Raw genomic sequence first — 204,841 nt, 5'->3', positions numbered from 1 at the left:
TCTCCAACTAGCTAATGCACCGCAGGTCCATCCATAAGTGACAGATTGCTCCGCCTTTCCCAAACGAATCATGCGATCCATTTGCGTATCCGGTATTAGCATTCGTTTCCGAATGTTATCCCAGTCTTATGGGCAGGTTACCTACGTGTTACTCACCCGTCCGCCGCTAAGTCTCAAGGAAGCAAGCTTCCTATCAACTCCGCTCGACTTGCATGTATTAGGCACGCCGCCAGCGTTCGTCCTGAGCCAGGATCAAACTCTCCATTAAAGTGTTTGATTGCTCATTTATTTCGCTTTTATCAATCACCCAACGGGGTTGAATGATTGATGGCAGTTCTTACTCGTTGTTCAGTTTTCAAGGAACAATGCCGTTCATATCACTTCGTGATGCGAACGTTTTGTTTCGTGTGTCTCTCGCAATCTCTCGCGGCGACAAGAAATAATATACCACGAATCGACTACACATTGCAAGTGTTTTTCAAAAGATTTTGTCGAAATATATAAAACCTCAATATCTAGTGCACGACTACATGCTCATGCTAGATATTGAGGCTATAGGTTTAGATCACTTCCGTTATATGCAAACTTCTTTCAATCGTCAAATTGACAATCGTTCCTCCAACAGAGACCCATGGTCTTGTTGGATGGTCACGCTCGAAAAATACAATCTCGCCTACTCGACCATCACTTAGCCTTACTCTAGTTCCTGTATTAAAGTTTGTTACTTTTTCAATAAACATTCTCACGTTTACAGGATCAAGCTTGCCAAAGGCATCACTTTGGATTTGTTCAAGTACAAGATAAGGTGAAATTGGCTTGCGATATACATGATTAAGCGTCATAGCGTGATAAATATCAGCTACTGCAACTATTTTGGAATAAGGGTGCAGCTGACTGCCTACAAATTTGTTCGGATAGCCAGAGCCATCAACTCGTTCGTGATGCTGCAAAGCTGCTAGCTTTACTCCGTCATTTAATCCTGTTATCGAACGCAAAATTTGATAACCATATATCGTATGCATTTGAATTTGTTGTTTTTCATGCTCGGTTAATTTACTAGGCTTATTCAGAATATCTGCATCAACTTTGACATTGCCAATATCCATTAGCAGACCAGCTAATGCAACCTGCATCCAATCTTTTTGCGGTAACCCGACCCATCGCGCCATTAAATACGACGTTAAAGAAGTAACGACGCTTTTATGGAGCAAATAATCCTCATTGTCTGTAAAAGTCGGTGTGTAGGTTATCGGATTATATTCACCAAGATGCTCAAAAATAGTGTTGAGCTGATTGCGAATATCCAAAAGCGGAATAGGCTGACTCGCAAGTACAAGCTGAGAAACCTTCCGCAGCAACTCTACAATCTTTTCATACTCGCGATTGAAATTGCTGACCGGCACTTTGTGTTTCGGAATCTCTTCCTTAAGCTGCTCATCTTCAGGCGCACTGGAGGCGATCTCTACCTTATCGACCATAAAGGCGGTTAAAATATTGAGATCGCGCTCTGTAATAACCTTCTCCTTTAATAACAAGGTGCTTCCTAGTGGAGTGAGGACATCTTCAAGTAATTTTTCACCTAGTTTAAGCTGATCAACTTTGACAGATACCATAGGTCCTCTTCTTCCTTTCCAGCTCAATTAGCATACAGTTTATTGATCTTGATTTTCAGATGAAGATGAAGGAGATGATGGTTCTATTACTGGCTCGTTGTCTTCTATTTCATTTTCAGGTAAATCTGCATCGTCCTCTTTTTCTACACGTGTAACCGTCGATACAATATCATCCTCGCGTGTATTGATGAGCTTAACCCCCATCGTGTCACGCTTCATGGATTTGATATCCTCCATGCTCATGCGAATCAACGTTCCGGAAGCCGTCATAATCATCAGATCTTCTTGATCATCAACCAGCTTCAAAGCTACAACTAAGCCGCGCTCCTCTGTTTGGTTGATCGTTTTAATCCCGATACCACCACGATTTTGCGGACGATACTCGCTCTCCGGTGTACGTTTGCCATAGCCGTTAGATGTAACGACCAGCACCTCGCGACCTTCTGCTACAACGTCCATATCAATCAATTGGTCATCATCCACTAGCTGAATGCCTTTTACGCCGGTTGCTGAACGTCCCATTGAACGAACATCTTTCTCCGAGAAGCGAATCGACATCCCGTGGCTGGTGCCAAGCATAATTTCTTTCGTACCATCTGTCAGCTTTACACCTACCAGATCATCTTCCTCACGCAGTGATATAGCGATTAAGCCAACCTTGCGAATATTTACATAATCGCTAAGCGGTGTCTTTTTAACAATCCCTTGCTTGGTTGCGAAGAACAGGAATTGTTCGTCATTGAATGACTCAACCGGAATAACCGCATTAATCGTTTCTCCCTGTTCAATCTGGATTAGGTTAATGATTGGTGTTCCACGAGCGGTACGGCTTAATTCTGGAATTTCGTAAGCTTTTAGCTTGTAAACCTTGCCTTTGTTGGTGAACACCAGCAAGAAATGATGGGAGTTCGTTACAAATAAATGCTCCACAAAGTCATTTTCCTTCGTATCCATCCCCACTACACCGCGTCCACCACGTTTTTGGCTGCGATACGTAGATACAGGCAGGCGCTTAATGTAGCCAGAATGTGTGATGGAGATTAATACTTCTTCACGAGGAATAAGATCCTCATCCAAAATCTCCTCATCGCTAGCTGTAATTTCAGTACGGCGCTCATCGCCGAAACGCTGCTTAATCTCTTCCAGCTCTTCATGGATGATTTCAAGCACAAGCTGCTCGTCTGCCAAAATCGCGCGGTACTCGCTAATTTTGCGCATTAGCTCCTCGTACTCCGCTTCGATCTTGTCTCGTTCCAGACCTGTTAAACGCTGCAATCGCATATCTAGAATCGCTTGCGCTTGCTCATGAGTTAAGGCAAAGCGCTGAATCAAGCCTTCACGCGCTTCATCTGCTGTTTGAGAGGAACGAATGAGCGTAATGACTTCATCCAGGTGGTCTAAAGCTATGCGCAACCCTTCCAAAATATGAGCACGTGCTTCAGCCTTTTTCAGCTCAAATTCTGTACGACGACGAATGACTTCGATTTGATGCTGCAGGTAATGATACAGCATATCGTGAAGGTTCAACGTTTTTGGTTCGCCATTTACAAGTGCCAACATATTAATCCCGAAATTAGTCTGAAGCTGAGTTTGCTTGTATAGATTGTTCAGAACAACATTCGGATTTACATCACGACGCAATTCAATCACGATACGCATTCCGTTGCGATCAGACTCATCGCGCAAATCTGTAATGCCCTCGAGTTTTTTCTCGCGAACAAGCTCAGCAATTTTTTCAATTAGACGAGCTTTAATAACTTGGTACGGCAGCTCCGTAACAATAATACGAGCCTTGCCGTTATGGTCCTCGATTTCACAGCGTGAACGCATCGTAACCGAGCCACGTCCTGTCAAATACGCTTGTCTGATACCAGCTCGTCCTAAAATAAAGCCTGATGTCGGAAAATCAGGGCCCGATATATAATCCATAAGTTCAAGAGATGTTAACTCAGGATTGCGTATTAGCGCTTGCGCGCCATTAATTACTTCATTCAAATTATGAGGTGGAATGCTCGTAGCCATACCTACTGCAATACCTGTAACCCCATTTACAAGCAAATTCGGGAATCGTGAAGGAAGAACGACTGGCTCTCGCTCTTCACCATCGTAGTTGTCAGTAAAATCAATCGTTTCTTTATTGATGTCACGCAACAATTCCATTGCCATCTTCGATAATCTTGCTTCTGTATAACGCATGGCCGCTGCCATATCACCATCAACAGATCCAAAGTTACCATGCCCATCAACAAGCGTATAGCGCATGGAGAAGTCCTGTGCCATACGAACCATAGATTCATATACAGCAGAATCACCATGCGGATGATACTTACCGATAACTTCTCCTACGATTCTGGCTGATTTCTTATACGGTTTATCCGGCGACATGCCTAAGTCTGACATCGCGTATAGAATACGACGATGCACGGGCTTTAGCCCATCTCTTACATCTGGCAGCGCGCGGCTTACGATTATGCTCATGGCATAATCCATAAACGAATCGCGCATTTCCGTACCTATATCACGATTCACAATTGACATTCTTTCCTCGGCCATGCTTTACCTCCCTAACGTCATAGATCCTATTCCTATTTTCTCCAACTATGCAGCTAAGCAAACAAGGGAGAAAGGATATAAGAATGACGCGTGCTTTCGACTAAGTTCCCATCCTTACGGTTCTCATAATATAAGAGTACCAAACTATATTATACCATTCATTAACTGCACTGTCTTGCTGTAAATACAACGATTGATACAAAAAAGATGCTGCAAAAGCGATCAATATCGCATTTACAGCATCCTTATCCAATCTAATTCATCTTAGAAATCCAGATTGGTTACGTATCTTGCATATTTTTGAATGAAATCTCTACGCGGCTCTACATTATCGCCCATTAACGTATCGAAGATCTTGTCAGCTTCCATTGCATCAGCGATGGATACCTGAAGCATGGTACGACTTTCTGGGTCCATCGTTGTTTCCCACAGCTGAGTCGCATCCATCTCGCCCAAGCCTTTATAGCGCTGAATATTGATTTTATTGCCCTCGCCCAGCTCTTCTACAATGGCGTCGCGCTCTTTTTCAGTAAGGGCGTAGCGCACCACTTTATTACGCTCAATTTTGAAAAGCGGCGGCTGAGCAATGTATACAAAGCCCGCTTCAATAATTTGACGCATATAGCGATAGAAGAACGTAAGCAGAAGTGTCCGAATATGCGCTCCATCGACATCGGCGTCGGTCATAATAATGACTTTATGGTACCTTGCCTTCTCAATATCAAAATCCTCGCCAATCCCTGTTCCAAGCGCCGTAATAATAGCACGAATCTCGGCATTGCCCAATATGCGATCAAGACGCGCCTTTTCAACGTTAAGAATTTTACCACGAAGCGGCAAAATCGCTTGGAAGTGACGATCCCGTCCTTGCTTAGCTGATCCACCCGCAGAGTCACCCTCTACGATGTACAACTCGCTAATCGAAGCATCCTTAGACGAGCAGTCAGCCAGCTTACCAGGCAGTGAGCCAACCTCCAGCACGTTTTTACGGCGAGTCAGCTCGCGTGCTTTCTTCGCAGCCTCACGAGCTCTAGCAGCCTGCAGCCCTTTTTCCACGATTTTTTTGGAAACGCTTGGATTCTCATTCAAAAACTCCTGGAATTTTTCAGAGAATAACGATTCTACGATTCCGCGAACCTCACTGTTTCCAAGCTTTGTTTTCGTTTGTCCTTCAAACTGCGGCTCAGGAATTTTAACTGAGATAATCGCCGTTAATCCTTCACGTACATCATCGCCTGTAAAGTTGGAATCATTGTCCTTCAGCATGCTCATTTTACGCGCATAATCGTTAATAATACGTGTTAAGGCAGCCTTAAAGCCTGATTCATGGGTACCGCCCTCATGTGTATGAATATTGTTGGCGAAGGAATAAATATATTCTGAATAGCTTGCGTTATATTGCAACGAAACTTCCACTTGAATGTTGTCACGATTGCCCTCTACATAGATTGGCTCCTCATGCAGCAATTCACGATGACGGTTTAAGTATTTAACAAATTCATTAATACCGCCCTCATAGTGGAATTCTTCATATTGATCTGTTCGCTCATCCTTTAGCGTGATCATAATCCCTTTATTCAGAAACGCAAGCTCACGAATACGAGTTTGCAACGTCTCATACTCGAATTCGGTTGTTTCTGTAAAGATTTCAGGATCTGGCTTAAAGGTTACCGTTGTACCCGTCTCATCTGTATTTTCAAGGACTTTAATATCGTACTGCGGCACACCGCGTACATATTCTTGTTGATGGAGATGACCGTCTCGCTTAACTTGAACTTGTACATGCTCAGATAGCGCATTTACAACAGAAATCCCGACACCATGCAGACCACCAGAAACCTTGTAGCCTTCACCGCCGAATTTTCCTCCTGCATGCAGCACGGTTAGTACGACTTCAAGCGTTGATTTTTGAAGCTTGGTGTTCATCCCTACAGGAATACCGCGTCCATTATCAATAACAGTAATGCGATTATCCTCATGAATAATCACATCGATTTTCGTACAGAAGCCAGCTAGCGCTTCATCGATACTGTTATCGACGACCTCCCATACAAGATGATGCAAACCCTTTCCGCTTGTTGAGCCAATATACATACCAGGACGCTTGCGGACCGCTTCCAGTCCCTCCAGTACTTGTATCTGACTCTCATCATACGTGTGTTGTTCCAAAGACATGCACGTTCACTGCTCCTCTCAACTGCTAATCCATCTAAAATCAATCAAATCAGTCATTCCGATTACAATGCTGCAAAATGATGTGCTCTCTTCTTCAATGTTGAAGATGAGATCGGTGAGTAAATTACTTTATTCGATGTGATGACAATGCTTTTCGCTTCTTCTTCGCCTATCGTTTCTATTTCCTTGCGCTTTGCGGCGCCGGTCATGAACTGCTTAGACAGCTTGGAAGAGCTTTCGATCGTAATATCGAAAATAGCAACAATCTCTGAAGTTCGAACTATTTTTTCTCCACCTACATGAATATACATCATTCCACCTCATTCCGGAGTTAAGCTCACTTCTCCATTCTTTACGTAATAGATGCCTGCATGATGAAGCCGATCCATATCAACACTCTCAAGACCTGTTGTTGTAATAAAGGTCTGTACCTTGCTCTGGAACGTCTCAATCAGCTGTGTCTGACGATTGCGGTCAAGCTCAGACAACACATCATCCAGTAATAGAATTGGATATTCGCCAATCTCCTCATGAATAAGCTCCAGCTCGGCCAACTTAATAGATAGAGCGGTCGTTCGCTGCTGTCCTTGTGAGCCAAAAACTTGGGCTTCTTTATCATTTATAAAAAATGCGATATCGTCTCGATGTGGCCCGACAAGACTAACGCCTCTTCGGAACTCTTGGTCTTTCACCTGTGTTAACTTTACCATAAATTGCTCGAATAACATAGCTTCATCTTGCAAATGCTCACTCTCAAGCGATGGCTTATAGGCGAGCCTAAGCTGCTCAGCGCCGTTCGTAATGCCCGCATGAATGTGCTGAGCATACGTTTGGAGCTTTTTTATAAAGTGTTGCCGTTTCATCATTATTTTAACACCATACTCGGCGAATTGCATGTTCCACACCTCAAGCATTGCAGCATCTCTGAGATGTTGACCATTTTTTAATACATTGTTTCGCTGCTGCAGCACCTTGTGATATTGCTGAAGCCAATGCAGATAGCCAGGCTGCACTTGACCAATTTCCATGTCCAGAAATCGTCTTCGTACACCTGGCGTGCCTTTTACTATTTCGAGATCCTCTGGTGCAAACATCACGACGTTGAGTCCACCAACATAATCACTTAGCTTTCGCTGCTCAAGCCCGTTCAGCTTCGCTTTTTTTCCCTTTTGGCTGTAGGAAAGCTCTAGAGAAAGTCTACCGTATTTCTTATCAACTACACCGCCAATATAAGCGTGATCGCCTTGCCAGCCGATTAGCTCCTTGTCTTTGGAGGTGCGGTGCGACTTGGTCAGGGCAAGCACAAGAATCGCTTCTAGCAAATTGGTTTTACCCTGCGCATTCGAACCTAAAAATACATTGACCATGCTTGGTGTTTCAAGCTCCAGTGACTCGTAGTTCCGATAATTGCTTAGCTTAATTGATTGAAGTCGCACCTTTTTGCCTCCCGGACGATCATCATTTTGAAGCGACGATTACAAATGTTCCGTGCCCTTCCACTTCAACGTTATCCCCAGGGTATAACTTGCGACCACGGCGCTGATCCGGCTCACCATTTATTAACACTTCTGCTTCCTGTAGAAAAAATTTAGCTTGTCCACCTGTGGATATGCAATCAGACAGCTTTAGAAATGCGCCAAGTGCGATATATTCTGTGGATATCTCAATTTCCTTCACACTGCTTCCTCCTAGCCTGTTGTACGATACGGCAAAATAACGTATACGCAATAATCGTGATCAAGCGGTCGAATAATAATAGGCCGCATTGCTCCCGTAAATCCAATAACAATTTTTTCACTATCTATAACCTTTAATACATCGAGCATATATTTCGAGTTGAATGCAATCCGCAGCGATTCACCTTTGTAGTCGATGGCCTCGATTTGCTCGGTAACTCGACCAAGCTCAGTTGAGCTGGAGGAAATCTCTATTGTATTGTTGTCAATTGTTGTTAAGCGTACGATATTCGTTTTTTCCTCACGTGACATCAAATAAGCACGATCCATTGCTTCCATCAAGTTTTTCGTATCTAGTACAATCTCTGTTTCAAAGTCAGATGGAATGATTTTTGAAGTATCCGGATACGTACCATCCAAAATTCTTGTGAAAAATAAGATTTGGTCAAGTTTAAACAGCACTTGATTGTCTGCTACGACAATATCGATTGGAGAATGCTGATCAGGAATCAGCTTGTACAGCTCATTTAATGTTTTGGCTGCAATAACGATGTTGCTGAAACGAAAATCATCCCCAGCTTCAACTTTTGTTTTACGACTTGCGAGACGATGACGGTCAGTTGCAGTAAATTTTAGCTCGCCTTGCTGTAAATTCCATAACACACCTGTCAAAATGGGTGTTTGCTCGCTTGTGGAAGCTGCTAAAACAGTTTGTCTGATCATGGACTTGATAAGCTCCCCAGGGACCTGCAATACATGATCCTGTTCAATGCTTGGAAGCACTGGGAAATCTTCTGGATCAAGACCTACCATTTGAATTTCAGTTGAACCGGAACGAATTAATGTCTGATAATGCTGGCTAACTTCAATAGATACTTGATCTGAAGGCAGTTTTTTTACGATTTCGACTACAAATTTAGCGGGTAGCACGACGCTGCCTGGTTTATCAATCTCAGCAATAATTTGTCCATTTTGTTCTACAGGAATGAAGTTTTGAATAGATATATCAGTATCACTAGCTGTTAAGGTTACAGCTTGATGGGTAACATCAATTTTTATTCCGCCTAGAATTGGAATAGTTGGACGTGCTGCAATAGCTTTTGCAACGTTTTGGATTGCTTGATTGAGCTCTTGTTTCGCTATTGTTAGTTTCAACGCGATCTCCTCGTTTCTAATAGATGATATTGGTTTAAAAATTAGTAGTAGTAGCAGTAGGGGCACTGAATATGTGGATAACCCCTAATATAGCGGATAAAACAAGCCTATCCACATGTGCATAGCGTGTGCATAGGCTTGTTTAGTTGTTCACATTTAATTTTTAATTTTTTCAGTGATATTTGTAATGATTTTATATAGCTCCTGATCGGTTTGAATGAGCTGCGAAATTTTTTCATGGGCATGGATAACAGTCGTATGATCTCGTCCGCCAAAAGCTTCACCGATTTTCGGCAAAGAGAAATCAGTTAGCTCACGCGATAAGTACATCGCAATTTGACGTGGAAATGCAACGGCTTTAGTCCGTTTTCTCGCTTTGAAATCTTCAAGCTTCAACCCGTAAAACTCACCGACCTTCGCTTGAATATCATTTATCGTAATCATGCGAGGACGAGAGGATGGAATAATATCCTTCAGCGCCTCTGCTGCCAAATGCGAGGTTATATCAGCGTTAATGAGCGAAGAATAGGCTACAACGCGAATTAGCGCACCTTCCAGCTCGCGAATGTTGGTGTCGATTTGATTGGCAATATAGTTCATCGCTTCGTTCGGAATATCAAGGTTTTCAGCCTTTGCTTTTTTGCGCAAAATGGCGATTCTCGTTTCGAGATCCGGCGGCTGAATGTCTGTAATCAAACCCCATTCGAATCGCGATCTTAGACGTTCCTCAAGCGTTGGAATCTCCTTCGGAGGCCGATCACTGGAAATAATAATTTGCTTGCGTTCCTCATGCAGCGCATTAAAGGTATGGAAAAATTCTTCCTGGGTTTGCTCTTTACCCGCAATAAATTGAATATCGTCAATTAACAGCACGTCGATATTTCGATATTTGGTGCGGAAGCTTTCCCCTTGACTGTCGCGAATCGCATTAATAAATTCATTCGTAAATTTTTCAGATGAAATATAAAGCACGCGTGTATTCGGGTTATGTTCCATAATATAATGTCCGATTGCATGCATAAGATGCGTTTTCCCCAATCCAACGCCACCATATAAAAATAAAGGGTTGTAGGCCTTGGCAGGTGCTTCTGCAACGGCAAGCGATGCAGCATGAGCGAAACGATTGTTTGTGCCAATGACAAAGGTATCGAACGTATATTTGGGATTGAGCATATTGGAAGGAGCTTCTTCTACGATACCAGGACTGGCAGGCTGTTTAGGCGGAAAAACCACGGCTTGTTCTGCTGTTTTTGGCTCACCGATTGAATACGTGATGTTAATATTGCGACCCAAATAGTCATAAAGTGTCGATTTAATAAGATTGGTATATTTATTTTCTAGCCATTCCGCAGCAAACGTTGTTGGCGCGATAATTTCAAGTAATGATTCATCAACAAATTTCGCTTTAGTGGCTTTAAACCAAGTATCATAGCTTGGTTTGCTAAGCTTCGTTTGTATGATGGACAATACTTGCTGCCATATATCATGAGTATGGCTATCCACAGACTGTCACTCCTTATCAATAAAAATGCAGGTTCAAGGCTGGCTTGTGTTGATGTCGAAATTTAGATTGTATCGGAAGAAGTTGTCCACATTAAGCAGATATGCTCAAAATAAGTTATTCATATATGCAAGATGTTGTACACAATATTATCCACAGGTTGTTAATAACCTTGTTGTAATTCTAAATAATCCACAACGAAAACATTACTATCATAGCAAAAGATGCCTTGTATTTCAATGGAATTCGCTATTTTATCCACAATGTCAATAGGTTGTGTACAAAAGTTATCTACAACACAAGATATTGTTTATATTGTGTGCAAATTTCGACAGCACTCGAAAGAAACTGTTTTAAACTATCCACATGCTATACAGATAGCGTCGAATGAAGGGGTATTTTAGTTATCCACAATATAAAAGGTTCCTATTCGCAAACTGCTAATGTGCAGCTTTTACCTATTGGCTTTGATTGACTTTTTGGTGCTGACATGGTTTAATGAAAAAAGCGTGTTTTTAAATGTCTATTAAGCGCGGGAGCCCAATTTTGGAGGAACGCGTTTGGATAAGAAGTGTATAGGAGGTGCAGCATAATGGGTCCTACATTTAAGCCAAATGTAAGCAAACGTGCTAAGGTGCATGGTTTCCGTAAACGTATGAGCAGCAAAAATGGACGTAAGGTTTTAGCAGCTCGTCGTCAAAAAGGAAGAAAAGTGCTAAGCGCATAAAACAGAAGACCACACTCGGTGGTCTTTTTTTTATGCTTGGGGTAAACTTGTTTCAGATTAATCGTCGAGCTACTTTATTATAGAAGGAATGGTGACCAGATCGGTGCGCAAGAAGCTACGTTTACGAAATCGTGAGGATTATAGTCGTGTATATCGAGGGGGAAGATCGTTTGCGAACGGTCAATTCGTCGTATATTGGTCCAAGCAGCCTATTGCAGAGCCATTCCGTGTAGGCATCTCTGCCAGCAAAAAAATTGGAAATGCAGTGGTACGTAATCGAATGCGTCGTTTAATAAAGGAAATCGTCCGGCATATGGAGGCACAGATCGTGCCGAATGTCGATTTCATTTTAATAGTAAGAAAGCCTGCCGTTTCGATGAGTCATTCAGAGCTGGAGCGTTCGATTAAGCATGTGCTTCGCAAGGCTGGATTGTTGAAGGACAGCAGACCTAAAAGCCCTAGAACAGCTACTGTGAAAGATAGAAGATAGTGCATTTTTCAGCATAGTCACAAACTTGACGAATCAACCATTTCGAAAGCGGTTAACGGCTGTTTATTTGTGGAATAATTTATGGTATAGTCTAAGTTGAGATTTATGTACTAGCTCTCAGAGAGGAGATTGCATGTTGCTTCGTAACAATCGAAAATGGATATTAGTGGTTGGTCTGCTGTTATCAATCAGCTTATTGGCAGGCTGTGTGCCTGAAGTAGATCACACCATGACGACTGAAAACCTGCTTGAGGGAAATTTTTGGGAGCGTAATGTCGTTTACTATTTCGCTTTAACATTGGATACGTTTGCTGATTGGTTTTCTGGCAGCTATGTGCTTGCCATTTTATTGCTGACTATTGTTGTTCGTACTTTAATATTGCCGCTAACGTTAAAGCAATATCGAAGTTCAAAAGCGATGCAAGCGTTGCAGCCACAAATTACTGAGCTGCGTACAAAGCACAAGGACAATCCGCAAAAAATGCAAGAAGAAATGATGAAGCTGTATCAAGTCCATAACGTTAATCCATTAGCTGGCTGTATGCCGCTATTGATTCAAATGCCGGTTTTCATTGCGCTGTATAACGCGATTTATTGGAATGAGAATCTACGGTCAAGCGTGTTGTTTGGCTGGACGTTAAATGAGACAAGCCCATGGTATTTCTTGCCTCTTATTGCAGCAATCACGACATATGTTCAAACCAAAATGATGCAGGCGACACAGCAGCAGCAAATGCCGGGTATGTCGATTCTGCTTGGGATTTTCCCAATTATGATTTTTGTAATGTCGCTGTCTTTCCCAATGGCACTTCCGCTATACTGGGTATTCAGTAACCTTTACACTATTATTCAAAATTACTTCCTATATGTACTACCGAACCGTAAAGGGAAAGAGAAGAAGGAGGTTCTTGCGAAATGACAAAAGTTCTAGCATCAGGAAAGACAATCGAGGATGCGGTTCGAAATGGATTGACACAGCTGCAAGTTACTGAAGATCGCGTAAAGGTTGTCGTAGTTGAGCAGCCTGCCAAGGGCTTTCTAGGATTGATTGGTTCAAAGGATGCTAAGGTTGAGCTTGAATTAATTCCTGATCCTAAGGAAGAAGCTGAGCGTTTTATTCGTGACGTTGCCCATGCAATGGGACTTGATGTTCAATTAACATGGTCACAGACAAAGGATAGTCTGCAGCTTTCGATCTCATGCAGTGGTGACCTAGGCATGATTATTGGCCGTCGTGGTCAAACATTAGATGCACTGCAGTATCTAGTAACCATTGTTGCTAATCGTTATTCGGACAATCATATTCGAATTGTTTTGGATGCTGAGAATTTTAGAGAACGTCGTCGCAAAACTCTGGAAGAGCTATCGGATCGCTTGGCTGGACGAGTCATTCGGACAAGGAAGGAAGTCGTTCTTGAGCCAATGGTGCCGCATGAGCGTAAGGTCATTCATTCTCAGCTGCAAAGTCATCCAAAGGTACGTACCTTTAGTCAGGGCGACGAACCGAATCGTCGCGTTGTCATTACTTTGAAGTAAGTAGAATGAAACATACATGTAGATAGAATAGGGGTGCAGCAATGACTGTTGAAGTCATTGCTGTTTTCCGTTTAATAGAGAAACCTTTGACCATAGATTTGAGAGGTGAATGCAAAATGGTTGAGCATGATACAATCGCTGCGATCGCTACGGCCGTTGGTGAGGGCGGAATTGCAATTATTCGCGTCAGCGGGCCTAAGGCAATTGAAGGCGTAGATCGCATTTTCAAAGCAAAGCAACCGCTGCGTGAAGCAGCTTCCCATACGATTCATTATGGATATATTGTAAATCCGGCAACAGGCGAGAAGGAAGAGGAAGTGCTTGTTTCACTTATGAGAGGTCCGCGTTCCTTTACGGCAGAGGACGTTGTAGAAATTAATGCACATGGTGGTGTAATTGCAGTTGCTCGCGTTATGGATGTGCTGCTGCAGCAGGATGATATTCGAATTGCAGAGCCAGGCGAGTTTACCAAACGTGCCTTTTTGAACGGACGTATTGATCTCATGCAGGCAGAGGCAGTTATTGATCTTATTCGTTCGAAGTCGGATCGCGCCTTTGCAGTAGCGCGCAAGCAGGCAGAAGGGGTGCTTTCAAACAAAATTAAGGCGCTTCGCCAAAATGTTATTGAGCTTCTGGCCCATATCGAGGTTAATATTGATTATCCTGAGCATGATGTAGAAGAGATGACAAGTGCATATATTCGCGAACAATGTGAGAAGACGATAGTTGAAATTGAGCAGCTGCTCAAAACGGCAAGCGAAGGTAAAATATTGCGTGAAGGCATATTAACGGCAATTGTTGGACGTCCCAATGTTGGGAAATCGTCTCTTATGAATACCCTTAGTCAAGAAAATCGTGCTATTGTAACTGATATACCAGGCACTACACGTGATGTGATCGAGCAGTATGTTACGTTAAATGGTATACCGCTTCGCTTGCTGGATACAGCAGGCATTCGCGAGACAAGCGATGTCGTAGAGAAGATCGGGGTTGAGCGTTCAAGAGATGCCATTACGGAAGCGGATTTGGTACTGTTTGTCTTAAACAATAATGAAGCACTGCAGGAAGAGGATCGCGAGCTGCTTGAATCGTTACAAGGTAGAAGCGTGATTGTAATCGTGAATAAGATGGATCTTGAAGCAAAATTAAATTTGGATGAGGTTATCCCTTTTCTTAATGGGGGTTCTATTGTTAAAATGTCTATGTTGCAGCAAGAAGGATTGGATCAGCTGGAGAAGGCGATTAGTGATATGTTCTTTGAAGGCAAGCTTGAAGCGAATGATCTGACTTATGTGAGCAATGTACGTCATATTTCGTTACTAAAGAAAGCGAAGCAATCGATGCAGGATGCGATAGAGGCGACTTATACAGGCATACCTATTGATGTTATACAAATTGATGCGAGACTGGCATGGGAAGCACTAGGCGAGATATTGGGAGATGAAGCGGGAGATTCCTTAATCGATCAGATTTTCTCGCAGTTCTGCTTAGGCAAGTAGGTAGTGCCTTTAGTTAAGCAGCTTGCATAGCAAGGCTAAGGTATAATGTTTCGTTTTTTCATGCATACGAGCTGCATAGAGGCAGCTAAAGTCTGTTAACGTGATGTTACAAGTAAAGGGAGGTTATCATGATGGGATATACTGCGAAGGAATATGATGTCATCGTTGTTGGTGCTGGGCACGCAGGCTGTGAGGCGGCACTTGCGTCAGCGCGGATGGGCTGTGATACGCTGCTTATGACGATAAACCTGGATATGGTAGCGTTTATGCCATGCAATCCTTCAATTGGCGGTCCTGCCAAAGGACATGTCGTGCGCGAAATTGATGCGCTAGGTGGTGAAATGGGACGCAATATTGATAAAACGTATATTCAAATGCGTATGCTAAATACTGGAAAAGGCCCAGCTGTTCATGCACTGCGCGCACAAGCAGATAAGTTTTTATATCAGCATGAAATGAAAAAAACAATAGAGTCAACACCAAATCTGACCTTGCGTCAAGGAATGGTCGATGAGCTGATTGTCGAGGATGGCCGCTGCGTTGGTGTCATATCGCAGACAGGAGCTCGTTATTATGCCAAGGCGGTTGTTATTACAACAGGCACATATTTGCGCGGTAAAATTATTATGGGTGAGCTGATGTACGAAAGCGGACCGAACAACCAGCAGCCGTCTGTTAAGCTTGCAGCATGCTTAAAGGAGCATGGACTGGAGCTAGTTCGTTTCAAAACAGGCACACCGCCGCGTGTTAATGGGGAGACGATCGATTTTACCAAAACTGAAATACAGCCAGGGGATGAGCATCCGAAGTTTTTCTCTTATGAGACAAAGGAATCCAATGTGGAGCAAATTCCATGCTGGTTAACGTATACGTCAGAGGCTACACACAAAATAATTAACGATAATTTGCATCGTGCCCCAATGTTTTCTGGTGCGATAGAAGGAACAGGACCGCGTTATTGTCCATCTATTGAAGATAAAATTGTGCGTTTTGCCGACAAGCCGAAGCATCAAATTTTCCTTGAGCCTGAAGGACGCAATACGCTTGAATATTATGTGCAGGGCTTTTCAACGAGTATGCCTGAGGATGTACAGCTTGATATGCTTAGATCCGTTCCAGGTCTTGAAAATGCACAGATGATGCGCAACGGTTACGCGATTGAATACGATGCCGTCGTTCCAACTCAGCTGTGGCCTTCGCTTGAAACGAAAAAAATCGAAGGGTTATTCACAGCGGGTCAGCTTAACGGTACATCCGGCTATGAGGAAGCTGCAGGACAAGGCATTATTGCAGGCATTAATGCTGCCCGTAAGGTACAGGGCAAGGATCCCGTTATTATTGGTCGTGCTGACGGGTATATCGGCGTAATGATTGACGATCTGGTTACGAAAGGGACAAATGATCCGTATCGTCTGCTAACGTCTCGCGCAGAATATCGTCTGCTGCTTCGCCATGATAACGCGGATCTTCGTTTAACACCGCTAGGCTATGAAATCGGTTTGATTACAGAAGAGCGCTACCAAGCCTTTTTGAATAAGAAGGAGCTTGTGGAGATGGAAATCCAGCGTCTGCATGAGACGAAAATTAAGCCTTCTGATGCAAAGGAACTGCTTGAAGAAGCGGGATCTGCAGAACTTTCTCAAGGTGGAAGCATCATTATGCTGCTTCGTCGTCCTGAAATTACGTATGCGATGCTTGAAACAATCTCGCCGTCTCCTTATGAGCTAACAGAAGAAATGAAGGAACAGGTTGAGATTCAAATTAAGTATGCAGGATATATTGAGAAGCAGATGCATCAGGTCGAGCGCTTGAATAAAATGGAACGCAAACGCATTCCAGAAGATATTGATTACAATGATATTAAAGGATTAGCCAATGAAGCAAGACAAAAGCTTGAGCTTATTCGCCCGCTGTCCATTGGTCAAGCGAGCCGTATCGGTGGCGTAACACCTGCTGATATTTCTGTCCTGCTTATTTACTTGGAGCATTATAACCGAGTAACGGCTGCGAAAGGATCATAATGGACCAAACAATTGCATGGTTTACAAAGCAGCTTGCTGCTCACGATATTGTGCTTGATGATCGACAGTTGACTCAGCTTGAGCGCTATTATGAGCTACTTGTGGAGTGGAATGAAAAGATGAATTTAACCGGCATTACCGAGCGTGATGCCGTATATGAAAAGCACTTCTATGACTCCATTTCATTAGCATTTTTTGTGGATATGAAGGAGAAGCGCAATCTTGCCGATATTGGATCAGGAGCAGGCTTTCCTAGTATTCCGCTGAAAATCGTATTTCCTCATCTGGAAGTGTTGATTGTCGACTCATTGAACAAACGAATCAATTTTCTGAAGCATCTTATTGAGGAACTCGGTCTTGAGCAGATCGAAGCGGTTCATGGTCGAGCAGAAGATATTGCCCGTTTGCCTCAGTATCGAGATGTTTTTGAATTGGTAACGGCTCGTGCAGTAGCACGGCTTGCTGTGCTTAATGAGTTTTGTTTGCCATTTACTGCGCCTAACGGTATTTTTGCAAGCATGAAGGGTGCGAGCTTGGGTGAGGAGCTACAGGAGGCTGCCTACAGCCTTTCAGAGCTGAAGGGCAAGGTTATACAGGAATATCAACTTAAGCTTCCTAATGAGCAATCTGAGCGTCATATTGTGTGCATTAAGAAGCTGGCAACTACTCCCAAAAAGTATCCACGCAAGGCTGGAACACCTCTGAAACAACCACTTGTCAAATAATTGTTCCACGTGAAACAATAATAAGGTATCCATAGAGATGACTTACAGGTTATAATAGCAACTAACGGTGTTAGTTGCTATTTTTATTTTGTCATAGTTTTGATGAAAGAGCAGGATTATTCGCATTTGCAGTCGAATTATTAATAGAAATGTTATCGAAATGAATCCTAGCATAGGTTCACGCGTTTCATATGAATAATGACGGTTCAATTGTTTTTTCATCACATGATTAGGTGGTTATAGTCAATATGAAGGATCAAATTTCTAAGTTGTTCGGATTCGCTGAGTCGAAATCAAATCAAGAGGAAGTTAAACAGATTCCACTTAGTGAGATTGTAACAAGTCCGTTTCAACCAAGAACGGTATTCGATGACGAACGCATAGATGAGCTTTGTCAAACCATTCGCACGCATGGAGTAATTCAGCCTATTGTAGTAAGAGTGCGCAATAATAAATATGAAATTATTGCAGGTGAGCGCAGATGGAGAGCCGTTACAAAGCTTGGTATGGAGACCATTCCAGCCATTATACGCGAATTCAACGATGCCCAGACCGCATCGATTGCTCTAATTGAAAATCTGCAGCGTGAAAACTTAACTGCAGTGGAAGAGGCTGTAGCTTATCAACGGTTGCTCGAGCTGCATCAGCTTACACAGGAGAGTTTGGCTCAGCGTTTGGGAAAAAGCCAATCAACGATTGCTAATAAATTAAGGCTGCTTGCTTTGCCAGAGATGGTCAAGCAGGCACTTATGGAACGTCACATTACGGAGCGTCATGCTCGTGCATTGCTTTCATTGGAATCAGAGCAACAGCAGTTGAAGGTTCTAGAAGATATAATTAAAAATGATTGGAATGTCAAGCAGACAGAAGCACGTATTGCATTTCTTAAGGAAGCGTCGAAGCCGAAGAAAGCGAAACGAATTTCGTTTACTAAGGATGTTCGGCTTGCCCTCAATACGATTCGTCAATCGATAGAAATGGTATCTGGATCTGGCTTAGCAATTAAAACGAAGGAAGAGGATCATGACGATCATTATGAAATCGTGATTCAAATTCCGAAAAACAAAAAATAACATAAAGAACGGCCACATTACTGCTTTATTGCTAGTAGTCATGCCATTTCTCCAATAGTTGTAAACATGAGGTGAGAAGGATGTCTAAGGTTATTGCGATTGCGAATCAAAAGGGCGGTGTCGGGAAGACGACAACATCAGTGAATCTGTCTGCTTGTTTGGCATCGTTAGGTAAAAAGGTGCTGCTAATCGATATAGATCCGCAAGGAAATACAACGAGCGGCCTTGGTATTAATAAAGGCGACGTTGCGAATTGCATATATGATGTGCTTGTCAATGAGGCACATCCGAGTGAAGCAATATTAGAAACAGCTATACCATTGCTTCATATTATTCCTGCAACGATTCAGCTTGCAGGAGCTGAGATTGAGCTAGTTCCAACGATATCACGTGAACAACGCTTAAAAAAGGCGGTAGCGTTGATCAGAGACCAATATGATTATGTGATGATTGATTGTCCGCCTTCACTAGGAATTCTAACAATCAATTCATTAACTGCTGCTGATTCCGTATTGATTCCCATTCAATGTGAGTATTATGCACTCGAAGGTTTAAGCCAGCTGTTGAATACGGTACGATTGGTGCAAAAGCACTTAAATACTTCGTTGCAGATTGAAGGGGTTCTGTTAACGATGCTTGATGCTCGAACGAATTTGGGGCTGCAAGTGATTGAGGAAGTGAAGAAGTACTTCCAGCAGAAGGTTTACCAAACCGTCATTCCTCGTAATGTTCGGCTCAGTGAAGCTCCTTCACATGGTCAAGCTATTATTTCTTATGATCCAAAATCCAAAGGGGCAGAAGTGTATCTTGAACTAGCTAAGGAAGTGATATCGTATGAAAAAGTCTCTAGGTAAAGGTCTAGATGCGCTGTTTCTACCGATGGAAACAGACGAAGAGGAAGTCGTTCGCATACCATTAAGCGATATTCGCCCCAATCCTTATCAGCCGCGTAAAACATTTGATGATGATGCGATTCGTGAGCTAGCAGAATCGATTAAGCAACAGGGTGTCATTCAGCCGATTATTGTACGCAAGGTGCTGCGTGGTTTTGAGATCGTTGCTGGAGAACGCCGTTTTCGGGCGTCTCAGCTATGTGGCAATGAACGAATACCGGCGGTCGTTCGTGAATTAAGTGATTCGCAAGTGATGGAGATGGCGTTAATCGAAAATTTACAGCGTGAGGATTTGAATGCAATCGAAACAGCGATTGCCTACGAAGCGCTGATGAATAAATTCAACTTGACACAGGAAGAACTTTCATTGAAGGTCGGAAAGTCACGCTCACATATTGCAAACTTCGTTCGTTTGCTAAGCTTACCGGAATCGATCAAGGATCATGTTTCACGTGGAACATTATCTATGGGGCATGCGCGAGCAATTGTTGGCGTGAAGGAAGAGAAGCTTCAGCTGGAGTTAGCCAAGCAGTGTGTCGAGGGTGAATGGAGTGTTCGTGAGTTAGAGGATGAAATTAATAAGCTCGCAAGCCGAAAACCGCTGAAAAAGAAAAAGGAACAAGTGAAGAAACGTGATCCTTTTATTGAAAGCGTAGAGTCAACACTTCGAGACAGGTTTCAAACGGGCGTTAAAATAAAGCAGTCTAAAAACAAAGGGAAAATCGAACTGGAATATTATAATAAGCAGGATCTGGAGCGTATTCTTGAGCTGCTGCAAACATAGAGCGAGATGAATAACAATTATGGCACATTCAAGTTGTAATCTTTTACCTAAAGGATTAAACTTAGATGTGCCATTATTAGCATGGAGGGATGGAAATTGACTGAACATGCAGCGTATATATATTTAGATCATGCGGCAACTTCTTGGCCAAAGCCAGACAGTGTAATCGATGCGGTAGCTGAGACGATGAGGCTTTATAGCGCCAATCCTGGTAGAGGCAGTCATGCAATGGCTGTACAGGCAAGTCGAATATTATTCAACGGCAGAAAGCAGCTGGCCAAGCTATTGAACATTGCTAATCCTAATGATATTGCTTTTACTCACAACACTACGATGGGCCTGAATATGGCGATTAAAGGATTTGTTAAACCAGGTGATCATGTGATCACCAGTTCTATTGAGCATAATTCGGTGAGAAGACCACTTTATAATTTGGAGCAGAAAGGTATCGAAGTGACCTATATTGATGCTGATGAACGAGGAAATTACAATCTCGATCAGCTGAAGGCGAGTATGAAATCGAATACGACACTTGTCGTTGTCAATCATAGCTCAAATTTGTTAGGAACGATTATGCCGATAAAAGAAATTAGTGAGATCGTACACCAGCATGATGCCAAGCTTCTCGTGGATGGAGCGCAAAGTGTTGGCATCATTCCGATTGATGTGCAGCAGCTCGGCATTGATATGTTAGCTTTCCCTGGGCACAAAGGCTTGCTAGGTCCACAGGGAACGGGAGCACTGTATATATCGCCTGAAATCGACCTGCAGCCGCTTATGCAAGGTGGGACAGGCAGTCAATCCGAAGCACCGCATCAACCGTTAGTGCGTCCTGATCGCTATGAGGCTGGAACACAGAACACGGCAGGCATAGCAGGGCTTACAGCTGGTGTAGCATATATTCAGAAGCAAGGTGTAGATCAAATATATCGCCATGAGTGGGAGCTGTCACAGCGGCTTCTAGAGGGCCTGATGGGCATCGATGGTGTTCAGTGCTTGGGACCAGCGTTAGGTGAACCGCGAACGGGTATAGTATCCTTTTATGTTCCTCATATCGATCCATCTGAGATGGCATTTATTCTCGATCAGCATTATCATATCGCAGTTCGCTCGGGCTTTCATTGCACGCCAACAGCGCATGCTGCTGCTGGAACAAATGAGCGCGGTGCTGTACGTGCCAGTGTAGGTGTACAAACAACGGTGAAAGATATAGATGCATTAGTTTTTGCAGTTAAGGAAATTATAGAACAATACTAACATTGCAAGCTGTTAAACGAGGTCTGAAGGGGAGAAAACGAGTTGGTAAGTGAATACATGGATATCATTGTTGCAGCAGTCGCTATTATTATTATTATCCAAACCATATTGTTGATCGGCTTGAGCTTTAAACTGAAAAAACTGACTCGTTCCTATCGTGCGATGATGGACAGTACAGGTGTTGAAAACCTAGAAGAGGTATTAATCGGAATTAAGCAGGAGCAAAATCGCTACAAGGAAGAGATTAATGCTTCCAAACAAAAAATTGAAGCGTTAGAGCAGCGCATGCCGCAGTTAAAAAGCAAAGTTGCGATACACCGCTATAACGCTTTTGCAGATTCGGGAAGCGACTTAAGTTTTTCACTTGCTATTACGAACGATGAGAAGGATGGAGTCGTGCTAACAAGCATATACAGCAGAGAAGGCATGTATGTATATGGCAAGCCTATTCAAAAGGGTCAATCAAACTATTCATTAACACCAGAAGAGCGCAAAGTAATTGATGAAGCCAACTAGTTATACTTATCGTGACTAAGCGCTTTAATGAACACCAGTCGAGTGTGGATGATCGCTGCTGTTTAGGTTGCGATAGTGCTTGGAGATTGCATAGTACAGGCACTGGGAAATGATTTCAGACATTGACATTACGAGATGAAGACGGGTATTTTGCAAAACAAAGTATTCCATAAAGCCACCAACATTAACTATACCAGTAACATGTATATCGCCAACCGCAGGCAAGTCTTTGTTGACGCCTGCACCAGGACGGACTGGACCTGAACCAGCCTGGATACAGCCCACACTTGTAGCTTGCCCCAAGCATGCGTCAATGCCGATAATAAACGGATCCGGATGTTGTTTATGAATGTTGGTTAATGTATCAGCGAGATTAAGCGCATGTACCGGATCTGCAATCGTACCATATACATGCATAAAGCTGGAGCGGTATTTGGTCAAAGAAGATCCAACTAGCGGGCCAAGCGAATCGCCTGTAGAGCGGTCCGTACCAATACAGATCACAACAATCTGCTGATGGGAAAGAGCTTGCTGTAACAGGTTAGTGAGCTCCTGCTGCAATAGGCTTCGGATCATCGGTGAGTTATATGGAATTTTAATAGGTTGATTTGTATCCATTGTTTCTTGTAAGTTTCCTTTCTTGAAACAAAATATAATACCAGTATGGTGCCGAAGTATTCAATTTATACTTCCATTAAAGAAAGGGGCTATTGTTCTATTGAATATGCTTATTGCATTTGATTCGACTCAGCAAGCATTGCGAGCAGAGATGTTACTAGAATATGCAGAAATCGAGATCGATATATGTCCAACGCCAAAGGAAATTACAGCAGGCTGTGCGTTGTCGATTCATTTTCCAGCGGACGCCCTTGAGCAAGTAAAATCGATTATTGAAACAGAGCATGTGGAAATACGAGGTGTATTTGAAAAAACAGCTGATGGGTACGGGCAGCTGTTTTAATGTATTAAGGTACTCTAAGAGAGGGAAGCATCGAAATGATGATGGACACGATAAAGCAATCAGTAGAACAGCTGTTTGATAACGATTGGTGGAGCAACACAGGCATATCGCTGCTGAAAATATTACTGATCATTGTGATTGGTCGATTATTGGTATGGATTGCGCATAAGTCAATCAATAAAGTTGTGCTTGAGCAGCTGAATGTAAGACATGCCCTGCAGCAACGAAGAATTACTACGATTGGCAAATTGTTGAACAACATCGTTTCTTACAGTACATATTTTATTGTCGCGCTGCTTGTACTATCAGAGCTGGGGATATCATTAGGGCCATTATTAGCTGGAGCGGGTATTGTCGGTATTGCAATAGGATTTGGAGCGCAGAGCTTGGTAAAGGATGTTATAACAGGGTTTTTCATTGTCCTTGAGGACCAATTCGCAGTTGGCGACACGATATCGACCGGTAAATTTAAGGGGAGAGTCGAAGTAATTGGGCTCCGAACAACGAGAATTGTGAATGAGCAGGGAGAAATGCATATTATACCGAATAACTTAATTACCGAGATTACGAACTTCTCACTGCTTCCTGCTCACATTACGATAGATATGCCGATTGCTTATCAAGGAAATCTTCGAGAGATTATGCATACCGTCAGGCAGTGTGCACAATCGATCAAGCATGAAAAGCTGCTAAGCAGTATAGAAGTGCTTGGCTTGCAGCAATTCGATAAGGATGAAATCGTAATGCGAGTAACGGCTCAGTCAGAGGCTGCCTATAAGGATGAGGTTACACGGTATATGAATGAACAGTTTAAGCTGACGTTGGAACAGCATGGACTACAAATGAACGAGGAGATTAAAGAAGCAAAGGGGTAGTTGTCATGGAGCGAAAGCAATTCGAGCTTGGGGATATCGTACAGATGAAAAAGGTACATCCTTGTGGATCGAATGAAATGATCGTTATCCGCATGGGGATGGATATTCGAATGAAATGTGCAGGCTGTGGACATAGCATATTATTGCCTCGAGCTAAATTCGAAAAAAATATGCGTAAAGTCGTTGGGAAATCAGAGCTTGCAGAAGAGTAAGTTCTGCATGTGCAGCAGCTAAATTCCAGTTGAATACTAAGCTGTGTTTATGTTATATTATTGTTTGTGCAAAAGGAGAAGTACCCAAGTGGTCATAAGGGGACTGACTCGAAATCAGTTAGGCGTGTCAAAGCGTGCGTGGGTTCGAATCCCACCTTCTCCGCCATTCGTCAAGCCGGTCGTTACGGCGTTTTCTGTTACTATTGGCTGCAAACATGGAATGAAAATGCCCGTAATGCCAGTTTTATTGAAGTGATCAAAGCCTTCTGCTTATGCAGAAGGCTTTTTTAGTCTATACAAGTTCAAACAAGAAAGTTTTCTATTGTAGGACGATCATATATTAGGGCAGTTACATTTATTACCTGTTTGATGGCAGTGCCATTGCTAGTCATATGATATATCTACCCCACTATAAAGATAGCAGGCGCTATGCTAGCTCCACATTTGTCTCTAGGCCTGTTAATTGCGATCATCAGGACTAATGCTCATCCTGGTACTTATAATTGGATTTGAGCCTTAGCTCCTACGTATGATAATTGTTTGAACTGAAGCAACCTCCGGCTCTACTTATGCCTTCAGTTGCTAGCTTCATATAGGCATATCACAGCTAAACCCCACTTCTCCCTCTTTTCTAAAAACGAATTACGCGGCTTTTCGGCTACATTCAGCATATTTCAACATAAATCGTTCGGCCGCAGACGCAAACTACTCCAGATTCTCCACATTTCATTACGCATATGACATATGCACTGCATACAAGCTACTCTTTGCACTCAACCAGCAAATCAACAAGGATGACAAAATACCTGACATCTAACCCAATCAATTGTAATCAAAAACCAACGTTTCCTACAAATATTTATACACGAAGCACAATGAATAGTGACTTTTTGTGTTATATAATATAACAAAGGAACACAACTCATCATAAAGAGGTGGTTTTTATGTATATTCATGCTAATCCTTACAACTATCCTTATAACGGAAATCTTCGAGCTGATAATACAGCTTTAATTATTATTGATATGCAAACTGATTTTTGCGGCCCTGGCGGTTATGTCGACCAAATGGGCTATGATTTATCACTAACGCGTCGAGCAATTGAACCGATTCAATCGCTACTTGAGGTTGTGCGAAGTATTCCTGGCTTTACCGTTATCCATACTCGTGAAGGACATAAGCCTGATCTGTCTGATCTACCGGATAATAAGCGCTGGCGCAGTGCTCAAATTGGTGCAGAGATCGGTTCTGAAGGTCCTGCGGGTAGAATATTAGTTCGTGGAGAAAAGGGCTGGGATATTATCGAGGAGCTATATCCGATCGAAGGAGAGCTTATTATTGATAAGCCAGGAAAAGGCAGCTTTTATGGTACAGATCTTGATCTTATTTTACGAAACAGACGGATCGAAAATATTATTTTGACAGGAATTACAACCGATGTTTGTGTGCACACCACGATGCGAGAAGCCAATGATCGAGGTTATGAATGCTTAATTTTAGAGGACTGTACAGGTGCGACCGATTATAACAATCACTTGGCAGCATTGAAGATGGTAACGATGCAGGGCGGCGTGTTCGGCAGTGTTTCGGATTCTAAAAAAGTGATTGACGCGTTGAAAACTATGATGAAGTAAGAGGGGGAGTGCAGTAATGCTAACAGACATTCAATCTATTAAACAACTAAAAGAACTGTACAGCAGCGGCTCAATTACGCCTCGGGAAATCATTGAGCACATTATTGAAGCAGCAGAAGCAGAGCATGAGCTGAACATCTGGATCACTCCGCCGCGAATGGAACGCATACGTCCATATCTTGATCGACTTGCTGTCTGCTCACCAGAAGACTACCCGCTATGGGGCATACCTTTTGCAATAAAGGATAATATCGATCTGGCGGATGTTCCAACGACAGCAGCTTGTCCTGATTACGAGTATATTCCAACACAGCATGCAACAGTAGTCGAGCGATTAATCGCGGCAGGAGCTATTCCGCTAGGCAAAACCAATATGGATCAGTTTGCGACAGGCTTAGTTGGTGTGAGAAGTCCTTATGGAGAAGTAAAAAACGCACTGCGACCAGAATTGATAAGTGGTGGTTCAAGCTCTGGGTCAGCAGTGGCTGTTGCTAGAGGTCTGGCGTTGTTTTCACTCGGTACAGATACAGCTGGTTCAGGACGTGTGCCAGCTGCTCTCAATGGACTTGTTGGCTACAAGCCAAGTGTGGGTGCATGGCCGGTAAGAGGAGTGGTACCTGCGTGTCAGAGTCTCGATTGTGTAACGGTATTTGCTCATACGATTGAAGACGCGATGCTTGTGGATTCATGCGTACGCGGTATTGATACGCTTGATCCATGGTCGTTAAACCGTCCCAAAGTTACACCGCAGCTGCCTGCGAAGGTACTTCTGCCATCTAGTGAACTGAGTTTTTTTGGAGATTATGCTGCGCAATACAAGCTTGCTTGGGAGCAGAGTGTTGCTCTTATACACAAGCTGCAGCTTCCAGTAGAGTACGTTGATTTGCAGCTGTTTCAAGAGGCGGCAAGTCTGCTTTACGATGGTCCATTTGTAGAGGAACGCTGGGCTGCACTTGGCGGTTTTGTTGATACGCATCAGGACAGTACGTTGCCGGTGACACGCGAGATTTTGCAATCAGGCAAGCATAACAACTATTCTGGTGCATCTGTCTTCCAGGCGCAGCATCAGATTCAGCGAATGAAGCTTGAAGCTCATCGCAAGCTCGCTAATGCGGTTATGATATTGCCGACTGTAGGAGGCACATTCACACGCAAGCAGATCGAAGAGCAGCCGATTGCTTATAATAGCCAGCTCGGACTGTATACGAATCATTGTAATCTGCTTGATCTTGCTGCTATAGCGATACCTGGCGTTGAGGCAGAGCAGGGTCTGCCGTTTGGTGTTACATTGTTTTCTTTGCCGCAGCTGGAAGGTGCCAGCATAGAGCTTGCTCATCGGCTTCGACTTGTAATTGAGCAGCATCAGCAGCCAGATGAGCAGGAGATGACAGTGCCGATGATTCCGGTAGCAGTGTGTGGCCTTCATATGAGAGGAATGCCGCTAGAGCCGCAGATGCATCAGTGCGGAGCTGTTTTTGTCAAGGAAGCAAAAACAGCAAAGGCGTATAGGCTGTACAAGCTAGATACAGCACCAAGCAAGCCCGGTCTTGTGAAGGTGACGCCAGCAGAGGGGCATCATATTTCATTAGAGGTTTGGAATATGCCGCTAAACAGCTTCGGCAGTTTTACATCACTTATTCCCGCACCGCTTGGCATAGGTAAAGTTGAATTATCAGATGGTACAGAGGTATGCGGTTTTATTTGTGAAGGGTACGCAATAAAGGGTGCAGAAGACATTTCTAATCTTGGAAGCTGGAGAGCACTCGCGTAGTCGTTGAATGTGTATTACCTTGCTTATATACGTTAAACGAGCAGCAGGAACAAGGATGATTCATTGATCCTATATCCTGCTGCTTCTTTATTGCCATTGAAATTGTGTGAAGCTCATAGAATGATTTACCAAAATAACGCTTACAGCGTAAGATGCATGTCACATTTGGGAGTAGAAACTAATTAATAGTACATATATTTATAAACATAGTATAAAGATTATCACGCAATCATGTTATATAATCTAACTATGAACAAAAAGAACACGAAATGTTACTTTAACTAACACAAGGAGGGGATGGACAGATGGAACAGCATAATGAGCGCTATCTCCTAAGAACACAAGGTCTTACTAAAATATTCGGATCATTGGTTGCCAACAGCGGCATTGATCTTGAAGTTAAACCTAATTCCATTCATGCCATCTTAGGAGAGAATGGGGCAGGTAAAAGCACATTGATGAAGATGCTCTACGGTGTGTACGCGCCAGACGGAGGAAGCATCATGATGGATGGACAGGAGGTAGAGCTTCATCCACCAACAAAAGCAAGAGCAAAGGGTATTGGCATGGTATTTCAAGACTTTCGAGTTGTTCCTGCCTTAACCATTCTGGACAATATTGCCCTATCGGTAGAGAAGGGGATTTTATTTAATCGCAATAAGCTGAAGAAACGCATTATTGATGTTTCAACGAAATATGGGCTTGCGGTAAATCCGGATGCTTATGTGTGGGAGCTTGATCTAGGCCAACGACAGCGGCTTGAAATTGTGAAGGTGCTGCTGGCTGAGCATACACGTGTCATTATATTTGACGAACCGACGAGTGTGCTTGTACCACAGGAAGTTGAGAGCTTTCTGAATATGCTCCGTATGCTGCGTGATGATGGATACGGGATATTGCTTATTACACACAAAATTAATGAAGTACTGGCATGTGCAGACCAAGTTAGTGTGCTTCGCAGCGGCGTTTTAACGTACACCGCCAATAAAGAGGATGGGTTAACAGCTGACCAGCTGATTTCAGCGATGATGGGTGACAAGGAGCTAAAGATAGTTGAAAAAGAAAGCTTTGAATCATCTGCTAATGAGCTCGCCATTGCGCTTAACGCCGGCACCATAAAAGGTGATTATGGCGAAACTGTCCTGCAGCAAGTAAATCTTCAAGTGAAAAAAGGGCAAATCGTTGGTGTTGCAGGAATATCTGGCAGCGGTCAGCGTGAGCTGGCAGAGGTTTTATTCGGACTTCGCAGCTTGGTGAAGGGCACGCTGGAGGTTGGCGGACAATCCATAAAGCCCGATGTACGAGCATTTCTTGAAGCGGGTGTAAGCTTCGTATCTGAAGATCCTATCAAGGAGAGTGTTATTCCTGGGTTTTCTATATTAGAGCATATGGTACTGGATGGCATGGAGCTCAAGAAGAAGGGGCTGGGCATTGATTGGAAAAAGCTCGCCGACGAGCTTCAAAACAGCAAAGAAGCACAAGCATTGGCGCTGGCTTCTGGTAATCGCAGAGCGGATACATTATCAGGTGGTAATGTGCAGCGAATGGTTTTAACCAGGGCGTTAATTCGCAAGCCAGATGTACTTATCATTAGCTACCCAAGTCGAGGGCTGGATATTGGAACGACCCGTACCATTCAACAGCATCTTATTCAGCTGGCTCAGCAAGGAACAGCAATTGTACTGTTCTCTGAAGATCTTGACGAGCTGTTCAAGCTATCAGATGAAATTGTAGTGCTTGCAGGGAAACGGCTAAGCAAGCCGTATCAGACCACTGCAACCGATGTCGGTCAAATTGGTCAATTAATGCTGAAAGGAGAATCAGCATGAGTCAAGCAGCGATAGCATTAAACGAAAAAACAACCTTTTGGCAGCGGAATGCGTCATGGCTTATTCAAACCGCGGCAATGATTGCACCATTTATTCTTTTCGGAATCTTTCTATTATTTTTTGAGGTTAACCCGATAGAGCTGTACCTTTCCATGATCCGTACGACATTTGGAGATTTGTACGGCTTTGGAGAGGTGCTGCTCAAAGCGACACCGTTTATATTAACCGGATTGGCAGCTGCTTTGCCAGCAAAGGCGGGACTCGTAAATGTTGGTGGTGAAGGACAGCTCGCAATCGGAGCATTGTTTGCAACATGGTTCGCGGTATTTTACTTAGATCAGATGCCAGCAATGATCGGGATCCCTATTATGCTTCTTGCAGGAGCGCTTGGCGGGGCGATCTGGGCTTCAGTAGTAGCAGTACTGAAAGTAAAAGGCAGACTGAATGAAACCATTACGAGCGTACTTCTAAACTATGTAGCGGTATTTATTGTAGGATTTTTTGTTCATGGCATGCTAAAGGACCCTAACTCCTTTAACTGGCCCTTCTCCCCCGAAATCGCATATAGCCTGCGATTGCCTGTTGTGGATGGCACTCGCCTCCATATCGGGTTTGTCATTGCAATTGTGCTTGCGATCGTTGTATGGTTCGTCCTTAGCAAAACGAGACTAGGGTATCGGATTCGCGTTCTTGGCAGCAATCGCTTGGCAGCTCAGCGAGCTGGAATAAACATTAACGGCATGATGTTTTGGGTACTGATTGCAGCTGGAGCACTAGCAGGCATTGCTGGAATGATTGAAATTGCAGGTATTGAAGGAAGATTGCGTACAACGGTAGGTACGAATTTTGGCTATCTGGGCTTTTTGGCAGCCATGATGGCATGGAATCATCCGTTAAAGCTAATGGCATCGGCCTTCCTGCTAGGCATGATTAGTGTAGCGGGAAATAAACTGGAGATCTTCTCGGGCTTGCCATCGTCCTCCGTTAACATACTGATGGCACTGGTTCTATTCTTTATTCTTGGCAGCGGAAAGTTGGTGAAGCGATGATTGCAGATATCTTAACAGGAGCGATACGATCTGGCACATCGGTTATGATTGCTAGCCAAGGAGAGTTGATCTCTGAACGCGCTGGGGTAATTAATCTAGGTACGGAGGGCTCCATGCTATGCGGAGCGCTTGGCGGTTTTGTGGTTACGGTATGGAGCGGCAATCCTTGGCTCGGGACATTGGCTGGCGGATTATGCGGCATGCTGATCTCGCTTATCCACGCTTTTCTTGTATTAACCTGTGGCGCCAATCAGCTTGCTACAGGCTTAACGATTATGTTTTTCGGTATGGGCGTCACGGCATTCTTCGGAAAAAACTTTGTCAGCCAGCAGATTGTCGGCTTTAATCCAGTACCGATTCCGGTTCTGTCCGACATTCCGTTTATTGGGAAAATATTGTTCAATCATGACCCACTGACATATTTATCGATACTGCTTGTACCCGTTCTCTGGTATGTCATCTTCCGCACACGGCTTGGTGTCATCCTTCGGGCAGCAGGAGAACGCGAGGATGTGCTGTTCGCAAGCGGCATTAATCCCAAGCTTGTACGCTATATGGCTGTACTGGCTGGCGGTCTTCTTGCTGGTATTGGTGGCGCGCAGCTGTCAATCGCGTATACACATAGCTGGGTAGAGAACATGGTTGCAGGCCGCGGGGTTGTTGCGGTAGCACTCGTTATTTTCGCATCATGGAGACCAGGCATGGCAATGCTGGGCGCCTACTTGTTCGGAGCAGCTCAAGCACTTCAGCTTACGGTACAACAGCAAGGGCTTGCCATCTCACCGTACTTTCTATTCATGGTTCCGTATGTGCTGACACTCGTAGCGCTGCTTATCGTTGAGCGAAGAAAGCAAAGTCAGACGCCAGAAGCTCTTGGCAAAGTGCTTGCTGGATCAGGCTGACAGAAAGCCAGCTAAAATGAATAACGCGTTAATTTGGCCTATATACAAACTTTTTCTAAATATACAGAACAATTATTGGAGGGAACCATCATGAAAAGAGCAATGCATTCAATTCTATTACTTGTCCTAACGACGATGCTGGTCATTACAGGCTGCAGTCAACCAACCAATCCAGCGAACAGCGGTTCAAGCAGCACACCAGCTGCAAATGAGGGAGCAAGCAATGTTGTTCCTGGCGTAGATGGCAGTGCGGTAGGCTTTATATTCGTCGGAACGAAGGATGACTATGGCTACAATCAAGCAGCTTATCTAGGCAGTGTTGCAGTCGAGGAAGCATATCCAGATCTTAAAGTGCTTCGTGCGGAAAATGTACCAGAAAGTGCAGAAGCAGAGCGAGTTATGGAGCAAATGATTCAAGAAGGCGCAAAAATCATTTTCCCAACCTCTTACGGTCACTTAGAGCCAGCGCTTAACGTGGCAAAGCGTCATCCAGATGTATTGTTCTACCATCAAGGCGGCTTGAAAACAGCTGAGAACCTGGGCACTTATTTCGGAACAATCTGGGAGCCAGTATATTTGGCTGGCGTAGCGGCAGGCAAGATGTCTGAGAGCGGCAAGCTGGGCTTCATCGTTTCGGTTCCAATCCCTCAAGTATTGCTTAATATTAATGCTTTTACGCTAGGTGCGCAGTCGGTCAATCCAGATGTAACAACGAATGTTGTGTTTACAGGAAGCTGGTGTGATCCGGGTCAGCAAGCGAATGCAGCAAACTCCTTGATTGATGCAGGAGTGGATCTTCTGACGCTTCATCAGGACTGCATGAAAACCGTAGTCGAAACAGCTGAACGCAGCGGTGTAATGACAGTTGGCTACCATGCAGATGCATCTGAGCTGGCGCCAAATGGCTGGGTAACGGGCTCCGAGTGGAACTGGAGTGACCTGTTTGTGGATATGGTGAAGGTTGGCATGGATGGTGCTTTCAAGGGCAGCCAGTATGACGGCAAATATCGTGGAACACTTGCACATGAAGTTGTGAAGCTGAGTCAGTTTGGCAACAATGTCCCAGCAGATGTTGTGAGCTTTATCGAGGAGCAAAAAACAGCGCTGCTTGCAGGTACACTGAAACCATTTGAAGGTCCGATCAAGGATCAATCCGGCAACGTTCGCATCGAGCCAGGCCAAGAGCTTTCAGTTGAAGAGCTTGAATCTACGAGTTACCTCGTAGAAGGCGTTATTGGCACAATTCCTCAATAAGTCGCTAAATAGTAATCTTGAAAGGCGGTAATGACCATGAGCAGGCAGCAGGCAACGGTTGTAAAAGAAAAGAAGGATCAGCATTGGGAGCTTATGCCTAATCATGTTGAGCTCTATCATCGGGAGATTTTGTCCGCTAAGGAAGCAGATGGTCTCGGAATTCGAGCAAGCTCAGTGCTTTGGGAGAAGATCGGCGTCGGAGGCGCCGTTCTTCCTCACTATCACAATGTAGCGGAAATCATTCATATTACAGTTGGCAAGGTTAAGCTTTTGTGCAATGGAGAGTGGAAAAGCTATCAGGCAGGCGATACGTTTCTAGTGCCCGCGCAGGTTGTTCATAGCGTTGCTAACGATGATGTGATCGAAACGGAGCAGATTAGTATATTTTTGCCGGTTGAAGCTCAGGTGCCAGGCAATCAATTTTTCGAAACGACGCTAGTAGATGTCACGCTAGAAGCGGTAGACAAAAAGGACTAAGGAAAGGAGGGTCTTCCTATGATTCAGATTGAAGCTGCACAGCCTTATGCATATGAATTTGATTTGTCCTCAACAGCGCTTGTCATTATAGATATGCAAAATGATTTTTGCGCACCTGGCGGCTTTGGTGAGCTATTAGGCAATGATATCGCGGCAACTGCAGCCATTATTCCGACAATTCAAGCGGTACTGCAGGCTGCACGACAGTTAGGAATGCTCGTTATTCATACAAGGGAAGGACATATGCCTGATTTGTCTGATTGCCCTCCTTCCAAATTAGCACGAAGCCGCAAGCAGGGAGCGGGCATCGGCGATGCCGGGCCAATGGGGCGAATTCTGGTGCGCGGTGAGCAAGGACATCATATCGTGCCGGAACTGGCCCCTATTTCCGGGGAAATAGTGATTGATAAGCCGGGCAAGGGGGCATTTTATCGCACGGCGCTCGATGAGGTGCTTAAGCAGCATCACATTACGCATCTTGTCGTGTGCGGCGTTACAACCCATGTCTGTGTGTCCAGCACCGTTCGCGAAGCTAATGATCGAGATTACCAATGTGTAGTGCTGTCGGATGGCACAGCTGCTTTTAATAGAAAGGATCATGAGGCCGCGCTTCATATGATTCATCAGCAGGGCGGTATATTTGGATGGGTATCTGACGCGGAGTCTTTTGTACAGTCTCTTGTAGGCAGTACGCAGGATAGATGATTGAGCAGAATACAGCGAGGAATGAGAGGAAGGATGAAAGCTATGAATCGAGAAGGATTTACAGTAAGCTCCTTGTTTGAAGTTCCGGGGCTTAAGGATGCGGTATTGCTTGGAGGCAGCTCTGGGCTTCATAATGCGATTACACGAGTTAACGTCATGGAGGTGCCAGACGTTGTAGAGTGGGTTCGTGCGGGCGAACTGCTCATGACGACAGGATACCCTTTTAAGGACCGGCCAGAGAAATTGGCGCTGCTCGTCGAGCAGCTGGCAGCAAAGGGGATCGCAGCGCTAGGCTTGAAGCCGAAGCGATTCTTCGATGAAGTGCCGCCCGAGGTGATTGAGGCAGCTAATCGATTCGGTCTCCCCTTGATTGAGCTGCCGCCAAGTGCAACATTTTCTGATCTTGTTCGAGAGATTATGGAACGAGTTCTCGTAACAGAAGCGAAGGACCTGATGATTTTACAAAGTAGAGTTCAAAGACTATCCCAACTGCTGCTGCATGGTGATGGTCTAGTCTCATTTTTAAAGCATTTGTATGTGATGATCAACAACCCTGTCGTATTAATTGATAGGGACCGAAATCTCATCATTCCTGCTGAGCTGGAACAATGGCGAAGGTCGATTCAAGACAACGAGTGGATCAAATGGTATGGCACGGAGCGCCTGGACAGCAATGTTATAGCGGTTGGCAATGAAACCTTCCATGCGCATTGTGTCACGGTCCCTGGTGACACAGAACATGCTTATCGCTTGCTCGTAATTGAGCAGTACAATCAATATCGTACTGTTGATGCCTTGACAATCAACTGGGCCTCGCGCCTGCTGGGCTTTGAAATTAGCAATATGCAGGTCCGCAAGTCAATTGAAGCGAAATACTTGGAGCAATTCGTACAGGATTGGCTATCGGGGCGTATGGTTTCGAGTATGGATCTTCAGCTTCGTGCGGAAGCATGCGGTTGGCCGATTGTTCAGCCCAGTACGTATCTAGTCGGGTGTATCTCGTTTTGGGATGAGCATCCAAGCGTGAAGGAATTGCAAATTATGGTGAAGAATTTGCGCTGGAACAACGAGCAAAATGGTGAAGTCCAGCTAATATGGACATTGCTGGAGGGAGAGCTTGTATGCTTGGTCTCGCATAACGGAAAACGCTGGACCGAGGAGCAGTACAAGCAGCTTGCTGATAAAATTCGCGGAGAGCTTGCAGCGGTATTCGGAGAGCATAAGGCAACGCTATGCATGAGCCGAGTGGTTCAGCAGGCTACTGATGTTGCAGCTGCATATCGTGAAGCACGTCGTGTTATGGAAATTCGCAAGGTGTATCGCACACAGGAGGAAGTGCTGCATTACAGTCAATTAGGAGTATATTTGCTGCTGTATCGCATGCAGGGTACGGAGGAGCTGGAGGAGTTCAAGCAGTTATATCTGTATCCGCTGCTCGCGATGGAACGAAAACAGCAGGGAGCGCTGCTTACAACGCTGTCGACGTACTTTGCTTGCAACTGCAATGCAAAGGAAACGGCTGAACGGCTGTATGTGCACTACAACACCGTTAACTACCGTTTGGAACGAATACGCAACGAGTTGCAGCTGCGTCTGGATGATCCTGAGACGAAGCTTTTGCTTCAGCTGGCAATCAAAACGTATCATCTGCAGGAGTAAAGTGGGTGAATGGATGGTACACAAGTGAAATTAATAAGAAAGTAAAAGCCTCATCCCGAAACTAAAGGATGAGGCTTTTTGACGGTGTTGTTAGTGATGCTAATTCATTCAAGCAAAGAAACTGTTTTACGAAAACATCTCAGCGTAGGCTAAGGAATCAACTCGTATACATCCAGCTCAACAATCTTACGATCATCGAGCTCCTTTCTTTGCTGCAATTAACTGCAAGATGAATCTGTTGAACTTAGATAATCGAAGTACAACGGAACCACACCTCTCTTCACCGTCAATAATATAATGCCACACATCAATTGGTTTTATGCATCAGAAAAAATCTTAGCTCTTTCTTATTGTGTATTTTTAATTACATTTCATTAGTATCCTACACACGTTCATGCTGCTTTAGCTAAAAGCATTCACTCATACTGGAAATCAAAACAATAGCGTTTCGTCTTGCCATCGTCCTATTGATTTAGTATAATATAGAGATGCGAGCCTAGATGCTCGTTCCTTGCTCCATTCATGGGGCCGTTAGTCCAAGAGGAGGTGAAATGAAATGCGCAAATATGAAGTGATGTACATCATTCGTCCAGATGTTGAACAGGAAGCTGTTCAAGCTCTAGTTGAAAAGTTCAATAGTATCATCTCTAACGGCGGTGAGGTTATTAAATCTGATATCCTTGGTAAACGTCGTCTTGCGTATGAAATCAACAAACTTCGTGAGGGTCAATACGTTCTTACACAATTCTCAGCTACAGCTGAAGTTGTAAACGAGCTTGATCGCGTTATGAAGATTGCGGATGAAGTTATCCGTGTGTTGATCGTAAGAGATGTAGCTTAAGAAGTGTGAAGGTTTCGATTGGGAGGTCGTATAGATGTTGAACCGTGTCATATTGATCGGTAGATTAACGAGAGATCCAGAGCTTCGTTATACCCCCGCTGGTGTTGCTGTAACTCAATTTACAATTGCGGTTGATCGTCCGTTTTCTGGCAGTAACGGCGAACGTGAAGCTGATTTTATTCCGGTTGTCACGTGGCGTCAGTTGGCAGAAACATGTGCAAACTATTTGCGCAAGGGCCGTTTAACTGCTGTTGAAGGCCGCATTCAGGTAAGAAATTACGAGAACAATGAGGGCAAGCGTGTGTATGTTACGGAAGTAATTGCAGACAATGTTCGCTTCTTGGAATCGAACCGTGATGGTGGTCAACGTGAGGAAAGCTATGGCGGTGGCGATGGCTATAATGCAGGTGGAGGCTCGAGTCGACCGGCTCAACCGTCACGAAACAATAATGTCGATCCTTTCAAGGACGATGGACGCCCAATTGATATTTCCGAGGATGACTTACCGTTTTAAGTGATCACAATTGAAATTTTTAATGAAAGGATGGGTTCGAATGAGCTTCAAAAAAGAAGGCGGAGAAGAGCGCAGCGAGCGTAAATTCTCTCGTAAAGGCGGACGCAATAAACGTCGTAAAGTTTGTTACTTCACAGTTAACAAAATTACGCACATTGACTATAAAGATACGGATTTGCTTAAAAAGTTTATCAGCGAGCGTGGTAAAATCCTACCTCGTCGTGTAACTGGTACTAGCGCGAAGTATCAACGTCTACTAACAATTGCGATTAAACGTTCACGTCAAATCGCATTGCTACCATACACTACTGAATAGTAGCGATATGTGGAAAAGAGCCTGTACATACAGGCTCTTTCTGCTATTATCTTTTGGTAATTAGAAGAGAGAGTCTGCATAGAGCAGGCTCTTTTTTTATTAGCGCTGCACATTGCTTTATAGCGATTACGTATAGGCGGGATATGGACCAATCCATAGCAAATAGCCCATCCGCTATCAGTTCTCACTAACAGTGATGGGCTTCTAATGCATGTGCAGTACGAACATAATCAGACGCGTTTAGGAGATATGGCTACCGTGCAGCGAGATACACAAATGAGCCGATCCTGCTCGTCTGTAATTTTAATATCCCAGACGGCGCTTTTGCGACCCTTATGAAGCGGTACGCCTACAGCCGTTACAATGCCTTGACTGGCACTGCGAAGATGATTCGCGTTAATTTCCATTCCCATGGCTACTTCTTGCTCTTGATCAATAGAGGCCCAGGCTCCAATGCTTGCCACCGTTTCAGCAAGTACGAGAGAAGCACCGCCATGCAAATAGCCAAAGGGCTGCTTAGTCCGTTCATTCACTGGCATCGTACAAATGACTTTGTCTGGTGTAAGCAGCAAGGTTTTAATATCTAAAGCTTCAATAATGGTTCCTTGAATGTTCATCATATCCATTAGCGCCAACTGCCTTTTCTTAGAATTGATTCACAACATATCCGATAATTAAGCTCATCGTCAGCAGCAGACCAAACATTGTATTCAGCTTGCCCGTTGCTTTCATGGCTGGCATCATTTCAAATGCCGCTGTTTTTCCGAGGAATTGCTTATAAGCGCTTATTGCTTGTGGTACACTGATAAAGACAAGCATTGCCCACGGCGTCACATGCTGCATAAACACTAATGCTACAATCCATAGATAGGAAATCGCGAATATCGCACCGAGAAGCTGGATCGCAAGAGGTCTGCCTAGCAAAATCGCAATCGTACGGCGACCATGCTCCTTATCACCATCCAAATCACGAATATTGTTCGCCAAATTAATCGAACCGATTAGAAAGCCAACGCTGATGGACACAAAGAAGTGACTCCAGCTAAGACTTCCAGTTTGGATGAAGTACGTAATCATAATGATAACGGGTCCCATGAAAAGACCTGAGAACAGCTCGCCAAACGGTGTGTAGGCAATCGGCAATGGACCTGCCGTATAGACATAACCAACGAGCATTGAAATCGCACCGATTAGGGCAACCCACCAGGAGCTTGCAAAGCAAATGTAAACCCCGATCAGCATTGCGATAAAGTAAAATAAAAACGCAAGATTTCGTACAAATTTGGGTGCAACACCATCACGGACAATCGTTCCGCCAATACCGACAGAGTTTTGATTATCAAGACCTCGTACGTAATCATAATATTCATTGAACATATTGGTTGCTGCTTGAATGAGCAGCGATGCCAGCAGCATCATAAGAAAAAGTGGGATATGAACGCTGCCATCAAATAAAGCCATAGCCGTACCTGTGAAAACTGGCACAAACGAAGCGGTAAGTGTGTGCGGTCGCATCAATCTCCACCAGACATTGGTAGTAGCAGTTTGCAATTCAGTTTGCATAGTCACGCATCCTTACTATATAAATTAGGTTCCTATAAAGTTCATTATAAGTTTAGGGGAATGATACTTTGGTGTCAACGCAAGAAAGTTGGCAGGAAGTTGACGTTATGTTGGCAGGGGTGTATTCTTGAAACAGATAAACGGCAAGGTTACGACAAGGGTGAATAACGTGGCTTATAGTAGGTTAAGCACGAATCTATATGCATCAATGAAAGAAGGAAAGGAAAAAGCCGAATTGTTAGGCAAGCAGGTGTTGGTTAGCTCCGTAATTGAGATCAATAAGACGGATTTGCCAGCCTTTTTTTCATATCAGGAGCATAGATATCGTGGACGTCGATTTTTTTGGTCTGAGCCTGGACGAGTCTTATCCTTTGTAGGATTAGGAGAAGTATTCAAGCTGGAGACAAATGATAAACATGATCGTTTCAAAAATGTAGATACAGCATGGAAGGAAATGGCTAATCTTGCCATTGTAAAGGATAAGCCTTCACCTTACACGGGGCCTATTTTATTTGGCGGTTTTTCCTTTGATCCTTACCATGCACAGACTGATAAGTGGAGTGATTTTGCTCATACTAGCTTTGCTGTGCCCAAATTCATGATAACTGCACACGAGGGTCGTTACTTTTTAACGAGTAATCGATTCGTCGGGCCTGATGAGTCTTCTTTAGAGCAAGACGATCAGGAGCTGGAGCAGCTAATACATGCATTGCCGCAATTAAAGGAAATGGGAAGCACTGAGCAGGCACATGAACCGAATGCGATGATTCGCGAAGAGATAGCACCTTCTGATTGGATGAGTGCAGTCGATGCTGCTGCATCTTCTATTCGCAAGGGGGAGCTCGAAAAGGTTGTACTTGCACGTTCTCTCCTGCTGCTGGCTAATGACGGCTTCCGCAGTGAAGGAGTATTGCGGAGCTTGCTGGATGAGCAGCAAAACACGTATGTGTTCGCAATAGACAAGCCGGGCAGCTGCTTTATAGGTGCTACGCCTGAGCAATTAATTAAACGTCAAGGTCAGCAGCTATTCACGTTGTCACTGGCAGGATCGATTGCTCGTGGTCAAACCTCTGGAGAAGACGCAGAGCTTGCAAGTTTCTTAAAGCATGATATTAAAAATTTGCATGAGCATCGCTTAGCTGTTGATATGATCAAAGGCGCAATGCAGCAATTGTGCGCACATGTAGAGGCACCTGATGAGCCGATCATTCGCAAGCTGAAGGATATCCAACACCTCGCTACACCAATCGCAGGAGAAGTGAAGGAAGGAGTGTCACTGCTGCAGGCGGTTGAGGCGCTTCATCCTACACCTGCACTAGGCGGTATGCCGCGAGAGCTGGCATTGGAAGCGATTCGCCGCTTGGAGGATATGGATCGAGGCTGGTATGCCGCTCCGATTGGCTGGATGAATGTCGAACAAGAGGGAGAATTTGTAGGTGCAATTCGCTCCGCACTGCTTCTTGATAAGCAGGCGTATCTATTTGCCGGCTGTGGGATCGTTGGTGATTCCGAGCCGCTGAGCGAATACAAGGAGACGGCATTGAAATTTACACCGATGCTCAAGGCGCTGCAGGCCTTGGAGATGGTCCTTAAAAATTAGAAAAAAGCAAGATATATAGAGATATGACCAACAGCGGTAAGGAGTGGAGAAACGAGTGCCAAACGAGGGGATAACTTTATATTTGGGTGCGTTTATTGATGAGCTTGTACGGTCGGGATTGGGCCATATTGTTGTTAGCCCAGGATCACGCTCTACTCCGATTGCTATATTAGCAGCTGAGCATCCACAGCTGAAGGTTTGGATGCAAATTGATGAGCGTTCTGCCGCTTATTTTGCATTGGGACTTGCCAAAAGCAGTAGACAAGCAGTAGCTTTGCTTTGTACCTCGGGTACAGCGGCTGCTAATTATTTCCCTGCGATTGCAGAGGCAAATTTGTCGCGTGTACCGCTGCTCGTATTAACGGCAGATCGGCCGCATGAGCTCAGAGATGTAGGAGCGCCGCAGACGATAGATCAGCTTGGGCTGTATGGCAGCCATGTGAAATGGTTTATGGAAATGCCGCTGCCTGAAGCTAATCCTTCGATGCAGCGTCATGCTCGTGTCATCGCCTCTCGTGCCATGATGACATCGCAAACCGCGCCAAGCGGCGTCGTACATCTCAATTTTCCGCTGCGTGAGCCGCTGCTGCCTGATCTTGAGCACCCGGAGCTGTTTCATAGCGTAAGACAGACAGACAAAGCTTACGCAGAAGTGCATCGTGCCTCGGCTGCAGTTGATCAAGCAATGGTGGTGCAGCTGGCCTCTGAGCTTAGAGGGGTACAGAGAGGGTTAATCATATGCGGACCACAGGATGATCCTGCATTTGCACCGGTAGTGGTGCAGCTGGCGGAGCTGCTTGGTTATCCAATTGCGGCAGATCCGCTATCTCAGCTGCGCAGTGGCTCACATAATAAGGAGCTCGTCGTGGATAGCTATGATTCCTTTTTGCGACTTGATGCTGTAAGCAGTGAGCTTGTGCCTGAAGTGTTTATCCGTTTCGGCGCTATGCCAGTGTCCAAGCCGCTGCTGCTTTATATGAATAAGCATCCGCAGGCACGTCATATTGTAGTCGATGAAGCGGGCTGGCGTGATCCAACGTTGCTTGTTTCAGACCGCGTATTGGCTGATAGCACTGCGTTTTGTGGACAGTTGATCGCCAAGCTGCTGCATGACAATACAAAAACAGCTGGAGCTTCTGCTCGATCCCAGTGGCTAAGCCGCTGGCTGGAGCTACAGGAGACGACAGCAAGTGTAATGAATCAAGCCGCTGCTCAGCCTTATGCAGATGAATTGTTTGAAGGCGCGGTTGTAGCAGAGCTTCAGCAGCTTATGCAAGAAGGCAGCACGCTGTTTGTCGGCAATTCGATGCCGATACGGGATGTGGACAGCTTCTGGCGCAACGATGAGCGAAACATACGAATTATGGCTAATCGAGGAGCTAATGGCATTGATGGACTGGTCTCTACTGCCTTAGGCTTTAGTGCGCTCGGTCATGGAACGGTGCTTTTGCTCGGAGATTTATCCTTTTATCATGATATGAACGGCTTGCTTGGCGCAAAGCTGCATCAGCTTGATATTACGATTGTTGTGGTGAATAATGATGGCGGAGGAATATTTTCATTTCTACCGCAGGCGAGTCAGCCCAAGCACTTTGAGCTGCTGTTTGGTACGCCGATTGGACTGGATTATGAGCATGCGGCAAAGCTATATCAGGGTGAATTTGCACGCGTAGCAAGCTGGGAGCAGTTTCGTGCCGCATTCCAGCATGCCCAGCAGCAGGGTGGGCTTCACATTATTGAGATCCCGACGAATCGCGAGGCGAACCTGGCACATCATCGCGGCATATGGCCGGTGCTGGGGCAGCAGCTGAAGCAGGCGAAGGAATAGGTGAACAGCCGTGAAGTATAACCTTCGAGGTGTGGACTACGAGGTGAAAGTTGCCGGCAGCGGAGAGCCTTTGCTGCTTATACACGGATTCTCCGGCTCATGCCGACAGTGGGAGCCATTTGTCGAGAGCTGGTCAGCTCAATATCAGCTCATTATGGTAGATATGCTAGGACATGGTGGATCAGCTGCTCCGAAGCAGGCTGAGCGCTATGGGACTGAAGAGGTTGCACAGGATCTCGCAGTGCTTCTTCACCACTTGAGGCTTGAGAAGGTTCATCTTCTTGGCTACTCGATGGGGGGCAGAATTGCACTTTCCTTCACGATGCAGTATCCGCAGCTTATTCATTCCCTTGTGCTGGAAAGCAGTTCTCCAGGATTGGAGCATGAGGAAGAGCGGCAAGCAAGACGAGCGAGCGATCAGGCATTGGCAGCACGCATTGAACAGCAAGGGATAGATTGGTTCGCCGACTATTGGGGGGCCATACCGCTTTTTGAGAGCTTGCGCAGGCTGCCCAAACAAACGCAGGAGAGACTTGATCAAGCCAGAAGACGCAATAATCCATGGGGACTTGCTCAGAGCCTGCGCGGCATCGGAACCGGTCAGCAGCCTTCCTGGTGGCATCGTCTTGGCGATCTGCATATTCCTGCTTTGCTTATTGCAGGAGAGCTGGATCATAAGTATTGCAGCATTGCACAGCGTATGAAAAGGAAGCTTACAGATGCACAGCTTGAAATTGTCCCGCAAGCCGGACATAATGTGCATGTGGAACAGCCGGTATTATTTGATACAATAGTAAAGAGATTTTTAGATCAGAGAAGGATGGTGTAATCATGTCAGTAGTACCTTGGGTAAAGCAAGGAGAATATGAAGATATTATTTATGAAACCTATGAAGGAATGGCGAAAATTACGATTAATCGACCAGAGGTTCGTAATGCATTCCGTCCAAAAACGGTTTCCGAGCTTATTGATGCATTTGCTTGGGCACGCGATGATTCTGATATCGGTGTCATTATTTTGACTGGCGCAGGCGATCTTGCCTTCTGTTCCGGCGGTGACCAAAAGGTTCGCGGACATGGCGGCTATGTTGGCGAGGACCAAATTCCACGTCTAAATGTACTTGATCTTCAGCGTTTGATTCGTACGATTCCGAAGCCAGTAGTGGCCATGGTTGCAGGCTATGCAATTGGCGGCGGACATGTTCTACATATCGTATGTGATCTGACGATTGCAGCAGATAATGCGCGCTTTGGACAAACGGGTCCAATTGTCGGAAGCTTTGATGGCGGTTATGGTGCTGGCTATCTAGCACGGATCGTTGGTCATAAGAAAGCAAGAGAAATCTGGTATTTGTGCCGTCAATACGATGCTCAGGAAGCATTGGAGATGGGACTTGTTAATACGGTTGTGCCACTTGATCAGCTGGAAGCTGAAACCGTAAAATGGTGCCAGGAAATGCTATCGAAAAGCCCAATGGCGCTGCGCTTCCTAAAAGCTGCGTTCAACGCGGATACAGATGGTTTGGCAGGCATACAACAGCTTGCAGGCGATGCAACGCTGCTATATTATACAACGGAAGAAGCGAAGGAAGGTCGCGATGCGTTCAAAGAAAAACGTACGCCTGACTTTAAGCAATTCCCAAGATTCCCGTAAATTCTCGCAACATATTGAATAAGGGGGCTTAGCAATGACAATGCCAATATGGCTGGATAAGCGTGCCTCCCTTACTCCTGGTCGTACAGCTATAGAAGCAGGAAACGTGCAGCTTAGCTTCGCACAGCTTCGTCAGCAGGCTCAAGGCGTAGCGACAAAATTGCTGAACAAAGGGTTGGAGGAGAGAGCAGTGCTGGCTTGCTTAAGTGAAAGCAGCGTGGCACTTGTTGTGCTCGTTCACAGCATTCCTTATACAGGCGCTTGTTTAATGCCCCTTAATACCCGATTAACCGTTCATGAGCTGCTCTATCAGCTGCAGGATAGCGGTTGTAAGTTTCTCGTTTATAGTGATAGCTATGCGGATACAGCTGCTAGGTTAAAGCAGGAATTGAATCATTTGACGCTTGTTTCACTTGCTGAATTACAAGCTCTTTCTACAGCAGCAGCTGCCTCGAGGCAGCTGCTGCATGACGTTGAGGAGCAAGCAGTCTATACGATTATGTACACGTCAGGTACGACAGGACATCCTAAGGGAGTGCTGCAAAGCTATAACAATCATTGGAGCTCGGCAGTAGGCTCTATGCTTAATCTTGGCTTGTCAACGCAGGATAAGTGGCTGCTCGCTGTTCCAATGTTTCATATTAGTGGACTTTCAATTTTAATGCGGAGTGTCATCTATGGGATTGCCGTTGTCATACAGGAACGATTTGACCCAAAGGAAGCAAATGAGGCGATTATGTCACAGGGCGTAACGGTTATGTCGGTTGTAAGCAATATGCTGGTACGTATGCTGGAGCAGCTGGGAGAACGACGTTATCCGCAGGCTTTTCGATGCATGCTGCTAGGAGGCGGTCCAGCGCCATTGCCGCTGCTTGAGACCTGTGTAGAAAAAGGAATTCCAGTTGTTCAAACCTATGGCATGACGGAAACCTGTTCACAGTTCGCTACGCTGCAGCCTGAATATATGCTTACGAAGATTGGCTCAGCTGGCAAGCCTTTGTTTCAGGGGGAGCTACGCATTTTACAAGATGGTCAAGTGATGTCTGCTGGAGAAGCGGGAGAGATCGTAGTAAGAGGACCCAATGTAACGAGCGGATACTTGAATCAGGCGTCAGCAGACAGCTTTGAGCAAGGGTGGCTGCATACAGGCGATGTTGGTTACCTCGATGAGGAAGGCTTCTTATATGTGCTTGATCGTCGCAAGGATATGCTCATATCAGGCGGCGAGAACGTATATCCCGCCGAGATTGAGGCGGTTTTGATGAGTCACCCCGAAGTGCTGGAGGCTGGTGTTACATCAACGGAGCACGAGGTGTGGGGACAAAGCCCAATCGCATTTGTTGTGCTTCGGCAGGAGAATGTGGTGAATCAAGAAAAGCTGCTGGAGCATTGCAAAGCACGATTAGCGAAGTATAAGCTGCCGATTGCCATTCATACGGTTCGGGAGCTGCCGCGCAATGCGGCCGGCAAGCTGCTTCGCAGAGAGCTTACTAAGCTGCTGCCAATAACGTAAAATATTTTTCGCAGCGATGGAAGTGAGAAGTGATAGGATGAAGATAGAAGCTGTCCTGCTGCATCGTATTCGCATGGAGCTCATAACGCCTTTCGCTACCTCATATGGCGCTTATACTGATCGCGAGACGATTCTGGTGCAGGTGATCGACGAAAACGGCATATCAGGCTGGGGAGAATGCGTTGCATTTGCAACGCCGTGGTATACGGAGGAAACGGTACTTGGAGCATGGCATGTGTTGGAGCAATTTCTAATACCCTCATTATTGAAGGAGCAGATTCAGCATCCACGGCAGCTGCCACAGCTGTGGCAAGCTATAAAGCGTCACGCCATGGCGAAGGCAGGGCTTGAAATGGCGGTATGGGACTTATATGCGAAGCTTCAGAAGAAGCCGCTGTATCAGCTTATTGGTGGAATGCGAGACGAGATTCAAGTAGGCGTTGCAATAGGGCTGCAACCAACCATTGAGCAATATTACGAATGGATTGATCAATATATTGCACAGGGCTATGCGCGCATAAAGGTGAAAATCAAGCCAGGTCAAGACGTGTCGCTGATTGCAGCACTTCGTGAGAAGTATCCGCAGCTGCCGCTAATGGCCGATGCCAATTCAGCTTATACGCTGAAGGATATTGAACATCTAAGGCAGCTGGATCGTTATCAGCTGATGATGATTGAGCAGCCGCTTGCAGCTGATGATATTATCGATCATGCCGAGCTGCAGCATGCGATGAGCACGCCGATCTGCTTGGATGAGAGCATTCTGCAGGCAGAGGATGTGCGTAAGGCTGTTCAGCTTGGCAGCTGCCAAATCATCAATGTGAAGCTGGGACGAGTTGGGGGCTGGAACGAGGCGCTCCGAATTCATGAGCTGTGCGTAGAAAAAAGGGTTCCTTTATGGTGCGGAGGTATGCTGGAAAGCGGCATCGGGCGAGCGCATAATATGGCGCTTGCAACGCTCGTGGGATTTACGATACCTGGGGATATTTCTGCTTCGTCAAGATATTGGCAGCGTGATATTATCGCTCCTGAAGTAACCGTGAATCAAGGCAAGGTTGCGTTGCCCAAGCTGCCAGGCATCGGCGTTGAAGTCGACACGGATTATGTATCAGCTCTGACTTTGAATAAGCTAGAAATAACAACAGATTCATGAGTTGCTATGTGGAACAGAATATAAACAAGTTCACCTGCCCTTGCCGCATAAGGGAATAAATCCATGCATCAGGTCTATGCTAGCGTAAAAAGGCAAGCTTTTCTGATTGATACGACTGCACGTACGCAGTGTCTTGAATCAGTAAGCTTGCCTTTTTGATTGCTGCTAACAGCTGCTGAGTGGCAGTTGCGAAGCTTATTAGCGTCTTGCATGCAGCGAAAATGTTATTCTTGCGTCTAAATATCATGTTATCCGATCAAGATATTGTCTTCTGGATAGCCGATACGTGACTGCTGTTTGCGGTTTGCTAATGCATAAGCAAGCGTAAGCGGTCCGAGGCGGCCAATAAACATCGTAAAGCCCACAATATATTTTCCGGGCAATGACAGATCTTGAGTTAGTCCCATTGTAAGCCCTGTTGTGCTGAACGCTGACGTTGCCTCGAACAGCACCTCAAGGAAATGATCCTCCAGCAAATCCTCCGTAATCGTTAGCGCAAGCGCGACGATGAGAACCACTGTTAATGAGCTCATAACGACGGCTAGTGCGCGAAGCACGGAGCCATCTGGAATACGCCGTCCGAACGCATGCACCTGACCGCCACCTCTGAACGTCGTAATCGTTGCTAAAATAAGCACGACAATTGTATTGATCTTAATTCCGCCTCCAGTACCACCTGATGCAGCTCCGATAAACATATAAATAATCAGTAAAAACTGTGAAGCTGCGAGCATGTCTGTAATGTCTATCGTATTAAACCCTGAGCTTCGGGGTACGAGTGTTTGAAACCATGCGGCCTGGATGCGCTCGAACCAGGTCAGATGGCCAAATGTTGCTGGATTGAGTGATTCAAGCAAATAGATAATACTAAAGCCGATCAACGTAATAACGATAGAGGAGGAAAGAACAATTTTAGTGTGTAGGGAAAATTTGCTCCATCTCTTTTTTTGAAACAGTTCAACGATGACGATATAGCCGAGACCACCAGCTACAAAAAGAGTAATAATGACGATATTGACAATCGGATCGCCGACAAAAGCTATTAAGCCGTCTGACCATAGGGCAAAACCTGCATTATTGAAAGCAGATATTGAATGAAAAAGACCATAGTAAAAGGCGGTGCCCCAGCCCATCTCAGGCTGCCAGTGAATTGTTAAAACGAGTGTTGCAATCGATTCAAATGCAAATACAATCACAATAATATAGATACATAGCCGAACGAGCCCTTGTGCGCTAGAGGCTTGAGTTGTTTGCTGAATAAGAAGACGTTCCTTCAAGCCAATTCGCTTTCCCAATATAATGGCAATAATAACACTAATGGTCATGAATCCTAGACCACCGATTTGAATAAGAATCATAACAATAATTTGTCCGGCGAGTGATAGGTCATCACTTATATTAAGCACCGTTAAGCCATTCACGCATACGGCAGATACCGCGGTAAACAGCGCATCGGTAAAGCCGACCGTTTCGCCTGTTGTTGATGAAAAAGGCATCATTAGCAGCACGGTGCCGATCCCGATCAGGATCGCAAAAATAAGAATGATCATTTGCGGTGGACTGATTTGATAACGGGACGAAAAGGGCTTTGACTTGATAAATGTGTTATTTTTTTCGATCATAGTAATTCTCCAGCTGCATGATTTGCTCTTGACTTCCTATAATGAGCAGTTTGTTGCCAGCTTCAATCATATCATCGGCACTTGGAGCGACATTCATGCGCTGATCTGTTTTTATTGCTAAAATCGTACAGCCAAAGCGAGCTCGAATATTCAGCTTTTGCAGAGATAATCCATTCATTGCTGGTGGCGCCAGCATCTCTACAATGTTATATTCCTCAGACAGCTCAATATAATCAATTATACTGTTCGAGCTGAGCTGGTTGGCCAGTCTTACGGCCATGTCCCGTTCAGGGTATATCACATTGTCTGCACCGATTTTCCGCAAAACATTGCCGTGCATTTCATCACGTGCTTTTGCAATAACGGTTGGAATATTCATTTCTTTAAGCAGCAGCGTAGTTAGAATGCTGGCTTGCAGGTCATCTCCAATCGCGACTACGGCATGAGTAAAATTGCTTGCGCCAAGCTGTTGCAGCACAACCTCATCCGTACAATCTGCTTGTAGAGCATGCGTTGCATAAGGTGTAATGTCCTGAACTAGCTCGGCATCTTTATCTACCGCAAGCACTTCATGTCCATTTTGCACCAAGGTTCGTGTCAGACTGCTCCCGAATCTACCGAGCCCTACGACAAGAAACTGTTTTTTCATTGTATTGGTCACTTCCTATTTTTTCATATCAGTTCACCTACGATGAATCATAAACATCCAATCCTGAAAATGCAATATTAAAACGAATATGTACCAGCATCCAATCCTTATGGCGTTTCGTCCGACGGGGTATAATTTATGATATAATACAATATAGTGTAAATCACATGATACTGACTTCCCAGAGGTGAATCGTTTGAAAACTGGAAAGAAGCCGATTTTATGGAGCCTAGTGGCCTTGGCTGGTACGCTATTGCTGGTTGTTCCTGGCCTAAACATGGCAGCATTACTGCTTATGTTGGTTCCATATTCGGTCCTTTATACGCTGCTTAATCGAAGATCATTTATCATTCATGCATTGGCAGTGTTCATTATAGGCAGTCTGATCATTGATCCGGTCGCCTTTGTAAGTTTAAGCCTGTTGGCCATTATTCCTAGCATAGCGCTTGGACAGTATTATAAAAAAGGCACGCCTTCCACCAAAATCATTCCAAAGATGATCGGTCTAGTGATCGTTGTGCTTATGGTTGGCTTATTCTTTCTAGAGAGCTTGCTTGGCCTCTCCATTATTTCAGATATGAGCAAGAACATGACGTTAATGCTTAATGATGTTTCTACACAAGGGTTTGGAGTCATTGAATGGAGTCGCGATATGACGGACAGCTTCGTGAGATTGATGATTAACATGATACCTTTAGTGTTTTTTGTCATTGCGTTGCTGCTTGTTGTTTGCTCGCATACCGTTGCTCGCAGGCTCGTTGCTGCGGAAGGATTCAAGGTAGCCCCCTATCCGAAAGCAAAGGAATGGCGTCTGCCGCGTTCCTTGGTATTTATTTATTTTATTGCGTACTTGCTTGAGCTTACAATTGATCCAATGGATGGCTCGTTTATGACGCTTGCTATTATGAATCTTGTACCTGCTCTTAGCCTTGTTTTTGCCATTCAAGCAGTTGGCTTTTTCTTTTTTATCGCTGATAATCGTGGCTGGTCAAAAGTTGTTCCATTCTTAATTGCTTTCCCAGTATTGCTGCTGCCGCCAGCAAGCATTATTGGTATTTTGGATGTAGCTTTTCCACTTAGAAAAGTTTTTTCTAAGCAACAATAGGCACAGGAGCGATAATTATGCCAAATTTTCTAACTAAGCGCTGGCATGGGCTTCACTCAGTGTTGACCCTTATTATTATGTTTGCACTGACGGCGGTTCTGAGCTATTTTTCATGGGTTGCAGGATTGATTGGGCTGCTGTTGACGATAGGCGCCGCAGTTTATGTGTACATAGCTGAGCGCGCTTTTCGCAATGAATTCAAGCAGTACGTCCAAACGCTGTCATATCGCTTGAAAACAAGCGGTACTGATATTATTCAACAGCTGCCATTCGGCATTATTATTTTTAACGAGGAACATAACGTAGAATGGCATAATCCGTATATCTCTACCATTTTGAATGAAGATAATCTTGTTGGAGAGCCGTTGAACAAGCTGTTTCCTTCGTTATCGCAAGTCAAGGATGCCGATGCTACCGTTGAGCTTATGCTCAATCAGCATATGTACCGGCTTACATTTCGCGAAAAAGCGCGTATTGTCTATGTGCAGGACATAACAGAATCGTGGGCTTTGCAAAAGAAATATGATGAAGAGCGTCTATCGATCGGTATCGTTATGATTGATAATCTTGAGGAAGTAACGCAAGGTCTTGATGATAATCAGCGTAGTTCACTGCTGTCTAAAGTGACCGGCAAGATTACGGAATGGGCGCAGCGACATGAGGTGCTGTTAAAGCGCCTTACCTCAGATCGTTTTCTGCTCATTACCGATCAGCATACGTTGCGTGCTCTGGAGCAAACGCGCTTCGACATTTTAGATGATGTGCGTGAGATGACGAACGATCAAAAAATTCCGATTACGCTTAGTATAGGCTTTGCAGCAGGAGCCGAGCATATTCTGGAGCTTGGCCACTGGGCGCACCGCAGTCTGGATATTGCGCTTGGCCGAGGAGGCGATCAGGCAACGGTAAAATTCGGCACACGTCAAACGTTTTACGGCGGTAAAACGAACGCAGTCGAGAAGCGGACGAAGGTTCGTGCTCGAGTCGTTGCCCATACGCTGCGTGATCTGATCAAGGAAAGCTACAATGTCGTAATAATGGGGCATCGCATTCCTGATATGGACGCAATCGGAGCCGCAGTTGGTATTCTAAAGGCTGCACGCATGCTGGGCAAGGAAAGCTATATTGTGCTCGAAGGGGTCAATCCTTCGATTGACCGCATGATGGAGCTGCTGAGAGAGGATGAAAAGATCGCCCAGCGCTTCATTACACCTGAGCAAGCGTTTGGCTTAATGAACAGTCATACACTTGCCGTTGTGGTAGATACACACAAGGCTTCCATGGTAGCGGAGCCTAAACTGCTGTCCATGACAGAGCGGATTGCGGTGATCGATCATCACCGTCGCAGTGAAGAGTTTCTCAGTCATGCGACACTTATGTATCTCGAGCCATATGCTTCCTCTACCTGTGAGCTGGTTACAGAGCTGCTCCAGTATATCCATGACCGTATCTCCCTTGATGTGCGAGAGTCTACCTCGCTGCTTGCAGGGATTACAGTAGATACAAAAAGCTTTTCGCTCCGAACAGGCGCGAGAACATTCGAGGCGGCGTCGTTTTTGCGCCGCAACGGTGCGGATTCCTCTATGATTCAGCGTATGCTGCAGGAGGATTTGCACGGGTATATTACGAAATCAGAAATTATTAAGCATGCAACGATTATGTATGATCACATTGCGATTGCCGTCGTTTCGCAAGGCGAGGTCAAATCGCAGCTGCTTATTGCGCAATCTGCGGATACGCTGTTGAATATGTCCAACATCTATGCGTCATTTGTCATTGCTGAGCGTCCGGATGGCCTTATTGCCATTAGTGCACGATCCTTTGGACAAATTAATGTTCAGATCATTATGGAGCGCATGGGCGGCGGCGGACATTTAACGAATGCGGCTGCTCAGCTTGAAGGCACAGTTGATGAGGTAGCGGCCAAGCTGAGGGACGTACTGAAACAAATTGATGAAGAAGAGGGGTTATTCGAATGAAGGTAATCTTTTTACAAGATGTTAAGGGTCAAGGTAAAAAAGGGGAAATTAAGGATCTGTCTGAGGGCTATGTACGTAATTTTCTGCTTCCTAAAAATCTAGTTAAGATCGCGTCAGACGGTAACGTTAAGACGCTTGATATGCAAAAGGCTTCTGAGGAGAAGCGCAAGCTTCAGGAGAAGGAGCAGGCCATTGCACTAGGCAAAAAGCTGGAAGAGCTGCAAGTTATCGTGAAGGCCAAGTCTGGAGAAGGCGGCCGTTTGTTTGGCGCCATTACTAGCAAGCAGATTGCGGATGCGCTAGCGAAGCAAGGCTATAAAATCGATAAGCGCAAAATCGAGCTTGATGAGCCGATTCGTACACTAGGTACGACACAGGTTCCAGTAAAGCTGCATACAGAAGTGAAATGCACAATCAAGGTTCAAACTGTCGAAGAGTAATCGTAATGAGTAGTAACGAGAAGGGGAGTTAGAGGGCGATGAGTCAGGAAGCTATATTCGATCGTGTGCCGCCGCAAAATATGGAGGCAGAGCAGGCTGTCATTGGCGCAGCGCTGCTACAGCCTGAGGCGTTAATCGCCGCGATGGAACGTGTCAAAAGTGAGGATTTCTACAGCACGGCTCACCAACTGATCTTTGATGCGATGATTGAGCTTGGAGAAAACAATCAGCCGATTGACCTCGTTACACTGACTGCTCATTTGCAGGATAAAGGTGTATTGGAGGAGGTCGGCGGGGTTAGTTATTTGGCGAAGCTGGCCAACTCTGTTCCTACGGCTGCAAACGTAGAGTACTACGCTCAAATTGTTGAAGAGAAATCAATGCTTCGTCGGTTAATTCGTACAGCGACGAATATTGTGACAGACGGCTATGCTAGCGCTGACGATGTTTCGAGTTTGCTGAGTGATGCCGAGAAAAAAATACTTGAAATTTCAAATCGCCGATCAAGCAGCGGATTTATTTCGATTCGTGACGTATTGATGGAGGTATTCGAAAAGGTCGAGTTTCTATATGCGAACCGCGGGGGAACGACAGGGATTCCGTCAGGCTTCGTTGATCTAGACCGGATGACGGCAGGCTTTCAACGCAGTGATTTAATTATTGTAGCGGCTCGTCCTTCAGTAGGTAAAACAGCCTTCGCCTTGAATATTGCGCAAAATGTAGGGGTGCGAGCGAAGGAGACGGTGGCGATCTTCTCTCTGGAGATGTCAGCTGCACAGCTTGTACAGCGTATGATATGCGCCGAGGCCAATGTCGACGCGACCAGACTTCGTACAGGTAATCTGGAGGCGGAGGACTGGGAGAAGCTGACGATGGCGATTGGCAGCTTGTCGGAGGCCAATATCTTTATCGACGATACACCGGGTATTACCGTTGCAGATATAAGAGCGAAGTGCCGCCGCTTGAAGAAGGAAAAAGGGCTTGGCATGATTCTGATCGACTATCTGCAGTTGATTTCCGGTCGCGGCAAAGCTGGCGAAAACCGTCAGCAGGAAGTATCCGAGATTTCTCGTACGTTAAAGCAGATTGCACGTGAGCTTGAAGTTCCAGTTATTGCTCTGTCACAGCTGAGCCGTGGGGTCGAGCAGCGCCAGGACAAGCGTCCGATGATGTCTGACTTGCGTGAATCCGGATCGATCGAGCAGGATGCTGATATTGTATCTTTCTTGTATCGCGATGATTATTATGACAAAGAATCGGAAAAAAAGAATATTATCGAAATTATTATTGCCAAGCAGCGTAACGGCCCTGTCGGTACGGTTGAGCTGGTATTTTTGAAAAACTTTAATAAATTCGTCAATCTCGATAGAAATCATCAAGACCCGTCACAAGCCTCGTAAATATCCGAACATTATATTAGCGAACAATTTTATTGTTCGCTTTTTTGTTTGACTTTTACGTATGCGATTGATAAAATAGAAATGCTGTTTTTTTATGTTTTTGAGGATTTAAATTAATCGATGGTTGTCATCGAGTGGAGGTATGGTTATGTCGACAGTAGTAGTTGTTGGTACGCAGTGGGGAGATGAAGGAAAAGGTAAAATTACCGACTTTCTTGCGGAAGGTGCAGATGTCGTTGCACGCTACCAAGGCGGTAACAATGCCGGTCACACGATTTTGATTGATAATAAAAAATATAAGCTGACAATGATCCCTTCTGGTATTTTCAATACCAACAAGACTTGCGTCATTGGTAACGGAATGGTTATCAATCCTGAGGCGTTAATCGAAGAAATTAATTATATTCATGATAATGGCTTCTCATCTGATAATCTGTATATCAGTGATCGCGCACATGTTATTATGCCATATCATCTTATCCTCGATGCGCTTGAAGAGGATCGTAAAGGCGATAATAAAATTGGTACAACACGTAAAGGGATTGGCCCTTGTTATATGGATAAAGCATCACGTAACGGCATTCGCATCGCGGATCTAATGGATCCCGTCGAGTTTGAAAGTCGTGTACGTGCAATTGTAGCTGAGAAAAACCAGCTTATTCAGCAGGTTTATGGCGCAGAGCCAGTAGACGCTGACGAAATTATTAAAAACTATTTGGGTTATGCAGACATCCTACGTCCTTATGTAACGGATACTTCTGTTGTGCTGAACGATGCAATCGACAGCGACAAAAAAGTATTGTTCGAGGGTGCGCAAGGCGTAATGCTCGATATTGACCAAGGTACGTATCCATACGTAACGTCCTCTAATCCATCTGCAGGCGGTGTATGTATCGGTTCTGGTGTTGGTCCATCTCGCATTAAGCAGGTAATTGGAGTAGCGAAAGCTTATACAACTCGCGTAGGCGATGGTCCGTTCCCTACTGAGCAGGACAATGAGATCGGTCAAATTATTCGCGATAAAGGTCATGAGTACGGTACGGTTACTGGACGTCCTCGCCGTGTAGGCTGGTTTGATACGGTTGTTGTTCGTCATGCCCGTCGCGTTAGCGGCATTACAGGCTTGTCTCTTAACTCACTGGACGTATTGACAGGACTTGAAACCGTAAAAATTTGCACAGGCTACAAATTCCGTGGCGAAGTGATTTACAACTATCCAGCAAGCTTGAAGGCAGTTAGCGAGTGCGAAGCGATCTATGAGGAGCTTCCAGGCTGGAGCGAGGATATTTCCAATGTGAAGCGTTTGGAGGATCTTCCGCAAAATACACGCAACTTCGTTAACCGTATTTCTGAGCTGACTGGTATTCCAATTGCGATCTTCTCGGTTGGCCGCAACCGTGAGCAAACAAATCAAGTGCTTCCAATCTATGAATAATTGAATTTGTTTGTCTAGCTGGTTAGACAATGATGATTAAGGCTTTGCGCTTGCGCCATATTGGTGTAGGCGCAAAGCCTTATTTTTATGTCAATCGATTGATCTCAAGAATGACCGCTTTCTTTTCTGTCCATAATGGTAGAAAGAAGGAGTGAGAGAGATGGCGTGGAAAATAGCAATCTGGATTGCGAGAATTGTTTCAACTGTGCTGATTGCAAGCTTGTTGTCGATATGGATGACTGGCTACGTGGTAACAAGCTATGTGCAGTCACTGTTAAAACAGTATGAGATACCTATGGAGGTAAGGCCCATCGCGCTGTCTGACGTGTGGGGCATGGTGTGGGGGAAGGAGAGTACCTCTAATGAGGTAGCAGATGCTACTAGAGTTGGCTCTGATAGCGATAAAGAGCAGCAGCCGCAGTCAACTGACGATGCAGGGATACACGATGATGAGGCTACAGATGGAGCTTCGGATGGCGAGAACATAGAGCACAACGATGGAGAGCAGGCAGATGATCAGTGGGATCAGGATGCACAAGAGGTACTTGCCCCTGTAGAAAACGGCGGTCAGCCAACGATAACACCAGAGGACATCGGTGCTTCGAAGGACATGCTGTCTGAGGAGGATAAGGAGCGAATGTTTGAGCTGTTGATGACGAATTTGCCAACGGATTCGATGCAAATGTTCTTTACCTATATCGAGGATGGCTTGACAGACCAAGAGCTGTTGGATGTCCAGCAAGTGATGGCTCAGCATCTAAGCAAGGATGAATACGAGGAATTAATGGACATTCTGAAAAAGTATTAAAACGAGTAGATCATAGAATAGATGAAAACGGATCTATCGATTTGAATAGATCCGTTTTTTATTGGCTGCGGCATGAGAGGTCCAAAAGGACTATCCCTAGAAAAAAACAGAACATATGTTCGATTTTGGGTGATAAAAAAAAGCGCTGCTGCGTTCATGTCAAAATTGTTGCGTGCCAGTATGACTTTATAGCTTGATAATATTGAGCGGTTCAAAATAAATGAGATGGTTTTGATAGGTAACATACAGCCCATATTTGCGTTGATAATGTTCCACGGTTTGCTGCAAAAAATCCTCGGTTACTTCGAAGTAATCAGCGATCGCATGTCTGCCTTCCATACCTTGCTGCCACGCTTCAATGAACTTGTGAAGCGGAATCAGCTGTTCGTAGCCCCATGTTCTTGCACGATATTCCTGCTTGCGATTTGTAAGCGAGCTTTGGTCAAGGATATTGCCGCTAGAGGTAAAATAGTGACCAAGCTCTTCCGATAGAATACAAGCTTTTTCTTGATGCGTGTTGATATTTTTATTAATCCATATAATTTGATCCGCATACAACCCTTTATTTCTTCGTGACATTGCCTTTTCATATACGTATACACATTGTTTTTCAGCAATGGCAAGAAGCTTTTCATATAGCTGCAAATGATTTCACCTCGGCTGCTATTTTAATGTATATCGTTTTTTTCGTGAACGTATTAAATGTTTATTCAAGTGTCAGCCTGCCTTATTGTTCCTTGTCTTTGCGCTTCAATCTGACAAATGCCTTGAAGCGTTCAATTTCCTCTAATTCCTCTTCGGTCCATTGTTCTCCCTCATGGTGAGCGGCAATCGTTTCTGGCTCGTAGTGCTCGCCACTTGCCATAGCTTCTAATTCTTCAACCGTAATGCTAAGTTCTCTACACACATCTACTACATTCGTTACCGAGGCTCTGCTTAAATCACGAGTAAGCATCGATTGCAATGTAGTTGGCGGCATGCCAATTTTTTCAGCAAATGCCCTTCTGCTTCCTCTCTGATCAATCATTTCTGCTAGAATTTCGGACATTCTGGTCGTATTGCGCATGAACATGAACACTCCTTAACATACAGTGGTATACGAAATCCCGTATACAACTACTATCATACACAACTCGATCAGACTTGTAAATGAGATATGAACGAAGTTTAGTTCAAAATTTGGGAATAACTGTTGATATTAAACGCAATATCGTTTATATTTTAGACAAGACAAACGAAACTTCGTTCAAATTGTGGCAGGAGGTACACATGGAAGGCAATTATTCCTATACAGACAACGAGCAGCAGGCAATGGATTACGTGATAATCAGCCTTTATTGGGCTTGCATGCAGGTTCGTCTAAGCAGAGCAAAACGGAAAAAGAAAACAAAGCAATAAATGATACGAAGAGGAGAGATTGATATGACAGAACACGATGTAATTGAACAATTAACAGGATATAAACGATTAGTGGCACGAATCAAGGTGTTGTCTAATTATTCGGTTGGAGCGGGGATCACCGTTAGTCGCTTAAATGAAGATGATCATCTACAGGAGCTGCATGCTCGTTTGCGGGGTATGCCCTCCTATATGTACTTATCCAAGCGAGAACAACAGCTGGAGACGGTAGCGCATACGTATTTACAAGGTCAGTATCCGGTCGGAATCAAAAATCAACAGCGTGCGATTGCCTCAGTTGGCGAGGATGAAGAGGATACAAAGCTATTAAAGGAGTTAAAGCGCAAAATTGATAAGGTCATCGCGGCAAGAGGATATACGATTCGAAGCGACATGGACGAAGTGCTGGAGCGGGTATCTGAGCTGCAGGACCTGCAGGCGGAAGTAAAGCGAATCGACGGAGTGATGGAGGCGCTAGAGCAGTACAAGCCAGACTATGAAAAGCTGCTGCGTTGGCGCTATATCGAAGCTTTGTCTGTTAGGGAGACCTCGTTCCGCTTAAACGTTACCGAGCGAACCTTGCGTCGCTGGAATACCGTTGCCGTGCAGGAATATATTAAGCTTTCCGCTTAATTTCTTCTAGCCCATGAAAGAAATATTTAGCAGTCAAATGCACCTACTAATGAAAGCCGTGCCCGTAATGATGGCGCCGAACCTTTTCATTTGCAGGTGCATTTTGTTTTATATTGAGGCGTTGAGCAAGGGAAAGGCGTAAGAAACATGACCGAGAGTGCTTATAGTAGCACTAGAATACGGTTAACGTTCAAGCTAACAATAAGCTGTCCGCATCATGTCCGCTCATTGTCCGCATGACGACCGTTTTTCTCATTTTAACCGTGTTATTATGATACCATCGAAGAAAATTCATAAAGAGCAAATAACCCGCATGCACCTTAAGCGATTGAGGTAAATGATGCCTTACACATGGCAATCATCTACTACGCTTATAAGGTGCATGTTTCGTTTATGAATGTTTTCGAGCTGCTGAGCTGCAACTGAGCTCGGTATTAGATGCTGCTTCATTTTCGTAGTAACAGATACGCTCTGACGCATTTGTCAGAGCGTTATCTATGCCATGGTGTATGGATGTGACGATGTATTGGCATCCAAGCTGAAGGCGAGTACACGAAGATGGTCAAAAAGGAGGTGAATGGTATGCGCTAGTGAGTGTGGAAGCGAGGCACGCTGCCAGATTGTGATGCTCGAATCGAAAAGGCATGCTTTCGCGCAAGGGCAAGGGTTCAACAAGGAAACAAGTAGTGCTAAAGAAGGTGATCTGTTGCAACACATAACGATTAATGATGTTCGATACGCGATGCATCATGCCTTAGAGGCAGCTTTTCCTACCGTCACCATTTCAAGTGTGGAGCCTAATCCACCAATTGATACTCCCTACTGTCTAGTTCGATTGCTTGAATTTACGCAAGCTCAGGAACTGGGTAACCGATATCGGCGCAGTTTTCCTTTTTCCATTGTATATATGGATGCCGAGCAAGAAATGGATGATAAGTACAGAATCGCTGAAGAGATGATCGCAGCCGTAAAGGAGCTAGAGCTGGGCAGTTCCAGATTGTCAGGCCAAAATGTAAAGGTTGAGATAATAGAGGGCAAACTGCACCTTTTCATCACCTATACTATGCTTGTTCGAGAGCAACAGCTAAGGAGCCCTATTATGAAAAATCTTGAGGAGGGGATTGTTGTTGACTAAACCTAAGGCTTCAACATTTACAAAAATGCAATTTTTGCAGTCCGAGCAGCGCTCAGGCTGGGAGAAGGATATTCTAGCTGCGGTATTGGATGACCGCAATACCTATACTGTCGCAGAGGCAGACAAAGCAATTCAAAACTATTTGAAGAAAGGTGTGAAGTAATATGGCAGGAGGAACTTGGGTGTCACAAAACAAGGTAAGACCAGGTGTATATATTAATTTCAAAGCAAAACCGCAAACATTGGGGGCAATTGGTGATCGAGGTATCGTTGCCGTTCCAGCTCTGCTACCTTGGGGAGATTCCGAGAATGTTATTGTCTTGGAGGCAGCTGAATATGGCAATCAGGCGCTTAAGCTGCTTGGCTATCATGCTGGCGATGCGCGTATTCGTCACATTACGGCTACTGTAAGCCATGCACAGCAAGTACTGCTTTATCGTTTAGGAGGAACAGGTGCAAGCAAGGCGGCGGCTACGCATGAAGGACTAACAGCTACTGCCAAATGGGGTGGCTCGCGCGGCAATGATCTTAAATTTGTCGTGCAGCATAACATTGATGAGCCTGAGCTTTTTGATGTGATTACACTTCTGGATAATGAAGAGGTAGATCGTCAGACTGCAGGATCTATCGACGAGCTTGAAGCAAATGCATTTGTAGATTGGTCTGGAGAGGGCGTGCTAGCTGCTACCGCTGGTGTTGCACTTGCTGGTGGAACAGATGGTTCTTCTACAGGCGCAGATTTCTCTGCGGGATTATCGGCGTTCGAAACGTATACGTTCAACGTTTTGGCTGTACCGCTTGACGATACATCGAGCAAGCAGCTTGCCGCTGCTTACGTCAAACGCCAGCGTGATGAGGAGGGTAAGAAAATTCAAGCCGTTCTTGTTAATTATCCTTCGGCTGATTACGAAGGCATCATCAGCTTGCGCAATGGTGTGGTAACGGCGGATGGCTTGCAGGTACCGCCTACATCACTTGTATGGGAAATCGCTGGTATGCAGGCTGCTGCTGGCGTGAACGAGTCGTTAACGTACGCAGCGATTCCTAATGCGGTGGATGCTTATCCAAGACTGACGAACAGCGAAACGATTGCAGCCTTGAAGAACGGAGAGCTGGTCATTACAGCTCTTAACAACACAGCAGTGATTGAGCAGGACATTAATACGCTTAAAAGCTTTACGCCTGAGCGCAGCAAAGCATTTAGCAAAAACCGTGTTGTGCGTGCACTGGATGCAATCGGCAATGATGTGAAACGAATTTTTGATTCGTACTATATTGGCAAAGTGAGCAATAATGCTGATGGTCGTGCGCTGCTGCAGCAAGAAGTTGTTGCGTATTTGCAATCCTTGCAATCGATTGGAGCGATTCAAAACTTCAATAGTCAGGCTGACCTTGCAGTTGAGCAAGGGACAGATGTTGAAACGGTCATCATCAACCTGAGCGTACAGCCAGTAGATAGCATCGAAAAAATTTATATGACAGTGGAGGTAGCGTAATATGAGTTATTTCATGGAGAAGGATGCCATTAGCGGCAAGCACGCACGAGCATATGTGAAAATTGGAGATCGCAGAGAAGAGCTATTCTATGCAAAGAGCCTTGAGGCAACAATCGAAAAGAATAAAGTCGATGTGCCTGTATTGGGCAAAACGAATACGCCGCAGCGTTCGGCAGGCTGGAACGGTACTGGAACACTAACGGTATATTATGTTACCTCTGTATTTCGCGAGCTAATGAGTGAATACATTAAAACAGGCAAGGATTTTTGGTTTGATCTTATCGTTATGAACGAGCAGCCAGGCAGCAGCACAGGCAAGCAAACGGTTGTTCTGGAAAACTGTAACATCGATAGCGTTATTGCGGCACGTTTTGATGCATCTAGTGACGATATGCTAGAGGAAGAAATGCCATTTACGTTCAATGGCTACCAAATTCAAGATACATTCAATACGATTACGGGCGCCTAATAGGCGCTCTTCTATTATACAGGAGGCGATTGATGATGAGTTTAAAAGCTTTTTTTGCGCAAAATGTTCAAGCTGAGGTTGTTGAGGAATTTGTTGTGTCGGAGCGCTTCAAGGATGAGAACGGCAAGCCGATTAAGTGGAAGCTGAAAACATTGACTGAACAGGAGAATGAAGCGATTCGCAAGTCTGCAACGCGTTACTCTAAAGGTAAAAATGGAGCACGCCAGCAGGAGATCAACCAGGAAGAGTATGCTGCAAAGCTAGTTGTAGCAAGCATTGTATATCCTGATCTGCAAAATACTGATCTACAAGCATCCTACAAGGTTATGGGCGCTGATAACTTGATTAAAGCAATGCTATTATCTGGAGAGTATGCGAACGTGCTGTTAAAAGTCCAGGAGCTAAACGGCTTTGATCAGGATGTTGACCAACTGGCAGATGAGGTAAAAAACTAATCAATGAGGGCGATCCGGAAGCTGTGTATGCTTACTTTGCCCTCAACGAATATCATATTATGCCGTGGGAATTTGCCGCGCTCGATCCTATAAGTAAGGCTGCATTAATCGGGTGCATAAAGGTGCGGGTTGAAGCAGAACGCAAGCAGCGAGCAAAAATGAAGCGGAAATAGCTGAGCAAGTAAATAGAGCTGATCTATAGTCTGACTCACTGTATATTAACAGCATCTCTTTCTAATAAGAAGAGATGCTGTTTGAGTATCGTCGTTATGTCCAGATCGCGATTTCTATGAAAGGAGGGAGTATATGGCAACGTTAACAGACTCGGTAAAAACATTAAAAGATTTCTCTAAAGCGATGAAAAGTGTCAATCATCACTTGGAAAAAATGACAAAGTTGATGAATGATTTGGGTAAAGCGTTAAATAATCCAATGCAACCAAAGAGCAGCGGAAATAATCCAAAATCGCAAACTGATAATTGCAACCCTTGCGTTCAAATAAGTATTTGTTACGACTCTGCTCAAATTGCAAAAACAGCAAATGAGGCACGAGAGAAAATGGAACAGATGACTGGCACAATAATTGGCGGCTTTAAATTGGAACAGATTGATCTATCTGAAGCTGTGAAAGGATCGCCAGCACTGTTAATTGTATTTAAAGTTTTACAAGAGCAAAAAACGGCAAAAGTTGATAATAAGGTTAGAATGTTTGACGAAATTAAAACTGCATTCGAGCCAGTAGGTGAAGTATTCAATCAAGCTCGGGCAGATATCAATCAGGCATTTGAACCTATTAAGAAGAATTTTAATGATTTTGGCGATAAAATTCAGAAGAAATTTGAGCCTATTAAAAAGATCTTTGGTGATATTGGTGATAACATTCAAAAAAAATTAGAGCCCATCGGAGAGATGTTTAAAAATGCTGGTACGAACGTCAAAATCGGTCTTGAGTTATATGGTCTTCAGATCAGGGATGAATTTAATAAAGCTGCTCAGCTTATCCAAGTTGGCTTTCGATTAGGTGTAAATAAGATTAGAGATCCGCTTAAAAAAGTGTTTGACCCGATTATAAACAAATTTAAACCAATTGGCATTGTAATCAGTAATGCATTTAAACCTCTTGGAGCTATTTTTAAAGGGGCCGGTGCAATTCTCAAGAGTTCAATTCATCCGATTATAAAATCATTTGGAATAGTTGGGAAAGGCATCGCAGCTTCTTTAATGCCGGTTCTAGGCAGCGTTTCAAAATTTATAGGCGGTACAGTATCTAAGTCAGCGGCTCTATTAAAATCATCGTTTAAGAAAATATTTAGTTTTGATCAATTGAAATCACTTATTAGTTCCGGTATGCAATCTGCAGATCAACATACGAATTTACAAGCTAAGTTGAACACAATTAAAGGGCCAAATGAAACGACAAAACAGCTAGAAGATAAACTCTTTGCATCAGCTAATAGAAGCGGTACAAACTATCAGCAAACAGTTGGTATATTATCTGATTTGAGATTATCAGCTCCAGATGCATTTACTAATAATGATGAGGCAATTCAATTTGTTGAAACATCGCAGAAAGCATTTCAGCTTAATGGGCTTTCACCATCTGATTCGATGGCAGGTATGGATATGATCAGTGGTGTTATGAAAAAAGGGGCTATGTCCGACAGTGATTTCACTGAAATGATGTCGACAGCACCAGAGATTGCACAGGCAATATCCAACTTCACTGGTGTAAGTCAAGAAAGGCTGAAGGAGCTGGCTGCGGAAGGAAAAGTTACAAGTGATATTTTTAAGAATGCTATTCTGAATGCAACAGGAGAAATTAATGGCAAGTTTGCAGAATTACCGGCTACTTTTTCAAGCGTAGGACAGATTATTAAGAATGTGATTTTCCAAACGATTGGGCCTGCATTGGGTACAATTGCAAGTAAGCTAAAGGCTGCTTTGGAGACCGACAGTTTTAAATCATTTGTAAACATGATCGCAACAGGTTTTGGGCTTATTGCTAGTATTGGGGTGTGGGCTTTTGATTTAATTATTAACAACTTAGATATTGTGAAAAATGTACTTGCTGCACTTGGAATCGCTGCGCTCGTAGTTGGGACAACTATGTTCATTGCTTGGCTTAAACCATTGCTTCCGCTTTTGCTTATTATCGGCATTATTTATTTAATCATTACCATTCTCAATATGTTTGGTATAAGTACAGGTGAGGTATTAGGATTTGTTGCCGGATTGTTTATGGCGTTGTTTGCCGTGATCTGGAATATAGTAGCCGCTATTTGGAATACGTTGCTTTCATTTGTTGAATTTCTTGTAAATTTATTTATTGATCCAATCTACACAGTACAAAAATTGATTTATGATTTAACGATGTATTTTGGCGAAGCTATGTATGACATGCTTGTTGCTGCTGAAAATTTTGCCGGCGGCTTTATGACGATGATTCTTGGGGCCATTAACGAGGTACTTAAAGGTGTCAATTGGCTGTTAGATGGTCTCTCTAAAATTTTCAAAAAGGATCTAGGGGAGATTAAGCTATTAGATGAAACCAATCCTCATGCACTGAGTGACGAGTTTAGGAAAAAGCTAGATGCTATAGAGGAGCCGACGTCTGACAAGGATCTATTCAGCCTTGATAAGTACAAAATGAATAACAAAGACATTGGAAAAGCGTTCAATTCAGGTTTTGATTTCGGTTCTTCGCTTGGCGATGGCATTGCTTCTCTTAGCGATTCGTTCGGAGGAGGCTCGTCGAAAGGAAGTCCATTTGGCGGTTTTGGTCCAGGCACAGGAAACGCTGGCGTTCCTGATAACATAGCCAACGTAGATCGTGTCGGCGAGATTGGCAGTATTCAAAACTCAGTCGATATTAGCAGTGAGGATCTGAAAATGATGCGAGAGCTTGCAGAAATGAATAACATCCAAAACTTTGTATCGTTAACGCCATCCATTAACTTTGGTGATATGCATGTACGTCAGGACAGTGATATTGATATTATTGTGGCCAAAATTTCTGATCGTCTTAATCAAGATATATCAACTTCTGTTGATGCAGTGTATAGATAGGAGGGATGAATATGGAACTACAATCGAAATCTTCAGCAAGCTCTAATAAGAAAACTAGCGTTTATTATGCTCACATGAGCTACAACAATGGTACAGAAGGCTTTCAATTTCCTGTTAATCCCTCCTCGGTAGAGGTCAATGAGACGGGACAAGGCAAAACCTATAATGTGCCTGGCATTGGTGAAATCAATGTAATCGGCAGCAAATCACTGTCTGAAATTAGTTTTAATGGGCTCTTCCCTGCTCAGTATTATCCCTTCGTCAATGTAAAAGAGGATGATTTGCGTCAACCTGTGCAATATATTTTGCGGGTCAACAAGTGGATGCGTACCAAGCATCCAGTTCGATTTATATTATCTAGCGAAACGTATAACATCAACACGCCTGCTACAATTGAAAGCTTTACCTGGAATGAGGCGGCAGGGGGTAATGGGGATATTGAGTACAGCATCAAGCTAAAGCAATATATGTTCTACCGTGCAAGAAAGCTTAAATCAGGTCTTACATCTCAAGCTAGTAAAGGAGTCGCAAGAGCAGATGAAAAGCAGCAGCCCAAAACGTATAAGCTTGTCAAAAACGATACGCTTTGGAAAGTCGCACAAATGCATTTGGGCAATGGTGCACGCTGGAAGGAAATTCAGAAGCTTAACGGAATAACCGATGCGGAAATTACCCGTTTGCAGGTTGGAAGGGTGCTGAAGCTGCCATGATGTACGTTGTAAAACTGATTCATCACAATGGAGCAGAATGGGATATTAGTCAGATTGTTCATAGTTTGACTTGGAAGACCTCGCGGATGGGTAGAGCAGGAAGTATTAGCTTCACTTTAATAAAGGGCGGGTTATATCAGTCTAAGGATTTTACTTACAGCAATGGTGATATGATACGTGTTCTTGTCGGCAGCACGGAGGTTTTTCACGGCTATATATTCAGTATCGATGCAGGGCGAGACGAAGCAGTATCGATCACGGCTTATGATCAGATTAGGTATCTCATGAATACAGATACGTATGTATTCGTTGGTCACACTGCTTCAGATATTGTAAAGCGAATTGCTAAGGATTTTCAGCTTAAGCTTGGAACGATTGCAGAAACAGGCTATAAAATTCCGACGATGAGTGAGGATGGTCAGAAGCTGCTAGATATTATCTGCAAAGCAATCACGCTGACATATCATCATACGGGGCGGGATTACTGCTTGTACGATGATTTTGGCAGGCTGTGCTTGCGTGATGTCGAGGATGTGTCGTTGGATTTTTACATTGGTGAGCAAAGCTTAATGTATGATTACAGCGTTAAAACCTCTATCGATGATGATACGTACAATCGTATCAAGCTGTATCGCGACAACAGTGAAACGGGCAAGCGCGAAATTTACATGGCTGAGGATAGTGTGAATATAAAACGGTGGGGCGTGCTTCAGCTTTATCAGAATGTTGAAGAGAAAATGAATGACCCGCAAATTAAAGAGCTGCTGAATAACCTCGCCAAGCTGAAAAACAGAGAAAGAAAATCTCTGCAGGTCAATGCCATTGGCGATATTCGCGTGCGTGCAGGCTTTAGGGTGCATATCAAGATTGACGAGTATGGCGTTGATCAAGCGCTTCTGGTTGATGAGTGTACACATTCCTTCAGTAATGATGTACACACCATGAGTTTGGAATTGAAGGTGATATAATGGCTGATTTACTTAGCCTTGTTAAGCAGGCAGCAGTTGAAGCTGTAAAGGCTAGCAATCCCGTTGCCTTGAAGACAGGTACCGTAACCAATATTAATCCGTTAGAAGTGAACGTTGACCAGCGGTTTACACTTCCAGCGGATTTTTTAATTTTGCCACACGCGATGAGGCGTAAGGAGCTGAATATTGGCGGTGTATCTTATGTCATTTCGGACGGGGTACAAGCAGGGGACAACGTGCTGCTGCTTCGTGTACAGGGTGGACAGAAGTATATTTTATTAGACAGGTGGTGATACGATGATCCCTGCTATTAATGAGCTAGATATTGATGAGAGTCCGCTTGCAGAACAACCTTCCTTGACATGGGGGCTGGATGTAGAAAAAGGAAAAGTGATTGGGAAAATCGACGGTCTGGATGCCGTGAGGCAAGCAGTCTTCAAGATCTTGCAAACAGATCGCTATTGGCATGTGATCTACTCCACAGACTATGGACATGAGTTGTCGTCATTAATCGGCGATCATCCTATTTATATGGAGTCTGAATTAAAACGAATGATCGAAGAAGCACTGCTAGTAGATGAACGAATTGAAAGTGTGGATCAATTAGAAGTCGCTATTGATGGCGAGAGCGCTCATGTTTCATTTCGCGTGAACAGCATATATGGCAGCTTCGACGAGGAGGTGAGCACGAATGTATGAACATATGACGTATGAGGCGATATTGGAACGCATGCTTAATCGAGTAAGCAACTCCATTGATAAGCGCGAAGGCAGTGTAATCTACGATGCCTTGGCTCCTGCTGCCGCGGAATTGGCTCAGATGTATATTGAGCTGGATATCAACTACAATCTTTCTTTTGCGGATACAGCTAGTGGAGAGTATTTGACACGACGAGCAGCGGAGTTTGGAGTAAACCGCAGTGTTGCGACTGCTGCAGTAAGGCAAGGGTTATTCTACAACGCTAGCCATGCCTTAATGGATGTACCAATAGGTACACGCTATGCTATTGCTGACCTGACTTATACGGTAACTGAGCGCATTAGCAACGGTGTGTATAGGTTGACCTGCGAGAGTACAGGTACAGTGGGCAATGAGCAATATGGGGCATTGCTTCCCATTGATTTTGTGGCGAATCTAGCGAGAGCTGAGCTTAGTGAAGTGCTTGTTCCTGGTGAAGATGAGGAATCAGATGAGTCATTACGCCAGCGATTGTATGATACGGTCAATGAGCCTGCCTTTGGCGGAAATGTTGCAGACTATAAAAATAAGGTCAATGCGATTGCGGGCATAGGTGCTACAAAAGTATACCCTGCTTGGCAAGGTGGCGGTACAGTCAAGTGCACCGTTATTTCATCAGACTGGTCTATCCCGTCGTCAGCGCTTATCCATGAGGCGCAAACGATTATAGATCCTTCAATTAATAGTGCGCAAGGTATTGGACTAGCACCGATCGGGCATGTGGTGACAATCGCAGGCGTAGCAGGTCAAGCGATTAATGTTGAAACCACACTAACTTTATCCGGCGACGTTACCATTGAGCAGGTTAAAGCAGATATTGAAGCTTCTATTGAAGATTATCTGCTACAGCTTCGTAAGGATTGGGCCAATCAGCAGCAGCTTATAGTCAGAATAGCACAAATTGATGCTCGATTACTGACCGTGACAAGCGTTGAGGATGTGACAGATACAAAAATTAACGGTTCACCAACTAATTTGACACTAGGAACCGATGAAGTTCCACTGCTCGGGACGGTGAATGCGAATGGCTGATCGAATTTATCAGTATTTACCTGAGTATTACAGACGAATTGAGGATTTCAGGGAATTGGATAAGAGTGAAAGCATGGAGCTGGATCTGCTGCAAGGAGCGGTAGACCAGCTTTTTCATGATCAGTATGTGATGACATCCAGTCTTGGGGCAATTAGAAGACGCGAGCAGATGCTGGGCATACAATCAGATCCATCTACGGAGTCTCTAGATTTTCGTCGGCGACGAATACTAAATCGTTATCAGACAAAGCCGCCATTTACGATTCAATACCTGCAGAAACAGCTGGATAGGCTTGTAGGTTCGGGGATGACGATTGTATCAGTAGATCCGCAGCAATTCTTATTGACTGTGACGGCGAATGTAGATAATGCCAATGTGTTTCGAGAAGTGTTGTATACAGTGGAAACCATTAAGCCTGCAAGTTTGGTTTATCAGCAGAACACTTCACTTTCCAGCTGTATGCATATCGAGGAACATATTCGAAGGCAGGAAATGACGTGGAATTACAAGCTTGATGGCGGCTGGGAGCTTGGAAGCAAGCCATTTGTAAGCTATGGAACGGAGGTTATAGTGAAATGATCACCTCATCTCTCTTAAATGGAGTATCGGGCTACGTTAATGGTCGTATTGCTAAGGTTGTCATTAATGGAGAGTTCGAGATTACGAGCTTCAAGGTAAAAGAGGTTACAGACAATGTAGTGGCACTTAATTATATTGTGCCTGTAGCTGATGTTAACGTAGTATCGCTAATAGAATTGAAGGATTCGAAGAACCAGGTGCTGACATCGAACACAGTGAATATTCCAATCGCAGCAGATCAAATGATGCTGCACACGATAACCGTAAAGGAGGCGGGATAAATGGCTAAAACGAATTGGCAGATGGACGATACTGTAATGCCCGATGATCTCAATCAGATCGGGCATGAGATTAATGAGCTGAAAGCAGACGGTAGTGTGACTACAACGAAGCTCGCTAATAAGGCAGTAACAGCAGCTAAACTAGCAGATCAGGCTGTCGGTTCTAACCAGCTTGCAAATGCTGCGGTCGGGACCGATAAATTGGCTGGCCAAGCTGTAACCACGGATAAAATAGCTAACAAAGCAATTACGAAGGCCAAACTAGCAGATGATGTCACGATTGGCGGGGCTGATGATACGATGATCGGTGACCGCACAATTAGCGATACAGCTGCACCGACTAGTAGTACGGGCAAGCTGACTTCTTTGCTTGGCGGGGCTGCTCATATGATCAAGTCAATCACGGGCGGGGCCAATTGGCGGGAGGTTCCGGGGATTACGCTTGCTGCGATTAAAACAGTACTTGATGCTGCGACAAGTGCCGCTACGGGTAATGTGCTTATTAAGCGAGATGCTAACGGTCGAGCTAAAGTAGCCGCGCCATCGGCGAGTGATGATATTGCGCGTAAGGCTGAGGTGGATGCTGCGGTTAGTGCAGCGGCGAGTGATGCGAGCAGTAAAGCGAATGCGGTGCAGGCTAACTTGTCTGAGCATACTTCGGATAATGTGAGGCATATTACCGCAGCAGAGCGTACGGCTTGGAATGCGAAGGCATCAACATCCGTTGCGACATCCTCGACATCAGGTCTAATGTCTGCGTCTGATAAAGGGAAGCTAGATGGCATAGCAGCAGGTGCACAAGTGAATACCGTAAATAGTGTAGCTGGTAAAACAGGAGCAGTGACACTAGCGAAAGGTGATGTGGGCTTAGGTAATGTTGATAATGTTCAGCAAGCGCCAATCAGTCACGTAGGGGCAGGTGGTACAGCCCATGCTGCTGCAACTACTTCTACTGCTGGTTTCATGAGCGCAGCGGATAAAAGTAAGTTGGATAGTATCGCCTCAGGCGCTAATAACTATGTGCATCCTTCAACACATCCGCCAAGCATTATCTCACAGGACGCCAGCAATCGGTTTGTAACGGATGCAGAGAAAGCTGCTTGGAATGCGAAGGCAGGCACAGCAGTTGCAACTACGAGTGCTAACGGACTTATGAGTGCAGCAATGGTCACGAAACTCAATGGCATAGCAGCAGGTGCGCAGGTTAATCGTTCACAAGCAACACAAGCTCAAGCCATAGCCGGCACGGATAACACTACCGATATGACCCCATTGAGAGTTAGGGAAGCAATAGATGCTCGTACACGTTACGGTACAACAGCAGGATCAGCAACGGCTTTTACTTTAACATTAAGTCCTGCTCCAGCCAGCTTATACACTGGTTTGCAGATTACTGTTAAGCTGCATACCAATACGGGAACCAACCCTACTCTGAATGTTAATGGACTTGGAGCAAGAGCGTTATATGACAGTGACGGAGCAAGATTTAGCGGTGAAAGTGGAAAGATTTATACGTTTGTGTACGATGGCACAAATTTTATTCTGCGTAGTGGAGGAGGTGGTGGAAAACTAAATGTGTATACTGGATTGACACAGCCGGCGAAAAAAGAAGGGGTTTGGATACAGACGAGTCAGGCGATAACCTCTGTTCGTAATGATTTGGATATATGGTTAGCAAATGCATGGAGTAGAGTGAGTTATGCGGATATGCCAGAGCGAATAAGTAGAGCAGCTGCAGTATCTGATGGAGCTAACACTTACGTGTTAGGTGGATTCTCTAGTAACTCTGCTACTTCTAGATCCACTAACTATAGATATAATGCCAACACTAATACATGGACAACACTGCAGCCAATGGTGGCAAATGTAATGTTACATTGCGCAGCAGTAGTTGACAAAAAAATTTACGTGTTTGGGGGTTCTCATTCATCAAATAGTACTCCGACTGCATTCTTGCGTAAGTATGACATATTGCAAAATACATGGGAAACATTGCCCAACATGCCAGTACCTTTACAATATGCCGCATGTGTTGCAGTAGGGACAAAAATTTATATTTTTGGAGGCAGTCAGACAAGTTTTACCGATGGCAGAACTACTACAAGATGTTACGATACGGTGAGTGATACATGGAGTCTATTAGCGGCTATCCCCGAGCAAAGAGCGTCGGCTGTGGCTTGTGCTGTAGGGACAAAGATATACTTAGTCCATGGACATATGTCTGCTGGTACAAGTGGAGGCAACCCAAAAGATTTTTGTTATGACACTATTACTAATGCGTGGACCGAAATCGCAACTTCCCCAGCTTGGATTAGGACAGATGGCTCAGGAGTAGCTGTCGGCAATAATGTTTTTGTTTTCTATAGGACAGAAGGTGTCGTGTATAACACAACGACAAACACGTGGACAGTCTTACCGAATGGATCAGTGAATCATTTATACCCGGTCACAGGATATTATCAAGGAATGATTTATGTAATTGGTGGTAATTCCCTTAGCAGTGTAAGTTCTTATGCCTTGAACTCTACTTCATACCCAACTGGTACAGTCATCTTGTATCGTATTGACCCTGCTTACGGTCAATGGCAGACGGAGCTTGTAACTCCCGGACAATTATTACTGGGAGTAAATACACGGCTACTTTCTCACTTTGATGATGCATTTATTCATGACGGAACAACCCTTCGCGGAGATTTACCAAGTTATTACGGTAACGGCTCAGCGTGGGTTAAATTTAAAAATTAGATGGGAGCGATGAACATGAACTTATCTTTTGAATTAATTACAAACGACGGACAGGCGGAAGGCTATATTATCTTAAACAATGGAACACCTTGGATTGTACAAGATGTATACATCCCATATCCAGCAGAAACAATGGCAGAATCAGCACAGTTGCATATCGATGCGATTATCGCAGACCATAACGCAGAACCACAACCAACCGAAATTGAACTGTTGCGTCAAGAACTGACCGACGCGAAACAACAACTAGCCGATACACAAGACGCATTAATCGAACTAGCATCTATCCTTGCAGGAGGTGCTGAATAATGGCTAAAATCTACTATGCACGCATCAAGCGAGACACGACCTTCACAATTAACAATGTACCAACATTGTGGCATGAACAGGTTCAAAAGTTATTAGATGCAGACCAACAGACCGAATAGGTCTTTTTTTATTGCTCAAAAACGGAGGTGAGCATGTGAGTGACATGCAGAACGAAATGCTTCAACGTATTACTCGCGTTGAAGAAAAAGTAAACAACATGGATGAGAAGCTTGATCGTGTCATTCGTGCAAACGAAACGGCTCTTGAGGCATTGCAGCAAGCTAAGTCGGCTCATCACCGACTTGATCAAATTGAGGATAATCAAAAGTGGCTCTGGCGTACAATCGCTGGAGCCTTTTTGGTAGCCGTTGCTGGATTTATTATCAGTGGCGGTTTTAACTACTGAAGGGGGAAGATTGGATGGATTGGAACACGATTTTTGGCTTCATTGACACAAAGCTGCTGATCGTTGTCGCAGCCTGCTGGGTAATTGGTTTTGTGCTTAAACGCACACCTAAAATCCCGAATTGGATCATTGTCTATATCGTAACGGTTTCAGCTTTGCTTATGGCGACAGGGCTGCTTGGATGGAGTGTAGAGACGCTTATTCAAGGCTTGCTTTGTGGCGCCTTTGCTGTATATGGTCACCAAGTCGTCAAGCAGGCATCGGGGCGTGATCCGAATGAGTAGCGCAGCCTACCGTTATCGACAGGACCATATTCCCTTATCAACTCCATACAATCGCCGACCTGGACTTGCCATGACTCCTACAACGATTACGATTCACAATACAGGCAATCTATCGAGCACAGCCGCAAATGAACGAGCATGGCTCACAAATCCAACAAATACTCGCACCGCGTCCTATCATATCGTGATTGACGCAATCGAGGCGATCGAGGTGCTACCGCTTAATGAAACAGCTTGGCACGCTGGAGATGGGAGCAAAGCTACTAGTGGAAACCGTACTTCGATAGGAATAGAGATTTGTGAGCGAAACACCTTAACAGGAGAATACGCGCAAACACTACGTAATGCAGTTGAGCTTGTTGCCAAGCTGCTAACAGCAAATAACTGGAGCGTAGATCGTCTACGGCGACACTATGATTGGAGCGGGAAAAATTGTCCGCGGCTTATGAATCAGGATGGCAAATGGACAGGCTGGAAACAGTTTGTGCAGCAGGTGGACGCTCGCTTATTGGAGCTAAAAACTAATAAGAGCACAGAAGCGAACAAAAGTGAAATAGCCACCGCAACTGTTATTGTAAACGGCAAGCAACTTCCGCAAAAAGGGGAAGTAAAGGCAGGCGTTACGTATGTGCCAATTCGAGCAGTAGCAGAAGCGCTAGGTGCGACTGTCAAATGGAACAGCAGCACGCAGACAGTGACCGTTACACAACCTGAATACGGCAAAGCTTAACGTAATGTCAAATGTAACCAGTAATAATCATAGCAAATAAAAATAACAATAAAACTTGCAATCGTTACATCATTAAAAACAGTAGCATAGCAGCAAATGATCTAAGAACATGGCAGGGATCAGCTTCCTCAAAGAGGGGTTGATCCCCTTGCTTACCCCACATATCCCTCACCGATGCACACAGAACTATATCTCAGCCTCGAAAACATCCAATCATCATCACTTCTAGCAAGGAATGTAATAATTAAAGAACACCAAAAACATTTGCTACATGTCAAATCCCCAATAACAAATGAGAATTTCTCCTCTTAATCGCTTACCGAATGTTAAAGCTTCCTTTGCCTAATAACAGCTCCGCAAAAGTCCATAAATCCCCTATAACTATCCATATCTATCGAATTTTGTCGCATCATTATTCCACTTTTTGGACAAAACCACAACCAGTAATTATGAGAAAATTTGTAGGAATACAGCTTAATTCTAAAAAAATATTAATGTGTCATAGTTTTGGTAAAGGTTGCCCCTATTTGTAACCCTATGTTAAAGTAAAAGGCAGGTGATCCGACAGGAGAGGGTGTCTTTAGTTCTGTTCCGACACCGATACTACTAGCAAAAGTGCGAAAAGGAGAATATCATGGCCGGATTCGGGGACATGAGTCGTATGAAGGAAGCTGTTGCGAGTTTTGTCAAAAAGCTAGGAAGCAACCGTTCATCAAAAGACTCGAACACTGAGTTAGATCAGCAGCACGATACAGCCGATGCAGTGATAAGTACTACACCACTTTGGCGTAAAAAATCTATAATCATTGGTGGCGCTATTCTAGCAGTTTCTGCTGCAGTTATCATAGGCGTACAGCAATATCAACAATATATTAAAAGCAATACTTTTGAAATTGTTCATGTCTATCAAGATGGCACGTACATAGGATCAGTAGAGAAGGTAGAGGATGTCCAGCAGCTCATTGAGGAAGAGGAGCTAGAGCTGGCTAATAACAATCCCGGCATATCTATGGAGCTTAAAACGGGCGAGCTGACCTATGAAAGTGAAGTTGGATATAAGATTGCAGCAGATACGGAGACAACGTTAAGCAAATTAGAGCAGTCATTTGCTTCACACGCAGTAGGCGTAGCGATAGTCGTTGACGGCAAAACGCTTGGCTATGTTAAGGATGAAATTGCAGCTTCGAATATTCTGAATCGATTGCAGACGCAATATGCACCGCAAGTTGCTACAGCCGAAGACGCAAGACAAATTCAGTCGCTTTCTTATAATGCGAATGAGGAAGAAGCAGATTCAGCTCAGCAGCAAGCTGCTACTAATGAAGACGAAGCGGTTACGATAAAAGATGTAGGCTTTGTTGAGAAGGTAGATATTACGCTCGATCAAGTAGAGCCGACAGTTATTCTAGAAGAAGAAGAGCTGTATAAGAAAATCATAGACGGCAGCACCAAGCCTACCAAATATGTGGTGCAAAAAGGCGATTGCATTGGCTGTATTGCGCACAAATTTGGCATTAGTGAGCAAGTAATTTACGAAAACAATCCATTTATTGAAGGCGACCGCATTACTGCAGGCGATGAGCTTGATTTAACGGTTCGCATGCCAGACATTACGGTTCGTTCAGTCGAACAATTGGTAGAAATTGAGGAAATTGCACCACCAATTGAATATGTAAAAAATGATAGCATGAGAGAAGGCGAATCGAAGACGATTCAAGAAGGAGCGCCGGGAAGCCAGCGTCTCATTTACGAGATTACGAAGGAAAATGGCTATATCTTATCCGAGGAGCTTGTAGAGAAGGAAGTTATTGAAGAAGCAGTTCCTACGATTATTGAAAAAGGTACAATGATTATCGCGGGCACAGGTACAGGTTCATTTGCATATCCTGTTTCCAACTATCGCGTGTCCAGCAAGTATGGTAAGCGCTGGGGTAGGATGCACTCGGGTGTGGACTTCACTGGCGACAAAACGATTAAAGCGTCTGATGCTGGTGTCGTTGAGTTTGTAGGCACAAAAAATGGCTACGGCAAAACGGTTATTATCGACCACAAAAACGGCTATAAAACACTTTACGGACATTTGAATTCTTATAGTGTAAGTGAAGGCGATAAAGTCGCAAAAGGCGATAAGGTCGGTGTAATGGGCAACACTGGACGTTCTACGGGCGTACATTTACACTTTGAAATTTGGAAAAACGGCAATACGGTTAATCCGTTAAGCTATCTATAAAAAGAAGGCTGAACTAGTAGAGCTAACGCTCTTGAATAGTTCAGCCTTTTGTTATTAAAAATTGCGATTCGCATAAGGTACAAGCCGACAGCCTATGGTAAAATAGAAGGTATGATGAGTTAATAAAGGCGGTGTTGGCACATGTACGGCAAGGTTTTAGTGGTAGATGATGAGCAACCGATTGCAGATATATTGAAATTCAGCCTCGAGAAGGAAGGCTACGAGGTCATATGCGCATTTGACGGACAGGAGGCTGTTTCTCTTGCCTTTTCAGAGCAACCAGACTTGATTCTGCTTGACCTGATGCTGCCCGTAAAGGATGGCATGGATGTGTGTCGCGAAGTGCGTACGAAGCTGAATATGCCGATTATTATGCTAACAGCCAAGGATACGGAAATTGATAAGGTGCTTGGTCTTGAGCTGGGTGCGGATGATTATGTCACGAAGCCGTTCAGCACACGTGAGCTGCTGGCTCGCGTGAAGGCTCATTTGCGCCGTCAGAAAAAGATCAGCAAGCAGGAGGAGCAGGGTGTTGGTTCCGAGCAGCAGGATCAGGAGCCAGAACAGCAGGGCTTGAAGCTGTTCAACCTGTTTATTGATACGGATATGTACGTGCTCTATAAGGATGGCGAGCCCGTTGAGCTGACGCACCGGGAATTCGAACTGGTTCATTATATGGCGCGCAACAGCGGCAAGGTCATGACACGAGAGCATTTGCTGCAGGCGGTGTGGGGGTTTGAATATTTTGGTGATGTGCGTACGGTCGATGTGACGATCAGGCGCCTGCGTGAAAAAATTGAGGATGACCCGAGTCGTCCTGAATACATTCTAACGCGCCGCGGCCTAGGCTATATGATGCGCAATCCGAAGTTCGGGAGTTTAGGATGAAATTGAAGTGGAAACCATTTTTTCAAACCGTTCAGGTCAAGCTCGTCATTATTTATGTACTGTTGATTCTAGTGGCGATGCAGCTGATTGGCGTCTACTTTATTAGTACGGTTAAAACATCGCTCATTAACAACTTTACGAACAACTTGAAGGAGCAGGCAGATATATTGGCCAAATTCGCTGCGCCAAGCCTGTCGCCGATTTTAGACAGTGATGGAGATGTGACAGAGAATACGAATGAGGACCTGAACCTCGTTGTGCGGAATTTGTTCAGTATTAGCGGGGCTGAGGTGCAGGTGCTCGACAGCAACGGCAAAATTGTCGCAACCTCGTTACAGCTTCATCAGTCGTATATTGGGCAAAAAAATAAGTCGCTTGCTGTCAGCCGTGCACTTCAGAACATCTCGGACAATGAAGAGGAGTTTATTGACGAGGACGGAGTTCGGAAAAAGATGATTGCGATGCCGGTTACGTACAATGAAAAGGTGGTCGGAGCGGTGCACATTGTCGCCTCGATGACTGAGGTGTACGATACGATGAATCGCGTCAACCAAATCTTTTTCTCGGGTACGATCATTGCGCTCTGCTTGACGGGCGTGCTTGGCGTTGTGCTTGCGCATACGATTACGCACCCGATTCAGGGCTTGACGAGACAAGCGGAGCTTGTGGCAGAAGGACATTTCGATATGAAGGCGCCTGTGCTTGGCAATGACGAGATCGGACGGCTAAGCATGGCGTTCAACGATATGACGATTCGCTTGAAGGAAGCCTTGTCCGCCAATGAGGAAGAAAACGAAAAGCTGATTTCTGTACTGTCAAATATGAGTGACGGCGTACTTGCAGCGGATGAAAGCAATACGGTTATGGTGTGGAACAAGCGTGCGCTTGAGCTGATGGAGCTGGGCACCCTCCAGCATGCGCATTTGCCTGATGTGCTGAACTTAAGTGAAGAGCAGCTTGCTGAGCTGCAGCAGGGTCGCACGCAAATTTTCGTGAAAAGCAAGGAGCGTTATGATGATTCTGGCAAGCTGGAGGAAGAAACGATTCTTAAGGTGACTCTGTCGCCAATTCATCGGAGAGATCGCGGCATTACAGGCGCGATTGCGGTACTGCAGGATGTTACCGATCAAGAAAAGCTGGAGTATTCGCGTCGTCAATTCGTTGCCAATGTGTCTCATGAGCTTCGCACGCCGTTGACCACGATCAAGAGCTATGCTGAGGCGCTGAACGATGGCGCGCTTGATGAGCGCGAGCTGTCTGAACGCTTTGTTGGTGTTATTCGCAATGAAACGGAGCGCATGATTCGCCTTGTTAGCGATCTGTTGCATCTATCTCGGCTTGACTCGAATCAGGCACCGCTCCGCCGCCAGCAGACGAATATCCAGGAGATGCTCGATGAGGTGGCAGATCGCTTCTCCTTCCAGCTGCGGCAAAAGTCGATTACCGCGAAGGTGAAGGTTGATCGCAGTGTGAAGCAGGTGTGGCTTGATCGCGATCAGATTGATCAGGTGCTTGATAATCTAGTATCGAATGCTGTCAAATATACAAGCGACGGCGGAAGTCTACGGATTACTGCGATGCGCTCGAAGGATAAGGCCTATGTGGATATTTGCGTGCAGGACACGGGAATAGGGATTCCGGCGAAGGATTTGTCGCGCATATTCGATCGCTTTTATCGCGTAGATAAGGCGCGCTCCCGCAATATGGGTGGGACTGGACTTGGCTTATCCATTGCCCGGGAAATCGTTAAGCATCACGGCGGCAAGATTACACTGGAGTCGGAGCTTAATGTAGGGACGACGGTTACATTTAGCCTGCCGCTGCTGCAGGAAGGGGGCAAAGCCAAATGATCGAGAGATTGAAGACAGGTATTTTGATTGTTTTGGTGGCGCTAAGCCTTGTCCAAACTTACTTTCTTGCTTACCGGATGCCGTGGCTGGGTACGACAACTCGGTCCGATCAAGACTATGTCAACACTGAGCTGCTAGGACAAAGCAGCAATGTGGAGCAGATCATTTACCCTGAGGAGCTGATTTTGCATCTTGGTAATGATGAGCACTCGATTATCTACCCGAATACGCAGTTTTATGAGCTGATTGTTCGGCAGCGTCTTGCAAGTCGAGAGTTCAAGGGATTTCAGGTGCTGGTTAAATCTCCTTTAAACTGGGAGGAATTAAGGCGTCAGCATAAAGGGATTGAGCTGTCCTTCACGCAAGGAGTATCGTTTGAGCTATTGAAGCGACTTATGAAGCTGAATACCGATGGCGTGCAGGATAATGTGCAGCTAAGCGGTATTTATATATATGCGGTTGAGGAATCGGAGGAGGTGCAAGCATATTTCTTCGATCAGAACGGCTCAACCGTCTATCAGGCACTGCATGTGGACCTGACGGTGAAGGATATCGGCGATTATGTCGGGTTTGGGGAGTATTTGCCGCGTTATACGTATGTACGTGATCATTTATATGTGGCTAGCGAACCGATTCAGGCAACGGAGTATATGTATAGCTATGAGGTATTTACGCCTGAGCAGATGCAGCGCAGCTTGTTCTTTGATTCCAGCTCTACGCGGGCGATTGTGAATCGTTCAGGCTCGCAAATTTATACCGATGGCAAGCGCGGCTTGAAGGTTGAGCAGAATGGGCTATGGATTAACTATACGAACTCGGTGGCAACGCAGACGAACAATGTGCCGCTTGGTGAAAATGTATTTTTGGCAGTAGATTTTGTGAATCAGCATGGCGGCTGGGATACGAGCTATCAGCTTGTTAAGGTGCCAACGCAGGACGAGCGTTATGTTCGCTTCCGCAAATATATCGATCAATACCCTGTGATTGATATTAGTCCTTTCAATTACGGCTATATTCAGCTTGGCGTGCAGCAGGGCGTAGTAGTGGAGTATGAGCGATCACTGATCAAGCTGCCACAGCAGGCAGATCGCAAGGAAATTCGCTGGTTGTTTGGCGGAAAGATGCTGACCAATCAGCTGGAGCTGTATGAGTTTGCGGATGACATTGTGTCGATCTATCCAGCGCTGAAGGTTATCCCGCAGCAGGAGCAGAAGATTCAATTCGTTCCAATCTGGGCAGCTCTGCTAAAGGATGGCCGAGAGGAAGTGCTTATGGATGCGATGCCGGTGGGCTATGATCCTGAACGTGGAGGCAGAGGGCCGCAGCAGTAGCAGACTGGATGTGCTATGCACTCGATGTGCCGTGTGATTGAGTCCTAGCTATTGATACTTTCATCGTGATTAGATTAGAGCCGTGCAAAGGCTGGATAATTGGGCTTATACATTTGTGAAGGATGAGGTGAAGCGAGTTGGACTGGGGTAGAGCAAAAAGCGTAATGATTTTTTCGTTCCTGCTGCTGAATATATTGCTTGGCTATCAGCTGTGGACTGATGTAAGGGCGCAGCTCAATGCGAATGCCAACTCAGCGGAGCTTCCTGCCGATAAGCTGCAGATTATGCAGCAAAAGCGGATTACATTATCGACAAATTTGCCATCGGAAACCCCGATGATGGGCGATCTGACGTATTTGCTGCATTCAGACAGCATGGAAAACCGCAAGCCGACCTTAATCGTGCCTGCGGCAGATAGTGCGGTGGTGTTTAATGAGAATCAGCTTGTGCGTTCGCTTGGCGAGTTGATTCCTGATCTAACGGAGTATGTATATGACGTGCACAGCAGTCGTGATGGAGTGTTCGTCATGCACCGGACTGTGGACGGGCGGCCGATGTTTCATACGAAGCTGGAGCTGTACAATAGTAATCTGAAAATTACGGCCTACCTGCAGGACCGCGTGCAAATTACGCGCACTGGTGAGAAGCAGCAGGTGCTTGCAGCCTCCAAGGTGGTTTCGAGCTTGATCGAATCTTATCTTGAGCCGGGTGCGGTGATCGTAGATATTCAGCTTGGCTATTATGGTCAAATTTTCGATTCAGAGGTACAGGTGGCGACGCCTTCATGGCGCGTGATGCTGGACGATAGCAAGATCTATTATGTAGATGCAATAAGCGGAGAGGTATTAACTGACAATATGGAGGACAAGCTATAACGGCTCCTGTCAGCTGGGAGAGGACATGAAGCATGAGTTTACGTTTTACAGTGTTGGCAAGTGGTTCAACGGGGAATGCCACGATTGTACAGAGTAGAGATACAACCATTATGATAGACGCAGGTCTTAGCGCGAAAAAGCTTGATGAGCTGATGAAGCAGCAAGGCATTTCGGGCCATGATGTTGATGCGCTGCTTGTGACGCATGAGCATTCGGATCATATAAAGGGATTGGGCGCATTTGCACGCAAATTCGATCTGCCCATCTATGCAAATGAGCCGACATGGGATGCGCTGGAGCGGCATGTCGGCACGATTAGCCAGGAGAAGCGCATGGTTTTTCAAAGCGGCGAAGAGCTTAGCTTTGGCAGCATGCGCGTTCATACCTTTCATATTTCACATGATGCTGCGGAGCCGATAGGCTACACCTTCGAGCAGGATGGCTGCAAGCTGGGCGTCGCAACAGATCTGGGCTATGTAAGTGAGAAGGTTAAAGGACATATCTATGATTGTGATGCGCTTGTGCTAGAGTCGAATCACGATACTGAGATGCTGCGCATGGGCCGCTATCCCTGGAACATTAAGCGGCGCATTTTAAGTGATATTGGACATTTATCCAATGTTGCAGCAGGTGAGGCACTAATTGAACTAATGACGGATCGCACGAAGCGGGTATATCTTGCTCATTTGAGTCAGGATCATAATCAAATGGACCTGGCGATGCTAACCGTTAATTCTATATTCGAGAACAACGGAATATTTTATAAACGAGAGGAATTTCCACTGCGCCCTACTTTCGCTGATCGGCCAACGCCTTGGGATGAGCTAGGTCGGCGATAAGCTCCTCTAGCGTACGATCAATGCGCTGCATCATGCGAGAAAGCTCACCATCATTGACGATGCCTTTGTTAGTGAGAATGGCGAGTAGACCATTTAAGGTAAGCAGTGTCTGGTAATGCTCCTGCTTTAAATCCGCGAGCTGTGCGGCAAGCTGCACGTGCTCATAAGAACGAGAAGTTGACATAGAATAAAGGCCTCCTATATGAAATTTATGGTAAAATATAATGAGAAATTGAATGCTATTACTAGTTTAGTCTAATCTCGCAAAAACATTCCTGATTTTGTAAAATAATATAGAAATGATGGAGGGGAGCGCAGTTCATGAGCTTGTTCGATGATGATTTTTATTCCTCGAAGGTGTCCCGCAAGACGCTGCGAGAGCATCTTGGAAACCGAAAACGTGGAGGCAGATGGCTGGGACGCTTAAGAAATCAAAAAAGCGTCCAGCTAGTTGTGCTGTCTTCGGTAACGACTGTACTTGTGATTGCCGTGCTGTATGGACTGCTGTTTGGCTTTTCCCCTTCATCGCGACACGGCTCGAGCATGGATTTTTCTGCTCGCGCTGTGGAGGCGAGCGACCACATTCGTCCAGCGGTGGTGAGCATTATTAATGAGCAGAAGTTTTCGCTGGAGCTAGGTGGCGGACCGCTTGAGCAGGATGCCGAGCAAAGCGGTGTATATCGCGAAATCGGGGTTGGATCAGGCGTTATTGTGCAGAAGGATGAGCAGTACGCCTATATTGTGACGAACTATCACGTCGTAGCATCGGCACATCGCGTCAAGGCGGTACTAACGACAGGCGAGCAGCGCGAGGCTGAAGTGGTAGGACTCGATCAGATTACCGATCTGGCTGTGCTTAAGGTGGATGCAGCAGGTATCGGACAGGTTGCAGAGATCGGAGATTCCTCGAAGCTGCGTGCGGCAGAGTTCGTAATGGCGATGGGCAATCCGCTTGGCATGGGTGAGGCGATTACGTTTGGGGTCGTCAGTGTAATACGTGAGACGGTTCCGGTATCACTTGCACAAAATGGCGTGCTTGACTGGGAGCAGGAGGTCATCCGCGTCGATGCTGCGATTAACCAGGGCAACAGCGGCGGGCCGCTAGTTGATCTGAATGGCAGAGTCGTAGGGATCAACAGCATGAAGATTAGCAATTTCGGTGTGGAGAGCATCGGCTATGCGATTCCGATCAATAATGTAATGCCGATTGTATCGGAGCTAATTGATAGTGGCTATGTGTCGCGTGCGTATTTAGGCGTGATGATGCTCGATCTGCAGCAGTACTGGAGCAGACAGGAGCTCGAGGCTGAGATAGAGGGTGAAAGTACGCTTAACCTGCCGCAGGAGGTATACGAGGGGATCATTGTGCTGGAGGCGCTCGGACCTGCGAAGGAAGCGGGATTGGAGTTCAATGATGTGATTGTGAAGCTGGATGATACGAAGATTCGCAATACGCGTGAGCTTAGAAGATATCTGTACAATCAGAAACAGATCGGCGATAGCATCGTTGTACACTATTACCGTGGCAAGGAGCTGCTCACAGCAACCGTGACGCTTGGGGAGAATAAGCCGGAGTAATGGTTTGTTAGTTCGAGTGTCATGTACGTAGTAGTGTGTGCAGCGGGGCGGTATGTGTGATAAACGGTCAGTGTAGTGTGAGGCAGTTAGTGCTCGTTGTGGTGAATGGTAAGTGTAGAGGTGTCGCGTAGCGCATGTCGGTTTTGTATATCACTTCGTGTATCGTCCGATATATCGCTTGGTATATAGATTCGTGTAGATGAACGTATAGACCGATGGTAAGTTTTGATATACTTTGATCTATCAAGTCGTATATCAAATAGTGTGTTGGAGAGTGTCATACTTCTTGTAGCCAATAGTGTGAGCTAATGGTATAGAGGATTGTATACATGATTGTGTTGTTGGTTGTGCAGATAGCGTTCGGTTCAAAAGAAATGTAATGCATAGACAACAAATGGGAGTCAATGAAAAGCCGCGAGATGACGGGCTGCGCTGGGTAAAGCGAGCTGGTCTCTCGCGGCTTTTGCTGTATCGTATAACGAATTGTGATATGCTAAGACTATAGAATAGACACTAAGGAAAAAGGAAGAGACATTATGTATTGTGTATGTAAAGGCTGTATTGAGCATGCGTTAGAACGCTTTGTTGATGAATATGAGGATGCACCAGATATGGTGAATTTGAAGGAAACCGAATTTGCCGATTGGGACCCGCCGCGCAAGTGTGACCTATGCGAGGAAGCTGCGGAAGTATTGGTGGTCTAGATGCATATTGGAATTGTCGCGGTAGGCAAGCTGAAGGAAAAGTATCTTGTAATGGGCATGGCTGAGTATGCAAAGCGCCTCGGCCCTTATATTAAGCTTACGATAAATGAGGTGCCGGACGAGAAAGCACCTGAGACGATGAGCGAAGCGGAAGAGGAACAGGTGCGTGATCGCGAGGGTGAGAAAATTCTGGCACATATTAAGCCAGAAGCGCACGTTATCGCACTGGCGATTGACGGCCAGCTGTGGTCGAGCGAGGATCTGGCAGAGCAGCTGGACAAGCTGGCTACGTATGGCAAGAGTCATGTGGTGTTCGTGATAGGGGGAAGCAATGGCTTGTCGCAGGCAGTGTTGAAGCGAGCGAATCAACGCCTGAGCTTCGGGCGAATGACGCTGCCGCATCAGTTGATGCGTCTGGTGTTGATCGAGCAGGTATATCGTGCGGTGAAGATTAATCGTGGGGAACCGTATCGCCTTTAAGGGTAAAATAGAAAGGGACTCCATGATGGAATCCCCTCGATCTTCACCGGATAAGCTGTTGCCCGAATCCAGCATCCACGCTTCGACAGGAGCGATGTAATTGCATGACTCGTCCACCGCGAGGCGGGTGAGCAGGTTATAGGAATCATGGTTGATACGGTCAATCGTAAAGTCGAAGTGCAGATGGATGGCCTTGACCTGACGTCCCTTGCCCCGGGGGGCTTCCGGGGTGATCTGGATGCTCTCGACCATCAGCCGCAACAGGGCTTTCTGTTCCTCGGCATCCACCGCCGTCAGCTTGTCCTGTATGTGCTTCAACAGATGGTGCAGGGCGGTCGCATCAACAGGCGTACTGTTATCCTCGGCAATTTTGCTTTCTATAGCTTCAAGATTCTCTTGTAGCTGTTCATGTTGCGTATGAGCCTTCATAAGCTCAGGCTTGAGGATCGGGACAAGATCAGGATCATTCATAAGATTGTCTTTGAGCTTTTGCAGCTTCCTGCCCATGCTGTTCATTTCGTCCAGTATGGCCTTCTTCTCTGCCTGCAAGGGAGCTTCCGCACCGGAACGAAGCTTGTTGATGTTGTCTGCTAGTTGCCCGGCAATATCCGGTCTGGAGGCGACACGTACAAGCTCCTCAAACAACTGCTCCTCGGCTACATCCGCACGGATGCTATTGGAGCGGCATACCGTTGTTCCCTTGTTATGAAATTGCCCGCATGTATAGTAGCGGTATGATTGACCTTTGGCTCCTTTGGAACGAGCCGGAACCATCCCGTGACCGCATACCGGGCATTTCAACAGTCCGCTGAGAATGTAGGGCTGATGGGAGCGGGCAGGTTTGTACGAGCGTTCCCCAAGCTTGTTATGGACGCTGTTCCACAGCTCCAGCGGAATCAGCGGCTCGTGTAAACCATCCACCAGCAGGAAATCCGGGTTCTTACTTTTTCGGCGTTTCTCCGCCCAATCGACAACCTGATTGTATCTGATTTTCCCGATGTACATAGGATTGCTAAGGATGGTCTTGATGCTATTTGTACTGAAGGGCTTGCCTGTCTTCGACCGATAGCCTTCTTCATTGAGCCGCCGGGTAATGGCCTTGAAGCCCATTCCCTGATCAGCATATTCAAATATTTTGCGGACGATGACGGCTTCGTTCTCATTGATGACAAGTTCCTTGTTCACGCTGTCGTAGCCCAGCGTTTTTCCTCCGTTGTACCGTCCTTCCTTGGCCCGCTGTTCCATCCCCATCTTCACACGACCAATGATCGTGTTACGCTCCAGTTCGGCAAACGAGCCGAGAAACTGAAATGACGCCTTTCCGAATGGAGTCGTTGTATCAATTTGTTCGCTTAAACTTACCAGCCTCACATTGTTCCGCTCCAAGGTGTCACTAATCTCCAGTGCATCCTTAAGCTTGCGAGCCAGGCGGTCAATCTTGTAAATGACCAAAATATCAAATTTATTCTGGCCTGCATCCGTCAGCAGCTTTCGCATTCGCGGGCGGCCAGCGATGCTTTTTCCACTTTTTCCTTCATCAATATATTCGCTCACGATTTCAATATCATTGCGTTCGCAATACTTTCTGATCTCGTCAATCTGTGCGGTGATGCTGAATCCTTCCTTGGCTTGCTCTTCGGTGCTTACGCGGGCATACAGAGCGGCTCTGATTGAAGGGGTCATAGGGTGTTAGCTCCTTTCATTGTCTCCTTCGGGTTGATAGGTTGCAATAAGCTCATTTCGTGCTTTTATCAAGGCATCTTCCGGAATGGATGGATAGGCTTGAGGATAGATTGCCAAAGCGTTGTACAACTCGGAGGCAACAATAACCGGATGCGGCTGAGTGTATAGCTTCTCGACGGTTTCCGTTGCCTGAAACTCACTGATGAGCCGGGCAAGAGCCGAGATAAACTCTGGCTTGTTCAGCGGCCTGTAGGAGCGAAGATCATGAATGAGTCTGACGGTTTTATCGCTTCGATACTCATACAGTACAGCACCGATAACGGAGGTTCGTGCAATCTCTGTTCCGGTTTCCGTGAGATTGTCATCATTGCCCGCAGGTTCTCCGATGGCGATAGGACGAAATGGGCCTTCATAGAAATCGTCAGTCAAGGAATCGAACGGCAATCCGAGGTCTTGCGTGATTTTGTGCATCAGTTGATAGGCAGGCTTTTTGGAATCGCCACGTTCAATGGAGATGATCGTCTGATGCTTGACGCCAATGCGTTCACTGATTGCAACGGTGGTGAATGCTTTATCCGTATGAAGCTTGCCAATTTCCTTCCGAAACAGGCGAAGGCGGCTGCCAAGATCAGCCGATCTCAGAAGCTCAAACTCCTCCGGTGTTAATGTACGACGCGGCATAACCGAATCAGTCCTTTCAGTCAGGGTAATATTTACAGCCAGTATAAACCATGCTATATTGCTTGTAAATAAGTATTAATACTTAAATATAAACATTTGGGGGTTGCTATGGATTACATAAAACCTGTAGAGATTGATCTGAATGAGATGGATGATGAACCACTTGCCTTGTACTTTGATAAGAAAGCAAGGAAGGAGCAGTTCGTCAAACAAATTGCATGTATATTAAATCAACTAATTCTGGATTCCGGGCAGGAAATGCAAAATAACCGTTGCTCTCCAACAACTGGTCTGCAAGAATGACACGCAACCTTCTTCCAACCCTTGTCTTGCAAGGCTTCCCGGCAGAAAAATATAACGGGGTGAATTCATGTATATTTATCCGACCAATCGTACTCAATCAGTTATGGAGACACAGCCTATCATTCAGGGCATCCTTGGCAGACAGAAGGTTGAGCCGTTTTATTGTCCTTACGATAAACTTGTCTTGGCAGCGGATAGCTACCCGGATTCGAGCTTCATCAGGCTAATTCGGCCCGCTAGAATGTGGATTGAAGATGATGATTCCTATTACAGACACAAGTTCCTACATACCCTGTTCAGCATTCGTTGGGGGCAGATGAACCCCGATGCCGCAACAACGTCAATCATGATCAATCCGTGGAAGCATCAGCTTACACCGGATGACATTATGAAATTGGTAGAACTGGTCATGGGCAGCAAACATTCCGTCAAAGTAGCCAGCTTTGATGAGAAAACAGACCTGCTCCGAAGTATGAACGCCGAAGAAACTTCCAAAAGACTGTACGTAGGTTATCAACGCAAGCCCCCTGAAGACTACGAACAGCTTGGGCAGACTTACTATTACGGCAGTCGGTCAGGCCAGCAGGTCAAGAACTACGATAAAGCCGAAGAGCAGGGCAAACGTGACCAAGCATGGACACGCATTGAGCGGACGCGAAGAATTCGCAACAAGGCCAGCAGAGCCAGTCTCAAGGATTTCCTCTACAACGAACGACAGGATGCGTTCAAGCACACGATGCTTGTAGATATTGACAAAATTGATGGCAGAACGAAGATAAAGCGGCTTCTCAAGGCAACAGGAAACTTTCAAGAAGCATTCATGAATCTTGATGCCACGGAGAAGCGTAAGTTGAAGCGACATGAAATATTTGCACGTCCTTCTGTTGATCTTGGCTCCTTGTTTCGTACCGAGCTTGACAGATGGATGTCGCTATCGCCAAAGCTGTACTCTGTCTTCAAGACATATGCCTTATTCAGAGAATGCTGGAGCGGCAGGGACAAATATGGACAGCTTGACTACCAATTGGACTGGAGCAATCTGCGATCCGGTACTGCTACGCTGACAACATCTCAGAGAGTAGTGATGGATAGTTACTCAGGCAAATGGAACTACGGAAGCTACGACAGTTCTTTTAGCTGTATACCGTGCATCGAACAGAGCTAGTCAAGGCCGAGCGAATGCGAGCTTGTTTCAGGCTTGACTGGCGGCTCGTTACACCGACACTTTATTTCGTCCTTGGCATTGGCCAAGGAACGCCACACGGCGAGTGACGGGAGGTGAAGGAGGGCAGTCGTCCTCCTTCGGCCCTCAGGGCAGTGGGTGGTCTTGAACCGCACGTATAATACTGGGCCGCGAGCGATAGCGAGCGGCCTCCTTCAACCCTGCATTCCTCAAAATCAATACAATTAACTCATACGCATGGCCTACATTAATCCTTGCTCTTTCATAGAGACGTAGCGACCGTCACCCAGAACCAGATGATCCAAGACCTCGATCCCCACAATGTGACCACTATCGACTAGCCGTTTTGTTATCTGGATGTCCTCTGGTGATGGAGTTGGATCGCCACTTGGGTGGTTGTGACAAACCAGCACAGAAGCCGAAGAACGCTTTACAGCGAGACGAAATACCATATGAGGCGTTACAATCGCGGCATTGAGCGAACCTATAGAAAGCGTCTCTGGTCGTCCGATTAGATGATTCTTTGTATTCAGGAACAGCACGACGAAATGCTCTTGTTGAAGATATCGCATCTCCGGCATCAACAGGTCAGCCGCATCCTGAGGTCTGCGGATAACTTCTGGCTCTGTACAAGTTGGTCTACTCAATCTGCGTGCCAACTGTAAAGTAGCGATCAACCTTTTGGCACGTACTTTGCCAATGCCTTTGATGGATAACAATTCATACTCGGTAGCATTCATTAACTCCTGTACGGTGGGAAAGCGTTCAAAGATTTCATCTACAATATAGGAGCCGGACTTTTCAGCAATTGCATCACCCAGCAGAGATTTGATCGTCGTAATTAGTTCATTTGCATGATTCATAGACTTTTCCTCCTGTAAACGCAAAAAGGAGATGCCAGATTTGACTTCTCCTATTGCGTGAATATGATTTTGTTTTGTATGATGATGACAAGGTATTTTTCTTGAGTCGCCTATTTGTGGGCGGCTTTTTTTTCTTTCTCTTCAATTTGCATGTTGATCAAAACAAGCTTCACGAGGGCTTTAGCATACCGTCTGCCTTCTTCGGTATCGAAACTGGCATCTTTGTCCATCCATTGCATTTCTGACACCAGCTTGGCCTTCTGTGCCTTCAAGTGCTGAATAACATCCATACTCTAATCACCTCCCTTCCAGAAAATAAAAAATAGCCTACTATCGTCTCATGACAAAGCGGCCATCTGTATACTTCCATATCAAAAGATTCGACCCACAATGCTGTGCAATCTAGACTTTCATCCGCACTTTGCATGGCTGTACAGTGAATTGAATCAGTGTTGTCACTGTACCGTTCTGGAGTGCAACTACTGAAAATGTTCCCTGATCTAATGGCACACTGTAGATAAATCCTTTTTGCTCGCAAAATCCCAAATACTCCTTTAAACTATTGCTCTTGAAAGCTAGATAGTTCATGAATTGCTCCTCCACTCTTAAAAATTTGAACTACACTTTCCCGGTGCGATCACGGTGCCTCTGAAGCTGTTGCGGGAATTCACGGTGAAAGTAAGTGACCATCCATCGAGCGGCTGTCTCGTCATCCACTTGGTACATGCGGCGGCAATAGACGTATAACACCGTACCAGCAATCCGAATGTGCCCATTCATGACCAACTGCTTCAACAGCTCCTGCATCTCGACAGGCAAGCCTTTTTTCACTACCATCTGCACTCACCTCCTTTGTTTGGCGACATCTCACAGCCGATGATTGATCTCTGTCATGCAACGCAAAAAAGCCCGTTCGACTTAGGAACGGGCTACAATGCTTTAAAAGCTTGAAAAAAATAAAAAAGGACTGCGATTCCGCTGTATCAACAACAGAATGCAGTCCTATAAATAGGGGTAGGGCATGAAACGGAACCCCTACCCCTTGTTATTTTATTGCGTGGTGCTCCGAGAAAATATGTATGATTTTTTGTCTACATAAGGTATCTGCCTTTTTCGTTATTTATATCTTCGATCTACAGCATTAAGAAACTCGCGAGTCACTTTAATTACAAATTCTATATCTTCTGCTTCTCGATCATGTAATTGAGCGTTTAATTCCTCGATCTTATTACGGACTACATCACTGCCAATATCCAGTCGGAGTTTGTCCATGTCCTCGAAAATTTGAACAGGTTTGACATTTAATGCACTGATGATTTTACCAAGTGACTCTAAAGAAATATTACGAGTGCCTCTTTCAACATCACTTATATAACTAAAGCTTAAGCCAGATCGCTCCGCTAGCTGTTCTTGAGTCATCCCTTTGATTTTTCTTATACTCCGAATTTGGTCGCCGACCATTTTAATGAAATCCGCCATGCCATCACCTCTCTACATCAGCTTAGTAGAGTAGAGGCAAGACTTTTATCCTACTATAGTGACACATTTAAACTTATCTTATGAGTGTAATTATAGTATAATAGCCCTGTCTATATTTTTCCAAGATACAATAACGATCCAAGGAGGGTGAACAACAAAGCATCATTCAGCTCGTTTATATGAATTTCACAACTGAAAATGTAAAGGAGAATGTGCTATGTCTGTTAAGAAGTTTGTAGCAATACTATCGTCAATCTTAATGCTCTTTGTTGTAGCTAATACCGCATCCGCATCTATGCCATCATACGGTGAGGAATGGCAAGACGCCCCCAGCAATACACCTGCTATTTCTTTTTCCGACGTACCGACCAATCATTGGGCCTATAAGTACATATCCGAAATGGTTGGACGGAAAGTGATCGACGGCTACCCTGACGGCAAGTTCAGACCTAATAATACGATCAGCAGAGCCGAATTTGCGAAGATCATGGTGACCGCATCAGGCATTCAAGCTCAAAAGGTCAATTATTCATCATTCTCGGATGTTCCCACAGCGAACTGGGCATCACCATTTGTCGAAGCAGTCAAGGACTACATGACGGGCTATCGCACGGCAAACGGTCAATATATCTTCAATCCATCCGCACCGGCTCTGCGTGAAGATATTGCCGTTGCACTAGTTAAACTGAAAGGATATGACGTGAATCGCTTACCTGACCACAGCACATTAGAAGCGATGTTTAAGGATTACGCTGGCATATCGGAGTCCGCCAAGGACTATGTTGCTCTGGCGGTTGAAAACGGTCTGGTTTCTGGCTTCCCTGACGAAACATTCCGTCCGCAGGCTACGGTTACTCGTGCTGAAGCAACCGTTATGCTTTGGCGAGCTTACCAGTATGGGAACGACAATAAAGGTGTAGGTGGCGGCGAGCCATCAACCACAACGCCAACACAACCGCCACCAAGCCAGCCAACAACTCCATCAACGCCGAATCAGCCGCAACAGCCAGATACAAATGAGAAATTCACTGTAGATACGCTTGTTGGCGGCAATGGGGAAGGTGATGTAGATGGCCCTGTGCGGATAGCCAAAATCAATCGAGTTGACAGCATGGTAGTCGACAATACCAACAATATTTTCTTTCTCGATACGAAAACCAACAAGGTTCGCAAGTTCAACCATTCAAATGGTACGGTAGAAACCTTCAAAACGATCAATGCCGAATTTAACTGGAATCGCCAAGAAGGCACAAGCGTGACGCATTATGATCACATTGCATTTACACCAAACTTGCTTGCCTATAATTCCGCTAACAACAAACTGTTCCTATGGGGAACTCGATGCGAAGTTGATGTGACGCCTGACAATAGATGCTTCGGCAACTATTTCAGCACGATTCATGATATTAGCTCTGATGTACAATTAGCGACATTCTCCTTTGCTCCACAGCTTCACTGGAGCAGGTTTATGACCTTTACCAATCAGAACTCAATCATTTTCGGAGGGCATAATGTAACGCTTAGCTCCAGCATGATTCTGGAGGGCGAGCTTGGAAAAGAAGCTGACGTTATCGCTAATTCCAAGGATGGAACAGGTGCAAACCTGAGTTGGTTCAATGAGGCAATTGTCGACGCTATTGCAACACCAGACAGTCTGTTCACCTTTCACACGGCCTATCAGGAATTGAGCAAAATCCAGCTATACCCTAGAAAAGTCGAATCCATTATTTCTTTTGAAAATATGAAGTTCGATACAGTTACATCACACAACGGCAAGTTCTATATCTCCAGCGGGGCAACGATTTATGAACTGACGACAGAGGGGAAACTGACTACATTCATAAACGGAAACGACCTGATCTACAATGACGGAAATCCAATCAAAAAAATCATGCATATAGACTTTGATAGCGATGGCAACGTCATTGTTTACGATGATAACAACAAAGCGATCCGCAGAATCAATCTGTAAATAAGAATTATTGACTAGCGGGAGCCCAGTGCTCCCTTTCTTGTATGGAGAGGAGGAGTGGATTATGACGAACAACTACTATTGCCATGCATGCCAAAATGATCATAGTATCATGAGCACGATTGGCATTCGACATCTGCATCGCAATCTTTCGGCTAAAGACATGTCCAACTTTATGAATGTTGCGACAACGATTCCAGCCTATGAAGTGGTCAGGAACGGTATACCGGGCGTGTATGAGGGCACCGATGCCTTTATACGCGAAGTCAACATTGCTCAGACCTTGCAGGATAAATTCCCGAATGTAGAAGCATTCAAAACGACCGCAGGATTCAAGGAATGGCTTGCTGAGCAATTACAGGGAAGCAAGAACGCGGCGGCCAATGCACTTAGCAAACTTCAAGGAGATGCCGCTGGTGAAGTGGATTTCATCCGCGAGATGCAAGGCAATATCCGCAGTCTGTTCACGAAGATCGATTTCCCTCGCAATGCGGATGGTCGCATTATCAGCAATACGCCGGGCATCGATGCTGTTGAAATTAACCGAATAACAGGCGAAGTCATTAACGAGTTTCAGGTTAAGACGCTTCGCTCCGCCGACAGCATCAACAGTACGCTTAAGGATTTTCTAAGCAACGACCATTACAAACCAACAACGGTGCTTGTTGGGCCGCAGGAGCTCATAGATCGTGCTCACGAAATGGGTGTCCCAAATCCAACGAAGGTAATGGGTACGCTTCAGGACAATCAGAACTCTGTACAGGAGCTTAGCAATAAGGTTCTGAATGAAGAACTGGCTGTCAGCATCACTGCAGGAGAGGTTGCTGAAAAAGTTGTCGGTGGAGCGGTGATTGGTGCGGCTATTTCTATTGGGGTGTCCAGCCTATTATCTTATTTGCAATACAAAAACAGGAAAATCACATTCGAGGAAATGAAAAGAAGAATTGCCAAAGACGGAGTAAAAGGAGCGATTACAGGCGGAGCATTAGCAGGCCTATCACTATTCATCCCTGGTGGCATCATCGGCTTCGGAATTGGTTTTGTAGTCGGCACATCACTTCGCCGTCTGCTGGATGAAGCATACGGCGATGGTATGTTCGGAGAGGTTTTAGATGCAACGAAAGCTGTTCATGCTAATGTTCAGTTGCTAGCGAACGGAACTGTTTATGTAGCTCAAATTACCGCGATGAATGGACGAGCACTTGCACGAGCTGTCTCCACTGTTGATGACATGAGTGCTGACCGATTACAGGCTGTTACAATCTACAACAAAGTGGAGCGGGTCAACAACAACGGTTTTCGGAGTGATTATAGCCAGTCCGTTGAAGATATTTTATCTCGATTAGACCGCTTGCAGGATCGGATGAAAGGGGGTTGATCACGGATGGCGACGAGTGGACAACAAATCGTGAAATGGCCAGATCAACGACAAGTAACTGAGACTGTAAAGGAAAATCCAAAGCTGGTTGATCAGACACAAGTAAAGGACATTGTACAGGAGACGCTCAACCAACTTTCGTCCATTGAGCATCGACTTGATCGACTGGAGAATCAGGGTGTTGTTGACCGAGTGATTGGCTCGATCACAGGCTCCACGAATAGAGAGCTGATTACGCTAATGAGAGATTTAACGCAGGCTCAGCAGACAACCATCAAGCTTGTACTGACTTTAGCTGTGTATCACGCTCAAAACATTGCGGTTATGGATGAAATTCTCGATGAGTTGGGTAAAGCCAAAGGCGTACATACACGCACAGCATCGCATATTGAATTTCTATATGAGCAGGTGCAGATGATTCGCGATACCCCGCCGCATACACGAAAGAAACCTGTGGCCGGGAGGTTGGCTATCTGGATTGCGATTGTTTCATCTGTAGCTTTATTTACATTCTTCATTTTCAAATAATGTGATAACTCATTGCTGAATCTTACGGTTCAGCTTTTTTGTTACGTTACAATTTTGGTGAAATAGCGATATATGAAATAAGGATTATAAAATACGAGAAGGGTACATACCTCATGTTGAATAGTTAATGTCCTAATATGCGAGCTATTCATGTTTATGCTGGTACGGAGGGGAAATCTTATGTTACCACGTACTTTACTCCCAATTGACGTTACATAAGTGAGATAGCCGCAATATATAGTAAGAATAGCTAGCGATCAATCCAGTATCATTTATGATAAGGGTGATTGTGAATGATGCGAAATGCTCGGTAAAGCTGTTCAACCAGGATTGTTGTTTCAAGTCCTGTGTCCATCTCCATTTGACTAAGGGTTATCATCTCATCGTACTGGTTGAGTTCTGAACTTATTATAATGGACACATCTGATGTTCCTGACACACCTAAGTCATTGATCTTTGCCGCAAGCTCCTCTGATGACACTGATGGCTGAGTTTTGGCTAAAATTATCTTATAGCTACTGTTATTTAGCTTCTTCTCAAGCTGATCTTTCTTTTTGAGATCAATTAGTTTGATGGTGCAGTATCTCCCCAACCGTTTTTCGTATTCTTTTATAGCTTCTAGATAAAACTTCTCTATTTTTTCACTGATTGTGTAAATTGTGATTTTCATAGTAAGCCCTCATTTCAAAAGTGAAAATAAAAACATCAATCTAAATATTATAGCACTATATTACTAGCTGTCGAAAAAGGCTCTCGTAAAGAATTATTTTTCTAGTGATGGTTGTTCCAATCATTTTATTGTTGTAGCATATTGGTATAGCTTGTAAATTACGTGAAGATTTATAGGTCTTAGGTCGTTGATTTAATAATTAGATTCTAAATCAGGAGGAAATAACTTGAGGATAGCTATTTCATCTCATCATTTTGGTGACAAGGCTGTATCTTCTGAGGATTCTGAACCTATTTTATCAGCATTAAAAGATGCTGAATTCGAAATAAGTCAAGGATCAGCCACAAGACTAAGAAAAGTTATATTAGGACTTCTATTTAATTTGGGGTGGTCAGACAAAACTAGAATCGATTCAAGTAATGATATAACAATAACCTCGATGAAAGGCGATATTGCTCTATGCCTTCAAACAGGTAATGTAAGTAGATTCTACGCTGATATTCTAAAATTACAAACTCTGTACATTAAAGATAAGGCATCGTCTGCCATCTATATACTTCCAACTAAAAATGCGGCTTTAAGAATGGGAAGTAACATTGTTAATTTTGAACGTTTTGTTGAGGAATTAAACCTATATAAACATACAATAACAATTCCAATTTTAATCATTGGGGTTGAATAGTGGAGGTTATGCTAATGGAATTTGGATGGCCCTTACCTAAAAGAACCAGTTATCTTGAGGAATTAAGAAAAGTTGACGACCCCAAAAAACCAAAATATCCGCTTGTATTTCAAGGGGAAAGACAGTTTTATTCTATACACAAAGTTCCTATTGATTTGCCTAAATATAGATTGGCTAATGGAAGAACACAAGCTTCACAAGAGAGCTTCCTTTCCAAAAACAGTAACTTATACCCATCTGATTTCTTTGAACGTGATGAAGAAAATGTTGAGGCTCAACGAATACAGCATGACTTATTGAAGGAATTGTTGGGGACAAATGAAAAAAACATCATTAAGTTCTTTAGAGAAAAAGAACAAATTGAACCACTAATACTAACTCATACAGGTTTTGTTGTTAACGGAAACCGTCGCCTCTGTACATTTAGAGAACTTTTGAAAGAAGATGAAAACAAGTATCAGAAGTTCCAGCATATTGAAGTCATAATATTAGATCCTTGTGATGAGAAGGATATTGATGAATTAGAGGCTCGATTACAAATAGATACGGATATTAGAGCCGATTACAATTGGATATCTGAGGCATGTATGTTAAGAAACAGACATACAAAGCATGGTTATACAATAGATAGACTTGCGTTGATATATGGTAAGTCTAATCCCCAAATAGAGGATATTCTTGATACGCTTCACCATGTTGACATGTATTTGGAGAGTCAAGGGAAATCCAAGCAATATGAGGTTGTTAACAAACAGGAGTTTGCCTTTAAACAGCTTAAAAAATCCAGAAATAAAGTAAAGGATCCTGATAAAAGGACTGTATTTACTTCTATAGCCTACACTTTGTTGTCCAATCCAATTGAGTCAGGAAGGTTGTGGGGAGCAATACCTGCGGTTGAGGATAACCTTGATAGAATTATAACTGTCTTACAGGATGAACTTGATATTGTTGGAGATATTGAAGCAGATGACGATATAAATTTACTTGATGATGAGCAAAGTGAATTAGAATCTTTAATTATTGCACTTAGTGATAAGGATAACAGCGAGCGTGTTATTGAAGTTGTTGATGACGTAATCAGAGAACAAAAAGAAACTGAAAGAGAGATCAAGAATAAGAAATATGTTTTGTCACAAATAAATAAAGCTAATACAGCCTTGAAAAATGCCATAGTAGGGTTTGGTAATGACACAGATACCATAGGAATTTTGCCACAACTGAATGAACTAGAATTATCGTTGGGAAAATTGAGGGAGTTGCTTAATCATGCTGTTCATTGATTATATCGAGGACTCACATAGAGCTAGTTTATATATGACAGAAGAGTCTTTGGCATGGGGGGAAATACGACGGGCTTGTCAGGAAAAGGGGGATATTCATTTATTCAGCAATCAAAATCTTTCGATTCCGTGGTGGCTTTTCTTAACAGTTAGAAAATCGATTCGATTAATTGCTGTGAAATATCAACTACGTTTAGAGTTTTCGCCAAGAGTTAAAGAACTCTTGGTTGAGGCTAACAAGAAACGATCAAAATTTAAAGAATTAAATTTAATTAACCCTGTTCCAGAGGGGGAAATAATTAGAAAATTAACTGAATCTGGGTTTAAGAGAAAACTGACCGACCATCAGTTAAGAAATGTGGCGAAGTTGGCATCACTATCAGCCGCAGCAACATTTTCAGTACCGGGAGCAGGAAAAACTACAGAGGCTCTAGCATACTACTATCTAAAAAAGGAGTCAGATTCAGTACTCTTTATAGTTGCACCAAAAAATGCATTTGCTGCATGGGATGAGCAACTAAGCGTATGTAAGCCCGATGCTCCTCCAATTGTCAGACTTACGGGTGGTGAAAGAGCTATTGAAACAACCCTAAAAAGCTCTCCTGACAAAATGATTATAACATACCAGCAATTGCCCAGGGTTATCAATTTAGTGTCTTCATACTTATCAGGAAAATCAGTAATCATGTTCTTAGATGAGAGTCATCGTATTAAAAGTGGTGAGGAGATTGTAACAGGCAAGGCAATTTTATCCTTATCCCATTTGCCTACAGAAAAGCTGATAATGTCTGGAACACCTATGCCTAACTCACCATATGACTTAGTTGCTCAGTTTAATTTCCTTTATCCAGAAATTGAAGTAGATGAAGAAAGTGTAATGGAAACAATACGCTCAATATATGTTAGAACAACTAAAGCCGAACTAGGCTTAAAGGAACCAAAATATAAAGTAGTTTCTATCCCCATGAGCGTGTCACAAAGAAGACTATATGATCTACTACGTTCAGAAGAAGCAAGACAAGTTGAGAGTCTCAGAGCCAATCAAAGAAATATGCTTCGAACCATGGGAAGAAGTGTTATTAGGATGCTTCAATTAACTTCTAACCCTTCATTAATATTGAAAAATATAAAAGGTTACGATGAAATTATATCAGAAATCATTACAGAAGAAAGAAGTCCTAAGATTGAGTATGTGTGTAATCGAGTTCGTCAGTTAGCAAAAGAGGGAAAAAAGAGTATAGTATGGTCTACCTTTGTTGAGAACATAGAACTTTTAAAGTTAAGATTAGAAGATTTAGGTGCAGATTATATTCATGGTGGTGTGGATGCAGGGAGTGAGGACGATGATTTTACTCGTGAGGGAAAGATTAAAAGATTTCACGATGATCCGAATGCAATGGTTTTGATTGCAAATCCTGCTGCGGCAAGTGAGGGTATCAGTCTTCATATGGTATGTCACAATGCTATTTACTTAGATAGAAACTATAATGCTGCACAATTTCTTCAATCGGTAGACCGAATACACAGACTAGGTCTACCAATGGATGTGGACACAGAAGTTGAGATACTTATATGTCCGAATAGCGTTGATGAATCAGTTGAGAGAAGGTTAAAAATCAAGATTGATAGAATGTCTGAGGTTTTGAGTGATGATTCTATTCGAATTGAGCCTGAATATGTAAATGCAGAGAGTTTTGAAGAATCTTTGTCGGTCGAAGATATTAATGACTTTATTAGACATTTGAAGGAGAACTAAAATGTCCGTTTCCGTCGGGATACTTTACTCTTCTCAAAGATTGATAAAACTTATTTGTGATAACTTAATGACAACTAATGAGATTCTAGAACAGTTTACTAAAATATATGTGGCTAGAACACCTTATGTACTTGATCTGTGCAGGACTTGCAGATGGGTTGAAATTAGTCCAACAGGTTTCTTACAGGTCACAAATAGAGGGCTTGAGATTCTTGAGGCTCAATCTATAACTGAAAAGCTTAGAATTCAAATAAAACATTATATTTATACATTAAAGCCTACGTGGTCTAAAGTGCTTCATTATGGTCGTAAGGAAGCTTTACATCACTTTCCTCAAGAGATTATTCAATGTTTTAAAGAAGCAGAGTTGCTTGGAGACTATAGTTTAGATAACTCAATTATTTTATGGTGGGATATCGTAGGAGCTTTCTCTAGAAGTGGGGTTGAAGAAAAGAAAAACTCCGTAGGTAGAAGAGGAGAACTCCTTTCATTACAATATGAAGAGAAGAGATTAGGTGTTCCTCCTACGTGGAAATCATTTGAGAGTAATTTTGTGGGATTTGATATCCTCTCAAAAGTAAGTAAAGACGACGACTCGAATTTGAGCATAGAGGTTAAAGCTACAGTAAGCACAACGGATAACATATCATTTTTCATCACAAATAACGAGTGGAATACCGCCTCACTAACAAAAAATTATCTTTTTCACATATGGTCTCTAGCTGCTTCTTCAGTACTGTACATTTTAACCCCAGAAATAATTGAACTAAGTATTCCAAGTAATAAAGGAAATGGTAAGTGGGAGTCAGTTAAGATCGAATATAAAAAAAATGAATTAGAGTCGTATAAAGCAAAGGAGGGCATATAGCCCTCTTTACTAATTATCAAAATCAATTACATCAAAAAGAGAATCTTCTTTTATTAGCTCATTTAAGTATGTCTTCTTTTCATACTTAATTGCAGGTATAGCACTATATTCCCGTTGTTCGAGTCTTATATTACTAATTAATGGCGGCACATCCTTATCATATAGCTGGAGTAGGTGTTCTCTGGAATTCAATATGTTTAGAATTATCTCAGCATTGATTTCTCTATTAAAGTCTTTTGTATTTCCATTAGTGTATAGATAAAGAGTGTTGGGGTATTGAGCTAGATAATCTTGTAATTGAGTTGTTGTAATAATTTGATTAGTGGTTAACAAGCCGTATTTTGTAAATGGTGCTTTGCTAGTAAGGTTATTAATATGAGTCAAAAGGGTTTCGTAGTTTATCACCTCTTCATTAATCACCATTAAATAATCAACTCTGCCAATTTTTTGATCTTCCAGTGTATCAGGTGTTAAGTTATGAGCATGAGCAATATTTAGAAGAACTGGGCGAGTAAACTTATTTTTGTTATATGGTTCCTGTGGAATTAATGACCGTAGCTTTTTAATTAATGCCTTTTGATATTTTAATACTCGCAACTTGTAAATGGCGGATCTCATTATTTCCTTTAATTCAGCTTGAGTAGAATAATATGCTTCAATAGTGGGCCATTTTTCAGCGATTAGTGGTATCGTTACTTGTTCAAACACCTTTTTGTAGTCAGGATTTGTATCAAAACCGATATATCGTCGCCCCATTTTCTGAGCTGTAGCAAGTAAAACTCCTGTACCTGCATATGGATCTAATATGACATCGTTAGTATCTGATGATAAAAGCAATATTCGTGCCATCATATCTGGTGGGAAAGGGCAAGCATGTCTAAACTCTTCCTCACCAAACTCCTTTTTATTGCCCCAGCTACCCTGAGTAGGTATCGTAAACTCCCATATATTCTCTGGAACCTTTCCTTCAGGGTTATATCTTTCGGGGTAATCTATCCACCATTCCATAAGTTCATCAACAGTTTTAATTCGGTCGATATAATATTTATACGAGTTGCTTTTGGTAAACATTAAAATGTACTCAAATACGTTTCTCATCTGGCCTTTTCTAGACCATGGCAATGTCTTACCTTTATCCCATATTATCGTATCCTGATGAATCCAACCTATAGACTCTAATTCATTGGATATATCATCAGGTAGCCGTACCATTTTTCCATTTCGTTTCATAGTATCAACAATTACAAAGAGTGATGCGGTATCTTTTGATATATCATAGACACCTTGAAAGGTCTTTTTAATATCAGCAAGGTAATCTTTGTAAGATTGTTTGTATCCTGTCTGAGACTCAATATCCCCATACTTTTTCATATTCCAGTAAGGTGGGGAAGTTACGGTAAGATCAACAAAAGGTCGTCTTTTTGAGAAGATACTACTGATATGAATAGAACTCGTATTTAAATATACGTTTAATTTATTTCTATTAATTTTTATACTGTCTACATTCATTGATCTTCTTCCTTCCATCTAGAAACTACAAGCTCTATTATATCAACAATGTCAATTAGGATCTATATTTATCTTTATTATTATAGAAATGAGAATACTGAATGAAAGAAGTGACAACTTGAGTAAATAAAAAACCTCCAGAAGTTCTTCTGCTCATATATAAATTACGTCTGTGAAAATATAATTTAAGAGGTGATTTGTATGGGAAAACATACGCTTAGCAAAGGAAAAACTATTCTCACAATCCTAAAGGAACTCGGTGAGGCACTTGACTATCACGTCGAGAAGGAGTTTCCTGTGAAAAAGGGAGTAAATAAACAAGCAATAGATATAGCTTGGTTTATTGATGACAAGGATATTACATATCCGATAATGATTTTTGAAGTTGAAAGTTATTCTGCAAATGGCTCATCAGCAAACCCTATGAAAATATACAGTAAACCTAATTATGAATTTGAAAAACCTATGTTCTTTTTTCATGTTTTTGTGGATTCAGGGAATGACTCGGCAGTAATAAATGATCTAGAGCATCATTATGGAAGTAATAACTACAGAGTTTATGAAATTAAGAAAGGTGATATGAAAAAGCTATTGTTAGACGTGATATCACAGCATAGAAGAATAAATCAAAACATTAATATACCAAGTTTAGTTAAGTTTTTTGTTTCTCGAGTTGAATACGAGGAATGTAGATTAAAAGATATCCTCTTTCATTTAGAAAGTCTCTATAGACATAGGTGGAATGAATTGTTACCAATATACGCACATCTATCGCAGTATTATTCTCAAATGGTTGACGAATTTTTAAGGTTTTTAGATAGAAAAATGACTAATAATTCGATAGATGATGACCAGTATGAAGAATATATAGCTTATAACTTCTCATATGGAGTACACTTAGCTATATTAACTTGCGTTAAAGATAGTGACCAATATCTATCTAAGTTAAAATGGTGGCAAGAGGAAAGTAGTTATGTAGAGAGAATAGGACCGTCATTTGGTTTGAGTAGTGACTATGACAGTTTTATAACAAGTTATTCTGGTGCTTATTTTGGCTTGTTAGCAGCCTTACTCAAAGAACAGCCTGAGGGAATAAAATATATACTGAAACAATGCATTAAAATATTGAATAAAATCGGTACACATTCTGATGATATTGTATTCTATAATGCATTATGGGCATTACATATTGCAGCCACATCTGACGGGTGTGAAGATGAGTATAATTATATTAGAGAGCAAATAAATCAAAGAGAAGGAATAAATGAACATTGGATAATAGAACCACCATCCACGCTAGAAGATGTAAATAGCTTTAAGATGACTACTACAAATATTAGGTATATTCCAAGTATTGAACTCTTCAAAAAGAAATATGTGCAGAGTGATATTTCAGATGTCAAAGCTTATAAACAGAATATAGTATCATTAGCAGTAAAAATGCTTGCTAATCCAGAATGCTGGTTTGAACAAACTGTATGTAGTGAATCTGGAGAATGGTCATATAGTTGGAGTAATAGAATAATCAATTGTTTGCATTATTGTAAAATAACTAATGAGTAAGTTAACCAAGGAGTAAATTCATACTCCTTGGTTATTGTAACTAGTTTACCCTATCAATAGATACGGTGAACCGTATCACAAATGAAGGAAAGTTTTTGCGAGTACAAGGTTATTGTAAAGTTATTAATGTTAGGTCAGATACTTTGATTTCACTTTCTTGGATAGTACAAACCTTCGAAAGTTATTCTGTTACTATCTTTTGTTTATTCTGTTGATTTGAGGAAGCCTTCTTTTGGATACTAAATTTGGTGATTCCGGCTAATAATAGCTGTAAGCTCTCTGATAGACACTCATTAAAATCTAGATAACTATAACTAACAGGGTTCTTTGTTGCTAACGCTTCCTTTTCAAACTCGGTAATTTTATTAATTTTATAAATTACTTCTTTACTTTCTTCGGCCACGGACAATTTCATTGAATATGTACCAAGTAGTTCTTTACATAATACATCATAAATCTGCCAAAGGGCCGGTCTATCCGTTGCTTTTTTCGACAATAATTTAAGTATCAAATTTGAAAGATCGTCGGAAATAGCATTGTTTATATCTTTAGGTGCATTAGGTGTATTATTCAGATGGCAATTCATCTGAGCAAGAAAAGGAACATTAAAAGGTATTTCACCAGTAAATAATTCAAACAAGGTAGCGCCTAGTTGATACTTATCGACGCCTCTTGTGTGTTTTTGGCCGGACCATTGTTCTGGAGATGCATATGGTGCAGATTTAAACTGATTTACACTATGAGCCCTAGTAGCAGCATCAATAAACCTAGCTAGCCCAAAATCACCTATTTTAGTAACACCGTATTTTGACAAAAAAATATTAGAAGGTTTAATATCCCTATGCAGAATATTGTTATCATGTGAATGCTTAATTGCCTTACAAATTTCCCAAGAAATTAGAAGGCATAGACGGTAATATGTTTCTGAATCTATTTTAACCTTATAGTTTTTTATAAACTCATTTGCAGTGATACCCTCTACAAATTCCATAACAATAAAATCATAGGGAACGAGGTTACCTGAAATTTTGCCGTAATCCAAAACAGTTACTATATTTGGATGGCCGATCAAACTCGCACCAAGCTTAGCCTCGTCTTGAAAAATAGTCGAAGCTTGGGGATTTTCCTTAATGAAACGTTCTTTTACTGTCTTTATTGCAACTTTTCTACTGAGTCTAAGATCATGGGCCTCCCAAACTTGACCCATTCCACCATCTGCATCAATTATTCTTGTTATTTTATATCTATCGTTGATTACTTCGCTAACGTTTAACATGGTCCTTTACTCCCTAAAGTGTATTGAAAATATTATACCAGAAGATATTGTCAAATTATAGCATACTAATATTGAGTTAAGTTGGTTTATAAACTATCAATCCACTTTGATAGGGTAATAAAACAATGATTAAAAAAGAGTTAAAAACTTGGGTAAAGTTCCATGTGAATCGGAATGAAATTTATCGTGCTTGTGTCCGAGCTTTTACGTTAGCCCCTTAATACTTCTACAGCAACTAACAGATTACTATAATTTTATAAGGAGTAGTCTGAGCTGGAATGCTGAATGTGGTAGGACCATACACAACAAGAAGATTTCGGTTTGCAGGATATAATGTGAAGGGTTGATCGTTTTGTAATAATATTGGATTATATCTGGAAATATTCAATTGTAACTGTCCATCACTACTCACTAGCTGGCTATTAAAAAAGTCTACCTTCACATTTTGATAAGGGCTATCTTTTACGATAATAAGGGCTTGATATTGTGGAGGGTAAATAAGAATTACAGGTAAATTAACATCATAAAATCCAGTTACACGGTCCCCAATTGAAATTAGAACACGGTCTAGAAAATAGGTTGTTGGACTAATAACGAAACGTACAATCGTGCCATCCTCTATTAAGAGGGACATTAATTTAACACACCCTTTTAATTCCTCTTCAGAACTTACTACATAATCCTCAATCATCGTAACCGTACCAGAAAAAGAACTGAATTTTTTCATTTCTTCACCCCTTAGTGATGAATAACTAATGAAATTTAATCCTTAAAAGCCTTGAAGGCGAGAAGCCACGCAATTTCAAATGTAATTTTAGTTGGCCTATTAAATATTATGATACAGGTAATTAGAAATTACCTTATCCAAGCTATTGGATAAGCAATAATAATTTTACTAGGATGTTAGAAAATGATGATAACAGTCGTAATGAAAGGAGTATGTTGCAGAGTAAGAGCAGAAGGACTTTAAGAAACGCATAGTAAATATATTAACGATTACTTCCCTCAATCAACAATTGAGTACTTTTCACATAAGTATTATAAGTCTTAGCCTAAATCATACTTACGTTAGCTACGCTGAACTTACCATAAATAAATCGAATCAGAAACAAAGTATAATAACCTTATTAACTGCAAAAATATATACTTTTATTTCATCGAGCTTGAAAACTTCACTGACGGAAAATGTCAGTGAAGTTTTTTTATAATTAGGGATATCGATGAGATGAAATAATGATAAAAGGAGAGCGAGTTATGTATACAAAGAACGTGTATCTTTATGTTTTTGATACGATGTCTGACTGGGAGGTGGGATATTTAATTGCGGAACTAAACTCGGGAAGGTACTTTAAAAAGGATTTAGCACCTATAAAGGTGGTTACAGTAGGTGCTCATAAACATCCTGTGACTACAATGGGTGGATTAAAAGTAATTCCTAATATGTCTGTTGATGAGTGCATGTTGGAGAGTAATGATGTTGTCATTCTTCCGGGGGGAAATACGTGGATGGAGGAAATTCACGAACCGATATTAAATAAATCTGCCAAAGCTTTAGAAGAAGGTACGGTTGTTGCGGCCATTTGTGGGGCAACAATAGCAATGGCAAGGATGGGATTGCTAGATTCAAGAAAGCATACAAGCAACAATATAGAATATATGAAAATGATCTGTCCTCATTACAACGGAGAAAACTACTATCAAGATAAACCAGCAGTAACGGATGGCAATCTAGTTACGGCAACTGGAATAGCTCCGTTGGAATTTGCAATGCATGTATTGAAGGTAATGGATGTATTTGATTCAGTAACATTAGACGCGTGGTTCAATCTTTACAAGACGTACGATTCAAAGTATTTCTACGAATTAATGAATGCTATTAAATAGCTGGTAACAAAATAAAAAGTATATAATGATATGAGAACTTTAATGCATATTTGATATTTTCGGGAGGAGAGAAGGTGTTTCTATGGCTAAATGGGACAACATGCTGTCTGTGCTTTGGATGCTGAGATACGGAAGGAAGCTTACTGCCGCACAAATCGCGGATAATTTGGAGATTAGTGTGCGAACGGTATACCGATATATTGACGCATTATGTGCCAGCGGCGTGCCAATTGTCTCAGAATCAGGTCACGATGGAGGCATTCACATTCTTGAAAGCTTCAAGGAGACACCATTGTTCTTCGACGCTGTAGAGTTAAAGGCACTTGTAGATGCATCTAAATTTGCAGAAAGTGCTGGTTATCCGTATACGGATGAACTGAAAATAGCGTTAAAGAAAGTGGAGGTTGGACTGCACGAAGAGCAACGGCATAATTTGTACCGTCAAACGAGTGGTTTAGATGTTATCTCTCCTGTACGTTCCTCTTTCACCATTCCGTTGCTGAGAGATCTGGAGGAAGCTGCTAATAAGGGACAAACGGTTCGAATCGCCTATCGTAAAGCGAATGCCGAGCAGGCCGACGAACGCGAGGTTAATCCGTATGGGCTAGTTTACAACCGAAATCATTGGTATACTATCGCGCATTGCCAACGATCGAAGGCGATGCGGACGTTCCGAGTAGACCGAATCGAACGATTAGAGATGACGGAATCTCATTTCGAAAAGCCTGAGTTTTTCTCAGCATCTGAATACTTCCGTGACGAGTCTGAGGGGGGACTAGAGGCGGATGGACCGCTAACGGTTATCCGCATTGTAGGAGAGTCCGATATATTGAATACGATATGTGGACACTGGCATCTGCGTCACTATGTGACGGAGAGAAATGATCGGGAGATAACATTTCTGCTTGATGTCCAAACCATGAATAAGTATCTTCCTAAGTATCTGATTGCGTTTGGCACAGCCATTCATATACGTGAGCCACAAGAACTTAGGCTCCAGTTACAAGAAATGGCGTATCGCATTGCAAAACACTACGAAGATAATCCAAATTGTACATGAAACTCACTCTTTAGATATTAGGTGAATTGTACCATAAGTAAAACATGCCCTGTTCTGCAATCGGACAGGGCATGTTTTATTTTTGATCTTACAATATCATTAACCCCACCATAAGAGAAACGATAAAGCTGCTCAGCTGTCGTTTCTTCATGCAAGATGGTATGCGTTTCAGACTGGAACCTCAACTAAAATTCAAAAGTAATCGTACCATTTTCGGTCAATTCAAACGGACCAGGTGTGACATCCGCATCAGGTCTCTTCGTTCCGAAAAAGTCGGAGTCCAAACGATATGGAGTACTGTCTGGTTCCTCATACTTCATATCGGCGTGATAAGTCTTGCCAAGCAGGTTGGTCGTTACCACCAATGAAGAGGCTCCGGCAAGCAGTTCGGGCTCATTAATTTGAATGTTCATCTTGCCTTGAGCAGAATGAACCTCAACGTTTATGCCCTTCTGAGCATAGATTCTCGCATTGGATTCATGACTACTTGGTACCGCATCGTTAAGATATACATTTCCACCCATAGCTACCGGAAGAACAGCATTTCCTATAAAGAAATCCTTTGCGGCATCGCCAAGCTCGGCAAGCTCTTCTTTGCTGTATTCCCACCATTTCTTATCTTTAACGTTAGGATGTTTGTCATATCCGCCCAGCCCCACATTATGCAGATAGCAAATAGAATCGTCCGGAACACCATCCATGACTGTCTTTCCGTCCTCTCCAACCTCATCCCTTGGTTTGAGTGGAAGATGCTCAAAAAAGGTAATAGGAACAGGTGATTTAACAGCCTCATTATCCCCTAAAAAGATATTGTTGTAGTACCTGTCATCGCCTCCGGTAATATTGGAGTATCCCGCCATTGCCGTTTCATGAGGGAAATGATACGGTGTAATACGGGTTATCTCGGAACGAACGACAAATTTACCTGCAAATAAATTATGTGCAAATGCTCCGCCCTGCGCCATATTCCTAAAATTCATAGGAGAGAGGAACAGATTGTGATCAACTAGATACGGACCATGGCAAACCTCAACGAAGAGGTCTTCAGAAAGGTTGTCAAAAAATACATTACGGCTGATGCGAGTACCCTGTGCCTGCCAGTCAAGCCAAAGTCCACGGTAACAGTTATAGATTATATTTTCATTAATTTGTGTATCTAGTGCTGCATGCAGTTTGATTCCAGCCACCTCGGCACCGTGTCTAAGCCGTTTGTGATGAATATTGTAAATACGGTTCTGATAAATATGGCTGAAGGCTGCCCCCATATGACCTACAATAGCTGCCTGTTCACAATCGTGAATGACATTGCCTCGAACGATGTGACTGCCCACGCTATCCTTATGCCAGCCTGAGCGTAACGCCCGTAAAATAACCTCTTGCTCGCGTTGAGTACCGCCTTTACTATGCTTCCCCGAAGACTTAGCGTGACCTGTACCGATTTCGGTACCTAGACTGATACCAACACATTTGGATTCACTAATTATATTATTTTCAATAACCCAGCCCTTGCTCCAGTGAGGTCCGATTAAGCCTTCCTGGTAGTCTGTAGGTGGCGCCCATTGCGGAGAGGCTTGACGAAGTGTGAATCCGCTTACAGTTATGTAGTTAAGCCCTGGTTTTTCAGGCCAGAAACAGTAAGGACGCACATTGATTTCTACATTTTCCTTACGAGGATCTTTTCCTCCAAAATTAGCCCAGATCTTCGTTGTTACAGAGCCAACTTCCGCATACCATTGTAATAGCGAGTCCTGGGGGTATTTGGCTTCAGACCACACTTCGGGATTGCGAACCTTTTCGAGACGATCGGTTTCATACAGAGATTTGTGATCCAAATAAACATCACCGAGATGAACCGTGTAAGCTCCGTCAAATAGCCAGTCTCCACTCAACTCTACTTCAAAGGGATTACGAACGGAAAACATAGAATTGGGTACTTCTGTGCTCCAAACATTGTCTCCTTCAGACATCCAGTCGGTAATTCGTTCAGCTCCTGTAATAACGACTTCCCCGTCTCCTGCGGAACGATATATGATACGATGATCAGCTGTTCCTCCGTTAGCCGGGTTAACCCATTCCCTGTATACTCCCGCATGCACAATAACGGTATCACCGGCTATGGCAAGAGCGGCAGCTCGTGATATTGTACGGAAGGGTTGATCAGCTGTTCCTTTTGCCTGATCATTCCCATGCATAGCTACATGATATTCCATAAAAACTCTCCTTCATCCTATAGTATTAAAGCAGTAACCATTGCTTACCTTAATAATAAATTACTATAATCATACTATATTTTGATAATATTAGTACATTGATTACTTGCATCGACTAAGCTAAACCGTACCATAAAGAATCGTATTTGAAAGAAGGGTTAAACCATGAAATCAAGCGTTTAATCCTTTTTTGTATATGCAGCCTATTATTTTTTGCCCAGTTGATCATAATGGAGTTATGTATATTCTGATAAGCACCAATAAGCTCTAATAATATGTATAAAGTATATTTACATAATAAATTTAAGGGAGGGGGCAAGATCTTGAAAGATTTTTTTGTCGACTTACACATTCATATTGGACGAACGGCAAGTGGAAAACCAGTGAAAATAACGGGAAGTAGAAACTTAACCTTGCATGCTATTCTTCAATATGCAAATAGCCAAAAAGGGCTGGATATGATAGGGGTAATTGACTGTCATGTACCTGAAGTATTATTAGAAATTGAACAGTTAGTAAACCTAGGAGCTATGAAGGAGCTAGCAGAAGGTGGACTACAATTTCAAAATACGACCTTAATCCTAGGTTCTGAAATTGAAGTATATGACACAAACTGTCATGGACCCATTCATGTTTTAACGTACTTTCCAACAGTAGAGAAGATGAAGGATTTTTCGCAATGGATGAGTAAACATGTTAAAAATATTTCACTGAGTACGCAGCGTATTTATGTAGAAGGTCGAGTTCTGCAGCAAAGGGTACATGAATATGGTGGATTGTTTATTCCCGCACATGTATTTACACCGTTTAAAAGTTTATATGGGAAAGGCGTTCAACGGAGCTTAACAGAAGTTTTTGATGCCCAGCTTATTGATGGAATTGAGCTAGGCCTAAGCTCAGATACACAAATGGTCGAGCATATTAAAGAACTTTATCCATATCCGTTCTTAACAAACTCCGATGCACATTCGCTAGGTAAGATGGGGCGTGAATACGGAAAGCTTTTAATGGAGGAGTCAAGCTTTTATGAGCTTCAAAAAGCGCTTCGACATGAAGAAGGGCGCTTGATTCGTGCGAATTATGGTTTAAATCCATTGCTTGGTAAGTATTACGAATCAATTTGTTTCCATTGTGGTGAGCAGGTAAACATGGAAATGGAGGCATGCTCAGAGTGTGGAAGCACAGATTTCATTAAAGGTGTCTCGACTCGTATTAAAGAATTATCAGACGAAGACGTAACTCCTGTTAACAGACCACCGTATATCCATCAGGTACCGCTTGATTTCATACCGGGTTTAGGTCCTAAAACAATGAAGCGACTATTAGAAGTATTTGGAACGGAGATGAACATTTTACACCATGTAACAAAGGAGCAGCTTTTAGAAGTAGTACCAGAAAAATTAGTGGAATTGATTCATAGGGCAAGATTAGGACAATTAAACATTGTACATGGTGGCGGAGGTAAGTATGGTAAAGTGTTAGGTGAAATATAGATAACACAAGGGCTTCTCAGAGTTAAATGAGCCCAGGATATGGATACATCTGAAATTTCCACACAGTAAACGGCTTGAAGATAGATATAGAGAGACATCGGATACGATTTGTCAGATGCACCACTTTTCCCATGTGGCGTTCACCATTCGTATTCCGATGAACGATATAACTGGGATCTGACCGGAGAGTATAATTTCGATCTTTTTCCCTTAAGACTATGGGGAGTATTTGATAAACAACCTTTATCCGGATCGCTCGATCAAGATGCATGAGCATCCCTTTCAACGGTAAAACTTTCAAGAGGAGGGATCAAGTGAAAAAGATTCTCGTAATTGATGATGAAGCGGCTCTAAGAGACTTGATCGAGCTAGTGCTTAGGAGAGAAAACTTTCAGGTAAGAACTGTGGAGAATGGCAGTACGGGACTTAAGGAGCTGGATTCCTTTCAACCCGACCTGGTGTTGCTTGATTTGATGCTGCCGGACTACTCCGGTTATGACCTTTGCAAGGAAATTACCAAGAAACAGGCGATTCCCGTTATTATGCTGTCGGCGAAAAATGAAATTGTAGATAAGGTTTTGGGGCTCGAGCTGGGGGCAGAGGATTACATGACCAAGCCTTTCGATAATCGTGAACTCGTTGCCAGAATTAAGGTTGTACTTAGAAGATACGAGAATAAGGAGCCTGATCATGGCGAAGAAAATCGCATAGTCCATGGAGAACTCGTCTTTGATCTGGATACAAAAGTGGTGCTGAAAAATGGCATCCCGATTTCGCTGACGGCAAAGGAATTTAAAATTCTCGAAACGCTGCTGAGAAGGCCTGGGAAAATATTTACGAGGGACGAACTGCTGGAAATCGCCTGGGGATATGATTATTTGGGTGATAGCCGCAGCGTAGATATGACGATCATGCGGTTAAGAAAAAAATTGGAAGAGGATGCCGAAAATCCAAAGTATGTCAAGACCGTTTACGGATTTGGCTATCAGCTTGGAGGTGACTCCGTCTGAAATATGCTACCCGGCTGTTGTTGAATTATTTATTTTTTTCGGTGCTTTCCTTTACGGTCATTATTTTTTCAGTAGATAAAGCGATTGATTATTTTAGTTTTGTGACCATCGAGAAGCAAATGATGAAAAAGGCGGATTTGGGTGAGTTATCCTTTAGGGAAGTGCTCGCAAAACATGACAAAGCAATCGCCGATGGGCAAGCCTCGGATGTTCCGAGAAGCGCTCTCGAAGCGTTAAAAGCTTCAGGGAAGGAAGTGCGGATCTACGATAGTAACCAGCAACTGCTGGGCTTGGCGGTGGATGGAATCATCATTGCTGATGGGAGTCCTTTGATTTTTAAAGGGAACATTGAAAGGGCCCTCCAGGGGAATTACGCTTACACCATCACTGACAATAAATTGCTGTATTTCGCCGTACCTATTCAAGATAAGTATTATCAAAATAGTTATGTGTTCGAGTTTGTCGATGACATTTCTTACTTTTACGATATGATGGATCAAATCCGCTATATTCTCATTGCCGGCGCGGCAGGATTCCTGGTTCTGATTACGATTTCCAGTTTATTTATTGCTCGTACTACAACAAAACCGATCAAGTATTTGCTTGCGGCCACCGAGAATTTTTCCAAACAGCAGTTCCAGCGAGTTCATTTGAACAGGAAGGATGAGCTGGGGATGCTTGCGGCGGGCTTAAACCGGATGGGCATTCAATTGAATGACTACATTCAGTATCAGAAGCAGTTTGTCTCCAATGTATCTCATGAACTGAAAACCCCGCTCGCCGCTATTAGTGGATTTTCCCAATATTTATATGAGAAGGAAAGTGAAGATAAGGAACTGCAAAAGATATATTATCATCTTGTACATGAATCGGAACGGCTCACTCAACTCATTAATGAGTTATTGATGTTATCCCGGTTTGACAAAGCAGGTCTGGAAGAGATCGGCACGGAAAAGACGGATTTATCTGAATTAACCAAGCTTGTGGTAGCGGATATGAAAGCAAAAGCAGAGAGTAAAGGGATAACGCTGGAAGTAAAGGCGGGAAGTGCGGTTTACGTTGATGTGAACAAAATCTTGATGTCGCACGCCATCGCGAATATTTTGGATAACGCCATAAAGTATTCCCATGCCGAGACTTCGATCAAAATTGAAACGTTTATAAGACAGAATGAAGCGGTAATCCAAATTAGGGATCAAGGTATTGGGATCGGGGAGGATGAACTTGCACGGGTTCAGGAAAGATTTTACCGAGCAAAGAATTCGAATGTGGCCAAGGGATCGGGACTAGGATTGTCCATTTGCAAAGAAATCGTCGAGAAATTTAACGGGCATTTGGAAATAGACAGCAAAATTGGTGAAGGAACCACCGTTTCTATCGTTCTTCAGCGGTTGTAAGGCGATGTTACAAGAATGATACAAGTCTGTTATGACAATAATAAATGATTTTCCTATACTGACCTCAGTAGATAAATTAATTCAATTTTTGGAGGGGTAAGGATGAAAACATGGAGAAGATCAGCAATCCTGATGTTGCTTGCAGCATTTGTATGCATACTTTTGGCGGGATGTCAGGAAAATCAGGCGAATACGCCGATGGCACCACCCACTGTCAATGAAGAGGAGGGGGCTGCGACCGAACTGCCTGGTGGCAATTCAGCAAGCAATAACCCGGATTCCCAAGTCATTAAGGAAGGCACAATTCAAAAGGACGGAAATGTTATCCTGAAAGAACTGGCCTTTGTCTATAATGACCATACTATTGCCATTTCTGACATTGTAGACGATGAAAAGCTCGAAAGCATGCTGGGAGAGGCGGAAGAGAAAAAATCCCACACCTATTCCGAGGATGATGGTTTGAATATGGATACACTGATCGGCTTCACCGAGAAGCAATACACATTTTCGGGGGTTGAAATCAAAACCATCGATGCGGCTGAAGGGAAGAAGTTCTACATCTTCAATATCAAAATTACCGATCCCAAATATGCCACAGTCAGAAATATCAAAGTTGGGGACAGCGTCGAAAAGCTGAAAGAAGCTTATCCCGAAGGAAATCTGATCGGCAATGGAGCACCTGGCGAAGAGGATGATTTTCGATATGAACCGGCAAATTACGTGGATGTTATGACCTTTCATATCAAAGACGCCAAAGTCGAGAGCATTCAAATGTACACGCTTCTAGATTGAGTTTACGCAATTTAGCTTCTCATTTGATTTAGAAAATGGGGCCCGGGATTCATTAGTTAAACAGAATCCACGGGCCTCATTCTCTGACAGCCACTTACCTGGAGAGTTTGGACGCGGTAGTCTACCTTCCACTACACCTCAACTTGCACACTCATCCCATCCCGTCTAGATCTACATCATCAATGACCGCCCTCTTTCAGCGGACATACGTCAGATTATGGTTGGCTTAATTCAATCGTCATGCCTATTTTTTCCCAACGGGCTTGGCGCATTGCATCCCACTGATACAATTCCGACCATTCCTGAATGCATGCTCCCAATTTATCGACATCCTCAGCTCCGACATAACGGGCCAACTCCTGCGGACTCATTTTTGCAGGTGACGCTACATACATTGTACGCAATACGGCGGATTCTGGTATTGTTGATGCTTGGTTGAACTTAAATCCGAAGACGGCGCAATCGGCAGTTTTGAAGTAATTGCTGACTCCCATTATTTTAATGCTGGACAAGATCTCATCAGGGTAACTGAAGTAGTTTTTGTAGCTGCCAGAATCGCCTCCAAGTCGAATGCTGGTTGAGCCATCGCTAAAAGTGAACCACCAAGCATCTAAGATCGTACCGGATTGCGTCTTAACCCCGGTAACAGGTCCGAGCGTTGTTAGGTCAAATACGTTTGCGGCTCCGCCGTCTTTATTTCCCATACGAGGGGTTTGGGTCACACCATCAGGACCACCACCTTGCTCATATGTAACCTGACAGGCATCGATGCGGGTACCTGACCATACTTCAATTTTCGTAATCGGTGTTGTAGGAGGTGAAGGGAGATGAATAGGCCCGCTGTCATCTGCTGTTCCGATGGCATCGGAATATATTTCTCGATCTAAGTAAATTTGAACGGGGTCGGGATATAAGGTGGGATCATAATACGACCACAACGTTTTAAAGTCCAGAACAGTTAGAGTCATTTCTCTGGTAAACCTGTTAATCGTATTAAACGGCTCGGTAAAATGCTTGTTGCTTGGAGCTTTGGATTTCGTATCATTTAAAGCATTCGTGTAGATTTCATCTGTATATGTCGTATATTGCTCGATTGTTGTAGTGATTTGTTCGTGCTGATGACGTTGGATATCTTCGCTCCATCCCCAGTCGGCGCCGTATAGTACCCCGTCACGCAGGAGGCTTAGATGCAGGTTGGCGAATTGAGTAAATAGTGGGAGAAGAAGTAATTCGTACCCTTTGGATTGAAAATGGGGAAGTTCTTGAATAAAGTGTCCATGGGCAATGTTGAATTTTTGAGTGATGAGATTCTTGTCTTGCGTATGTTGCACGGCCCACAAATATTCGTTTAAATTGTTATGCAAACCCATCAGACTTTCTTCAACTTGCTTGTATACCAGATCGCTAATTTTCTGATCCACCAGTTGTTCTACTTTACTTTCGATCTCAGCCCATACATCTTGTTGTGAGGAAGGCCAAAATATTTCGACAAGAGCACTTAATACAAATCCTACAGCCGGTACCTGGCCGAGCCCAGTAGAAATAATGACCAAAGCGGCATTATTGTAATCAATCTCATACTTCAGTTGAGCGAGTTCGGGAACCTCGTTTACTAACTGACCTTGATTTACTGCTTGTTGATTGGATGACATCATTCATACATCTCCTCACAGTTTGATATTAAATTGAAATAAGTCTATATTATTCCAGTTTATCCAAATTCACTTTATCATTGTGTACGAGATTGTGTAAACCCTCCTATAGTACGATATTCAATTTGCAATCCACGAAAGTACTCCAGATAATGAGAATGCTCTTGCTCCATTTTGCCGACAGTTCTCGCCTTCCTGAAAATAAGAATCCCTCTCGCAAAGGAAGCCATACACTACGTCACGAATATGATACATACCTACACATTTTCTACCTCCTTAGAAAGGATGGTTTTTAATGCAATTGACGTCAGAGGATCAATTAGTCGCTGAAATCGCGGTCTGGCTGAAAAAGCATTTATCGGCTAAGATGCTGTCAGCCAAGCGTGTAAGGCGCGGGCTAATGAACGAGAAGTGGATTATCGAGACGAACATGGGGCGGTTGTTCGTCAAGACCTATCATCCTGGACGGTATAGGATGCATGATCCGGAATTTCGCAACAAGATTGAAAATGCCCTGCAGTTGCAACTTCTCTTCTATCAGTCGGGAGGACCTTGTCCTGAACCATTGTCGCTGGAAGGTCGCTGTATACACATCCTGCCGTGTGGCAGGTACATGACCGTCATGACCTACTGTCCGGGCACTATGGTCCCCGCTGGCATGATCGGTGAATTTAGAATGCACGCACTAGGACGAGCTATCGCAGACATGCATGCTGCCTGGGATTCTGCTGCGGCATTAAGGTTAGGAGCAGCAGTGCCGCAGGAGGAACCACTTTGGCGGTTATCTCGCGAGGAGATGAACCGCACCTGGGAGGAAAATTGGGATGCGGCTACTGATTCGTCCGAGCGTGTTCGAAGCGCGTTGCAATTACAGAAGGCGATCATCGATTCACTGGGAGATGATGATTTTTCACCTCTTGCTGCGGGCTGGACTCACCTTGATCTATGGGCAGACAACCTGCTTTTCGAAGGAGATGCTTTGACTGCTATTGTAGATTTCGATCGAGTACGCTATTCGTTTCCAGCACTGGATCTCGGACGGGCTGTCCTTTCCGGTGCACTCAACAAGAGCGAGCTTCACAAGGATGCATTGATCGCTTTCGCTGAAGGCTACCGTAGTGTGCTGCAGCTGCCGACAGGCTCGCTTTTGAGGGCAATTAAGTACGTTTGGTGTGTTGAATCCTTTTGGTGGATCTTGCCTTCATTTGAATCGTTCAGCGTGGCCCCAGCCCGTTTCGTTGAAGAAATGATTGACACTGCCAAGCAATGGGAGCAACTCGATACCCTTTTTGGGGACATCTAACAGCTCAGGCTGCAGGAGGCGCGCCGTTTGCTCTATTCAACAGCAATAGAGGTAGCTGATGCTGCGTTCCAGGTCGGCTATGAAAGTCCCTCGCATTTTAGTCGCGAATACTCGCGTATGTTTGGCAATTCTCCGTTCAAGGATATCAGGCGTTTGCGTGACGCACTACAAATCGGGAAGGGGCTTTCTTAGACAATTTTTGATGCTCAGTCATAAACCATTTGTGTACTACACGATTGGCATTGGCTCCTCTGATTTGATAAATTTTAAGGATTTATGATGAAAATAAGGTACAAATATAAATCTAGCTAATTATTTATTAACTTATATCAATTCAGCGTTATCTGCTGATGTTTACATTAAGAGACCTCCTTATGACGTACATAGAAGTACTTATGACTCAGCCTCATTGCTTGTTCCTATTTAAAATTTATCACCTCGAACTGATCAATTAGAGCAAACTCACCGATGAATTTCAAATTCGATTGACGTCTATATTATTGAGAACCAAAAATAACTTTGGAATTAAGAGAGGTGTGCTGTAAATGGAAACAAGTAATTCGACGAAAGTAACTGTCCAAGCAGTGGTGAAAGCACCAATTGAGCAAGTATGGAGCTATTGGACTGAACCGGAGCACATTACGAAGTGGAATCAAGCATCAGAGGATTGGCATGCACCAAGAGCGGAGAATGATTTGCGAGCTGGCGGTAAGTTTCTAACTAGGATGGAAGCGAAGGATGGGAGCATGGGATTTGACTTTTTTGGAGTGTATGATGAAGTAAAGCTGCATGAGCTAATCACATACACCTTAGAAGATGTGAGAAAGGTGGAGATCACTTTCGTGGATCTAGGCGGTGAAACAAAGGTTGTTGAAACTTTTGACGCAGAAAGCACACATCCAGTGGAATTCCAGCAAGCGGGCTGGCAAGCGATTATGAACAATTTCAAACAATACACAGAGCAAGGGGTGAAAAGATGACTTTAAAACTAACACCCTATATAACATTGGAAGGAACCGCAAGAGAAGCTATTCAATTCTATGAACAAGTAATCGGTGCAAAGGTTCTCTCGATGATTACTTACGGAGAAATGCCAGATATGCCGAATACTTTTACTGATGAGCTAAACAATCTCGTAGCGCATGCAAAGCTCCAAGTAGGCGAGACGGAACTTATGCTTTCTGATGCTCCAGGAGGAGTGCACATAGCGAACGGAAAAAGTGTAACCATTTGTATAACAACCAATGACGTGGAAAGATCGAAACAAATTTACGAAGCCTTGCGGCAAGATGGTCAAGTCAATATGTCTTTTAAGGAAGAGCCTTTTAGTCCTGGATTTGGCGATGTAACAGATAAATTCGGTGTCACCTTTCAAATATTTACGGAAATTCAAAGCTAAATACAAAAAAATGAATTTTTTATAAAGTATAAAGAAAAATAACCGGAGAAGCTTACACTTTTCCGGTTATTTCATCTTGCTTACAGAATGATTTTTATGATTGTTGCTCTGTTGACCATACTAGTAATGGTCATTTTACCGCCGTGAATCTGAATAATTTTTTGGCTGACGTTTCATTAATAAGGGAATGGCCCCATCGATAAAGAGTAGGCATTTCTACGTTGTAAATATGAAGCTGAAGCATCTCCGCAACGGTGATTGGCGCATTGTCGGCAGCATTGTAGATTCGCCCATCAATAACCGGTGTAAGAAGAAAAAGTCGGACCGGTTACCGGCCCGACTGTTCCTGTAATGTGGAGGGTGTATTTACCATTAGCGCCAAAAAGTAATTTCTTCGCCAGGCAAGCGCACGGATTCATGGCCAGCTTCTTTTGCTTTCCCAATGGAGAGGATCATGACCGGTACATACCGCTCGTCGTCCAGATCAAATGTGCTAACAACCTTATCACGTTCAAAGCCACCCATAGGATTGGTGTCATATCCATGAGCACGGGCTACCAGCATTAGCTGCATGGCAAATAAACTTGCATCAATTTTGGCAATCTCGATCTTTAATTCCCTCGGTAGTTGAGGAAACATGCTCATAATTTGAGTGACCTGCTTGTCGCGCACATCTTTAGGCATTTTCCCTAATTCCACAGCAGTATTATAAATTTTCTCTAGATATAATTCACTCTGAGTATCGCCCAAAATAATGAGCATCGCCGCAGAAGTATCATTTTGTCGTGTGTTAAATTGTACAAGCGGGCGAAGTTTGTTCTTCCCTTCAGGAGAATGAACGACGATAACACGCCATGGCTGCATATTCGCAGAAGAAGGCGCTAAGCTTGCTTCTTGTATGATAGCTTGCAATTCTTCCTTTGCAATTTTGACGTTCTCATCGTAAAGTTTTACGGAACGCCGCCCAGTAATAATGTTGGTAAAATCGTTATTTTTGATATATTCCAGCATGTAATCTCTCCTTTAATTTGACCAGTTATTTTGACAATAGTGATGTCTCTGGCTATCATGGTTAGTATGAACTATGAACCTTGGTTTATAGCAAGCATTAATTTTGGTAAGTTCAGAAGGGAATAGGATATGAAAGCAAATGAGGTTTCTAAGCGGACAAAGCTACCCATTTCCACCTTGCGATTCTATGAACGCAAAAAGTTGATTCCGGAGCAGTTTATTTCAAGGGATGAAAATAATTATCGCGTATATGATGAAGAAGTGGTTGAGTATTTGCAAGATATAAAAATGCTGCTCACGTTAGGCTTTACAATTGAGGAATTACTTTTACTTATAAAGGAGAGTTCTCATGTAGAGAAAAAGGCATTGGTAATGGACAAAATTTTCTATATTCAACAGCTAGAAGCAAAATTGGAAGCATCCAAAACATTCTTAACGGATGTGTTAGAGGGCAAGGCGAATTTTCAGACCCGATGCGGCCTTAAGCATTAAGAATAGTTTGCCATAATCACTCCGCCTTTATATTAATCTATTGTATCTAAAGAACTGGCGTTTCGTGAAAAATTTAACAAACTAAGTCATTCCTTAACATTATTGAGCATGCGTATGTTGTGAATGAACTCTCTTGCGAGAGGAGCATGCCACTATAACTTGTTTAAGCATGCCACTATTGACAGAGCGGTGTTCCGTATATATGTAAGGTGTAAGGAAAAACTTCAAGAAAAGGGGAGCATATCATAGGAGTGTGCCTAACTCTTTTGCAGTAACTTCACTTTTGCTCCTACCTATCATTTTTGATACAAAGATCAAAAATGATAGGTACAATCAATAGTCATGATTTACGGTGGAGTTGACGTGTGATTATAATGGAGACGCATTCTTGCCAATGTCAGACATCTATATTGGTTTAATAATATCCCTACGTAAGCGAGGTGATAACAGAAGAAAATGAAAGCGCTTCGATATAATTGAAAGCGCTTCATTCAGGGGAGCCGAAGGTTGAGCTTCTATGCGGTGAGACTAGAACTCTATGGATTGCGAGGAGTGAAGTGAATGAATAGAAGGCTTAAGAAGTACATGTCTATACTACTCACAGTTTCCATGGCATTTATGCTTATGCCCTCAGTGGTTTTGGGTGCAGAAGGAGACGAAAATACTGCATCAATGACACAAGTGGGTAGTGTATTGGATTTCGAGAATGGACAATTAGTAGGAACAGTAACCAATGCCCCGGTTGAAACTGGTCCTGGATCTATTACGGTAGCCGATTATGATTCTAAAGTACTTCGTGTTCAACCTCCATCCAGTGGCGGAGCAAGCTATTGGTGGACCCTCCCGCTTGAGAGCGGCGAATATGACCTTACCGGTAATGATCAGGTTGAAGTGAGTTTTGACTGGTGGGTTGACATTACCCGTCCAAGTGCTAACACATTAGATGTTCGCCTAAACAACGGAACAGATCAAGTGATTACGCTGCGTAGTGCTGGAGGTGGGACGAATAGTACCAACTCTCCGGCGAACATTTCCTATTATACGGGGAATATGGGTTCTAATAACGCCCCGGCAGCAGGAAGCGCGACGAGCGCATTAACCGATGTGCCGCGCCTGACAAAGCTATCGGCAACGATAAACGTTGATCTTCGACTGCAGGAGGCTTCAATTAGCCTTACTGACGGAGCTTCACGGTCATATACTACGCCACAGCCAATAGCAATAGCCACCAACAAGCTGACCAGTTTAAGCATAGGCGCCAGTCGTGCAAGCGGGCAGAATTGGGCAAGATTTAACGAGGTAACAGGCATTGTGTGGGATGAAGAATCCTATGGTATGCGTGTTGATAATATTGTAATCAAGGCAGCTTCTTCTGGTTTAGAAAAACCAACGATAAACCCAAGTGAAATTACAATATCTCCAGCCTCGGCTAATTTGGAGTATGGAGAAGGTTCACTTGCAGATAAGCACTCAGCAACATTCACTGCGGTTGTCATGCCGGAAAATGCTACAGATAGAACGTTCACATGGTCGATCAGCGACGATAAGATAGCTGCTATCGTTGTAAACGACGATAACAGCGTTACGGTTACAGCTGTTGGTGAAGGTGATGCTACGCTTACAGCTGTATCCAATATGGACGAATCGATTACGAATAGCGTACAGATCAAAGTAAACTATATCCCGCCAATTACTGAACCTACTCCTGACTTTTCTGATCTATTGGCTGAAGGCTATACGCAAGCCTTTGGAAGTAATTTCTCTGGTGACGACACTAATCCACTATGGATTTTCGCAGGCGGTACCTATCATTCGCTAGTCAGGGAAGATGCTCCGAAGGTCAATCATTACTTCAGTTTTTCTGCGTCAGGTTCAGGCAACCGCGGCGGTAAGGGAGATCTGCCGCAAGCTGTATTCGGCAGCAAGGTATATGCATACTTTGACTGGAAGGTTCCAGCGGTTACTACCGTACAAAATACGTTTAACGTAAGCTTTCAGGACGGGGCTAATGTTCTGCTAAGTCTAAGAACAGGAACCTTTAACGGCGAGAGAACAATCGGTGCCTTTGCAGGAGGGTTACCAGGACCAACAGGCCCAGACCCGGCTCATTTTTGGAGCAGTGATCGTTACCAGGAGTTTTCATATAACACCGTTAATACATGGTATACGGTGGGCGTAGAATTTGACTTTGAAACGATGATTGCTACGGCTTCCCTTGTTCCGAGAGACGATGCTTCAGCGACTCCATCAGTGCTTGAGGTTCCTTTTAATGGAAGCCAAATAAGCTCGTTTGTTCTAACTGGCGAGCGCGCTGGTGGTAATAACATTAATGTTGCAGATAACGGCATTGACAACATGTATTTCTTTACTAAGCCTCTTTCAGCAGACACGATTACAGAGGTGCTGCCATATGAATTTTTACCGGAGCTTCCTGCAACTGCTGACAGTAATATGTGGCAAAGCTGGACGAAAACTGTTTACATCGGCGATGTGACCAGCGAACAGGAGCTTAACCTGCCAGCAACCATTGAAGTGAAGGTAGCGGGCGGCAATACGGAGTCGGTAAATGTAAACTGGGAGCTAGCCGAGGGACCTTGGTCAAAAGAAGCCGTGGAGCTTGTCTATGATCCGAACAAACAGGGGGTATTCACGTATGTGGGTACGCTTGTCGATGATCCTGGTCAAGCAGTTAACAGAATGGCTCTAAAAGCTAGACTGTACATTGAGAACCGTCATAAGGCCAACATCAGTTCTGATCCGTATTCAATGGAATGGCTGGACAGAGGAGTAGTAGCTGTTCCGGAGAAAGACGGAGAAGGCATACTGATAACATGGCGTTTACTTGCTTCGGAATATGACAAGGGCTTAACATTTAACGTGTACAGAAACGGCGAGAAAATCAACACGTCACCGGTTGCTATACTAAATTATGTGGATGCGGACGGTAAAACGGGAGATATCTACGAGATAGAAACAGTAGGAGAAAGAAGCCAGCCTGCAACGGCATGGGCTAGCAATTATGTCGATATTCCATTGCAACGGCCAGCCGATCGTCCCAACCCTGCACTTGCTTACGGTGCCTCGTCCAATGCTGACCCTATTACCTATACGGCTAATGACATGTCAGTAGCGGATGTTAATGGTGATGGACAATATGAAATCCTTGTGAAATGGTCTCCTTCTCAAGCGCAGGATCCGGGTCTTGCAAACAGACACACCGGCGAGACGATTTTCGACCTGTATACCCTTGAGGGCGATTTGCTGTGGAGAATCAATTTGGGTATTAATATCGTGTCTAGTGCGCATCACAGCGCATTCAACTTCTATGATCTGGATCAAGATGGCAAAGCAGAGCTTGCAATCAAGACAGCTGATGGGACGAGGGTTTATCTACCTAAGGAGGACGGGACAATCAATGACCTGACAGATACGCCAGCTTGGGTGTTAGGCGATCCTGATGCTGTATGGGTAGGCGGTCTGCAAAACCCGGCCAATGATAACCAGGTGAACAATACGGCACTTGGCAGAGTTGCCTCCGGTCCGGAAACCTTTACGGTATTTAACGGTGAAACAGGCGAGCCGATGAAGACAGTAGATTATTTTGCGCCGTATGACATATCGCCTAACTGGGGCGACAACAACAATAACCGCAGCGACCGCTTCAACGGAGCGGTGGCCTATATGCCGAAAAATGGAGAATATGGAGCAGAGCCTTATCCTACAGTTATTGAGGTGCGTGGTCACTACGGACCACATTTTGTAGCTGCCTATCAGTTTATAGATGGTGAAATTGTAGAAGTGTGGACATTTAAGCTAGCAGATTGGAGAGCTGGCAGCAACCAAGGCAATCATAACGTAAAGGTGGCCGACGTAGATTTTGACGGTTATAGCGAGGTTGTACTTGGGGCCATTACTTTAGATCATGACGGAACGGTATTGTGGAGCTCTAACGGAACAAGAGGTACAGCAATTGCAGGCCACGGTGACGCATTGCATGTTGCAGCAATGGTTCCTGACAGCGATGAAATTTATGTGTTTTCACCTCACGAATCGGGGCCTCCAAACAATGTAACGTTGGTACGAGGCTCTACAGGGGCGCCTGTATGGACGTATTCAGCGAATGTAGGTGACGTAGGACGCGGCGTTGCAGCGAATATTACTCCGCTGCCGGGCTTCGAGGTGTGGGCTATAGAGACACCTATGTACAACGTAGTCAGTGGTAAGGTCATTACAAGCGATGTCGGCGGTATAGGCGTCACGAACAAGGCTCCTGTAAACTTTATATTGTATTGGGATGGAGACTTGCTGAGTGAGTTTTTTGACGGACCTGACAATCTGAATCGTACAGACGCACCATCAATCACGAAATTTAACTATGATATAGAAACAGGGCAAAGCGAGCTTACAACGCTCCAGACATTGACAGGGTCCTATTCCAACAACGGAACGAAAGCCAATCCAGGCTTGATCGCTGATATTTTTGGGGATTGGCGTGATGAGATTCTTGTTCGAACTAGCGATAATAACGCGTTAAGAATTTATACGACGGATATTCCAACAGAACATGTAATATATACGTTGATGCATGATCCGCAGTATCGTTTGGCAGCTAACTCACAGAATGCTATGTATAACCAGCCAGCACATTTGGGTTTCTACTTAGGTGAAGATATACGTGATAAAGTTCAGGGCATGCAGCTTCCACTGCCAAACATCTACTATACGGTAGAAGGCAAAGAGCCAGTTGAAGGAGAGAGTGCTACACTATCGCCAGCGGCAGCAACATTCTATACCAATGCCCAAGCTGATATCACTGTAACGGTAACATTGAACGGTAATACGCTCACGGGAATTAAGAATGGTGACACTGCACTGGCTGACACTGACTATAGCATTGCTGCTGCAACTTCTGATGGCAAGCAGATGGTCACCATTAAAAGAAGTTACTTATCGACACTATCCAATGGTGATGTCCTTACCTTCGTGTTTAGTGCAGGTGACCCTGCGGAACTGAAGATTACGGTGACAACGAGACAGACGCATACACCGACACCTAATCCTGGAACACCGGATGGTCCTGACGCTGAAACGGATCCAGACCCTGATCCAGATTCCGGTGTCGTGACACCAGTGCCAACTCCAGGGAAGCCAGTCCTGAACAGCGCCATCGCGAACACAGAGCAAATAAAAGCTAGCGTTCAGCAAGCACTGCTGTCAAATCAACCAATTAATTTCACCGATGTATTAGAGACACATTGGGCTGCTAAAGCAATCCAAATGGCTTCGCAGCTTGATATTGTTAAAGGTTTTCCTGATGGTGAGTTTAAAGGTAAACAGGCTGTAACGCGAGCTGAATTCGCTGCGATGATCGTCCGAACGCTAGGTATTGATACGACAGGAGCGGGCGGTTCGTTCTCCGACACAGATGGTCACTGGGCAGAAAATCTTATTAGAGCCTTGCATCGCGCAGGTGTTGTGAAAGGTACAGGCAATGGTGCCTTTAATCCCGATCAAGAAATCACTCGCGCTGAGATGTCTGCAATTCTAGCTCGTCTGTTGAACATGAGTTCAGCTAGCGAATCATCAACGTTCTCCGATATTAGCGGTCATTGGGCTGCAGACAATATTGAGCAGCTTAACCGAGCAGGTATTGTGAACGGCGTCGGTTCTGGTAAATTTGCACCGAACGATAACGCAACTCGTGAGCAGTCGGTAGCCATCATCGTACGGATGCTGGATATCGTACTCGATCTTGATCTGGATCTGTAAGACAATTTCTAACACCTTCAAGAAATGTATATCATGTCGAGAGATATGAATACAGCTTGGAGGTGTTTTTGTTTTTGCAAAAACCAGCTCTTAGTTGTGTAGAAGGATGTGTGACTGTTTCTTAAGGAGATAAAGTAGTTCATGTTTCGCCATCTCTCTTGATACAGCTCGTCCTGCCCTAGAAGAATTTTCTTTTCCTGTCATACATTCGCTGGTATCATTAATTGAAACCAACCACTAAGCGCCAAGGAGAGAAGAACAGAATGATGACCAAGATACGCAATAAAACAAAGGCAATATTTGCTGTACTATTGAGTTCCATACTGGTCCTAGCTTCGTTGACACCACTTGTCGGCGGCGGGTCCGTATATGCGGATTCAGCAACATACGTGCCTCCGATTAATGCCTCCCCAAGCTATACCGGGCCCCTGACGTGGACGAATCATACCGTGCCGGGAACAATATCGCTTGATTTCTCGATTCCCTTTTTTATCGATATGGACAAGGAAGATCAGGTATATGTAACGAAAAGTTCAACTGGCTTTGGATCTTCGAATGGGCCTACAGGGAAGGTAGAGAGAGTGTCGAAGGACGGCTCGACTAGCGAAGACCTGTCTTTTAACCAAGTTGAATTTCATAATCCGTTGGGCATTGCCGTAGACGATGGCGGAAATGTGTATGTTTCCGATAACAGCTCGTTTCGTTTAGGTGCAAACTTAGGAGGCTCGAACTCCTCCAACGTCGCAAAAATTTATAAATTGGATGCAAAAACACAAAAATGGGATGATATTACCGAGGGGAAAGTAATGCAATCCGTACTCGGAATTGCCGTGGATCGACATGGAAGCGTGTATGCTGTTGACAGCGTTTACAAAACACAAAGCGGAGGGAGTTCCACGGTTCATATTTGGAAGCTGACTGCAGGCTCGCATTCGTGGGTTGAGCTTCCAGGTGTCGCTTCGACGCTTTCGAATCCACTTGATATTGCAGTCGATGGGGAAGGTAACGTCTTCGTCACCGACATACCAGTTGGATCTTCTGGAACAAAAATTTACAAGCTGTCAGTCGGTACGAACACGTGGACGAACGTTACACCTCCTTCTTCAGGTTCGACTTCGTTTGTGACCTTCGGGCTTCATGTCGATCGGTTCGATAACGTGATCGCAGCAGATCTACATCCATTAAACTTGAGAGTATTAAAACTGCCTTATGGCAAAGGTGCCGATGGTTGGGAAACAATACAGGTCACTTCTACACCGAGTATGTTTGATGTCGCTTCAGACAGCTCAGGCTACTTATATGGAACGAGCTCTTCCAGCCTTAATGTAGTCCGTTTGATGGCAACCGTGACTTATTACGGAAATGGTCATTCTCCTGGAGGAACGGTGCCGATTGACCCGACTGGCTACAAAGCGGGCGAAACTGCCATTGTATTAGGAAATACGGGTAATTTGGTGAAGACAGATTATCATTTTGTCGGTTGGAACACGAAGGCAGATGGAACGGGTACTTCGTACGCGCCGGGTGATGGCATTCATATGACAGAAAATGCTGAGCTGTATGCTGTCTGGTCAGACCAGCCACCCGTGCCCACTTTTACGGTTGTCTATGAGGCTGGAACAAATGGAACGATAAGCGGATCAGGCAGCGAGACAGTCGTCTCGGGCAGCTTTCCTGTATCCGTACCAATGGTAACGCCTCATGATGGGTACACGTTCGTGGGGTGGAGTAGCGACGGCGGAGCGACCCTGCTCAGTAACGAAGAGGTTGCAAGTACAGTTGTGACGGACACTATAACGTACACAGCTTATTATCAAGAACGGGTCACATTAGAAAGTTTGAACCTGGATCAAACCAGCTACTCCTTGGCGATTGGCGAATCCCATCAGACGATTGTAACAGCTGTGTATTCAGATGATACGAGCGAGCAGGTGCTGTCCTCTGAGGTTACATTCTCGTCCAGCGACACGACAGTAGCTACAGTGGATGGGACAGGTCTGGTTAGTGCCATCAAGAGCGGAACGACAGTAATAAAAGCAGCATACGAAGGCAAGGAAGCGGAAGCGACAGTAACGGTGCCAGCTACTTTACCAGATCCAGTCACATTAGAAAGTCTGAAGCTGGATCAAACCAGCTACTCCTTGGCGATTGGCGAAACACATCAAACGATTGTAACGGCAATATATTCTGATGCTACGAGTGAGCAGGTGCTGCCCTCTGAGGTTACATTCTCGTCCAGCGACACGGCGGTAGCCACAGTGGATGGGACAGGCCTGGTGAGCGCCATCAAGAGCGGAACGACAGTAATAAAAGCAGCTTACGAGGGCAAGGAAGTGGAAGCGACAGTAACGGTGCCAGCTGCTTTACCAGATCCAGTCACATTAGAAAGACTGAACCTGGATCAAACCAGCTACTCCTTGGCGATTGGCGAATCCCATCAGACGATTGTAACAGCCGTATATTCAGATGATACGAGCGAGCAGGTGCTGCCCTCTGAGGTTACATTCTCATCCAGCGACACGGCGGTAGCCACAGTGGATGGGACAGGTCTAGTGACCGCCATCAAGAGCGGAACGACAGTAATAAAAGCAGCATACGAAGGCAAGGAAGCGGAAGCGACAGTAACGGTGTCAGCTGCTTTACCAGATCCAGTCACATTAGAAAGACTGAACCTGGATCAAACCAGCTACTCCTTGACGATAGGAGCAACCCATCAAACGATTGTAACAGCCGTGTATTCAGATGATACGAGCGAGCAGGTACTGTCCTCTGAGGTTACATTCTCATCTAGCGACACAACGGTAGCTACAGTGGATGATACAGGCTTAGTGAGAGCCATCAAGAGCGGAACGACAGTAATAAAAGCAGCATACGAAGGCAAGGAAGCGGAAGCGACAGTAACGGTGCCAACTGTTATCATCAATAATCCCTCTACTTCGAGCGACAACGCGAATCCAGGAGTGAAGATCATTGTGGACGGTGTTGAACAAGAGCAGCTGGCAACGGCGGAACGGGATACGGTGAACGGTCATACGGTTACGAAGATTCTGTTGGACAGCCAGAAAGTGATCGACAAGCTGAAGCGGGACAACAATAAATTGCTGACGATCCCGGTTACCGGTGACAGCCAAGTCGTCGTTGGACAGCTCAATGGCAGTCTCGTGAAGTCGATGAAAGCAAGTGATACAGAAATCAGGATTGTCACTGATCGAGCTGTCTATATGCTGCCAGCGGCGCAGATTGATATTGACGGAATCTCAGCACAATTGGGAGCAAACCAGAAGCTCGAAGACATTATCATTCAAATTGAAATTAGGGAAGCATCTGAGGAGAAGGCGGCACAGGTGCAAGCAGCGGCAAAAACGAACGGATTTGAAGCTGTTGTTCATCCGGTAGATTTTGAAATTTCTGCTTACTACGGCTCGCAATCCCTGCAAGCGAACAAGTTTAACAGCTATGTCGCACGGATGATCGCGCTGCCTGACGGACTCGATCTGGCGAACATTACGACAGGTGTCGTTCTGACCGACGGTGGGGAGTTGCACCATGTACCGACTGTCGTCATTCGCCAGGACGGAAAAACGTATGCGGTTATTAATAGCTTAACCAACAGCACTTATTCTATCATCTATAACCCAAGTGAAATGAGCGACACAGCAGGACATTGGGCCAATGCTGAGGTGAATGACATGGTCTCCCGTTTGATTCTTAATGGCGTATTGCCGACGGAGTTCCGTCCAGATGAATCGATTACGAGAGCGGAGTTCGCGGCAATCGTCATGCGCGCCCTTGGTATTCAAGGGGTTGAGTATGCGGATGCTTTTTTGGACGTCACTGCTGACGATTGGTACGCAGAAGCTGTGCAAACGGCTTTCGATTACCACCTGATTAGCGGACACAATGACGGCTCGTTCCGACCAAATGCGCAAATAAGCCGTCAAGAAGCAGTGGTTGTGCTGTATCGTGCAGCGGCAATCGCGAAGTTAAAGACAGCGCTAAGTGACGCGGAGGTTGAGATCCTATTGTCGGCATTTGCCGATGGAGCCGAGGCAGCGAACTGGGCAAGATTGAATCTTGCAGAGGCGATCGACCTCGGGCTCATACAGGGCAGAGGCAACAAACTCGATGTCAGTGCCAATCTGACTCGCGCTGAAGCAGCAGTGCTAATACGTCGAATGCTGCAAGCGGCGAACCTAATTAATTCTTAATAATAAACACGAAGGCCTCCTCCATCTCGGACGAGGCCTTCGTGTTTATAGTAAACCATTACCTGACATTGACGAAAAAATTATCCTTATATGCTGGGATATTCTACATGATTACATGTAATACTAACCAAAAACATAAGGATGGGTTGGTACAATGTCAGATGTTTTTCAACCGGGTCAAATTGTATATGTAATTATACGAAACCCTCATGTTCAAGGAGTAGCCAATGTTCAAGAGGCTGCAGTTGTAATGGATCCACATTCACCGGGTAATCTTTCACTGTTTCTTTACGAAACGTATTATCCGTTATCCGATGACGTTGCCGTATATCCAACAGCAAGTGAGGCCGAAGAAGCCTATAAAGAAGCTTTTGGATTTGCTGACGTGGAGGGCTTTTATGGTTAAGCCATTCGTGCCTCAGCTTGTTTATGTAGAACCAAGAGCACTGGAGTATCCTCTAGGTAAAGAATTAATAAGCAAATTTGAAAATATGGGCATTGAAATTAGAGAAACAACCTCACATAACCAAATACGAAACTTGCCTGGGGATAATGACTTTCAAAAATATAGAAATGCCAAGTCAACGCTAGTCGTTGGAGTTAGAAAAACATTAAAGTTTGATACGTCAAAGCCTTCCGCAGAGTATGCCATCCCGTTTGCGACGGGGTGCATGGGTCATTGTCATTACTGTTATTTGCAGACGACGATGGGCAGCAAGCCGTATATTCGTACATATGTTAATCTGGACGATATTTTTGATGCCGCCAATCAATATATGAAGGAACGAGCTCCCGAGATCACAAGGTTTGAAGCATCCTGTACATCGGATATTGTAGGTATTGATCACCTAACACACTCTCTTAAGAAGGCTATCGAATTTTTTGGTGAATCTGAACACGGACAATTGCGTTTTGTAACCAAATTTGAACATGTCGATCATTTACTTGATGCCAAGCATAATGGTCGCACTCGTTTCCGCTTCAGCATGAATGACGACTATATTATAAAAAATTTTGAACCAGGAACATCGAGACAAGCGGAGCGGATGGAAGCGGCGAAGAAAGTAGGAGAGGCAGGTTATCCTTTAGGATTTATTATTGCTCCGATCTATTTGCACGAAGGATGGAAAGAAGGCTATAAAGAAATGTTTGAGAAATTAGAAGCCGCCCTCTCAGTGTCCGCGAAGAAAGATCTGACCTTCGAATTAATTCAACATCGATTTACGAAGCCAGCTAAAAATGTTATTGAAAAAAATTATCCGATGACCAAGCTGGAGCTTGATGAAACGAAGAGAAAATGGAAATGGGGACGATACGGGATTGGGAAGTATGTTTACACAGACCAAGAGCAAGAGGATATCAAAGATACGCTTGGCAGATATATTAACGAATACTTCCCTCAATCTAGAATTGAATATTTCACATAAATACGTTTAAACGAAAAACTCTTCATGAAGGACTAACCCCAAGAAGAGTTTTTTGCATTTAAGAAAATAACCAATTGACTTTTCAGAATGCCTCGTGATACATTGTGTATACACAACATGCACAATTTAATAGGGAGGTACGGTATGCTGGCTTTAGATATTCGTAATTTGAATAAAAAGTATCCCAATTTTCAGGTGAAAGACGTATCGCTTCAATTGGAGAAGGGCTATATTATGGGTTTTATCGGTGCCAATGGTGCGGGAAAAACGACCACGATCAAATCAATCTTGAACATGATACAGATCGATAGTGGTGAAATTTTCATTTTTGGAAAGAACATTGCCGAACACGAAATTGAATTGAAGCAGGTTATCGGATGTGCATTCGGTGATATTGATTTCTATACGCGTAGCAAAATTAAAACGCTAACCAATATTACAAAGAGGTTTTACAGGAATTGGAATGACGAAACCTACTATAATTATCTAAAAAGATTTAAACTGGATGAAAACAAGAAAATTGCTGAATTGTCGACAGGAATGAAAGTAAAGTACAATTTGGCGCTTGCTTTATCCCATGGTGCGAAGCTTCTCGTGCTTGATGAACCGACTAGTGGACTCGATCCTGTTTCACGAGATGAGCTGTTGGATATTTTTCAAGAGCTTGTTATTGGGGGGGAGATCAGCATTCTTTTCTCTACTCACATTACATCTGATTTGGAGAAATGTGCCGATTTTATAACCTTCATCGAACACGGTCAAATTATCGCCAGTTCTGAGAAAAACGACTTTATGGAGTCGTATCGTTTACTTAGCGGCAGCGAGAAACAATTGCACGAAGTGAAGGATCAATTAATTTCTTATAAGCTCAACTCATTTGGCTTTACCGGATTGATTCATGCCAAAGACTTTGATTCTTCTTCCAACCTAAAGGCAACCACGCCGAGCCTTGAGGAAATTATGATTTATTTCGCCAAAAAGGAGTATGCGCATGTATAATTTAGTGATGAAAGATTTGAAAATAGGGGTAAATCCGTGGTTCTTCGTATTACCCTTATTTACAGGTGCCTTAATGCTTGTGCCCGGGTGGATTTACTTTCTAGTCCCGCTTTATTTTTGTTGGATAACGGTACCGAACATATTTGGCGGATTTAAAAGTCAGAATGACTTGATGTTTAATATGATGATGCCCGTGACCAAAAAAGACATCGTGAAAGCTAGATTAACCGTTATTGTCATTCTGGAACTGATGCATCTTTTGATCGCAATGATCTTCAGTATATTTACGCTTCGTTTATACCCGAATTTGACTTATTATTTCTTCTCGCCGCATTTGGGATTTTGGGGATTATGCTTTATTATGCTCGCGATTTTCAATTTTGTACTTCTATCCATGTATTATAAAACAGCATATAAGTATGGCGCAGCAACGACTGCAGCTATTATTGCGGCAATGCTTTTTGCCGGAGTTGCCCAGTGGGTTGGAATTCAGAGTCCGTGGATGCACGATATTTTCTATGGCCCTGGAGTAGAAAATACATCGCTGCAACTTTCCATTCTGATCATAGGCATCGTCATATTTATTGCATTCATTCTGGCTTCCTACCGTATTGCGGTGAAGCGATTTGTGAAAGTGGAGTTATTATGAACGTATCCATTTCGAATACATCCGAGAAACCGATCTATCAGCAGCTTTACGAACAAATCAGTGCTCAAATTCTGAAAGGCGAGCTAGAAAGCGGCTATTGCTTACCGCCCATTCGGCAAGCTGCCCTAGAGCTACGAGTTAGCATCATCACTGTAAAGAAGGCTTGGGAAGAACTTGAACGAAGCGGGCTAATCAATACAGTAACAGGTAAAGGATGTTTTGTAGCTGAATTTACACCAGATGAGATGCTGCGAATACGCAACGAAATGATTCTAAAGCAATTGGAAAGCGATACATTGTACTACAAATCATTTGGCGTCACCCTAGATGAAGTGATAGAGCTGTTGAAGAAGATCTACTAACACCCCTCTATCCTGTTCGTTCGGCAGCATGTGTATACAGTGGTGCAGGACGGGGAGTACCAGTAGAATAACACCTCAGACGACTTGCCGCTTGTTGCCGCTGGTCATCTGAGGTGTACTGCGTTTTACCTCATAGGAGCGAAATGACGGATGGTAGCAAGAATTTCCTCTGTACGTGACACGATATCAGGATTGAGCTCCAGATCGATAGCTTTTATGTTTTCTTCAATCTGCGCCGGTCGGCTTGAGCCGATGATCGCCGAGCTTACAGCGGATTGACGGAGTACCCAAGCCAGAGCAAATTGGGATAGCGTCGCACCGACCTCAGCTGCTAACTCCTCAAGCTTGGCCGTACACTGTAGTACGTCTTCGCGCAAGTAGCTGTTGATAACGCCATTGGTCTGATTATTGGCCGCACGTGTATCTTGTGGAATAGGATGGCCGGGCTTGTACTTACCGGTCAACACCCCTTGAGCCAGCGGAGAAAACACAACAAGGCCGAGCCCTTCTTGCTCGCATTGGTGGATGACTCCTTCTTTCTCGATATACCGCTCGAACATATTGTAAATCGGCTGGTTGGATATGAGCGGTCTCAAGCCTAGGCTTTTGCCGATACCGGATGCTTCGGCGATTTGCGCCGCTGACCATTCGCTGACTCCCGCGTATAGGATCTTGCCCTGAGCCTGCAGATCGTCCAGCGCCCGCAGTGTCTCATCAATCGGTGTCTCGTGATCGAACCGATGACATTGATACAGATCAATATAGTCAGTGCCCAAACGCTTCAGACTGGCCTCGCATTGCTCCATAATGTGCTTGCGTGACAATCCCCGTTCATTGGGACCAGGTCCTTGAGCAAAGAACAGCTTGGTCGCGAGCACATAGCTGCTGCGCGGGTAATCCTTTAAAGTGCTGCCCATTACTTGCTCTGCCCCAGCATAAGAGTTGGACGTATCAAAAAAATTAATGCCTGACTCATATGCTTTATGAATGCAAGCACGTGCCGCCTCCTCCGAAGTCGCCGAACCATAGGTTAGCCAGCTCCCTAGACCAATCTCACTTACTTTCAATCCGCTTCTGCCTAGTTTCCTGTATTTCACTGCTTTCACGCCTTTCCAAAAGAAATATCGTATTGCGTAAACTCAGATTAATAGTTAAAGTGGGGTTTAAGTCAAGCTTTCAATAGCATAATCTCGGATTCACGGGAAAGGAAGGGATGTATGCATGGAATACACGATTAAACAAGCTGCTGCGCGCACAAATTTGCCGCCCTCTACCTTGCGCTTCTACGACAAGGAGGGATTGATGCCGCTGCTGAAGAAGACGGCATACGGTACCCGCAAATATTCGGAAACAGACATTCACTGGCTGGAGCTGGTTCGCTGCCTGAAGGACAGCGGTATGCCGCTGGAGGAGATCAAGGCATTCATGCTGCTATGCCTGGAGGGCTCGGCAACAAGCGAGCAGAGAAGAGAGATGCTGGAGCGCCACCGTACGAACATCGAGCAGCAGATGGCCGTGCTGAATCGAAGCCTAGGCGTTATCAACTACAAGCTCGATCATTACAATGAGATTGGAATTTTTCACATCGATAAAGACTAGATGGCCACAGTGAGTCGGATTGGCCAGCTCGTCATTGTCTAGAAGCAACTTTTTTTGGCACGAAACGTTGCGAAGCTTTTCTTTACCCCACTTATACTTGAACTCGAGAGGAGGGATTGAGATGGAGTGGCTTGAGAGGATGAATCGAGCGATTGATTATATCGAGACGAACCTAACGACAGAGATTAAGTTGGAGGAAGCAGCCAGAATGGCCTGCTGTTCGTCCTATCAATTTCAGCGTATGTTCTCGTTTATTACAGACGTGACGCTAGCCGAGTATATCCGAAGAAGACGGTTAACGCTGGCTGCACTGGAGCTGCATAATGGCAGTGCGGCGAAAGTAATTGATGTCGCGATGAAGTACGGGTACGAATCTCCAGTTTCATTCGCAAGGGCATTTCAAGCATTGCATGGAATCACCCCGTCTATGGCTCGCCAAGAGGGAATTGCTCTGAAAGCCTATCCTCGCTTATCTTTCCTTATCACAATCAAAGGGGTAGAGGCAATGAATTACCGAATTGAGACAAAAGATCGTTTTGAAGTATTCGGCATTGAGGGTGTGTTCCGTGTGGATGGGAGCGGGGAGGAGCCGCAGACTCCGGCGAAGCTGTGGGAGAAGAGCCATGCGAACGGAGACGTGAAGCGTCTTGAAGAATGTGCGGGGGAATTGCCATCGTTTGTCAGCAAGAATCTGTATGGCGTCCATGCGGTATGCAGCTACAAAAAAACCGAGCCAGATACATTTCCATATATGTTGTTCGCTTTTAAAGGAAAAGGCAGCAATACTGATGGGTACAAGACGACAATCATTCCGGCGCATACGTGGGCAATCTTCCCATCTGAGCCGCATACATGGGATCAATTTGGTGAGACGATTGATACGCTATATAGACGCTTTTATACGGAGTGGCTACCGACGGCTGGCTACGAACAAGTGGAAGGATTAGAATTGGAATTGTACGGCACAAAGGACAGCCTCAATTATATCGAACTTTGGTTCGCAGTTCGTAAGGTTTGATTGGCTGTATAAGCACGCCGAGCGGTGTATAATTTTTAGGGCGATCAAATCTACTTGATCGCCCTTTGGTTGCTAATAGAAGCTATTCTGCTCAGTTATTTTTCGATATCGAATGCGATATCATTAATAATGACTTGCTTTATGGTATCCAAAGGAAGAATCTTTGAGAAGAGTATGAACTTATCTGCATAAGTACCGTTATGATCTGACCTAATATTACCTGACCTAGTTTGGAGCAAGTCGCCATGTTCGTATGAATGGTTCTTTTCTTGAAGCAATAGCTCCTTTGTTCCGTCATTGAATAGCAACTCAATTTTATAATCATATTCTTGCATATCTGTACGAGTATCTGTCGCCTCGAATGATAAACCAAGCTCTGATACGTAAAGCTTATTGAACTGATACTGGAACCCGCTGGTTGTATCTTCCGCAATGTCCATATCAATACGATCTACAGTAGGCGACAGTGAAACTTCGATGGGTGTATCCATCCCATTAAGTGAAAATCGAAGAATTCCGTCATTTTGAATGTATTCCTGAAGCTTAGATACGCCCTGGAGACCAATTTTATAATATTTGATGTAAGGTTTTCTTAAATCTCTCAGCTCCGATACGCCATATGCACTACCCACTGTACGGATATCATAGGTAGAAAATTGATAGCTACCAAAATTCTTTTTGCTCTTATCCCCTAATGCCTCTATTGATACAACAATGTAACCCAAACTTGAATCTGTCACAATTTCATGGACTTTCAGCTCATAATCGTTGTTCGAAATCGTTTTTCCTACCGTAAGTATTTTAGATTGTTGAATCCCCGTTATTTTGCTGAGTATGTTTTGTATGCCTTCAGCATTCAGAGCGTATGCCACCCCACCTGTTGTAATGACAAAAGCAGCTGCAATCGCGCAGGCTATTTTAGTGAATCTGTTCTTGAACGCAAACATCTTGTTCCGTTTTATTCTACTCATTGTTAAATGCTTGACCCTGTTTAGATTAATCTCCGGAATCTCTGTATGATTATTAGAATTTTTCAATCCCACTACCTCCTCTTTCACAGTATTCAACAATTGTTTTCCTGCCTCTGTAAATCTTAGATTTTACCGTAGATAAGGGAAGATTAAACATTAGGGCAATATCTTCAAGTGTATAATTCCAAATATAGTAGGCATGAAGGATGTCGTTATCTGGAGGCTTCAATGCCGCGATCAACTTCTTAATCGTTGTGATGCTTTCTTTTTGAATCAGCGCTTCGTCAGTTGCAGGGGAATTCATTATCGAGCTTTGATCATCCAACGGCTGATCATTCTTCACTTGCCTCCACTTGTTCCGGGTCATGTTCCGCGCGATTTGTGCCAAGTAAGGCTTTATAGACTCTGTTTGTACAATTTTGTGTCTACTTTTCCAGATAGCATAAAACACATCGGATACAACCTCTTCAACATCCTCCGCATTTAACGCTGGACCGCCAACTCGGTAAACAATTGTTGCAGTGTATTGGCCGTATCTAGTAATGAGTTCTTCTATTGCCTGATCATCGTTTTCTTGAAGTCGTTGTATTAATAAACGATCACTCAATTCCATCCCCCCTTTCCTATCAATACAATGAATCATAGAAAAAAGTTTCAATGCTCGAATTAATTTTTCTACTATGCATCCGTATATTACCTAATTTAAGACGTAGCGAGTGTTCAAGAGGCTGTAGTTTAAACGATGACGTTGCCATATATCAAACAGTCATTAATAGGAATAGGAAAAAGAGCACATCTACTGAGGTGTGCTCTTCATAACGGTTGCTGGAATATGCCATTACTTTTTTGTAGTTTTCTTAGGAGCTCGTCTTGTAAGATCTGCGATCTCTTGAGCAAACTCCTCTTGTACCTCGTTAGGCGCAATTTTTTCGTTTTTTGGTGTTTGTGGTAGCGAGCTTTTGTTTTTACTATGACCTTGGTTATTGTTTCTTCCCATATTTAGAACACTCCATTCTATTTGGCTAATTTTATTGTGCTGTATACCCGCCGTCAATCATAAGTGAGCTTCCAGTTACGAATTCATTTTCACATAGAAATACGATGCCATGCGCAATTTCCTCTGGTTGACCAAGGCGTCCAATAGGATGTCTGGCAACCAAACCGTCATAAAATTCTCCCAGCGCTTCTTTGTTGACCATTCCAGACTCAACATATCCAGGACAAACAGCATTTACGCGGATATTTTTATCTGCATATTCTAACGCTAAAGATTTCGTTAAGATGTTGACTGCACCTTTACTTGCATTGTATGCGAAAGCGCCTGCCTCCCCAACATGTCCTAGAATGGACGCAGTATTGACGATTGAGCCTCCACCAGTTTTTAACATTTCGCGTATCGCATACTTTGCGCCAAAAAATACGCCATCTTGGTTGATCGAAATTACCTTATTATATTCTTCAAAAGTGAGCTCATGGGTTTTGGCAAGTACACCAATCCCTGCATTGTTGACCATGATATCTAATCGACCATAAAGCTTTACGGTTTCACTTACAAGGTTTTCAACAGACTTTTCTTCAGCAGCATTCACATAGATGAATGTTGCATTTGAACCGTTGCTGCTTAGTTCCTTTTCAACCTGTTTTCCAGCTTCCTCGTTATAATCGGCAATCACAACTTTTGCACCTTTATCTAAAAAGGCTTTTACTGTCGCTAAACCGATACCCGAAGCTCCACCGGTTACGATTGCGACTTTATCAGCTAAATCAATCATAAATCAGACTCCTTTTCATTGTAGCAACAATGGGTATTATGCTTTTGTTCACGTTATTTATTCAGGTGTAAAAGGGGTCATGTTCTGAATAGTTGGTCCGAATGAGGGTGAGAATAGCATAAACCGAACAAGCAGGTTCCACTTAATCAATTCTTACGTAAATGGAACATTTAGAGGGAGTATATGAATATGTGGGAAGAAGACATCATACAAGAAATTCAAAGTTTATCGAGGCCCATCAAATCGATGGATGATCTAGAATTGATTATACAAGCTGTGAGTGATTGTGAAATCGTTATGCTAGGAGAAGCTTCCCACGGTACCTCAGAGTTCTATACCATGCGAGCAGAAATTACGAAAAGACTAATAAAGGAGAAAGGTTTTTCCTTTATTGCGGTTGAGGGCGACTGGCCGTCATGCTATACATTAAACAGATACATCAAGCATAAAGCGGATGCGCCTGCACATGCACGAGAAGCGTTAAATGACTTTAATAGATGGCCGACGTGGATGTGGGCTAACGAAGAAGTAATGAGCTTAGTGCAATGGCTTCATGAATTTAATGAAAATAAGAAAGATAACAATCAAATTGGATTCTACGGCATTGACGTCTATAGCCTATGGGAATCGATGGAAGAAATTTTAAGCCATCTCAAGAAAACGAATTCTCCTGATTTGGCAATGGCACAGAAAGCGTTTGAATGCTTTGAACCGCATGGTCGAGATCCACAAGCTTATGGCGTTTCCGCAAGCTTTCTTTCTGAGGGCTGTGAGGAGGAAGTTGTTAAGCTGTTGCTTACGCTTCAGGAGAAGAGAAAAGAAGGCAAGCCCCAAGATGAAGTATCGCTAAACGATGAGCTAAATGCTCTGGTTACTATCAATGCTGAGCGTTACTATCGATCCATGGTTCGTGGTGGCCCTGATTCTTGGAATATCCGTGATCGACATATGGTAGAGGCGTTGTTACGTATTAAGGATTTTCACGGACCTCATGCGAAGGCGATCATATGGGAGCATAACACTCATATTGGGGATGCAAGAGCAACAGATATGACGGCTGAAGGGATGATTAATGTTGGCCAGTTGCTTAGAGAAAAATTTGGTCAGGAGCATGTCTATGCGGTGGGCTTTGGAACCTATCAAGGTTCGGTTATCGCTGCAAATAGATGGGGTGGTGAAATTGAAGTCATGAAGGTACCGAAAGCGATACCTGGCAGCTGGGAAGCTTTACTTCATCAGGCCGGTGCTCAGGATAAAATGATCATTTTTGATCAGGATCGTAATGTGCTCGAGCAACCGCTTGGACATCGGGCAATTGGTGTCGTTTACCACCCAGATTATGAACGGGGCAACTATGTACCGTCTATCTTGCCAAGTCGATACGATGCATTTATCTATGTAGACCAGTCGCGAGCTCTTAAGCCGCTTAAGCAGCCTGTTCTTAATAAATAAGGATGAACCTGCAATAAATGAGATTTACTATGCCTATCTAAGAGACCCTCATTTGCTAATGGAGCAAATAAGGGTCTTTTATATATTTACAGTAATTATGACGTAGCTCATGCTGGTTTAATGCTATGCTGTACCCTGGACGCTGTAAACAGCTGTCGAAGATGGTATGTAGAGTGGGTGAGTGGCAAGTAAGTGGCATTCGTGAATAGATAAACAGAAAGGTAATGCCAAGGGTTCCCTACAAAGGTATAGTAAAACATCGGATACAAATGCACGAAGAATGCGTGAGAAATCATTATCGCGCCCATCCTATACTTTAGACAAGCATTGGAGGAACGACATGTTTTTATTGACAGAACATCATTTACCGATCGTGTTTTTGGCCTATACGGTAGCTGCCGTCTCTGCTTTTGCTGCATTCAGCCTTATAGAGAGATTACTGGCGACTAGGCGGACAGTCTGGTTGTTCTTAGGGGCTGCGGCGCTCGGACTCGGTATATGTTCGATGCATTACATTGCAATGACAGCGCATCCGATAACTGCTGCTTACGATATATGGAGAGTCGTTACATCGTACTTCGTTTCTTTATCTGCTTCCTTCATTGCCTTCATGATTATATGGCTTTCAAAGCACGTTTGGTGGTCTATTCTGACGGGGAGTGTGGTCCTTGGCATCGGTGGGACTGTGCTGCACTATGTTGGGACAGGCGCGTTAATTGGGGTGACGTTGGAGTATCAACCAGTATCGGTTGTACTTACAATTGTCGTAGGCATTCTTGATGCTTTCCTTGTGTTTACATTAGCTTATCGTTGGCATGCATTGATTAAGAAATTGGTAAACAAGGTTCTCTGTTCCGCCTTTATGGGTTTCGGTATGTTAGGACTGCACTTCGTGGCAGTAGCTGGCACGACGTATATAGACATGAATCCTCACTCCGCTTGGATTGCTTCTCATGGTCAGGAATGGGTAGGTGGAGCCATCTTCTTTGCAACACTGTTCATACTCACGCTCGCGGTGACGTTCATCTATATTGATAGGCGACTAGTGGCAAGTGAGATGCGTTATAAACCGTTGTTCGAGGAAAACCCTGACGTTGTCCTGTTGGTAAATCGAGAGGGTTATATTCTACACGGAAATGCCGCTGCAACGGAAGTACTTGGGTATGAGCAGAATGAGCTCCGGTTGACGCATATCCGTGAGTTTGTGGAATCTTCCTTTGTGTCGCTGGCCGAAAAGATATTTATCCAAGCCGTAACGGAACAAACTAGCTCGCATGAGCTTGCGTTCCACAGTAAAGAGGGAGCCGTCGTATTATTGAAGCTTTATGCGATTCCACGGATTATTGACCATGATCATCAAGGTGTCTATGTGATTGGCAGAGATGTTACGGAATCAAGGAGAAATATGGATCGAATCGTACGACAGCACGAGCAGGAAAAGCAATTCCACGAAACCCGATTTCAAAAGATAGTTGAATCCGTGCTAGATGCGGTAATTGTAACGGACGAGGATCTGCGGGTCGTTTTATGGAATCAAGGTGCGGAGCGGGTATTCGGTTATACTAGCGCGGAGGTGCTCGGCGAAAGCATTGAGTTTATTATTCCAGAAGGGTATTTGACAAGGCATCGCAAGGGCTTTCACTCCTACCACCATGGTGCCGCCCCGCGTATTATCGGTAGTGTGGTAGAACTTGAGGGTAAGCGCAAAGGAGGCACGATATTCCCCATCGAGCTTTCTCTAAATTCCTGGCAAGCTGATCGAAAGTCTTATTATTCAGCGATTATTCGCGATATCTCTGAGCGAAAACGCGCCGAAGAGGCCTTAATGAAGAGCGAAGCAATGTACCGCGAACTTATTGAATTTTTCCCGGAAGCCATTATGATTGCACGGGGAACACAATGGTTGTTCATCAATTCCTTTGGTGTCAGCTTGTTGGGTGGCAGCGCACCGGATGATCTTTTAAGGCATAACGTTTTTGATACGGTTCATCCGGATTACCACCCCAACGTACGCAAGCGAATCCAGCTTACAGAGATGCAGGGTCGTACATCTGAGCGGATGGAGGAGAATTGGGTTAGGTTGGACGGTAAACCTCTTCATGTGCTAGTATCCGCAATGCCTGCAAAGTTTAACGGTGAAACGGCAAGAATCTTGGTCGTTCGAGATATAACAGAGCTTCAGAAGGCGAGAGAAATTTATGAGCGATCGGAGAAGTTGGCAGTCGCGGGTGAACTCGCAGCGGGCATTGCTCATGAGATTCGGAACCCGTTGACGGCTATAAAAGGATTCCTACAGCTGACGAAGAAAGGGATTAATCCAGATTATTATGAAATCATTGCATCTGAGATGGATCGAATCGAGCTGATTATAAGTGAGTTGTTAATGGTGGCGAAACCTCAACGGACGAGCTTTGTGTTAGAAAAACTACAAGACGTTGTTCTGCATGTTGTGAAACTGATGGAATCGCAGGCAAATTTGAACAATGTGTCGATAGAGCTTAACCTTCCTCAGGAAGAAATTTGGATACATTGCGATGAAAACCAATTGAAACAGGTGTTCATCAATATGCTGAAAAACTCAATCGAAGCCATGCAGAGTGGCGGAACAATTTCCGTACAGATTTCGAGAAATCCGGCATCAGCGGTGGATATCGTTATCCGCGACGAGGGTTTAGGCATTCCTGACGATAAGATAGCCAATCTTGGTCAGCCCTTCTATACGACTAAGGACAAAGGTACAGGCCTTGGCTTAATGATCAGCTACAACATTATCAGAAACCATCAGGGGCATGTATCCGTTCAAAGCCGGGCAGGTGAAGGTACGGTATTTACAATCACGCTGCCGGTCGCAGGAGATGAAGATTAAGATTATGTCTGATTAGGAGCAAGCATGGTGCAAAAGTAAGCAAAATTTATGTTTTGTGGATGAAATTATGTTTTGTTTGTTAACATCCATCAAATATGATACGATGAAATTGAATGATTTTTGAATAAAGTTACCTAAATCATAATTGAGGTGTATTCTATTGCCCAAAGATAAGATTAACGTTCGTGTTTCTAATAAAGATGGACAGTTAGGCTTTGTTTTTACAAGAGGCGGTCTTCGTCAAGGTTCAGGTAGAAAGGGAATAGGTGTAACTAAGAAAGTGTCGTTAACCCTGTCGGAGGAATTATGGGACAATATTGAGAACTACCGTACTGAACATAGATTATCCCGTTCAGAGGCGCTTCGTAACATAATTGAATCTTATTATGCCAAATAGTATGGAGGCAGGTGAAGTGTTTGCTCATTGAAGTGCAAAAAGATGTTCTTATGCGTTCGCTGCAACACGTAATAAAGGCTGTTGCATTAAATGGTCCAGCACCTATACTTCAAGGGATACATATTCAAGCAGCATCAGATCGTGTTATCTTTACTGCCAGCAATACAAGTATGACGATACAGTCTGAGATTCAACAAAGCAGCGCTACTTTGAACATTAAAAGAAAAGGGACTATTGTTATACCGTCGCGTTACTTTTTCGAGGTGATTCGAAAGCTCCGAGACGGAGTGATTGTACTAGAACTAGAAACTGAAGAAAAGCTGATGCTGACCATCAGGTCAGGACACTCAAACATACGATTATGTGGGATGGCCCCAACAGAATTTCCGTACATTAAACGTGAAGAAGAAGAGCGCTATTCCAATAGACTGCAATTAAATCACACCTTGTTTAAGGCAACGATTAAACAGGTAGCAGTAATGGCAGCAACCTCTGAGAACAGACCGGTATTAACCGGAGTTTCGTTTGAGTGTAATGATAATCACATTAATATCATGGCTACTGATGGTGTCCGCCTTGCTTCTCGTACCTTACATATTGCAAGCAGTTCTCATACAAATTTTAAAGTGATTGTCCCAGCAAAAAATCTGTTGGAATTAGCAAAGCTGTTAGGCGATGAATATAAAGCTATTGAGATGGCTATCTGCAACAACAGAGTAAAATTTATAGCGAATGGACTGAAAGTTGAGTCAGCCTTAATTGAAGGGACATTTCCCTCCATAAACAATGTCGTCCCTCGCTCTTATTTGTGTGAAATTTTAGTTGATAGAGAATGCTTTTTAGCTGCTGTTGATTGTGTCACAGTTCTGGCGGGAGATTATATTATTAGGCTAGCAGCTGAATCTGCGCAATTAAAATTATTGTCCCGAACAAGGGAAATCGGAGATGTTGAACATGCAGTGCCTTTACTCGAAATGAGAGGCGAACAATTTTCCATCTCGGTTAATGGCAAGTTTTTAAGTGATATGCTTCGTAACCGTGAGTGTACCAGTATTCGAATTAGATATGCTGGACAGACAAGTCCCATTGTCATTCTTCCCAACGATTCACTGAAATCAACCTTTTTCTTGCTTACTCCTGTTCGAACACAATATGAATATAACAAGAGTAAATGAGTTCGGCACCTGCGCTGAACTCATTTTTTGTGTGTTGTGGGTTATTATGCGCCAATTATTTATTTTTATTAACTGGAAGCCCAACAGTTAAACAAGTAGACTGCCTGAGAGCAAGAAAAAGAAGTCTCATTAAAATTTTTTTTAAGGTGAGGCTAAGTTCAAGCAGAACATTAATATATTAACTTAGTGAAAGCATTGGGTTGAATAATTGTATCAAAATTTGGATCGGTGTGTTTTTGCGTATAACGATTGATAGGAAAGAAAAGATTATCTATATATGCTGTAAGAAACTTTGCGAACAATTTAATGGGGTGATCGATCAAGATGGAGTCAATATGGTTGGAGTATGCATGGACTTTACTGATTCTAATTGGGTTGGAAGGTTTGCTGTCTGCGGATAATGCGCTTGTTCTGGCAATCATTGCAAAACATTTACCTGAGGAACAAAAGAAAAGAGCAATTAATTACGGGATCATTATGGCTTTTGTTTTCCGTTTTGCTGCATTGTTCGCGATATCGTTCATTGCGAATGTTTGGCAAATACAGGCGGTTGGCGCTGCTTACCTGCTTTATCTTGGATTAAAGCATATCATCAAAGCGCGTTTCGGCAAGGAAAACAAAAACAATCAAGAGGACATCAAAAAGGAGTCTGCAGGGAAAGGGTTCTGGCCTACTGTCGGAAAAATAGCACTTGCAGATCTCGCCTTTGCAGTTGATTCCATTCTTGCAGCAGTAGCCTTAGCACTTGGTCTTCCGGATTCACCGCTCGGTGATTTTGGCGGAATGGATGGTGGTAAGTTCCTGGTTGTGCTGATTGGGGGTATAGCTGGCCTTGTCCTAATTAAATTCGCGGCTACATGGTTCGTTAAGCTGCTTGCGCAGCGTCCTGCACTTGAGACGACAGCTTATGCGATTGTGGCATGGGTTGGAGTGAAGCTGGCCGTCATTACCTTGGCTCACGAAGACATCGGCGTGTTGGATCATCATTTTCCACATAGCACAGTCTGGACTTTATTTTTCTATGGTGTTCTCGTTGCGATCGCACTTATTGGTTGGTTTGCGCCCTCAAATAAAACGCAGACGGGGTAGTTCTGTTGGCAAAATCGAATCTTGCATATGCAATGCAAACTCCGTATTGGCTCTCACTATGAGGCGTAGTCAGAAAAAATGAGGAATGGAATCTGAATGAATCGAGGGGCACCTAATCAGGTGCCTTTTTGAATTGCTGTCATAGCTTCATTGGCGTGAGGTAAAAATCATACATTGGCCAAGAGGGATTTCATGTCAGATCACGAATATACACGAATATAGACTAGGAAAATGACGATCTATCCTAAGAGGAGGCACTGTATGAGCGCAACTGCATTCGATATGCAGCTATTAGAGGACTTACGACCAGAGTTAACATCCTTTTGCTACAGGATGCTCGGATCTATTGATGATGCAGACGATGCCGTTCAGGATACCTGCATTCGTGTGTGGCAAAGCTGGGACTCATTTAGACACGAATCGTCACATAAAACTTGGATTTATCGTATTGCATCAAACGTTTGTCTGGACAAGCTGAGAAAGGCGAAACGTCGAACGCTTCCAGTAGATCTATCCGATCCCGCAACAGCCATTATCGCACCGCGCGATACGTTGCCTGAATCGTCTTGGATCTGGGTTGCTCCAGATTTTGCGGAGAATCCAGAGCATGCAATGATGCGTAAGGATACGTTGCAGCTTTGCTTTCTCGCCCTTTTGCAAACTTTACCGCCTCGTCAGCGAGCGGTGCTTATTCTAAAGGATGTATTTGAATGGCCCTCGAAACTAATCGCAGAAACGTTAGGCATGTCGGCAGCTGCCGTTAACAGCGCCTTGCAACGAGCGAGAGAATCAATAAATCGAACCAATCTTCGGTCAGATGAGCTAAGCAGAATGGATGTCGAGCCGGATCAAGAGCTGCTAACACGGTATGTGGAAGCCTTCGAACAATTCGATATTGATGCCTTAGTATCACTATTCCATGAGGAAGGCTGTATGTCTATGCCACCTTTCGCTATGTGGGTTCGCGGCAAGGACGATTTGTTCAAGTTCTTTTCACTTACTCGAAGTCATTGTGAAGGGTCAAGATTTATACCTGTAACCGTGAATGGAGGCTATCCTGCCTACGCGCAGTATATGCCAAGTGAAGAGGAATCCATCTTGGTTCCTTGGGGGATTCATGTTATTGAAGTAAGGGACAATAAAATACTACACGTACAAAATTTTATTCATACAAAATTATTTGAACGATTTGGCCTTCCGACTCACATAAACCGATGAATTTGAAATATGGATGACGTCTTTATCATCGAGAACAAAAATATAGCAAGCTGAGAAGGGTGTGTTTTAATATGGAAACGACAAAGGTAAGCGTGGAAGCGGTCATTCAAGCACCGATCGAAAAGGTGTGGACGTATTGGACAGAACCGGAGCATATTAAGAAATGGAATCAAGCAACAGAGGAATGGCATGCACCGAGAGCGGAGAATGATTTGCGAATCGGCGGCAAATTTGTAACGAGAATGGAAGCGAAAGATGGCAGTATGGGGTTTGACTTCTCAGGAGTGTATGACGATATAAAACTACATGAGCTAATCTCCTATACGATGGAGGATGGGAGAAGAGTCGAAATTAGATTCGAGGCTCAAGGTGATGCAACGAAGGTTATTGAGGTGTTTGACGCAGAAAGCACAAATCCCGTTGATATGCAGCAGGCAGGCTGGCAAGCGATTATGGACAATTTCAAAAGGTATACCGAAGCATCTTGATAAAATGCCAGTACCTGTACCGGGTGCTGGCATTTTCATATTGGATAGAAGGAGAAAGAATCTATTTCTCATGGCTAACACTGCAATTCCCCGAGAACTCGTTTTTTGGTCAGTTAAACAAAATAGGACAAACAATAGCAGGATAGCATTCATCTATAGAGTGCTGATCCTGCTATTTTTAATTTACTAGCTTCATATAACGTTACCAACTATCTAGTAAAATATCGATAAGTAAAATAACATTACATATTATGTGAAATTAATGCGAAAATGTACTGATATTGTATAGAAGTCACAATAGTTTTCTGAATTAATGTGAGATATTCTATTAAAATTCTCAAGATTATTGACCGTTTTAATAGAGTGATGTTATATTTTATTACACCAAACTACAAGGAGCTGAGAAATATTGATTAATCTTAAATCTGGCCATAAAAAGCAAAACCCTTCACTCCCTGCACGTTCAAAAGCTCATGCAAACTGGAGCAAAAGAAAAGTGTTAGCGGCAACGCTAGCATTATCGGTAGTGGTTACTGGAATTTTTCCGTTTCAGTCAGCGAGTGCATTAACGGTTCTGAAATCTCAAAATGGTGCAGAGTGGGAATTCCATGATTCCTTTGCGCCGAACCTTGATACGGGCAGCTTGCGTAAAATTGGTTCATCACAAGCACAAGGCTTCGGTAATATCTTTGTGAAAGTATCTTCTACGCCAGCGCCAATTATGAATGGGCAAATGATGCGCGGATTTGGCTTGGAATTTGATGAAGTTGATACGTTCAATACAACACAATCTGTCAATTTAGGTAATGTATTAATTACGCGCGATATTTATTTTGATGAAGAGAATAATAAAACTAGATTTTTTGATACCTTTACCAATACAACGAATAATACTGTAACGGTAGATGTGTCATTTGGCGGTTCACTAGGTTATGGTACTGCTGAATTCGCTGGTCAGGTCAAAGCAACTTCATCCGAAGATCTTGATATTACACCAGAGGATTCATGGGTATTAGTAGGGAATAGCCGTGAAGGAGATCGACCTGTCGGTGTTGTATTAGGTTCATCTGCTCCTTTTGAAGGTGCTTTTACTGCAACAGGAAATCAGCAAAAGGATCCCTTCACAACGCCTTTAGCAACCTCCGGTAATGATGCAAACTTTTACGGCTTTATTCACAGCTTAGACATTGAGCCTGGCGAAACAAAATCGCTCGTTCGATATGTTCTTGTTGGAGAAACGGGTGAAGAAGGTGTGACTAGTACCGTTACTGCTCTGAATGCATTAACAACTGAGCCAGATGTAGCGAATCTCACACCTGAACAAATTTGTACAATTAGCAACTGGGACTTGTCCGCCATTGCTGATGTAGATGCGGAAGCATGTGCAGCTGTTACTAGACTTGCTGTTCCAGCAGCACCTGCGGCACCTGCATTGATCACGACATCCCCTTATGATGTTACAAATAAGACGATTGCTGAAATGCAAGCAGATATGGAAAAGGGCGTAACGACGTCCGAGCAAATTACACGCGCTTATTTGGATCGAATTAGAGCTTATGACTTCGGTCAACTAGGCTTTCATGCTTTCCTACATGTTTCAGAAACTGCAATTGAACAGGCAAGAGCAGCAGACAGAGCTCGTCGAGCAGGAGAAACTGGAGAACTACTAGGTATTCCTATTGCGATTAAAGATATTTACGATACGAAAGATATGCCAACTACTGCTGGCTCTAAAGCTCTTGAGGGATGGCAGCCTAAAACGGATGCTTATCAAGTTGAAAAGCTTAGAGAAGCTGGTGCGGTTATCATTGGTAAAGTAAATACTTCTGAGTTTGCTAACAGCGGCAGCTTTAGTGAAAGCGGATGGATGCAAACATGGAACGCACTATATCCATCTAAAACGTCGTTTGGCTCAAGCGGTGGATCAGCAGTATCTGTCGCAGCAGATTTTGCAGCAGCTGCTATGGGTTCACAAACAGGTGTTTCCTTATACGCGCCGAGTGTTGGAGCTAGCTTAACAACGTTCCGTGGTACAGATGGAATGGCTAGTGTACGCGGGGTAATGCCACTAACATGGGGGCAGGACTATGCAGGACCAATTGCGCGTTCGGTTACTGACCTTGCGTATCTATTAAATGCGACTACAGGTACGGATCCGCTAGATATACTTACAGTAGAGGCTGACGCAAAACGTCCTAGTGACTGGACTGAGGCTCTAAAAGTTGATGCGCTAGAAGGGAAGCGAATTGGATATATCCCTGCTTCTTTTGAATCTGCATTCGCTGATGATGGTACAGGACAAGCAGTTATGGCTAAGTTCTCTGAACTTGAGGCAGCAGGTGCAACAATGGTAGAAATGAGTGCACCTCCAAGAGCTCCACAGCGCCCTGCTGGTATTAATGGTTCAACGGAAGGTTGGGCTCGTTATATTGAGCTGCACGAGGATTTCCCATATGCAACTGGTGATGAACTGCTAGCGTCCGATAAGGTACTATTGTACAACAAAAGAAATTTGAATCAACGCGAACGTATGACTGAAGAGCAGGTACAAGCGTATATTGATTACAGAACGGCATACAAAGAGGTTATTAAAGAGTGGATGGATGAGGCTAATGTAGACAGCGTAGTCTATGCTGGATTCATAAGTGATGTTTACAACAATGATGGCGCTACAAGTCAACTAAGCTCTGACCGAGGTACTGGAGTATTAACTTCTAATGTAGGTCTGCCGACAGTAGTCGTCCCAGTTGGTGAAAGCCCTAATGGATATTCCATCGCGATGCAGCTAGTAGGCAGAGCTTGGGACGATGCCAACATTCTTGGTATGGGTTACGCACTTGAGCAACAAGCACAGGCTAGAATGGTTACGCAATACGCTCCGGCTCTAACGTATACAGGTGGACCTACTACTCCTCCTGGACCTGTAACTCCTCCACCGGTTGTTGATCCAGCACCGCAACAGGATGAAGAGGTGGAGCCTACAGATCCGCAACAAGATGAGGGTACTGATGGGCAACAAGATTCTCCTGAGGTAATCGAATTTACAGATACAGAAGGACACTGGGCTAAGGCTAGCATCGATCGATTAGTCTCAAAAGGGCTGTTAAATGGCTATCTAGACGGAAGCTTCCGTCCAGAGCGCAGCTTGACTCGTGCAGAATCGATTAAAGTGATTGCAACACATCTTGGATTAGAAGGCGAAGCAAGCAGTTTTGCAGATGTTCCTGCTGGACACTGGGCTAATTCTTATATCGGTGCTGCTTTCCAATCCGGTTTAATGCAGGGCTACAGTGATGGAACGTTCCGACCCGAAGGAATGATTACACGTGGAGAGTTAGCTGCAATCATTGCTCGAGCATTTAAGTTAGAAGGTACTGGAGGAGCTTCCTTCAGCGATGTAAATACCAGCTCGTGGTCCTATGCATATATTGATGCATTAGCATCGAATCAAATTGTTACAGGATACGCAGATGGCACATTCAAACCGAACCAAGATATTACTCGCGCAGAGTTTGCTACAATTATGACTCGATTGCTAAGATTTTGGAATAATTTTATGTTGCAGCTGACAGATTAAGTTAAAAGCCGTTTCCGATAGATTTTCGGAGACGGCTTTTATAATTGTTGTCGATCATTCTATATGCAACTCTACATATCCGCATTGCGTATGCAAAGCTCACCTAAATGCGAGCTGATGATCCGCTCAATCGTTTCAGGTGTATATTGCTCCGGGCGAAGCAATGCAAGGATGTTCAAGCCTTCGACAACTGCGGCTAATCTAAGCTTTTCAAGCTCGATATCTATTGACGGGAGAAGCAGCTCCGCATCAGCGAGCAGGCCGAGAACCGTTTTAGTCAGGTGGTGAAGTCCGTCCGTAAGCTCGTTCATTTTTGCCTGCAGGGCTGAGCTTGTGAGCGAACGAATGGCAAATACCCACCAGACGCTGATTGCCGTTCGTTTTTCTGAATTCATAGGCAGCAGCTCTAACAGCACTTCCTTTGCGGCTTTCAACGGGATATGGCTAATTTCCAGTCCTTCTGCATTCTGTGCTGCTCTTGTCAGGTAGTAATCCACGATAAACAGCAGCAGCTCATCCTGCGTCGAAAAATAATGGCGCAACGCGCCCGGCGACAATTTTGCTGCAGCGGCAACGGCACGAATAGAAGCATGCTCAATCCCTTTTGTTTCGATAATATGCCAAGCTGATTCGGCAATCAGTCTCCTTTTTTGTTCGTGGTCCACGATTTTAGGCAAGATACACACCTCTTGTTTTATTTAGTACACTGTATTAAAATAAATAGCACAGTGTGTTATTTTGATTTTTATATTGTTATAACGTATCGTGGCTGCCACGTCAATGGCGTTGCACCTTATCGCGACAACGGGAGGGATTTTCGTGCAAAGCTACTCCAATGGATTTCGCTTTCATGCGACCTGTTACATTTGTAAAAACGAGTTTGTAGTGTTCGAAGGAACTCAGGCATACGACTACGTAAAGCGGGACCGGCAAGGCATGCATTGCTGCGAGGATTGCAAGTATAGAATTGAGCTTGAAGCGCGCCTGCAGTTCGGACGACGCTTGCTGACTTAAAAAAGCTATTGTAAAAATTCATGCTCGTAAATCGCCTTTACCCTATCCAGTACATGCTGTGCCTGATCTTGAAACTTTAATTCCGCAACCTGACCCTTCAATAAAAATACGCCGCTCTTAGCTCGCTGTTCTCCAAGAGCACCTTCATACAGCAGACTCGCCCCTTTAGTTGGCGGGGGGAAGAACAGCTTCATCAATGGCTTGACCAATAAAGGCAGACCGGAATTTTTTCCTTTTCTTAGCGTATTGTTGCTGCCTGGGTCTACACTACGGATTTTGATGTCATCCTTGGCAAGCTGCGGTGCGATGGCCTGAGACCATAGCGATAGCGCTAGCTTGGAGGTGGCATACGGGCCAATCAGCTTGCGGAACGTTTTAGGCCGCTCCAAAATTTCAATGCTCAATTCCTTCGTAAATTTGATGGCTGAGGTTGAGGTGTTAATTACCGTTTTTAAGCTGCCGTTTTTAAGGAGCTCCTTTAATTCCATCAATATAATATACGGCACTACTGTCATTACCTCGTAATGCTTCTCTCGCCCTTGCTTTGAATAACTTAGCTCTGGAAAGCTGCCGCCAGCGTTGTTAAACAAAATATCGATTTGCTGCTCATTGGATTTGATCTGCTGCAGCGCTCTTCTCAAGCCCCCGTAATCCGCGAGGTCAGTCACTTTATAAATGCGCAGCTGCCTGCTTTTGCGCGCTTTTTCGATGCTTGTATCGTCTGCCGGAAACTCCGAACGATTCAAAGCAACTACCTGCCAGCCCTCCGCCAGCAGCTTCCGTGCTAACTCCAGGCCGATCCCGGCGTTTGCACCAGTAATTAATGCGGTATATTTAGGTTGTGATGTGTTCATTGTCTCTCACTCCTTCTGAAACAGGGATATTTCCCTGGATGCGCTCATTGTAAAACTTGGAGTCGACTCCAAGTCAAGGAGTGGAGAATGAGGCTTGGCTTATTGGAGAACAGTTTGACTTGGAGCCAGCTCCAAGATGTATAATGCATAATAAAATATGTTTGGGGGGACGAGAATGAAGGCGGAGCAAACCTTTACGATCAAGCAAGCAGCAGAGCAAAGCGGCATTTCCGAGGACACGATTCGTTACTATGAAAAGATCGCGTTGCTGCCCCGAGCGGAGCGCAAGGAAAACGGCCATCGCATTTATCGACAGGAGGACATCCAAACGCTCCAATTGATTTCCTGCCTGAAAAAGACGGGGATGCCGCTGGAGGAAATGCGGCCGTTTTTGACGGTTACCGCCGATGCTGATCCCGCAGAATATCCTGAATTGGTGGAGCGTCTAAAGAAGCACCGGGAAAATATCGTCAGCCAAATTGACTCGCTGCAGCAGGTCGTTGACTTTATCGATATGAAGCTGGAAGCGGGAAGATACCGTCGCCCGAATGATTCGTGCAGCACGAAGAAAGAGTCGCAAGCAAAGCCGCCTGCCTCGACTGCGCAGAACAATTATTTTTAAGCAGGCGGTTTGCGGGATGGATTACAAATCAAGCACGGGCACTGGCCCGTCCTGCCAGTTCAATTGGCTATCCACCATGAATTGAACCGTCCAATGGTGCTCCGCAGCGTACCAGTTATGGAATTCTACTATGCTCTTGTACAGCTTCTCAACGGCTTCCGGCGTTCGTTTCTCAAGTACCTGATCGATGTCGGTCATTAAGTCTTTCGGCTTGCTCGGAACCTCCTGCAAAGCCTTCAGGAACCACTTGTAGGATGGAAACAGGATTTCATTGTATGCCAATATCAACCTTCCTGCGAAAAATAGATACTGGGTTAGACTATGGTCAATCAATAAACGATTGTCGCGTTTCAACCCTTCGTAGTAGTACCATTTCCAGGTTTCAAATTGAGCATAGAACTTTTGCATGTTCTCCTCTTTTTTATCTACCGGATATTTTGCTGCGGCAGTGACTAACTGCTGCAGCCCGTCAATGTTGGAGTAGGTAAGAAATGCATCCTGAAAAGCAAATTTCGCCGGCTCACTCCCGAACTCTGCAACTTGCTTAATGAAGGAAGGCGATATAATTTTGCCATCCACATACCCACCCTCATAAGCGCAGGCTTCCGTTTCAAAGTAGCCCAAATTGTAGGTTGATCGGGAGCGTGCATAGTCCTCGTCGGAGTAGACGATCATAATATCGATGTCTGACGATTCATTGGCGAAGCCATGCGCCACAGAACCTCCAATAATAACTCCTTGAACTTCTGGTCTGATCTTCAACTTGTCGGTAATAGCGTTAATGGCAATTTGATGATGTGGATACATTTGACCAACTCCATAAATGGATTTCAATTCGTTCCTTAATTTATTTTCCTTCGATTGCTTTAACAGTTTCCCCTTCAATGAATTCAGGCTGATAGATGGTGCTTGCAGGCAGATCCTTTTTGCCCTGCAGCCGCTTAATGATCCAGTCCGCTGCATCGCGACCCATCTGTTCTTGCGGGTGTGTAAGTGTAGTTAGCTTAATGTTCGCGTTTTTAGCGATATACGAATTGTCCTGACCGATGATCGACAGTTGCTCAGGTACCGAGATTCCCAGCTTCCTGCATACCTGCACGACCTCTAGGCCAACCTCGTCGTTGTAGCATACTAATGCGGTTAATCCGTCAAGATGATCACTAAGAAATGCTTCCAGGTTAACGGACAAATCAGGCTTCGTCGCGGTATCGAACGAAAGCACGTGCTCTGGCTGGAACTTTAATCTGGCTTCCCCAAGTGCTTTGATGAATCCTTTCATGCGATACTTCCCTTGCAAGTCATCCATTTTTGCGATAATTCCGATCTGAGTATGTCCTTTGGAAATGAGCGCTCTGGTTGCAAGGTAACTGGATTGCACGTCATCCAAACAAAAGAAAGGAACTTCGAGCTCTTCGTAGTAGGCATTAATCATCGTGAACGGAACGTCCTGTTCTTTAAAGGAAAGGTAGTATGCAATATTAGGATTGTAAACATTGCTTCTTGTAGGTTCTACAATTAATCCATCAACGCCGTAGGATAGCATCATCTCCAACGCTTTTTTCTCTTGCGCGATGTCATTATTTGTACTGGCTAATAGCAGCGAATAGTTATCTTCATTTAACCGGCTTTCTATACCGCGGATAATAGATGGGAAAATGTAATCGGAAATATAGGTAGTAATGACCCCGATTGTTTTATTCATCGCCTTTGTACCCGTTTTTGATCGGTACTGATTGCTGACATACGTACCTGATCCCTTTTCGCTTCGTAAAAAGCCCTCGTTGGATAGCTCCAGAATAGCTTTTCGAACCGTCTGGCGGCTAACCTGGTAGCTCTCCTGCAAAACGTACTCTGAAGGGATTCTCTCGCCATCTTTATACGTGCCCGAAAGGATATGACTTTTAAGATCATCTATAATGAGCTGGTACTTTGGCTTCATACAATTCACTACTTTCTTCGTTGTTCAAAGAGTTGTACGTACATATTCTAGCACATAACGTACTAAATGCAAACATACAGTGCTTATGTGCAGTTTCAACCATACAACTTGCCGTCAGTAAGCTTTAGCGAAATTCCGAAACAAGAAACAAAATAAGACAAAAACTTCATGTAAGTATAACTTTATATAATATTGACAAATGTACGTACAGAAAATATACTAAGGCTGTCTAGACAATAGTAAGCGCATTCTTTCGGTCGAACCGTTACGTTATCTCATCAAGCACCCGGCTTGATCGGAAGCAGCAGTACAGGATGACAACGGTTATATGAAGTGTGACGAGGATACATTACGATACGTGGTAGTGGACAGATTCTATGCTGCTCATTGCACGAATAGAGAGGGGATAGTAGTGATCATGAATCATGTAGACTTGAAGGAAGCGATAACCAAGGGAGAAACCTCGCTCGGTATCGAATTTGGATCTACGCGGATCAAGGCGGTATTGATTGATCAACGTTTTGAGACGATCGCATCAGGAAGCTTTGAGTGGGAAAATTTGTTGAAGGACGGATACTGGACGTACAACCAGGAAGACATCCTTACAGGTCTTCAGACCGCTTATCGTGAAATGAAGCAGGAAGTGGCGCAAAAGTATGGCGTCACCCTAAAAACCGTCGGATCTATCGGTTTTTCCGCGATGATGCATGGCTATATGGCATTTGACCGTACAGGTCAGCTTCTTGTTCCATTTCGAACTTGGCGCAATGCAACAACTGGCGCAGCTGCAAGAGAACTAACCGACTTGTTTCAGTTTAATATTCCTGAGCGCTGGAGTATTGCTCATGTGTATCAAGCGATTTTAAATGGTGAGGAGCATGTGCCTCGCATTGAATTTGTTACGACACTAGCAGGATACATCCACTGGCTATTGACAGGTGAAAAAGTCATTGGCATTGGAGATGCGTCCGGCATCTTCCCTATAGATGAATCAACCTATAATTATCATTCCAAAATGATTAAGCAATTCGACGATTTAATTGCCGATAAAGGCTACCCATGGAAGCTGGAGGGAATTCTTCCTAAAGTTCTTCTATCCGGAGAGCAGGCTGGCGCGCTGACTGCGGAAGGCGCGGCCATTCTTGATCCTGCAGGTGATCTGCAGCCTGGCATCCCGCTGTGTCCGCCTGAAGGCGATGCTGGTACAGGGATGGTTGCAACCAACAGTGTTAGGAAGCGTACGGGAAATATTTCCGTAGGGACATCTGTTTTTGCCATGATTGTACTGGAAAAGGAACTGTCCAAGGTGTATCCGGAGATCGACATGGTTACCACACCAAGCGGCAGTCCAGTCGGTATGGTACACGCCAACAACTGCTCCAGCGATCTTAATGCGTGGATGGGACTGTTCCGTGAATTCTCAGTTGCGATGGGATACGGCTCCGATTCTGATAAGTTATTCGGCGTGCTGCTCAACAAGGCGCTCGAAGCAGACCCTGATGGCGGCGGTTTGCTGAGCTACGGTTACCTGTCTGGTGAAAATATTACAGGCATGGAACAAGGCCGTCCGCTGTTTGTTCGTTCGCCTGAAAGCAACTTTAATTTGGCTAATTTCATGCGCACTCATTTATTTACAGCTTTCGGCGCATTGAAAATCGGAATGGACATACTGACGGAGCAAGAACAGGTAGAGATTGACAGCATTTTGGCTCATGGCGGTTTGTTCAAAACGCCTGTTGTTGGACAGAAAATTTTGGCGGGTGCGCTGAATGTACCAATCTCGGTTATGTCTACAGCTGGCGAAGGCGGAGCATGGGGCATGGCGCTTCTCGCTTCATACATGCTGAACAAGGAGCAAGAAGAGGCTCTGGATGACTTCCTAGAGCAGAAGGTATTCAAGGATGCTGAAGGACAAGAGATTGCGCCAGATCCAACGGATGTTGAAGGCTTCCAAGTCTTTATGAAGAGATATCAAGCGGGACTTGCCATTGAACAGGCAGCAGTAGATCACTTGCTAGAGAATGGGAGGGGCTAACGTTGTTAGAACAACTGAAAGAAGAAGTATACCAAGCAAATCTTGATTTGCCTAAACACGGACTTGTGAAATTCACTTGGGGCAATGCGAGTGCGGTTGACCGTGAGAGCGGCCTATTCGTCATTAAACCAAGCGGAGTCAGCTACGAGAAGATGAAGCCAAGCGATATGGTTGTGGTTGATTTTGATGGCAATGTCGTTGAGGGTGATCTGAGACCTTCATCCGATACTGCGACTCATGCGGTATTGTACAAACACTACCCGCAAATTGGCGGCATCGTGCATACGCACTCGACCTGGGCAACGATCTGGGCACAAGCGGGACTTGATGTGCCTGTCATGGGAACAACTCATGCCGATACGTTCTATGGCGCTGTGCCATGTGCGCGTTTCTTGAATCAAGAAGAGGTAGATCGCGGTTACGAAGCAGAGACGGGTCATGTCATTATTGAAACGTTCGAGAAGCGTGGCTTGGACGTAATGGCAATTCCTGCGGTTCTGCTGCAAGGCCATGCGCCTTTCACTTGGGGAAAAGATGTAAAGTCGGCAGTTGTAAACAGCGTCGTGCTTGAGGAAGTGTGCAAGATGAATCTGTATGCACGACAATTGAACAGCTTCGCTAAGGAATTGCCGCAGGGCATTCTGGATAAGCATTATTTGAGGAAGCATGGGAAGGATGCCTATTACGGCCAAAAATAATAGAGGGCGGTTCAAAACGTCCGAACTTGATGACGATGTGGCGCGTGGTAGCTTAGTCGACGTCGAATATGAAGCTCTACCGAAAGCTCCGTTGCTCACGTAGGTCTGTCTACGCTGCGCTACTCGCTTTCTAGTATTGCTTCATCTTCTTGGTCCTGAAGCCCGAACGTTTTGAACCTATATTGGAAGAGGAAGTTCAAAACGTCCGAACTTGATGACGATGTGTTGCGTTGCAGCGTAGTCGACGTCGAAGCTTGAATGCAGCCAGGCCCTCCGGTACTCACGTAGGTTTATGTACGCTTTTAGCTATTAAAATATAGAAAAGAGGATGATTAATCATGTCAACAGCTAAACAGTTTTGGTTTGTCGTAGGTTCGCAGCATTTGTATGGAGATGAGGCGCTAGCCGAAGTAAAGGCTCATGCACAGACAATGACGGATGCGCTTAATAATAGCGGTCTGCTTCCTTACCCGCTTGTTTTGCAGGATCTGGCAGTTAGCGCAGACAAAATTACGAACATCATGAAAGAAGTCAACTATCGTGATGAAGTGGCAGGCGTAATCACATGGATGCATACGTTCTCCCCTGCAAAAATGTGGATTCGCGGAACAAAATTGCTGCAAAAGCCGCTGCTTCACTTGGCGACGCAGTTCAATGAAAGCATTCCTTGGGCAACCATCGACATGGACTTCATGAACTTGAACCAAGCGGCTCACGGCGACCGCGAATACGGCTTCATTAACGCACGCTTGAACAAGCAAAATAAAATCGTCGTTGGCTACTGGGAGCGCCCAGAAGTGCAGCAGCAAATTGCTGATTGGATGGACGTAGCGGTTGCTTACAATGAAAGCTTCAACATCAAAGTGGCGCGTTTCGGCGACAATATGCGCAATGTTGGTGTAACAGAAGGAGATAAGGTAGAGGCTCAAATCCAATTTGGCTGGACGGTAGACTACTATGGCATCGGTGATCTTGTACAGTACGTAAATGCTGTTATCGAGCAGGACATTGATGCGTTAATGGCTGAATATGCTGAGCTTTACGATTTCGATTACGGCACCAATAGCAAAGAAGCGTGGGAAGCTAGCGTCAGAATCCAAGCTAGCTATGAGATTGCACTCAAGCGTTTCTTGGATGAAAAGGGCTATAACGCCTTTACGACAAACTTTGAAGACTTGCATGGCATGAAGCAGCTTCCTGGTCTAGCTGTTCAACGTCTAATGGCACAAGGCTACGGCTTTGCAGGCGAAGGCGACTGGAAGACAGCTGCGCTTGATCGCTTGCTGAAAGTAATGAGCCGCAACCAAAACACAGGCTTTATGGAGGATTACACTTACGAGATGGCAGCTGGGCAGGAAGCAATTCTACAGTCCCATATGCTTGAGGTAGATCCATCCTTGGCAAGCAACAAGCCGAAAATTATCGTTTCTCCGCTTGGCATTGGCGACCGTGAAGATCCTGCGCGTCTTGTATTCGATGGCAAAGCTGGCGAAGGTGTAGTGGTATCGATGGCAGACTTCGGCACGCATTACAAATTGCTAATCAACGAGGTTTCTGCGTTTGAACCGACTGTTCCAGCACCTAATCTTCCTGTCGCTCGTGTTCTATGGACAGTGAAACCGAACTTCCAGGACGGTGTGAAGGCTTGGATCGAGAACGGTGGCGGTCACCATACTGTCGTTTCCCTGAACCTAACAACAGATCAAATCGTGACATACGCTAAGCTGGTTAATCTGGAGTATGTTGTCATTAAGTAACAATCTCAAATCAAAGCTGATAGCGAGTTAACCTGCTTGCGTCAATACAAGAAGGCATTCATAACCCAATTGGGAGAGGATGTCTTCTTTTTGTATCATAACGAATCTAGCATGATTCGCTTTCCGCATTCGTAACGTACATTTAATCTTCATGCATAGCGATAACGATGAGATCGTGATGACATCAATTTCTTGTTTTATAGACTGTTAGCAGTACGACTACAAAAACCCAAGTTGAGATGATGCGGGCTTTCCTGTTAGACTGAAACAAAATACAGCTCGTAAGCTGCGAATAGGAGAGACAATATGGGCAACACAGATAAGTTCAATATGATCGCTCACACCTATGACACACCTGAAAGAATTGAAATTGCTAAGGTATCAGCAGATGCGATACGCGAATATGTAGTAGATGCTAAGAGCAAGCAAGCCATTGATTTTGGCTGCGGCACGGGTTTAGTCGGAATGAGCTTGCTGGATGAATTCGGTTCTATGCTTTTTCTAGACACATCGCCAAATATGATTGAGCAAATCGAACAAAAACTGTCGGAGCTGCATATCCAAAATGCCGATACCTTATGCTTTGATTTGGAACAGGAAGCATTGCCAAGCTTGAAGGCGGATTACATTTTTATGGTTCAAGTTTTGCTCCATATCCCAGATGTTGAATTACTGTTAGCAAGGCTGTTTGATATCCTAAATGAGGGTGGACATGTTATCATTGTGGATTTCGATAAAAATGAAAACGTCGTTTCCGATTTTGTTCACAATGGATTTGACCAAACGGAGCTGAAAAATATGATGACTAAGCTAGGCTATAACACAATTCGATCCAAGACATTTTACTCGGGAAGCCATATATTTATGGGACAGGATGCTTCTATGTTTGTCCTGGATTCTCGCAAGTAAGGCACTCCAAACAATTAAAAGAGTAAGTGGTTACATGATATTTGCATTCAATAGTCTATGGTTCGATGAGTGCTGTACGATAGATATTTCAACTATCATATCATTGTAGATATCTGAAATGTGACAGTATTAACGTTCCTCAATATTTACGTTCCGCCGGGCATGTAGTGCAAAACCAAAAAGCAACACGATATCTCATCGTGTTGCTTTTGCTTTATTTGGCTATTTTAACAACAGGGATCCAGACTTCCATTTCATACATGTTATTGCCTCGATCGTAAGTCATTTCAAGTTCGGGACCGTTGGCAAATTCATACCCTGAGCTAGGGAACCACTCAGCCCATATGCGCTTCCAAAGTCCATGAATATCACTTTGTCCATCTGGATTAACTCCTGTAGAGAAAATTGCATAGGTTTGAGTAGGGATTGTAAGCTTTTCGAATCCGCTAGGCAAGCCACTATCAGGCGAGAAATAACCGATCAAATAAGATAGTTTATCCTCGCGATGGTTGTAAAGCACGCCATGAATTTGTCCGTTGTCCCCTATGCTTGCGGCAGTACGGATTCGATCTACTGTACCATCGGCAATACATTGGGTCCAGAATTGAGGTATTTCCTGATATGGGCTCTCTCCACCCGCATTAATCTCTATCGACTCGCCAAACATGTCGAAGCATTGCTTTTCCTCGATTTTGTAATTCAATTCCACATCACCTCTAATTGAAATATGAAAGGATAACCGTGGATAGGCCTTGAGTGAAACGCCGTGTGAACGTGTAGCAGTAGGCATCACACCATGCATTTTCTTAAATGCCCTGGAGAATGCCTCAGGTGATTCATAGCCGTACGTTAACGCGACGTCGATAACCTTTACATCGCTTTTTTGCAATTCGAAGGCTGCAAGAGTCAGCCTTCTCCTTCGGATATACTCAGAGAGTGGCACACTCGTGATAAATGAAAACATTCGTTGGAAATGATACGTTGAGCAGCAGGCAATTCGAGCTGCTTGCTCGTAATTTATTGTTTCAGTCAAGTGTGCTTCGATATAGTCCATTGCATTGTTCATTCGATCCAGCCAGTCCATACGTATTCTCCTTTCAAATTTATTATAAGTAGGGTGAAGACTATTAACCTTGCAATTGATGCACCGAATGATCATGTTTCAATATCTTTTATCCTTTATTCAGGTACGTGCTAAACTCATACTTAGTGTCTGCCTCGAAAGAGCAAGGTATGTTCAACTGACATATGCTATACTTAAGTATCTGACCGAAGCAAAGGATATGAGGCATGATTACTAATAATTCGAATCAAAACGTTGATAGTCAAAGTGAGATTAATCGATTAAATCATATTAATCAGCTTATTCTAGATTCCGTTGCTGAAGGCATCTATGGTATCGATCTAAATGCTAAGGTAATCTTTTGGAACAAGGCAGCCGAACGGCTTACTGGCTTCACTTTAAATGAGTTTGAAAAAAATAATCTTCATGAGTTAATCCACCATACAAACCCCCAAGGTGAACATGTTCCGATTCACCATTGCCCTGTCTATTATGCGCTTAATAACGGAGAAAGCCTATTTATTAAGGATGATATATTTTGGAATAAAGACGGTTCTAGCTTTCCTGTTGAATATACCGTAAAACCTATGCTGGAAGATGGTAAGCATGTTGGAAGCGTTATAACATTTCGTGATATGACTGAAAAGCTGCAAACTGATCAACTTATTCTGGAATGGGAAAAGCTATCAGCAGTCGGTCAATTGGCAGCAGGGATTGCCCATGAAATTCGCAACCCTATTACATCGCTAAAAGGTTTTCTAAAACTGATGCATCGAAGCGGTCGTGTGAAGGATGAATATGTTTCAATTATGGATTCTGAATTTGAAAGAATTGAGACAATCATTCAGGAGCTGCTAACCTTTTCAAAGCCCACTGTTACTCAATATAGCCAAGAGGACATCTGTGAAATTATCGATCAAGTGATAACGTTAATGGAGCCACACGCCCTGTTAAAAGGTACAGTTATATCAGCGAATATAACAAGCAGGCCGTTAAAAATTCGATGCATCAAAAATCAAATCAAGCAGGTGCTAATTAACTTAATTAAAAATGCTATAGAAGCCATTGATCGACCAGATGGAAGGATTCAAATTAATGTGCATAGCCGGAGCAATGAAATTGGGATAGAAGTTGTCGATAATGGTCCAGGTATTTCTAATGAGGTTCTCAAAGAGCTGGGCACCCCTTTTTATTCAACGAAGGAAAAAGGAACCGGCTTAGGACTTGTCGTAACAAAAAATATTATTCGAAACAATCATCAAGGTACGCTTCATATAGAGAGCCGAGAGGGCATAGGTACCACGTTTACCGTAATATTACCACAGCGTTTCAATAAGTAAGAAATATTTCATAGAGAACCCTAAACGATACAAAAAATGCTGTAAAAGCATTTCATATAATCGTTTAGGGTTTTTTTGCTGAAATAATTTAAATTATAAGGGAATATAGGAATAAAGTCCCATATAAATCATATAAATTAATATCTGAAAATTAGGATAGTTATGTTAATGCTGTGAAATTTACAGAGATATTTGTCGATTGATGAAGTCGAATTATGATGATTGTTAGAGGAATTCAAGGGTTGTTAGGAAATAAACGAGAAAGCTTTTACAGACTATTTTTTAATAGTATAATAATTTTGAAAAAAATTTGGCTCAATTTTCCAAGATACAGTGAAGGGGATTCGGCATGTATGAAATAGGCATGATGGACGATAAGAAAGAAGGACTGGCTGGTCTTTTGTTTTTATTACAGGAGGGATTACTCTCCCCTTTTGTTGTTTTGGAGGAAAGCAAGCTGCTTTCCGTCCATCATGACTTTGCCCGTATTTTCGGATATTCCCGGGAAGAATTGATAGGCAAAGATTTTTTTGAAATGGTGGACACCGATAGCCATGAAGCTTTGAGAATGTGGTTGTTTGGACGCTTTCCTGATGATTTGAACTTGCTGGAGATTAAGATCGAATCAAGTGAAGGAGCATCTAGATACATAGAATTATACGGAACTCGCAGAGTCGTCAAAAATCGCCGGTATTGTATTATATCTAAAGTGACCGATATTACAGACCGCAAGCTTGAAGAAAAAGCAGCGCGTGAAATTCAAGAACGGTTTCGTGCAGCCTTTCATTACGCTGCGGTAGGGATGGCACTCGTTGGCGTTAATGGACGCTTTATAGAGGTTAACTACGCGATGTGTGAAATTTTGGGGGCGTCAGAAGAAGAGCTGCAGCAGTCGTTGTATCAAGACTGGCTGCATCCTGATGAGACAGAGCTTTATCTGGATTCCTGCACCAGGCTTTTGATCGGAGAGATTGCAAGCTATGAGCTTGAGCAGCGTTATAGGCATGTAAGCGGTCGAACGATATGGGTGCTGCTTAGTGCTACACTTGTTCGAGATGAGCTTGGCAAGCCACTGTATTATATTATGCAGCTGCAGGATACGACAGAGCGCAGGAAGGCAGAGGAGCTGCTGCGCAAATCGGACAAGCTGTCCGCTGTGGGCCAATTAGCAGCGGGTGTTGCCCATGAAGTGCGAAATCCTTTGACCGTACTTAAAGGATTTACACAAATGCTGTTATCGACGAATGAAGAACATCAGCAATACTATCGTATGATGCTCTCTGAGGTGGATCGCATCGAAGCCATCATCGGAGAGTTTTTACTTCTTGCCAAGCCGCAGGAAACCAAATTCAACCTTCATTCATTGGGTGAAATCGTACATGATGTTGTTGCTCTTATGGAGACGAAAGCCGTTATGAATAACGTTGAAATTGTGTATCAGTGTCACACCGATAATTCAATTATTGAGTGTGACGCCAATCAGCTTAAGCAGGTATACATTAATATGTTGCAAAATGCGGTTGATGCAATGCCGCGTGGTGGACAAGTTAGCGTGGAGCTCTCAGAAGCTGCTGAGGGGAACTATATGGTACGCATTGCCGACCAAGGTTGTGGCATACCTGAGGAGCGAATCGCGCGGTTAGGCGAACCATTTTACTCAAGCAAAGAGAAAGGAACAGGACTTGGGTTGATGGTCAGCTATCAGATCATTGGCAAACATAAGGGACGCATTTATGTAAGTAGTAGGTTAAATGAGGGTACAACATTCGAAATTATATTGCCGGCAAGGCAAAACATCACTACATAAGGAATACGGAGGTCATCGCAATGAACAAGTATAAAACCTTGCTTTCTCCCCCAACCATATTGGGGGAGTCGTCCTTAATAGGCAGTGTTAACGTTGATCAGATCGGGATTGATGATCGCAAGCTTCATGAGCAAAGGCGTCGTGCGCGGGCGGTTGCAAAGCAGCAGCAGGTATCGGAGAGGCTGATGGCTGCAACACAGGAGCTTACAGCTGGGGTGTCAGAATCACAAGCTGCAATTCATGAGCTGCAGCAGGCACTGGAGCAGATGGCCTCTGGTGCAGAACAGGCAAGTGCTGCCTGTGAAGAGAGCAGTTTAGCTATTTCTAAAATTTTGGAAAACGTTAATGCCGTTTCCGATACTGCAAGCTTATCAATGAATCGAAGTCTGGTTGTACAGCAGATGATTACTGGATCAGCTTCTGATATTAATCAGCTGGTAGACGGCGTTGCCGTATCTGCCGAAAAAAGCTCAGCGTCAGCCCGATTAATCATGGAACTCGAAAATCAAGCAAAGGAAATTAGCGACATCATCGTGACGGTCGTCAACCTTGCCGATCAAACGAACTTGCTTGCATTGAATGCAGCGATAGAGGCGGCTCGAGCAGGCGAACATGGCAATGGATTTGCCGTTGTTGCTGATGAGGTGCGTACGCTTGCGGAAACGGCTGAGAAAGCAGCTATGGAAATTAGGCAAGTGGTGGAACAGGTTCAGACTGAGGTCAACATTATTGCGGAGTCTATCAAGGAAACAGAACAAATTTCCATGCAGGAAATGAAAAATGGTCAAGAGATCAATGCTTCCTTGCTGGAAATGAATCAGAAGATGCAGGTTTTTGTTGACGGTTCCAAAGAAATCCATTACAGGCTGAATATGCTCAGAAGCAGTGTTCAGGATTTTGAGGATGGATCGAGGAAAATCGCAGAAACTGCTGAAGAACAGGCTGCTGGAGCCAATCAGGCACTACGCGCTATTGTGGAGCAAAATAAGGTGCTCATTCAGATTAAGCAGAGCTCTGTGGAATTATCGGACATGGCTGAAGATTTACGAAGTGCAAGGGATGTAGGGAAGTCAGCTGAGCTGCTTGCTTCTGCCTCTGACGAGTTGTCCGCTTCTATTATTGAGGGAGGGCAATCAGCCACAGAAATTATGACCGCAATTAACCAGATTGACAATAGTGCGCAGTTGCAGTCTGCCGCAACCGAGCAATCCAGCAGTGCAGTTATGAAGCTGGACACCACGGTCAATGCAGTTACTGGTCTCGCTGAAGAGGTGGAGCAGAACGTTAAGGAAGTATCTGAGCTCCATGAGCACAGCAAGGCTCAAACTGAACTGCTCATTCAAAATATTTCTCATACACTCGATATGCTTGCAAGCAATATGCAACGATTGTTTGACCTTGAGACACGAGTTCGTCAAATTGAGAGAATTGTAAATTTGATTGACCGCGTTGGCATTCAGACTAACATGCTGGCAGTCAATGGTGCTATAGAAGCGGCTGGAGCGGGTCAATATGGTAGAGGTTTCGCAGTCGTTGCAGGTGATATTCGTAATTTGGCCCAGGAAACGGCAATGAACGCAGATCATATTAAGGAGCTTTTACGTGACATACAGAGCCAGGTCATGTTGGTTGTACGGGATATTATTTCTGCCCGCGACACGACGCGTACTGAAGTGGAAAAGGCCCGCAGAGTGATTGCTGAACTGACGAAGCTCGATCAGGAGTTTTCTACATTAGTTGTTGGCATTGTGAGCAATAACGAAAACTTGTTAGAGGTGCAGCAAGCGATTGGAGAATCCAAGAAAGCAATCGAGCAGATTGCCTCAGCTGCCTCAGAAGCAGCAGCTGCAACGAAACAAGCTTCGCTTGCTGGACAAGAGCAGAATGTCGGTCTGAACGAGTTGTCCCGGGCTATTGAAGATATCGCCATTATGGCGGATGAACTCCACTTATGACGGGGGCTTGAGATAAGCTATGACGGAGAGCGTTTTGGCGTATGGCCAACATGTCGTTTTTCGAATCGGAGAGGAGCAATATGGGCTGCCGATTCATTTTGTGAAAGAAATTCAACGATCTGGTTCAGTGACGGAGATACCGCATGCTCCGTCTTATATCCGAGGATTAGCTAACCTTCGGGGCAATGTAATTACAGTCGTATGCGGGAGACGGTTACTTGGACTTCCTGGGAAAGAGGCAAGTCAAAATCAACGAATTTTATTGCTGAAAAATTCTAGCAGGCTACTCGGTCTGCTGGTTGACGGGCTATCAGGTGTGCCTACAGTCAAGCCGGAAAAGACGTATCCCTATATGTCATCTGGTGCAAGCGGCTGGATAAGTGGTTTAGCATTTACGGATAATGGCTGGTTTGTAAGGCTGCTAGATATGGACAAGCTATTTGAGTTGATGCGTCGTGAAGAGAACGAAGGATCAGGAAGAATTAACGGACGATTGGGTGTCAATACCAAGAGATTTGCTGAGATAAGGCTAATCGAGCAGAAGATGGAGCAGTATGTACGTTTTCAAACGAAAGATGGGTCATTCGCTGTTCCTGTTCATCAAGTACGTGATATTCAGCCGATGCCAGAAACGATAAAGCCGTTAACGGGAGCTCCAGCGGCAGTGATTGGGCTGGCAGCTGTCCGAGAGCACATTATTCCTATTTTTGACGCCGGTATGCTGATGGAACAATCGTTTTCCGATAGTGTGAACCGAGTAATCGTGATGGAGATCAACACTAGTCTTGGAAAGTCGCTCATCGGTATTGCTGTGCAGCAAGCAACAGAGGTGCTGCGGATACCGCGAGAGACAGTTGCAGAAGTTCCGCCCGCGTTGCGGAAATATCAGGGTAACTGGGTGACTGGCTTATACCGTGATGAAAAGTCGTTTGTATACATATTGGACGTAAGCAGAGCTAATTTTACGGATGAACTATCCATTATGATAGATGGAAAAATAGAAGTGGCGGAATGCCATACGAATGAAGCGAGAGACAGAGAAGCAGCCGCGGATCAGGTCATTGCTCCGCCTTCATCAACTTTTAATACTGAGTTGAGCACGTCAGATGCATTGTATTTGTTATTTCAGATGAAACAGGAGACTTATGCTATACCTGTGAAGAGTGTTAAGGAAATTTTGAGGGTGAGCGCAGTTACGAGAATCCCGCATGCAGGTAGTTTGGTAACAGGTATTACGAATATACGCGGCAATTTGGTAACCGTTATTAATCTTCAGAGCAAGTTGTCTGATTATATTGATAACGGATTATCGGGTGAACGTCTTGTCGTTTTGCAGGCTGGCCAGCGAGTCCGCGCCTTTCTTGTGGATCGTGTTATTGGCTTGAGGCGTGCGGATTGTCAGGGGCCGGAGTATGCTCAGGGTCTGCGGCAATGGCTCCCTGAGCAAGAGGAGCTATTGAGCGGAATGGTAGAGTTGGAAAGTGATCAAATGGCAATTGTGTTGAATCCGGAACGGGTGTGTAGTTTGGATTGAAGTTTGAGGCAAGCAGGGAGGGAATCCCATGAACCGGAAAATAAAAGTATTAATTGTTGATGATTCCGCCTATATGCGTCAGCAGCTTATTGCGATTCTGTCGGATGATGCGCATATAGAAGTGATTGGTTTGGCCAGAGATGGAGAAGAAGCGGTACAGAAGGCGATTCAGTTACAGCCCGATGTCATTACGATGGATATAGAAATGCCGAAAATGGACGGACTTACATCACTGCAGTATATTATGGAGCTAGCTCCATGTCCGATCATTATTTTATCCGCCCATACGCAAAGAGGGGCAATGGTAACTTTTGAAGCGTTGGAGCTAGGGGCATTCGATTTTGTGACTAAGCCTTCCGTTATGGGCAGTGCGATCACTCCTTTGGAACAAATAAGTAAGGAACTGAAAGAACGTATTGTAGCCGCAGCAGCAAGCAGAAAGCTTCCTGCTTCCCGAGAACGTGCTGCTAGGCTCAAAAAGTTGGAAAAGTCCAGTGTGCCTTATTCTAAAGTGATTGTCATTGGGGTATCGACTGGCGGGCCAAAGACGGTGATGGACATTTTACCGCATTTTCCATCTGATTTTCCTGTGCCAATTATATTAATTCAGCATATGCCGGAGATGTTTACCGCATCCTTCGCTGAACGGCTGAATCAAAATCTGCCAATGAGAGTTGTGGAGGCAGCCAACCGAATGGTGCTGGAGCCAGGTACTATATATGTTGCTCCTGGAGGAAGACAGCTTTACACGGAAAAAGCGCTTGGAACGAACCAGCTTCGGTTCTCTGTGCGTTCAGGAACAGAAAAAAATATTCATACGCCTTCCGTTGACATCACCATGCTATCGCTTTTACAGAATTTTCCTGCCGAGAGGATAATCGGTGTATTGCTGACAGGTATTGGCTCAGACGGAGCGGAAGGCATGGTAGAGATTCGAAAAGGTGGAGGACTGACGATTGCAGAATCGGAGGAAACCTCCATTGTCTACGGAATGCCGAGATCAGCGGCGGAACGAGGAGGGGCGCAGTACGTGCTTCCTTCCTATATGATTGGGCAGACCATTTTGAAAGAGGTGCTTTGAGCAGTGGATCACAAGCAGCTTCGATTTTATTGTCAAACAGGCAATTTGAAAAAGATTCGGGAAAGCTTAGCCGAGCTATCCCCGGAACAAATGGCCGAAAATCTTCGCGGGGTATTCCAGATGCCATTACGTCCGGAGGTGCTTGAGTATTTGGGGGCAGAAATGGTAAGGCTCCCTGTAGATATTGGCGCGCCATTGCTGGTGGATCTCCTTTATTCGGAGGAGGCTGCCACCCGAAATCTTGGAATAGAGCTGTTTTCGGCTTATGGGCAGGATGCTATGGAAGTGCTTCGCAATCATTTGAATGATCTTGACGAGGATGTTCGTCTCTTTGCTGTACAGGCGTTATCATTAATTCCAGCACGGCATGAGGTACTTCAGTTGCTTCGTGCACAATGTCTTGTTGAGCGGGACATGAATGTATTGGCAACGATTATTGAAGCTTTGGGGGATTTGGGCACTTATGCCGAGGATGCAGACGCCATTCGAACGATCATGCGGTCGCTCAATCACCCTTACCTTGAATTCGTAGCCAACCGTGCGCTTGAGCGGCTAGGCTCCCACGCGGAGCCATCCGCTTTGAAGCTATGACCCAACAGCTAACACTGGAACAATATCGGCGTCTGCGTGATTTTATTTATCAGAAGACAGGAATTTACTTTACGGACAGCAAGCTGTATTTTGTTGAGCGGCGTTTACTTGATCGAATGGAAAGCGCAGGGATTTCAGAGTTTTCCGATTATTATACATTGCTTCGCTTTGAAACAAGTGGCCTAGAGCTGCAGGCTTTTATTGAGGCGTTAACCGTCAATGAAACATACTTTTTCCGTGAATTCAACCAGCTGAAATGCTTTGCAGAGGAGATTTTACCCGAGATTACAAGAAATAACCCGCAACGTTTGTTGTTTTGGTCTGCCGGATGCTCGACAGGAGAAGAAGCCTATACGCTTGCTATCATCTTGAGTGAGATGCTAAGTCCAGAGATGCTGGGACGTTGTAAGATTTTGGCTACGGATATTGATAATAAGGTTCTTTCCTTCGCTAGACGTGGGATATATGGTGAACGGTCGATCAAGCATGTGCCAAAGCCTTATCTGCAGCGTTACTTTGATCAGGTAGGCAATGAATACCGAGTTGATAGCAGTTTGCGTCAGCTCATTGATTTCAAGGCGCTTAATCTGGTGGATAGCAAAAGCATGCGCCAGGTACCCGAAACAAGCGTTATTTTTTGTCGGAATGTACTGATCTATTTCGATGACATTTCCCGCAGGCAGGTCGCATTGGATTTCTATGAGACACTGCAGGAGGGTGGTTATATATTCTTGGGTCATTCAGAATCTATGAGCCGCATAACATCGATGTTTCAATTGCGCAAAATGCAGAATGCCATTGCGTACCAGAAAGCGAAATGAGGTGTCCTCGATGCATAACGGGCCGAAACTATTAATAGTAGAAGATTCGTCGGCAACCAGAGATTATTATAAGATGTTTTTGGAGGAAAAAGGGATTCAGGTTATCGAAGCCTACAATGGCCTTGAGGCCTTGGAAAAACTAACAGAGATGAACTTCGACGCGGCAGTCGTGGATATTAACATGCCTAAAATGGATGGTTACCAGTTTATACGTGAGCTGCGTCGGGGGGAATCTAAGTACAAGACACCGGTTGCGGTTGTGTCCAGCGAAAGCAAGCTGTCCGACCAGCAGCTGGCATACCAGGCCGGGGCCAACGCTTATTTAATCAAGCCCGTCCGGCCAGAACAGCTGGAAGGGCTACTTTACTTATTTGGTGTAACCTTCCGGGAGGGAGGATAACCAATGGAACTGATCCGTTCGTTTTTATCTGAAGCAGAGGAACTATTAACAAGGATCAACGAAGAAATTTTAGCATTTGAGTCTAACCCGGACGATGAAGAAAGGTTGAATCAGATCTTTCGGGCAGCGCATACGTTGAAGGGCTCCTCCAATTTATATGGATTTAGCGGTATTGCGGTACTGACTCATCTACTAGAAGGGATCCTGGAAGAAATTCAAGAAGGCACAAGGCAAATGGAAACGCGTCTTACTGACCTGTTGTTAGAAAGTTTTGATCAGGTGCGCTGGCTAGTACAGCAGATAGAAAATGGGCAAGAGGACCCGCAGGCGGAGCCTGATTTGCTGCATCGTTTGCGGCAGGCAGCGAAGCAGGAGGAGTGGCTTGATCTCGAGTACACTGGCTTAACACTCCAAGGTCCGCTTCGCTTAGAGCAATGGCTGGAAGAGCTCCGTGTTTTGCTGAGTGGCAATGATCTTTGCAGTGGAACAGCGTTTGCTGAGTTATTGGATCGAGCTGTACAAGGCGATGGTGATCGACTAAAGGCTGCTAATATGTCTGACGAGGCGTATAAAGAACTGAAGAAGCTTTCTTCTGACTTGAAACGTCGACGCAAAGCGAGTGATCAAACAAATGAGAAGCTGGCAAAGCTTATATCATATATCGGTTCTCCGATGCAGGATGCTTTGGCAGGAGTTCCAGAGCTGCGTCATTTATTGGCAGCGGCTGCTCTTTTAGAGCGCCCAATAAAGGTTTTGGCAGCATCGGGAGAACCGCTACCTCAATGGTGGGGTGAGCTGTGGGGGAAGTGGCAGGATGGGCTGAAGATGCTATATCAAGGTCAGGTCGATGGGTCGCTATCAGATCTTGCTCTTGATGTATGGGAGCTTTGCGAACGCTCTGAGCCTGTGGCAGCGCCAGTACGTGATACTATATTGCTTCCGCCTCCAATCGAGGAGGAAGATCATGCCTATGCTGAAATTGCTGCAGGTGCTGAACTGATTCTCCAGCCATTATCGGTGCTGCCACCAGTCGATGATGCAATGACTCGCAAGCTAGCTGTCGAGCAGCTGCACTTTCTTGCTCCTAAGGGAAGACCGCTCATAGATCGTTGGGAGCTGGCGAGCCAAATTCTGCTTCGTTGTGCCAAGCTTTTAAAGGATGATGATTTGGAGCGGCTTGCTCTCCATAAGGCGCCTGATATGTCCAGCTTGAATCTTAAAATGAAGCAGCTCACCGAGGATACGACGGTGCTTCCTTTTGATGGAGAACAGCTCACAGATGATCTCTCAAACCTTGCACTGAAACATCGTTCTGGACTAAAGGAGCGAGATGTAGTCGAACAGCCTGAGGCGGAACAGGAACGAATCATTCGTATCGAGCAAGGCAAGCTTGATCGTTTGATGGAGCTGATCGGAGAATTAGTCGTTGCAAAAAATGCGTTTCCGTACATTATTCAAGAAATGACCGAACCTGCTCTTGCACAGCAGCTGAAGGAGAAATTCGGCATGCTTGATCGAATTTCCAAGGAGCTGCAGGATGCAATTATTGATGTACGTATGTTGCCGCTATCATCGGTATTTTCAAAGTTTAATCGATTTGTTCGCGACCTTGCAAAACAACTTGGCAAACAAATTAATTTAGAAATTAGTGGTGAGGAAACAACACTGGACAAGCGTTTGGTAGAAGTGCTTTCTGAGCCGCTTATCCACCTTGTTCGCAATGCAATTGATCATGGAATTGAAACGGAGGAAGAACGCAGACTGACAGGGAAATTACCAGCAGGGCTGCTTCGCCTCCATGCTTGGCGTGAAGGAAATAAGGTGCTAATTGAGGTAACCGACGATGGGCGAGGCATTGATATAGAAAGTATTCGTCAGAAGGCGGTTGAGTTAAAGCTGCTTGGTAAGGAAGAAGCAACGGACCTTGGCTCGGAAGAGCTACAGCGATATATTTTTAAAGCAGGCTTTACTACGGCAGAAGGCGTAACCTCTATGTCGGGGCGGGGTGTCGGTCTGGATGCCGTGTTAAGCAATATCGAAAACATGCAAGGTAAAATTACGATACAGAGCGAGTCAGGACGAGGGACAACTTTCACGATCGAATTGCCGTTAACGCTAACGATGACGCAGGTGTTGCAGGTTCAGGTAGCGGATCAGGTTTACGGGATCCCGCTCGATCAGATTGGACAAACGATGCGTGTATCTGTAGATGAGCTGCAATCCGTTCAGGGTCAGCTCGTTCTGTCTTTACCGGATCAGGTTGTACCGGTATTAGAGCTTAAAACATACTTTGGTCTTACTGAAGCCACGGAGTCACTGAATGAGTATCGATACGTTGCTATATTAAAAAATGGCATTGGGCTTCAGGTGGATTTCTTCAAAGGGCAGCAGGAGGTTGTGGTGAAGCCGCTCGAGGCTGGTCTAAGACATTTGGCTCATTTTACAGGTGTGTCCATAATGGGTGACGGCACCGTGCTGCTTATTCTCAATAGCAACGGGTTAGAGATATAAGCAAGTCTAAGCAACTAATAGAAGCTTAGTCACTTCATAGCTGAAGTGGCTTTTTCTATTAGCCAATCATGCAAGCGTGATGCATAAAGCCTTGAGAAGTGGGACCGCGAATGGTTGCAATTGGTAATAGCATTGTTTATAATGCAAGTATCCACTTGCATGCAAAGGATGAAGGTAAATGGACGAAACTAAGAAAAAAATAATGGAGGCGACCATTTCTTTATTTGTTTCAAAAGGCTATAAAGGGACAACGACAAAAGAAATAGCAAGCGCTTCAGGGGTAAATGAAGTAACGATTTTCAGACATTTCAGCAGTAAAAAAGGACTTTTTGAAGCGGTTGTTGATAGCTTGACGTTTCAAACGGTATTTAATGAAGAGTTTTTGCAGGAGCTTTCTTGGGAATTGGAACAAGACCTATGGGTAATCGCGAAAAAATACCAAGAAACACTTGAATCAATCAAAGATCTTGTGTTGATTGGGTTTCGCGAGGCGGGCAACTATCCGGAATTAAATGATCTTATAGCAAAGTTTCCGATGTCTTTCAAAAAGATCGTCCATCATTACTTGGTAGAAATGAAAAACAAAAACAAAATCATTGATGTGAATTTGGAATTGCAGGCCATGAATTTCGTATGGCTTAACTTTGGCTATTTTATTTCAAAGTCGAGGTTTGGTCAGCAATTAATTACAGTGGAGCATGATGAATTTTTACAGCAAAGCACGTTTCTTTTTGCTAGAGGCTTAAAGCCCTAGCAAATATTTTTGAACAGAATGCAAGCAAGTACTTACTTTCAAATTGAGAAAGGAATGAACGAATATGAAGACATTTAAAGCATTTTTCAAATTTAATCTGACGTATGTTGGCATTGGTATTGCCTTTGCCTTTTTACTTATCTTTTTTACGGTATGGTTAACTGCTTATCATGGCGTTACAGACCGAATCGATCAATTAAAAGTGGGAATTGTGAATGATGACATAACGTTTCATACCGTCATGCTTACTGATCAGTTACCATTTACTATGGTAACGATGGATCAAGCAAGTGCCGGAGTAGAAAAACTGAATAAACGAGAGCTCGATATGCTCATTGTCGTCCCAAGGGACTTTACAGAGCATCTAGCAACAAGTACTGCAATAATAGAATTTTATATAAACCAAGCAGGTCCGGCATTGAGTAAGCAAGTAATGGAAAGCACAGCAAATGAGATTGTTTACAAAATAAATGAGCAGGCCTTTACGATGAAAAAGGAGCAGTTAACGTCCGCCCCAGAACCGTTTCTTAGAGATGGCGTGCAAGCATTATCACTTGAAGGTGTTCAATCAAAAATAATCAAGCTAAACCATACAGAAGGTTTTGCTGCCTCGATGATCCCTCTACTCGTCGTGCTGGCTTCATTTGTCGGAAGCATGCTCATGAGCTTGAATTTGTTTCAAGCAACAAAGCAGCTTGCAGAATCATATAGCAAATGGTCAATACTCTTTACTCGTTTCGTCATTCAATTCGTCGTCTCTGTATTGCTTTCTGCTTTAACGATGAGCTTGCTACTGCTTTTTGGCTTTAAGCTGCATGTAAGCCTGTGGGAAGGGTTTGTATTCCAGGTATTTGTCTATTTATCATTTTTATGCTTAACACAAATGTTTACTGTGTTATTTGGTATGGCTGGCATGCTGCTCAATATTGTTAGTCTTTCGATTCAGCTCGTAACGGCAGGCGTCATTGTACCTCGAGCACTGCTTTCTGATTTCTATCAATTATTAAGTCTGCTTTTCCCTGCCACCTATGGTGCAAGTGGATATTTTTCTATTATATATGGTGGAATGAACGTAGCAGGAGAGATAAAAATATTAACTTGCATTATTGTTATTACGTTTGGTGCAACGTTACTTAAGGTAGCGCTGTCCAGAGAAAATATGACAGCGTAGCTTTTCTCAAAACAAAAACCCCCGACTGATCCGTCGGGGGTTGAAATATATTTATATTTTTAATTTGCACACAAAGAAACACTGTGATAAGATAGATAACCACAGCCATTTCACCAAAACGATATTTATAGATTATATCCACAATATAATAATATCATGGGGCGCTGTGGTTTGTCAAATGTTCTTTTTTGGAAGGATGTGTTTCTGGAAAATGGTAGATGAACAGAATTGGAACCAAGAGCAAGAGCGCCTGGACATGGTGACTGAAAAGCTGAAGGAAAGAATCGCTGAGCTTGAGCCAGAGGTGTCCGGTTTGCAAAATCAAGCGGGAGACATTCGTAAACGCTTCTGGGAAGAAGTAACGGTTAATACGAGCACGGATGAGGATTTTGAAGAGACATTTTACAGCATTAGGCAGCAAGAAGCGCTGCTTTCAGAGCGGGAGCGCAGCTTGAGGCTCCGGATGCAGCAATGGAAAAGCATGAATCGGTTGCTTGATTCTCCTTACTTTGGGCGGATTGACTTTCATGAGGATGGCTTAGACAATAGTGAGCAAATTTATATTGGTGTATCATCGTTCGTAGATTCAGATGGCTTGAACTTTCTAATTTATGACTGGCGTACTCCTATTGCGAGCATGTATTACGATTATTCCCCTGGTCCAGCAGCATATGATACACCGGGTGGTCCTGTTTCAGGGAAGATGGAGCTGAAACGACAGTATCAGATTCGAAACGGTCAGCTTCAGAATGTATTTGATACGAGCTTAACGATTGGTGATGAGTTGCTGCAGCAGGTGCTCGGCAAGGGTGCTGACTCTCAGATGAAGACCATTGTAGCGACGATCCAGAAAGAGCAGAATACTATTATTCGAGATGACAAAAGCCGCATGCTTATCGTGCAAGGTGCTGCTGGCAGCGGTAAAACATCAGCTGCACTGCAGCGAGTGGCATACCTGCTATATAAGCATCGCGAGCGATTGAAGGCTGACCAAATTGTTTTGTTCTCGCCGAATCCGATGTTTAACAGCTATGTATCGACTGTGCTACCTGAGCTCGGAGAAGAAAATATGCAGCAGACCACATTTCAGGAATATTTGGAACATGGGCTTGGCACAGCCATGCAAATAGAGGACCCATTTGATCAGATCGAATACGTTTTGACAGAGCAAACAACGCGACCATACGAGGCGCGATTAAATGGGATCGAATACAAAGCGTCGCCTCTGTTTCTTCAAGCGCTTCAACATTACGCGGTTTGGCTTGGTGAAAAGGGTATGCGATTTAAAAGCATTCGTTTCCGTGACCGCGATATTATTACTGTCGAGCAGATGGAAGTTCAATTTTATAGCTATGATCGCTCCATTCGTTTAGCGAATCGTGTAGCTATGCTTCAAGAATGGCTGCTTAAAGAATTACGCCAGCTGGAGCGTAAGGAGAGAGCTGAGCTCTGGGTGCAGGAGGAGCTCCAATATCTTGATAAGGAGCAGTACGATGCTGTTCATAAGGAGCTGCACAAGGAGCGAGGGGTTTTCGACTTCGCTGAGCAATATGAGCAAGTGCAAGAATATGTACAAAACAAACGCCGACGTGACGAGGCAGATTTTGATTATGCTGAACAAGAGGAAGATCTGCTTCGCCGTATGATTGTGAAAGAGCAATTCAAGCCGTTAAGACGAAGCATCAGGCGAATGATGTATATCGATATGGTTGGGCTGTACGCTCAATTATTTGAAGATAAGGTTACGTATATGCAGATGACAAATGCTCCAGATGTTCCAGAGCTGTGGCTGGACATTTGCAAGCAAACAAAAGAAAAGCTTGGCAGTCTTCAGCTGTTCTACGAGGACGCAACACCATTTTTATACCTAAAAGAGTTGGTTGAAGGGATGCGAACGAATACGGAGGTACGACATATTTTCATTGATGAAGGTCAGGATTATTCGATGTTTCAGTATGAATTTCTGAAGAAGTTGTTCCCTTATGCTCGTATGACGGTGCTCGGTGATTTTGGCCAGGCGATCTTTACTCAGGCAACGGAACTGGATGGGGTAGACTCGCCGCTTATCCAGCTTTACGGAGAATCGGATACTAGATTGATACGCCTTGTTCGCAGCTATCGCTCAACCCGCGAGATCGTGGATTTTACGAGAGCACTGCTGCCGAGCGGCAAGGAGATTGTCCCTTTTAATAGAGGTGGGATGAAGCCAATGCTCGTTAAGCTAGGTAGTAAAGAAGAAGTATCGGTCCGATTAGCCCAGGAGCTTGCGGCTCTACGAGCGGAGGGTTTTTCATCGCTTGCAGTCATAACGAAAACAGCTGCCGAAAGCAGTGAAGCCTACGAGCTATTGACTAAGCAAGGAGAGCAATCGATACGGCTGATTACCAAGCAGACCCCAACGTTCGAGGAGGGTGCGGTCGTCATTCCTGCCTACTTGGCGAAAGGTGTGGAATTCGATGCTGTCTTAATCTATGATGCGTCTGCTTATGATCGTGAAAGCGAGCGTAAGCTCTTCTATACAGCTTGCACTCGTGCCATGCACCGACTTCAACTCTATACAACGGGTAAATCGATGCCATTCGTGCAAGACCTGGATGAATCCTTGTACGAAGTGAGCGAATAACACTACTATGTAATAGAAAAAAGGAAGGTCTTCTCATCATGAGAGGCCTTCCTTTTTGTGTTGGCTTGGAGCAAATCTATGTATATGTTGAATCTCATTCCTCTAAGTCAAGTGGCAGCTTTTTGATAGGCGTGTAAATGTGATAGGTAGCTTCGAGGTCGTGCACATCATCGAACACTTGAATAAGCTCGATTTCTGATTCTTCCGGCTCTTGCTTGGAAATTTTCAAAAATCTTGCATAGTCCGTTTCGAGGACGCTGCCAATGTCCAGGATATCTCCGGTATAGTTGAATTTAGCGCAAAAAAGCTGCGGAATATCTACAGTAAAGAAGTATGGCTCATTAATTTGCACGTCTTTTGGTACTCCGAACAGTACCTTGAAGCGGGTTGAATTCGGCTCGCAGTTGGAATAGATGATATAGCAAGCGCCACTTACATTTTTATCTATACGATCCAGTAGCATGTTGGCATGAGAGCGAATCTTCGTCTTGTAATCCTCTACCAAATCTACCTCGAACGCAATACCGCTTACTCTAGTTGTCTTAAATTCCGTTAGGCTAAAATCGGTGACAATGTCCCCGTTTATATTTTTGATGGGTCGTCTTACGACAGTTGGCATCGGCATTTGTGGAATATGAATACCTTCTACCCTAACCGATTGGGGAGTGACACCGTATTGGCGTTTGAATGCACGGGTAAAGGAGGCGTGCGTGCCAAAGTTAAGCCGATATGCAATATCTGTTAGGGATAACCTTTTATCCTGAATAAGGGTCAAGGATGTAGCTAACCTTCTAGTCAGAATGTATTGACTTAGTGAACATCCCATCATCGCGGAAAACAATCTATGAAAATAGAATTTAGACATATGGAAGGTATTTGCTACAGAATTCAATGATAAAGGCTGCTGTAAATGGTTTTCAATATGCAGCAAAGCATTCTCGACAACTTTGTGATGGTCCATAATGTATCTCCTTCACTCTAAAACTATGTGTGTGAAAATAGTATACCATACAGGGGATAAGCCGGCGTTTTAATCAATGATAAGACCTCGATTTACAGCAAGAATTGAAAAGAAAAAGCAAGCTCATTTTGGTAAGCTGATGACGTGAATAAGACTTAAATAACAGAAAGGAGACCACCGCGAAGACCTTTTAAATTTCAAAAGCCAGCAAAGAACAGAACAGACTAGAGATACATGCACGACTATTTAGTCATTAACTCAAGAATGGAGGTAATACAAATGGATGATAACAATCAGCATCATATAAGGAGAAATGGCGAGGTGACAGCACCAGGTCTGCTCCGTAGCACAGGCATATTTGCTATAATGGCCGGTCTTTTATATATTGTCATTCAACTCATACATCCGCCAGACCAACTTTCCGCAGTTCCTTCAACAGCATGGATCGTGGTTGCGTGCTTATCAATGGTCATGTCTTTATTTTTTTTAATTGGACTTTTAGGAATGTATCTTAAACAAGTGAAAGAGGTAGGCTGGCTTGGTTTAATTGGATTTATTCTATTCAGTTTGTTTTGGTTATTGTCTATGGCATTTGGATTTATGGAAGCTTTTGTTTTGCCGTTGATAACCGATAATGCGCCGAAGGTTGTAGAAGGGATTACGGGTATTTTTGGTGGCGGTGTCAGAGAGGTCGAACTTGGATTTCTGCCTGTGCTGGCGCCGATAGCAGGAGTTCTATATTTGCTAGGAGGTCTGGTGTTTGGCATCGCAACCTATCGCGCCCGGGTCCTGCCACGGCAGGCTGCCGCTCTGCTTGCTTTCGGTGCTGTTGTGACGCTAGCTGCTGCCGTTATCCCTCATCCGGTAGATCGAATTTTGGCAGTGCCTACCGGTCTGGCATTTATTTGGTTAGGTTATAGGCTTTGGTCAGAACACGAAAGCAAAGCTGAAGCAAGAGATCTTCAATCAACCCAAATAAACGCTTAACTAATTAGAAAGAATGAGCGGACAGCTGGATAAATGACAAACATGAGTACTGCAATTACTTTTGTAACAGCTCCTAATCATGTAACTGCAAAAGAAACTAAGAGGGGGGAACGCCCATACCTAAGGCGTGTCCCCCTCATTTACATGATACCTTCCCTTCGGGATAACCATGGGCGAGTCTGAAATTGGATCATTGATGACGGTGCATTCAAGGCCAAAAATGTGTTTTACTAATGTACTAGTTATGACTTCTGATGGCGTGCCCTCGGCAACAAGCTTGCCTTCATGCAGAGCAAAAATGTAATCGGCATATCGGGCAGATAGGTTAATATCATGTAGAACCATCACGATCGTCGTTCCGTATTTGCGATTGAGGTCCGTAAGCAGGTCTAGAATCTCAACCTGATACGTAATGTCCAGGAAGGTGGTTGGTTCATCGAGAAACAGAATATCGGTTTGCTGAGCAAGAGCCATTGCAATCCAGACACGCTGTCGTTGCCCGCCTGACAGCTCATCAATATTATGATTGGCAAACTCCGTAATATTCATGATTCTCATTGCCTCCGCAACGGCCTCGGTGTCTTTTTTCGTCCAACCGCCTAGCAGGGACTGATGCGGGAATCTTCCTCGTCCAACCAAGTCAGAAACTGAGATGCCTTCGGGAACAATCGGAGATTGCGGAAGCATGCCTACGATTCGTGCCAAATGCTTGGGCTTTAACTTCCCAATTGGCTTGCCGTCCAGCATGACACTGCCGGAGCTCGGCTTAATAAGCCTTGCCATCGTTTTGAGAAGGGTCGATTTCCCGCAGCCGTTCGCTCCTATAATGACGCTGATTTGATGACTCGGTATAACGAGATCGATGCCCTTGATAACAGGTTTTTGCTCGTAGCCTGCTACTAGCTTTTCTGTTTTGAATAAATGTGTCGGTCGCATTATAATTCTCCCTTTCGATTCATTCGGATTAACAAGAAGATCAGATAAGGGGCTCCAAGCAATCCCGTTATAATGCCAACAGGGAATCTGTATGCAAAAGCGAATTGTCCAATCAGATCTGCTGCCAAAACCAAATTAACACCAACAAGACCGGCGGGAATGACGTTGGAGAAGCCAACACCTACGAGTCGTTTTGCAATAGGTCCTGATAAAAAGGAAACAAAAGCGATCGGACCAGTTGTAGCAGTAGCAATAGCAATCATAAAGACTGAGCTTACGATAAGTGCAATTCTCGTACTATCCGTATCCATGCCAAGTGATGAGGCCGATTGTTCCCCAAGCTCCAGTATATTCAGGTGATTGCCCAGCAACACAACGATTGGCGTGCAAAGGATAACGGTTATAGCTAGAGGAGGGAGCTCCTGCATTTGAGAGCCGTTCAAGCTTCCGGCCAGCCAACGAAGTGCAGCAGGAATATCCTGTTCAGCGCCCATGAGCAGCAGATAAGAGATTACGGCATCGAGCATGGCCTGTATTCCGATTCCTACTAATATTAAGCGGCCGATTGAAAAGGACCGTCCTCTAGATAATAGATAAATGAGGAAAGCTGTTGCAAGCCCGGCAATAACGGATGCAACGGATATGACTGTACCACTGGCATGAAGCACAGTAATGCAAAACACAGCTGCGGCGCTTGAACCGGAAGTAATCCCAATTACGTTCGGGTTGGCAAGCGGATTGCGCAGCATCGTCTGAAAGACATACCCTGCAACACCGAAAGCGAATCCAGCCAAAAGACCAGCTAGCATTCTAGGCAGTCGTATTGTATTAACGGCAAAGGACACGCCTTTGAGCTGTTCTCCTGCAAGCGCGCGAATCACATCTTGTACCGAATACATCGTGCTCCCTAGCAAAAGCATGGCGCAGCAAAGCATCATTGCAAGTACAGTAAGGAGGCTGGTCACAAGCACCCATCGGCGGCGCCTCTGACGTCTGCCTGCCATAATAAACTCAACATTATTCATAGTGAACGCACTTTCGCCTTCATAGCTAGTATGATTAATATTGGAGCACCTACAAAGGCTGTTACCACTCCGACTTCAAGCTCTCCTGGGCTGCCGATAAGCCTGCCAATTACATCCGATATCGTTAAAATGACAGCTCCGGAAAGAGCCGACATTGGTATAACAAAACGTAAATCAGGGCCAAGCAGCAGTCGTATGACATGCGTAGCTAAGAGCCCGATAAAACCGATAGGACCTGCTAAGGCAGTCGTCGCCCCGCACAACAGAACACCTGCAAGTGCTGCAATCAATCGTAATACTCCTGATCGCACTCCCAATCCAGTGGCAACCTCATCACCTAGCGCGAGCGCATTTAACGCAGGAGCAGTCATAAAAGCGACTAGTATTCCGATAATTAGAAAAGGAATGAACGTTGTAATTCCACTCCATGTTGCGGAACCTACACTGCCTACCTGCCAGAAACGGAATTGATCCATAACATAGGAGCGAGGGATCATAATGGCGGTAACAAGAGAAGCAAGAGCAGCGCTTGTCGCTGCCCCCGCCAGCACAAGCTTAATGGGCGTGGCACCGCCACGACCCATAGAGCCAATACCGAAGACGAAAACGGCAGTGATCGCAGCTCCTGCAAGGGCGAGCCATATATATTGACTAGCTGTGCTGATATTCAAAAAGGCAATTCCACATACAACAAACAATGCAGCACCTGTATTCACGCCCAGTATGCTAGGATCAGCTATCGGGTTGCGCGTGACGGCTTGCATTAACGCACCCGAGACACCAAGCGCTGCTCCGCAAAGCAAGCTGAATACTGTTCGAGAAATTCTCTTGCGAACCACATTTGCCTCGTAAGAATCGATATGCGAATAAAAGAGACCGTCAATCAGTTCATGAAAGCGAACCGACCGAGCGCCAAATATCAACGAAGCAAGCACTACGATGACTAAAGCCACCAGACATATGATGAGCACAAGCGTAAAGCGCTTCGGGATATGTAGGCTCGGCAGGTTGTTATTCGGAGTAACGGTACTATTCATTGACTTTGTCAATAGCTCCAGCGATTAGCTCGAGGTAATCGTCAATCGTATAGGCGATTGATAGCGGATTAGGGTTACCTGCTGCTGCAAGCGGCGTACCGTTGCCAATAAAGAGAACAGACCCTCTCTCAATTGCAGGGATTTTTCCAAGAAGCGAATCTGCTTTGACCGCTTCGTACAGGCTTTCATCACCGTAACCAATAATGATATCGGCATCGCTTAACATATCCGCATTCTCAGCGCTCAATTTTAAGGAGTAAGCAGTCGGATCGGTAATCGCCTGTACAACACTTTCTGGGTATGTCATGCCAAGCTCAATTAGAAAAGCACCACGCGGATCGACAGGCGTATACAGATGCAGCTGGGACATATCATTAGCAGAGAAGTTCACCCAAACGACCTTTTTACCCTGCATCTGAGGGTATTGGCTTGCTTTCTCCTTGATCAAATTCTCCGTATCCTCAATAAGCTGCTCTCCTTCTGCCTTCATGCCCATGCCTGTTGCATTCATCAGTACCTGCTCACGCCATGTTGTCGCCCAAGGAGCGCTTTGGTAAGGAACGACAGGAGCAATTTGGCTTAAAATATCGTAATCCTCTTGCGTAATACCGGAATAAGCAGCAAGAATGACATCTGGGTCGGAGTCAGAAATAGCTTCGAAATCCAGACCATCCGTATCTTGATAAATATTAGGGTTCTCAACGTTAAGCTTTTTTAACTGCTCTGCTGTCCAAGGCAACAGCCCACTATCATCTTGAACGCCGTAGTTTGCCGCGGAAAACCCTACGGGAACGACACCAAGTGCAAGGACAACATCATGATTCGCCCATTGAATCGTTGCCACACGTTCAGGCTTGCTTTCAATGACGGTTTCGCCAAAAGCATGTGTAATCACGATAGGATATTGCTCCTCTGGCGATTCGGTTGGTGCGGACTCTACTGACGCGGAATCACTCACAACAGGAGTTGGTGAAGGTGCTTGATTAGCTTGTTGACTGGAGCATCCAGCGAGCATAGCGAGTATAACGATTACGGATACGAGCAGCATTTTTACAGAAGTATTTGCATTCATGTGAGAAACCTTCCTTTTCATAAGCGATATAGGTAAATATGTACTGGCCATTTAAATGATAATGATTATCATAATCGTTTATAAATATATAATCTCTCAATCAGATTGTCAATAAAAAATTAGAAAACGATAGCAGATTAGGAATATGTAGAGCAAAAAAGTCGAATACTCACCATAATAGGTTTCGTTTGGAGGTATGAGAAATGTTGAAATTCAAATGTATGCTGTTATCGTTATGCGCACTGCTGCTTTGCTCATGTGGTCAAAGCAACGGAGCGCTTGAGCGTGAAAAGTCAGGGCAAGGTGTTCAGTCATTGGGAGAAGAAGCTTACAAATTGCCTGCTGATTCGATAGACCCGCCGCGGCACGAACAATATGAGGATGCAAATGAAATTGAAATAGGTGAAACGCCGCCGCTCGAAGGCGGACCTGAGAATGTCGAGCGTCCAAAAAGCCCGGAGAACAATCGTGCTTTGGCACAATTGTATCCGAACATCATTGCGCTGAATGCATCTTGGTCTACTAATCAGATTGCCATTACATTCGATGATGGTCCTGATCGCCGATTTACTCCTCAAGTGCTCGATATCTTGAAGAAGCATGATGTTAAGGCGACATTTTTCTTAATGGGTTCAAGGGTTAAAGGCCACCCGGATATTACCAAACGCATTCATAATGAAGGACACGTCATTGGAAATCATACATTCTGGCACCCTAAGCTGCATGCAGAAAGTTTGGAACGTATGGTCTGGGAAATCGAGGAGACCGATAAGTCGATTAAACAAATCGTTGGATATGCACCCAGCCTGTTTCGTGCGCCATACGGTGGACTGAACACGATACACGTTGAAAAGCTAGGTGAAATGGGCAAGGGCGTCATCGGCTGGTCCGTGGATACAGAGGACTGGAAACAGATTTCATCTGAGGAAGTAAAGCGTAATCTCTTGAAAGACCTTCATCCAGGTGCCATTATATTGATGCATAGTGCTGGAGATTGGACACAGGACTTGAGCGGCATGACGAAAGCGCTCGACGAACTGCTGCCGATTCTGAAAGAACGGGGCTATGAGCTTGTTACGATTCCAGAGCTGCTTCATATCCCATACATGCAGCCTTTGTAAAAAGAAAATGGAAGAAAAAGCAGTTAAGATGGATAAGTTTGGTTTTCAGTTGTATTTCATTATATTGTATGCTATAATTAGTTTTTACTGTTATATATATCTATATACGTTTATAACAAGCATTCGCTTACATAAACTGAAGATTAACATGAAAATTAATTATCTGATATATAATGATGTGCGGCTGTGAAACTCAGATAGAATTGTAATTGAAGCATGTGCTCGTTAGGGATGCATACCTAATGCGAGGCTTTAATTTGAATGGAATATGAATATAAACGTGGTACGATGGTGTGTTGTACTATGATATAAGCTTATGAAATGAAATGTTAATGATGTTTGCTGAAGATTGACAATGCGGCAAACAAGGGAAACCGGATGTATCTAACAGATCAAGGCATGAAACAATTGTTGAATCTCTCTTATGTGACAGATTCGCTCTCACTTGGGAGATGAATGAACAATTTGCCGTGTACAGATTTGTAAGTGGAGCCACTAAAGAGTGGTGACTGTTTCGAGAGGTAGGGCGAAACCGTAGGATATCTTGCCTTAAACATGCAAAGCCATAACCAATAAACTGGTTATGGCTTTTTCTATTTTCAACTGTAACTATAGTTTTTCAACCACTGGTTGAAGACTCGCATACGCCTCTATACTCAAATGCAAGGATATACGTTATTGTAAAGTAAATCGATGAGGAGGGATTGTAATGGATAACTTAAGTAATATGGGTAAGAAGATTGCTCAACTTCGGAAGTCCCATGGGATGACGCAAGAAGAGCTAGGAAAGCGATTATCGGTATCTGCACAAGCTGTATCTAAATGGGAAAATAGTGATTCGCTACCCGATCTATCGCTTATTGTAGAGCTCGCAAAAACGTTTGACAGCACAACGGATTATTTATTAGGGCAAGAAGGAGGGCTTGCAACGTTGCTCCCACAAATTCGTGACTCCTTTGCCAATATGTCGACAGATGAAAAAATAAGCTTCCTTGGAGAGATCATTACAGTGGCAGAACCAATTATACCGAGAGCTGAACCTGAACCGTCTGGACATCCATCTCTCGTACACATTCATTTGGGGCCAACTGGAATGGGGCTATGGGCGAAGGATCGGCTTGCTTGTATACTAACAACGCCATTTCTGAAAGAAGCGATAGAAACGCTACAAGAAAATACTGAGTTTCCGCTGAATTTAATTCCTCGTGAGATTGTGCAGGTCTTGTTTGCTCTATTGAGAGACATGAATGACTTGAGGCCTGACTATGCTATTGATGAAAAAACACTACGGGCATCTTTGCAGCATATTGCTAATCTTGAGCAGATTCTGGCCGAATGCATCGAGCTTGGATTTGTAGATCGAGTACGTGGAGGTTATAGACTTAATTATAAGGCAGATCTTGTTGTACGATTGCTGGCCTTGGTGCATCAAACTACTAATAAGCATGGAACAATAAATGTGGTGATTGGAAGATGATGTGAGAAACCTTAAAAACGTATACTAAATTGGAATAACCGAACTACAGCGAAATTCTGTAAACGAATTTCGCTCTAGCTCGGTTTTTTTTGCTTAACTTATGATGCTTATTCTCAAAGTGAGGATCTAGGTGGAGCTTCTTACAATTAATTCGGTGGGAAGCAGCACGCGTCTTGGTGGAAGCTCATCTCCACTAATCCGAGACAGTAGAAGCTCGACGGTCATTTTCCCGATTTCTTTTGCAGGAATGTGAATAGTAGACAATGGAGGGGAGCAATATTTCGACATTTCAATATTGGACAAGCCCATAATTGCTACCTCATCAGGAACTGAAATCCCCTTATTATAAAGGGCGCTAAGTGCTGCCATTGCCATTAAGTCACTTGCTACGAAGAAGGCAGTTGGGTAATCCTTTGAATCAATGAGTTGATTCATTTGCTCGATGCAAATGCTTTCGTCCCACATGCAATCAATAACCCATTTTGGATTTACCTCCAGGTCTGCTGCATGCATCGCAGCGAAATAACCGCGATAACGTTCACTATAACGGATATTTTCTTTTAATCCGCTCCCGCCAATAAAACCTATTTTACGATGACCTTTTTGTATGAGATGCTCTACTGCAGTTGAAGAGACATGATAGTGATCGTAACCGATATTATCGATTTCCAAACGTCCGGTATCAATCCCAACAATATGAGGAACCCGCTTTCTTAAGTAATCATAAGTTTCAGTTTGCAGGGATTCCATAAGAATCAAACCAGATATTGGTTCGCTAAAAGTATGGAACAAAACCTTTTGATCGACTAACTCATGTCCTGTTTTTATAAAGGCAATATCGTACCCTTTACTCGTGAGTTGTTCCTCTGCTCCAGACAATATCGTCATAAAGTAGGGGTCATTATACTTATCTTTAGTCACACTAAGCACGCAGCCAATTTTGATATCGCTACTAGCAGCAGCGTTTGGACTAGCGGGACTTTGGCGCTTGGTGTTTGAGTTAAGGTTATAGTTAAGCTTCATAACAGCTTCCCAAACCTTGGCGCGTGTTTCGTCAGTTATTTTGTAAGTAGAGTCATTGTTCAATACTCTGGAAACCGTAGCAGCTGAAACATTAGCCAGGTTGGCTACATCTCTAATTGTACTCATGAATTTACATGTCTTCCTTTCTCATCTGAACGGCTATTAGTTTTAGTATATCATGAACATCAAGGTTTACGAAACGATTAACATGAAAACAAAATATTATTTATTTTGTTTCGTAAACACGAAACAAAAGAGAAAAAAGCAATGATGTTATTCTGAAACAAACTAAAGAAAAACCTGTAAAATCAGGGTTTTTCCATAAACCATGTCACTATATATGACACAAATACGTTATATAAAAAAAATGACAGCGCTTAATATTTTAATTTCTTAAAAAATACGTATTGAAATATGTCATGAAAGTGATATAATTACGAAATAAGATTTAGTAAACAAACGAAATAATCAACGAAACAAATTAAAGGGTGTTTCTTGAAAGGAGAATGGATCTTGAAAAAAGCTGTCACCGTTTTTCCTTCGCGTTTAGATGAGTGGTTTACAAATCCCGGGATAGGCTTTACTTCAGCACAAGCTTTAATGGGGCCAATAACAGAAATTAGAGACACCAAAGGTAGAATTGTGGAGCCGTATCGTTTTACCCCAACAAGTAAAACGTGGAATCATCCCGATAGCAAGCTTGTGTTCTTCAGTGTTCGCTGGAAAGATATCGAGCCGATTAAAGGAGATTTCCAATGGGATCGTATAGAAGAAAAGCTTTTATCGGCTCGCAGTCAAGGCTGTACTGCAATTGTCAGATGCTCGCCTTACGCATTGCAGCAAGAGGATGATATTCCTCAATGGCTTCGTGAAATGTATCCTGAGAACCCATCCTTTCCATTTTGGCGAATTGATCCAAATACTACACGATATGCGGACTATTGGGCTGAATTTATTCGCGCTTTTGCAGAGAGGTTTGACGGACATCCTGTTATTAGTTCGATTGATCTGACAATTGTTGGAGCTTGGGGAGAAGGTGGCGGTACGGAGTTCATGGATCCAGAAGCGGTATCCAAAATTATAGATGCCTACATGGATGGGTTTAAGCTTACTCCTTTGCAATCCTTATTGCATGATCCAATGTCCAGTCACATTTTGCTGTCCAAGAAAAGAAAAGTAGGCTTTCGAGTCGATTGTCTCGGTGATATGGGCGGTTTTCATGGACAACGATGGTCGCATATGACGGACTTTTATCCGCAAAACATTCAGAATTTCGGTATGTCTGATGCATGGAAAAAGGCCCCTATTGTATTTGAAGCGTGCTGGCATATGCAAGACTGGCACGATCAGGGCTGGGACATTGATTACATAATTGAAGAATCGCTAAAGTGGCATATTTCTTCTTTTAATAGCAAATCAACAGTTGTTCCTAAACCATGGCAGCCCGCAGTAGAAAACTGGTTAAAGAAAATGGGGTATAGATTTGAACTGAGAAAGTTCGTTTTTGATTCACTTGTGACAGCAGGAGAATCTCTGATGGTAATGGGGCTATGGGCTAACGTAGGAGTAGCACCGATATATAGCCAATATCCGCTAGTTGTCCGGTTAGTCGGTGAGGAGGCAGAGTATGTGTTTAAGAGTCAGGAGGATATACGACGATGGCTGCCTGAAGAGGATGTATGGTGGGAAGAGAGCTTTTTGCTTCCCAAGGATATGGTTCCAGGAAGCTATGAGATTCAATTAGGAATCGACACACAAATGAAAGAGGTCGGTCATGTAAAGCTTGCGATAGCAGGGTTGAAGGATGGCTATTATCCAATGGGTCACATTGTGATTGAGAGGGGTATCGATTCATGATTAGCAGAAAGCCCGATTACGAGCAATGCATTGCACATTGTCAATTTGATTATGTCCCAGATGGACTTATGGAAAGATACCAGTATTTTGAAGCCGATGTAGGCAATCAACTGATTAACCGAGATTACCTGGAGAAGATGTTTAACAAATACGAGGTGCCGGAGTTTGCAAGACGAGATTTACTTCAAAGCATAGAGGAAATCGAACAGGACGACATATTATTTCTGTTTAGCTGCTTTTTAATTAAGCAGCTATGCATAGCGAGAGAAATGTGTGATGAAGTTGACTACAGGCCGATGTACCCAGCCTGCATCAAATCAAGAGAGAGATATCCTTTTTTGCTATTGCTAGCTTGCATTGAGCCATCGGAACGACGGATGGCAGCCCGAGGAATTCCTTCATCCTATTATGCAGATATTGCTGGTACATTCCTCTCACCGCAGCTTACTCGTTTCGTGCGTTATGGTGATGCTACGGTCAAGGACTTTCCGTGGGAGCTGAACTTTTATACATTGTCTATTTTTTTGCATGATAGGTTTTATTTTATCCCACACACCTTTAGCGATAATTTTCGCGTATATCGCCATCGTCAGACTGGGGAAGTATTGGCTCTATATCTTGCGGGAGAAAAGGTTCGCAAGGATGGTCAATTGGACGGAGTAAATGGAATTTACGATATAGAAGGCAGCTTTACAACACAATGGCTTGAACAAAATGGGGAACGATCCGCTCATCGCATTAACCCCTTCGGTTTTATCGAATGCAAGCCAACAACGATTAAAAGTGCTGATTGGGAATTGGTGCTGCAGCCGGGTAGTCGGATGCTGGCATTGCATATTCCATCAGGTCCTGGCTATACGACAGAGCGTTTGAAAAGCTCGATGTCTATGGCAGCCTCCTTCTATGCAACGTATTTTCCCGAGCAGAAAATTCAGGGATTTTGGAGCGAGAGCTGGTTATATGATGGGCGATTAAGTCTTTGTCTTGATGAAAAGAAGAGCAACATTGTAAGGGTGCAGCGTCAATTTTACAATTACCCGGTAGCAAGTGGAGACAGCATGATTCATCTTGAGCTTTTTGGTGATCGAGCAACTGATCCACTTACCTATCAAGCTAAAACCTCTCTGCAACGTGCCGTTATTCGGGAATATCAAGCAGGGGCACGTTTTCACACAACAGGAATGTTCGTGTTGTTAGAGGAGCTCGAGCAAATTGGGAATGACCCTTATGTGAACGAACAGGATTTAATTGATTTTCTGAAAATTATGAAAATTAAATTCTAAGGAGGTGCATCTGATGCATAATTGCTTTGCGCTAGATCAATATGAGGCTTATCAGACAATTATGGCACGTCCGCAATTGGTAGAAGGCGATTGGAGGCATGATAGCTTTCAGTCTATCAAGCTAAAGTGGAGGGAATTGGAGCCAGAACGCAGTCATTATCAGCTGGATAGAATTGAGGCTAACATTGCCAAGGCTCAGCAACCCTATATCGTGTTATTGATCGAGCCTGATTTGCCAAATTGGATAGCATCTGAACGTAAAAGTGAGCAATATGCAGCATTGATTAGGAAGATTGGCAGTGTGTTTGGCAGTGATACGCGCATGTTTGCGGTAGTAGCAACGATGCTGGAGGACACCATTGAAGAGTGGGAAGCCTATATCGATTCTTTTCAAGCGCCTTATCTATTAGCTGACGTGCGCAATGCTGCTTTTATCCGCTATTTGCGTGCACAACAGCATGCCTTTGGCTTGTGGTTGACTGCAGAAGAGAGCAATTGGCTGGAGTACAGCGAGCAAATTGCTAAACTGCGTCTCGGATCGATATGGAAGCAGCAGCCTGTGCTGCTTGCAGTGCCCGATCTAAAGGTGGGAGAAGGGCTGCGCAATGAGGCAAGAAGATGGCATGTCGCTTTAAGCGATATAGAAGGCCCCTTTGGTGCTCGGTTAGCGTTAAGGAGAGTAGCATTCCCGGTGGTTGCTTATACAGGAAAGCATTTTCCGCTGCGTCTTTGGTTTGTGAATGATGGCACCTGCAAGTTTTATCGGCCATTCAAACTGTGGCTTCGATTGAAAAATGAACAGCAACAAATTGAGTTGGAGCTTGGAGCTGATACATCGACATGGCTAACGGGAGACCTCGTTCACAATGAGATAGTACTTCTTCCTGATATGCCTGCTGGAGCCTATCAGCTAGCCATTGGCGTGAAATATGAAAATGGCGAAACCTTGAAATTAGCCATTCAAGGGCAAGGCGAGGACGGGTTTTATGAAGCGGGGCTTACGACCATGATGTGCACAGATGGCGATCCGTATCAAGAGATATGGAAGTCCTATTATCCGGAAGGATATTATCCGTTGGAAGATCCCCAGGTCCCCGAGTGACATGCGACTTGGTTTACATCATTCATCTTTGAGAGAGTTGGAGGGAATACTTTGAAGCTAGTATTAATCGGTGCAGGTCAAAGAGGCATGATATATGCAGGCTATTCAGACCCAAGAGTGGAGATTGTAGCAGTCATAGAGCCGCATGAAGAACGAAGAAGAGTGGCAGCGGAGAATTTTCATATACCACTTGAGTATCAATTCGAGTCAGTAGAGCAATGGGCGCGTCAAGAGAAAATAGCGGACGCCGTAATCATTGCTTCTATGGATCTTGATCATTATCAAGCATGCATGATCGCACTTGATTTAGGCTATGACATTTTGCTGGAGAAGCCAATCTCTCCAAGTCCTGAAGAATGCATTGCCATTCAGCAAAAGGCTAATGCGTTAGGTCGTGAGGTCATTGTATGCCATGTGTTGCGCTATACACAGTTTTTCACAGAAATTAAAAAGATTATCGACAGTGGCACGCTTGGCAAAATTATAACGATTCAACACAACGAAAACATCGGAAATTTTCATATGGCTCATTCGTTTGTACGCGGAAACTGGCGTAGAGCGGAGCTTGCTAGTCCAATAATTATGCAAAAGTCTTGTCATGATATGGATATTTTGTCTTGGCTTGTTGGCAGTAATGCCAAACGTATTTCTTCCTATGGCGACCTTACTTTCTTCAAAGAAGAAAATGCGCCAGAAGGAAGTACGGAGCGCTGTCTGGATTGTCCTGCTGCTTCAGCATGCAGATTCGATGCACGAAAAGCATACTTGCCGATTAGAGGCCAATGGCCGGCAACCGTCATAAGTCATGACCAGACCGAGGAAGGTCTGTTGAAAGCATTAGAAACGAGTCAATATGGACGCTGCGTGTTCCGTACTGACAACGATGTATGCGACCATCAAGTTTCCATTATTGAATTTGATAACGGGGTAACCGTCACCTTTAACCTAAGCGGATTTACGAACAAAATGTATCGCACTATCAAAATTATGTGTGAGCATGGTGAAATTCGTGCAGACGATAGCGCTAATGTAATTGAGATTACGAGATTTTCCTCTAACATGGTGGATCGTCTTCAGCAGGAGGTTATTCGCCCAGCGCTTGTTTCGGGAGGACATAATGGTGGCGATGCAGGCTTGATGGCTGATTTCCTGGATCGTTTGGACCCTGTTGCGGGCAAGAAAAAAACAGAAGGCAGTCGTTCCTCAATTGATCAATCAGTAGAAAGCCATATTATGGCCTACGCTGCGGAACGAGCAAGATTAAGCGGTGAGATTATTGATATCCATCAACTGAAGCAGGAAATGCTCAACAAGCTTTCGGAAAATTCAATGATGGTGTAAGGGGGGAGAGAGGATGAACTCCACAGTCGACGATACACACATGCAGGAGCTTAAGCCAGTTAAAAAGGGTTTTCTCTATGAAATCAAGCGACATCGTATTTTGTACCTCATGACTGTGCCAGCCATTATACTGCTGCTTATGTTTAGCTATATTCCGTTTGTTGGTGTTTGGATGGCTTTCACTGAATTTAATGTGGTGGATGGCATATTTGGTAGCCCATTTGTCGGACTGACAAACTTTGAATATTTTTTCTCCAAGTACAGCATGGGATGGCAAGTCACTTACAACACGTTAGTAATTAATTTTTACAGTATTATTTTAGGGATTATTTTCCCGGTAGGTATTGCCATTCTTCTTAATGAAGTGCGCAGCGTTGCCTTTAAAAAGCTAACGCAAAGTATGATGTTTTTCCCGTACTTTATTTCATGGGTTGTTGTAGGTGCAATCGTCTATGGTGTGTTTTCAACCGATGTAGGGGTTGCGAATAATATTCTTCAGTTTTTTGGATTTGAGCCGATTCGATGGTATTCTGAGCCGCAATATTGGAAGCCGATTATCATTCTGGCAAGCGTATGGAAGTTTAGTGGGTACAGCTCCATTATTTATATGGCTGCTATGTCGAACTTCGATCACAGCTTATATGAGTCAGCCAAGGTCGACGGAGCAAGCAAGCTCCAGCAAATTATATATCTCACAATTCCTATGCTGAAACCGACCATTATTGTGCTGACGCTGTTAAATGTAGGCCGGATTTTCTACGGGGATTTTGGGATGATCTACGGAATTGTAGGGGATAACCCAGTGTTGAGCGGCGAGGTGTCGGTTATTGATACCTACGTATATCAATCCATGCGAACACTCGGATTTTCATACGCTACTGCTGTTGGATTGATGCAATCGGTCATGGGGCTAATTTTAGTAACGGCAGCGAATTACTTTTCTAAAAAAATCAACGACGGAGAGGGTCTTTTTTAATGAAACTAAAAAGTTCGTTAGGGGATAGATGGGTCGTTGTGTTCGCTTATAGCTTTATTGCGATATTCGCTTTGATATGCTTGTATCCATTTCTACTAACAATTAGTGTTTCATTCTCTTCTGAAAGCGCAATTGCGAGAAATGGATACGCACTATTGCCACAGCTCCCTACTTTAGACACTTATCGCTATATATTTGTGAATAGTGGCGCTTCGATTCTGCGCTCATATGGCGTTACCTTTTTCATTACTACAGTCGGAACAGCAGGTGCTCTGCTTATAACGAGTATGATGGCATTTGCGATATCGATTAGAAAGCTAAGGTATCGTAATGTTATCGCATTTATCTCAAATTTTACGATTATTTTTTCTGCAGGCTTGATCCCTTGGTACATGGTAAGTGTCAATTACTATGGCTTGAAAAATACGATCTGGGCAATGATTTTGCCAGCGATGCTGAATGTCTGGAATATGTTTTTAATGCGAACGTACTTTACAGCAATTTCTCCCTCTCTATTTGAAGCAGCGGAGATAGACGGTGCAAACTATTTTACGATTTTTTGGAAAGTTGCCATGCCGCTAAGCAAAACTCCTCTGTTAACCGTTGGTTTGATGTACGCCCTTGCGTATTGGAACGATTGGTGGCATGCCCTTATCTTCATCAACAAACGAGACTTATTTCCACTGCAGTACTATTTGTACAATATTCTATCCAATGTAAATGCGATAAGCTCTGGCCGCATACCAGTAGGCGCATCAGGAAGCATAACACTCCCTGCTGAGACTGTGAAAATGGCCGTTACGATCATTACAATCGGTCCAATTATGTTTTTGTATCCATTTATTCAACGATATTTTGTTCAAGGTATTATGGCAGGTGCTGTTAAGGAGTAATCAAGCTTGGTGAAGGGCCTTTTTAGAAGAAGTTCAGTAATCCGTGGACAGATGCTAATAGGCATCACATAAAAAAGTGTGGGAGGATACTTAAAATGAGAAAAAAGAACGTAATCGTTTTACTAGCGCTTGTTTTATTGCTCGTACTATCGGCCTGTAGTGGAAATAACGCCGGGGGTAGTTCTGAGGGGGACGATCGAAAGTTAGAAAAGATCACGATTTTGTATCCAGGTGAAGAAACGGATCGATTCTCTGAGTTTCTGAACAATGAATTTAGACAGCGTATGGCACAGGATCTTAGCTTGGAGGTCGAGGTTGTATTTGTTCCATGGGCACAATACTGGGAGCAGAAGGATATTATGCTTGCGGCCAATGAGCCGATTGATTTGTACTGGGATGGTCTACCCGATTTATCTACTCTAGTTAACAAGAAGCAAGCGCAGCCGCTTGATGAATTAATTGAAACATACGGCCAAGATATGCTGAAGGTATTGCCAAAGGAGCAGCTTCAAGGTGCGGTTATTGATGGACAAATCTATGGAATTCCATCAGCCTATGCTCCATCTTCGGCGATGTATCAGCTCGTTACTGTACGTCAGGATTTAATGGATAAAGTCGGAATGACGGAGTTGAACACGGCAGAGGATCTAAAAACATTTGCCGCAAAAGTAGCGGAGCAATACCCTGAATACAAAGGGCCCGCAGATATTATATTCAAACCTCTTACACGTTATTTTGCTGATGAACAATACTTTTGGATCGCTTCAGAGGATTTAGTCGTTTTTGGACAGGATAGCAAAAAAGCGATTAGTTATTTTGAAACAGAAGCTTTTCAGGAGGTGGCAAAATTTAACCGAAGCATGTATGATGCCGGGCTATACACAGAGGACTTAACGATCAAATACAATGAGCGCGATTCCCGTATGCAAACGGGGTTATATCTTTGGGTGGAGGGCTCGCTAGGTAAAGAAATGGAGATTACATCAGCTGTAAAAGCTAACGCACCAGAAGCTGTATTGAAATCCTATCTGTTATCAGATGAGAAGCCGCGATACATCACGTCGACAGGCGGTGAGGTGCTAAGTGTTCCTGTAACAGCACCTAATCCTACAGGAGCTATTCAATTCGTAAACTGGTTATATAAAAACCAGGATAATTACTTATTTGCACTTTATGGTGTAGAGGGCAAGGACTATGAAATTATTGATGGACGAATTAATAAGCGAACAAGTACGGAATTTTTCTATGAGTGGATGTTCCGTAATCAAAACTATCAAATGTTTACACCAGAAGTTTCACAGGAAGATATCGACAATTATACCTCATGGGATGATGATGCCATAGTATCGGATGCGCTTGGCTTCCGTTTTAATAATGAGAACGTAAGAATGATTGAAACGGCATTAAAGGAAGTAGTAGGCAAACAGCTTGCACCAGTTCGTGACGGCTTTGTTGATTTTGAAACGGCATATCCAAGAGCTATTGAAAACCTGAAGGCTGCTGGTATAGACGAATATGTAGCAGAGGTTCAGCGTCAGTTGGATGAGTTTTTGGCAAGTAAGCAATAGGAGGGTTCGCTGAAAAGGACTCGGATATACGGTAGAGTGGATACATGCCTCTGCTGCCCGAGTCTTTTTCATAGACTCTAATATATAAGCTATGTTATCGGCTAATTAAAAGGAGGTGACCACTTGCTGCCACTGTATGAGTGCCCTCATGTTATATTTTCAGGTGAACTGCAGCTCATTGAACATATTCAGTGGCATCAATGTCCACCTGTCCAGCTTGTTGATACGGTGACAGGCAGCATACCAAAAGAACAGACAGAGGTGCAGGTATGCTGGAGCTCCGAGGCTTTGTATATTCGCTTTGAATGTACGGATCATTATGTCTTGTCTGAGTACACGAAGCGAGACGATCCCTTGTACGAGCAAGATGTAATTGAAGTATTTATCGACGTGGTTGGAGATGGCAAGCAATATATCGAGCTTGAATTAAGTCCCTACAATATCGTTTTTGATGCCAAAGTTGTCCGTTCGCAGCACAATCAACATATAAATGTCGATGCGAGTTGGGATATGAAGGGTCTATATACCTCAGTGAAGCCGATCGAGCAATCATCAAAAAAGGGAAGCGTTTATCTGTTAAAGCTGCCAACCTCATCATTGGGTAAGCCTGCTCGTGCTGGTGATGCATGGCGGATCAATTTTTACCGCATTGATCAAGATGCATTCGGATGCAGACAATATCAGGCTTGGAGTCCTACAGGAGAAGTGAATTTCCACAGACCGAACAGGTTCGGAAAGCTATTGTTTCAAGAGGGTATCACACAAACGAAAGCTAAGGAGTGAACAAGTTGAAAAAAGGAATTAATATTTGGTCTTTTGCAGAGGGAACTTCAATTGAGGATAGTATCACCCTTGCTAAGAAAGCCGGCTTTGATGGAATTGAATTAAGCCTAAATGCTAGCGGTGAGCTGGGGTTAGACGCTAGTGATAAAGATATTCGCCAAATTAAAAGCTACTTAGAGGAAGCAGAGCTGGAAATCGCGGGTTTAGCTACAGGATTGTATTGGGATTATGCGATGACAAGCGAGAAAGCAGACAACCGCAACAAGGCTATAGATATATGTAAAAAGCAATTGGAGGTAGCTGCAGCATTGGGGGTAGACGCAATTCTCGTTATACCGGGTGCGGTCGGGGTTGATTTTATTCCAGGCTCTGAGGTTGTTGCTTACGATACGGCGTATGAGCGTGCGCAGGAAGCGATTGCTTCACTCGTCCCGTATGCCAAAAGCGCAGGTGTGTCGATTGCTATAGAAAACGTATGGAATAAATTTTTATTGTCTCCACTAGAGCTGAAGAACTTTATTGACTCCTTCCAATCTGAATATGTTGGCTCGTACTTTGATGTAGGCAATGTCGTTCACAGCGGATATCCCGAGCAATGGGTTCGTATTTTAGGTCACCGTATAAAAAAAGTACATTTTAAGGATTACCGTAGAGAAGCGGGTGGCTTGCATGGGTTTGTTGATCTATTGGCAGGAGATGTAGACTACCCGGCGGTGATGCAAGCGCTGCGTGATATAGGCTATGACAACTATGTTTCAGCGGAGATGATTCCGCCTTACAAGCATTACAGTGAGCAAATCATTTTCAATACATCGGCAGCGATGGATGCGATTTTAGGCAGATCCAGCAAGTAACCTGACAATTGGAGAGGGGAATATAGCATGTTGAAAATTGGTCTAGTAGGGTTTGGGTTTATGGGCCGTATGCACTTTGACAATTATGAACGTTTAATGCGAGAAAGGGCAGATATTGAGCTAACAGCCATTTGTGATATACGCATTGAGGAATTGAAAAATGGCGGTGCTTGGGGAAATATTGCGACAGAGCAAGAGGTCTATGACTTAACTCCTTATAAGCTGTATGACAATTTAGAAAAAATGCTGGAAGAGGAGCAATTTGATATTATCGATATTACATTGCCAACTCCCTTGCATGCAGAGCTTGTAATTCCAATGCTTGAGCGCGGGATCCATGTCCTGTGTGAGAAGCCAGTCGCAAGAACAGCTGAAGAGGGACACAAGATGGCAGCTGCAGCACTTCGCACTGGCAAAACACTAATGATTGGACAATGTTTGCGCTTCTGGCCGGCATATGAATATTTGAAGGCATGCATAGAGGATGGACGATATGGTGCCGTAACCAGTGCAACCTTCTTCCGTGGCAGTGCATCTCCGCAGGGTTGGTTTTTGAATGGGGAGTTATCTGGAGGCTGTATGCTGGATATGCATATTCATGACACTGATATGGTAAATTGGTTATTTGGCAAGCCAACCGCTGTCAGCTCATTGGCGCGCAATGTCATACCTGGGAGCGCGTATGATGTAGTATCTACACATTATGCTTATCCTGATGGTAAAGTAGTTCATGCTCAAGCAGATTGGACACTAGAAGGCGACTTTGGATTTGCAATGAGTTATCGCGTAAATTTTGAAAAAGGGAACATCATTTTTGAAAAGGATGTCGTAAAGGTAAATCCTAACGATTCCGAAGGCTTTCTAGCAGAATTGTCTAGCGATATGGGGTATTATCGAGAAATTAAGGCATTTATTGAAGCGGTGGAAAAAGGAGAGCGGGTGGAGGTCTGCTTGCCTGAGAGTGCAGTAGAATCGTTAGAAATCGTTGAAGCTGAAATTCGTTCTGCGGATCAACGTGGTGTATGGGTTGAGCTATAATTCATTAATAAGCAAAAGCGATAGCCACTCGGTGGTTATCGCTTTTTTAAGTAAGAATAGGACAAGGCTAGGCCCAGCACATAAAGAACAACAAGCACGTAGACAGGAAGCAAATGAATAAAGGTCGTATATCCAATATAGAAGTGGGTGCCAATCCCGGCAATAAAAGCAGGCAAAGCCCCTACAGCTAAGCTATTCCACACCCATCGCTCACCCTTTCTGAACCCCCACAAGGAAATCATCAGTACAAGCAGGCCGACACTAATCAGGGCACTTCCAAAGCCTGCACGATCATGCGCAATAACCGGGATGAGATTACGATTCATTTCGTCGAGCATCTCAGGCGACATGCAGATATACAGCAGATCAGTAGTAACGAATACATGTGTTACACCGATCGTAGAGATGACAATACCGCCAATCACGATGGCAAAGCCGAGCAGTACAAACATGAGCTGTCCAATATTGGCTAGTTGCCACGCTTTGTCATTGTCGTCATGCTTGGCTCGCGGAGCGCCTTGGGCCTTTTTGCCTTCAATATAACTAAAATAGTAAGCAGGCAGCAAAATAAGCCAGAACAAGCCGTGCAGCCAATCAAAGTAACCATAACCAATAAACAGAAAAATGCCGAGAAACCCAATAATCGCCGCACTATGAAAGGCAACCTTGGCCCAATGCATGCCATACCGAATGCCGTGCCGTGCCAGCTGAACATACAAAATTCCGCCAGATATCATCGTACCTGCCAGTGCCATCCGATCATGCGACATAAAGGCCAAAATGCGCGGGTTGAGCTGATGCAGCTCTGCTCTTGTCAGTCCGAGAAAGGCTTCATCATAAGGCAAAATAATACTCGTAAAAGCGAAATATAAGGCAATGAAGCCTCCCATTAATATGAACATGCCAAACCAGAATGACCACCGCCATTTCTGAACGGCTGGATGTGGTTCATCTTCAAAGCATAATCGTTCGTGGATTCGCTTGGGCAGTCCAGGCCCAGCCTTCACATATCCGTCAGTCAGCAGCAACAAATCAGCACCGGCATGCATAAGCCGGAGAGCTTGCTCTGGCGTGTTAACTCCTCCTGAAGTGACTACGGCAAGCTGTGGATGAGAAACCTTCACATGACTCACAATGCTTGCTAAACATTCATTGGCGTTGTCCGCTTCATGCCAGTATTCATCCATCGAATGTCGTGGTGCCGTAATGACTATCCCTGTTAGTAAGGGGGTTAATTCTGGCTCAAGCGTCCAATTCTTAAGATGCCATTCATCAGCCGAAAACGATGCATAGAGAGGTCGAACCAAAGGCTGTTCAATAAACGAGCTAATCAGTATAGGTGAAGCAACAAACGCGTCTACATAAGGAGTCAGATGCTGTACAAGCAATTCCAATTCGGGTTTTGTAACGTGCTTATCAATTCTGGCGAATATCGGCACGCGCTGCTCCATGCTTGCTAATGTTCTAAGCGCAAGCTTAAGGGGAACTTGCTCGTGTTGATGAGAAAACATTAGCTGTCCGTTTTCTATAATTGGTGGATTGGCATTATGAGGCTCATGTAAAACAATAGGCCCAATCTCAAGAAAGCCAAAGCCTAATTCCTGAAATGCTTTGATACCACTTAATTTTGAATCCATTAGGCTGCTTAATCCAATTGGAGAAGAAAAGGAACGTTCCCCCACAACCTTATGCAAGGATTGGGGAGGATTCATATGTCCTAAAAACTGAATAAGGGAACGACCGCCAGGCAAGGAGGCAATCGTATTCATTGACTTGTGAATGAAAGCTCGACTGGTAGCAGGAGTTAATGCATCCAGCAGCAGTCGTTTTAGTGGATGATAGGACCAATCTGGCAACTCCAGCACCTCCCAGCTTTAGTTACTATTCATTGTAACGTATTGGAATAATAGTTCAATGGATGATAGATCAAAAAGGCGACTGTAATTAGCTGTATAGCAACAAAAACAGGCGGGGGAGCAATTTCCCCCGCCTGTTGCAGATTTGTCTACCATTTATTAGACCCGCTCATCAATTACTTTCTTACAAGAACTTGTGTCTACTCCGGAACCCCTTGCGTTACACCATGGATGTACGTAAACCATGGCGTATCCAGCGCTCCTTGACCTGGATTATACGTAAAGAAATACTCAACAGTATCTCCTTGCTGAAGATTGTTGACAGGGTACGTGTAGTTGCCATTGCCTACAGGATTCATCGCGACGTTCAATTGCACGCCATTGTTGATCTTATAATGCAAATCAGCAAACGTTGCACCGTTCACATAGAACAGCAGATCATTGCCGATTTTTTTCAGTCCTCGAACCTCGTCGCCGATCACAATAACGGACGATGGAGGAGGAACAACGGTAATGGTTGCGACTGCCGTGCGGTTCCCGTCAGCGGTTGTAGCCGTAACCGCAGTTGTACCCGGCGAGAGACCTGTCACCACACCGCTTTGGCTCACAGAAGCGACACTTGAGTTAGCTACACTCCAGCTCACTTGCTTATTCGTTGCATTCGAAGGCGCAACCGTCGCGTTAAGCTGAACATGTTGGCCAACTTCAACCTGTGCGGATGTCGGATTTAACGATACACCTGTAACAGGCACGTTGCCTGGATTATCACCGCCACCATTTCCGTTTCCTTCTTTATAGACGCGTACATAATCAACGAGCATTGTAGCCGGGATATCAGCTGGGTCAGGTGATAGTCCGCCATCAAAATGTCCGCCGATAGCTAGGTTCATAATGAGATAGAATGGCTGATCGAAAGGCGCATTTGGATTGTTTGGCGCAGCTACGGAATACCATTGTTCTCTTGATACTTTGAAGAAGAACTTGCCGTCCACATACCATTTGATATTATCTTCTTCCCAAACCATTGAATACACATGATAATCGTTGGCGAAGGTTTGACCTTCTGGGAAGTGATATTCACCAGCAATATAGCGGTTTACTGGCCACTGACCGCCAAAGTGAACCGCACCACTTGTTGTGCCCGGAAGACGTCCCTTGGCTTCCATAATATCAATTTCACCAGAAGCAGCCCAAGCACCGTACACCGAATCTTCAGGAAGCATCCAGAATGCTGGCCATACGCCATTGCCAGTAGGCAGCTTGGCGCGAATATCTACTCGGCCGTATTGGAAGGTGAAGTGATCCTTCGTATTGATTTTACCGGAAGAGTATAGCGCATAGCGATTAGGGTCCTGCGGGAATGATTGGTAATCATGCAGCGCTCGGATGTTTAGATTTCCGTTTTGTACGAAAATATTTTGCGGGCTGTTTGTATAATGCTGCAGCTCTGCATTGCCCCAGCCCCAGCTGTGCGGATCATCGTTAATATAATAGCCTGTTTCGTAGCTCCATTTGTTCATATCAAGTGAGGAGCCTTCAAATTCGTCCTGCCAGATCAAATTCATGCCTGCAATGTTTGGATTAGTCGGCGTTCCAATCTCTATATCATCATGGTCGGAAACATCTGGACGAGGTGCATTTGGATTCCCGATCAATGTATAGTAGACATAGTTGCTGCCAACATTGCCACCTGCTTGCCCGTTTAATGGGTAGCCAATACGCAGCTGAACATCCTGTTGGACAGGCTGGAACCATAGTCCATAGATATAATCTGCCCAATAGCCCCATTGGTTGGCATCCGACATATTGTTGTAGCCATTGGCGGCGTAAACAAAATTGCTTTGACTGGAATTGCTCAAGTCAACCCATTGGCCGTTAACCTGGATTTGGTACACAAAATTGCCCAGCTCTGAACCGATTGGTGCGCCACCATCGATTCTAGGTAGTGGGAAGCCGATAGCACCGTTCTGATCTGCTGCATAGGTTGTGCCGTCATAAGGTGTAATCGTATAAGCGTTTCTAACCGGCAAATTGAAAATGATCGTATAGATGACGTTAGCCGAAGACGTTTTCGATTCTAATTTAACGTTAATAGACTCGGTGACGGTAAACCAGTAGCCACCCCCACCTTCCGTGAATTGTCCAAAATTATTGTCATAAATCCAGCCGCTTGCCGCATTGTTGTCAATATCAATCCATGTGCTGCTGTTTACAGGCTTCACATATACCTTCAAATCATCAGCTACTGCTGCATAAGGGATAGACGGATCATTGTTGAACGTAGGATACGTAAATCCAGCGCCTCCTGTAAATCCAGCTGTAATTTGCGGTCCTTGCGTAGGTGTCATAGAGGTTATCGTTTGCGTGGTAATGTTTTGGAAGACAAGGGTGTAATTAAGCGTAACCCCTTGATTAGCCTTGGAATAAAGCTGAATTTCGGTTGTTGCAGAGAGCGTGAACCAATAGCCGTTAAAACCGCTATCGCTCCAATGTCCCCAGTTTTGGTTGTAGATAAAGCCGCCAGCACTGTCGATATCGACCCAATTGCCATTAACTTTTACCTTCACGCCGACATCGTCTGAAACATCATTCCAAGTAGCGGAGCCGCCATTGAATATCGGCATGACAAATCCGTAGCTCGCCTGACCAACCCCTGAATTTGAGATTACAGGTCCATCTGCTGCTGAATAGTAGGTCATAGAGGTTACGGTAGTTCCTGCGGCTTCAGCAATCTGCAGCTGTGAGGCTGGTACAAGCCCCAAGCTAACAATCATCATTACCGCTAACCATAAACACAATGCCTTCTGCTTCATCCTCGAGCTGTGAATTTGCAACATAAATACCCTCCCAACACTGTTTAGCTTTTGAATTTTGCCTCATTGCAGCTATCGAGCAGCAGCGAAAGCATTAAGCTAAACCCATTTTGCGTTCCCTTGCTGCAAATGGCGATCATAATCAGGGATGAACGAAGGTCTGATAAGAAACACTTCTTAGGCACCTGTTGTTCTGATACATGGCTAGCACATGCATCGCTATTATAAGCAAGCGTTGGCAACAGACCTTCGAATTCTGGAGGAGGTGATCGACCCTCATCGGGCTGCGATTTCTTCAATAAGTGTAGGTGCAGATCGTTTAATAGCTCAGTATTTTGTGAAATGAGAAATCGCTTTCATTAGAGAACACCTATATTCTATCGAATGGAGCCTTGCGCTGAAAAGGTACAATAATTTTTGTTGTGTACCAATTTTTTAGCTATTACAGTCAGCACCCCACTTTAAATATGCTACAATGCAGTATTCTGCTTTCGTTCCCGCTCATGCTTCCGTCGCATGAACTGTCTGTATTCCGTTGGCTGCATATTCATCACTTCTCGAAATGCACGGGTAAAGCTTTTATAGCTTTCATAGCCGACCATCGCAGCGACCTCAACAATCTTATGATCGGTTTCAGCGAGAAGTCTTCTGGCTTTGTCCAGCCTCACATCACGCAAGTACTCTGCGAAGCCTTTGCCAATATTTTTTTTGAACAGATTAGAAAAATAAGTGTAATTAAGCGACACATGGTTAGACACCATAGCCAGATCCAGCGGCTTATGATAGCTTTCATG

General features: G+C 44.0%; 184 protein-coding genes, 1 tRNA gene, 1 rRNA gene and 2 pseudogenes (1 of these 188 only partly in view). 138 read left to right on the top strand and 50 right to left on the bottom strand.

The features are described 5' to 3' along the window. The 9 genes from ACFP56_RS17125 to dnaA all read right to left on the bottom strand — a co-directional run. Positions 1 to 268: ribosomal RNA gene (locus ACFP56_RS17125) — 16S ribosomal RNA — on the bottom strand; the annotation flags it as partial. 292 nt (positions 269 to 560) lie between these two features. Beyond that, the gene (locus tag ACFP56_RS17120; protein WP_379236759.1) at positions 561 to 1,613 is read right to left on the bottom strand and encodes an HD-GYP domain-containing protein; all 1,053 of its coding nucleotides are present in this window, start codon (positions 1,611 to 1,613) and stop codon (positions 561 to 563) included. A 39-nt stretch (positions 1,614 to 1,652) separates the two neighbouring features. Beyond that, positions 1,653 to 4,166, bottom strand: coding sequence for a DNA gyrase subunit A (gyrA, locus tag ACFP56_RS17115; RefSeq protein ID WP_379236757.1), 2,514 nt, complete (start codon positions 4,164 to 4,166; stop codon positions 1,653 to 1,655). 264 nt (positions 4,167 to 4,430) lie between these two features. Further along, on the bottom strand, positions 4,431 to 6,341 hold the full coding sequence (gene gyrB, locus ACFP56_RS17110) for a DNA topoisomerase (ATP-hydrolyzing) subunit B (protein ID WP_379236755.1): 1,911 nt from the start codon (positions 6,339 to 6,341) through the stop codon (positions 4,431 to 4,433). 62 nt (positions 6,342 to 6,403) lie between these two features. After that, positions 6,404 to 6,652, bottom strand: coding sequence for an extracellular matrix regulator RemB (gene remB, locus ACFP56_RS17105; RefSeq protein WP_379236753.1), 249 nt, complete (start codon positions 6,650 to 6,652; stop codon positions 6,404 to 6,406). Positions 6,653 to 6,661: 9 nt separating this feature from the next. Further along, positions 6,662 to 7,777 (bottom strand): DNA replication/repair protein RecF, encoded by a 1,116-nt coding sequence (recF, locus tag ACFP56_RS17100; RefSeq protein WP_379236751.1) that lies wholly within the window; start codon positions 7,775 to 7,777, stop codon positions 6,662 to 6,664. A gap of 22 nt (positions 7,778 to 7,799) precedes the next feature. Then, positions 7,800 to 8,018: a S4 domain-containing protein YaaA gene (gene yaaA, locus ACFP56_RS17095; protein ID WP_379236748.1), complete on the bottom strand. Its 219-nt coding sequence runs from the start codon at positions 8,016 to 8,018 to the stop codon at positions 7,800 to 7,802. A gap of 11 nt (positions 8,019 to 8,029) precedes the next feature. Then, the gene (gene dnaN / locus ACFP56_RS17090) at positions 8,030 to 9,172 is read right to left on the bottom strand and encodes a DNA polymerase III subunit beta (protein WP_379236746.1); all 1,143 of its coding nucleotides are present in this window, start codon (positions 9,170 to 9,172) and stop codon (positions 8,030 to 8,032) included. A 156-nt stretch (positions 9,173 to 9,328) separates the two neighbouring features. Further along, positions 9,329 to 10,675, bottom strand: coding sequence for a chromosomal replication initiator protein DnaA (gene dnaA, locus ACFP56_RS17085; RefSeq protein ID WP_379236744.1), 1,347 nt, complete (start codon positions 10,673 to 10,675; stop codon positions 9,329 to 9,331). 590 nt (positions 10,676 to 11,265) lie between these two features. Here dnaA and rpmH point away from each other — a divergent pair. The 12 genes from rpmH (at position 11,266) to ACFP56_RS17025 (ending at position 22,194) form a co-directional block, all read left to right on the top strand. Next, on the top strand, positions 11,266 to 11,400 hold the full coding sequence (rpmH, locus tag ACFP56_RS17080; RefSeq protein ID WP_251670803.1) for a 50S ribosomal protein L34: 135 nt from the start codon (positions 11,266 to 11,268) through the stop codon (positions 11,398 to 11,400). Between the two features lie 103 nt (positions 11,401 to 11,503). Then, a complete protein-coding gene (rnpA, locus tag ACFP56_RS17075; RefSeq protein ID WP_379236741.1) occupies positions 11,504 to 11,890 on the top strand; it encodes a ribonuclease P protein component in 387 nt (128 codons plus the stop codon). A gap of 133 nt (positions 11,891 to 12,023) precedes the next feature. After that, positions 12,024 to 12,809 carry a YidC/Oxa1 family membrane protein insertase gene (locus ACFP56_RS17070; protein WP_379236739.1) on the top strand — a complete coding sequence of 262 codons (786 nt, stop codon included), beginning with the start codon at positions 12,024 to 12,026 and terminating at the stop codon, positions 12,807 to 12,809. After that, complete coding sequence (gene jag, locus ACFP56_RS17065) at positions 12,806 to 13,426, top strand: RNA-binding cell elongation regulator Jag/EloR (RefSeq protein ID WP_379236737.1); 621 nt, start codon at positions 12,806 to 12,808, stop codon at positions 13,424 to 13,426. The genes ACFP56_RS17070 and jag overlap by 4 nt, the downstream gene beginning before the upstream one ends. A gap of 116 nt (positions 13,427 to 13,542) precedes the next feature. Beyond that, on the top strand, positions 13,543 to 14,925 hold the full coding sequence (gene mnmE / locus ACFP56_RS17060; RefSeq protein ID WP_379236734.1) for a tRNA uridine-5-carboxymethylaminomethyl(34) synthesis GTPase MnmE: 1,383 nt from the start codon (positions 13,543 to 13,545) through the stop codon (positions 14,923 to 14,925). A gap of 131 nt (positions 14,926 to 15,056) precedes the next feature. Beyond that, complete coding sequence (mnmG, locus tag ACFP56_RS17055) at positions 15,057 to 16,946, top strand: tRNA uridine-5-carboxymethylaminomethyl(34) synthesis enzyme MnmG (RefSeq protein WP_379236798.1); 1,890 nt, start codon at positions 15,057 to 15,059, stop codon at positions 16,944 to 16,946. Beyond that, positions 16,946 to 17,671 carry a 16S rRNA (guanine(527)-N(7))-methyltransferase RsmG gene (gene rsmG, locus ACFP56_RS17050; RefSeq protein WP_379236732.1) on the top strand — a complete coding sequence of 242 codons (726 nt, stop codon included), beginning with the start codon at positions 16,946 to 16,948 and terminating at the stop codon, positions 17,669 to 17,671. The genes mnmG and rsmG overlap by 1 nt, the downstream gene beginning before the upstream one ends. Before the next feature lie 248 nt (positions 17,672 to 17,919). Beyond that, positions 17,920 to 18,744 (top strand): nucleoid occlusion protein, encoded by an 825-nt coding sequence (gene noc, locus ACFP56_RS17045; RefSeq protein WP_379236730.1) that lies wholly within the window; start codon positions 17,920 to 17,922, stop codon positions 18,742 to 18,744. 80 nt (positions 18,745 to 18,824) lie between these two features. Next, positions 18,825 to 19,598, top strand: a complete 774-nt coding sequence (locus ACFP56_RS17040) for a ParA family protein (RefSeq protein ID WP_379236728.1) — start codon at positions 18,825 to 18,827, stop codon at positions 19,596 to 19,598. Further along, a complete protein-coding gene (locus ACFP56_RS17035) occupies positions 19,579 to 20,421 on the top strand; it encodes a ParB/RepB/Spo0J family partition protein (RefSeq protein WP_379236726.1) in 843 nt (280 codons plus the stop codon). Before ACFP56_RS17040 ends, ACFP56_RS17035 begins: the two co-directional genes overlap by 20 nt. 96 nt (positions 20,422 to 20,517) lie before the next feature. Next, positions 20,518 to 21,678: an aminotransferase class V-fold PLP-dependent enzyme gene (locus ACFP56_RS17030; RefSeq protein ID WP_379236724.1), complete on the top strand. Its 1,161-nt coding sequence runs from the start codon at positions 20,518 to 20,520 to the stop codon at positions 21,676 to 21,678. A gap of 42 nt (positions 21,679 to 21,720) precedes the next feature. Next, positions 21,721 to 22,194, top strand: a complete 474-nt coding sequence (locus ACFP56_RS17025; protein ID WP_379236722.1) for a DUF4446 family protein — start codon at positions 21,721 to 21,723, stop codon at positions 22,192 to 22,194. 24 nt (positions 22,195 to 22,218) lie between these two features. Here ACFP56_RS17025 and yyaC read toward each other — a convergent pair whose 3' ends face one another. After that, positions 22,219 to 22,812 (bottom strand): spore protease YyaC, encoded by a 594-nt coding sequence (gene yyaC, locus ACFP56_RS17020; protein ID WP_379236720.1) that lies wholly within the window; start codon positions 22,810 to 22,812, stop codon positions 22,219 to 22,221. Between the two features lie 106 nt (positions 22,813 to 22,918). Here yyaC and ACFP56_RS17015 point away from each other — a divergent pair, with 106 nt between their 5' ends. The 16 genes from ACFP56_RS17015 to rpsR all read left to right on the top strand — a co-directional run bounded on the left by ACFP56_RS17015 (position 22,919) and on the right by rpsR (position 37,193). Next, positions 22,919 to 23,155: a DUF3343 domain-containing protein gene (locus ACFP56_RS17015; protein WP_379236796.1), complete on the top strand. Its 237-nt coding sequence runs from the start codon at positions 22,919 to 22,921 to the stop codon at positions 23,153 to 23,155. Positions 23,156 to 23,190: 35 nt separating this feature from the next. Beyond that, positions 23,191 to 24,030, top strand: a complete 840-nt coding sequence (locus tag ACFP56_RS17010; RefSeq protein ID WP_379236718.1) for a mechanosensitive ion channel family protein — start codon at positions 23,191 to 23,193, stop codon at positions 24,028 to 24,030. A gap of 5 nt (positions 24,031 to 24,035) precedes the next feature. Further along, positions 24,036 to 24,242: a DUF951 domain-containing protein gene (locus ACFP56_RS17005; RefSeq protein WP_379236716.1), complete on the top strand. Its 207-nt coding sequence runs from the start codon at positions 24,036 to 24,038 to the stop codon at positions 24,240 to 24,242. Between the two features lie 74 nt (positions 24,243 to 24,316). Continuing rightward, positions 24,317 to 24,408 (top strand) — tRNA-Ser (locus ACFP56_RS17000). 778 nt (positions 24,409 to 25,186) lie between these two features. Next, a complete protein-coding gene (biuH, locus tag ACFP56_RS16995; RefSeq protein ID WP_379236714.1) occupies positions 25,187 to 25,876 on the top strand; it encodes a biuret amidohydrolase in 690 nt (229 codons plus the stop codon). A 16-nt stretch (positions 25,877 to 25,892) separates the two neighbouring features. After that, complete coding sequence (gene atzF, locus ACFP56_RS16990; protein WP_379236712.1) at positions 25,893 to 27,647, top strand: allophanate hydrolase; 1,755 nt, start codon at positions 25,893 to 25,895, stop codon at positions 27,645 to 27,647. A 305-nt stretch (positions 27,648 to 27,952) separates the two neighbouring features. Next, complete coding sequence (locus tag ACFP56_RS16985) at positions 27,953 to 29,476, top strand: ABC transporter ATP-binding protein (protein ID WP_379236710.1); 1,524 nt, start codon at positions 27,953 to 27,955, stop codon at positions 29,474 to 29,476. After that, positions 29,473 to 30,525 (top strand): ABC transporter permease, encoded by a 1,053-nt coding sequence (locus ACFP56_RS16980; protein ID WP_379236708.1) that lies wholly within the window; start codon positions 29,473 to 29,475, stop codon positions 30,523 to 30,525. The genes ACFP56_RS16985 and ACFP56_RS16980 overlap by 4 nt, the downstream gene beginning before the upstream one ends. Next, on the top strand, positions 30,522 to 31,427 hold the full coding sequence (locus tag ACFP56_RS16975; RefSeq protein WP_379236706.1) for an ABC transporter permease: 906 nt from the start codon (positions 30,522 to 30,524) through the stop codon (positions 31,425 to 31,427). Before ACFP56_RS16980 ends, ACFP56_RS16975 begins: the two co-directional genes overlap by 4 nt. A 90-nt stretch (positions 31,428 to 31,517) precedes the next feature. After that, on the top strand, positions 31,518 to 32,681 hold the full coding sequence (locus ACFP56_RS16970; protein ID WP_379236704.1) for a BMP family ABC transporter substrate-binding protein: 1,164 nt from the start codon (positions 31,518 to 31,520) through the stop codon (positions 32,679 to 32,681). Between the two features lie 36 nt (positions 32,682 to 32,717). Next, on the top strand, positions 32,718 to 33,158 hold the full coding sequence (locus ACFP56_RS16965; protein WP_379236702.1) for a cupin domain-containing protein: 441 nt from the start codon (positions 32,718 to 32,720) through the stop codon (positions 33,156 to 33,158). Between the two features lie 18 nt (positions 33,159 to 33,176). Next, positions 33,177 to 33,863, top strand: a complete 687-nt coding sequence (locus ACFP56_RS16960) for a cysteine hydrolase family protein (RefSeq protein ID WP_379236700.1) — start codon at positions 33,177 to 33,179, stop codon at positions 33,861 to 33,863. Positions 33,864 to 33,905: 42 nt separating this feature from the next. Further along, positions 33,906 to 35,522: a PucR family transcriptional regulator gene (locus ACFP56_RS16955; RefSeq protein WP_379236698.1), complete on the top strand. Its 1,617-nt coding sequence runs from the start codon at positions 33,906 to 33,908 to the stop codon at positions 35,520 to 35,522. 556 nt (positions 35,523 to 36,078) lie between these two features. Continuing rightward, entirely contained in the window at positions 36,079 to 36,363 is a 285-nt protein-coding gene (rpsF, locus tag ACFP56_RS16950; protein ID WP_379236696.1) for a 30S ribosomal protein S6, read from the top strand. 34 nt (positions 36,364 to 36,397) lie between these two features. After that, complete coding sequence (gene ssb, locus ACFP56_RS16945; protein ID WP_379236694.1) at positions 36,398 to 36,877, top strand: single-stranded DNA-binding protein; 480 nt, start codon at positions 36,398 to 36,400, stop codon at positions 36,875 to 36,877. Positions 36,878 to 36,917: 40 nt separating this feature from the next. Beyond that, positions 36,918 to 37,193: a 30S ribosomal protein S18 gene (gene rpsR / locus ACFP56_RS16940; RefSeq protein WP_379236692.1), complete on the top strand. Its 276-nt coding sequence runs from the start codon at positions 36,918 to 36,920 to the stop codon at positions 37,191 to 37,193. Positions 37,194 to 37,423: 230 nt separating this feature from the next. Here the strand turns inward: rpsR and ACFP56_RS16935 are convergent, their stop codons facing one another. Continuing rightward, positions 37,424 to 37,804 (bottom strand): hotdog fold thioesterase, encoded by a 381-nt coding sequence (locus tag ACFP56_RS16935; RefSeq protein WP_379236794.1) that lies wholly within the window; start codon positions 37,802 to 37,804, stop codon positions 37,424 to 37,426. Positions 37,805 to 37,838: 34 nt separating this feature from the next. Further along, entirely contained in the window at positions 37,839 to 38,756 is a 918-nt protein-coding gene (locus tag ACFP56_RS16930) for a 1,4-dihydroxy-2-naphthoate polyprenyltransferase (protein ID WP_379236690.1), read from the bottom strand. A gap of 127 nt (positions 38,757 to 38,883) precedes the next feature. Here ACFP56_RS16930 and ACFP56_RS16925 point away from each other — a divergent pair, with 127 nt between their 5' ends. The 6 genes from ACFP56_RS16925 to menC are packed head-to-tail and all read left to right on the top strand — an operon-like array spanning position 38,884 to position 46,503. Then, the gene (locus ACFP56_RS16925; protein WP_379236688.1) at positions 38,884 to 40,356 is read left to right on the top strand and encodes an isochorismate synthase; all 1,473 of its coding nucleotides are present in this window, start codon (positions 38,884 to 38,886) and stop codon (positions 40,354 to 40,356) included. Between the two features lie 55 nt (positions 40,357 to 40,411). Next, complete coding sequence (gene menD, locus ACFP56_RS16920; RefSeq protein WP_379236686.1) at positions 40,412 to 42,184, top strand: 2-succinyl-5-enolpyruvyl-6-hydroxy-3-cyclohexene-1-carboxylic-acid synthase; 1,773 nt, start codon at positions 40,412 to 40,414, stop codon at positions 42,182 to 42,184. Between the two features lie 10 nt (positions 42,185 to 42,194). Further along, positions 42,195 to 43,013 carry a 2-succinyl-6-hydroxy-2,4-cyclohexadiene-1-carboxylate synthase gene (gene menH, locus ACFP56_RS16915; RefSeq protein ID WP_379236684.1) on the top strand — a complete coding sequence of 273 codons (819 nt, stop codon included), beginning with the start codon at positions 42,195 to 42,197 and terminating at the stop codon, positions 43,011 to 43,013. Positions 43,014 to 43,015: 2 nt separating this feature from the next. Then, positions 43,016 to 43,837, top strand: a complete 822-nt coding sequence (gene menB, locus ACFP56_RS16910) for a 1,4-dihydroxy-2-naphthoyl-CoA synthase (RefSeq protein WP_379236682.1) — start codon at positions 43,016 to 43,018, stop codon at positions 43,835 to 43,837. Between the two features lie 34 nt (positions 43,838 to 43,871). Continuing rightward, on the top strand, positions 43,872 to 45,350 hold the full coding sequence (locus ACFP56_RS16905) for an o-succinylbenzoate--CoA ligase (protein WP_379236680.1): 1,479 nt from the start codon (positions 43,872 to 43,874) through the stop codon (positions 45,348 to 45,350). Between the two features lie 37 nt (positions 45,351 to 45,387). Next, positions 45,388 to 46,503, top strand: a complete 1,116-nt coding sequence (gene menC, locus ACFP56_RS16900) for an o-succinylbenzoate synthase (RefSeq protein WP_379236678.1) — start codon at positions 45,388 to 45,390, stop codon at positions 46,501 to 46,503. 248 nt (positions 46,504 to 46,751) lie between these two features. On the opposite strand, the gene ACFP56_RS16895 is transcribed toward menC, so the two are convergent. Beyond that, positions 46,752 to 48,125, bottom strand: coding sequence for a TrkH family potassium uptake protein (locus tag ACFP56_RS16895; protein ID WP_379236676.1), 1,374 nt, complete (start codon positions 48,123 to 48,125; stop codon positions 46,752 to 46,754). Next, positions 48,109 to 48,774 carry a potassium channel family protein gene (locus ACFP56_RS16890; RefSeq protein ID WP_379236674.1) on the bottom strand — a complete coding sequence of 222 codons (666 nt, stop codon included), beginning with the start codon at positions 48,772 to 48,774 and terminating at the stop codon, positions 48,109 to 48,111. The genes ACFP56_RS16895 and ACFP56_RS16890 overlap by 17 nt, the downstream gene beginning before the upstream one ends. A gap of 196 nt (positions 48,775 to 48,970) precedes the next feature. Here ACFP56_RS16890 and ACFP56_RS16885 point away from each other — a divergent pair, with 196 nt between their 5' ends. From ACFP56_RS16885 to ACFP56_RS16860, 6 genes are all read left to right on the top strand, one after another. Next, positions 48,971 to 49,879 (top strand): DUF2232 domain-containing protein, encoded by a 909-nt coding sequence (locus tag ACFP56_RS16885; RefSeq protein WP_379236672.1) that lies wholly within the window; start codon positions 48,971 to 48,973, stop codon positions 49,877 to 49,879. A 17-nt stretch (positions 49,880 to 49,896) separates the two neighbouring features. Continuing rightward, positions 49,897 to 51,858, top strand: a complete 1,962-nt coding sequence (locus ACFP56_RS16880) for a DHH family phosphoesterase (RefSeq protein ID WP_379236668.1) — start codon at positions 49,897 to 49,899, stop codon at positions 51,856 to 51,858. Beyond that, positions 51,855 to 52,298 (top strand): 50S ribosomal protein L9, encoded by a 444-nt coding sequence (gene rplI, locus ACFP56_RS16875; protein WP_379236666.1) that lies wholly within the window; start codon positions 51,855 to 51,857, stop codon positions 52,296 to 52,298. The genes ACFP56_RS16880 and rplI overlap by 4 nt, the downstream gene beginning before the upstream one ends. 38 nt (positions 52,299 to 52,336) lie before the next feature. Then, a complete protein-coding gene (dnaB, locus tag ACFP56_RS16870) occupies positions 52,337 to 53,698 on the top strand; it encodes a replicative DNA helicase (RefSeq protein ID WP_379236664.1) in 1,362 nt (453 codons plus the stop codon). A gap of 148 nt (positions 53,699 to 53,846) precedes the next feature. Beyond that, complete coding sequence (locus tag ACFP56_RS16865; protein ID WP_379236662.1) at positions 53,847 to 55,133, top strand: adenylosuccinate synthase; 1,287 nt, start codon at positions 53,847 to 53,849, stop codon at positions 55,131 to 55,133. Positions 55,134 to 55,293: 160 nt separating this feature from the next. Next, positions 55,294 to 55,941, top strand: a complete 648-nt coding sequence (locus ACFP56_RS16860; protein ID WP_379236660.1) for a hypothetical protein — start codon at positions 55,294 to 55,296, stop codon at positions 55,939 to 55,941. 186 nt (positions 55,942 to 56,127) lie between these two features. On the opposite strand, the gene ACFP56_RS16855 is transcribed toward ACFP56_RS16860, so the two are convergent. After that, on the bottom strand, positions 56,128 to 56,586 hold the full coding sequence (locus ACFP56_RS16855) for an ImmA/IrrE family metallo-endopeptidase (protein ID WP_379236658.1): 459 nt from the start codon (positions 56,584 to 56,586) through the stop codon (positions 56,128 to 56,130). Positions 56,587 to 56,668: 82 nt separating this feature from the next. Next, on the bottom strand, positions 56,669 to 57,007 hold the full coding sequence (locus ACFP56_RS16850) for a helix-turn-helix domain-containing protein (protein WP_379236656.1): 339 nt from the start codon (positions 57,005 to 57,007) through the stop codon (positions 56,669 to 56,671). A 203-nt stretch (positions 57,008 to 57,210) separates the two neighbouring features. On the opposite strand from ACFP56_RS16850, the gene ACFP56_RS16845 reads away from it, so the two are divergent. The 26 genes from ACFP56_RS16845 to ACFP56_RS16720 all read left to right on the top strand — a co-directional run bounded on the left by ACFP56_RS16845 (position 57,211) and on the right by ACFP56_RS16720 (position 81,390). Beyond that, a complete protein-coding gene (locus ACFP56_RS16845) occupies positions 57,211 to 57,339 on the top strand; it encodes a hypothetical protein (RefSeq protein ID WP_379236654.1) in 129 nt (42 codons plus the stop codon). 24 nt (positions 57,340 to 57,363) lie between these two features. Beyond that, positions 57,364 to 57,972, top strand: coding sequence for an ECF-type sigma factor (locus ACFP56_RS16840; protein ID WP_379236652.1), 609 nt, complete (start codon positions 57,364 to 57,366; stop codon positions 57,970 to 57,972). 577 nt (positions 57,973 to 58,549) lie between these two features. After that, complete coding sequence (locus ACFP56_RS16835; protein WP_379236650.1) at positions 58,550 to 59,107, top strand: phage tail terminator family protein; 558 nt, start codon at positions 58,550 to 58,552, stop codon at positions 59,105 to 59,107. Beyond that, positions 59,100 to 59,270 (top strand): hypothetical protein, encoded by a 171-nt coding sequence (locus ACFP56_RS16830; protein WP_379236648.1) that lies wholly within the window; start codon positions 59,100 to 59,102, stop codon positions 59,268 to 59,270. The genes ACFP56_RS16835 and ACFP56_RS16830 overlap by 8 nt, the downstream gene beginning before the upstream one ends. A 19-nt stretch (positions 59,271 to 59,289) precedes the next feature. Then, positions 59,290 to 60,603, top strand: a complete 1,314-nt coding sequence (locus ACFP56_RS16825) for a phage tail sheath family protein (RefSeq protein ID WP_379236646.1) — start codon at positions 59,290 to 59,292, stop codon at positions 60,601 to 60,603. Between the two features lies 1 nt (position 60,604). Then, positions 60,605 to 61,072 (top strand): phage tail tube protein, encoded by a 468-nt coding sequence (locus ACFP56_RS16820; RefSeq protein ID WP_379236644.1) that lies wholly within the window; start codon positions 60,605 to 60,607, stop codon positions 61,070 to 61,072. Between the two features lie 32 nt (positions 61,073 to 61,104). Next, positions 61,105 to 61,527 (top strand): phage tail assembly chaperone, encoded by a 423-nt coding sequence (locus ACFP56_RS16815; protein ID WP_379236642.1) that lies wholly within the window; start codon positions 61,105 to 61,107, stop codon positions 61,525 to 61,527. Between the two features lie 306 nt (positions 61,528 to 61,833). Continuing rightward, on the top strand, positions 61,834 to 64,593 hold the full coding sequence (locus tag ACFP56_RS16810; RefSeq protein ID WP_379236640.1) for a tape measure protein: 2,760 nt from the start codon (positions 61,834 to 61,836) through the stop codon (positions 64,591 to 64,593). A gap of 11 nt (positions 64,594 to 64,604) precedes the next feature. Next, positions 64,605 to 65,303, top strand: coding sequence for a LysM peptidoglycan-binding domain-containing protein (locus ACFP56_RS16805; protein ID WP_379236638.1), 699 nt, complete (start codon positions 64,605 to 64,607; stop codon positions 65,301 to 65,303). Next, positions 65,300 to 66,271, top strand: coding sequence for an XkdQ/YqbQ family protein (locus tag ACFP56_RS16800; protein ID WP_379236636.1), 972 nt, complete (start codon positions 65,300 to 65,302; stop codon positions 66,269 to 66,271). The genes ACFP56_RS16805 and ACFP56_RS16800 overlap by 4 nt, the downstream gene beginning before the upstream one ends. Then, the gene (locus tag ACFP56_RS16795; protein ID WP_379236634.1) at positions 66,271 to 66,564 is read left to right on the top strand and encodes a DUF2577 domain-containing protein; all 294 of its coding nucleotides are present in this window, start codon (positions 66,271 to 66,273) and stop codon (positions 66,562 to 66,564) included. Before ACFP56_RS16800 ends, ACFP56_RS16795 begins: the two co-directional genes overlap by 1 nt. Before the next feature lie 4 nt (positions 66,565 to 66,568). Beyond that, complete coding sequence (locus ACFP56_RS16790) at positions 66,569 to 66,970, top strand: DUF2634 domain-containing protein (protein WP_379236632.1); 402 nt, start codon at positions 66,569 to 66,571, stop codon at positions 66,968 to 66,970. Next, positions 66,963 to 68,042 (top strand): baseplate J/gp47 family protein, encoded by a 1,080-nt coding sequence (locus ACFP56_RS16785; protein ID WP_379236630.1) that lies wholly within the window; start codon positions 66,963 to 66,965, stop codon positions 68,040 to 68,042. The genes ACFP56_RS16790 and ACFP56_RS16785 overlap by 8 nt, the downstream gene beginning before the upstream one ends. Beyond that, positions 68,035 to 68,622 (top strand): putative phage tail protein, encoded by a 588-nt coding sequence (locus ACFP56_RS16780; RefSeq protein WP_379236628.1) that lies wholly within the window; start codon positions 68,035 to 68,037, stop codon positions 68,620 to 68,622. Before ACFP56_RS16785 ends, ACFP56_RS16780 begins: the two co-directional genes overlap by 8 nt. Then, positions 68,619 to 68,903 carry a ketopantoate hydroxymethyltransferase gene (locus ACFP56_RS16775; protein ID WP_379236626.1) on the top strand — a complete coding sequence of 95 codons (285 nt, stop codon included), beginning with the start codon at positions 68,619 to 68,621 and terminating at the stop codon, positions 68,901 to 68,903. Before ACFP56_RS16780 ends, ACFP56_RS16775 begins: the two co-directional genes overlap by 4 nt. After that, entirely contained in the window at positions 68,904 to 71,648 is a 2,745-nt protein-coding gene (locus ACFP56_RS16770; protein ID WP_379236624.1) for a Kelch repeat-containing protein, read from the top strand. Positions 71,649 to 71,663: 15 nt separating this feature from the next. Then, complete coding sequence (locus ACFP56_RS16765; RefSeq protein WP_379236622.1) at positions 71,664 to 71,957, top strand: hypothetical protein; 294 nt, start codon at positions 71,664 to 71,666, stop codon at positions 71,955 to 71,957. A 163-nt stretch (positions 71,958 to 72,120) separates the two neighbouring features. Beyond that, positions 72,121 to 72,363, top strand: a complete 243-nt coding sequence (locus tag ACFP56_RS16760) for a hemolysin XhlA family protein (protein WP_379236792.1) — start codon at positions 72,121 to 72,123, stop codon at positions 72,361 to 72,363. Between the two features lie 14 nt (positions 72,364 to 72,377). Beyond that, complete coding sequence (locus ACFP56_RS16755; RefSeq protein WP_379236620.1) at positions 72,378 to 72,647, top strand: phage holin family protein; 270 nt, start codon at positions 72,378 to 72,380, stop codon at positions 72,645 to 72,647. Continuing rightward, positions 72,640 to 73,377 (top strand): N-acetylmuramoyl-L-alanine amidase, encoded by a 738-nt coding sequence (locus tag ACFP56_RS16750; RefSeq protein ID WP_379236790.1) that lies wholly within the window; start codon positions 72,640 to 72,642, stop codon positions 73,375 to 73,377. Before ACFP56_RS16755 ends, ACFP56_RS16750 begins: the two co-directional genes overlap by 8 nt. Before the next feature lie 634 nt (positions 73,378 to 74,011). Beyond that, complete coding sequence (locus ACFP56_RS16745) at positions 74,012 to 75,607, top strand: peptidoglycan DD-metalloendopeptidase family protein (RefSeq protein ID WP_379236618.1); 1,596 nt, start codon at positions 74,012 to 74,014, stop codon at positions 75,605 to 75,607. 141 nt (positions 75,608 to 75,748) lie between these two features. Next, positions 75,749 to 76,495 carry a response regulator YycF gene (gene yycF, locus ACFP56_RS16740; protein ID WP_379236616.1) on the top strand — a complete coding sequence of 249 codons (747 nt, stop codon included), beginning with the start codon at positions 75,749 to 75,751 and terminating at the stop codon, positions 76,493 to 76,495. Then, the gene (gene walK, locus ACFP56_RS16735) at positions 76,492 to 78,345 is read left to right on the top strand and encodes a cell wall metabolism sensor histidine kinase WalK (RefSeq protein ID WP_449290046.1); all 1,854 of its coding nucleotides are present in this window, start codon (positions 76,492 to 76,494) and stop codon (positions 78,343 to 78,345) included. Before yycF ends, walK begins: the two co-directional genes overlap by 4 nt. Then, positions 78,342 to 79,676, top strand: a complete 1,335-nt coding sequence (locus ACFP56_RS16730; RefSeq protein WP_379236614.1) for a YycH family regulatory protein — start codon at positions 78,342 to 78,344, stop codon at positions 79,674 to 79,676. The genes walK and ACFP56_RS16730 overlap by 4 nt, the downstream gene beginning before the upstream one ends. Positions 79,677 to 79,813: 137 nt before the next feature. After that, a complete protein-coding gene (yycI, locus tag ACFP56_RS16725; RefSeq protein WP_379236612.1) occupies positions 79,814 to 80,551 on the top strand; it encodes a two-component system regulatory protein YycI in 738 nt (245 codons plus the stop codon). A 32-nt stretch (positions 80,552 to 80,583) separates the two neighbouring features. Next, complete coding sequence (locus tag ACFP56_RS16720) at positions 80,584 to 81,390, top strand: MBL fold metallo-hydrolase (RefSeq protein WP_379236610.1); 807 nt, start codon at positions 80,584 to 80,586, stop codon at positions 81,388 to 81,390. Here ACFP56_RS16720 and ACFP56_RS16715 read toward each other — a convergent pair. Beyond that, a complete protein-coding gene (locus ACFP56_RS16715) occupies positions 81,341 to 81,574 on the bottom strand; it encodes a hypothetical protein (RefSeq protein WP_379236608.1) in 234 nt (77 codons plus the stop codon). The genes ACFP56_RS16720 and ACFP56_RS16715 overlap by 50 nt on opposite strands. Positions 81,575 to 81,711: 137 nt before the next feature. Between ACFP56_RS16715 and ACFP56_RS16710 the strand changes: the two genes are divergently transcribed. The 3 genes from ACFP56_RS16710 to rlmH all read left to right on the top strand — a co-directional run bounded on the left by ACFP56_RS16710 (position 81,712) and on the right by rlmH (position 84,152). Continuing rightward, positions 81,712 to 82,968: a S1C family serine protease gene (locus tag ACFP56_RS16710; protein WP_379236606.1), complete on the top strand. Its 1,257-nt coding sequence runs from the start codon at positions 81,712 to 81,714 to the stop codon at positions 82,966 to 82,968. A 536-nt stretch (positions 82,969 to 83,504) separates the two neighbouring features. Continuing rightward, a complete protein-coding gene (locus ACFP56_RS16705) occupies positions 83,505 to 83,672 on the top strand; it encodes a CxxH/CxxC protein (RefSeq protein WP_379236604.1) in 168 nt (55 codons plus the stop codon). Then, positions 83,673 to 84,152, top strand: coding sequence for a 23S rRNA (pseudouridine(1915)-N(3))-methyltransferase RlmH (gene rlmH, locus ACFP56_RS16700; RefSeq protein ID WP_379236786.1), 480 nt, complete (start codon positions 83,673 to 83,675; stop codon positions 84,150 to 84,152). Between the two features lie 642 nt (positions 84,153 to 84,794). On the opposite strand, the pseudogene ACFP56_RS16695 reads toward rlmH, so the two are convergent. Then, positions 84,795 to 85,835, bottom strand: a pseudogene (locus ACFP56_RS16695) (recombinase family protein); the annotation flags it as partial. A gap of 6 nt (positions 85,836 to 85,841) precedes the next feature. Continuing rightward, positions 85,842 to 86,516: a helix-turn-helix transcriptional regulator gene (locus tag ACFP56_RS16690; protein ID WP_379236602.1), complete on the bottom strand. Its 675-nt coding sequence runs from the start codon at positions 86,514 to 86,516 to the stop codon at positions 85,842 to 85,844. Positions 86,517 to 86,624: 108 nt separating this feature from the next. Between ACFP56_RS16690 and ACFP56_RS16685 the strand changes: the two genes are divergently transcribed. After that, complete coding sequence (locus ACFP56_RS16685; protein ID WP_379236600.1) at positions 86,625 to 86,819, top strand: hypothetical protein; 195 nt, start codon at positions 86,625 to 86,627, stop codon at positions 86,817 to 86,819. Between the two features lie 67 nt (positions 86,820 to 86,886). Beyond that, positions 86,887 to 87,984 (top strand): hypothetical protein, encoded by a 1,098-nt coding sequence (locus ACFP56_RS16680; protein ID WP_379236598.1) that lies wholly within the window; start codon positions 86,887 to 86,889, stop codon positions 87,982 to 87,984. A gap of 260 nt (positions 87,985 to 88,244) precedes the next feature. On the opposite strand, the gene radC is transcribed toward ACFP56_RS16680, so the two are convergent. From radC to ACFP56_RS16655, 5 genes are all read right to left on the bottom strand, one after another. Beyond that, positions 88,245 to 88,865, bottom strand: a complete 621-nt coding sequence (gene radC, locus ACFP56_RS16675) for a RadC family protein (RefSeq protein ID WP_379236596.1) — start codon at positions 88,863 to 88,865, stop codon at positions 88,245 to 88,247. A 110-nt stretch (positions 88,866 to 88,975) separates the two neighbouring features. Continuing rightward, positions 88,976 to 89,155 (bottom strand): hypothetical protein, encoded by a 180-nt coding sequence (locus ACFP56_RS16670; protein WP_379236594.1) that lies wholly within the window; start codon positions 89,153 to 89,155, stop codon positions 88,976 to 88,978. A 112-nt stretch (positions 89,156 to 89,267) separates the two neighbouring features. Beyond that, positions 89,268 to 89,453 carry a hypothetical protein gene (locus ACFP56_RS16665; protein ID WP_379236592.1) on the bottom strand — a complete coding sequence of 62 codons (186 nt, stop codon included), beginning with the start codon at positions 89,451 to 89,453 and terminating at the stop codon, positions 89,268 to 89,270. A gap of 30 nt (positions 89,454 to 89,483) precedes the next feature. Continuing rightward, entirely contained in the window at positions 89,484 to 89,702 is a 219-nt protein-coding gene (locus tag ACFP56_RS16660; protein ID WP_379236784.1) for a hypothetical protein, read from the bottom strand. Between the two features lie 279 nt (positions 89,703 to 89,981). Next, on the bottom strand, positions 89,982 to 90,344 hold the full coding sequence (locus ACFP56_RS16655) for a helix-turn-helix domain-containing protein (protein WP_379236590.1): 363 nt from the start codon (positions 90,342 to 90,344) through the stop codon (positions 89,982 to 89,984). Between the two features lie 217 nt (positions 90,345 to 90,561). Here ACFP56_RS16655 and ACFP56_RS16650 point away from each other — a divergent pair, with 217 nt between their 5' ends. The 3 genes from ACFP56_RS16650 to ACFP56_RS16640 all read left to right on the top strand — a co-directional run bounded on the left by ACFP56_RS16650 (position 90,562) and on the right by ACFP56_RS16640 (position 94,222). Then, positions 90,562 to 92,316, top strand: coding sequence for an S-layer homology domain-containing protein (locus ACFP56_RS16650; protein WP_379236588.1), 1,755 nt, complete (start codon positions 90,562 to 90,564; stop codon positions 92,314 to 92,316). A gap of 64 nt (positions 92,317 to 92,380) precedes the next feature. Beyond that, positions 92,381 to 93,694 (top strand): hypothetical protein, encoded by a 1,314-nt coding sequence (locus ACFP56_RS16645; protein WP_379236586.1) that lies wholly within the window; start codon positions 92,381 to 92,383, stop codon positions 93,692 to 93,694. A 6-nt stretch (positions 93,695 to 93,700) separates the two neighbouring features. After that, entirely contained in the window at positions 93,701 to 94,222 is a 522-nt protein-coding gene (locus ACFP56_RS16640) for a hypothetical protein (RefSeq protein ID WP_379236584.1), read from the top strand. Positions 94,223 to 94,490: 268 nt separating this feature from the next. Here the strand turns inward: ACFP56_RS16640 and ACFP56_RS16635 are convergent, their stop codons facing one another. Next, positions 94,491 to 94,892: a 23S rRNA (pseudouridine(1915)-N(3))-methyltransferase RlmH gene (locus tag ACFP56_RS16635; protein WP_379236582.1), complete on the bottom strand. Its 402-nt coding sequence runs from the start codon at positions 94,890 to 94,892 to the stop codon at positions 94,491 to 94,493. A gap of 226 nt (positions 94,893 to 95,118) precedes the next feature. Here ACFP56_RS16635 and ACFP56_RS16630 point away from each other — a divergent pair, with 226 nt between their 5' ends. From ACFP56_RS16630 to ACFP56_RS16615, 4 genes are read left to right on the top strand one after another with little or no spacing between them, the layout of a single operon-like run. Beyond that, the gene (locus ACFP56_RS16630) at positions 95,119 to 95,574 is read left to right on the top strand and encodes a BglII/BstYI family type II restriction endonuclease (protein WP_379236580.1); all 456 of its coding nucleotides are present in this window, start codon (positions 95,119 to 95,121) and stop codon (positions 95,572 to 95,574) included. Positions 95,575 to 95,588: 14 nt separating this feature from the next. Further along, positions 95,589 to 96,854, top strand: coding sequence for a hypothetical protein (locus ACFP56_RS16625; protein WP_379236578.1), 1,266 nt, complete (start codon positions 95,589 to 95,591; stop codon positions 96,852 to 96,854). Next, on the top strand, positions 96,841 to 98,610 hold the full coding sequence (locus tag ACFP56_RS16620) for a DEAD/DEAH box helicase (RefSeq protein ID WP_379236576.1): 1,770 nt from the start codon (positions 96,841 to 96,843) through the stop codon (positions 98,608 to 98,610). Before ACFP56_RS16625 ends, ACFP56_RS16620 begins: the two co-directional genes overlap by 14 nt. A gap of 1 nt (position 98,611) precedes the next feature. Beyond that, entirely contained in the window at positions 98,612 to 99,478 is an 867-nt protein-coding gene (locus ACFP56_RS16615) for a protein NO VEIN domain-containing protein (protein ID WP_379236574.1), read from the top strand. A 9-nt stretch (positions 99,479 to 99,487) separates the two neighbouring features. Here the strand turns inward: ACFP56_RS16615 and ACFP56_RS16610 are convergent, their stop codons facing one another. Continuing rightward, positions 99,488 to 100,987: a DNA-methyltransferase gene (locus ACFP56_RS16610; RefSeq protein WP_379236572.1), complete on the bottom strand. Its 1,500-nt coding sequence runs from the start codon at positions 100,985 to 100,987 to the stop codon at positions 99,488 to 99,490. 201 nt (positions 100,988 to 101,188) lie between these two features. Between ACFP56_RS16610 and ACFP56_RS16605 the strand changes: the two genes are divergently transcribed. After that, positions 101,189 to 102,550, top strand: coding sequence for a hypothetical protein (locus ACFP56_RS16605; RefSeq protein ID WP_379236570.1), 1,362 nt, complete (start codon positions 101,189 to 101,191; stop codon positions 102,548 to 102,550). 181 nt (positions 102,551 to 102,731) lie between these two features. Here ACFP56_RS16605 and ACFP56_RS16600 read toward each other — a convergent pair whose 3' ends face one another. Then, entirely contained in the window at positions 102,732 to 103,826 is a 1,095-nt protein-coding gene (locus tag ACFP56_RS16600) for a serine/threonine-protein kinase (protein ID WP_379236568.1), read from the bottom strand. A gap of 235 nt (positions 103,827 to 104,061) precedes the next feature. Then, the gene (locus ACFP56_RS16595) at positions 104,062 to 104,553 is read right to left on the bottom strand and encodes a hypothetical protein (RefSeq protein ID WP_379236566.1); all 492 of its coding nucleotides are present in this window, start codon (positions 104,551 to 104,553) and stop codon (positions 104,062 to 104,064) included. Between the two features lie 527 nt (positions 104,554 to 105,080). On the opposite strand from ACFP56_RS16595, the gene ACFP56_RS16590 reads away from it, so the two are divergent. Next, entirely contained in the window at positions 105,081 to 105,710 is a 630-nt protein-coding gene (locus ACFP56_RS16590; protein ID WP_379236564.1) for a type 1 glutamine amidotransferase family protein, read from the top strand. 82 nt (positions 105,711 to 105,792) lie between these two features. Next, complete coding sequence (locus ACFP56_RS16585; protein WP_379236562.1) at positions 105,793 to 106,770, top strand: helix-turn-helix transcriptional regulator; 978 nt, start codon at positions 105,793 to 105,795, stop codon at positions 106,768 to 106,770. Positions 106,771 to 106,955: 185 nt separating this feature from the next. Here ACFP56_RS16585 and ACFP56_RS16580 read toward each other — a convergent pair whose 3' ends face one another. Beyond that, on the bottom strand, positions 106,956 to 108,980 hold the full coding sequence (locus ACFP56_RS16580) for a right-handed parallel beta-helix repeat-containing protein (RefSeq protein ID WP_379236560.1): 2,025 nt from the start codon (positions 108,978 to 108,980) through the stop codon (positions 106,956 to 106,958). A 323-nt stretch (positions 108,981 to 109,303) separates the two neighbouring features. Here ACFP56_RS16580 and ACFP56_RS16575 point away from each other — a divergent pair, with 323 nt between their 5' ends. The 4 genes from ACFP56_RS16575 (at position 109,304) to ACFP56_RS16560 (ending at position 113,672) form a co-directional block, all read left to right on the top strand. Continuing rightward, complete coding sequence (locus ACFP56_RS16575) at positions 109,304 to 110,473, top strand: endonuclease Q family protein (protein ID WP_379236558.1); 1,170 nt, start codon at positions 109,304 to 109,306, stop codon at positions 110,471 to 110,473. A gap of 314 nt (positions 110,474 to 110,787) precedes the next feature. Then, a complete protein-coding gene (locus ACFP56_RS16570) occupies positions 110,788 to 111,483 on the top strand; it encodes a response regulator transcription factor (protein WP_379236556.1) in 696 nt (231 codons plus the stop codon). A gap of 17 nt (positions 111,484 to 111,500) precedes the next feature. After that, positions 111,501 to 112,880 (top strand): sensor histidine kinase, encoded by a 1,380-nt coding sequence (locus ACFP56_RS16565; RefSeq protein ID WP_379236554.1) that lies wholly within the window; start codon positions 111,501 to 111,503, stop codon positions 112,878 to 112,880. Between the two features lie 102 nt (positions 112,881 to 112,982). Continuing rightward, positions 112,983 to 113,672 (top strand): hypothetical protein, encoded by a 690-nt coding sequence (locus ACFP56_RS16560; protein WP_379236552.1) that lies wholly within the window; start codon positions 112,983 to 112,985, stop codon positions 113,670 to 113,672. Positions 113,673 to 113,887: 215 nt separating this feature from the next. Here ACFP56_RS16560 and ACFP56_RS16555 read toward each other — a convergent pair whose 3' ends face one another. Beyond that, complete coding sequence (locus ACFP56_RS16555) at positions 113,888 to 115,327, bottom strand: insecticidal delta-endotoxin Cry8Ea1 family protein (protein WP_379236550.1); 1,440 nt, start codon at positions 115,325 to 115,327, stop codon at positions 113,888 to 113,890. Between the two features lie 292 nt (positions 115,328 to 115,619). Between ACFP56_RS16555 and ACFP56_RS16550 the strand changes: the two genes are divergently transcribed. The 4 genes and pseudogenes from ACFP56_RS16550 to ACFP56_RS16535 all read left to right on the top strand — a co-directional run bounded on the left by ACFP56_RS16550 (position 115,620) and on the right by ACFP56_RS16535 (position 118,026). After that, positions 115,620 to 116,627: a phosphotransferase gene (locus tag ACFP56_RS16550; protein ID WP_379236548.1), complete on the top strand. Its 1,008-nt coding sequence runs from the start codon at positions 115,620 to 115,622 to the stop codon at positions 116,625 to 116,627. Further along, positions 116,628 to 116,819 (top strand): annotated as a pseudogene (locus tag ACFP56_RS16545) (helix-turn-helix domain-containing protein); the annotation flags it as partial. Between the two features lie 353 nt (positions 116,820 to 117,172). Continuing rightward, positions 117,173 to 117,607, top strand: coding sequence for an SRPBCC family protein (locus tag ACFP56_RS16540; protein ID WP_379236546.1), 435 nt, complete (start codon positions 117,173 to 117,175; stop codon positions 117,605 to 117,607). Beyond that, positions 117,604 to 118,026 carry a VOC family protein gene (locus ACFP56_RS16535; RefSeq protein ID WP_379236545.1) on the top strand — a complete coding sequence of 141 codons (423 nt, stop codon included), beginning with the start codon at positions 117,604 to 117,606 and terminating at the stop codon, positions 118,024 to 118,026. The genes ACFP56_RS16540 and ACFP56_RS16535 overlap by 4 nt, the downstream gene beginning before the upstream one ends. A 372-nt stretch (positions 118,027 to 118,398) precedes the next feature. On the opposite strand, the gene ACFP56_RS16530 is transcribed toward ACFP56_RS16535, so the two are convergent. Then, a complete protein-coding gene (locus tag ACFP56_RS16530; protein WP_379236542.1) occupies positions 118,399 to 119,037 on the bottom strand; it encodes a nitroreductase family protein in 639 nt (212 codons plus the stop codon). A 129-nt stretch (positions 119,038 to 119,166) separates the two neighbouring features. On the opposite strand from ACFP56_RS16530, the gene ACFP56_RS16525 reads away from it, so the two are divergent. From ACFP56_RS16525 to ACFP56_RS16490, 8 genes are all read left to right on the top strand, one after another. After that, entirely contained in the window at positions 119,167 to 119,529 is a 363-nt protein-coding gene (locus ACFP56_RS16525) for a MerR family transcriptional regulator (RefSeq protein WP_379236540.1), read from the top strand. A gap of 561 nt (positions 119,530 to 120,090) precedes the next feature. Next, positions 120,091 to 125,298: a rhamnogalacturonan lyase family protein gene (locus ACFP56_RS16520; RefSeq protein WP_379236538.1), complete on the top strand. Its 5,208-nt coding sequence runs from the start codon at positions 120,091 to 120,093 to the stop codon at positions 125,296 to 125,298. A 263-nt stretch (positions 125,299 to 125,561) separates the two neighbouring features. After that, positions 125,562 to 129,506 carry an Ig-like domain-containing protein gene (locus tag ACFP56_RS16515; protein ID WP_379236536.1) on the top strand — a complete coding sequence of 1,315 codons (3,945 nt, stop codon included), beginning with the start codon at positions 125,562 to 125,564 and terminating at the stop codon, positions 129,504 to 129,506. Between the two features lie 154 nt (positions 129,507 to 129,660). Further along, entirely contained in the window at positions 129,661 to 129,912 is a 252-nt protein-coding gene (locus ACFP56_RS16510) for a transcriptional regulator SplA domain-containing protein (RefSeq protein WP_379236534.1), read from the top strand. Next, the gene (gene splB / locus ACFP56_RS16505) at positions 129,905 to 130,933 is read left to right on the top strand and encodes a spore photoproduct lyase (protein WP_379236532.1); all 1,029 of its coding nucleotides are present in this window, start codon (positions 129,905 to 129,907) and stop codon (positions 130,931 to 130,933) included. The genes ACFP56_RS16510 and splB overlap by 8 nt, the downstream gene beginning before the upstream one ends. 144 nt (positions 130,934 to 131,077) lie before the next feature. Beyond that, the gene (locus tag ACFP56_RS16500) at positions 131,078 to 131,932 is read left to right on the top strand and encodes an ABC transporter ATP-binding protein (protein WP_379236530.1); all 855 of its coding nucleotides are present in this window, start codon (positions 131,078 to 131,080) and stop codon (positions 131,930 to 131,932) included. Next, on the top strand, positions 131,925 to 132,581 hold the full coding sequence (locus ACFP56_RS16495; RefSeq protein ID WP_379236528.1) for an ABC-2 transporter permease: 657 nt from the start codon (positions 131,925 to 131,927) through the stop codon (positions 132,579 to 132,581). The genes ACFP56_RS16500 and ACFP56_RS16495 overlap by 8 nt, the downstream gene beginning before the upstream one ends. Next, the gene (locus tag ACFP56_RS16490; protein ID WP_379236526.1) at positions 132,578 to 132,943 is read left to right on the top strand and encodes a GntR family transcriptional regulator; all 366 of its coding nucleotides are present in this window, start codon (positions 132,578 to 132,580) and stop codon (positions 132,941 to 132,943) included. Before ACFP56_RS16495 ends, ACFP56_RS16490 begins: the two co-directional genes overlap by 4 nt. A 125-nt stretch (positions 132,944 to 133,068) precedes the next feature. On the opposite strand, the gene ACFP56_RS16485 is transcribed toward ACFP56_RS16490, so the two are convergent. Then, on the bottom strand, positions 133,069 to 134,040 hold the full coding sequence (locus tag ACFP56_RS16485) for an aldo/keto reductase family protein (RefSeq protein WP_379236524.1): 972 nt from the start codon (positions 134,038 to 134,040) through the stop codon (positions 133,069 to 133,071). Positions 134,041 to 134,164: 124 nt separating this feature from the next. Here ACFP56_RS16485 and ACFP56_RS16480 point away from each other — a divergent pair, with 124 nt between their 5' ends. Together ACFP56_RS16480 and ACFP56_RS16475 are read left to right on the top strand one after the other, a co-directional pair. Next, positions 134,165 to 134,542, top strand: coding sequence for a MerR family transcriptional regulator (locus ACFP56_RS16480; protein WP_379236522.1), 378 nt, complete (start codon positions 134,165 to 134,167; stop codon positions 134,540 to 134,542). A 121-nt stretch (positions 134,543 to 134,663) separates the two neighbouring features. Next, positions 134,664 to 135,560: an AraC family transcriptional regulator gene (locus ACFP56_RS16475; RefSeq protein ID WP_379236519.1), complete on the top strand. Its 897-nt coding sequence runs from the start codon at positions 134,664 to 134,666 to the stop codon at positions 135,558 to 135,560. Positions 135,561 to 135,655: 95 nt separating this feature from the next. Here the strand turns inward: ACFP56_RS16475 and ACFP56_RS16470 are convergent, their stop codons facing one another. From ACFP56_RS16470 to ACFP56_RS16455, 4 genes are all read right to left on the bottom strand, one after another. Continuing rightward, entirely contained in the window at positions 135,656 to 136,597 is a 942-nt protein-coding gene (locus ACFP56_RS16470) for a DUF4179 domain-containing protein (RefSeq protein WP_379236517.1), read from the bottom strand. Further along, positions 136,584 to 137,138, bottom strand: coding sequence for an RNA polymerase sigma factor (locus tag ACFP56_RS16465; RefSeq protein WP_379236515.1), 555 nt, complete (start codon positions 137,136 to 137,138; stop codon positions 136,584 to 136,586). The genes ACFP56_RS16470 and ACFP56_RS16465 overlap by 14 nt, the downstream gene beginning before the upstream one ends. A 231-nt stretch (positions 137,139 to 137,369) precedes the next feature. Then, positions 137,370 to 137,528: a YfhD family protein gene (locus tag ACFP56_RS16460; protein ID WP_379236513.1), complete on the bottom strand. Its 159-nt coding sequence runs from the start codon at positions 137,526 to 137,528 to the stop codon at positions 137,370 to 137,372. 31 nt (positions 137,529 to 137,559) lie between these two features. Beyond that, on the bottom strand, positions 137,560 to 138,303 hold the full coding sequence (locus ACFP56_RS16455) for an SDR family NAD(P)-dependent oxidoreductase (protein ID WP_379236511.1): 744 nt from the start codon (positions 138,301 to 138,303) through the stop codon (positions 137,560 to 137,562). A 183-nt stretch (positions 138,304 to 138,486) separates the two neighbouring features. Between ACFP56_RS16455 and ACFP56_RS16450 the strand changes: the two genes are divergently transcribed. The 8 genes from ACFP56_RS16450 (at position 138,487) to ACFP56_RS16415 (ending at position 150,565) form a co-directional block, all read left to right on the top strand. Continuing rightward, complete coding sequence (locus ACFP56_RS16450) at positions 138,487 to 139,755, top strand: erythromycin esterase family protein (RefSeq protein WP_379236508.1); 1,269 nt, start codon at positions 138,487 to 138,489, stop codon at positions 139,753 to 139,755. Between the two features lie 340 nt (positions 139,756 to 140,095). Next, positions 140,096 to 142,621, top strand: a complete 2,526-nt coding sequence (locus ACFP56_RS16445; protein ID WP_379236506.1) for a PAS domain S-box protein — start codon at positions 140,096 to 140,098, stop codon at positions 142,619 to 142,621. 160 nt (positions 142,622 to 142,781) lie between these two features. Beyond that, positions 142,782 to 143,018: a ribbon-helix-helix domain-containing protein gene (locus tag ACFP56_RS16440; RefSeq protein WP_379236504.1), complete on the top strand. Its 237-nt coding sequence runs from the start codon at positions 142,782 to 142,784 to the stop codon at positions 143,016 to 143,018. A gap of 20 nt (positions 143,019 to 143,038) precedes the next feature. Further along, positions 143,039 to 144,193 (top strand): DNA polymerase III subunit beta, encoded by a 1,155-nt coding sequence (gene dnaN / locus ACFP56_RS16435; RefSeq protein ID WP_379236502.1) that lies wholly within the window; start codon positions 143,039 to 143,041, stop codon positions 144,191 to 144,193. A gap of 324 nt (positions 144,194 to 144,517) precedes the next feature. Next, entirely contained in the window at positions 144,518 to 145,282 is a 765-nt protein-coding gene (locus ACFP56_RS16430) for a TerC family protein (RefSeq protein ID WP_379236500.1), read from the top strand. Between the two features lie 261 nt (positions 145,283 to 145,543). After that, positions 145,544 to 146,500 (top strand): sigma-70 family RNA polymerase sigma factor, encoded by a 957-nt coding sequence (locus tag ACFP56_RS16425; RefSeq protein ID WP_379236498.1) that lies wholly within the window; start codon positions 145,544 to 145,546, stop codon positions 146,498 to 146,500. A gap of 71 nt (positions 146,501 to 146,571) precedes the next feature. Further along, positions 146,572 to 146,988 carry an SRPBCC family protein gene (locus tag ACFP56_RS16420; protein WP_379236496.1) on the top strand — a complete coding sequence of 139 codons (417 nt, stop codon included), beginning with the start codon at positions 146,572 to 146,574 and terminating at the stop codon, positions 146,986 to 146,988. 409 nt (positions 146,989 to 147,397) lie between these two features. Further along, on the top strand, positions 147,398 to 150,565 hold the full coding sequence (locus tag ACFP56_RS16415) for an amidase family protein (protein WP_379236494.1): 3,168 nt from the start codon (positions 147,398 to 147,400) through the stop codon (positions 150,563 to 150,565). A 71-nt stretch (positions 150,566 to 150,636) separates the two neighbouring features. Here the strand turns inward: ACFP56_RS16415 and ACFP56_RS16410 are convergent, their stop codons facing one another. Beyond that, positions 150,637 to 151,242 (bottom strand): TetR/AcrR family transcriptional regulator, encoded by a 606-nt coding sequence (locus ACFP56_RS16410; protein ID WP_379236492.1) that lies wholly within the window; start codon positions 151,240 to 151,242, stop codon positions 150,637 to 150,639. A gap of 142 nt (positions 151,243 to 151,384) precedes the next feature. Here ACFP56_RS16410 and ACFP56_RS16405 point away from each other — a divergent pair, with 142 nt between their 5' ends. Continuing rightward, positions 151,385 to 151,579, top strand: a complete 195-nt coding sequence (locus tag ACFP56_RS16405; protein WP_379236490.1) for a hypothetical protein — start codon at positions 151,385 to 151,387, stop codon at positions 151,577 to 151,579. 5 nt (positions 151,580 to 151,584) lie between these two features. Here ACFP56_RS16405 and ACFP56_RS16400 read toward each other — a convergent pair whose 3' ends face one another. Beyond that, positions 151,585 to 152,433 carry an SDR family NAD(P)-dependent oxidoreductase gene (locus tag ACFP56_RS16400; RefSeq protein WP_379236488.1) on the bottom strand — a complete coding sequence of 283 codons (849 nt, stop codon included), beginning with the start codon at positions 152,431 to 152,433 and terminating at the stop codon, positions 151,585 to 151,587. A 175-nt stretch (positions 152,434 to 152,608) separates the two neighbouring features. On the opposite strand from ACFP56_RS16400, the gene ACFP56_RS16395 reads away from it, so the two are divergent. Next, positions 152,609 to 153,055, top strand: coding sequence for a MerR family transcriptional regulator (locus ACFP56_RS16395; protein WP_379236486.1), 447 nt, complete (start codon positions 152,609 to 152,611; stop codon positions 153,053 to 153,055). A gap of 21 nt (positions 153,056 to 153,076) precedes the next feature. Here the strand turns inward: ACFP56_RS16395 and ACFP56_RS16390 are convergent, their stop codons facing one another. Then, positions 153,077 to 153,862, bottom strand: coding sequence for a nucleotidyltransferase domain-containing protein (locus ACFP56_RS16390; protein WP_379236484.1), 786 nt, complete (start codon positions 153,860 to 153,862; stop codon positions 153,077 to 153,079). Positions 153,863 to 153,902: 40 nt separating this feature from the next. Then, positions 153,903 to 154,994, bottom strand: a complete 1,092-nt coding sequence (locus ACFP56_RS16385) for a GntR family transcriptional regulator (protein ID WP_379236482.1) — start codon at positions 154,992 to 154,994, stop codon at positions 153,903 to 153,905. 418 nt (positions 154,995 to 155,412) lie between these two features. Between ACFP56_RS16385 and ACFP56_RS16380 the strand changes: the two genes are divergently transcribed. The 4 genes from ACFP56_RS16380 to ACFP56_RS16365 all read left to right on the top strand — a co-directional run bounded on the left by ACFP56_RS16380 (position 155,413) and on the right by ACFP56_RS16365 (position 160,393). Next, positions 155,413 to 157,029 carry a xylulokinase gene (locus ACFP56_RS16380; RefSeq protein ID WP_379236480.1) on the top strand — a complete coding sequence of 539 codons (1,617 nt, stop codon included), beginning with the start codon at positions 155,413 to 155,415 and terminating at the stop codon, positions 157,027 to 157,029. 2 nt (positions 157,030 to 157,031) lie between these two features. Beyond that, a complete protein-coding gene (locus tag ACFP56_RS16375; RefSeq protein ID WP_379236478.1) occupies positions 157,032 to 157,727 on the top strand; it encodes an L-ribulose-5-phosphate 4-epimerase in 696 nt (231 codons plus the stop codon). Positions 157,728 to 158,065: 338 nt separating this feature from the next. Next, on the top strand, positions 158,066 to 159,484 hold the full coding sequence (gene araA / locus ACFP56_RS16370; RefSeq protein WP_379236476.1) for an L-arabinose isomerase: 1,419 nt from the start codon (positions 158,066 to 158,068) through the stop codon (positions 159,482 to 159,484). A 306-nt stretch (positions 159,485 to 159,790) separates the two neighbouring features. Continuing rightward, a complete protein-coding gene (locus ACFP56_RS16365) occupies positions 159,791 to 160,393 on the top strand; it encodes a class I SAM-dependent methyltransferase (RefSeq protein ID WP_379236474.1) in 603 nt (200 codons plus the stop codon). Positions 160,394 to 160,607: 214 nt separating this feature from the next. Here ACFP56_RS16365 and ACFP56_RS16360 read toward each other — a convergent pair whose 3' ends face one another. Next, on the bottom strand, positions 160,608 to 161,477 hold the full coding sequence (locus ACFP56_RS16360; protein ID WP_379236472.1) for an AraC family transcriptional regulator: 870 nt from the start codon (positions 161,475 to 161,477) through the stop codon (positions 160,608 to 160,610). A 206-nt stretch (positions 161,478 to 161,683) separates the two neighbouring features. Here ACFP56_RS16360 and ACFP56_RS16355 point away from each other — a divergent pair, with 206 nt between their 5' ends. From ACFP56_RS16355 to helD, 12 genes are all read left to right on the top strand, one after another. Further along, positions 161,684 to 162,796 (top strand): ATP-binding protein, encoded by a 1,113-nt coding sequence (locus tag ACFP56_RS16355; protein WP_379236470.1) that lies wholly within the window; start codon positions 161,684 to 161,686, stop codon positions 162,794 to 162,796. A 349-nt stretch (positions 162,797 to 163,145) separates the two neighbouring features. Continuing rightward, on the top strand, positions 163,146 to 164,603 hold the full coding sequence (locus ACFP56_RS16350; RefSeq protein ID WP_379236468.1) for a PAS domain S-box protein: 1,458 nt from the start codon (positions 163,146 to 163,148) through the stop codon (positions 164,601 to 164,603). 20 nt (positions 164,604 to 164,623) lie between these two features. After that, entirely contained in the window at positions 164,624 to 166,558 is a 1,935-nt protein-coding gene (locus ACFP56_RS16345; RefSeq protein ID WP_379236466.1) for a methyl-accepting chemotaxis protein, read from the top strand. A 19-nt stretch (positions 166,559 to 166,577) separates the two neighbouring features. Further along, positions 166,578 to 168,092, top strand: a complete 1,515-nt coding sequence (locus ACFP56_RS16340; RefSeq protein ID WP_379236464.1) for a chemotaxis protein CheW — start codon at positions 166,578 to 166,580, stop codon at positions 168,090 to 168,092. A gap of 28 nt (positions 168,093 to 168,120) precedes the next feature. Next, entirely contained in the window at positions 168,121 to 169,173 is a 1,053-nt protein-coding gene (locus ACFP56_RS16335) for a protein-glutamate methylesterase/protein-glutamine glutaminase (protein WP_379236462.1), read from the top strand. 3 nt (positions 169,174 to 169,176) lie between these two features. Next, a complete protein-coding gene (locus ACFP56_RS16330; protein ID WP_379236460.1) occupies positions 169,177 to 169,764 on the top strand; it encodes a HEAT repeat domain-containing protein in 588 nt (195 codons plus the stop codon). After that, the gene (locus tag ACFP56_RS16325; protein WP_379236458.1) at positions 169,761 to 170,585 is read left to right on the top strand and encodes a CheR family methyltransferase; all 825 of its coding nucleotides are present in this window, start codon (positions 169,761 to 169,763) and stop codon (positions 170,583 to 170,585) included. Before ACFP56_RS16330 ends, ACFP56_RS16325 begins: the two co-directional genes overlap by 4 nt. Before the next feature lie 10 nt (positions 170,586 to 170,595). After that, positions 170,596 to 170,985: a response regulator gene (locus ACFP56_RS16320; protein WP_379236456.1), complete on the top strand. Its 390-nt coding sequence runs from the start codon at positions 170,596 to 170,598 to the stop codon at positions 170,983 to 170,985. A 3-nt stretch (positions 170,986 to 170,988) separates the two neighbouring features. Next, complete coding sequence (locus tag ACFP56_RS16315) at positions 170,989 to 173,496, top strand: chemotaxis protein CheA (protein WP_379236454.1); 2,508 nt, start codon at positions 170,989 to 170,991, stop codon at positions 173,494 to 173,496. A gap of 178 nt (positions 173,497 to 173,674) precedes the next feature. Continuing rightward, positions 173,675 to 174,250: a TetR/AcrR family transcriptional regulator gene (locus ACFP56_RS16310; protein ID WP_379236452.1), complete on the top strand. Its 576-nt coding sequence runs from the start codon at positions 173,675 to 173,677 to the stop codon at positions 174,248 to 174,250. A gap of 64 nt (positions 174,251 to 174,314) precedes the next feature. Beyond that, positions 174,315 to 175,421 carry a YhgE/Pip domain-containing protein gene (locus ACFP56_RS16305; protein WP_379236450.1) on the top strand — a complete coding sequence of 369 codons (1,107 nt, stop codon included), beginning with the start codon at positions 174,315 to 174,317 and terminating at the stop codon, positions 175,419 to 175,421. Between the two features lie 211 nt (positions 175,422 to 175,632). After that, on the top strand, positions 175,633 to 178,044 hold the full coding sequence (gene helD, locus ACFP56_RS16300; RefSeq protein WP_379236448.1) for an RNA polymerase recycling motor HelD: 2,412 nt from the start codon (positions 175,633 to 175,635) through the stop codon (positions 178,042 to 178,044). Between the two features lie 94 nt (positions 178,045 to 178,138). Here the strand turns inward: helD and ACFP56_RS16295 are convergent, their stop codons facing one another. Continuing rightward, positions 178,139 to 179,005 (bottom strand): helix-turn-helix domain-containing protein, encoded by an 867-nt coding sequence (locus ACFP56_RS16295; protein WP_379236446.1) that lies wholly within the window; start codon positions 179,003 to 179,005, stop codon positions 178,139 to 178,141. A 279-nt stretch (positions 179,006 to 179,284) separates the two neighbouring features. Here ACFP56_RS16295 and ACFP56_RS16290 point away from each other — a divergent pair, with 279 nt between their 5' ends. Beyond that, positions 179,285 to 179,992, top strand: coding sequence for a hypothetical protein (locus ACFP56_RS16290; RefSeq protein WP_379236444.1), 708 nt, complete (start codon positions 179,285 to 179,287; stop codon positions 179,990 to 179,992). 120 nt (positions 179,993 to 180,112) lie between these two features. On the opposite strand, the gene ACFP56_RS16285 is transcribed toward ACFP56_RS16290, so the two are convergent. From ACFP56_RS16285 to ACFP56_RS16270, 4 genes are read right to left on the bottom strand one after another with little or no spacing between them, the layout of a single operon-like run. Then, a complete protein-coding gene (locus ACFP56_RS16285) occupies positions 180,113 to 180,928 on the bottom strand; it encodes an ABC transporter ATP-binding protein (protein WP_379236442.1) in 816 nt (271 codons plus the stop codon). Beyond that, positions 180,928 to 181,953: a FecCD family ABC transporter permease gene (locus ACFP56_RS16280; RefSeq protein WP_379236440.1), complete on the bottom strand. Its 1,026-nt coding sequence runs from the start codon at positions 181,951 to 181,953 to the stop codon at positions 180,928 to 180,930. The genes ACFP56_RS16285 and ACFP56_RS16280 overlap by 1 nt, the downstream gene beginning before the upstream one ends. Beyond that, positions 181,950 to 182,990: a FecCD family ABC transporter permease gene (locus ACFP56_RS16275; RefSeq protein ID WP_379236438.1), complete on the bottom strand. Its 1,041-nt coding sequence runs from the start codon at positions 182,988 to 182,990 to the stop codon at positions 181,950 to 181,952. Before ACFP56_RS16275 ends, ACFP56_RS16280 begins: the two co-directional genes overlap by 4 nt. Then, complete coding sequence (locus tag ACFP56_RS16270; RefSeq protein WP_379236436.1) at positions 182,983 to 184,062, bottom strand: iron-siderophore ABC transporter substrate-binding protein; 1,080 nt, start codon at positions 184,060 to 184,062, stop codon at positions 182,983 to 182,985. The genes ACFP56_RS16275 and ACFP56_RS16270 overlap by 8 nt, the downstream gene beginning before the upstream one ends. A gap of 203 nt (positions 184,063 to 184,265) precedes the next feature. Here ACFP56_RS16270 and ACFP56_RS16265 point away from each other — a divergent pair, with 203 nt between their 5' ends. After that, complete coding sequence (locus ACFP56_RS16265) at positions 184,266 to 185,183, top strand: polysaccharide deacetylase family protein (protein ID WP_379236434.1); 918 nt, start codon at positions 184,266 to 184,268, stop codon at positions 185,181 to 185,183. A gap of 709 nt (positions 185,184 to 185,892) precedes the next feature. Then, the gene (locus tag ACFP56_RS16260; protein WP_379236432.1) at positions 185,893 to 186,660 is read left to right on the top strand and encodes a helix-turn-helix domain-containing protein; all 768 of its coding nucleotides are present in this window, start codon (positions 185,893 to 185,895) and stop codon (positions 186,658 to 186,660) included. A gap of 126 nt (positions 186,661 to 186,786) precedes the next feature. Here the strand turns inward: ACFP56_RS16260 and ACFP56_RS16255 are convergent, their stop codons facing one another. Beyond that, on the bottom strand, positions 186,787 to 187,809 hold the full coding sequence (locus ACFP56_RS16255; protein ID WP_379236430.1) for a LacI family DNA-binding transcriptional regulator: 1,023 nt from the start codon (positions 187,807 to 187,809) through the stop codon (positions 186,787 to 186,789). A gap of 387 nt (positions 187,810 to 188,196) precedes the next feature. On the opposite strand from ACFP56_RS16255, the gene ACFP56_RS16250 reads away from it, so the two are divergent. From ACFP56_RS16250 to ACFP56_RS16205, 10 genes are all read left to right on the top strand, one after another. Beyond that, positions 188,197 to 189,540, top strand: coding sequence for a DUF4832 domain-containing protein (locus tag ACFP56_RS16250; protein WP_379236428.1), 1,344 nt, complete (start codon positions 188,197 to 188,199; stop codon positions 189,538 to 189,540). After that, positions 189,537 to 190,823, top strand: coding sequence for an acyltransferase domain-containing protein (locus tag ACFP56_RS16245; RefSeq protein ID WP_379236426.1), 1,287 nt, complete (start codon positions 189,537 to 189,539; stop codon positions 190,821 to 190,823). Before ACFP56_RS16250 ends, ACFP56_RS16245 begins: the two co-directional genes overlap by 4 nt. A gap of 13 nt (positions 190,824 to 190,836) precedes the next feature. Further along, on the top strand, positions 190,837 to 191,925 hold the full coding sequence (locus ACFP56_RS16240; protein WP_379236424.1) for a DUF4832 domain-containing protein: 1,089 nt from the start codon (positions 190,837 to 190,839) through the stop codon (positions 191,923 to 191,925). 51 nt (positions 191,926 to 191,976) lie between these two features. Then, entirely contained in the window at positions 191,977 to 193,266 is a 1,290-nt protein-coding gene (locus tag ACFP56_RS16235; RefSeq protein WP_379236422.1) for a Gfo/Idh/MocA family protein, read from the top strand. A gap of 13 nt (positions 193,267 to 193,279) precedes the next feature. Continuing rightward, entirely contained in the window at positions 193,280 to 194,242 is a 963-nt protein-coding gene (locus tag ACFP56_RS16230; RefSeq protein ID WP_379236420.1) for an ABC transporter permease, read from the top strand. Beyond that, on the top strand, positions 194,242 to 195,135 hold the full coding sequence (locus tag ACFP56_RS16225; protein WP_379236418.1) for a carbohydrate ABC transporter permease: 894 nt from the start codon (positions 194,242 to 194,244) through the stop codon (positions 195,133 to 195,135). The genes ACFP56_RS16230 and ACFP56_RS16225 overlap by 1 nt, the downstream gene beginning before the upstream one ends. A gap of 95 nt (positions 195,136 to 195,230) precedes the next feature. Continuing rightward, positions 195,231 to 196,703, top strand: coding sequence for an extracellular solute-binding protein (locus tag ACFP56_RS16220; protein WP_379236416.1), 1,473 nt, complete (start codon positions 195,231 to 195,233; stop codon positions 196,701 to 196,703). 123 nt (positions 196,704 to 196,826) lie between these two features. After that, positions 196,827 to 197,486 (top strand): carbohydrate-binding family 9-like protein, encoded by a 660-nt coding sequence (locus ACFP56_RS16215; protein ID WP_379236414.1) that lies wholly within the window; start codon positions 196,827 to 196,829, stop codon positions 197,484 to 197,486. Positions 197,487 to 197,491: 5 nt separating this feature from the next. Further along, positions 197,492 to 198,340 (top strand): sugar phosphate isomerase/epimerase family protein, encoded by an 849-nt coding sequence (locus ACFP56_RS16210; protein ID WP_379236412.1) that lies wholly within the window; start codon positions 197,492 to 197,494, stop codon positions 198,338 to 198,340. A gap of 27 nt (positions 198,341 to 198,367) precedes the next feature. Next, positions 198,368 to 199,378 carry a Gfo/Idh/MocA family protein gene (locus tag ACFP56_RS16205; RefSeq protein ID WP_379236410.1) on the top strand — a complete coding sequence of 337 codons (1,011 nt, stop codon included), beginning with the start codon at positions 198,368 to 198,370 and terminating at the stop codon, positions 199,376 to 199,378. Between the two features lie 35 nt (positions 199,379 to 199,413). On the opposite strand, the gene ACFP56_RS16200 is transcribed toward ACFP56_RS16205, so the two are convergent. The 3 genes from ACFP56_RS16200 to ACFP56_RS16190 all read right to left on the bottom strand — a co-directional run. Beyond that, the gene (locus ACFP56_RS16200; RefSeq protein ID WP_379236408.1) at positions 199,414 to 201,234 is read right to left on the bottom strand and encodes a dihydroorotate dehydrogenase; all 1,821 of its coding nucleotides are present in this window, start codon (positions 201,232 to 201,234) and stop codon (positions 199,414 to 199,416) included. A gap of 200 nt (positions 201,235 to 201,434) precedes the next feature. Further along, positions 201,435 to 204,071 (bottom strand): family 16 glycosylhydrolase, encoded by a 2,637-nt coding sequence (locus tag ACFP56_RS16195; protein ID WP_379236406.1) that lies wholly within the window; start codon positions 204,069 to 204,071, stop codon positions 201,435 to 201,437. Positions 204,072 to 204,517: 446 nt separating this feature from the next. After that, positions 204,518 to 204,841 carry the end of a response regulator transcription factor gene (locus ACFP56_RS16190; RefSeq protein ID WP_379236404.1) on the bottom strand. 1,245 nt of this gene lie beyond the right edge of the window, so only the last 324 of its 1,569 coding nucleotides appear in the window; its start codon lies off the right edge, out of view; it ends in the stop codon at positions 204,518 to 204,520.

Origin of the sequence: Paenibacillus septentrionalis (genome assembly GCF_042659865.1) — a bacterium.
Classification (GTDB): Bacteria; Bacillota; Bacilli; order Paenibacillales; family Paenibacillaceae; genus Pristimantibacillus; species Pristimantibacillus septentrionalis.
Note: the sequence above shows the minus strand (reverse complement) of the source record. Positions and strands in the feature narration are given on the sequence as shown.

Excerpts from the sequence above, each read along its gene's own strand:
- ACFP56_RS17120 (WP_379236759.1), bottom strand. The coding sequence starts at position 1,613 with ATGGTATCTGTCAAAGTTGATCAGCTTAAACTAGGTGAAAAATTACTT.
- gyrA (WP_379236757.1), bottom strand. The coding sequence starts at position 4,166 with ATGGCCGAGGAAAGAATGTCAATTGTGAATCGTGATATAGGTACGGAA.
- gyrB (WP_379236755.1), bottom strand. The coding sequence starts at position 6,341 with ATGTCTTTGGAACAACACACGTATGATGAGAGTCAGATACAAGTACTG.
- remB (WP_379236753.1), bottom strand. The coding sequence starts at position 6,652 with ATGTATATTCATGTAGGTGGAGAAAAAATAGTTCGAACTTCAGAGATT.
- rpmH (WP_251670803.1), top strand. The coding sequence starts at position 11,266 with ATGGGTCCTACATTTAAGCCAAATGTAAGCAAACGTGCTAAGGTGCAT.
- ACFP56_RS17070 (WP_379236739.1), top strand. The coding sequence starts at position 12,024 with ATGTTGCTTCGTAACAATCGAAAATGGATATTAGTGGTTGGTCTGCTG.
- jag (WP_379236737.1), top strand. The coding sequence starts at position 12,806 with ATGACAAAAGTTCTAGCATCAGGAAAGACAATCGAGGATGCGGTTCGA.
- mnmE (WP_379236734.1), top strand. The coding sequence starts at position 13,543 with ATGGTTGAGCATGATACAATCGCTGCGATCGCTACGGCCGTTGGTGAG.
- mnmG (WP_379236798.1), top strand. The coding sequence starts at position 15,057 with ATGGGATATACTGCGAAGGAATATGATGTCATCGTTGTTGGTGCTGGG.
- rsmG (WP_379236732.1), top strand. The coding sequence starts at position 16,946 with ATGGACCAAACAATTGCATGGTTTACAAAGCAGCTTGCTGCTCACGAT.
- noc (WP_379236730.1), top strand. The coding sequence starts at position 17,920 with ATGAAGGATCAAATTTCTAAGTTGTTCGGATTCGCTGAGTCGAAATCA.
- ACFP56_RS17040 (WP_379236728.1), top strand. The coding sequence starts at position 18,825 with ATGTCTAAGGTTATTGCGATTGCGAATCAAAAGGGCGGTGTCGGGAAG.
- ACFP56_RS17035 (WP_379236726.1), top strand. The coding sequence starts at position 19,579 with ATGAAAAAGTCTCTAGGTAAAGGTCTAGATGCGCTGTTTCTACCGATG.
- yyaC (WP_379236720.1), bottom strand. The coding sequence starts at position 22,812 with ATGGATACAAATCAACCTATTAAAATTCCATATAACTCACCGATGATC.
- ACFP56_RS17015 (WP_379236796.1), top strand. The coding sequence starts at position 22,919 with ATGCTTATTGCATTTGATTCGACTCAGCAAGCATTGCGAGCAGAGATG.
- ACFP56_RS17010 (WP_379236718.1), top strand. The coding sequence starts at position 23,191 with ATGATGATGGACACGATAAAGCAATCAGTAGAACAGCTGTTTGATAAC.
- ACFP56_RS17005 (WP_379236716.1), top strand. The coding sequence starts at position 24,036 with ATGGAGCGAAAGCAATTCGAGCTTGGGGATATCGTACAGATGAAAAAG.
- biuH (WP_379236714.1), top strand. The coding sequence starts at position 25,187 with ATGTATATTCATGCTAATCCTTACAACTATCCTTATAACGGAAATCTT.
- atzF (WP_379236712.1), top strand. The coding sequence starts at position 25,893 with ATGCTAACAGACATTCAATCTATTAAACAACTAAAAGAACTGTACAGC.
- ACFP56_RS16985 (WP_379236710.1), top strand. The coding sequence starts at position 27,953 with ATGGAACAGCATAATGAGCGCTATCTCCTAAGAACACAAGGTCTTACT.
- ACFP56_RS16980 (WP_379236708.1), top strand. The coding sequence starts at position 29,473 with ATGAGTCAAGCAGCGATAGCATTAAACGAAAAAACAACCTTTTGGCAG.
- ACFP56_RS16975 (WP_379236706.1), top strand. The coding sequence starts at position 30,522 with ATGATTGCAGATATCTTAACAGGAGCGATACGATCTGGCACATCGGTT.
- ACFP56_RS16970 (WP_379236704.1), top strand. The coding sequence starts at position 31,518 with ATGAAAAGAGCAATGCATTCAATTCTATTACTTGTCCTAACGACGATG.
- ACFP56_RS16965 (WP_379236702.1), top strand. The coding sequence starts at position 32,718 with ATGAGCAGGCAGCAGGCAACGGTTGTAAAAGAAAAGAAGGATCAGCAT.
- ACFP56_RS16960 (WP_379236700.1), top strand. The coding sequence starts at position 33,177 with ATGATTCAGATTGAAGCTGCACAGCCTTATGCATATGAATTTGATTTG.
- ACFP56_RS16955 (WP_379236698.1), top strand. The coding sequence starts at position 33,906 with ATGAATCGAGAAGGATTTACAGTAAGCTCCTTGTTTGAAGTTCCGGGG.
- rpsF (WP_379236696.1), top strand. The coding sequence starts at position 36,079 with ATGCGCAAATATGAAGTGATGTACATCATTCGTCCAGATGTTGAACAG.
- ssb (WP_379236694.1), top strand. The coding sequence starts at position 36,398 with ATGTTGAACCGTGTCATATTGATCGGTAGATTAACGAGAGATCCAGAG.
- rpsR (WP_379236692.1), top strand. The coding sequence starts at position 36,918 with ATGAGCTTCAAAAAAGAAGGCGGAGAAGAGCGCAGCGAGCGTAAATTC.
- ACFP56_RS16930 (WP_379236690.1), bottom strand. The coding sequence starts at position 38,756 with ATGCAAACTGAATTGCAAACTGCTACTACCAATGTCTGGTGGAGATTG.
- menB (WP_379236682.1), top strand. The coding sequence starts at position 43,016 with ATGTCAGTAGTACCTTGGGTAAAGCAAGGAGAATATGAAGATATTATT.
- ACFP56_RS16905 (WP_379236680.1), top strand. The coding sequence starts at position 43,872 with ATGACAATGCCAATATGGCTGGATAAGCGTGCCTCCCTTACTCCTGGT.
- menC (WP_379236678.1), top strand. The coding sequence starts at position 45,388 with ATGAAGATAGAAGCTGTCCTGCTGCATCGTATTCGCATGGAGCTCATA.
- ACFP56_RS16895 (WP_379236676.1), bottom strand. The coding sequence starts at position 48,125 with ATGATCGAAAAAAATAACACATTTATCAAGTCAAAGCCCTTTTCGTCC.
- ACFP56_RS16890 (WP_379236674.1), bottom strand. The coding sequence starts at position 48,774 with ATGAAAAAACAGTTTCTTGTCGTAGGGCTCGGTAGATTCGGGAGCAGT.
- ACFP56_RS16880 (WP_379236668.1), top strand. The coding sequence starts at position 49,897 with ATGCCAAATTTTCTAACTAAGCGCTGGCATGGGCTTCACTCAGTGTTG.
- rplI (WP_379236666.1), top strand. The coding sequence starts at position 51,855 with ATGAAGGTAATCTTTTTACAAGATGTTAAGGGTCAAGGTAAAAAAGGG.
- dnaB (WP_379236664.1), top strand. The coding sequence starts at position 52,337 with ATGAGTCAGGAAGCTATATTCGATCGTGTGCCGCCGCAAAATATGGAG.
- ACFP56_RS16865 (WP_379236662.1), top strand. The coding sequence starts at position 53,847 with ATGTCGACAGTAGTAGTTGTTGGTACGCAGTGGGGAGATGAAGGAAAA.
- ACFP56_RS16860 (WP_379236660.1), top strand. The coding sequence starts at position 55,294 with ATGGCGTGGAAAATAGCAATCTGGATTGCGAGAATTGTTTCAACTGTG.
- ACFP56_RS16850 (WP_379236656.1), bottom strand. The coding sequence starts at position 57,007 with ATGCGCAATACGACCAGAATGTCCGAAATTCTAGCAGAAATGATTGAT.
- ACFP56_RS16845 (WP_379236654.1), top strand. The coding sequence starts at position 57,211 with ATGGAAGGCAATTATTCCTATACAGACAACGAGCAGCAGGCAATGGAT.
- ACFP56_RS16840 (WP_379236652.1), top strand. The coding sequence starts at position 57,364 with ATGACAGAACACGATGTAATTGAACAATTAACAGGATATAAACGATTA.
- ACFP56_RS16835 (WP_379236650.1), top strand. The coding sequence starts at position 58,550 with ATGGTATGCGCTAGTGAGTGTGGAAGCGAGGCACGCTGCCAGATTGTG.
- ACFP56_RS16820 (WP_379236644.1), top strand. The coding sequence starts at position 60,605 with ATGAGTTATTTCATGGAGAAGGATGCCATTAGCGGCAAGCACGCACGA.
- ACFP56_RS16815 (WP_379236642.1), top strand. The coding sequence starts at position 61,105 with ATGATGAGTTTAAAAGCTTTTTTTGCGCAAAATGTTCAAGCTGAGGTT.
- ACFP56_RS16810 (WP_379236640.1), top strand. The coding sequence starts at position 61,834 with ATGGCAACGTTAACAGACTCGGTAAAAACATTAAAAGATTTCTCTAAA.
- ACFP56_RS16805 (WP_379236638.1), top strand. The coding sequence starts at position 64,605 with ATGGAACTACAATCGAAATCTTCAGCAAGCTCTAATAAGAAAACTAGC.
- ACFP56_RS16800 (WP_379236636.1), top strand. The coding sequence starts at position 65,300 with ATGATGTACGTTGTAAAACTGATTCATCACAATGGAGCAGAATGGGAT.
- ACFP56_RS16795 (WP_379236634.1), top strand. The coding sequence starts at position 66,271 with ATGGCTGATTTACTTAGCCTTGTTAAGCAGGCAGCAGTTGAAGCTGTA.
- ACFP56_RS16790 (WP_379236632.1), top strand. The coding sequence starts at position 66,569 with ATGATCCCTGCTATTAATGAGCTAGATATTGATGAGAGTCCGCTTGCA.
- ACFP56_RS16785 (WP_379236630.1), top strand. The coding sequence starts at position 66,963 with ATGTATGAACATATGACGTATGAGGCGATATTGGAACGCATGCTTAAT.
- ACFP56_RS16780 (WP_379236628.1), top strand. The coding sequence starts at position 68,035 with ATGGCTGATCGAATTTATCAGTATTTACCTGAGTATTACAGACGAATT.
- ACFP56_RS16775 (WP_379236626.1), top strand. The coding sequence starts at position 68,619 with ATGATCACCTCATCTCTCTTAAATGGAGTATCGGGCTACGTTAATGGT.
- ACFP56_RS16770 (WP_379236624.1), top strand. The coding sequence starts at position 68,904 with ATGGCTAAAACGAATTGGCAGATGGACGATACTGTAATGCCCGATGAT.
- ACFP56_RS16765 (WP_379236622.1), top strand. The coding sequence starts at position 71,664 with ATGAACTTATCTTTTGAATTAATTACAAACGACGGACAGGCGGAAGGC.
- ACFP56_RS16760 (WP_379236792.1), top strand. The coding sequence starts at position 72,121 with ATGCAGAACGAAATGCTTCAACGTATTACTCGCGTTGAAGAAAAAGTA.
- ACFP56_RS16755 (WP_379236620.1), top strand. The coding sequence starts at position 72,378 with ATGGATTGGAACACGATTTTTGGCTTCATTGACACAAAGCTGCTGATC.
- ACFP56_RS16750 (WP_379236790.1), top strand. The coding sequence starts at position 72,640 with ATGAGTAGCGCAGCCTACCGTTATCGACAGGACCATATTCCCTTATCA.
- ACFP56_RS16745 (WP_379236618.1), top strand. The coding sequence starts at position 74,012 with ATGGCCGGATTCGGGGACATGAGTCGTATGAAGGAAGCTGTTGCGAGT.
- yycF (WP_379236616.1), top strand. The coding sequence starts at position 75,749 with ATGTACGGCAAGGTTTTAGTGGTAGATGATGAGCAACCGATTGCAGAT.
- walK (WP_449290046.1), top strand. The coding sequence starts at position 76,492 with ATGAAATTGAAGTGGAAACCATTTTTTCAAACCGTTCAGGTCAAGCTC.
- ACFP56_RS16730 (WP_379236614.1), top strand. The coding sequence starts at position 78,342 with ATGATCGAGAGATTGAAGACAGGTATTTTGATTGTTTTGGTGGCGCTA.
- ACFP56_RS16720 (WP_379236610.1), top strand. The coding sequence starts at position 80,584 with ATGAGTTTACGTTTTACAGTGTTGGCAAGTGGTTCAACGGGGAATGCC.
- ACFP56_RS16715 (WP_379236608.1), bottom strand. The coding sequence starts at position 81,574 with ATGTCAACTTCTCGTTCTTATGAGCACGTGCAGCTTGCCGCACAGCTC.
- ACFP56_RS16710 (WP_379236606.1), top strand. The coding sequence starts at position 81,712 with ATGAGCTTGTTCGATGATGATTTTTATTCCTCGAAGGTGTCCCGCAAG.
- ACFP56_RS16705 (WP_379236604.1), top strand. The coding sequence starts at position 83,505 with ATGTATTGTGTATGTAAAGGCTGTATTGAGCATGCGTTAGAACGCTTT.
- rlmH (WP_379236786.1), top strand. The coding sequence starts at position 83,673 with ATGCATATTGGAATTGTCGCGGTAGGCAAGCTGAAGGAAAAGTATCTT.
- ACFP56_RS16690 (WP_379236602.1), bottom strand. The coding sequence starts at position 86,516 with ATGCCGCGTCGTACATTAACACCGGAGGAGTTTGAGCTTCTGAGATCG.
- ACFP56_RS16685 (WP_379236600.1), top strand. The coding sequence starts at position 86,625 with ATGGATTACATAAAACCTGTAGAGATTGATCTGAATGAGATGGATGAT.
- ACFP56_RS16680 (WP_379236598.1), top strand. The coding sequence starts at position 86,887 with ATGTATATTTATCCGACCAATCGTACTCAATCAGTTATGGAGACACAG.
- radC (WP_379236596.1), bottom strand. The coding sequence starts at position 88,865 with ATGAATCATGCAAATGAACTAATTACGACGATCAAATCTCTGCTGGGT.
- ACFP56_RS16670 (WP_379236594.1), bottom strand. The coding sequence starts at position 89,155 with ATGGATGTTATTCAGCACTTGAAGGCACAGAAGGCCAAGCTGGTGTCA.
- ACFP56_RS16665 (WP_379236592.1), bottom strand. The coding sequence starts at position 89,453 with ATGAACTATCTAGCTTTCAAGAGCAATAGTTTAAAGGAGTATTTGGGA.
- ACFP56_RS16660 (WP_379236784.1), bottom strand. The coding sequence starts at position 89,702 with ATGGTAGTGAAAAAAGGCTTGCCTGTCGAGATGCAGGAGCTGTTGAAG.
- ACFP56_RS16655 (WP_379236590.1), bottom strand. The coding sequence starts at position 90,344 with ATGGCGGATTTCATTAAAATGGTCGGCGACCAAATTCGGAGTATAAGA.
- ACFP56_RS16650 (WP_379236588.1), top strand. The coding sequence starts at position 90,562 with ATGTCTGTTAAGAAGTTTGTAGCAATACTATCGTCAATCTTAATGCTC.
- ACFP56_RS16645 (WP_379236586.1), top strand. The coding sequence starts at position 92,381 with ATGACGAACAACTACTATTGCCATGCATGCCAAAATGATCATAGTATC.
- ACFP56_RS16640 (WP_379236584.1), top strand. The coding sequence starts at position 93,701 with ATGGCGACGAGTGGACAACAAATCGTGAAATGGCCAGATCAACGACAA.
- ACFP56_RS16635 (WP_379236582.1), bottom strand. The coding sequence starts at position 94,892 with ATGAAAATCACAATTTACACAATCAGTGAAAAAATAGAGAAGTTTTAT.
- ACFP56_RS16625 (WP_379236578.1), top strand. The coding sequence starts at position 95,589 with ATGGAATTTGGATGGCCCTTACCTAAAAGAACCAGTTATCTTGAGGAA.
- ACFP56_RS16620 (WP_379236576.1), top strand. The coding sequence starts at position 96,841 with ATGCTGTTCATTGATTATATCGAGGACTCACATAGAGCTAGTTTATAT.
- ACFP56_RS16615 (WP_379236574.1), top strand. The coding sequence starts at position 98,612 with ATGTCCGTTTCCGTCGGGATACTTTACTCTTCTCAAAGATTGATAAAA.
- ACFP56_RS16610 (WP_379236572.1), bottom strand. The coding sequence starts at position 100,987 with ATGAATGTAGACAGTATAAAAATTAATAGAAATAAATTAAACGTATAT.
- ACFP56_RS16605 (WP_379236570.1), top strand. The coding sequence starts at position 101,189 with ATGGGAAAACATACGCTTAGCAAAGGAAAAACTATTCTCACAATCCTA.
- ACFP56_RS16600 (WP_379236568.1), bottom strand. The coding sequence starts at position 103,826 with ATGTTAAACGTTAGCGAAGTAATCAACGATAGATATAAAATAACAAGA.
- ACFP56_RS16595 (WP_379236566.1), bottom strand. The coding sequence starts at position 104,553 with ATGAAAAAATTCAGTTCTTTTTCTGGTACGGTTACGATGATTGAGGAT.
- ACFP56_RS16590 (WP_379236564.1), top strand. The coding sequence starts at position 105,081 with ATGTATACAAAGAACGTGTATCTTTATGTTTTTGATACGATGTCTGAC.
- ACFP56_RS16585 (WP_379236562.1), top strand. The coding sequence starts at position 105,793 with ATGGCTAAATGGGACAACATGCTGTCTGTGCTTTGGATGCTGAGATAC.
- ACFP56_RS16580 (WP_379236560.1), bottom strand. The coding sequence starts at position 108,980 with ATGGAATATCATGTAGCTATGCATGGGAATGATCAGGCAAAAGGAACA.
- ACFP56_RS16560 (WP_379236552.1), top strand. The coding sequence starts at position 112,983 with ATGAAAACATGGAGAAGATCAGCAATCCTGATGTTGCTTGCAGCATTT.
- ACFP56_RS16555 (WP_379236550.1), bottom strand. The coding sequence starts at position 115,327 with ATGATGTCATCCAATCAACAAGCAGTAAATCAAGGTCAGTTAGTAAAC.
- ACFP56_RS16550 (WP_379236548.1), top strand. The coding sequence starts at position 115,620 with ATGCAATTGACGTCAGAGGATCAATTAGTCGCTGAAATCGCGGTCTGG.
- ACFP56_RS16540 (WP_379236546.1), top strand. The coding sequence starts at position 117,173 with ATGGAAACAAGTAATTCGACGAAAGTAACTGTCCAAGCAGTGGTGAAA.
- ACFP56_RS16535 (WP_379236545.1), top strand. The coding sequence starts at position 117,604 with ATGACTTTAAAACTAACACCCTATATAACATTGGAAGGAACCGCAAGA.
- ACFP56_RS16530 (WP_379236542.1), bottom strand. The coding sequence starts at position 119,037 with ATGCTGGAATATATCAAAAATAACGATTTTACCAACATTATTACTGGG.
- ACFP56_RS16525 (WP_379236540.1), top strand. The coding sequence starts at position 119,167 with ATGAAAGCAAATGAGGTTTCTAAGCGGACAAAGCTACCCATTTCCACC.
- ACFP56_RS16520 (WP_379236538.1), top strand. The coding sequence starts at position 120,091 with ATGAATAGAAGGCTTAAGAAGTACATGTCTATACTACTCACAGTTTCC.
- ACFP56_RS16515 (WP_379236536.1), top strand. The coding sequence starts at position 125,562 with ATGATGACCAAGATACGCAATAAAACAAAGGCAATATTTGCTGTACTA.
- ACFP56_RS16510 (WP_379236534.1), top strand. The coding sequence starts at position 129,661 with ATGTCAGATGTTTTTCAACCGGGTCAAATTGTATATGTAATTATACGA.
- splB (WP_379236532.1), top strand. The coding sequence starts at position 129,905 with ATGGTTAAGCCATTCGTGCCTCAGCTTGTTTATGTAGAACCAAGAGCA.
- ACFP56_RS16500 (WP_379236530.1), top strand. The coding sequence starts at position 131,078 with ATGCTGGCTTTAGATATTCGTAATTTGAATAAAAAGTATCCCAATTTT.
- ACFP56_RS16495 (WP_379236528.1), top strand. The coding sequence starts at position 131,925 with ATGTATAATTTAGTGATGAAAGATTTGAAAATAGGGGTAAATCCGTGG.
- ACFP56_RS16490 (WP_379236526.1), top strand. The coding sequence starts at position 132,578 with ATGAACGTATCCATTTCGAATACATCCGAGAAACCGATCTATCAGCAG.
- ACFP56_RS16480 (WP_379236522.1), top strand. The coding sequence starts at position 134,165 with ATGGAATACACGATTAAACAAGCTGCTGCGCGCACAAATTTGCCGCCC.
- ACFP56_RS16475 (WP_379236519.1), top strand. The coding sequence starts at position 134,664 with ATGGAGTGGCTTGAGAGGATGAATCGAGCGATTGATTATATCGAGACG.
- ACFP56_RS16460 (WP_379236513.1), bottom strand. The coding sequence starts at position 137,528 with ATGGGAAGAAACAATAACCAAGGTCATAGTAAAAACAAAAGCTCGCTA.
- ACFP56_RS16455 (WP_379236511.1), bottom strand. The coding sequence starts at position 138,303 with ATGATTGATTTAGCTGATAAAGTCGCAATCGTAACCGGTGGAGCTTCG.
- ACFP56_RS16450 (WP_379236508.1), top strand. The coding sequence starts at position 138,487 with ATGAATATGTGGGAAGAAGACATCATACAAGAAATTCAAAGTTTATCG.
- ACFP56_RS16445 (WP_379236506.1), top strand. The coding sequence starts at position 140,096 with ATGTTTTTATTGACAGAACATCATTTACCGATCGTGTTTTTGGCCTAT.
- ACFP56_RS16430 (WP_379236500.1), top strand. The coding sequence starts at position 144,518 with ATGGAGTCAATATGGTTGGAGTATGCATGGACTTTACTGATTCTAATT.
- ACFP56_RS16425 (WP_379236498.1), top strand. The coding sequence starts at position 145,544 with ATGAGCGCAACTGCATTCGATATGCAGCTATTAGAGGACTTACGACCA.
- ACFP56_RS16420 (WP_379236496.1), top strand. The coding sequence starts at position 146,572 with ATGGAAACGACAAAGGTAAGCGTGGAAGCGGTCATTCAAGCACCGATC.
- ACFP56_RS16400 (WP_379236488.1), bottom strand. The coding sequence starts at position 152,433 with ATGAACACATCACAACCTAAATATACCGCATTAATTACTGGTGCAAAC.
- ACFP56_RS16395 (WP_379236486.1), top strand. The coding sequence starts at position 152,609 with ATGAAGGCGGAGCAAACCTTTACGATCAAGCAAGCAGCAGAGCAAAGC.
- ACFP56_RS16390 (WP_379236484.1), bottom strand. The coding sequence starts at position 153,862 with ATGTATCCACATCATCAAATTGCCATTAACGCTATTACCGACAAGTTG.
- ACFP56_RS16385 (WP_379236482.1), bottom strand. The coding sequence starts at position 154,994 with ATGAAGCCAAAGTACCAGCTCATTATAGATGATCTTAAAAGTCATATC.
- ACFP56_RS16380 (WP_379236480.1), top strand. The coding sequence starts at position 155,413 with ATGAATCATGTAGACTTGAAGGAAGCGATAACCAAGGGAGAAACCTCG.
- araA (WP_379236476.1), top strand. The coding sequence starts at position 158,066 with ATGTCAACAGCTAAACAGTTTTGGTTTGTCGTAGGTTCGCAGCATTTG.
- ACFP56_RS16365 (WP_379236474.1), top strand. The coding sequence starts at position 159,791 with ATGGGCAACACAGATAAGTTCAATATGATCGCTCACACCTATGACACA.
- ACFP56_RS16360 (WP_379236472.1), bottom strand. The coding sequence starts at position 161,477 with ATGGACTGGCTGGATCGAATGAACAATGCAATGGACTATATCGAAGCA.
- ACFP56_RS16355 (WP_379236470.1), top strand. The coding sequence starts at position 161,684 with ATGATTACTAATAATTCGAATCAAAACGTTGATAGTCAAAGTGAGATT.
- ACFP56_RS16350 (WP_379236468.1), top strand. The coding sequence starts at position 163,146 with ATGTATGAAATAGGCATGATGGACGATAAGAAAGAAGGACTGGCTGGT.
- ACFP56_RS16345 (WP_379236466.1), top strand. The coding sequence starts at position 164,624 with ATGAACAAGTATAAAACCTTGCTTTCTCCCCCAACCATATTGGGGGAG.
- ACFP56_RS16340 (WP_379236464.1), top strand. The coding sequence starts at position 166,578 with ATGACGGAGAGCGTTTTGGCGTATGGCCAACATGTCGTTTTTCGAATC.
- ACFP56_RS16335 (WP_379236462.1), top strand. The coding sequence starts at position 168,121 with ATGAACCGGAAAATAAAAGTATTAATTGTTGATGATTCCGCCTATATG.
- ACFP56_RS16325 (WP_379236458.1), top strand. The coding sequence starts at position 169,761 with ATGACCCAACAGCTAACACTGGAACAATATCGGCGTCTGCGTGATTTT.
- ACFP56_RS16320 (WP_379236456.1), top strand. The coding sequence starts at position 170,596 with ATGCATAACGGGCCGAAACTATTAATAGTAGAAGATTCGTCGGCAACC.
- ACFP56_RS16315 (WP_379236454.1), top strand. The coding sequence starts at position 170,989 with ATGGAACTGATCCGTTCGTTTTTATCTGAAGCAGAGGAACTATTAACA.
- ACFP56_RS16310 (WP_379236452.1), top strand. The coding sequence starts at position 173,675 with ATGGACGAAACTAAGAAAAAAATAATGGAGGCGACCATTTCTTTATTT.
- ACFP56_RS16305 (WP_379236450.1), top strand. The coding sequence starts at position 174,315 with ATGAAGACATTTAAAGCATTTTTCAAATTTAATCTGACGTATGTTGGC.
- helD (WP_379236448.1), top strand. The coding sequence starts at position 175,633 with ATGGTAGATGAACAGAATTGGAACCAAGAGCAAGAGCGCCTGGACATG.
- ACFP56_RS16295 (WP_379236446.1), bottom strand. The coding sequence starts at position 179,005 with ATGGACCATCACAAAGTTGTCGAGAATGCTTTGCTGCATATTGAAAAC.
- ACFP56_RS16290 (WP_379236444.1), top strand. The coding sequence starts at position 179,285 with ATGGATGATAACAATCAGCATCATATAAGGAGAAATGGCGAGGTGACA.
- ACFP56_RS16285 (WP_379236442.1), bottom strand. The coding sequence starts at position 180,928 with ATGCGACCGACACATTTATTCAAAACAGAAAAGCTAGTAGCAGGCTAC.
- ACFP56_RS16280 (WP_379236440.1), bottom strand. The coding sequence starts at position 181,953 with ATGAATAATGTTGAGTTTATTATGGCAGGCAGACGTCAGAGGCGCCGC.
- ACFP56_RS16275 (WP_379236438.1), bottom strand. The coding sequence starts at position 182,990 with ATGAATAGTACCGTTACTCCGAATAACAACCTGCCGAGCCTACATATC.
- ACFP56_RS16270 (WP_379236436.1), bottom strand. The coding sequence starts at position 184,062 with ATGAATGCAAATACTTCTGTAAAAATGCTGCTCGTATCCGTAATCGTT.
- ACFP56_RS16265 (WP_379236434.1), top strand. The coding sequence starts at position 184,266 with ATGTTGAAATTCAAATGTATGCTGTTATCGTTATGCGCACTGCTGCTT.
- ACFP56_RS16260 (WP_379236432.1), top strand. The coding sequence starts at position 185,893 with ATGGATAACTTAAGTAATATGGGTAAGAAGATTGCTCAACTTCGGAAG.
- ACFP56_RS16255 (WP_379236430.1), bottom strand. The coding sequence starts at position 187,809 with ATGAGTACAATTAGAGATGTAGCCAACCTGGCTAATGTTTCAGCTGCT.
- ACFP56_RS16245 (WP_379236426.1), top strand. The coding sequence starts at position 189,537 with ATGATTAGCAGAAAGCCCGATTACGAGCAATGCATTGCACATTGTCAA.
- ACFP56_RS16240 (WP_379236424.1), top strand. The coding sequence starts at position 190,837 with ATGCATAATTGCTTTGCGCTAGATCAATATGAGGCTTATCAGACAATT.
- ACFP56_RS16230 (WP_379236420.1), top strand. The coding sequence starts at position 193,280 with ATGAACTCCACAGTCGACGATACACACATGCAGGAGCTTAAGCCAGTT.
- ACFP56_RS16225 (WP_379236418.1), top strand. The coding sequence starts at position 194,242 with ATGAAACTAAAAAGTTCGTTAGGGGATAGATGGGTCGTTGTGTTCGCT.
- ACFP56_RS16220 (WP_379236416.1), top strand. The coding sequence starts at position 195,231 with ATGAGAAAAAAGAACGTAATCGTTTTACTAGCGCTTGTTTTATTGCTC.
- ACFP56_RS16205 (WP_379236410.1), top strand. The coding sequence starts at position 198,368 with ATGTTGAAAATTGGTCTAGTAGGGTTTGGGTTTATGGGCCGTATGCAC.
- ACFP56_RS16195 (WP_379236406.1), bottom strand. The coding sequence starts at position 204,071 with ATGTTGCAAATTCACAGCTCGAGGATGAAGCAGAAGGCATTGTGTTTA.